The following is a 190,317-nucleotide window of genomic DNA, read 5'->3' as shown; positions in this document are numbered from 1 at the left end:
CTCGTTTGCTACAATGTTACGATGTGGACAGAATAAGGTTTCTTTTTTTCCCGGCGGCGCGACGGGCCGGCGCCAGAACGTCATAGCAGTCAGAACCGCGCGGCCTCCCTCCGGGCCCTATCCACCCCCCAGACGCGATACCCGATGGAAAGCCGTTGATGGTTGGATAGGATGCTCTGAGGGACGGCAGGCAGGATGTCTGAAAAGAGAGAATTGAAGATCTTAAAAAACCGGAGCATGAGAAGCCTGAATCTCACTGCAGCATTTGCAGCAGAACCGGCCAGTGCAGGCAAACCACCCAAACTCAGCCCCGGCCCAACCCCACGAAAAAGAGTAATTACTCTTCCTTCAGCATCGCGTTGATCGCCGCCGCAGCGCGTTTCGCCGAGCCCATCGCCTCGATCACCGTCGCCGCGCCGGTGGCGATGTCCCCGCCGGCGTAGACGTGGGGGATCGAGGTTCGGCCGTTCTCGTCGACGACGACGTTGCCCTTCCGGGCGCGCTCAAGCCCCGGGATCAGGGAGACGAGGAGCGGGTTCGGGCTCGTGCCGATCGCCTGGATCACCATGTCCACGTCGAGGGTGAACTCGCTCCCCTCGATCGGCTCCGGGGACCGCCGGCCGCTCGCGTCGAGGCCGCAGAGGGACATCTTCACGCACTCGACGCCGGTGACGGACTGCTCTCCGAGGATCCGGGTCGGGTTCGTGCAGGTATAGAACGCGATCCCCTCCTCCTTCGCATGCTCGACCTCGGCCTTCCGTGCCGGCATCTCATCTTCGCCGCGCCGGTAAATCAGGGAGACCTTCGCCCCCAGGCGGCGCGCTACCCGTGCGGAGTCCATCGCGACGTTGCCGCCGCCGATCACCGCCACGCGGCCCCCGTGCAGAACCGGCGTGTCGAACTCCGGGAACGCGTCGGCATGCATCAGGTTCACCCTCGTCAGAAACTCGTTTGCCGAGTAGACGCCGTTTAAGTTCTCCCCGGGGATGCACATGAACGCGGGGAGCCCCGCCCCGGTCGCGAGGAAGACCGCGTCGTAGCCGAGGAGTTCATCTGTGCTGACGCTCCTCCCCACGAGATGGTTCTTCTTCAACCGGGCGCCGAGGGCGAGCACCTGCTCGACCTCCGCTTTGACGACATTCTTCGGGAGCCGGAATGCGGGGATGCCGTAGGTCAGGACCCCGCCGGCCTCGTGGAGCGACTCAAAGATCGTGACGGCGTGGCCGGCGCGGGCGAGCTCGGCCGCAGCCGTCAGCCCCGCCGGGCCGGAGCCCACGACCGCCACCCGCTTTCCGGTCGGCTTCGCCACGTCGGGGAGGGTGGGGTCGTTCTCCCGCTCCCAGTCGGCCACGAACCGCTCGAGCGCGCCGATCCGGATCGGGGTCTCCTTGTTGCCGAGGATGCAGACGCCCTCGCACTGGGTCTCCTGCGGGCAGACCCGCCCGCAGATGGCGGGGAGCATGTTCTGCTCCTTGAGCGCCCGTGCGGCCGTGGAGAAGTTCCCCTCCGCGACATGCCCGATGAACGCGGGGATGTCGATGTTGACCGGGCAGCCGGTTACGCAGAGGGGTTTCTTGCACTGCAGGCACCGCTCCGCCTCGGCGACGGCCTCGGCAGGCGAAAGACCGCAGTCGACCTCGTTGAAGTCCTTGATCCGGACGTCGGCCGACCGGTCACTCATGGTGGTGGCCTCCTTCGCCGCACCGGCACCGGTGTTCTGCGAACCTCTCGAGCGACTCCTTCTCCTGCGTGGTGTAGATCCGCTGCCGCTGCATCATCTCGTTGAAGTCGACCTGGTGGGCGTCGAACTCGGGGCCGTCGACGCAGGCGAACTTCGTCTCCCCGCCGACGGTCACCCGGCAGGAGCCGCACATCCCCGTCCCGTCGACCATGATCGGGTTGAGGCTGACGTAGGTCTTCACGCCGTAGGGCACCGTCGCGCCGGAGGTGACCTTCATCATGATAGCGGGGCCGATGATCCAGACCCGGTCGATCTTCCGCTCCTCGAGCAGTTTCTTCAGGACGTCGGCTGCAAACCCGTGGACGCCCTTGCTCCCGTCGTCGGTCGTGATGTAGAGCTCGTCGCAGATCTCCTTCATCTCGTCCTCCAGGATGAGGAGATCTGCGCTCCGCGCACCGATGATCCCGATGACGTGGTTGCCGGCATCTTTGAGTTCTTTTGCGATGAGGGGCGTGCTCGCGATCCCGACACCGCCGCCGATGACGCAGCAGGTGCCGTAGTTCTCGATCTCGCTCGGTTTGCCGAGCGGTCCCACGACGTCGCTGATGCTGTCGCCCGCGCCGAGGGTCGCAAGCTCCTCGGTCGTCTTGCCGACGGTCATGAAGATCACCCGGACGGTGTCTCCCCTGACCGCGGAGATGGTGAGCGGTATCCGCTCGCCCGCCTCATGCAGGCGCACAATGAGAAACTGGCCTGCCCGTGCATGCTGCGCCACCTGCGGCGCACGTATCCAATATTCATAAACCCGGTCGGCGAGTTTGGTCGCCAATTCTATCGTATACAACCGATTCACTCCTGATGATGTTGGTCGTCTTGACGTCAAAATGCATCTAACGCTTCGTACATATTGTGACTTCTGCCTCTTTACTGCAGCTCCTCCGCCTTGAACCGTACCCCATGATCGGCCGGAGCGAAGATGGATGCGGAGTAAAAAACGCGAACGGTTATCCGTTGATCCGTCACAGGAATTGGTATGCGGAGCCAGGTAATCTGGGGTATTGCACTGACCGTCATCGGCGTGGTGCTCGCACTGCTAATTCCTATCTTCGGCATCCCGCTCATCGTGATCGGTCTCGCGTTGATCATCTGGCGGGGGCGTGAGGAGACCATCGAACCAATCAGGGAGTGAACGAGGCATGATACTGACGACGACTGAAGAGGTTCCGGGCTACGCCGTAGGGGAGATCCTCGGCGTGGTCTTCGGAAACACGGTACGGACGAAGAACGTAGGGAGGGATATCACGGCCGGGCTCAAGAGCCTCGTCGGCGGCGAACTCCAGGAGTATACCACCATGCTCGCCGACGCCCGGACCGAGGCGTACAACCGGATGGTCAATTCCGCGCGCGACCTCGGGGCCGATGCGGTGGTGAACGTCCGGTTCGCGACGTCCCAGACGATGGCGACCGCGGCGGAACTCCTCGCTTACGGGACGGCGGTGAAGCTCGTCCCGAGGAAGTAAGGGTTTTTGGGTTTTCAGGGCAGGGGATCCTGTCGTTCTTTTTTTGTTGGGATTGGCAGCACGGATTTGAGGCCGTGGGTATCGGGAACGTGTTTGACCTCTTGCTGGGGGTTAAAACTCTTGCTACTCACACATTTCCGTAACACGGATATCCATCGGCTATCGCCATGACTGCCCCCGCCCCCCGGGGCGGGGGAGGAGGCCGGAGGCCGGGCGGGGTGGGGGTTGCAGGAATCCTTTAGTATGTGGAGACAGGGGAGGGGGGATGCTCCCCCCTCCCCGTCAGCCCCACCCCCAATGGCGATATCCACCACGGTCCACTGTACCGGGATTTTTCCTCGCTCGCCAGTTTCAACCCTTGAACGTCGCAGGCGCAAAAGACAATGGACCGTGATGATTCTAAATTTGAGCGCCACAAAACATGAGCCCAGGGGGAAGCGAATCCCCCGGCTCATTCACTCCCCGAGCTTCTTCACCTTCCGCACCCGCACCGCGACCCCGCGCTTCGACCGGAGCATCTCGTCCGCACCCATCATCGCCCGCCCGGTGGCGATCGCGAGCGGGCCTTCGACCAGCACCTCGTCGCCTTCCCGTATCCGGGAGTCGCAGCCCGTGATGCCCGGAGCGAGGACGTCGCCCTGCGGCACGAACTCGTCGATCCTGACCCGGTAGCCCTCCGGTATCAGGTCCCAGCCGGCAAACGTCGGGCGGAAGAGTCCTGTCCCGGGGTCGATGCTGAAGAGCTGCTGCTTCCCGCGGAGCACCGCCATCTGCATGCTCCTCCCCCGGACCTGGAGGCCCTTTGTGTTGATCTCCGTCCCGAACTGCCAGGAGACCGTGCCGCGGATGGTGTCGGTCTGCATCCGGCGCTCGCCTTCGAGGGCGGCGTTTAATGCCCGCAGGGAACCCGGGGACGTCGGGTGGCCCTCGCAGGTCACCTCGAGGTCGATGCCGCAGGCTTCCGCCGCCATCTCCGCGACGGTGAGCGCGCCGCCCTCGAGGTGGGCGATCACCCGGCGGTAGGGGTGGGCGGCGAAGTAGCGGGCGAGGATATCGGCGATGAAGGCGCACTCCTCGCGGTCCCAGTAGCCGGTCACCGGCACATCGTAGTGCGCCGCCGGGTAGACCCGCTCGAGTTCTCTCGGCACGAGGCCGAGGGGCGAGGTGACGATCAGTTCGTGCGCCCGCCGGTTCACCGTGTTCACGAAGAGCTTGTGGCTCCGGGAGAGCGAGTAGGGCTTCCTCGCCGAGCAGGGGAGGAGGACCGCAACGTCCGTTCTGGTCGGGACGAACCGCTCGATCACCCGGTCGGCGAACCGCCGGACTTCCGCCCTGTTCTGCGACTCGGCCGTGTTTGCCCCCATCGGCACCGCCCGCGCCACCGGGAGGGAACGCTCCATGAGCGCGTAGTTGCGGTCGAGGAACCGGAGGATGCCGACCTGTGCGGCGTCCGTGCGGCACCGGGCCTCCATCAGTTCCCGGAGCCTCCCCGCCTCGATGTAGTGCCGGACGAGGGCGAGCTCGCGGTCGAGCGCGAGACGGTTGTGCCGGAGAAGGTCACCCTCCCGGCACCCCTCGCACCCGCAGACCCCGGTCTCCATCATCGATGCGGGGAACTCGCCTTCCGGCAGGCAGAACTTCTTCTGCGCGGAAGCGAGGTCGACACCCCGGTAGTCGAAGAGGTCGAAGCCCGAGTAGACGAGGAGGCAGGCGGTCGAGGGGAGCGCCGCAGCCGGGGCGTACCACGCGGTATCCGGCGGGATCTTCTCTTTCAAGCCGGCAAGCCATCCCGCGTAACTCCGGGGGTTTTTCTCCGCCGTGTGCCAGTTCGCGACCATGACGCAGTCGCCCGAATCCGCCGAGGCGGCGAGCGGGTGGACGGCCACCGGCTGCCCCTCGCCGGGGGAAAAGTAGTTCTCCACGAACGCCGGGTCGATGGCGAGCGGGACGTTCGAGAGAGAGCGCTCACGGAGCGTGGGAAAGAGGGCGTCCGTATCGAGGGCGGCGGGGAGGGATACGACCGTCTCTTCGTGATCGTAGGTTCCTATCCGCGCGAGGCCGTCGCGCTTTACCGCCTCATACCTGCTCATGGAGCACCTCCGCACCGGGCACCTCTTCGAGGACGAGGGGCGCCCACTCCTCACCGCACCGGACGGCGAACCGTTTCTCCGGGTGCGCCTCCATCAGCGCCCGGATGCCTGCGCATCCCGACCGGACCATATCGTCGTCCCATTCCGGGACCTCGCTCTGGCCTACCGGGAAGGTCTCCGCGAGTTCCACGGGGTAGGGCCCGAAGGGTGGTTTGAAGTTCAGGACGGTGTCGAACCCGGGAACCTCGCGCCCGTCGAACGAGACCAGCACCCGCTCGCCAAGGGGGATGCGGGGAATGACCTCGTGGAACCGGAGCACCTCCGTTCTCCGGCAGGTCTCCGAGCCCCGGTAGAAGAACCGGCGCTTGGAGACGGGATCGTCGCGTTCGAGTTCCGCAGCGTGAGCGAGGAGTTCCCGGTAGCCGTCGAGCAGGCGCGGGTGGCCCCGGCACCGCTCGTCGACGAGTTCCCAGAGCGTCCCGTCCTGGATCGCCTGCCGGATGCGGGCGATCTCCGCAAGAGTGACGTGGAGGTTGTGGAGAGCGAGCAGCCGCTCCCGGTCGTCGGACTTCCGGAGCTCGTCGGCGGTCATCGAGCGGCAGACCCGGCAGGCGCAGGGGAGTTCGGCGAGCTCGTCGATCTTGAGGCTCCCGTGCGGGGTGATGTAGCGCCCTTCCCGTGCAAAGAGGGCGTATGCGGCCGAGTCGAAGAGATCGCAGCCCATGGCGACCGCGAGGGCGAACATCGACGGGTGGCCTGCGCCGAAGAGGTGGACGGCGGTACCCGGGGAGAGCCCGCGTTTCGCCGCAAGGACGACCTGAACGAGTTCTTTGTAGCGGTAGCTCTCCATCAGCGGCACCACGGCACCGATGGGAGCGAAGGTGAAGTCGAGGTCCCGGACGGCCCGGCCCGCCTCCTCGCGGAGGTCGGTGAAGATGCCGCCCTGCACCGGCGCTGCCAGGTTCGCGTCGGGGAAGAGAGCCTGTGCCTCGCGGATCCGCTCCATCGTGACCGCGAGTTCCCGTGCCGCTCTCCCGGGCCCTGCGTCCGGTGGGGTGGGGATGTCCAGGGGGACGACGATGTCGCTTTTTATCGCCTGCTGGAACTCGAGCGTGTCGGGGTTGCTCACCTCGACCTCCCCGTAGACGGAGAGCTGAAACGAGCCCGAGTCGGTCATGACGACGCCGTCGAAGTCGAGGACGCCATGAAGCCCTTCCGCGAGCGCCCGGTCGTGGAATTCGGTGCTCCGCCTGAAGATGTAGGCGTTCGTGATCAGCGCCTCGACGCCCATCTCCTGCATCTCGCGGGGGGTGACCAGGGGGAGGTGGGGGTTGACGACGGGGAGGAGCGCGGGCGTCCGGACTGTTTTATCGTTCACCCTGAGTTTGCCGACCCTTCCCGCGATATCTTTGTGTATGACTTCAAAAGTAATTGCCATTCGGTTTAAACCGCCTTTTCTTCGAATATCTGCCCCTCGAACGTCTGCACGGCGACGTCAGCGCGCTTCCAGCACCCGGGCGGAAGCCCGGCCTTGACGCAGGTCTGGTCGAGGAACTCTCTGCTGCTCCAGCCGTACTCGGTCGGGACCTGCGGAAGGAGGAGCCCTCCGGTCCCGAGACCGCTGACGATCAGGCCGTGCTTCCCGACATCGACACAGCCGGGGCGCTCCTCCGGCGGGCAGTCGAGCGGCCGGGGGGGCGTGAGCACCGTCACCTCGAGGTCGAGGTCGGCGAGTTCCGACCGCGATACCGGGGGAAACCGGGGATCCTCGAGGGCCGCCGATACGGCCGCTTCAAGGATCGCGTCGCCAAGCGGTTTTATCGGGTACGGGAGGCCGATGCATCCGCGGAGGCGTCCCTGCCGCTTGAGCGTGACGAAGACGCCGCGTTTCTCCCCAAAGATCGGGGAACGCACGGGAAGCTCCGTCCGTTTGCCGTCGACGGCTTTCTCGATGGCGTTGCGTGCCAGACGAACTGCCGTTCTGCCTTCTTCCGGGGTCAGCATTTCCATCAAAATGGGTCGTATGATATTGAATACTTTTAGTCTTTATCAGGAGAAGAGAGAGCGTCAGCGTCGGCCGCAGGAATTCTGACCCGTCCGGTGATCGAGCAGGGTGCGCTGCCTTCGGGACGCACCAGGACAGTCAGGGCCTCGTCCAGAGAGACGGGGCGGTCGAGGCAGAGCCGGATCGTGCACTCGTCTCCGGGAAACAGGAGGGTTCCGCCCCCGGGCAGTGCCGCCGACCACGTTCCCGGCTCCGAGAAAGAGCTCCCTGAAGGCGTGAGGACCTCGAGGTAAGTTCCTGCCGTGACCGTAACGGTGGCCCGGGAGAGGTCGACGGCCTCGCCTTCCCCGGTATGGACGACGCGGACGGCGACGGTATCGACGAAGGTTCCGGAGAGCCCCGGAATCGACGAGGAGCCGGTGACTTCCCCGGCCGGCGCAAGACGTGGTTCGCCTGCAACCAGGACCGGGTATTCACCCGGATCGGACGAGGATCCGACGTCCATGAAGCTCGCTCCGAGCGAGACGAGCGAGAAGAGTGTGGTTACGGCAACAAACGCCGCGAAGATCGCCGCAAGCTCCAGGTGTGTATAGGCCTCGCTCCCCCCCATGGTAACGCCAATGGTAAGACCCGGGAACCCGTATATAAATCTATCCCGGTGGCGGGGAGATGCGCGGCAGGTACGTAGGTCGCCGCAGATCGTCCCGCGGTGCCCGGCGGCGGGGGTGAGCCCGGGCAGGATACCCGTACGGCTTTATATTCTCACCACAAAATATTATAAGGGAGAGGGAGAGTGCGGCCGACGGTGGCACATCCTGTGCTGCTGAGGAAAGTCCTCCCACCGGCCAGACACGCAGCCGCATGCAAGTGCGGGTGGCGAGAGTCACGGCAATGACACAGAAACGACACGGCCCGCCGTCAGTGATGAAACGACCGAGCCCTCCGTCCGGGGGGCGAGCGGCGCGGGTTTCCGCGCACTTCGTTGAACGTAGCGGCGGGATACGATGAAACGGTGAATCCCTGCGGGTGCAAGCCAGAATCGGGCATATGGATCGTCTGGTATCCGCCCAGGTATGGCGCGTAGCTGAATGCCGCACTGAACAGAAGGAGGCTTACTCCTCCCACTCTTCACTATGAAACACTTTTATGGTAGTTCAACCACCCTTTGGCTTCAGCTCGATCTCCTCAAACGTCACGACATGCGAGTCGAAGACGTCGCCCCGTTCGTTCATGAAGAGCTGGACAAAGACCTCGGCGGGCGCGTTCTCCATGGATATGACGTCCCCGTGTTCGGCTTTGACCTCGAAACCGAGGGATTCCAGTTCGCTCCGGACGGCGTCCCGGGTGTAGTAGGTCGAGAGTATATCCCGGACCTTTGCGAGGACGTTCTGCTGCTCCTCCTCTGTTACGGCCATACTCCCTCATGCGCCCCGGGGTATATTAACCTCTTCCGGCGGCTGCCGGGGACGCGCCGGCACCGGTGCGGGAGTGTCATGAGGCAAATATATATATGAAAAAATTACCATTAGTAATAAGATGGAGATACCTACCCCGGCGGAACTGCGGGAGAAAAGGCTCCGTATGGGCTTAAAGCAGGCAGATGTGGCCCGTATGGCAGGAATAAGCCAGTCCATGGTCGCGCGGATCGAGGCGGGCAGTGTGGACCCAAGGGTGAGCACGCTTGCGAGGATCGTGGAAGTCCTGCAGGCAGCCGAGAATTCGGCAATCACGGCGGCCGACGTGATGAACGCACCCGTGCTCTCCGTCGCCCCGGACGACCCTGTCAGCCGTGCTGTCGAGATCATGGGCAAAAACGGCATCTCCCAGCTGCCGGTGCTCGAGAGCGGGGTGCCGTTCGGGTGCATATCCGAGTCGGCGATCATGAACGCCATGGAAGAAGGGGGGCTTCACCAGACGCACCGGAAGCTGGTGCAGGACTACATGGAGCCCGGTTTCCCGACGGTTCCTCCGACGGCGCCCATCGATACGGTCGTCCATCTCCTGCACCACAGCCACGCGGTCGTTGTTATCGAGAAGGGGAAGGTGCAGGGTGTGATCACCAAGCACGACCTGATATCGCTCATAACCTGAGTTCTAGAGCATTGAGACCAGGTCCCGGAGGACCGCTTCGGGATCGTCGGCCTTGACCACGCTTGAGGCGAGGAGGACGCCGCAGGTCCCGAGGTCGACGGCTATTTTTACGCATTCGCCCGACTGGATGCCGGCCCCGGTCAGGACTTTCACATCCGGGTTCACCGCCCGAACAGCGTTGACCGACCGCTCGATGATCCCCGGGTCGGCCTTCGAGACCGAGACCCCGCTCCCGATCAGTTCCGGGGGCTCGATCGCCACGTAGTCGGGGCCGAGCGCTGCGGCGGCGGCGCTGGTGGAGTCGTTGTTCGTGCAGACGACCGACTCGAGGTGGAGCCTCCGGGCCGCCTGGACGCAGGCGTCGATATCGGCGAGAGTCAGGCGGCGCTCGGAGTGGTTGATCAGGGTGCCACGTGCGCCCGCCGACCTGACGGCTTCCGGGAGAATGTGGCCGGTATGGGCGCCGGGCGTGATCGCGTCGATATGCTGGGCATAGACGGGTATCGCGTAGTGGTGGCTCATCGGGTGAATTTCGGTGAAGACCGGCGCGATGCCGATGACGGCGCCGCTCTCCCTCGCCACGGTCTCGGCCGCAGCGGCGATCCGGTGAGCGTTGCTGCCCATACCTTCCTGATAGGTCTTGAGATTGACCAGAATGAACGGTGAATCCATATCCATCACGTCTGACTGATAGATTGCTCCCCCTGATATTAACTCTGATGCCGGTGACGGGGGCTGAGAGGGTGGATCGCTTGGTGGGTAAGCGCGGGGTGGCCACGACTTATATGCAGCAGAGTTCGAAAACTTCGAAGAGTATAGAGCGCGACCAGGTGAAGGACGTGAACATAAGCGACATGACAAGCCTGAAGTAATTGAGCCAGTCGCAAGTTGTATCTACGGTTCAAGAGCCCCATTCCAGAGGAACGTCGCAAGTCCAAAGATCTGCGATCCTCTCCACCGATGTCCCGTAGGAACATCGGCTATCGCCACGCACTGCCCCCGCCCCCAGGGGCGGGGGAGGAGGCCGGAGGCCGGGTGGAGTGGGGGTTACACGTCTCCTTATAGGATGGAGACAGGGGAGGGGGGGCATGCCCCCCCTCCCCGTCAGCCCCTCCCCGCGTGGCGATATCCCCACGGTCCAGTGTACCGGGCAAGCCTGAGAAGAACTGTTCTGAAAGGAATGCACTACTTCTGCATCCGACGCCACCATTTCCATTGATCGAGCCTGTGGTCGACGCGACCTCAGAGGCGTTTTGGAACGCCTTACTTACTAGGTCTGGGGAACGACGTTCTGTCATCAAAAGTACGCTGGTATTCCTGAACCCTGCTCTGTCTCGTGATCGGCAGGATAAGAAAATTTAGGAGGGATCTGGCGGAAGCTCACTCCAGAAGCCCTCGGACAAAGTGCCCGCCGGTGATGCCCCCGAGCGCCCGCCGTTTCACCTCGTCCTTGAGCCCGGAGAGGACGCCCGGCTCCCGGCGACCCACCGCACCGATCCCTTCCCGGTAGAGGCGGGCCATATCCCCGGCGTAACGCGGCCCCCGTCCCCGTGCGTCGATGGCGACGGCGTCGATGTCCATCGCGGTGATTTGAGGCAGGCGGTCAACGAGAGAGGTTTCGACGGCGTTCGCGATGCAGGTCCGCCCCTCGCCGTCGCGCCGGAGCGGGAAGACACGGTTTCGCCCGTCCTGGAGTCCCAGGAACCCTTCTCCGGCGACCGCCGCCGCGAGCCTGTCCTCGGTCACCATCGCCTCGATGTTGCCCTGCACCAGCACCTCGAGTTCGGGGGTATCCCCGGCCGACGCCGCGAGCCCGGCAAGGTCGGCGGCCGGGAGTTCAGGGGAGGCCGTGCACCGCAGGAAGAGCGGCGCGAGTTCCGCGGCGGTGCGGTGGTTCCAGAGGTTCAGCCCGGCGGCGCCGTAGAGCCTCATCCGGGGCTCGGTCCTCCGCACCGCGTCCGCGGCGCCCATCCCGCTCACCATTACCCCGCGGATGCCGGCATCGTAGAGCGACGGGAGGAGGGGGGCCGCCGCATCGAGGAAGTCGCGACGGGTGATCGACGGCCACTTCCAGACCAGGTCCGCACCCCCCTCCCGGCAGACGGCGGCGGCTTCTTCAAGGACTCCAGGGTCTGCCGCCTCGATATAGACGGTGCGGGCGCCGTTCCGCGCGGCGGCCTCCGCCCCCTCGAGGGTGTCGGTGTAGACCGAGACCGATGGAAGCCGGGATTTCCGGTGAGAACCTGCCGGCCGCTCCATCCCGGCAATCGCCGCTTCGACCCGATCCCGGGCCGCACGCATCGCATCCTCCCCCGGGCGCCGTGCGGCGAGCACGGCATCTTCGACCCTTTCTAAGAATGTCCGCCGGACCCGGTTCAACTCCCCGAGCGGGCTAAAGAGCCCGCCGGGGTACCGGAGGTCCAGATTCCGGATCGTAAACGGCGTCCCCCCGGTCTTCCCGAACTGCTCCGCGATCTGCTCTCCGGTAAGCGGCCGGCTCCGTGCCGGCTCCATCACGAGATCCGGGCGGTAGCGCACCCGGAGCGGTTCGCCGCCGTGTTGTGCGACGACCGCCTCCATGCAGGGCGTGCCGTCCTTCCAGACGACCGCCACGTCGAGCGGCAACGGCTTCAGGGGTTTTTCCATGATTCGCTTTGCCCGCTCCTCGAGGTCCGCACTCCTCGTCAGGAAGACTTTGGCGCCGGACGTGACCGGCGCGGGGACGCTGAGCCGTACCATACCGCGGCGGACGGCGGGGGTGCCGCGGACAACCGCCCCCACGTCACTGTCGGGGTCGTCCGTGCAGAAGGCCAACCCATCGCCGGACCGGGGCGCGAGATCGCCGGCAAGATGCACGGTCGCCTCCTGCCGCCGCGGGTCGTAACCGGTGACCGTGCCGAGCAGGATACCCCTGTTCCCGGGCCGGTCGCGGGCCATGATATCGCTGGCGCCGAGGATGTAGCCCTCCGTGAACTCCCGGTTGAATGCAAGCGCGAGGTCCCGCATATCCTCCCGCGAGGGCGACCAGGCTTCCCCGGCGGCGATCGCGTCGAGGGCGTGCCGGTAGATGCTCGTCACCGTGGCGACGTAATCCACCGAGCGCATCCGGCCCTCGATCTTGAGCGACGCCACCGGCGCACGGGCGAGGAGGTCGAGGCGCGGGTACACCGAGAGGTCCCGGGTCGAGAGCAGGTAGCGGTCCTCTCCCGGCACGGCCCGGAGGTCTTTCGGGCGCCCGTAATCGTCCGTTTCAGCGGTCACGAGCCGGTAGGGCTTCCTGCACGGCTGGGCGCACATCCCTCGGTTCCCGCTCCGCCCCCCGATGACCGAGGAGAGGAGGCACTGGCCCGAGTAGCAGTAGCAGAGCGCTCCGTGGGCAAAGACCTCGATGCCGATCCCTTGCACCCCCGCGATATCCTCGACCTCCGCAAGGGTGAGTTCCCGCGCCAGCACCACGCGGGAGAACCCCTCCCGTGCCGCCCGGGCCACGCCTTCGCGGTTGTGGATCGCCATCTGGGTGGAAGCATGGAGAGGGAGGTCCGGGACCGCCTCCCGGGCAAGCGACGCCACCCCGGCGTCCTGCACCAGAACGGCATCGACCCCGGTCTCGTAGAGCCAGAGGAGGTAGCGGGCCACGTCGGGGAGTTCGGCGTCCCGGATGAGGGTGTTCACGGTGACGTAGACCCTGACGCCCCGGAGGTGCGCGTAGTCGACGGCGGACCGGAGTTCCTCGTCGGAGAAGTTCGCCGCGTAGTGCCGGGCCCCGAACCGTCGCCCGGCAAGGTAGACGGCATCGGCGCCGGCGGCAACCGCTGCCGCCAGGGCCTCCGGCGACCCGGCCGGCGCAAGCAGTTCCGGCGGCCCGGATGTCTGATGGTGATTGTGCGGCATCTGCTTCGTACCGTTCGACCCCCCGGCCTATATACTCGGCGGGGGGTATCCTTTTTTGGCAGCAGAGCGATGTGAAGAGGAGGCCTGATATGGATCGTGTGGGAATTATCGGCTACGGGCACATGGGCAGCATGCTGGTGAACGGGTTTCTCTCATCCGGCGTGCTCGGCATCGATGAGATCATGGTTGCGTCTAAGCGTCAGGAGAGCATGGACGCATGCGCCGCAGCATGGCCGGGAATCGGCATCGCCAGAACGAACAGGGAACTTGCCCGGCAGTGCCGGCTCATCATCATCACCGTCAGGCCGCAGGAGACGCGCGGCGTTCTCAACGAAATTGCCTCCGTAATGGACGGCGACGAGCATGTCGTCTCGCTCGCCGCAGGCATCAGCCTCGAGGATCTCGAAGGGCTGTTTTCGGGATCGGTCACCCGGGTCGTTCCCACGGCCACCTCCGCGGTCGGGCAGGGGACGACGCTGGTCTGCCACGGGCGGCAGGTGGGCATGCTCGACGCTCTCCGGGCGGAGGGGCTCTTTTCGTCCATCGGGAATGTAGCGCTTGTCGATGAGGTGAACCTCCCGGCGGCCACCCTCCTCTCGAGTTGCGGGCCGGGGCTGCTCGCCGCCATCATCGAGGAACTTGCCGGCGCGACAGCCCGTGCGAGCGGCCTTGAAGCGGGTCGGGCGCTGGCCCTGACGACGGAGATGGCTGCGGCAACGGCCGCTTACCTCCGGGAGACCGGAAAGACACCCGGCGACCTGGTCGAGGAGGTCGCGACCGGCGGCGGCGTCACGGAGGCCGGGGTGCAGAGGCTCCGGGAACGGCTCCCGGGTGTCTTCGACGGAACGGTCGCCGCCATGCTGGAGCGCTACGGTACGGTGGGGAAGTGACGGAAACAGGAGCCGCTCCCGATCCGCAAAGGCCACAGGCAGACTTTTAAGTGATAGGGCAGGAATACCTCCGGTAGGTATGAAGATCGTCGTCTCTGTGGAGAACCCCGGCGTTATCGATGAGGTGGCGGCGTACAGCCCGACGTTCATCGAGATCAGGCTCGACAGGATGGAGGGGGATCTGCTGGACCAGGTCCGTGCTATCCGGGAGAAGACCGACATCCCGCTGATTGCCACGCTCAGGAGCAGAGAGGAGGGAGGGCGGTTTGTCGGCGATCTGGACCTCTGGGTCAGGATCATCGGGCCGATCGCACGATACGTCGATATCGTGGACGTAGAGGCGCGATACCGGGACCACGCGCCGTTCATCAAGAGCCAGGGGGTCCAGATCCTCGCGTCGCTGCACACGAACGAGATGCCCAGCCTGCCGGAGCTCGGGAGGATCGAGGAGATGCTCAGGTCCTACGGCGACATACCGAAGATCGTCGTGAAGCCCCGGACCCGGGAGGACCTCTTCGAACTCGTCATGTTCACCCACCAGGCCCAGAAACCCATCTGCACGAGCATCATGGGCGCCGAGTTCCGCTACGCCCGTGCAATCCTGCCCCTCTTCGGGTCGGAGTTCACGTTCAGCCATGCCGGCACCCCGACGGCCGAGGGGCAGTACCATATACGGGAGATGCGGCAGATTGCGGATCTGCTGAAGTGAAGGGGAGGGGTCTCATGGTCCCCTTCACCGATGACCCGGCGATTCTTTACCCTCTCGACGCATATAGCCGTCTTACCCGCGATCCGGCGGACCCTGCGAGTGATCCTGCCGGGTCTGTACGTGTTCTTCCCCCGGAGGCTCTCAATGTTTATATGCCGGAACTGTATACATGACATTATGTCTACAACTTCTGTCTACAGCATCCGCATCGATTCCCGGGTCCGGAAGATGATCGATGAGCTGGACGATCCCACATGGCAGGACGAGCTTCGTGCCTTCATCGAGCGGTCGGTACGGAGAAGGCGCAAGGCACAGCTCCTGGCACGGGCACGGGAAACCCATCGCTCCCTGGACGAAGGGCCCCCTGCCGCGGACCTGATCCGGGAGGATCGCGATGCCCGATAGCGTTGTGCTGGACTCGTGCATCATTGCAGCCGTCTTCTTCCCGGAGGGGATCACGGATAGAGCAATCGAGATCGTGGAGGGCCACGATTGTACCACGGTCGATCTCGCATACGTCGAGGTGGCAAACGTTGCCTGGAAACGGGTTCGTCATTCCGGCCAGGACCTGGATATCATCAGGTCCAGCCTGGCCGACTCTCAGGCATTCATCCGGGAGACCTGCCATGTGGTACCGGCCCGTGACCTGGTGCCCGCGGCATACGATCTGGCGTGCAGCCACGGGATCACAATCTACGACGCCCTTTTTGTTGCCGCTACGGTCCAGTGCGGGACCTGCCTGGTGACCGGTGACGGCAGGCTCCATGACGCGGCGAAGAAGGTGGTGACCACGTACCTGGTCCGGTGATCGCGGGACCGGGGGAAAGGAGCGCGAATCGGCGTCCTCGACGCTCCCCTGGTGCCGTTCTCACGCTCCTGACTCGTACCTTCGGCCAGTCGCCAGTCCAGGGCCTTCGGTCTTCTCCAGCGATGTCCCCATGGAGCATCGCCTGTCGCCATGCACTGCCTCCGCCCCTTGGGGCGGAGTGCGACGGGCCGTAGGGTGCGATGGTCCGAAGGACCGGAGTTTGAGAAAACGCGAAGCGTTTTCGGGGCCGGAGCATGAGCACTGTTAGATGCGGAGGAGGAGGCCGGAGGCCGGGTGAGGTGGGGGTTGACGAGGGGTGTTAACACAGTGAGTTTGAGCATCAATGGTATGAGTTAGAGACAGGGGAGGGGGGCACGCCCCCCCCTCCCCCAATGGCGATACTTAGTGGGAAGCCGTGGATGAGTGCGCAGGATACGAAATAGTTAGACTCCGTTCGTTTGGTGGGAGCGTCGGGTAGTATACAGGTTTACGCGACCGGTGGGCGCCTGAATTTAAAAGGACTGCAGGCCGGGGATCCTGGAACCTGCTCCACCTACTCCCCGCCAAACCCCCGAAACTTCGCCTGCTCGAGCATCGCATCCAGAATAACCATCGCCATCATGCACTCCGCGACCGGTACAATCCGCGGTGCGATGCAGGGGTCGTGCCGCCCTTCGACCGATATCTCCCGCTCCTTCCCGGCGGTATCGACGGTCCGCTGCGGCTTGCGTATCGAGGGCGTCGGCTTGACGGCAAGCCGGACGACGATATCCTGCCCGGTGCTGATCCCGCCGAGGACGCCGCCGGCGTGGTTGCTCAAAAACCCGGCTTCAGCGATGGGATCGTTCATCTCGCTCCCGAGGAGCCTCGCGGCGCCGAACCCCTCGCCGAGCTCGACGCCCTTCACCGCACCGATGCTCATCATCGCCCCGGCGATGGCGGCGTCGAGCTTCCCGAAAACCGGGTCCCCGAGTCCCGGCGGGCACCCGGAGGCTGTCATCTCGACGATGCCGCCTACGGAGTCTCCCGCATCCCGGGCGGCACGGATCTCCGCTTCCATCGCTTCCGGCTTCGTCGCGGCGTGCACCTCGACGACCCTCCCCCGGACCGTGATGCCGTAGGGTGCAAGGCAGCGGACCGCCACCGCTCCGGCGGCGACCCGGGCAAGGGTCTCCCGGCCCGAACTCCGCCCGCCGCCCCGGTGATCGCGGAACCCGTACTTCGCCTGCCAGGTATAGTCCGCGTGCCCCGGCCGGAATACGTCCCGGAGTGCGTCGTAGTCCTCCGACCGGACGTCCCGGTTCCGGACGAGAAGCGCGATCGGGGCGCCGGTCGTCCGTCCTTCAAAAACCCCTGAGAGGATCTCTACCCGGTCGGCCTCCTGCCGGCCGGACTCGAGCGGGCTCTTCCCCGGCCGCCTCCGGTCGAGGTAGGGCTGGATATCCGCCTCCGCGAGGGGGATGCCGGGCGGGCAGCCGTCGATGACCGCGCCCACCGCCGGCCCGTGGCTCTCGCCGAACGTCGTGCACCTGAAGTTTCTTCCGAACGTGTTCATACCAGCATCTCCCGCACCAGTTCAGGCGTGACCGCGATCCCGGTGATCAGCCGGAACTGCTCCACCGCCTGGTGGACGAACATCTCCGTGCCGGGTATCGTCTCGCACCCGGCCTCCCGCGCCGCCCTGATAAGCGGCGTCTCCGGCGGGGTGTAAACGAGGTCGAAGACCGTCGTCCCGCGCTCGAGGTCGTCCGCGGCAAGCAGGCTCCGGGTGTCGGGCTCCATCCCGACCGGGGTTGCGTGTATCACTACATCGGCGTCGGCCCCCTTGAACTCTTCCAGACTCCCCCACCGGCAGTTGAAGCGCTCCGCGAGCCCCCGTGCCGCGTCCGCCGTCCGGGCAAGCACCGTAACCTCCATATCGAGCGAGCAAAGGGCGTAGACCGCCGCGGCCGCCGCCCCGCCGGCGCCGAGCACCACCGCCCGGGCGCCCCGCCGGTGGGCGAGCGGGATCCGAACCCCCAGCCAGTCGGTGTTGTGGCCGTACATCCTCCCGCCGCACCGGACAACGGTGTTCGCCGCCCCGATCGCCATCGCGTGCTCGTCGACCTCATCGAGATGGCGCATCACGTCGGTCTTGAACGGGATGGTGACGGAGAGGCCTTTCAAGGCGAGGAGCGTCGCAAGGCGGACGATCGTCCCGGCATCCGGCCACTCGAAGCGGGTGTAATGATAGTTCATCCCGAAGTGTTGAAAGAGCCGGTTGTAGAGGAGCGGGCTCCTGCTGTGGGCGCAGGGGTTCCCGGCGATGCCGCAGACCATGAGGCCGGGATCCCGCCTGATCATCTCCCGGACGGTCTCAAGCCCGAACTTCCCGAGGAGAGTATCCCGCTCGCGCTGTTCGTCGGGGGAGAGGGCGCTCTCCCCGCGGATCTGCCCGAGAATCATACCGGCAACCTCGGCGGGCGTGCGCCTCCCGGTCTCGATGCAGACGTCGGCCGCACCAAGGTATGCCTCGTTTCGTCGCGAAAGGAGCGTGCGTACCTCCTCTTCCAGGGGCAGATCGGTCAGACCCGGCCGGTCGCTCCCGGCGATCCGCTCATGAATGACCCCGGGCGGGGCGGTGAGGAGATAGACCGTGCCGTGCCGCCGGAGGGCGGCGACGTTTGCCGGGTCGCATACCGCCCCCCCGCCGGTGCCGATCACGCCCTCCGCCGTCCGGAGCGACGCGACAACCTCTCGTTCGAGGGCGCGGAAGTGCGCCTCCCCGGCCCGGCGGAAGATCTCCGGGATCGGCATCCCGGCCCGCTGCTCGACCAGCGCATCGGTGTCGAAGAACGGCACCCCGAGGCGGTTTGCGAGGATCCGCCCGACCGAGGTCTTCCCGGTTCCGCGGAAGCCCACGAGGACGACCTTCACAGCAGCCCCACCCCGTAAAGAGCCTCCCAGAACCCCGGGAAGGACTTCTCCACGCACTCCGGTTCAAGGATCGCCATCCCTCCGACCGCGAGGCCGAGCACGGCAAACGCCATCGCCGTCCGATGGTCGTCGTGCGGGTCGACGGCCACCCCGTGGAGGGGCGCGGGGGTGATCGTGAGGGAGTCCTCCGTGACCTCGACGCCCGCACCCATCCGCCGGAGGGTCTCCGCCGTCACCCCGACGCGGTTGCTCTCCTTGTACTGCAGGTGCCCTGTCCCGGTGATCGTCGTCGGCGACCCTGCCGTCGCCGCCACCGCCGCGAGCGTCTGGACGGTGTCGGGGGACGAGGACATATCGATCTCGATACCCCGAAGGTCGCCCGTCCGCTCCACCGTCACCGCGTCTCTCCCGGAGGTCACCCGGCACCCCATCGCCTCGAGGGCGTCGAGGAACCGCCGGTCCCCCTGGACCGATGCCGGGGAGAGGCCCGTGACCGCAACCTTCCCACCGCAGACGGCCGCGACCGCGAAGAGGTAGGACGCTGATGAGTAGTCCCCCTCGATCCGGTAGCCCCGTCCCCGGTAGGTTGCCCCGCTCTTCACCCGGAACCACTCGTAGCCCCGCCGCTCGATATGCGCGCCGAACCGGAGCATCACGTCCGCGGTCACGTCGAGGTAGGACCGCGAGGCCGGAATCGCCGGGAGCGTGAGTTCCACGTCCTCGTCTGCGTAGGGCGCCGCCATCAGGATGGACGAGATGAACTGGCTGCTGATGCTTCCGTCGATCACCGTCTTCCCGCCCCGGAGCCTGCCGGAGATGCGGACGGGCGGGAACCCCGGCTCGCCGGCAAACGCGACCTCCCCGCCGAGGGCCTGGAGCGCCCCGGCAAGGGGACCGACCGGCCGTTCGAGCATCCGTGCACTCCCCGTCAGCACCACCGGGTGCCGGGCGAGGAGCGCCGCCGAGGTGAGGAGCCGCAGCGTCGTCCCGGAGTTCCCGCAGTCGACGGTCACCTCTCCCGGTGTGGGGAAGGTGCCGCCGCAACCGGCGACGGTGATCTCCCCCGGCAGCCACTCGAGCGGCACCCCGAGGGTTTCAAGCCCCCGGGCGGTCAGTTCCGTGTCGGCCGCCCGGAGCGGCCCTTCTATCCGCGTCCTTCCCGAGGCGAGTGCCCCCGCAATCAGCGCCCGGTGGGTGTAACTCTTTGAGGGCGGTGCCTGAAACGTTGCGTCGACCGGGCCGGTCTGCGACACGCGGACGATCATATCGGCACCTCCATACGGGCGTAGCACCCGAGTTCTCTGACGGTGGTCATGGTCTTGAGTTCTTCCTTTGCCTCTCGCCAGCCTCCGGAGACCTCGAGGTCGATGAAGAAGATGTACCTCCCGATGCCCCGGCGGGACGGCCGCGACTCGATCCGGGTCAGGTTGATCCCGCGCCGGGCGAAGACCCCAAGGATATCGGCAAGGAGCCCGACCCGGTCGAGTTCGGGGTCCACGAGGAGGCTGCACTTCGTGGCTCCCGCAATCCCGCGAGGGAGAGCGGATATCTCGACGAAGCGGGTGGTGTTCTCCCTGCTGTTCTGAAGGTCCCGGAGGGCCAGCGGAAGGCCGTAGATCCGTGCCGCCGTCTCCGAGACGACTGCGCCGGCGCGGCTCTCTCTCTGCATCGCCATCGCGCTTGCCGCATTGCTGCTCGTGTGCACGACCTCCACCCCAAGGCCGTCGAGGAGGATGGAGCACTGTTCGTGCGTCTGCGGGTGGGCGTAGATGACCGAGAGGCGTGCGGGGTCTTCCCGGGCCGCAAGGTGGTGCCGGACGGGCATGTAGGCTTCGGCGGTGATCGAGACCTCGAACTCCATCAGCCCCTGGAGCGTCTCCCCGACGCCGCCGGCCTCCGAGTTCTCGATCGGGACGAGCCCTCTCGCTCCGCCGGCCGCCACGCGCCCGATGATCGAGCGGATCGTCGGCAGGAGTTCGATATCGTCGCCGTAGAGCCTTACCGCGAGTTCGTGGCTGAACGTCCCGGCCGGCCCGAGTGTTGCGACCGTCATCGGCTCACCACGTGGCTGATGAGGTCGTCCGTCTCTTCTGTTGCGGCCCGGAGGTACGAGGCGTAATGGCCGGCGTTTTCGGCAAAGAATGCCTGGAACCGCTCGTCGTCCCCGGACTCGACGATCTCGCGGAGCATCCGGACAGCCTCCTCGAACGCCGCGAGCACCTCCGGGACGGCCGGGTTCATCTGCAGGATGTCGCCGTAGAGCCCCGCGTCCTGGGCGAGGAGCCGTCCGACGAGGCCCATCTCGATCCGGTAAACGGGGCTCGTGAACCGGAGTGTCTCCGCGACGTCGGTGCCGGTCCGGCGGATGGCCTCCGCCTTTGCGAGCGTGCCGAAGTGGGTGAGCCCCTGGATCACCGCCATCATCCGGTCGTGATCTTCGGGTGTCGAGAGGGTGATCGCCGCCCCCTGGTCGCGGAAGACAGAGAGGAGGGCGTCGAGGGTCTCCGGGCTGCACCGGGCAGGAGTGGCGACGATCGTCTGGCCCCGGAGCGATGCCGCACCCGGCCCGAACATCGGGTGGAGCCCGATCACCTCCGCACGGGAGGCGAGCATCGCACGGACCGGTTCGACCTTGAGGGAGGTGAGGTCGCAGAAGACCTGCTCGTCTGAGAGGAGCGGCGCAACCTCGCGGATCACCCCGACGGTGGCACGGATGGGCACCGAGACCATGACGATATCCGCCGTCTCCGCGACGGCGCGGGCGGTGAGGGAGGTCTTTCTCCCGGAGACGATCGTCTCCCACCCGGCGGCCTCAAAGACCCCGGCAAAGAACCGCCCCATCTGTCCCGTGCCGCCGATGATGCCTGCAAGCATGGCGTCACTTCTCCAGGATCGTCTCTTTGACGGCGACCCCGAAGTGCCGCCCGCCCTCCGCGACGCTGCCGAGCACCGTATCGCCGACCGTGAGGGCGGCGACCGATACGGCCGTCCCGTCCTCCCGGACGAGCCGGATCGTCTCGGCGTTCTGGAGAACCAGGCTCACCGTTCTGTCGCCGGCCTTCGCCTCGACGAGGAGGAGCGGGCGGCGCTCGATCTTCACCCTGCCGACGACCGCGTCATGGGTCGGGCCGGTGTGCTCCGCGACGAGCACCTTATCCCCCACCGCAAGGTCGGCGAGGTATGCGGTCTTCCCGCCGGGGAGGAGGATGTAGGCGTGGACCGCCCCGGCGTTCACCCGAAACGGGCGCGGCGCCACGTAGGGGTTCTCCAGGGTCTCGGGGTGCACCATCAAGAACGCCGAGGAGGTGTTGCCGACGAGCATCCCCTCCCCGTCGGTGAGGATCGAGCAGGTGTCGACGCAGACCCTATCGCCCATCCCGACGGGGACGATCCGGGTCACCTCGAACGGGACAAGGGGAACCTCTTCGCCGGCGCCGGCGATCACGCCTGCCGTCTTCCTGACCTCCGCCGCATCATCGGTCGCAAGGAGGATGCCCGCCGCCCCGCGTTCGAGGACGGTCAGGGCGACCTTCGCCTCGTCGGCGCTTCCGACCGCCGCAACGATCCGGTCCGACTGCGCGACGAGGTTCTCGAGCGGGATGATTGTCCAGTCCCGTGTCCTGACGATGACAAGACCCTGCCGGGAGAGCCGGAGCGCCTCCTCTTCGGATTCTTTGTCGACGATCTCGACCTCGAAGACGTCCTTTCCGGGGACGAGATCGCCGTTCTCCCCGACCGTCGTCACCCGCCCGAGTTCCCGGACGCGTTCTGCGTCGTCCGTCACCAGGGCGTCGACACCGCTCTCGATCGCGGTCGTCGCGAGATCCTTCCTCCACGGCCGGAGATCGACCCAGAAGAGTTTCATCGCTCAGTCTCCAGGGCTTCGGCCGGGCTTACGCCCTCGTGCACCACCCGGGATATCGCAGCGATGAACCGGGCTGGGTCGCCGCGCTGGAAGGCGTTCCTGCCCATGCAGACCCCCGCCGCGCCCGCATCGATGGCACCCCGGATGGTCGTGAGCGTCTCCATATCACCGCCCTTCTCGCCGCCGGCGATCATCACCGGCACCGAGCAGGCGGCAGTGATCCGGCGGAATGTCTCCGGATCCCCGGTGTAGTTCGTCTTGATGAGGTCGGCACCGAGTTCTTCTGCCACCCGGACGCAGTGCCCGACCGACTGCGGCGAGGTAGGGTCGATCCCCGTGCCGCGGGGGTAGATCATGATCAGGAGCGGTATCCCCCAGCGGTTGCAGTCCCGCACCACTTCGCCCGCCGATTCGAGCATCCTCGATTCGTTCGGCGCGCCGAGGTTGATGTGGATCGAGACCGCGTCGGCGCCGAGCGCGACCGCCTCCTCCACGGTGCAGACGAGCACCTTGTCGTTCGGGTCGGGGTTTAAGGAGGTGCTCGCGGAGAGATGCACGATAAGCCCGATATCCTTTCCGTGCTTCCGGTGCCCTCCCTTCACCATGCCCTTGTGGAGGACGATGGCGTTCGCTCCCCCCTCGCTCACCGCGTTGACCGTCTCGGTCATGTTGCAGAGCCCTTCGATCTGGCCCATCGTGAACCCGTGATCCATGGGGATGATCACGGCGCGGCCGGTGTTCCTGTCCATTATCCGCTCCAGGCGGATCTCTTTTCCAATCATATTCATCACGTCCGGAGAATCTCAACGGCTTCCTCTGCCGACCGCCCTTCATGAATGATCAGTGCGGCGGCACGGATAAGGCGATCGGGCGCCGGGTGCTGGAAGGCGTTCCTCCCGATCGATATCCCGGCGGCACCCCCCTCCATCGCGCCCTCGACCAGGTCGAGGATCGCCCGATCATCGGTCTTCGAACCGCCCGCGACCACGACCGGCACCGGGCATCCTTTCGTCACTTCCCGGAACGAGTCCGCATCCCCGGTGTAGACGGTCTTGACGATATCGGCGCCGAGCTCCGCCGCCACCCGTGCGGAGAGTTTGACGCTCTCGAGGTCGTGCTCGTCGCTGACCTTTCTGCCCCGCGGGTACATCATCGCGAGGAGCGGCATCCCCCACTCCATGCAGGTGACCGCGACCCGCCCGAGGTCTTCGAGCATCTGTGCCTCGGAGTCTGCCCCGACGTTGATATGCACCGATACGCCGTCTGCACCCATCTTCAGGGCGTTCGTGACGGTGTTGACGAGCACCTTGTCGTTCGGGTCCGGGCCGATGCTCGTGCTCGCCGAGAGATGCATGATGAGGCCGACGTCCCGCCCGTGCCCCCTATGCCCATGCAGCGCAAGCCCCACGTGGCCGATGACCGCGTTCGCTCCGCCCTCGGCGACCAGGTCGATGGTCCTCCCCACGTCGACCAGCCCGGGGATGGGGCCGAGCGTCACCCCATGGTCAAGCGGCACGATGATGGTCCTGCCGGTGTTCCGATCCATGATACGTTCCAGACGAATCTCTTTTCCTCTCATAACCATAGTCCTCCCCGGATTTTGATGATACAATCTTCCGGGAGTAATTAAAACGGGATAAAATAGCGATAGAACGCTGCCGCTCCGGAGTTACGGATATCGGCGGTCAAAAACTGGCGTGTCGCTCCTGCGCAAGTGGTGGCTACTCCGTTAACCGAGATAAAAGCGGTCACCGGCGAAAAAACATTCACCACGCATTGGGTATATCGTTACGTGTTCTTGTATAAAAACATGACGGATTTTTGCGCGAGGGGTGAATCCGGGCCAGGAGCGGGTCCCCGGGGAAAAAAGTATGGTGATTGCCTTATTTCCGGCTCTTCTTGAACGATATGACGTCGCCGACGGTCATGGTCACCCGGCCCGGCCCGCCCGTGGAGGTGCTGTCTTCGGCCGAGTCGATCAGCCTGATGCCGAGTGCTCTCTCGAGTTTTTTCCGGACGTCGTCTTCGGGGATGAGATCGCCCTTCTCGATCTTCTTGACCAGGAGCTCACGCTCCTTGATTGCCTGGGCAAGATCGAGCGTGGACCACTCCTTCTCTTCCCGGGCGGCCCGGATACGGTCGGCGTAATCGTCGACGAGTTCTCCTTCCATCAGGTCAAAGACGTCCCGTGGCCTCCTCCGTGAGGCCTGTGGGGCGGCGAGTCCCGGCTTCTTCTGCGGGGCACCTCTTCGTCGCGATTGCTGGACTTCTGTACCGTGTTTCGCACATCGAACGCAGACGCAGAGCTCTGCACCTTCGATCTGGATGGTTTTCGACGGTCCCACTATAGGAGCGCCGCATAGTTCGCACTGCATAAGTCTCGCAAACAATTTTATATTCATTTTAACCTATATAATTAATCGAGGAGACCCATGGGAGATATCGCTCGGCAGGCACCAGAGAAGGATACCGGTGAAGACATCTACCAGTATCTCCTGGAACGGATTACGAACCTCGAAAACCGAAATCTGGAGCTACGCGAGCAGTTCCGGCAGATGGAGTCCGAGAAACGATACGTTGAAACCCAGAAGATCCGCTACGAGCGGGAGCTCAGAAAACTCAAGAGCGAGATCGAACAGCTCCGAAGCCCTCCTCTTGTGATCGGGACCGTTACCGACGTTATCGACAACAGCCGGGTGATTGTGCGAAGCAGTGCAGGGCCACGGTTTCTGGTCCGTACGTCCCAGCTTATCGACCCCGATCTCCTCAAACCGGGTGTGCGGTGCACGCTCAACCAGCAGTCCCTTGCCATCGTGGACGTGCTCCCCACGAGCTACGACGCGCAGATCTACGGCATGGAACTGGTGGAGTCCCCGGAGGAGACCTACGAGAACATCGGCGGCCTTGAGCCGCAGATCGAGGAGATCCGGGAAGCCGTCGAACTCCCCCTGACGAAACCGCAACTCTTCGAGAAGGTCGGCATCTCCCCGCCGAAGGGCGTGCTCCTCTATGGCCCGCCCGGCACGGGGAAGACGCTCCTTGCACGGGCGGTTGCCCACCAGACGAACGCACACTTCCTCCGCGTTGTGGGCTCGGAACTGGTGCAGAAGTACATCGGCGAGGGTGCCCGCCTGGTCCGGGAACTCTTCGACCTCGCGAAGCAGAAGGCGCCGTCGATCATCTTCATCGACGAGATCGACGCGATAGGCGCGCACCGGAACGACTCGACCACCTCCGGGGACCGCGAAGTCCAGCGGACGCTGATGCAGCTTCTCGCTGAGATGGACGGGTTCGAAAACCGGGGCGATGTCAAGATCGTCGCGGCGACGAACCGGATCGATATCCTCGACCGCGCCCTCCTCCGCCCGGGCCGGTTCGACCGGATGATCGAGATCCCGCTCCCCGACCACCAGGGGAGGCTTGCGATCTTAAAGATCCACACCCTGCATATGAACCTCAGCGAGGATGTCAACCTCTCGGAGGTCTCGCGGCTGACGGAGGGGAAGAACGGCGCCGACCTCCGCGCGATATGCATGGAGGCGGGGATGTTCGCCATCCGGATGGAGCGCGATTCGGTCAACACCGATGATTTCATGAAGGCGATCGACAAACTTGCGCTTGACTTCGATCGCCACCACTTCCACACCACCTTCGGCGAGATGTTCGCCTGAAGGGTGCTTTTTTTTTGAATAACTGTTTTGCCGCGATCCTTTCATCGGGTTATCGTTGCGGGAGGAAGAGCAAGCAATCCCGAAAAAAGATACACCGACCTCGTTGAATTGGGCGTGAATCCAGATTCAAGCCCTCTGGAGAGTCATTGATTGCATCCCAAACACGGATTTCGAGGGAGGAGGCAGGGTGGGGGGTACAGGTAGAGCCTTCTGGGGTAGAGACAGGGGAGGGGGGATGCTCCCCCCTCCCCGTCAGCCCCTCCCCCAATGGCGATTCCCCCACGGTCCACTGCACCGCGATATTCTCCCATTTTGACTGCTCTGTTTGTTACATCTCGCACCTGACGGTGCTCGAACTCCGGACAGCCTGCCCCCCAGTTACGACCTTCAGAACCAAAACAGGGACTTGACAGAGCCGGTATATCCAGCATCAGTGCATGGTCAACTATTATGCCGCCGTGAACGTCTCCCCCAGTTCCGACAGGCGTTCCGGGGCAAGATCACTCTTGAGAAGGCCGAAGATCAGGCGATCGTGATATTCGCCCCCGGCACACCAGTACTGCCTCTGGATACCCTCCAGGACAAAGCCGCATCTTTCCATCACCCGCCGTGATGCCGTATTGCCGGCAACGGTGTCGCCGTTCAGCCGGTAACCATCGAGCACGATGAACGCGAAATAGACCAGAAAGGTGCAGGCCAGGGTGCCGTAGCCCTGTTTCCAGTATGTATCATCGAGCTGGTAGCCGATCAGAAACGATCCCGGGCTGAAATCGACCGGAAACAGTGCACACTGCCCGACGAAGTCCCCGGTATCCTCCAGCCTTACCGTGAAGACGTGGTGGTCCGGCTCTCTCCCTTCCTGAAACGCCGTCTGCATCTCCTCGATCAGGGGCAGGAAGTAGGACCGTGTGGCCTCATCCGTATTCGGCCCAAAGCACAGCCACCTGCAGACCGACTCCTTTGCGAGCATCCGGGATATATCAGGAAGGTCGTGCTCGGTGCAGTAGGAGAACCTCAGACCGCCGCCGGTCCAGCTCGGTTGCATGCATCAGTGTTTGATCTTCCCACATTTAGCCGGTAGCCGGCAGTTCACGCACCGGGCAGCATCACGATCACGCCATTGGGGCATACGTGGGAGCAGAGGCTGCACCCGTCGCAGAGGTTCGTCTCGATGATGACCTCTCTGTCCGTTATCGAGATGGCATGGTATCCGCCGTCGCGGCAGGCCGTTACGCAGCGGCCGCAGGATATGCACCGCTCCGGGAACCTTCGGGATGCAAAGAGCCGTTCATCCCGGGAGAGGGCCGCATGTGTTCCGATCCTCGCGAGGGCGCGGCCCCTGAGCGCCGCGACACCGGTGAAGCGCTTGCGCGAAAGGTATTCGGAGAGGCCCTCGTTCATCCCGCGGACGATGCCTGCCCCCTCCCACATCACCGCCGTGCAGACCTGGACCGCCGACGCTCCGGCCGCTATGTACTCAGCGGCGTCCTGCCAGCGGGATATCCCGCCGATCCCCATGAGGGGGACCGGGAATTCCCGTCCTTCCAGGCCGCAAACCGGGGCGAGACGTCCCGGATCTCCATCGTGTCCGGGACGATGGTCTTCGTGACCGCACCCGCCCAGCCGAGCCGGAACGCACGCCGGATCTGTTCGCCGGACGCGGCCGGCGGGCCTGAGGCCAGCAGGAACGGGTTCTTGAGCGTGAGCGAACCGACGGTTGTCTCGAGGGAGGGGGCAGGTGCGGGCATACGGTTCTTCCTTATCCGAATTGCGCCGGAATGCCATATGGTTCTTGCCATCGGGCAGGTCCGGCGCCGGCACTCCGGTTTCGCCGCCTGTAACCGCCCCGTATCTTTTCGCAAGCGCATAGAACGATTTATATGAGGTGCGGCCAGGTATTTTCTGTGAGAATGAGCAAAAGGACAGGAACAGAAGAACACCTTGTTTTAACCGTCGTGGTGCTGGCCGCACTCTGCTGCAGTTGCGGCTGCACTCAACAAACCGCCGCGATGGAATGGTACAGGCAGGGGTTGCACTTCAACGCCCACGACAACCAGTTCGAGCAGGCGTTGGAGTGCTTCAATACATCTCTCGAACTTGATCCCCAATTTGAAGAAGCCTGGCTGGGCAAAAGTGTCGCACTCTACAACCTCAAAAGGTATCAGGATGCGCTCCAATCCGTTGACAGGGCTCTTGAGCTCGATCCGGAGTATGCTACGGCCTGGTGGATGAAGGGAGAGATATTGTCGAGTCTGGGAAAACCCGATGAGGCGGATCGTTGTTACGCCCGGGCTCAGGAGACAGACCCGCGCTTTGTCAGGGTATAGGGCTCTGCTGATACTCTGTTCGGATCTTTCCCCACCCCAATAGGTGGGTGCTGGATTCGGCCTGTCCTCGAGATCGGCTTTTTTTCTCGGGCATGTCACTGTGCAGTGGACCGTGGGGGTATCACCGTGAGGGGGAATATTCCCCCCCCTGAAACCCCTCCCCCAATGGCGATGCTGGGTGGAAAGCCGCATATGAGTTTGCTACAGACTTACCCACTTCCACTGATTAAGAAGGCGAAAACCATGCCCCCGAGTGCCTCTGGATTGCAACCCTCTAGAGCAAACAGAAGGAGTTTCAGCAGAGCTGAATTAGTTATTCTAGTGAATTGACATGCATGTCTTTTAATTCAATCGCTTCTGAAGGAACCGCAAAAAACCTGTACAACCCCTTCCGGCCGCCCTACCCTGCCGGATACTCCTCTTCAGCGCACCAGACCTCGAGCAGCGTATCCTCAGGCTCCGTCCGGTCGGCGTATGTCTCCGGCGCCGTGCCCTCGTCCATCCAGATCGTATCGACCATGTGGTCGCCGGCGATCCGGTAGAGGCAACGGTACCTCCATGGGGACGCGGGTTTCGCGTCCCGCTCGTAGATCTGCCGGGCAAGCCCGAACGAGCAGAATATGCCCTCCCCGGGCTCGAAGAGAACCTCCTCGACGTAGCGCTGGATGTACCACCGGAGTTCGGAGACGAGGGCAAGCGCACTCCCAAGCGACGCCGTCCGGATACGTATGCCGTACGCGAGCCGATCAGGCTGATAAAAACGAAGAACGCCTCTGCTGGTCTCGGATTTGAGCAGGGTGGCGTAGAGGTCAACCCCCTCCGGCTGAATGAGGAGGACGTTCATTGCATATCTGTGGGTGCGTGAGGTCGATAAGGTTTCCTTCGAGAGCGCCCCGGGGCTTCGTCGGTGGGAATGTATCCTGAGAGAAATTGAAGTTATAAACTATTGTAAAGCCCGGTGGAGTGGACCGTGGTGATATCGCCACGCACTGCCCCCGCCCCAAGGGGCGGGGAACGACGCTCCGCTAGGAGCGGAGTTGAGGCACCGCAGGTGCGGGTGAGGAGGCCGAAGGCCGGTGGGGTGGGGTTTACAGATATCCCTTATGAGGTAGAGACAGGGGAGGGGGTCTCCCCCCTCGAAACCCTTCAGGTTTCTCAAGCTCGCTACGCTCGCACTCCCCACCTGACGGTGGTCGAGCTCCGGGCGTTCCGCCCATCGCACTCGCACCTCCGGTGCTCAAGCTCTGCTCCTTCGGAGCATCGCACTCCCCGTCAGCCCCTCCCCAATGGCGATACTCCCTCGGAATCCGTGTATCATGCCTGCGACTGGCAGAACTTTGGATTTCGATATGCGAGCACCCAGGAAATCCTCGAACCCCTCGGCATCAGGATTTCAGGATGCTCCCTTTCATACCCCGGCGGCAGGTGCAAACAAAAAAGATCGGCGGGGAAGAAAAACCCCCATCAAAGATACATGCGGCTGTCGGGCGCCGCCACCTCGCGCTTCACCTTCTTGACTGCAAGAAGGAAGTCCTCCTGTTCGACAGCTTCAGCGTCCCGCCGGATCGCCATCATCCCGGCCTCACGGCAGATCGCCTGCAGCTCCGCGCCGGTGGTGTCCCCGGCGAGTTCCGCAAGCGAGGGCAGGTCAACGCTCCCGGCAAGCGCCATCTTCGCGGTGTGGATCTTCAGGATCTCATGGCGTGCTCCGGCATCCGGCAGCGGGACCTCGATGATCCGGTCGAACCGGCCGGGACGGAGGAGGGCCGGGTCCAGCATGTCGATCCGGTTCGTCGCGGCCATGATCCGGATGTTGCCGCGGTTCCCGAAGCCGTCCATCTCGGCCAGGAGCTGCATCAGCGTCCGCTGGACCTCGGCGCTCCCGGAGGTCCCGTCGTTCGTACGCATGCTCCCGATCGCATCGATCTCGTCGATGAAGACGATCGCCGGAGCGCGCTCCCGTGCGAGGACGAAGAGCTCGCGCACAAGCTGCGCACCCTCCCCGATATACTTGTGGACGAGTTCGCTCCCGGACATCCTGATGAACCGGGCCTTTGATTGGCGGGCAACCGCCTTTGCGATCAGGGTCTTCCCCGTGCCGGGCGGGCCGTAGAGGAGGATGCCCTTCGGGGGCTCCACGCCCACGCGCTCGTAGATCTCGGGTTTCGTGAGCGGGTACTCGACGGCTTCTCGGACCTCTTCGATCTCTTCTTTCAGGCCGCCGATCTGCTCGAACGTCACGCTCGGCTGCTCATCGAGCTCCATGACCCTGACCCTCGCGTCATAGATGTTGCCGATCGTCTTGACGATCGAGAGGGTGTTGTTCACCGCCACCTTCATTCCGGGCTTGAGGGTGCGGTGGAGTTTCTCGTTGACCACGGTGACGTATTCCTGGTTGTTGCCCTGCTGCCGGAGATACACTTCGCCATTCTCAAGCACATCAACCACAGCGGCAACAAACAGCGGCACCCGTTTTAACTGAGCATTCTCTTTCCTGAGTTGCAGGAGCTCTTTTTCCAGCAACTCATTCTTGAGTTTGTAATCCAGGATCTGCGCCTTCAGGTCCTGGATCTGGAGCATGAGCATGTCGTGCTCGCTGCCGGGAGTGCTGCCAATGGTTTCGTCCATGTCACTCATATAGTTGGATCTCCAACCACATTATAATGTGGTGGCAGTGATCATGCAAGGCAGAAGCATATCCAGGGGTATCGCAGACGGAGAACTCCTCATATCCGCCGAACCCATATCGTTCCTCTCGGGCGTCGACCCGAATACCGGGACCGTCGTGGAGCACGGGCACCCGCTTGAAGGGCAATCCATCGCCGGACGCGTGCTGGCATTCCCGTACGGGAAGGGCTCGACGGTCGGGTCCTACGTTATCTACGCGTTAAAGCAGAACGGGCTTGCTCCCGCAGCGATCATCAACACCGAGGCCGAACCGATCATCGCGGTCGGGGCGATCATCGCAGGGATCCCCATGGTCGACCGCCTCCCGCCGGAGTTCTCCCGCCTTCCACCCGGCACCCGGGTGACGGTGAACGGGGATACGGGCGAAGTAGCATACGATGAGACCGCGTGATGCCTCCTGTGCAGACGTATTATGAGATCCTGTGCGTCGCTCCCGACGCCGCGCCCGACGAGATCCGGGCGGCCTACCGGAGGCTCGCAAAACAGTATCACCCGGATATCAACCCGGACCCCGACGCAAACGAGCGGTTCATCGCCATCCAGCAGGCCTACGAGACGCTGATCGACCCCGATGCCCGTGCGCGCTACGACCTCGCCCTCCGGGGTGGTGCCGGCTCTGCGCCGCGTGACCCGTTCCAGCGGTACCGTCCCGGCGGGCAGGCGGCGTGGACGCCGGGATTCTCGTGGCAGGGGCAGGTGCCGAGATCCGGGCTCGGCCGGGTCGGCATGATAGCGCTCCTCTTCTTCGGAGCGATCCTGATCGTCCTCACGCTCGTCCTGTCGCTCCTCTTCCGCGCCGTTACCGGCAGCAGGCGGCAGGACTCTTAAACCCTTTCTCCCGTCCTCGCAATCCGGAAACCAGGCCGCGTGCCTCTGCCGGACATGGGAAGCGAAACCTTATCAGGTAAAACCCCCTTCGTGCGGGGTAATTCCCGCGAGGTGAACGTGATGCCTATGGAGAAAGTGAAACGCTACCGGTGCAAGTACTGCAACTACGTCTACTCCCCGCTACGGGGCGAGCCCCACCGGGGCATCCCGGCAGGTACTGCGTTTGAAGACCTGCCGGAGGACTACGTATGCCCGGTCTGTGGGGCGACCGGGAAAGGACAGATCGGGACGTGGGGGTTCGAGCTCTGGGAGCCGACCAAGTACGTCTGCAAGATCTGCGGCTACGTCTACGATAAAAAGCGCGGCGAACCGCTCCGCGGCTATCCGAAGGGCACTGCATTCGAGGACCTGCCGGAAGACTACACCTGCCCGGTCTGCGGGATGGACCCGCAGATATCGAGTTTCCACGGCCCGGTCGGCAAAGCGCAGTTCGAACCTATCATGGACGTTTGAGCGAGGAGAAGGCGCCCTCATCCGGGATCGCACCCTGCATTCTGCGGGGGGATCCCGTGCTCCGGCACGATACGTGCTTTTTGCGGCGGCACTCTTTTGAATCCATAACACCCACTATTGTCTGAACCTGCTTGCCTGCACAAACCGGTTCTTTCAAATACTGGTCGGCGCATCAATCTGAGAAAACAGCGGTTGCCGCCTCCACAGGCAACCGTTGATGGGGAGTGCAGCGTTGAGCAATCGTGGAGTAAACGGGCAGATGGTGTCGGATGGATTTCTTCGGTAATATTCTGGGTCAGGGAAAGGGTGCAAACCCCTCGATAAAGCAGGGAATGTCTCAGTTCGAGGCCGGGAACTACAATGAAGCGGTGAAGAGTTTCGAGAAGGCGCTCAAGGTCGATCCCGAAAACGGTCCGGTCCGGCTCTCCCTGGGCCGGGCGCTCGCCTGTCTCGGCAGGGACGAAGAAGCCGCGGAGTGGCTGAGAAAGGCGCTCGAGTCGTCTCCCGGTGATGCCGAAACACTGCGGGCACTGGGACACGTCCTCGCCCGGACCGGCGGCTACGAGGAGGCGGCCGGGTGTTTCGCGTCGATCGCCGCAGATACGAACGCCCGGTACTGGCAGGGAGAGATGCTTGAGAACCTCGGCCGGTACACCGATGCTGCAGCTGCTTACGCTCAGGCGCTGGCGGGAAACCCGGAGAACGTTGTCCTGCGGGAGAAGCACGGGAGGATGCTCGAGCGGACCGGTGACTATCGGGAAGCAGCGGCCTGCTTTGCGAAGATCTTCAGGATGAACCCCGAGAGCACCGATGCCCTTGCAAGAATCGGGACCGCTCTTTTATACCAGGGGGATTATCCCGGAGCCGTCGAGGCGTTCAGCCGGCTGCTTGAGGCGGAACCCCGCAACCTCGACGCGCTCTACGGCAAAGCCCGGGCGCTCGAACACCTCGGCCGGTTCCCGGACGCCGCCGGGTGCTACGCCGAGATTGCTGCCGTCGAGCCCAACATCCCCGCCCTGTACCACCGCGGCGTGCTGCTTCTCCGGGCCGGAAGCTACGCAGAGGCGATGGAATGCTTCGATAAGGTCGCCCTCGCCGACCCGGACCATATCCCGGTGCGCTACTCGATGGGGATGGTCTACGATACGCTCGGCCGCTACGACCGGGCGGTCAAGAGTTTCGACCATATCCTGAAGCACGACCAGAGCCAGGTCCAGATATGGTACGCCCGCGGCATGGCGCTCTTCCACCTCGGCCAGTATGCCGAGGCGATCCGGTCGTTCGACCGCGTGCTCGAGAACCGGGCGATGACCGGGATGAAGTGGATCGGGAGCGGCACCGACCTTGCGCTCTTTGAACGGGACGAGCAGGAGGCCCTCCGGAAGGAGAAGGCGCCAGGGTTCGATGCGCAAAACGAGATCATCTACAACCGCCGGGGAACTGCGCTGCTCCATCTCGGGCGGTATGCGGAGGCGCAGAAGGACTTCGAGACCGTTCTTGAGGCCGACCCCGGGAACGTCTCCGTCCTGCAGCGGAGCAGTACTGCGCTCCTCCATCTCGGCAGGTTCGACGAGGCCCTCCGCTGCCTGGACGCGGTCCTTGAGAAAGAGCCGCACAACGCCGTCGCCCGCTCAATGAAGGCGGATGCCTTCATGAACCTCGGCAGGTACGGCGACGCGCTGGCGTGCCTCGACCGGATGCAGGAAGCCGGCGAGGATGATCCCGCGCTCCTGTACAGGAAGGGAGACGCTCTGCTGCACCTCTCCCGGTACGCGGAGGCGGCGGATGCGTTTGGAGCCCTCCTCCGGGTCGATCCCGGGGATGCGGCAGCAGAGAAGAGCAGGGGCGATGCGCTCATGCACCTCGGACAGTACGAGGAGGCGCTCGCCTGCTATGACCGGGTGCTTTCGGCCGATCCCGGCGACCGGGCCGCCCTGCTCGGCAGGGGCAGAGCGCTTGAGTACCTCGGGCGATACGAGGAGGCGCTCGAGTCCATCGATCGGGAGGCGGAGACGGGTCCGGGGGACGCCGGGACGCTGATCCGGAAGGCGTGGCTCTTCGAGGGGCTCGGGCGCTATGCTGCGGCGGCCGACTGCTACGAAACGCTCCTTGCCGCCGATCCGGGTGCCGGGGGCCATCTGGTGAACCTCGGGTTCGTCCTTGCCACGCTCGGGCGGTTCGAGGAGGCTGCCGGGTGCTTTAAGCGGGCCGTCGAGACCGACCCGGGCAACCTCTTTGCGTGGTTCAACCGGGGCCGGGCCCTGGAGAGGATGGGGCAGTACGCGGATGCGGCTGACTGCTACGCAAGAGTGACCGCCGAGCGGCCGGAGGATACCGGCGCCTGCTTTGCGCTCGCCATCGCGTTTGCGCGGCTCGGCAGGCACCGGGAAGCGATCGAGTGCTGCGACCGGGTGCTCGCCGCCGACGCCTCGAACGCCGCGGTCTTGAAGATCCGGGCGGATATGCTGGAAGCCGTCGGGAGGCACGAAGAGGCGGGAGCAGCATATGAGCACTACCTGAAGATCGCTCCCGACGACCGCGATGCGCGAATGGCGTTCGGCATGGCGCTCGAGCGTGACGGGAAGTTCGCCGACGCGATCAAGCAGTATGCGCTGGTGCTCGAGGGCGATGAGCGCGACGCCGAAGCGTGGTACACCCTCGAGAGCGCCCTTGTGCATATGGGCCGGTATGAAGACGCGCTCGAGTGCTCCAACAGCATCGTCGAGGCGAGCCCGGATAACCGGGCAGCATGGCAGCGGCGCGGGGAGATCTTCATGTGGCTCGGGCGCTACGCTGATGCGGTGGAGTGCTTTGAGAAGGTGATCGAGGCCGATCCGGCGGATGCTCTCACCCTGCGAAGGCTCGGGGAGGCCCACGAGAAGGCCGGCAGGTACGACGATGCCCTCGCCGCCTATACGCAGGTGCTGGACCGGGAACCGACCAGCATCGAGACCCTTCATGCCCGCTCGTCGGCCCTCATTCATCTCGGGCGCTACGAGGAAGCGGTCAGGTCCATCGACAAGATCATCGTCCTCGACGAGAACCCCGCCACCCTCTTTATGCGGGGAACGGTGCTCGAGAAGGCGGGCAGGTACGACGACGCCCTCGTGAGTTACGAGAAGGCGCTCTCGGTCGACCCGAAGAACGCGGCCGTCTGGAACGCTGCCGGGGGGCTCATGGATGCGCTCGGGCGGCATGAGGATGCCGTAAAAGCGTTCGATAAGGCCATCGAACTGGGCGAGGGGGACGTCCATGCCTGGCTCTCCAGGGGACTCGCTCTCGGCCACCTGGGCAAGCACGATCAGGCGGCCGCATGCTTCGATAAGGTTCTCGAGATGGACCCCCGCCATGCCCGGGCATGGTACCTGAAAGGGAGAACGCTTGATCGGCAGGGCAGGTTTGCGGAAGCGGTGGAGTGCTTTGGAAAGGCGCTCGAGAACGGGGGTGACTCATGAGGTCCGGGCAGGCATTCAGCGTCCTGCTGCTGATCGCGTGCGTCCTGGCTCTCTGTTCGGGCTGCACCGCAAGCGAAGAGGAGCGGGTGAAGTCCGGAGACACGGTGCTGGTCCACTACACCGGCACCCTTGAGAACGGGACGGTCTTCGATAGTTCCGCCGGGCGCGAGCCGCTCCGATTTACCGTCGGCAGCGGCAGGATGATCCCGGGGTTCGAGGAGGGCGTTATCGGGATGCAGGTTGGTGAGGAAAAGACCCTTCACATCCCGGCCGACCGGGCCTACGGACCGTACCGGGAGGACCTCGTCATCGTCCTCGACGCCGCCGGGATCGCCGGCGCCGAGAACCTGACGGTCGGCGACCAGGTCGGGGTACCCCTGCAGAACGGGCAGGTGATTCCCGCGACGGTCGTCGCCGTATCGGCCGATACGGTCACTATCGACGCGAACCACCGCCTCGCGGGCGAGGATCTTACGTTCAACGTCAGCCTGGTTGAGATTGTGTAGGGATTACTCAACATTTTTTCAATCCATTCTGTGGATCGGTCCCTATCGTAGTTGCATGAACTCATAAACCACTTTTCTGCGGCCACACCGGCACGGATTTCAAGGAGACTGCGTGTCTCGCACCTGCCGGTGCTCACACTCCGTTCCCGGCGGAACATCGTTCTCCAGTGCTCGTGTTACTGCCCTTCAAGCCTGCTGATTTCTTCTGATAACACAAAGCACGGCTTCCGTGGGAGTATCACCATGGGGGAGGGGCTGACGGGGAGGGGGGATGCTCCCCCCTCCCCTGTCTCTACCGCATGAGGTTCTACCTGTGACCCCCACCCCACCCGGCCTCCGGCCTCCTCCCCCGCCCCGAGGGGCGGGGGCAGTGCGTGGCGATATCCCCATGAAATCCGTGCATCGGGGTAAGCGATGTCCCCACAGGACATCTCTGGAGAAGACCGAAGGTCTTGGGCTTGCGATGGTTCGGAGAACGTCAGTCTATAGGACAGTTGTTCGAGAAGCTATCTGACTTCGAGGAACGGAGCTCGACCACCGTCAGGTGGGGAGTGCGAGCGTAGCGAGCTTGAGAAACCTGAAGGGTTTCGAGGGGGGAGTATTCCCCCCCTGTCCCCACCCCCCTCTCGGCGATAGCCCCACGGAAGCCGTGCCCGCGACGCAACAATGCTCAAGAAAAATTTCAATCCGGCCAAAATTACTCTTTCTTCTCCTCCCCGCCCTCCACCGGGGTGACAAGCACCTTATCGACCCGGTGGCCGTCCATATCGAGGACCTCGAACCGGAACCCGTCCCAGACGAACCGGTCGCCGGCCTCGGGTGTCCGCTCGAGATACATCATCACGAACCCGCCGAGCGTCTGGTAATACCCGCGATCTTCCCCCGGCAGGCTACCTGCCACGTCGAGGAGGTCGTGGAACTCGTCGACCGGGAGCATCCCGTCGAGGAGCCACGACCCGTCTTCACGGCGAACCGCCGGTCCCTCGGGCGGGCGCTCGGCCGACGGGATGCCGCCGACGATAGCCTCCATGATATCATGGATGGTGACCAGTCCCTGGATGCTCCCGTACTCGTCGGTGACGAGGGCGATCCGCGCCCCGGACGTCTTGAACTCATCGAGGACCGAGAGTGCGAGGACGCTCTCGGGCACAAAGAAGGCGGGTTCGATCGCCTTCATGACGTCCGGGGGCTCGCCCGCGATCATCCGCGCCCAGAGGGTGCGGACCGAGACAATGCCGAGCAGGTTGTCCAGGTGGTCGCGGTAGACCGGGAAGTAAACGTGCCGGGAGTCCACCATCTTCTGCCAGTTCTCTTCGGCGGGGTCCTCGACGTCCACGGCCACGATGTCGGGGCGCGGGGTCATCAGCACGCTGACCCGCCGGTCGGCGAGGCGGAAGACGCTCTCCACCATATCCTGCTCCGCCTCCTCAAAAACGCCCGCCCGGGTCGCCTGCCCGATGAGGACCCTGACGTCCTCCTCGGTGACTTCGGGGCCGGAGGGCTTGCGCACCCTGAGCACCGCAAGGACCACTTCCGTCGAGGCACTCAGCAGCCGGACGAGCGGTGCGGCGGCCCAGGAAAGGAGCCGTATCGGGCGCGAGACCACCGACGCGATCCGGTCGGCGTGAGTCATGGCCACTCGTTTCGGCACCAGTTCCCCGATGACGAGCGTTAAGTAGGTGATAGCGGCGACAACGGTTACGACCGCGAGCGGGCCGCTGTATGGGGCAATCAACGGGATTTTAGCGAATTCTTCCGCGAGAGGCCCGGCGAGCGTCGCTCCGCCGAACGCTCCGGCCAGGATCCCGACCAGGGTGATGCCGATCTGGATGGTGGAGAGGAAACGCGTCGGGTCCCCGGCAAGTTCAAGGGCGGCGGCTGCCCCGGCATCACCGGCCGCTGCCCTCTTCTGCAGGCGTGTCATCCTTGCAGAGACGAGCGCGAACTCCGCCATCGAAAAGAAGCCGTTTGCGAGTATCAGGAGGACGATGATCGCGATATCGGTGGCCGGCGGCATTGTAGTAGTCTTGCCAGCAGAAGCCTTAAACCTGCGGGGCACCCGGGGAAGCCCGTCGAGCAACGGATGGGTGCAGGAGCCGCCGCCGGTCCCGTGCAGGGAGAGTGGCCGGGAGGGGCCGGGCGGGATTGATCGGGAGAAAATTTTATCAGTGTCGGGGCCGGAGTCCCACCAGGTGATGCAGGATGGTCGAGGTCGGCGAACTGGCTCAGGATTTCTCGATACCGGACCAGAACGGGCATGAAATCCGGTTATCGGGCTTCCCGGGGAAGCGGGTTATCCTCTCGTTTCACCCGCTGGCCTGGACCAGCATCTGCGCCAGGCAGATGGAGGCGCTCGAGGAGAACCGGAAAGCGTTCGACGCTCTTGGTGCCGTTGCCCTCGGCATCAGCGTGGATTCCGTCCCCTGCAAGCGGGCGTGGGCGGAGAGGCTCGGTATCCGGAGGACCCGGCTCCTTGCGGATTTCTGGCCCCACGGCGCCGTAGCGCAGATGTACGACGTCTTCGACAGCATAAAGGGCTACTCCCGGCGGGCGAACATCGTCGTCGACGAGTTCGGGCGCATCATATTCGTCGGGGAGTACCCGGCGACGGCGGTGCCCGATATGCAGGACGTCCTCGACGTTCTCCAGGCGCAGGAGAAGAGCAGGCGGGCAGAGGAGCAGGTGCCGGAGATATAGCCCGGCGTTTTACCCCCCAACCCGGAAGAAACTCCCGATCAGCGTGATCAGCAGGATGGCCGGAACGCCGTAGCGGATGAGCGCCATATAGGCCCTCTGCTGCCACCCGCAGCCGCCGATCTCTTCATAGATCCGGGTGCGGTTCATGAACCACCCTCCGACGACGCTCACGATCAGCCCTGCAACGATGAGGCCGATCGTCCCGAACGCATAGTCGGCGAGGTCGAGGAACGGCATTCCGAAAGCCTCGAGGTTCAGGGCGGTGTAACTGAGAGCGGACGGAAGCCCGAGAAGCATGATTGCGGCGAAGACAAGAAGCGTGGCGCGTTTCCGGGGGTAGCCGTAGGAGTCCATCAGCGCCGCTACCGGCACCTCGAGCATGGAGACCGCCGAGGTGAGCGCCGCAGCAAAGAGCATCAGGAAGAAGAGCGCTCCGAGCAGCATGCCGTACCGGATCTCCGTAAAGGCCGTGGGCAGGGTGATGAACACGAGGTTCACCCCGGCTGCGGGATCAAGGCCCGCGGTGAAGACCAGCGGGAAGATCGCGAGCCCGGCAAGGACCGCGATCAGTATATCGGCCCCGGCGATGATGGCGGCGTTCCGGAAGAGGGCTTCTCTTTTGAGGTAACTTCCGAAGGTGAGCAGGATGCCCATGCCCACGGAGAGCGAGAAGAAGGCCTGCCCGAAGGCCGCGATCCAGACGGCAGGGTCGGTCAGCCTCGAGAAGTCAGGAGAGAGGTAGAACCCGATCCCCTCGACTGCTCCGGGCTCTGTGAGCGAGAAGGCCACGAGGAAGAGGAGGATCACGAGAAGGACCGGGATGAGGTATCGGGAGGCTCGTTCGATCCCCTCCCTGACCCCGGACCGCACCGTCACATAGACCGCGAGCCCCGAGAGGAGGAAGAAGGCGAGCGGGAGGTAGGAATCGGTGAACGCACCGAACTCCACCGGCCGGCCGATGACGAAGAAGAGGGCATATGCAAGCACCCAGCTCGCGATCACGAGGTAGTAGCCGAGGATCAGGCTGACGATGGCGACGATCAAGAGGCCTGCGGCGGTGAACCGTTGCCGTATCGACCCAAAAGCGGAGACGACCGACGTCCCTGTGGAGCGCCCGATGGCAAGTTCCAGCACCATCAGGGGGAGGCCGAAGAGGCAAACGGCGATCAGGAACGGGATCAGGAACGCGCCGCCCCCGTTGGCGCCCACGATGTAGGGGAACCGCCAGATGTTCCCGATACCTACGGCTGAGCCGATGCTTGCAAGGATGAACCCCAGCGTTGACGACCACTCTTCTCTTGCCATACCACTCACCGGTTGAGGACGGTTCCCCAGGAGTAAGGAGGCGTTCCGCCTTTATATGCATGCCCGCCCGGGCCCGGCGTATCCCTGACCAATGCGCTTTTGTACCGGGTGCCCTCATACAAGTGCGGTTAGAAGCAGCATGAGCGTCAGTTCCCGGGTCCGCCCCGACGGGGGGAAGACGGATTGAACGGTCCATACCCGTTCCTCATCTCGATCCCCCACAGCGGCACCTCTGTCCCGCCCGAACTCCGCGGTCTCGTTAACCTCACGCGAAAAGAGATCGTCTTCAATAGCGATCCTTACACCCGCCGCATTTACGGGTTCGACGATGCGGTGGAGGCGGTGGTCGACTTCGACGTTTCACGGATCTTCGTCGACACCAACCGGGCGCCCTACGACTACCCGCCGCGGACCCAGGACGGCGTGGTCAAGGTCATCACGCAGGACGGGACGCCGGTGTTCCGGAAGGGCCAGACGCCCGGCAGGGAACTGATAGGAGCGCTTCTGAAGAACTACTACCACCCGTTCCACAAACGGCTGAGCGAGGCGCTCGACACCCGGCCGATCGAGATCGCCTTCGACTGCCACAGCATGCTGCCGCAGTCTCCGCCGGTCCGGATGGACGCCGGACGGCCCCGCCCGCTCTTCTGCCTGAGCAACCGGGGGGACCGGAACGGGAAGCCGAAAACGGCAGGCGGTCTCGTGACCTGCCCGCCGGAGTGGCTCCAGGCGCTCGCCCGGTCGTTCCAGGCGGAGTTCGAGGGGGAGGGCCGGGTTGCGATGAACGATCCCTTCCGGGGCGGGTTCATCTCGGTGGCGCACTACCGGCGCAGAAGGGTCCCCTGGGTCCAGGTCGAGATCAACCGCGGGTTTTACGAGGCCGAAGGGCGCGAGGCCGGCGAGGCACACCTTGCTGAACTCCAGGGGCGGATCTTCTCCGCCGTCGCCGGGTTCTGGGACGAGGTTACGGGGTGAAAACTCAGTGGAAGTTCATTTTGGAGAGACGTTTCTCAAAAACTTTGCTCTATAGAACGTGTCGTGCCACGGTTGCAACGAATCCATAGGTTGATCTTTGCAAGGTTCGCGCGGTTTGCACCTTCGACGCTCATATTTTCCATATCTGGCAATATCCAGTAGCCACAGTGGCACGGATTTCAAGGGGATATCGCCGCAGGGGGAGGGGCTGACGGGGAGGGGGGCATGCCCCCCTCCCCTGTCCCCCCCATTGCGATAGCCACCACGGTCCACTGCATGGGTTCTTTCCTCATTAAGATCGTGTTATTGCCGGTACTCAGACTTTTCAGGTACTTAAAATCTGGATAGTCACACGTCCCTTGATTACACCAGGATCCAGAAGGAGTTCAACAGAGCCAGTCTGAGGATTCATATCAGATCAAGCCGTATTCTGCCGTATTTCCGGGGCCGAAGATACTATGCCGGTAGAGCGCCCACTTATATAGTGATGGATCGCCTGCATCTGCTCCTGCAGCGCTACTTCGGACATACGGCGTTCAACCCCTACCAGCGGGAGATCATCGAAGACCTTCTTGCCGGGCGCGACGTCCTTGCGGTGCTTGCGACCGGAGGCGGCAAATCGCTCTGCTACCAGGTTCCGGCGCTCATGGGCGACGGTGTCGTGCTGGTGATATCGCCGCTCATCGCCCTGATGAAGGACCAGGTTGACGACCTGCAGGCCCGCGGGATCGGCGCGGAAGCGCTGAACTCTTCCGGGTCTTACGCAACGACCCGGCGGATCCTCTCGGAACTCAGCGAAGGCCTCATCCAGATCCTCTACGTCTCGCCGGAGAGGGCGGTCGGCGACGACTTCCTCGACCTTATGGCGTCCCTTCCGGTCACGCTGATCGCGGTCGACGAGGCGCACTGCATATCGATGTGGGGGCACCAGTTCCGCCCGGAGTACCGGTCGCTTGCGGTGCTCAAGGAACGGTTCCCGGATGTGCCGATGGTTGCCCTGACGGCGACCGCGACGCCGGACGTCCGCGACGACATCGTCCGGCAGCTCAACCTTGCGAACCCATCGGTCTACGTCGGGAGTTTCAACCGCGAGAACCTCCGCTACGCCGTTTTCCCGAAGGTTGAGGACGCATACGAACGGCTCCGCGCTTATCTCCGGAGCCGGAGAGGGGATTCCGGGATCGTCTACGTCGCGACCCGGGAGGGGGCCGAGACGCTTGCGGCCCGTCTCCGGGCCGGCGGGATACCGGCGCTCCCCTACCACGCCGGTATGACGGCGGCCACCCGGGCCCGGACGCAGGACCGGTTCATCGGCGGGAAGGTTCCGGTCGTCTGCGCGACGAGCGCGTTCGGCATGGGGATCGATAAGCCGGATGTGCGGTTCGTCGTCCACTACGATATGCCAAAGACCCTCGAGGCCTACTACCAGGAGAGCGGCCGGGCCGGAAGGGACGGCGGCGAGAGCGACTGCATCCTCTACTACAGCGACGACGACGCACGACGCCTCCGGTCGTTCATCGACCGCGATCTTGCGTCCGAGTTCCAGCGCGAGGTCGCACGCTCGAAACTGCAGGGTATGGTGGATTACTGCACCACGACGGAGTGCCGGAGAACGGTGCTCCTCGAATACTTCGGGGAGCGTTTTGAAGGGATCTGCAGCGGCTGCGACGCCTGCGCCCCGGCCGGGAAGGCCCGCTCCGGGCAGCGGAAGCGCGGCACCGCCCGTTCTGCAGCGGGATGAATCGTTGGGTACCGGTGTCCCCCTTCCCGGGGAAACACCTATTATGCATACGGCAAAAGACTTTGCCGGGATTTGTCATGGCAAAGAAGTTAACTCGTTCGACGTCCGACCGGTGGATCGCCGGCATATGCGGCGGTATTGGAGAGTATCTCGAGATCGACCCGAACGTCATCAGGATGATCTGGGTCGTCCTCAGCGTGCTCACGACGGTCTTCCCGGGGGTAATCATTTATATCCTGCTCTGGATCATCCTGCCGGAACAGGGGCAGGCGCGGCCGGTCGAGGCGACGGCCGAGGTGTAAACAAGGACGGGGTGCGGTCCGGAGGCTGCACCTGTTTTTTGTCGAGAGGGGGGGCCGGCTGTGCGTGCCGATGGGCGCTTCACGCTGAGGGAGTTCGGGCGATGTACGTGCTCACGGAGCCTCGATTGAGTTACCTTCTGCTGATGAATGAAACCGACAGGACAGTTTGAAAACCCGGTACACTGGACCGTGGGAGTATCGCCACTGGGGGAGGGGCTGACGGGGAGGGGGGAGCATCCCCCCTCCCCTGTCTCTACCCCAGAAGGCTCTACCTGTGACCCCCACCCCACCCGGCCTCCGGCCTCCTCAGACGCACCTACGGTGCTTCAACTCCGCTCCTAACGGAGCGTCGCACACCGCACCTGCGGTGCTCATGCTCCGCTCTTTCAGAGCATCGCACCCCGCCCCGAGGGGCGGGGGCAGTGCGTGGCGATATCCACTGGAAAGCCGTGTACAGGTAGTAGCCCCGCCACAATGTTTCGAAGCATGAGAGCGCCTGTAAGCGTTCCTTCTCCTCTCACCGCCGGCCCTCCTACCGCGCTTTCCCTTCCTGCAGCTTCTTGATCATATCCCGCAGCGCAATCGCCCGTTCGAACTCCAGGCGCTCCGCCGCCTCCCGCATATCCGCCTCGAGCTCGATGATCAGGTTCGGGACCTCGGACTTCGGGACGTGTTTGATATCGGTGATATCGACCTCTTTCTCGCGGATCGGTTTTACGATCGTCTGCGGCGTGATGCCGTGCCGGACGTTGTAGTCGAGCTGCATCGCCCGCCGGCGCCCGGTCTCGGCCATCGCCTTCTTGATGGAATCGGTCATGGTGTCGGCGTAGAGCACGACCTTTGCGTTGACGTTTCGAGCGGCCCGCCCGATCGTCTGGACGAGGCTTCTCGCGTCGCGGAGGAACCCCTCCTTGTCGGCGTCGAGGATGCCGACGAACCCCACCTCGGGGATGTCGAGCCCCTCCCGCAGGAGGTTGATCCCGACGAGGACGTCGTACTTCCCGAGGCGGAGCTGCCGGATGATCTCCGTCCGCTCGATGGTGTCGATCTCCGAGTGGAGGTAGCGGGTCTTGATCCCCTGCTCAGCGAGATACTCCGAGAGCTCCTCAGCGAGCCTCTTGGTAAGGGTCGTCAGCAGTATGCGGTCGCCGCGGTCAATGGTGGCCCGGATCTCGGCCATCACGTCCGGGATCTGCCCCTCGATCGGCCGGACCTCGACCGCCGGGTCCACAAGTCCCGTGGGCCGGATGATCTGCTCCGCAACGCTCGAGCGCTTCAGTTCGTAGTCTCCCGGGGTCGCCGAGACGAAGATGACGTTTCGCATGTAGCCCGAGAACTCGTCGAACTTCAGCGGCCGGTTGTCGAACGCCGACGGGAGCCGGAAGCCGTAGTCCACGAGCGACTTTTTCCGCGAGTAGTCGCCGTTGTACATCCCGCGGACCTGGGGCAGGGTCTGGTGGCTCTCGTCGATCACCATCAGGAAGTCCTCCGGGAAGTAGTCCAGCAGGCAGTAGGGCTGCTCCCCGGCCTTCCGCCCGTCGAAGTGGCGGGAGTAGTTCTCGATCCCCTTGCAGGTCCCGGTCTCGCGGATCATATCGATGTCGTAGAGTGTCCGCTGGCGGAGGCGGTGCGCCTCGAGCATGTCGAGGTTCGGGAGCCACTCCTCGAGTTCCTGCTCGATCGAGACGATCGCCCGCTCTTTCGCCTCCTCCGGGGCGACGAAGTGCCTCGCCGGGTAGACGAAGAAGTAGTCCATCGCCTCGAGCCGTTCGCCCGAGGTTTTGTCGATCTCGCTGATCCGGTCGACCTCGTCCCCGAAGAGTTCGATGCGGATGATGTTGTTGAAGTAGCCGGGGACGATATCGATGGTGTCGCCCTTCACGCGGAATCGGCCCGGCATGAGCTCGATGTCGTTTCGCTCGAACTGGATGTCGACGAGCCGCCGGATGATGTCGTCCCGCCGCATCCGGTCGCGGACCTTCACCTCGAACCCCATCCCCTGGAAGTTCGCGGGGTTCCCGAGACCGTAGATGCAGGAGACCGAGGCGACGATGATGGTGTCGGGGCGGGAGAGAACCGAGGCCGTGGCCGCAAGCCGCATCTGCTCGATCTTGGGGTTGATCTGGGCGTCTTTCTCGATATAGAGGTCGCGCTTCGCGATGTAGGACTCGGGCTGGTAGTAGTCGTAGTAGGAGACGAAGTACTCCACCCGGTTATCGGGGAAGAACGACTTGAACTCGTTGTAGAGCTGGGCGGCAAGCGTCTTGTTGTGCGCGATGACGAGGGTGGGCTTCTGGACCTCCTCGACGACGTTTGCTATCGTAAACGTCTTCCCCGACCCCGTGACCCCGAGGAGGGTCTGGTACTGCTCGCCGCGGGAAAGGCCGTCGGTGAGTTTTTGGATAGCGTCGGGCTGCGAGCCGGTCGGCTTGAAATCCGCCTTGAGGTGAAATGCCGTCATGGTACCACCGTCTTCTTCCTGAGTGTTCTGTGATACGTGATCGCGAACCGGTGCGCCTCGTCGCGGATCTCCTGGAGGAAGAGCGACGCCTTCTCGTGCCGCTCGAGCGGCAGGGGGTGGGAGAAGCCCGGCACGAAGACCTCCTCCTCGCGCTTCGCGATCGCCGCGATCGGAACTCTGACGCCGAGATCTCTCAGCACCGCGGTTGCCGCCGCAAGCTGTCCCTTCCCGCCGTCGATGAGGATCAGGTCGGGGAACTCGCCGCCCTCCTTCTGGAGCCGCGAGTAGCGCCGGCGGACCACCTCGGCGATGGCCGCGAAGTCATCGACGCCCTCGACCGTCCGTATCCGGAATCGCCGGTAGTTCCGTTTGTCGGGCTTCCCCCAGAGGAACCGGACCATCGAGCCCACCATCGCCGTCCCGGAGAGGTGGGAGATGTCGAAGCACTCGATCGCGACGGGGAGGTCCGGGAGGTGCAGCCGGCGTTTGAGTTCGTCAAGTTTGATCCGGTCGCCGAAGAACGCGATCTCGACGTTCTTTTTGACCAGGTCGAGCAGGTTCTTCTTCTCGCCGCGCTGCGGCACGACCGTCCGGACCCTGCCGCCCCGGAGGTGGGAGAGGTAGCCGGCGACCGCGTCGTCGACCGGCACGGGCAGGAGCACCTCCTCCGGCGGGTCGTGGTCGGCGTAGTAGCGGACGAGGAACTCCTCCAGGAACCCCTCCGTCTCGTCGAAGGTGTACTCGCGCTTCCCGGCAAGCGTTCCCCGGTCGACGTTGAAGAGCATCAGAAAGACGGTTCCCTCGCTCACGATATAGTTGACGATATCCTCGTTGTAGGTCTTCTGCCGGTCGACGTGCTGGCGTTCGCGCAGCCCCTCGAGTGCCGCGATCTGGTCGCGGAGCTCCATCGCCCGCTCATACTCCTGCCGCTCTGCCGAGGCCGCCATCTCCTCGCGGAGCGTCCGGATGAGCCCGGCGATATCCCCTTTCAGGACCGCCTCAGCCCTCCTGACCCGTTCCCGGTATTCGTCCTCGCCGATCCTCCCGGTACAGGGGGCGCTGCACGAACCTATGTGCGCCCGGAGACACGGACGCCGGGGGAGGCGCCGACACGACCGGAGCCCGAAGAGTGATTTCAACAGCCGGAGGAGGTCTTCGCGCTCCCGTGCGGAGACGAACGGCCCGTAGTACCGGCCGTTCCCGTCGGGCTGGCGGGCGGTGTGAACCCGGGGATAGGGCTCGTCGGTGATGTGGATGTAGGCGTACCGCTTCGCGTCCTTGAGGTCGATGTTGTACTTCGGCTGGTGCTTCTTGATCAGGGTGTTCTCGAGGATGAACGCCTCGACCTCGGTGTCGGTGACGATGAAGTCGAGGCCGGCGATCGCGGCGACGAGGCTCTCGGTCTTCCGGTCGAGGTCGTGCCGGGAGAAGTAACTCGATACGCGCTTCTTGAGGTTCTTCGCCTTCCCGACGTAGATGATGGCCCCCTCCCTGTCGGAGAAGAGGTAGCAGCCGGGCTCGGTCGGAAGATTCTGGGTATCGATCATGGCTTCTTGAGGATCTCCTTTAAGAACTCACCCGTGTAGCTCCCATTGACCAGGGCGACCTCCTCGGGGGTTCCCGTCGCGACGACCTCGCCGCCGGCGTCCCCGCCCTCGGGGCCGAGGTCGATGATGTAGTCGGCCGACTTGATCACGTCCAGGTTGTGCTCGATCACGACCATCGTGTTCCCCCGGGCCACCAGGTCGTCGAGGACCGCGATCAGGTTCTTCACGTCGTGGAAGTGCAGCCCGGTCGTCGGTTCGTCGAGGAGGTAGATCGTCTTCCCCGTGGCCCTTTTTGCGAGCTCCCGGGTCAGCTTGATCCGCTGCGCCTCGCCGCCCGAGAGGGTGGTGGAGCTCTGGCCGAGTTTGATGTAGCCGAGCCCGACCCTAGAGAGGGTGTCGAGCCTGTTCCTGATCGAGGGGACGTTCTCGAAGAGGGCCAGTGCCTCCTCGACGCTCATGTCGAGGACGTCCGCTATCGACCTGCCCCGGTACTTCACCTCGAGGGTCTCGCGGTTGTAGCGCGCCCCCTTGCACTCCTCGCACTCGACGTAGACGTCGGGGAGGAAGTTCATCTCGATCTTGATGAGCCCGTCGCCCTGGCAGGCCTCGCACCGCCCGCCTTTGACGTTGAACGAGAACCGGCCGGGCTTGTAGCCCCGGACCTTCGCCTCCTTCGTTTCGGCAAAGATCTTGCGGATCTCATCAAAGACCTTGGTGTAGGTCGCCGGGTTCGAGCGCGGCGTCCGCCCGATGGGGCTCTGGTCGATGACGATCACCTTGTCCAGGTCGTCGTCGAAGACGAGGCCGTCGTATTTCCCCGGAGGCTCCCGGGAGTTGTGGAGTTTCTGCATCAGCGCCCGGTAAAGCGTCTCGTAGATGAGCGTGGACTTCCCCGACCCCGAGACGCCGGTGACGACCGTCAGGACGCCGATGGGGATATTTGCGTCGATGCCCTTCAAGTTGTTCTCCCGGCAGCCCGCAAGCCGGATGAACCGGTCGCTCCTCCGGCGCTCAGCGGGGACATCTATCTTCAGGTCGCCCGCAAGGTAACGCCCCGTAAGCGATGCCGGGTTTCCCGCGATGGCGTCCGGCGGCCCTTCCGCGACGATCTCGCCGCCGTGGAGCCCGGCCCCGGGCCCCATGTCGACGACCCAGTCGGCGCTCCGGATGGTGTCTTCGTCGTGTTCGACCACGACGAGGGTGTTGCCGAGGTCGCGGAGGTGCTGCAGGGTCTCGAGGAGTTTTCGGTTGTCGCGCTGGTGCAGCCCGATGGAGGGCTCATCGAGGACGTAGAGCACCCCGGTCAGGTTCGACCCGATCTGTGTTGCAAGGCGTATCCGCTGCGCTTCCCCGCCCGAGAGGCTGCCGGCGCTCCGCGAGAGGGTCAGGTAGCCGACGCCGACCTGCTCCAGGAACGCGAGCCGGGCGATGATCTCCTTTAAGATCTGCTTCGCAATCTCGCGCTGGCTTTCGGTGAGGTCCAGCGTCCGGAAGAACGAAAGCGCTCCCGTGACCGAGAGGTCGGTGACCTCGACGATGGACTTCCCGGCGACCTTCACGGCGAGGACCTTCTCTTTGAGCCTCTTGCCCCCGCACTTCGGGCAGGGGAGGATCCGCATGAACTTCTCGAGTTCGCGGCGGCGGTACTCCGACTGGGTCTGGTTGTAGAGCCGCTCGGCCTGCGGGGCGAGGCCTTCCCACGTCCCGGAGTGCGACCACGAGTCCCCGTTCCTGGTCCGCATCGAGAGGCGGAGGTGCTCGGGTGAGCCGAACATCAGGGCCTTATACTGCCGCTCGGTGAGGTCTTTGATCGGGGTTAAGACCGAGAATCCGAAGTGTTTTGCGACGGCGCCGAGGTACTGGCTCCGGTAGCCGTCGAGGAAGTTCCGGTAGAGCATGACGGCACCGTCGGCGATGGACTTGCTCCTGTCCGGGATGATCAGGTCCGGGTCGAACTCCATCTTGATCCCGAGCCCGTTGCACTCCTCGCAGGCGCCGAACGGGCTGTTGAAGGAGAACATCCGGGGCTGGAGTTCCTCGAACGCAATCCCGCAGATCGGGCAGGCCATGAGCGCCGAGCAGGTCTCCTCGTTGCCGTCCTCGTCGACGGCGATGACGAGGCCTTCTGATTTCTTAAGGGCGTTCTCGATCGCCTCGACGAGCCTTGAGCGTTCGTCGACGGAGAGCCGGTCAATGACCACGTCGATGTCGTGCTTGCGGTAGCGCTCGAGGGTGATCTCCTCGTCCGTCCGGTGGATCTCGCCGTTGACCCGGACCCGGGCGTAGCCTTCCCGGTCGAGGTCTTTGAAGACCTGCTGGTAGGTCCCCTTCTTCTGCCGGACGACCGGGGCGAGGATGGTGACCGTCCCGGCCATCGTCCCGGCGATGTGGTCGGCGATCTTCTCCGGCGACTGGGCTTCGATGGGGATATGGTGCTCCGGGCAGAACGGCGTCCCTATCCGGGCAAAGAGGAGCCGGAGGTAGTCGTAGATCTCGGTGACCGTGCCGACGGTGCTCCGGGGGTTCTTGGACGTCGTCTTCTGCTCGATGGAGATGGCGGGCGAGAGCCCGTCGATGCTGTCGACGTCCGGCTTTCGCATCAGGCCGAGGAACTGCCGTGCATACGCGGAGAGCGACTCCACGTAGCGCCGCTGCCCTTCGGCGTAGATGGTATCGAAGGCAAGCGTGGATTTGCCCGATCCGGACACCCCGGTGAGGACGATGAGCCGGTCGCGCGGGAGTTCGACGGTGATATTGTTGAGGTTGTGCTCCCGCGCCCCCTTGATGGTGATCTTCTTCATTCTCCTGTCCTGATAACTTGATCTTCTGAGCTCATAGGCATTTGCGATCCAAAATTTTTAAATACTACCCGGGCGTTTCGCCCGCGACCGGGACCATCCCGGTGAGAGAACAGGTCTCCTTTCGCAGGGGCGGGGAGGACCCGCCCTGCGAGGAAAGATGACGTGAAGGGGCGGTGGCGGTTACCACGCCTCAGGGTATGCCATGTTGGTGTAGATGTCTTCGAGCCGGGCCTTGTGCCCCTTCTCCATGTTTGCGAGCTGGACAAAGACCGTCTGCTGCTCTGCATCCGCGGAGGCGGCGGCAAGCTGCGTGTACATCTGGGCAGCCTGGAGTTCTTTCTTGATGGCAAGGACCAGGCCGTCGAGCGGCTTCATATCGACCGAGAGCTCGGGCTCTTCGATGGAGTCGGTGATCTTGTAGTCCCTGGCCGCGACAAAGTGCATCTGATTTACATCGCGGAGCAGCAGACCCTGGAGGTACTCCCGGTGGCCCTTCTCGTCCTCGGCAAGGTCGAGGAAGAGCGTCTTCAGGTTTGCATCCTTCACCCTGTCGGCGACCGACCTGTAGAAGGTGTACGACTCTACTTCGCTGTCGATAGCGTTCGTGATGATCTTCTGGAAGTCTTCGGAGTTCATGGTTCATATCTCCTTTTTTCATTAAGGTCTCCGGCCCGGGGGCCGGCTGGATGATTGGTTCGTAATTATACGAACTAAACACACCATTGTGGGTGCAAATATTTACATCTTTCTCTTTTAACCCGGCTTCCGGCCGTATCCCTCCCCCATGGGCGGAAGGGGCGTCCAGGAAGCCTCCACGGCATCATTCCCTCTGTTCTGCCGGCGCGCTTCATGCAGCGACCCACGGCTTTCGCGCCCGGGCCGGGCCCTGATACCGGCACCAGGAAGGGTCAGGTTTTTGCAGTTCCCGGGCCAACGCTCTACCCTCAACGGGGAAGACTTTTTCATGCGGGAAAAGCGGATAGTGCCGGGTGCGGGCGCGCCCCGGCGGGTGGCCAGGATCGTGCAGGACCGGCACGGGAACGATATCGAGCTATTCGACCCGCCGTTCTACCGGAGGGAGTTCGAGGACGCCTACCGGTTCATCATCGACGACTACCGGGTGGCGCAAAGAGAGATCGCCCTCTTCCTCCCTTGCGCCGTGCGGAAACCCTACAGCCAGAGCCCGAGCCATAAACTCTTCCGGCGGATCATCGACGGCGTCCTCGCCCCGACCGACTACCATATCGTCATATTCGGCACCTGCGGGACCGTGCCTGCGGAGCTCGAGGGCATGTACCCCTACCGGAACTACCACTACATGCTCGGCAAGACCACGGACGAGCGGGTCCGGCGGGACTTCCACCGGATCGAGGTCTACCGGCTGAAGGGCTATCTTGAGAAGACCCGGGACACCTACCGGCACCGGCTCGCCTACTGCATCGGGCCGTTTCGGAAGGCGATGGTCGAGGCCGCAGAGGAGACCGGGATCGCTGTCGACCTGCTCCCCTCCGACCCGATGATCGAGCGGCTCTACGACATCGACTGCCCCTTCCCGGAGGGCAGCCTCTCGATGCAGGGCTACATCGACGAGTTCCGCGAGGGGCTCGAGAGGCTGGCGGGGATGATACGCGCCGGGGAGACGACGGCTCCGGAAGGGTGCCCGGAGCGGCAGGGTCCGGCGAGGGCGTGAGAGGACTCGGAAAAGAGCACTTTTTTCGGAGGGACAGAACACCGAAAGTTTCTGATTGCCTGGGAACTTTGAATTGCGCCTGATCACCCCCCACCCCACCCGCGCTTCGCGCTCCTCCCCCGCGCCCCCAAGGGGGGCGGGGGCAGTGCGTGGCGATACCAGGGGAAATCGGTTGATGGGGCTACGTGGTAGTGGCAAGGCTGATCTGCAAAACAAAGACTGTTGTACGTAAAAGTCGTGGTTAAGTAGGAGACAGATCCTGTTCATCCGCGGTTCCGGGCACGGCTTCCGTGGGAGTATCGCCCCTGGGGGGGTGGGGCTGACGGGGAGGGGTCTCCCCCTCCCCTGTCTTGCGCAAAGATCCGAACACCTCATTACCCCACCCCTCCCGGCCTCCAGCCTCCTCACCCGCACCTTCGGTGCTCGAACTCTCGTCCTACAGACAGTCGTTCCCCACACCACGGGCCGGGGGCAGTGCATGGCGATAGCCCCACGTAAACCATCCACGCGATCTCGACTGGCGGAGGGTGCAAGTCACACCGGCCAAAACAGTGGTTGGGATGAGTTACAGGATAACCCAAACCCGTTTTCTCCCGAGTTGTCCCCGTGCAGTGGACCGTGGGAGTATCGCCATGGGGGTGGGGCTGACGGGGAGGGGGTGTGCCCCCTCCCCTGTCTCAAAACCAGACCCCCTCACTTCGGCTTATAATACCCCCACTTCTCGAGGGCTTCCCGGAGCGCCGCGGCCTTCTTCGCCTTCTCGTCGAGCGTCTCCCCGTCCTGCCAGGCCTCGACCGCCTGCATGGCGGCCTCCGCGCCGGCCCGCGTCCCCTTCGGGTGGCCATGGATGCCCCCGCTGACGAGGAGGACGAGTTCGGTGCCGTAAATATCAAGGACGTCCGGCACGAGCCCGGGGTGAAGGCCGCCCGACGAGACGGGGAAAGCGCTCTTGATATCGCCCCAGTCCTGGTCGAGGGCCATGTGGTCGACGGCGTTCGTGTGCTTCTCGCGGAGCACGTCCGCAAGCACCGTGGCTTCCGCCCGGGTGCCGACCAGCTTCCCCACAGCGGTTCCCGTGTGGATCTGCGAAACACCGATAAGCCGCATCATCTTCGCCAGGAACTGCATCGTGATCCCGTGCCGCTCGTCCCGGTCGAAGGCCGCGTGCATCGCCCGGTGGGCGTGGATGGCAAGCCCGAGGTCGGAGCAGTAGTCCCGGAGGGTCGCGACGGCGGCGGTTCCGGCGACCACGACGTCGATCATGGCGTAGTTCCAGCCATAGTCCGCGAGCATCTTCGCCCGCTTCTCCATCGTCTCGGTATCGGCCGTGATGTTGATGAACGCAGACTTTTTCTCGCCGGTCTCCTGCTCGGCCTTATCCCGCATCTTCGCCATCGCCCGGACGCGGTCCTCGAACCGGTTGAACGGGTGGGACGTCAGGTTCTCGTCGTCCTTGACGAAGTCGAACCCGCCCATCCAGGTCTCGTAGCCGACCTCGGCGTGCTCTTCGGCGGTGAAGCCCACCTTCGGTTTCGGGACCGCGCCCGTAAGCGGCCGCCCCCGGACCTTCATCATATCCCGGATCCCCTCCATCCCGAAGTGCGGCCCCTTGAAGTGCCGGAGGTATTCGGCCGGGAGCGAGGCGTCGATCAGCCGGAGGCAGTCGAGCGCCTTCATCCCGAAGACGTTCCCGGCAATCCCGCTTAAGAGCTGGGGTGCGTTCCCCTCCTCCCAGAGGGCCAGGGGGTAGGCGATCTTCACGTAGTTCCCCTCGATCTCGAACGCCTTCGCCTGGAGGTCCCGCATCCGGGGCGGCAGGGTAAAGAGCGTCGTCCAGGTTCCGGTCGAGCTCTCCGACGCGATCCTCCCGACCGCCTCCTCCCTGCTGATCCCCTCCGCCGGCTCGAAGTAGTAGAGGGCTACGAGCTCGTCCGGGCCGGGAGTGTGGTTTAAATCAACAAACTCTTCGTACCAGTCAATCGCCATGAAATCACCTCTTGAAGGAAAGGGTTCCCGGGTAGAAAAACCTTCCATTCGGAGCAGGGTAAAGAACGCTGGAATCACTTTCTCCCCGCAGGCGCCAGGTTTATCTGCCGGCGGGTCGAGAGGAAAGCAGAAGGAGTCTTATGGAACGAACCGCCGATAATTTGCGCCCGCTCTTCGATTACGACGCGGGAAAACCGCCCGCGATCGAGGTTGCCGCCGAGATCTCAGTCAGCGACCTGACCTACCAGACTGCCCCGGATCGGGGGGTCCGGGCCTACCTGGTGGCCCCGGCGGGAACCGGGCCACGGGCCGCCGTCCTCTTCCTCCACCCGGGACTCGGTTCCCGCGCCACGTTCCTCGCCGAGGCCGTGGCCCTTGCCGGGATGGGTGCGGCCTCCCTGCTCGTCGACGCTCCCTGGGCCGCCGATACGGCAGCAGCCTGGGGTCAGGCAGTCACGGATCCCGAGGAGGCCGTGCGGGAGCATACCCGGACGGTGATCGACCTTCGCCGGGGGATAGATCTCCTCGTAGCGCAGCCGGGCGTCGATCCGGGCCGGATCGGGTTCGTGGGCCACAGTGTCGGGGCGCTTTTCGGGGCGGTGCTCGCCGGCGTCGATCGGCGTCTTCGAGCCGCCGTCCTGATGGCGGGCACCGGAAGGTTTGTCGATGTCGCCGCGGTGAACCTGCCCGACCTGCAGGGCGAGAAATTCGAGCATTACCGCCGGACGCTCGCGGATATCGACCCGGCCGTCTGGGTCGGCCGGGCCGCACCCACCCCGCTCTTCTTCCAGGCCGCTCTTCGCGACGAGTTCTTCACGGAGGAGCAGGGCCGGGAGTTCTTCGAGCAGGCGAGCGACCCAAAGTCGCTCGAATGGTACGACGCGGGCCACTACCTTGACGAAGCGGCCCGCCGCGACCGTATCGCGTGGCTCGCCGGGCGGCTCTCGCTGGACGGCTCCCGGTAGCGGCTCTACGGTGCCGGGTTGCTACAAAATCAATTCTTTGTCATAAATGGTAAACATTATTATGTGAAGAGTTCTTACTACTACGTGGCCAGGCGACGATGGAACCTGCCTGCGCCTCGTCCATCTACCCTGCGACGCGCTGCTGCACGTCCGTCATACACCCACCCAATCACTTTTTAGGACTCACTCGGAGACCCCGTCGAGGACCTTCTCGATCCTGTCCACCTTCGCCTCGATCCGCTCCATCGATTGCCGAAGCATCTGGAGTTCCCCGCCGGCCGCACCGCTCTTCTGTCCCGCCGCACTCGCGATCTGGTCTTCGATCCACTCCTTGAGCCTTACGACGATGATGAAGAGCAGCGTGAGGACGATGAGCACCTCGACGATCCAGACGGACCCACCGATCATGGTAAGCCAGAACTCCGAGCCGGCTGCGGCACCGACCAGGCTGATCACGAGCAATACAATAACGGCGCCCCACAGCGCCTTCAGGTAGAGTTTCCACCTATCCTGTTTCATCCTTCGACCTCTTTAGCGACGTAATGACATCCAGGTTCAGCACCACCTCAAACGGCACCGCCCGGTAGCACCTCCGGAGGTACGGCGGCTCATCCGACGTCCGGCTGGCCCCCTCCGCGAGACCGAGCTTCTCGAGCTGCCGGAGATAAATGGCGGCCAGTGGGCGCGATATGCCGAGTTCTTCGGCTATCTCGCGGGCATACTTCTCTTCGGCCGCGATCGCCCCGAGTACGGCAAGCCGCTGCTCGTTCCCGAGCAGGGAGAGCAGCCGCGCCAGTTCGGGAAGGGTGCTGAAATACAATGTCAACATGTGTTTATTATTTTTTACACATATCAATCTTCCCGTACGAAGCCCCGCATGGGAAAGGAGATCGACCGGGAGAAGTACGCGTTGAAGGTGCTCCGCGGCGATTTTGCGAACCTTCCCTCCGCCGCCGGGGGTTCGCCGGCCGATCGCGCGAAGGCGGCCATTCGTGCAGCGGATACATGGAACGGATAACAGCCGGGGAGAATGCCGGGGGTGTGCCGCCCCCGGGATCATCTCAGTGGATCAGGATAGGTGGGTTGTAGGAGAGCCACTCGAATGGCGGAGGGGCGCCGCCCCCCATGTTACGCATTCTCCCCGCCGGCGTCGCAGGACCCGTCCGGGAGTGCATCCGGTTCCGGGCCCGGCCGTTTGCATCGATGGCATCTGCGTGTGCACCGTCGTTTGCCGGTGCCCCCCGCACCCGGCCTATTCAGGGCAACCGTCTGAGTACATGCCTGTGTGGTCCTGCCCGTTGCGGGTGCCGGGAGAGCCGCTCCGGGCCAGGTGATCGCGCTGCCCCTGCGGTGGGAATGATTCCGCACCGGCAAACAACAGTCGGCCCGGCCAGCGATATATTGCTACGGCAGCTGCGGTGGAAGCGTTGAACCGCCCGGTTCAATGCTTGCGAGCCCCGCCTCTCCGCCGGCAGCGCTCCGGTTCCCGGTCTAAAAGGCTCTCCCGATCAATCCCCATGCAGATGGATGCACGGGCAATATGCCGTCCGGTTTCACTATCTTGATGGACCTTCACCCTGAGTTTACTATGTTCCGGCCTTCGAACGATACCAGCGCCGGCGACGGCGGCCTGCCGACGAGTGCCAGGGCGTCGGATACGCGGTCGGTGATCGTCAGGGCGCTGCCGGTCCTCTCCCGGTACTCCTGGACGAGGTAGGCGGTATGGTTGCGGTACGTCCGGTCCCGGGTTACGAAGAGCAGGTCGTCTTCGAGGTTTGCAAGCAGCGTCTCCCAGATGAGTTCGTCGCCGATGGTATCCTTGCCCGTGCTCTTTGGGGGGTTGCCGAGAAGTTTGCGGCGGTGCGCCCGCGCGACGAGTTCGTCGGTCCGGTGGATGATTCGCACGGCAGGGTCGCCGGAAAGGCCGAGGAATGCCCGGGCGACCGGGTCGGCGGCGGGGTCTGCGATCATCGCCGCGATATCGCCGTAGAGGGCGCCGACCGCCCGGTTGTACTCCTCCCCCGCGCGCTGGAGGTCGGCGGCCTTCGGGTTTACCCGGATGATGGCCGGCAGGCGGACCTCGCCGGTCTCCCGCCTCCGCACGTCGTCCGCTATCCGGTCGAGGATCCGGGACCGGTTGCGAAGGAACTCGTCGAGGATGATGTCGGGAACGACGAGATGTGCGGCAAGCGCCCTGATATCCGCAACGATCTCTTCCGGGTCTTCGTCGGACTCGTAGAGCTCGAGAAAGAGGTTCGTATCAATGCATACGATCGTCATGGGATCGGTGGATGATTACCACCGGGCGTGAAAATAATTTCCGGCACCGGTGCCGGGGGCCCTTGCTGTATGTCTTATTCGTTGAATAAAGCCCAAATTTCCCCTAATTTCCTGCAAATCCGGCCAGAACTCCGAATCACAACGTTTAAGGTTCGTATCAACCACCCTTCCATACCTGAGTGGGCGCATGTTCCGTATTCTCGCAGTTGACGACGAACCGATGTTTCTCGAACTGAGCAGGATCTATCTGGAGCAATCCGGGGACCTGCGGGTCGAGACGGCGACGTCACCGCTGCAGGCTCTCGACATGCTCTCGAACGCCTCGTACGACGCCGTCGTTGCCGACTACGAGATGCCGGAGATGAACGGCGTCGCGTTTTTAAAAGAGGTTCGCCGACGGGGCATGGAGACACCGTTCATCATCTTTTCCGGCCGGGGCTGCGAAGAGGTCGTCATCGAGGCGCTCAACAACGGGGCGGACTTCTACCTCCAGAAAGACGGCGGCAACCCCCCCGCCCGGTTTGCCGAACTCCAGAATATGATCCTTCATGCGGTCAGGCGAAGACGGGCCGAGGAGGAGGTGCAGCGGGCCGGAGACCTGTATCGGAGCGTGTTTGAGCATACCGGCTCGGCCACCATCATCATCGAGGGCGATATGACGATTGCCCTTATCAACAGCGAGGCCGCCCGCCTTTCCGGCTACTCACGGGAGGAGGTGGAAGGAAAGATGTCCTGGATGACGTTTGTCGCTCCACAGGACCTGGAGCGGCTGGCGAACTATCACCGGCAACGGCGGATAGACCCCGTATCGGTGCCGCGGACATACGGGTTTCGGCTGGTCGACCGGGCCGGGAGAGAGAGGGATATGCACCTGACGATCGGCGACATCCCCGGGACGGACCGGTCCGTCGCGTCGATGATCGACATCACCGACCGAAAGCAGTTCGAGGAGGAGCTGAACGCGGCGCACGAGCAGATAACCGCGGCGTTCGAGGAGGTGAAGGCGAGCCAGGAGTCGCTCGCGGCGCAGTACCACCAGATGGAGGATTACCAGGCAAACCTCCGGGGCATCATAGACTTTCTTCCCGACCCGACGTTCGTGCTCGACCGCACAGGGAAGGTGACCACCTGGAACCGGGCAATCGAGGCGCTGACCGGCGTCCCAAAGGGCCGGGTCATCGGTTCAGGTCCGGAAGCTGTCGTCAGGACGATGCCCGGGCTGCAGCCCCCGCTGCTTGCAGAGACCGTCCTCTCCCGAGGAGGTGGGGAGACCCTCACCCGGGAAGTCCGTATCACTTCGCCCCGCACCGGAAAGGAGGTCTGCCTCTGGGGGAAGGCGTCTCCGCTCTACGATGCGCAGGGGATCTTCTCGGGCGTTATCGCGTCGCTCCGGGACATCACCCAGCGAAAGCGGATGGAAGCGGAGATCCAGAACAGGATCGACCTTGAACGGGTGGTGAGTTCGATCTCTGCACGGTTCATCGCCCTGGACCTGGCGGACCTTGAAGATGCTCTCGAAGAGACGATCCGGATGCTGGGGTCGCTCCTCGATGTCGACCGGAGTTACATCTTCCGCTTCTCCGCCGACCTCACCCGCGCGGAGAACACCCACGAGTGGTGCGCGGAGGGGGTCGAGCCGCAGCTTGATGTGCTGCAGAACCTGCCCTCCGCCATGGTCTCCTGGGGGGTGGCGCAGGTCAGGGCACAGAGGACGATCTGCATTCCCGATGTGACCGCTCTCCCGGCAGAAGCGGCGGCGGAGCGCGACTTCCTCCTGGGATACGGGGTCGTGTCGATCGTTCTCGTGCCGATCGCGACCGCCGACGAGATCTTCGGGGTCATCGGGTTTGAGACCACCCGCAGGAAGCGGGCCTGGTCGGACGAGGACATCACGCTGCTTGAGGTCGTCGGCAACCTCTTCACTGACCTCTTCTCGCGGATTCAGTCGCAGGAGCGGCTCGGCGAGAGCGAAGAACGGTTCAGGAGCCTCGTGGAGCAGTCGCACGACTGTTACATCCGTGCGGTCCTGGAACCGCTGGCGATCGAGTACATCAGCCCTTCGTGCGAGAGCCTGACCGGCTACACCCCGGAGGAGATCCTCGGCGATCCGCAGTTCATCAGGCGGCTGATCCATCCCGAGGACCGGGAGACGTTCCTTGCCCTGGGGCGGGAGCGGGGCAGATGCGCCGCCCGGCCGTATGTCTTCCGGGTGCGCCAAAAAGACGGGCGCTACATCTGGGTTGAGGCCTGTACGATCCCGGTCTACGGGAGCAACGGGCACCCGGTCGCGATCGATTACGCGATCCACGACATCACCGCCTGGAAACAGACCGAGGCGGCGCTCATCCAGGCCAACAAGAAACTCACCCTGATGAACAGCATCGTGCGGCACGACATCGTAAACCAGGTCACGGTGGTGCTCGGGAACATCGGCCTCCTCCAGGAGCAGCCGCTTGATCCGGACGTCGTCGCCGCCTTCGATAAACTGCAGGCCGCCGTCAAGATCATACAATCGCAGATCGAGTTCACGCGGGATTACCAGGATCTCGGCGTCCGGGCGCCCCGGTGGTCCCCCATCGAGCCCCTGGTCACGGCGGCGGCAAAGACGCTCCGGGTGACCGGTATCCGGGTTACCACCGAACTCAACGGGCTCTCTATCTACGCCGATCCGCTCCTCTCGTCTGTCTTTTACAACCTCCTGGAGAATGCCATGCGGCACGGCGGAACCGTGACCGAGGTCAGGGTCACGGTCGTGCCGGACGGGGGCGGGGCACGGATTGTCTGGGAAGACAACGGGGTCGGCGTCCCTGCCGAGCACAAAGAACAGATATTCGAGCGGGGTTTCGGGAGCCACACGGGACTCGGACTCTTTCTGGTCAAAGAGGTCCTCTCGATCACCGGGATCACCATCAGCGAGAACGGGACGCCGGGCGCCGGGGCGCGGTTCGAGCTGGCGGTCCCGGAGGGCAACGTCCGGTTTGAGTAAGGGAGCGCCGAAAAAAAGCAGTCGGGTCCGGCCCTGGTGCATCGTGTCCTCTTATTTTAGGTATCTATGGCATGTGCCGGGACGGGCACCATGGGTGGCGCTATCGGGGAGCAACGCCTCACGCAGTGGAGGGCGAAGGATGCGAAAGGCGGCATAAAAGAGGTATAGAGATAGGCGGCAACAGCCACTACCGCCGCCCGTACTTCTTGAACATATACCAGAGCCCTGCGGCGACTCCGGCCATCACCAGGAGGCCGAGCACCGCGACGTAGGACTGTTCCTTCACGACGATCCGGTACTCGTCTTCCTCTTCGTCCTGGTCGCATTTTGCGAGCGCGACGACCTTGTATTCGCCGGCGACGATATCGGCCGGCGGGACCACCGTCACCTGGACCGTCGCCCGTTCACCGGCCTCAAGGCTCGCGACCGATGCCGGGTCGACGGTCACCCGCCACCCTTCGGGTGCGCTCATGTTGAGCCCGATGTTCGTCAGCGCTCCTCCGACGCCGGCATTCGTGACCGTCACATCGAACGTGAGGGTGTCGCCGCGGTTGATCTCGTGGCGGTAACTCTTGGCGTAGGTCCGCATGTCGTAGGAGCCCCGGAGCCGGAGCGTCAGGTTCTCCTCGTACTCCCGGGCGGAGGAGCCGATCACCGCCGTGAGGTTGTACTCGCCGACACCCACCGAGTAGGGCGGGATGAGGTCGAGGTAGAGGGTCTTCTCCTCGCCGGACGGGATGTAGATCTCCGAGACCTCTTCGGTGGCGCTGCTGCTCTCCTTGAACCGGGCATACCACTGTTCGGGGAGGCCCTGGATGGAGAGGGTGTAGGTGTCGTCGTTTCTGCCGGCGTTCTTCAGGGCCATCTCGTACTGCGGGTTCGAGCCGATCGCCGCTACCCGGGACGGGGACTTCACCCGGATATCGGCGAAGAAGTTCTCTTTCTCGAGCGGCACGATCCCGAGGTCGGCCGTTCGGCCGATCCGGATCTCGACGCCTTTCTTCTCCCACGGCCGGTAGCCGGGCCGGGTGACCTTTACGGTGTAGGTGCCCATCGGGGCGCCGACGGAGACCTTGCCTTCAGCGGTCGCGAGCATTCCCTCGATCCGGGTGTCGCGGTCATAGAGGCCGACGTCGGCGCCCTTGACCACGTTGCCCTCCTTGTCCACCACGGTGGCTTCGAGCGTCCCCATCTCACCGCTGTGGGTCTTCGTGACCTTGACGTAGACCCAGATCGTGCCTTCGCCGATGCCCACCCGGATGGGGTATTCCCCCACCGCGGCATGGCCGGAGGTCTCGGCCACCAGCCGGACGGTCTTCGTCTCACCGGCCGGGATCAGCATCCGGTAGACCTCGCGGTCGGCGGCCTCGAACCGGATCTTCCAGTTGTCGGTGCCGCGGAACGTCCAGTAGTTGAGGAGGCATGTCCCGGTATCCCCACGGTTCGTGACCGCGAGGTCGAAGACGGCGGTGTCGCCCGCCTCGATCATCTCGCCGGGGAAGTCGCACCGGAGCTCTGTGGCCATCGTCCCGCCCCCGGCTGCTCCCGGGACGGCCAGCGCCGCGATGAGGAGGATGAGGAGTATTCTGTTTCCGATCATCGTCTCACCTGATGTCCATGCGCATGAACTTCACGTAGGTCGCGGCGAAGAAGGCCGACGGGAAGACGATGAGCGCGGCGATGTTCATCCAGACCTTGCCGAGAGCGCCGGCAAGCCCGGCCGGCTCTTCCGTCGCCGTGTCGTACGGCGACGCGATCATCGAGGAAAGCTGCGGATTCGTCACGGCTATCGCGACGGTGTAGTAGTTCATCTGCGGCGAGAGGAGGTTCGAGATATCGCTGATCAACCTCCGTTTCTCGATGTAGGTTTGCATCTCCTCTTCGTACTCTCTCCACGCGGGGTCCTGGGTCCCGCCGTATACCACCTCCTGTGAGGAGGTGCTGACGAAGGACCCACCGCTGGCGGTAGCGGTGACCGATCTCCCCACGGGGGTCGGCATGGGAGGTATCTCGGGCGCTTCGGGCGGGTCGCCCGCGAAAGCGTCTGCAGCCATCGCGCCGAACATGGGAAGGAGCGAGGAGACGGCGAAGAAGATTACCAGGGTGTAGATCAGCGCGTTCCCGCTCTCTTTTGCGGCCGTCGACATCGTGAGCGCGACGGCGAAGTAGGCGAGCAGGAACCCGAGCGAGACCGCCCCGAAGACCAGGATGGCGGCAAACTCCTCCGCCGTCGGGACGATCGAGAAGATGAGGAGCATCGCGATGGCGATGGCGAGCGCGAGCGCCATGGCGAACCCGAGCGCGCCGATACCCCCGAGCGCCTTGCCGTTGATGATCTCGTCGCGGTAGACGGGGTGGGAGAGGAGCGACTTCAGCGACCGGGTCTCTTTCTCCTTTGAGACCAGGTCGAACCCGATGGCGATGGCAAGGATGCCGCCGAGCATCGTCATGTAACTCATCATGGAGATGAAGACGTACATGATCGAGGGTTTCTGGGGCATCCAGCTCGTATACGGGTCGTCGAACTCCTCCATATACCGGAGTTGCTCGGTATACGCCTCCAGGCTGTTGTTGTAGTTCTCGATGCCGTCGTAGATGCTGATCGTCGAGATCACCAGGAGCAGGCCGAGGATGATGATGAACCGCCTGCTGGTGATGTGGTCGGAGAACTCCTTTCGTGCTACGTTGAACAATCGATCGAGTGCCATTCTGTTACCTCCGGTAGGCCGCCATGAAGACGTCCTCGATCTCGGGCTCTTCAAGGCGCATCTCCCGGACGTGGAGCCCCTGCTCAAAGAGGGATGCGGCAAGCCGGTCCCGGATATCGTCCTTCGCCCGGACGACCGCACGGTTGCCGTTCCTCTCGATATCGATGATCGCGGGGTCCTCGATCGCCGGCAGGTGTTCCCGGGTCTCGACGACGATCCGGACGGCATCGCCGTCTGCGGGTGCGAGCGCCCGGGCGACCTCTTCGAGCGTCCCCTGCGCGGCAAGTTTCCCTTTCGCGAGGAGCCCGACGGTCCGGCAGACTTCCCTGACCTCGGAGAGGATGTGGGAGGAGACGAAGATCGTCTTTCCTTCGCCGGCGAGGTGCATGACGAGTTCCCGGTACTCCCTGACGCCCTCGGGGTCGAGGTTTGCCGTCGGTTCGTCGAGGAAGAGCACCTTCGGATCGTTGATCAGCGCCTGGGCGAGCCCGAGCCGCTGTTTCATGCCGCGGGAGTACTCGCCGGCCTTCTGGGCGACGCCGTCGAGGTGGACGAGTTCGAGCAGTTCGGCGATCCGCTCCTTTCGCTCTTTTGCGTCCATCCCGTAGAACCGGGCGAAGTAGTCCAGGTTTTGCTCGCCGGTCATGTTCCCGTAGAACCCGACGTCTTCGGGGAGGTAACCGATGATCTTCTTTACGCTCAGCGGGTCGTCTGCGACCTCGATCCCGTCGACGAAACACCGGCCGCCGGTGGGCTCGATCATGCCGGTGAGCATCAGGATCGTCGTGCTCTTTCCCGCTCCGTTCGGGCCGAGGAAGCCGAAGATCTCGCCCTCCCCGACCTCGAGGTCCAGGCCGTCGACGGCCGGTTTTCCGTTGTATACCTTCGTGAGGTTCTCTGTTCGTATCATTTCATACACTACCGGGCTGGTTTGGTGGCGTTCTATTGCAGACTACGACCCCTTCTTATTAACGTTTTCTGTGGCAATCGTCTACACTTCAGGGAGTGATCGCGATTCTGAGATTTCCTGGAACCCTGTTTTTCCAGAACATCCCGGGGATCCGGCGATTATCTGCGTTTCGGCCGTTGCGCGGTATGGGCATGCAGCCCTGCTCGTTCATCCGTCAGGCAATCTACATTGGAATATGGGCGGGAACACGCGATAAAGCGATGGTTGACTACGAAAAAATTCGAACCTATCTGCCCCGGGTTCCGGCGAACGGCCGCCATCCCGGGCCCGACCGGAGACCTCTTCGCCGGCAGGCCGGCCGGCCCCCTGAATGGGTCTGCCCTGACCGCGATATCAACGCGGCGATCACTGCCGGAACAGGATCCTGTCGGGGCAGCAGGTGACGGATAAGCGCCGTCGAACCTGTGGAATCGCCTCAGGAGAATGAAGCGGGAAGACCCGCCCAACAGGCGCGGGGCAGTTCACCCGGAGCAGCCGCCGCAACGAGGGGGAGAACGGTGATGCTGCCCGAAATTACGACACGCCTTCCGGGGCATATGCGGCGAGCTTTTGCTTACCTTTGCATAAACATTTTTATTTTATGCGGCCACCTATACGTGATTGAATGAAAATGGGACTTAATATATCTAAATTCTGGGCATTATCGCTCCTGCTGGTTCTGCTGATCCCGGCCGCGACGGCGGCGACGATCACGATCAGCCCCGACGCGATCGAGTCCGGGGACACGGTCACCGTGGACGTAAACGACCTGCCTGACAACGCTTCCTTCTCGCTCGGCATCCGCGGCGAGTTCACCGCGACCCCGGGCGAGACGTTCGAATTTTCAGCCCGGTCGATCACCCTCCCCTTCGCCCTCAACCAGGGTGAGGTGAACGCCTACACGAAGGGGACGAACTGGACCGAGCTTGCGGCGGATCTCCCCGACGGGGGTTCCGTCATTGTGCGTGGTCCTTCCCCAAATGAGGACGGCGAGATCTGGATTGCTCAACCCCGCAACATCCCGAGCGGGACCCTCAGCCTCGTCACCCTCCGCGGGGAGGCCGCGGCGGCGGGCATCATCACCGATTTCACGGTGCTCGGCACGAAGAAGGGGCCCGACGACGGCCAGATCACCTTCGGCATCGAGGGGATCGATCAGGGCACCGCGACGGTCTCCGTCTACGTCGACGGGCAGCAGGCCCTCTCCCGGACGATCGCCATTGGAGGGGGGGCTCCGGCACCGACCGCCACCCCCCCCTCGAGCGGTAACGGCGGCAACGGGGGCTCGACCGGCCCCGCCCCGACCGCGACCACCGCCCCCTCAACGACGGTGACCTCGACCGACGGGAAGGCCAGCCTCACCGGGACCGATGCCGAGGGCGCCGGGCTCCTCAAGCTCACGGCGCAGGGCGACGCTCCTGCAGGCTGGGTCTTTGCCGGGAACGCCTACGCCGTGACTCCTGAGGGCCGGACGTTCGACCCCGCGGTGACCCTCTCCCTCCGCCTTCCTGCGGCCGACGCGACGGCGACGATCGCCAGGCTCGAGAACGGCGCCTGGTCGCCGGTCCCCTCGAAGGTCGAGGGTGACCGGATCACGGCCACGGTCTCCCGGTCGGGCTCTTACGCCCTCCTCGTTGCAGAACAGGCAGCAGAGCCGACCGCGACGACGACGGTGACGGCCGCCACCACGACCACGCCTGCGGCGACGACGCCGACGGCAGCCCCGGTAGCCCCGCTGCTCCCGGTGATCGCCTTCGCAACCTTGATGCTCTGGCGGGAGAGAAGAGGCTGACTGAGCCACCCATGGACTCCCAGGATCAACAACCCCTGATCGCCGAGGCCGCCGGGGACATCCCCGGCGACCTCATCGCAGTCGCCGCGGCAACAGCCGTGACCGCCGCCTGCGTCTACGTCCCGGTCTTGAACGAGAGTTTTCTGCGGATCCTCTTTGGCGTGGCGATGGTCCTCTTCATCCCCGGCTACGCCCTGATCGCCGCGCTCTTCCCGGCAAAGGGGGACCTCGACGGGATCGAGCGGGTCGCCCTCTCGTTCGGGCTCTCGATCGCCGTCGTCCCCCTGATCGGGCTTGGGCTGAACTACACCCCCTGGGGGATCCGGCTCGACCCGATCCTTGCGTCGCTGACGGTCTTCACCCTCGCGATGACCCTGATCGCCTGGTACCGCCGGCTCCTCCTCCCGTCCGGCGACCGCTTCACGGTCCCGGCCCGGGAGATGCTCGCCTCCGCCCGCCAGGAACTCTACGACCCCGGAGCCCCCCGGCTCGACCGGGCGCTCTCCGTCGTTCTCGTGCTCTCGATCGTCGCAGCGCTCGGGACGACCGCCTACGTCATCGCGGTGCCAAAAGAGGGGGAGCATTTCACCGAGTTCTACATCCTCGGCCCGAAGGGGAAGGCCGCGGACTACCCGACCGATGTCGCGGCCGGCTCGACGCAGTCGCTGTTCATCGGGGTCGGGAACCACGAGTACCGTGAGGTTCCCTACACGGTCGAGGTGCTCGCCCTCAACCAGACCTTTGATTCCACGACGAACACCTCGACCGTCCACGCGGCCGAGCAACTCGACCGGTTTACCCTGACGGTCCCGCACAACGAGACCTCCGAGCTGCCCTGGGAGTTCTCGGTCCCGTCGCCGGAGTACAACCGGATCGAGTTCCTGCTCTTCAACGAGACGGTCCCGGGTGAGGAACTTGTGGGGCAGGACCGGATTAACGCGAGCTACCGGGACCTGCACCTCTGGGTGCGGGTCCGGCAGGCCTGAGGATAACTCTAAGCGTCTTTCTTTTTTCGTCGACGTCGGCGTGCTCGATCGTTACCGGCACGCGGAGCCCGAGGGCGGCGAGCGTGGCGAGGAGGCTGCAGACCGGGCAGCCGACCATGGTGCAGCACTTCGGGGAGGCCGCCCGGACGGCCCGGCAGCCGGGGAGGAGGCGGTAGTCCGCGAGGGTGACGACGATGTTCTCGCCGTCCTTTACGGCGCTCGTTTTTGCGACCTCGAGGAGGTCGTCGCAGACCTCGACGATACACGCGAGGAGGGCGTCGTCCTCTTCCGGGACCTCGAGGGCGTGCTTCTCTCTCAGCCGTGCGAAGAGGGGCGCCGAGGCCGGGACGAGCCGGACGGCGCATCCCCCGTCACCGGTGATGTAGGAGTAGTCGTCGCCGATGTCCTCCGGGAGGGTGCCGGCGACCGGGATGACCTCGACGACCGTTTCTCCGTCCGGGACGAACCAGGCATTGCCCTGGACCCCGAGGTCGGCGCAGAGGGTGGCGATGGTGATCGTCCCCTGGGCGGGGAGGAGGGCGGCGATCTCCGGGTCGAGGGGCTCGCCCTTGTGGAGGGCAAGGAGGAAGACCCCGGCGATGAAGCAGCCCGTGCCGGCGAGGACGACCGTCGCGGTGGTGATATCCCCCCGGCCCGCGACGGCCGCAACGGCGAGGAGGCCTGCTGCGGCCAGGATGAGGAGGAAGGCTCCCCGGTAGGGGTTGTTCGCGGTCATGCCGCGCCTCCTGCCCGGAGCGCGAGCCGGTGGTCATGGAGGGTGAGGGCGAGATACCCGCAGCCGAGGGCGACCGCGAGGCCGAGGAGAGCGACTATCCCGGCCGCGTAGAGGGCCGCGGCGAAGCCGGCCGCGGCGATCGCAAAGACCGGGTAGCCCCGCCGGTCGCCGAGGAACGCGGCGAGGACGATCACCTGGAGGATGAGCGCCACGAGAAGGTTGCCTGCGGCGACGACCAGGACTTCGCCGAGAGAGAGGAGGAGGAATTTTCGATCGAACTCCATCAGAGCACCTCCACGGCATCGACACCGGGGATGGCCCCGGCGCCGGCGGGTGCCTTCAGGACGACCCACATCCCCCGGACCTTCGCCTCGCGGGCGAGCTGGATGAGGTGGCTTTTATCGCCCGCCGGGAGGAGGGAGAAGAGCCGGACCTCTTCTGCCTCCGCCCGGCCGAGCGCCGCCCGGACCGCCGCTGCGAAGGGTGTGGGGCTCTCTGCCGCAAACCGGGTGAGGAGGGCGCCGAGCTTCTCGCGGAAGACGCTCTCCTCCGGGACCGCTCCGCGGCCGTTCATCCGGGCCCGGGCCGCGAGGACGGCGGGTCCCGGCGCCCGGTAGAGGGGGGCGCGGGGTTCGAGCGGGGCGAGCCCGCCGAGGGCCGCGATGGCCTCCCGGATATCCAGGGTCCGGGGGAGGAACCGGACGACCTCCCCGCCGGCGACGACCAGGAGCGAGCAGCCGTCGCGTGCGTTGATCGCCCCCTCGACCGCGCCGCAGACGGTCATCGAGAACCGTGCGAAGGTCTCCGGGTCCCCGGTCCGGGCGGGGAGGTCGACGGCGATGAGCGGCGAGCCCCCCTCGAGCCCGGCCGGCTCCCTGACATAGTAGGCGTCTCGGCGGGCCGTGAGTTTCCAGTCGATCTGGCTGAGGTCGTCGCCGGTCTGGTAGGGCCGGAACCCGCGGGTGCCCTGGCCGGTGAGCGCTGCCCGCCGGTCCACCTCGGCATCGCCGCTGCCGGTCCCCCTCCCCCTGCCGCGCTCGGCGGTTCCCGCGGGGAAGACCTGGATGTGCGGGCCGTCGAACCGGCGGCAGACGATGTCGCGGGAGAAGAAGGCGTCGCTCGCCTCGAGGACGACCCCGGCGAACGCGGTCTCCCCCGGGGCCATGAGCCGGACGGTGTAGGTTACCGTCTCCCCCGGTGAGGAGAGGGGGGCGTCGCCGGCCGCGACCGCCGGCGGGAGGTCGCGCACCCGGACCTCCATCCCGGGCGGGACGGCGATATCGGCCTTCACCCGGACGGCCGTCGCCGTCCCCTGCCGGAGGATCGTCCGGTCGACCTCGCGGGTCACGTTAAGGGAGGTGACTGCTGCCCGGAGATCGCGCTCGAACTGCCAGCCCCGCCAGAGGAGGAAGAGGGCGAGGGAGCCGGCGGCGAGGGCCGCGGCAGGGTTTGCGAGGAGGAGCGCCGTGACGGTGAGGGCGAGGGCGAGGGCGGCTATGCCCCCGCTCGTCCGGGTCGGCCGGATCATCCCTACGACACCTCGACGCTCTCGACGATCCCGGCGATGACCGCCTCGGTCGTGATCCCGGTGATCGCGGCCTCGCGGGTGGGGAGGATGCGGTGGCGCAGCACCGGGAGGGCCAGGGCCTGGACGTCGTCGGGGATGACGTAGTCCCGGCCGTTCAGGGCCGCCCGGACCCTCGAGCCCCGGAGGAAGGCGATCGAGCCACGGGAACTCGCGCCGAGCCGGATGTCGCCGTGATGCCGCGTGGCGAGGATGAGGTCGCGCATGTAGGCGAGGACCGTCCTGTCGACCCGGACCTCCCGGGCGGTCGCGGCCATGGCCTGCACCTCCGCGGGGCTGAGGAGAGGGGCGATCCGGTCCTGGTAGACCTTCCAGTCCAGCTCCCCGGCCTGCTCCCGGCGGAGGATCTCGAACTCGTTCTCGCCGTCGAGGTGGGTGAGGACGGAGCTGAACATGAACCGGTCGCACTGGGCCTCGATGAGCGGGAAGGTCCCCTCGGCCTCGTGGGGGTTCTGGGTGGCGATGACGAAGTAGGGGTCCGGGAGCGGGTAGGTCGTCCCGTCGATCGTCGCCTGCCCTTCGCTCATCGCCTCCAGGAGCGCGCTCTGGGTCTTGGGCGTTAAGCGGTTCATCTCGTCGACCATCAGGAAGTTCGTGAAGAGCGGGCCTTTCTGGAGGACGAACTCGCTTTTGTTCCGGTCGTAGATCCGGACGCCGATGATGTCGGCGGGCTGGATGTCCACGGCCCCCTGGACCCGCCGGAACTCGTAGCCGATGAGCCGGGCGATGAGCTTGCAGGCCGTGGTCTTTGCGGTTCCCGGGACCCCCTCGATGAGGAGGTGGCCGCCGCTGATCATGCTGATAAAGATCTCCTCGATGAGGGACTGGTTCGAGACGACCACCTGCTGGGTGGTCGTCCGGATCTCTTCATAGACGTTTGTAATCCTGTTGATGCGTGTGGTCAGATCGTCAGTCATCTCTCTTCCTCCCAAAGTGCCAGGCCACCGGCAGAACGGCCAGGGCGGCGAGGCCGGCCGCGGCCGCCGGGGTCTCCCGGACCCAGGCTATGGCGTTGATGATCGGGTTTGTGGTCCCGGTCCTGCTGTGGGCGGCGTCGAGCAGGACCGGCTGGAGATTGTTGATGAACCCGGGGTTCTCGGCGAGCATGGCGTTGACGAAGAGGCTCGGGTCACCGAGGACGGTGAGGTTCCCCTCGCTCGCGCAGACGACCGCGGTCCTGAAGGTCTCGGAGCCGCTGACGTGCCCGTCGCCGTCGGTGTCGTCCCAGGAGAGGATCGCGGTCTCGAGGAGGGGGTCACCCCCGGTGACGGTTGCCGGGCGGTTGACCCGGACGGTCTCGATGCCGGCAAAGAGGGTGGTGTTCCCGACCACCCGGACGTTGAAGAGCCCCGGGTCGGTGTGATCGCGTTTCAGGCTCGAGAGGTTCCCCGGCCGGACCCTTATCGCGCTCCCGAGGTCGGCGAGGAGCGGGTTGGCGTTCCCGTCCTCGTCGGCGATGAGGACCCGGCCGCCGGAATCAAGGAACGTCCGGAGGTAGCCGACCTCCCCGGCGGTGAAGGGGCGGTCGGGCGCGAGGATGAGGAGGGTCGCGCCGGGCGGGAGGTCGTGGAGGGTGCGGACCTCCTCCGCGGCGAGGTTCGAGGTGCCGTTCCACCCGACGTTGTAGCGGCTGTACTCCTCGGTGGTGGTGGTCGCGTGGGCGTATACCGCGCCGCCGGCGAGGAGGAGGACGAGGAGGACCGCCCAGGCCTCACGCTGCACGTTCGTCACCCCCGCGGGCTTCGGCTTCCATCGCCCGGAGTTCGCCGTCCGTGGGGGTCTCGCCGGCGTACCGGATCCGCTCGTAGCGTTCGAAGAACGCGGCATGCGCCGGGGCGAGCCGGGCGCAGTCCCGCGGGGTCTTCGATTCGGGGAGACCGAGCCGGGCACGGAGTGCCCGGAAGAGAACGGTCGCGGCCTCGCGGGGCGGGAGGCCGGCGATCTCGACCGGCGGCGGCGGCTCCGCGGCCTCTTCCGTCACCTCCTCCTCCTCCACGACAGGGCTCTCCTCGGGCCGGCGCCGCCGGAGGTACCACCCGGTGCCGAGGGCGGCCGCGATCGCCGCTATGAACGGGAGGGGGGAGAGCCCCTCTCCGTGGACGGTGGCCGTCACCGTCTCGCTCTCCGAGGCGTTCAGGGGGTAGCCCGCGGCGTGGAACTCCGCCTGGAGGGGGTGCTCCCCGGCGGGGAGGACGATCTCCGTCACGTAGGTGCCGTTGCCGTCGGTCTCTCCGGCGGCGAGGGTGCCGTCGTCGAGCCTGATGAGGACCGGGGCGCCGGTGACCGGCCGGCCGTCTTCGGTCGTGAGGTTCCCGGTGCAGGCGACGGCGGTCGCGTTCACCTCCGCTGCGGCGAGGGTGAGGGTGGTGTTGCCTGAAATGACCGCAAACGTCGCGACCTCGGAATAGACCGCGCCCGCGGTCGCGTAGGCGAGGTGCGGTCCGGCGGCGATCCGGCCGATCCGGTAGGAACAGGCGTAGGTGCCGTTCTCATCGAGGGTGGCGTTCCCGGCGACCCGGCTGTCGACATAGACCTCGATAGAGGAGCCCGGCATGCCGCCGGCGTAACGGCCGGCGATCCGGAGGGTCTCTCCGTAGCGCCCCTCGGCCGGGGTGACCGTGACGTTGAGGGGGGACTTCGCAGCACCGCCGCCTCCCACCTGCTCGCTCTCCGCGGCGTCGGCGACCTCGGCGAAGTCCTCGACGCTCTGCTGGTAGGGGGTGGTATTGAGGTCGTAGTGCTCGGCGATCCGGGTCGTCTCGGTCTCTCTCTCTGCGTAGGAGGCGAAGCCTTCCCGCATCTTCTGCCGGAGGGCCTCGCCCTCGTAGGCGATGGCCATGCGCTGCTCGCCGTCCTGGACCTCGATCTCGAGCCGTTTTAGGTCTTCGAACCGCCGGCTGTCGTTCAAGAGCGTCTCGAGGGCTTCCTGGTTCTGCCGGTTGTTCTGCTGGAACTCGCCGATGTCGGTCCCGGAGACGTCGAGCGTGACAACCAGCCGGTCGAACTGCCGCGAGAGTTCGCTGTAGCGGGCGAGGTCGCTCTCGGCGCTCTCGTAGTCCTTGAGCTTGATCGTGAGGGCCAGGGTCCCGGTCTCTCCCAGGAGTTCGTCCATCAGGGGCACGAGGGCGTCGGCATTGCCCGGCGACTTCTTCTGGACGGTCGCGGGGTCGGCGTGGGCGGCGGTCGATATGTTTTCCGCCGTGTAGAGGAGCGGGGAGGCCGCCTGGGCTCCGAGGAGGAGGAGGACGAGGACGGCTGCCGCCGCGAGGATGATGTGGGACGCCCGGCGGTTCATGCGGCAAGGATCTCCAGGATTTTTTCTACGACGATGTAGGCGAAGAGGGCGACTCCCGCGGCGATGAGGTAGCCGATGTAGCGCATGTAGCGCGGCCGCGAGAAGGCGCCGTCGATCAGGACGGCGACGACCAGGAGGCCGATCAGCGAGAGGACGAAGAAGACCTCGAGGTCGAGCGTGCGGTTCAGGACCATGAAGAACGCGACGATGATAAGCCAGACCGCGAGTACGGCCGCTGCATAGTATTTCTTCGCACCCGCCATCCTGATTATTTTTTGGTTCTGCGAGAGATAATCCTATTGAAATTATATTATTTTGTGACGGGCGGGTGAGGAGATTTGGGCAGGGGGAGACTTTGATCCGGAGGCTCTCCCGGATGTCCGGATCCACTCTCCGGGGTTCGTCTACGTTACGTTTTGTTAACTTAGAGAGGGCTTCCCACGTCTACGTTAAGTTTGCCTTATTTAGCGGGGGCTTGCTCGTGCAGGCTCCCGGGAGCGGAAGGCTATCTGCCGGCTCCGTATCGGCCACGCGCTCACCACTACGGGATCCGCCCGTTATCGCTATCAGGCAGGCCTCGCCCGCGAGGAGGCCATCTATCGAAGGGATCTCCCGATATCTTTCTCGCTCATTTGTATCGTCGCCATCGTCTCGGGATTGCTGAAAATCTCGATGGTATCAAGGAGGGTGTCAAGATCTTCCCGCCGGACCATTGTCTCCTGGATCTTCTTGATCTCAAGTTTGCCTTAGATAGAGTTCATCGAGGGTGACAGCCGGGGTCATGACTGGTAGTCCCTTGCCAGCGCTCTTAAGTGCATCTCGATGGGGTTCGGAGGGTTTTTCTTCGCGGCCATATGACCGGGCTGATCGTTTGGGTGGCGTCCTCCGAACCACCGGGTAGCCTGCGATCCCCTCCGGGTGTTCTCGCTTGCATGCCGTTCCTTCGGCCCATCGCACCTATCGGCGCTCGAGTTCCGGGCGTTCCGTCCGTCGCACTCCCCGCGAGCCGCCACCACGGTTCACAGCTCGTGTCGGCAAAGACGTCACCGGCAGAAACATAATGTCATTGAAATGATTATCAATATCTATGACTCAGAGCGCAAGTCCAAATAATTCTGACATGGTGAGTATCCGTGTTAGCCGTGCGACCCAGGAGAAGCTGAAGAAGCTGAAGAAGGGGAACATGACATACGATGATGTAATATCTCAGATGGTCGACGATGAAAACTGGGATGTTGAAAAACTGGATGCCGATCTAGATAAAATCGAGAAGAAATCTAAGTTTTACACCTTCGAAGAGGTATTCAAAGGTGCATGAACTAATCTTCAGTGAGGAAGCGTTCAAATACCTATCACAAATACCGAAAAAAGACCTGGTACCTGTGAAAGATGTAATCTCTTTATGCCTTGGAGAATTTCTGAAAAAGACAACCAAGCGATGCAACAAGAAACTCCTCAAGGGTTCTAAGAAACACACGTATCGCCTTCACGTATCGATGACACACACCGCATTCTATCGTATTGATGACGAAAACAAGCGCGTCCTCATAGATGATGTGATGGGAATAAACCTGGCGCACAGCAAATACGGGTTATACTGATCCTCTTTTTATAGTTACTGGCCCACCATCTTTGCAGCATATATTGGACTCAGGAATATCTTCATCCATTTCTCCCGATAGGTTCTTTCCGCCGCCAGTTTCTCAAATGCCCGTGTAATCGTGGCAATCACGTGTTCATAGCCCGTGACGGACGTCGCCGAGACTTCCCCCGCTTGATCGCCCGCCAGACCTGCTCGATGGGACTCCGATCCGGTGAGTATGGCGGGAGATGTACGAGCCGGATGCCGTTGCCGGCGGCATACTGTCCGACCACGATGGCATGATGCGAGCTGAAGGTGTCGAGGACGAGTCGTTTGTTGGGATTCGCTCTCCTGTACTCTCTCAACACCTCCCGGTCATGACAGGCGGCCATCGCCGGCGCTCTTAAATGCATTTCGACGGGGTCGGAGGCTGCTGTTTGAATTGCCTCCGTTCCCATGCCGGGTCGATTGCAACCGATGCCATGGAACTATCCGGGGGGAGCCCGATCGTCGGGGTCCGTGCCTACACCCGGACGCCCTCAGCCAGCGCCTCCCGGATGAACGGGTTAGCGCTCCGGACCAGTTCAGCGAATTCTTCCTCGGTGTAGCAGATCGGCTCGACCGGGAGATCGGTGAGGTCGAGGATGGCTGCCGCCCGCTTGTGGAACCGCTCGCGAAAGTCCCCGACGATGATCAGGTCGACGTCGCTCCCCTCGTGGAAATCCCCGCGGGCAAACGACCCGTACAGGATGACGGCGGAGACGTGCCGGCGTGCCCGGATCTTCCGGGCAAGGTCCCGGACCTGCTCGATTACCGAGAGAGCGCTTGCCTCGCGGCAGTGCAGATCGAGTCCGCGTACTCGATGCATTCCTCGGCATCCTCCTTATCGTAGTACTCCGACGGCGTCAGGTTTCCTGCGATGCTGTCCGGGTAGCGGGTCGTGATGTAGGCGCTGTCGAGCACCTTCGCGCCGGCCTTCAGTTCCAGGAGTGAAGGTTCGAACGCACCGACCTCTCTTATCAGTTCGTAGACCGAGTGCGTCAGGATCTTCCGGAATCCGCGGGCATACAGCAGGGCCTTTAGAACTTTTTCCGCGCTCTGCTGCGCCTGAAAACAGGCCCATTCAAAGTCGCCCGACCGGCAGCTGTTCTGTGCACTGATGAGATCCCTCTCCCCCTGCCGCAGCCACCGTTCCGCTTCCTGCATATTCGCATCCATGGTCTCTGCCTGACGGTTACCATGAGTTGTCGCTTCGAAGATATAAGTGCGCCGCGGTTCTCCTCCCGGCCTCCCGGGGGCCGGGGCTTTGAGACCACGGCTCCGGGATGCCGTCGCCGGTGAGGTCTCCTTCTGCTTTGCGGATATTGCCGTCGCGCTCAGGGAAGCGACAGGGCAGATCCCCCGGGCGTCACCGCCGGCGACCCGGAGATAGCCCCTCACGGGGTGGGTCCGAACCGCTCGGCCCGGCACGCAACCCTACATTCATATAACCGCGCCTCTATAACCTCTTACGATATGCCCGAGCGGAGTGCGGACTGGATGGAGCAGGCGCGGCGGGATCTCGCCATGGCCGGGCAGGCCCGGGATACCGGGTTCTTCGAATGGGCCTGCTTTATCTCTCAGCAGGCTGCCGAGAAGGCGATAAAGGCGGTCTACCAGAAGCATGGGGCGGTTGCGTGGGGCCACTCCGTTCTCGATCTCCTCGATGGTCTCCGGGCAGCCGGCCGGGAGATCCCCTCCGACCTCTTCCGGATCGCACGCGGTCTCGACCGCTTGTATATTCCGGCCCGCTACCCGGACGGGTTTTCCCGGGGGAAGCCGGCAGACTATTTCACCAGGATGCAGACGATGCAGTCAGTGGTGCGGAAAGGATCACTCAAGACAATGGGCCGAGGATTCCCGCGACTTAAGTCGTGGGGGGAATCGGCCCTTGGCATATCCTGATACACTTTCGCCCCGCACAGACATCCTTTATGCCCTGGGAAAACTCATAGATGGGTTGTATGCAATCGGTGACGAAGTTGCGGTTGTTTGCGTCTCCCGACGAACGGCGGATGCTGTTCGCTACGATGGAGCGGTACAATGCAGCCTGCAACGCGGTTTCCCCGGTTGCCTTTTCTGAACGGGAGTTCTCCAACATCGGCCTGCAGAAGCGGCTGTACCGCCACGTCCGGGAGACGTTCGGGCTCTCGGCGCAGATGACCCTTCTTGCCATCCGCAAGGTTGCCGGCAGTTACCGGAGCACCCGGGAGGCGATCAAGGAGCAGAACAAGGTGCTCGCGGCTCTCAGCAAACCCCGAAAGTCCCTCACCGAGCTCTCGTTCCAGGAGCACGGGGCCATCTGCTACGATGCCCGGGTGCTCTCCCTCGGCCAGAATAGAGTGAGCATCTGGACGCTGGACGGCCGGATCAAACTCCGGTATAGCAAGCCCGCGTACTTCCCGGCGGTCGCGACAATCAAGCAGACGGATCTTGTCTACCAGGACGGAGCGTTCTGGCTCTACGCGACCGTGGAGACTCCTGACGTCGAGCCTGCCGAACCCTCCGAGTACCTCGGGGTCGATCTCGGAGTAGTGAACATCGCCACCACGAGCGACGGAACAACCTTCTCCAGCGAGGCCACCGAGATGGTCCGGCAGCGCTACGGCCGACTCCGGGGGGTTCTCCAGAAGACCGGGACCAGGTCGGCCAAGCGGAGACTGCGGAAGATCGCCGGCAGAGAGCGCCGATTTAAGATCGATACCAACCACGTTATCAGCAAGCAGATCATTTGCGCGGCACAAGGCACGAAGCGGGGGATCGCCCTAGAAGACCTCAAGGGCATCCTCCTGCGGACCACGGTTATGAAGGGTCAGCGCGAGCGACATCATAAGTGGGCGTTCCACCAGCTCCGAACTTTCATCGAGTACAAGGCCCGCCGGGCGGGGGTCCGGGTGCAGGTGATCAGTGGGGCGTATACGAGCCAGCAGTGCAGTGCCTGCAGGTTCGTCCACCCTGGTAACCGCCCGAACCAGGCAGCGTTCCGCTGCCTCGCGTGCGGGCATACCGAGAACGCCGACATCAACGCAGCCAAAAACATTGCTGCCAGGGCCGCCGTCAACCGGCCTATTGCGGTCTGCTCCCTTGACACCGGGGGAGAGGTGGAATCGCAAGCCTGTAAAGAGCATGGTGCCACCTACGGTATCATGCCCCCGACTTCAGTCGGGGGTAGTTGACTTCTGTGACGGTCTTCTGGCTTGATGCGGACCTTGTCCGGGAACGGTTACGAGCGGTGGTGGAGAGGCTGGCAGACGACCAGAACGTCCTCCGTGTCGTCCTCTTCGGGTCGTTCGCCGAGGGGCGGGCCGTTCCCGGGAGCGATCTCGATATCATGATCGTCCTCGCACACGACGAACGCCCCCTCCTCGAGCGGGTCTCCGCCTACCTCACGTACTTCTCCGGGATCGGGATCGGCGTCGACCTCTTCCCCTACACGGTGAGCGAGCTCGGCAATCCCCTCGCCCGCCGGGCAGCGGAGACGGGGACCGTGCTCTTCTCCCGGTGAACTGCTCCGCCCGAACGGCGGGGGTGATCACCTTCGGCGTAGGCCCGCTATTTTTCCCGGAATGGGAGCGCAGGGTTTTCTTGTTCTTCAGGAAAAGCGTATCATCGTGATGGAATGCGTCGATCAATATTATGAGATTGGGGCTGCAATCTCAGGGGTGACCCAGGATGCTCCCGACGAGAGGAGGAGGAGCAGCCACGATAGGTATTTCACAGCTTACAGATCCGGGGTTCAAGGTGCAAGAAAGCCCCCGGCTTGAGCCGTGGGGATGCATTGCACCCCCTGGTTCGTTCACGTTCACCCCGCCCGGAACAGATTATAGCCTGATGAGCGCCAATGGATCCCTGGAGTCCGCAATGCGCCACGTCGCCCGGTACCGGATCTACCCCTCGCAGAAGATTGCCGGGAGGCTGTTCGCCAGCTTTGCGAGGTGTGCCTTTGTCCGGAACTGGTGTCTTGAGAATAAGGTCTACCAGGACTCCTGTCTCCCGACGTTGAAAACCGAGTACCCCGAGCTGAAGGAAGTCCACAGCAAGGTGCTGCAGAACGTCGTCCAGCAGATCGTCCACAACCTCCGTGCTCTCAGAAAGCTGAAGGAACAGGGGAGAAAGGTCGGCAAGCTGCGGAAGAAGTGGGTCCACTCGATGATCTACGAGCAAAGCGGGTTCAAGCTCACGGGCAACCACCTCTGGCTGAGCAAGATCGGGGAGATGCGGATCGAGCTCAGCCGCCCGGTGCCGGGACGGATCAAGCAGATTGTGGTCAAGCACACCCCGGCCCACAAGTGGTTTGTGGCGGTCATCTCCGAGACCCCGGACACCCCTGAACCCACGACCGGTACCCGGGCGGTCGGGATCGACCTGAACCTGGAGAACTTCTCCACCGACACCGAGGGAACGGTCTTCCCACACCCGCACAACGTCATGAAGGCCGCAAAAAGGCTCCGCCGGGCCCAGAGAAAACTCTCCCGGGCCGCGGACGGGAGCCGGAACCGCCGGAAACAGCGGATCAGGGTTGCCCGGATCCACGAGCAGGTCGAGAACCGGAGAAACGACTTCCTGCACAAGTGGAGCCGATACTACGTTGACCACTACGATCTTATCGCCCTGGAACACCTGAACATCAGACCGATGGTCGAATCGCTGGATGCAAAACTCCGCGGCAGATCCCAGTCTATTCTCGATGCCGCGATGGGCCGGAGCGGGAGAAGCCGGAGGCTTCGACTCGCGTGGTACAAAGCAAGAGAGTTCATACGCTACAAAGCTGCGAATGCTGGTACGTATGTGCATCTGATCGATCCGGCCTATACGACACAGGATTGTTCCGTCTGCGGGCACCGGGAGAAGAAGGATCTCTGGCAGCGAACCCATGCCTGCCCGGTCTGCGGCTACACCGTCCCCCGGGATCTGAACGCCGCACAAAATATCCTGAAACGAGCATCCGTAGGGTGGGGCACACCCGAATCGACGCTTGTGGAGATCGGGACCACTACACCGCCAATCCCGGCGGTGCACGTCCCGGTCAACGAATCAAGAATCTCCCGGCTTTAGCCGTGGAGAGTGTCAACCGGCAGAGGGGCAGTCACATCATTCTGCAGCACTCTGATGGAAGAAGTATCGTTGTCCACCCGGGAGAGGGATATTGCGAGCGATCATCCGGCAGGCCGGCCTCGCCCGCGATCGAGAAAACACCTGTCATTACTCATGAGCAACCCGTTTGGGCGATCCGTAGAGATAGTGGTCGTGCTCCTCTGCAAGGTCGGGGATATGGGTATCTACGGCAAGCGACGCGATCTCGAAAGCGGGATCCTTGTCGGGCTCTTCCGGGGAGAGGTGTACTGTGATGGTGTATTTCTTGCTTCGAGATCGATGGGGCCGGACGACCGGAAGACCGAGCCGTCAAACAGGACTTTTGTCATTCAAAGACCGCCTGCTGTACCGGAGGTTGATCCGGCCGCCCAGCGTCCAGATGCTTACCCGGTTCCGACCGAGGGAGAGTACCCGGGCATCGTAACAGATGGCCCCGTGCTCCCGGAACGAGATCTCGGTGAGAGACTTCAAGAGTTTGCCGAGAGCGGCGAGCATCTTGTTCTGCTCCTTGATCGCCTCCCGGGTGCTCCGATAACTCCCGGCAACCTTGCGGAGGGCAAGAATGGTCATCTGTGCCGAGAGCCCGAAGGTCCCCCGGATACGATGATACCGTCTGGCCTGGAGCCCACGGTCAGAGAACTGCCCCTCAGAAAAGGCAACCGGCGAGGCGGCGTTGCAGGCCGCATTGTACCGCTCCATCGTGGCGAACAGCAGCCGTCGTTCGTCGGGAGACGCAAACAACCGCAACTCAGTCACCGATTGCATACACCGTCTCGATTGGCGCTCGCCCGGCATAAAGAATACCGCCGCGAGGTGAACGTGTATCGGGATATGTGGAGGGCCGATTCCTCCCACGACTCAAGTCGCGGGAATCCTCAGCCCATTATTTTGAACGGAGCCCTGACAAAATCTTTATGCCTTATGGTAACCTATGGGTAGTTATGGCAACGACGATCCAGCTCCAACCCGAGACCAAGTCCCGCCTGGATACCCTGAAAACGCATCCTCGGGAGAGTTATGACGAGACACTCAATCGTATCCTGGACGCGTTCTTCGATCCGGAACCGCTCTCCGAAGAGACCCTGCAGGAGATCGAAGAAAGCATTGCGGACATGCGGGCCGGTCGGGGTCGCCCCTTCGAAGAGTATGCTCGGGAACGTGGCCTTAAATGATCTGGCGGCTTCACCTCCTGCCAGGGGCCGAGCGGAAACTCAATAAACTCCCGGACCTTGATGCCCAACGAATCAAGGACGAACTCGACGCCCTGGCAGACGAGCCGTACCCTCGCCTGTACGCCAAAAAACTGAAAGGACATCCGAATAGTCCGTTGTATTCTTTTCGTGTGGGACAGTACCGGATCATTCTTGTGTTCGAGGACAATGTGATGGTTATTGCCGTGATCGATGTCGGCAACCGGAGCAACGTCTATCGGAAATATTGAGGTAGCCGGAGACAAGCCCTTTGGAGACGCCGGTGGCGAGGGCGACTGTTCCGACCGTGGCCGATTGCCTGAGGCTGATGTGGCGGAGGATGCGGATGCGTTCTTCCGTCTTGAAGATCTCTCTGAGCATGATCCCAGGAGGTGTTTGTGGTAGGGAGGAGATGTTGTTTTCGATCTGTGAACATGTTGTTCATGAGACATGAACTCCAGGCGCTCCGTCCTTCACACTCTGCACCTTCGGTGCTCGAACTCTGGCCCAGAGGGCCGTCGTCCTCTGCACCTTCGGTGCTCGAACTCCGGGCGCTCCGTCCTTCGTCCTCTGCACCTTCGGTGCTCGAACTCCGGTGCTGCGGTCCATCGCAACTATATCGTGCGGCAATGCCGCGATATCTCTCTTGACGCTTGCCTTGATGCGGATCGCGCATCCCGCCATTACCGCTTCCTGGACTCGCTGAACTCTATGGCCGGCTCGTCGCGCCGCTCCGCTACAACCGCAAGGTCGTGAAGGTCTTCTTGCAGCTGTTCGTACTCCTGCAGGGGGAGAATGACTGCGACCCGGTTGCCGTGCTCGTCGACAATGTAATGCTCTGCGCCCAACTGCTGTGACCTCCTCATCTCTTTATGGGGTGCAGGGACCATCAACCTTCGTTCGCTCCGCCGCCGGGGTGAGGGGGCCTGAGGAAACGACTTACCTGCAATACAGGGGATGCTAAGGCCTCTCTATGCCGTGAAACCCTCATGACGTGATCCTACCCGGGATCTCAGAATATGTTGCAGCGATACATTGGTATGGTGTTCTTCTTCCTGGTTTTCAAAACTCTGTGAAATCCAAACCTCTCGTAAAATGATTCGGCATCAGGTTTGGCATCGACGGTGAGAACGCAACACCCGGAGTATCTCGATACTTCCGTTGCTATCGAACGTATCACGGTTAACATGGCTCGCCCAATATCCCTTCCTTCGTACTCCTGATGTGTAGCGAACCGGGCGATCTTGATTGCAGGATAATAAGAGTGGGTATACCACTCTTTATCGTCCTCAGAATCGATGTCCTTCTTGATGATACTGTCGTTTAAGACTGAAAAATAGCCTACATGCGTTCCGTTGTAGATGGCGAGATAGGTGACAGCAACATGAGCATCCTGGTTTTCAGCGCGTCGGCGGCCAGGTAGTCATTCAGCTCCTGGTTTTTGCAGGAGAAGGATGCGATACCATGATCCCCGGTGAGCCGCTCGAAGGAGATATCCGATAGGGATATCTTTGGCAACCTGGTGTCCGAGGTCGTAGGGAAGCTTTCCGGGGGCATCTTGAGCGCACAAGGAGTGGAATGGGGTGGTCGTTCAGCGGATGGATTTTACCAGTTCCTCTCCGTGGGCACGTACCCGACCGTGGTCATCTCCCGCCCTTCCGGGGTGTCGTACCGGTCGGGGTCCGCCATGTATTCCTCGAAGCGGCGGGCGTCGTCGCCTTCCAGGTAGAGGCCTAACTCGATCTTCTGGGCCATGTTATACCATCCTCGCAGGTTCTGGTGCGTTAAGTGTAATTTCGCCCTTTGTGTAGATATACCCTAGTACCTCGTTCACCAGTACGCAACCCTGACATCCCTCGCGGTATAGGGGTCGAGCTCCTCATCCGGGAAGCCGGCGAGCGGCCGCCCGGAGAGTTGCCGTGCCTCCCTGCGCGGCGTTCGTCGAGGCTCCCGGGCGCTCTGCCCGATCTCTCTCACCCATATCCACCCGGGGAGTTGCGGCCGGCAGGGGTATGGCATCGTTGCGCCCGGTCCCTCTCCATGGGCACACGCCCTGATCGGGGTTCGATCGCCGGCTTCGTTGTATGCTCCCGGCCGGCGGTCCGTAGGTTCGCGGCACCGGAGGAGACCGGCTCGTCACCGCTTCCCGGGCTCCATGGCCGGCTCGTCACCGCTTCCTGAATCCTATGGTCGGCCCGCCGCACTCCCGGGGAGTGAACGCGGCTCCCGAAGACCGGCCGGTACGCAGCTCCTCCATGGAGCCGCCCGGTGCTCGCACCACCTGGTTATGGCTGCGTTTTCTGCGCGCAACGGAGGACCCGGGCTTCTTCCCTCCCCGTGGACCCGGCGTCCTGCCCATCGGCGCGCCGCGTGAATGATTTTTCCCGATAGGGGGGATTCTGCGTGATTATATCTGATCAAACGGCATTTCGGGAACGATTATTTTCAGAAACGCTTTAATACCGATTCTCGTCCCCGCGCCCGGGAATTCCGCCGATCCTCGCCGGCCGGCGCCGCCGTTCTTGCCTTCGGAACGGGTCAGTTTTGCATGATTGTCATCCCGGGCTCGCGAACGATATCGACATGTTTTTTACCACATCCGTGGCAGTTATCCTATCAAGTGAGCCTTCTCCGGTCACCAGCGCCTCCGATATCCATGTTCCCTTCCACCGATCACCCGAACCTCTCCCGCCCGGAGAGCACTCCTGCCGAGCCGGCGCACTCCCGGGAGGCGCCGCGATGACCACGCGCACCCGCACCCCCGCGAGCCACACCGGCACGGCCGAGGTGGACCTCGATGAGGAGACGGTCCTCCTCGTCGACGACCCGGCGACCTGGCCGAAGGGGCAGCGGGCCGTCCGGACCCTTGTTGCCATGCCGGCCTACAACGAGGAGGCCTACATCGCGAAGACGGTCCTCGGCGCTGCCCGGCACGCGGATAAAGTCCTGGTCGTCGACGACGGCTCGACGGACGAGACCGTCGCGATCGCCGGGGCGCTCGGCGCGATCGTCGTCCGTCATGAGACCAACAAGGGCTACGGCGGGGCGCTCCGGACGATCTTTTCGACCGCCCGGGACCTCGGTGCGGAGGAGCTCGTCATCATCGACGCCCGGCACGACCCGGCCGCGATCCCCCGGCTGCTCGCGGAGCTCCGGGAGGGGAACGACGTCGTCATCGGCTCTGCCGGCGAGGCCGGCGGAACGACGGTTCCCGACACCACGGCTCCCGGAGGATTCGGGGCTTACGGGCGGAAGGCGATCGAGGCGATCCGGATCGGCGGCAACGGCGTCTCCGCCGGCTCCGAGATCCTGGCCCAGGTCCGCGGCATGAAGGTCGCCGGGGCGCCGGCCGCGAGGAGCCCGACCGACGGGCCCCGCTACCGCGGGAAGCGGATCGCCGTGGTGATCCCGGCCTACAACGAGGAGGAACTGATCCAGGGAACACTGGATGGTATCCCGGATTTTGTCGCAAGGATCTATGTAGTGAACGACGCCTCGACTGACATGACCGGGGCGATCATCGACGACTACGCCCAACACAACCCCCGGGTTGTTCCCATCCACCAGAACCCGAACCAGGGGCCAGGGGCCGCAGTTATATCCGGCTACTCCCGGGCTCTCAGTGACGGGATAGATGTTGTCGCAACCATGGACGGCGACGGCCAGATGGATCCCCAGTACCTCTCTAAGTTTCTCGATCCTATCGTTGATGGAAAATGTGACTTCACCCTTGGGAACCGCCTTGGTTCCCCTGAATATCGAGGCCGCATGAGCAAGTGGCGGTTCTTTGGCAACGCAATGCTCACGTTCCTTACAAAGATTGCATCGGGCTACTGGTCCATGATGGACCCCCAGAACGGCTACACCGCGATCTCTCGCCGTGCCCTTGAAAGCATTGAATTCAAGGATATGTACCCCAGGTACGGTTACTTAAATGATCGGCTGGTCAGACTGAACATTCACGGCTTCCGGATACAGAATATCGCTCATCCTGCGAAATACGGCAACGAAAAATCTACCATCAAATACGGCCGGTATATCGTTCGGGTTTCAAACCTTCTCCTCCGGACATTTCTCCGGCGGCTCAAGATGAAGTATGTGATACTCAGCTTCCACCCCCTCGTCTTATTCTACCTCTTTGGATCGATCCTGTCAGCGATCGGGGTAGTGGGTGGGGCGATTACGCTGTGGGAAAAGCTGGTCTGGGGATACCCTGTTCTTTTCGTTCATGGTGCTCTCTCGATGCTGGCGTTTATGATGGGGGTTATGTTCCTCTCGTTTGCGATGCTCTTCGATACGGTCGCAGAGAGGCAGGGTTACGGGTGGTACTGAGGATGAAAATACTAGTCAGTATTAGCCACCCTGCCCGGGTACACTATCTCAAAAAGTTGCACCCGGGAAAGGGATGTGGCGTTCATAAAACACCTCGTAACAGCCAAGATGAGGGGTTGTGTTGTTGATGAACTATGACAGTTATGCAATTGGCATTATAGAGATCATGGAGGATTAAAATGAACGAAGAAATAAGCGTTGGCGTTGTTGGGATGGGGAAAATGGGCATTATGCATGCCGGGATCCTCAATAACCTAAACGGTGTATCAGTTAAGGCAGTAGCAGATACGCAAAAGTTAATCACCCACTTTATTGAGAATCAGCTCACAGGAATCAATGCCTATGATAACTACGAGGAGATGCTCTCAAAAGAAGATTTAGATGTCGTATACATAACTACGCCAACGTCATTGCACCCAAGAGTCGCAGTGAATTGCGTTAACAATGGCATTCCGTTTTTTGTTGAAAAACCCCTGGGCATTAATACGGAAAGTTGTGCCCCGCTGTTAGAGTTGCTCCAGAAGACATATGTTACAAATATGATAGGTTACTCAAAACGTTTTGTTAGCACATTTAAAATGGCAAAACAGATTATTGACAATAAAGAACTGGGAGAAATGATCTATTTTAACTCAACAATGTATGTATCCCAGCTATTTTCAAGGGGCAGAGGGTGGAGATATGATAAAGGGATAAGTGGAGGAGGCGTCTTAAATACCTTAGGGACGCATTTGATAGATCTGCTTCTGTGGTTCTTTGGCGATTATTCGTATGTCCAGGGGGGAACAAAGCGTTACTATTCTTCAGATGTAGAAGATTTTGCACATGCATATATCGCATTTAATAGCGGTATCGAAGGGACAATCGATACTTCATGGAGCGTTCGGAATTATCGACTACCAGAAATTAAAATTGAAGTACATTGTTCCAGAGGCATGTTTGTTGTCACTGATGACTACATAAAAATATTCACTGATGCCGATAATGCTTGGAAAGAGTATTATAAACAAGATTTTGTCAGTGGAGTGGATTTTGACCTTGGGGGGCCAGAGTACACGATGGAAGATAAGCACATGGTCGAGTGTGTAAAGAAAAACGTGAAAACAGATCTTGATGTTTTCGAAGGTTTTGCAGTTCAAAAAGTTATTGAGGAGATTTATAAAACTGCAAGCAATAAAGCCGAAATGGGGGTGAATACTCATGACTATTGATAGGATTTTACTGGGACATAATCAGTTTATCGGAGTGGACCATTTTTCTCAAGAGAGAGCAAGAAATAAGGCATCTCTCTTTAAAGACAATCAAAGAATCCTTGATATTCTAGATACTTTCCTTGAGCAAGGTGAAAGGGGGATGATGCTCTCTACTCACCCCAAATCAAGAGAAATTCTGGCAGCAATCAGTACAAAACCTGAATTGTCGAATAACATTAATATCTACCCCCTTATCCCCTATGCACAAGGGTATATCAGAAAAGCCAATGAGCAAGGGCTTGTTACAATGATTACAGATTCCCTGAGTTCTGCAAATACATCAAAGAAATTCAAAATACTATTTAAAGGTGGAATGGGATATCTGAAAAAAGATCACACTGATATTCTCTCGACAATGATTGATTTAGAACTGCTGCCGTTTAATAAATTTAATACGAGATCGATATTTCTCCATAACATTCTAACGGATCTAGCTTTAGCATTTAAGGCCCAGAATATATTTGAATTTTATATTGATTACATTAAAGAAAACTATAATGCCACCCCTGCATTTGGAACTGTGAATTTTGTAAAGTTAGTTGAGGCTTTTGAGGAATGGGGGCTGCCAAAACCTTTAGTTATGTCATCTTTTAACAAAATAGGCTTCCAAATGAATCCCTCAAAGGCAGCGTGCGAAGAGTGCCTAAAAAATTATAAAGTTGATGTATTAGCAATGAGTACGCTTGCTTCAGGTTACATACCGCCGAAAGAAGCGTATGAGTACCTGTTCTCGTTGCCAAACATCAAGTCTGTCGTCGTAGGTGTGTCCACTAAAGAGCATGCTCGTGAGACAATTAATCTAATCCACTCTCACCTAGGGAATGGACTAATATGAGAATTTTAATAGATATAGGGCACCCAGCCCACGTTCATCAATTTAGAAATGCGATTCATCTATTAGAAGCACGAGGCCATGATGTGCTGGTCACCTCTCGAAATAAAGAGGTAACATTTGCATTGCTCGATAAATACTCAATACCATATGTGAAAGTGGGAGATTACGCAAACAACAATATTAAAAAAGCAATAAACATGTTTAAAATCGATGCAGAACTGTATTCTGTGACAAGTAAGTTTCAACCGGATATTTTGATCGGCGGGGTGGGAAATGTGTATATTGCACACGTTTCATGGCTACTACGCAGGCCCTCAATTTTATTCAACGATACGGAGCACGGTAAATTGCAAGATCAATTGTCGTATCCTTTCACAACAACAATTTGTACCCCCTCCTGCTATACGAGAGATCTCGGTGAAAAGCAGGTCCGATATAATGGCTACCACGAACTCGCCTACCTCCACCCAGATCGCTTCACCCCCAACCCCGCTGTCCTCACCGAACTCGGTCTCGCCGAGGGCGACCCCTTCATCATCGTCCGTTTCGTTTCCTGGGGGGCGAGCCACGACGTTGGATATAACGGCCTTACGCTGGATACCAAACGAAAGGCAGTCCATGAATTTGAAAAGTATGGACGCGTGTTTATCACCTCGGAGAAACCGCTGCCGGAAGAATTTGAGAAATATCGAATCTCAGTTTCCCCGGAAAAAATGCACGATCTACTCTACTACGCAACCCTCCTCTATGGTGAGAGCGCAACCATGGCATCAGAGTGCGCTGTTTTAGGGACACACGCGATATTCTGTGACTTCGCCGGTCGCGGGTATACCGACGAAGAAGAGAGGGACTATAATCTCGTCTATAATTTCAAGCTGGATGAATCGAGCCAGGAGAATTCGATTGAGAAGGCAGTGGAACTGCTCCAGGATCCAGCCCTCAAGACGAAAGGACGAGAGAAACAGAAGCGCTTATTGAACGACAAAATAGATGTTACTGCATTCATGGTCTGGTTCATTGAAAATTATCCGCAAAGCGTCGTTGCGATGAAAAATAACCCCACGAAGATGTTCACATGAGTTACTCTCTCTCAATCATAGGATGCGGCTATGTCGGATGCGTAACCGGTGTCTGTTTTGCTGACATGGGTAACGAGGTCACCCTCGTTGATGTCGACTCCGATAAAGTCGACTTTATCAACGAGGGTCGGTCTCCCATTTATGAACCCGGGCTTGAAGCCCTCATGCAGAAAAATCGGGAACGTGTCCGCGCGACAACGAATCTTCGGGCCGCCATACATGATACGGATATCACCTTCGTTGCCGTGGGCACCCCTTCAAACGCTGATGGTTCTATCGATCTGACGTACGTCTTCCGCGTATGCGAAGAGATCGGTGAAGTACTCAGGGAAAAAGAGGACTTCCATATTGTTATCATAAAGAGTACTGTTTTTCCGGGAACGACCGACGATCGTGTCCGGCATATACTGGAATACACTTCCGGCAAGAAAGCGGGCGTTGACTTCGGACTCGGTTCGAACCCGGAATTTCTCCGGGAAGGGAATGCAGTGCATGATTTCCTCTCTCCGGATCGGATTGTTATCGGGGCGGATGATCCCCGGACTGCCGACGCTCTCAAGGCCCTCTATGCCTCTATCGATTCCAGGGTGCTTGTGGCTTCGAGCAGAACGGCCGAGATGATCAAGTACACCAGTAATGCTATCCTCGCCACAAAGATCAGTTTTGCGAACGAGATCGGGAACCTCTGTAAGACGATAGGGATTGACTCAGGCGATGTGTTTCTGGGCGTAGGTATGGACAGCCGGGTAAGCCCGGCATTTTTCAGGACCGGGATCGGCTTTGGGGGGTCGTGCTTCCCAAAAGATGTTCGGGCCCTTGTTGCAGGTGCACGAGCGCACGGCGAAGACCTGAGCATCCTCGATGCGGTGCTCAAGACCAATGAGACTCAACCGTTGCGTCTTCTTGCCCTCCTGAAGAAGCATATTCCTGACCTTGACGGGAAGACCATAGGGGTTCTCGGCCTTGCATTCAAACCGGATACCGACGATATCCGGGAGAGCCGGGCTTTGCCGGTCATCACCGGGCTCCTTTCATCTGGTGCCGGGGTTATCGCTTATGACCCTGCGGCGATGGACAACTTCAGGCGGGTCTTCCCGCAGATAACTTATGCCTCCTCTGCCGGTGCGGTCCTTGAGGCCGATGCTGTCCTCATCCTCACAGAATGGAAGGAGTTTGAGGATCTGGACTACCATGGCAGAATCGTCATTGACGGACGCCGCCTGGAGGCTCCCCGCCGGCAGGCTGCGATCTACGAGGGGGTATGCTGGTGACGGAGGTGCGCAAGGCCGTCATCCCTGCTGCAGGTCTTGGAACCCGGTTTCTCCCTGCCACCAAGGCCATGCCGAAGGAGATGCTCCCCCTGATCGATCGGCCGGTCATCCAGTATGTTGTTGAGGAAGCGGTCGCCTCCGGGATTGACGACCTGATCATCATCACCGGCCGGGGCAAGCGGGCCATAGAGGATTATTTCGATGATTCTCCGGAACTGGAGATGCACCTCCGGGAGCATCATAAGAGCGAGACGCTTAAAATGGTCCAGGAGATCTCATCTCTCGTAGATATTCACTATATCAGGCAGAAAGAGCCCCGGGGGCTAGGTGATGCCATCTTAAGAGCGGAAAAGCACATCGGCGATGAGCCGTTTGCCGTTCTCCTCGGTGATGATATCATTGTCGACACCATACCCTGCACACGGCAACTGATCGAGGTCTTCGGTCGCACCCAGGGTCCGGTCATCGCTGTGAATGAGATCCCTCCTGAAAAAGTTGGCAGTTATGGAATTATTCAAGGGCGGCCTCTTGATCCCTCCCTGTATTTCGTTGAAGATATCGTCGAGAAGCCGAGGCTTGAAGACGCACCCTCACGGATTGGTGTAATGGGGCGATACATATTCACCCCTGATATCTTTCAATGCCTCAAGGAGGTCCAGCCGGGCTTTGGGGGGGAGATCCAGCTTACCGATGCAATCAAGCACCTTTCTGGTCGTCGACCCGTGTATGCTTCGTTCTTCAGCGGGAAACGCTACGATACTGGCGACCGTCTGGGGTATGTCCAGGCGATCATCGATTTCGCTCTTACTCACGAGGAAATCGGGGATGAGGTGAGGGAATATCTCCAGTTGGTGGCGGGCGAGAAATTGCCCCTGACATCCGGTACGGCAGTTAACCATAGAAAATCAATTTCGAGGCCATAACATGATCCGATGTGCCTCATGCGTGGGTCAAGCCCTCCGGCAGGTTGGCAAGCGCCTCTGCAGTGCAAGAATCGTCGTAATGGGCCTTGCCTACAAGAAGAATATCAACGACCCCCGGGAGTCGCCCGCTATCAAGATCATCGAGGAGCTTGCAAACCTCGGGGCCGACGTGCGGGTCTACGATCCGTTCGTTCCCTCGATTCGGACGAAGGCCGGGGAGTTTACCTCGGTCGGGAGCGTCGAGGAGGCGCTTTCCGGTGCGGAGTGTGCGGTCTTCCTTGTTGACCACGACGTGTTCCGGGGGATCTCGGTGGAGACGGTGAAGGGGCTCATGGCCTCGCCGGTGATCGTGGACGGGAAGAACCTGTTCGCGGGCGGCGAGGGGATTGTGTACCTGGGGATTGGGAAAGGGTCTTATTGAGGAGTGCCACGGGATCATGTCCTTGAAAAGTGAGATAGGCAATGTAAACTTGGCCGTGATCTGCCATTCCTACAATAATTTCCAGAAAGACCCGATCGATATACTTGCTCCTCGTGTTTCATCAGTAAACGTCTTTGTGAGGGTGAATCCCTTTTCTGAGTTGGGGAAACACCTATCTATTCCACAGATCGAGCGTTTTTCCTCTGTATATAAAATAGACCGGACTGGTATCCCGGAGAATGTGCAAGTGCACCCAACTCCCATCTGGTATATCCCCACAGATCGAGACTATAAAAGACTGGGTGAGAGGCACTATGCTCATGTCAAATCCTTGATGCAGAAACATGGGACTAAGTTTGACCTCATCCATAGCCACTTCACCTGGTCCGCCGGCTATGCCGGTGCCCGCCTCAAGGAAGAATATGGTATCCCCTTCGTGGTCACCGGGCACGGCTATGACGTTTATTCCCTCCCCTTCAAGGACGATGAATGGCGGGCAAAGATCGAATACGTGCTCAATACCGCAGATCACATCATCACCGTCAGCCAGAGCAATCTCAAATGCATCCAAAAACTGGACGTCTCCACACCGGTCACAGTCATACCCAATGGCTTCAGGAGCGATCTCTTCTACCCTCGCGATTCCTTAGAGTGCAGAAAGGCGCTCAACCTCCCTCAGGATAAGAAGATCATCCTCACGGTGGGAAATCTGGAGCCTGTCAAGGGCCAGGGGTATCTTGTCGAAGCGGTCCAGAGGGTCATTCGGGAAAGAAAAGATATCCTGTGCGTGATCGTCGGTGCCGGGAAGGTCCGCACCGCCCTTGAGCGTCAGATCCGCTCGCTTGGGCTGGAGGACTATGTCGTGCTCGCCGGCGGGAAGCCGCACGATGAGATCCCCCTCTGGATGAACGCCTGCGATCTCTTTGTCCTGCCGAGCCTGAGAGAGAGTTTTGGGGTCGTTCAGATCGAGGCTATGGCGTGCGGGAAGCCGGTTGTTGCGACACGGAATGGTGGGAGTGAAGAGGTCGTCATTTCTGACAAATACGGCCTGCTGGTCGAGCCTGTCGACCCTGATGGCCTGGCTGAGAAGATCCTGGTGGCGCTGGACCGGGAGTGGGACCGGGAGGCGATCCTCGCGTATGCGGAGCGGTTTACGTGGGAGAATATTGTGAAGGAAATTACGACAATATATCAGGGTGTTTTGGAGCATGAGAGAGATTCCCTAGGTATAAACAAAGGTTGATGCATTCCCTGTTGAAGACATACTTGTGAGGCACATCGTAACGATTCATTTTAGTAAAGTTGTTTACTTACCGAAGTGAAATATTAGAGTCACGATGCAAAGACCTGCCATACAGGAATATTTTTTTGAGAATCTAGATACTATCGCCGGCATAGCTGGAATAGTATTTGGAATCGCAATAACGTCCTTGTATCTTATTAGCGCGACCATCCATCTCCTCATGCTGGGGCCTGCGCTTACGCTTGCATCACTGCTCTACCTGGTAATTAAGAACCGGGAGGCGGTGTTAAGCGAGTCTGTTACAAAGCCAGCCAAAATTCTCTTAGAGATCATATTTTTCATTCTGTTCGCTGCAAGTCTCTTGACCTTACATGTGAGTGAAGGCCGTCCTTTACTCTACTTTGTCCTCATAGCATTATCTGCTGGATTTCTCGCACTCTCGATAGTTTTTTTAAAAGGTAAGGGTGATGCAGTTATTCAGATTGTAAAAATACTAGTGATTTCATTTAACTTAAAATACTCATTATTCCTGGGTTATTACGGCGTTGGCAGTGACTATTGGAGGCATCTAGCAAACAATAATCTATTATCTCAATATGGCTTCATAGAAGTTCTATCGGCAAAAGAGCCATATTATCCACTGATGCATATTCAGGTTGCAATAACCGACATTATAACTCACACTCCTATCAAAGATGCAACAAACTTCGCCATCATCATCCCGTTGGTGATCTCTTCGATCTGTATTTTTCTCGTGGCAAGAAATATTCTAAATGCAAAAGTCGGGCTTCTTGCGATGCTCATAGTGAATATCACCGATTTCCATACGTACTGGGGAGCTGCTCCACAAACGACCACATATGGGATCTGCCTCTATTATTTCCTTATCTTCTTTATTTTCCGAGGTGCAACAACAAAGTCAAGCAAAAAAACATGGCTTACGTTCACATTATTCTTCATCCCTGTGCTAATCTTAGCTCACGCTGTCTCCTCATTTATTGCGCTCATCAGTGTCTTGGGGTTAATTGCCGGATCGTGCGTATACAGAATTTTTTATGATAATCGTGCGGTGATCTTGCCCCCGATACTTGTACTTCTTATCTACGGCGTTGTATTACTGCAACATTGGTTCGTTGCATTATATAATCAGGCGAGGGAAGAGAGTTTCTTTGATGTGATAATCTCAACCCTCATCACATACGTAACTGAACATGCCGATTTTCTGAATCGGCCGGAAGCAGTTTCAGGGTACGTAGCGATGCTTCCGCCACTGGTAGAGCGGATGGCGGACACCACCGGTCTTGCGCTGTTAATGTTCCTCTCTGCTATCGGTTGCTTGTTCTGGTTATCAAAGAAGTACGGAAGCGCATTCACTTTCCCGATGATCGTGGGCACCGTGATGCTCCTGTTTATTACGTTTGGGTTCCCATTATTTGGCATTCGGAACATTATACCAAGCCGATGGTTTGCCTTTATGTACTTCTTTTTGAGCATTATGGCCGCGTTTGCCCTTTTGACTATATTGCCTAAAACGTCAAAGAAGGGACTCAGTTTGATGATGTGTTTTGTGATATTATCCAGTTTGACGTTTTTCATGACTACAAGCACAATTTCAAATGAAGATAGTTGTTTCTGGTTACAGGAGACGACAATTTCAATGGCCTATACGACTCAGGAGGGTATTGGAGCTGAGACACTCTCGAATGTTGCAGAGAGGGTGTTGGTTGATTCAAGATATGCCGAGGTTATTGACAACATGCCTCATAATGCAGAACGTATATCATTTTCCTCGGATCAGCAACTGACCCGTACACCTGGCACCGTCTTCCTGTGGAGGCAATATATGCTGGATAGGCCAGTTAGAACTTCTATGCATTTGGCGGATTACTACAAGAACATTGAGAAGCCCAATGTCCTGGGTGTTGAAATTTTAAATAAATTAGGCCAGTTCAATAAAATGTATGATAACCATGGAGTTGAGGGTTATTATCTTACCTGAATAAGTATATTTTGTGCTCGCGCTCTCCGTTGTATTTGCTAAATCGAAAGGTAGCGTAACGAATCTTCTGTAAAATTGAATTGGCCCTGGATCCAACCTAGATTTGGACAAAGGAGAAACAGGGCCATGGATCCCTTAGCGTTAATCGAAGATTATCTTTCCATGAAAAAACCCGAAACTCCATTTGTTTCTGACAGGTTAGAATCCACTCGACTTCCAGACTCCAGACGAAATGCCGCCACAACTTCTCCAGTACCACCTCACAAGCCCTCCTTGCCTCGCAAAACCTTCAGTTCTTGTGGAAGTTTGGGGTAAATCAGTAGAGATCTTCCGCTCCTCCGATCGCCCCGTTGGCGGCTTCTCTTTAGGGGTAGTATCAGATAGGATCCGGGTCTCGTTTCCGATCAGGAGAATGGCATGAAGACCCTCATCACCGGGTTCCTCAACCAGGTGATGCTCGCAGAGGCCCTCCAGCAGGCAGGAGCCGCCCAGTACGAGCGAACCGATGCCCGGAAGGCGCATCGGAACGGGCAGGATCTTGCTGATGACCTGAATGCCCGGGGATACCGGAAAGCAGCCAACACCATCGAGCGATTCCTCCCCGGACTTATGAGTTACACGGCATTCCCAAAACAGCACGGGAAACGGATCCGAACCACGAACATGATGGAGTGGGTCAATAGGGAACTGAAACGGAGAACCAAGGTTGTAGGAGCGTTCCCGAACGAGGAATCCCTTCTCCGGCTGGTCGGATCCATCCTGATGGACATCAACGAGGAGTGGGTCACCGGCAGAAGATATTTGACCATGGAGAGGGAATGATCAGGCAAGGAGACAGGGCTCAGACAAATTACAGAAAATCTGAGACGTTACCATCAGATCGGCCACCGGAACTAGGGAGGAATACTCACCCACCAACGTCAATTTGAACCCGAATTTGAACCCGAGATAGTAACCGTTGGTGATTGAGTAGCCCATCGGTACTCTTTGGTTTTGGGACACTCTTCTGAAGCTTTTTTGAAGAGATTCTGGTCGAGCAGGATGGTTGAACCGTCAACGATAAACGCCTTGGCGGTTTGGTTTTCTGCACCGGATCCAGAGGAGTACATTGATCAGGGCACAAAATTGTTCTTCGCCGACCCGACTGAGGGTCCGATAGACATCATTCGCAGTCGAGATCCGTTCGATATGGGCGAACTGTCGAAGTTCGTCTCTTGTCCGGAGTTCTACAATGGCGTGGGTGATGTCGATGGAAAGGAAGATCGCAAATGAGTGGAAGGTGGAGGATCGCACCCGTGTTCATGACCAGAGTAATGCTATGTTTGACCACCTCCTGCTTGGCCCGGCGAGAGATCGTCACGGGAAGAATCTGGTTGGGAAGTGGCCATTTTGAGTCCGCACGATCCAATATCAGTAAGCATATATATCCATTTGCTCTAATATTATCGTACCAAAAGAGAATAAATTACATGAGAAGACGAATGCCGAATGAGAGAATAGTTTTCTTTGGGAGTGCGGATATTTAGTCCGGAATGCCCTTCATCATTTTTCGTCGTTTAAGGACTATATTGGGGAGTTCAATGTCGTTTAAATCAAGAGTCCTCTGCTTTCTTGAAAGAAATTTAATTGCTCGCCCGTTATGGGTATTATACTACTTTCTACCCATATTTATTAAGTTAATAGACTTCATGTGGCCCAAATATGACAATCTTCTGGTTTTTTCGGGACAGTTTGGACAAAAATTCTCTGACAACAGCAAGTATCTCTTCCAGAATTTTGTTAAACATTATAGTGATGAGTTCCAGATTGTATGGATCACATGCAATAAATCATTGATCGGAACTATAAATCCAAACCAATCAAAAGATTTCCAGGTCATCTATCAATATTCTTTAGCCGGAATAATAACACTACTTCGTGCGAAAGTCATCTTTTATGTGATGGGAAGAAGAGATATACCGTTCTTTGCTTTCTCGCGGAAGACAACCATCATTCAGCTCTGGCACGGGATACCAATAAAGAAAATAGGTACTGGAGCGGATGGTGATAATTGGCTCTCATTGGTTACTAGAATTTTGAATCTATCTTCATATACGTATTGGATCTGCAGTTCAGCAATCGACAGGAACGCGACTGCACTCTGCGTTCGATTACCGATTGATGGAGTGGTGATAACAGGGTTACCCCGTAATGATTATCTAATCGAGCACAAAAACGTACCCTCATCAGAACTTTTGGCTCGTTTCCCGTTTTTACAGAAGAAGATTATCCTTTACGCTCCCACCTGGAGAGATAATACTATAGTTCGATTCTTCCCATTCGATGATTTTTCCCTCGAGGATATTAATGCATTCCTTGAAGCGAATGATGCGTATCTGCTCCTGCGCGGTCACTGGACTGATGATATCTATGCGAGGAATGGAAAATTAGAGTACGATTCGGCCACTGAAGGTCGAGTAGTTGCCGCTACACATGATATGTTTGAGGATGTACAGGAACTATTACCCTTTGTAGACATTTTAATTAGTGATTACTCTAGTATATGGGTTGATTTCCTGCTATTAGATAGACCATTGATTTTTGTGCCATATGACCTTGAAGAGTATGAGAAGGAGCGTGGATTATTGTATAATTATCACCAAATTACCCCTGGGCCAAAAGTTTCAACAAACAAGGAGTTTATTGAAGCAATGCAAGAATATATCCTAAATCCGGAGAAAGATTCAGAAAAAAGGAGGTATATCAAGAAGATTTTCCATGAATACGACGATGGATTATCATACCAGCGGATATATGAATTGATAAAGAGCAGGAGTAGCTCACGATCGTGAAAAATGGCGTAATGAATCATTTCTAAAAGTAAAATAGCCCTGAATTCAACCTCGATTCGGACAAAGGAGAAACAGGGCCTAGATCCCCTTAGCGTGCATGATGAAGGGATCTCGTAAGAACTGAGGTTTTTAACAGGCCGTCTTCAGTGAATCTCCCTCCAAATTGATCAATTACCTTTTCGATGATTCATATTTCACAAGAAAATCGGCGGTTTTCCTTACGTTATTGTTCCCACTCAATACGTCATAAACAAACTTTGCAATGGGCATGTCGATGTTATGTCTATCTGCCAACTCAACAATCCCTTTAACAGACTTGGACCCTTCAAATGTTACACCGGAGTCTAAATAGGGAGTTTTTATTATATTCTTCCCGATCATCAGCCCCAATGTCCGATTACGACTTTTATCCACATTGGCAGTCAGATTAAAGTCCCCAAAGCAGCAGAATTTTGTGAAAATGTCTTTATCACGAGAGATTTCTCTAAGAAAGGTGCACATCTCCTTATAGCACATGTTTAAAAACATGTAGTGTTCGTTGTAGTTACTGTAAACCGAGTCCCACATCCCCGTTCCGATTGCATAAACATTTTTGAGTACACCACATAACTCAACTGCTCTGACATCATCTGAAAAATCTAAGATAAACTCTCTGAAGAGATCTGACATAATCTCTCTTAGTGAAGAATTATCAGTACCTATCGTAGCACCAGCAAGATGGCCGTATACAATCTCATCGGCAAAGTTTGGTCCTGAGAAACTGACGATATTAGGGTTCTTCGACTCTTCGAGAATAACGTCACTCATTGTTTTCAGTGACGGGTATTCTAGTCCTTTGGCGACTGTAATGAGGATCGTATCTGAAAGTTCATCACGGATAGTGTTAACAGCAGAACGAACCTCGCTGGACGGTATAGTTATTATTATGGCCTCGCAGTCTGCGAGATCCAGACTGTCGCTTGTCAATTTTGCGCGGATATTGGGGTTTAAATGTAGACTTGGAAAATAATTTTTATTACATCTGAGGTTGTTAACCGAATCAACAACCTCTCGTCTCCTTCCATATAGTATGACTTCTTCAACCCTGGTGGAGATACTCTGTGCAAGGGCAGTGCCCATGCTCCCAGCGCCAATGACCCCGACTTTCGAGATCATCTAAGGTGTCCCCTTGTGCGATCAGCAATATCTGCAATGCTCTTGGCGTATGTAAAATCGTGGATATCATCTATTTCTGTCCATTTTAGCCCATTTGTGAATGAATATGCGAGGTTCCTATTCTTGGACAGGGATTGATAGATAAGATCGTAATAATTATTCACATTCTCAGAAATCAATGATTTCAACAATCTCTTTGCTTCCTGAAGGTCTCTTTTGGTGATCTTTGAGATGCCGATAAACTCTCCCGTTGCGCTTTCTATTGACAAAGATTTCCCTATCTCTTCAATCTGGTCATTTACCACCCTCAATTTAAATGATTCTTCAGTGAGTGCTTTTTTATTATCAACCGAAATTGCAGTTCGATCTAATTCTAATAAGTTGCTTAGAATAGTATAATCATATAACACATCGCCATTAAAAATAACGACGTCATCATATACATTCTCCAATCCAATATGGAGAGAATAGGCAGTATTCGTAGAGAAATAATCATTATTATAATTTAAATGTAAATCAACACCATATTTTTCCTCTAATTTTGTGCAGACTTCCCGTAAGGTGCTTGCTTTATATCCAGCAACAATACTGATCGTGTCAACATTAAAGGATACTAAATCTGCTACCATTCGTTCAAGTAGCATGTAATCATTGATGGTAAGCAAACATTTTGGACCGATCTTCTCGAGGTCAATGTCTCTGCTTAATCTCCGTCCGAGCCCCGCTGCTAAAATCACTCCTATCAAACTAAGACCCCAATCTTATTTGTCGAATGTTATATGTACCATCAGATTATAACAACATTTGGAATTGAAGGTTAACCCACAAAAATACCTTTGAATGCTCGTTCTAATGTGGTGCAGTGTCCTAATCATTTAAGGTACCTCAATCAGGAGTTTTAAAACCCTGTTTCCCTGCCGATACTCCCTTTATTCTCGATCTGCAGCTAGTTAATACCCTAATGATCTTATGAGGTTTTAGCAATAGATAGATCCTAGAGGGGGCATGTGCCCAGAATAAAGCCCAGTATTTTGACTTCCACTGGTACCGCGTCTTACAACCTTTTAAACTATCTCTTACAAGATCGGGTCTACCTGCTTCTAAATTACGGAGTGCAATCTGGATCTGCCTAGATGCGACATATTCCAGTAAATCTTTTTTCATCTCTGGTGCTACCTCTCCAGCTTGCAGCGCATTCCGTGCGGAGGTCACGAAGACATGCTCTTGGATCGACTTTTTCTCATTACTGGATCTATTCAAGGCGTCCTCATGGTAGATCCCCATGCCATCCCAGCTGAAAGCGATAGGATACTTCAAAGCAATTCGTCCCCAGAGATCCGCATCTTCTCCGTACCAGGCGTCGATATTGAACCCTCCCATCTCATTTAAGATGCATCTGGGGACGGCAACTATTGATGTTAAGAGCGGAGGAGTTCCAAGGACAGCGTCCCTAAAGTAATTGGAGAGCAGACCTTCCCATGGTTCTGGAGGTATGTCGTCACTATATGACGAGACACGAACCGTAGAGTCTTCCATTATTGTGAGGCGTGCTGTCCCATATGCCCCTGCTTCAGGGTAATTATCCCGTAACCTCAACAAGGTTTCAAGATGCCTCGGCATCCATTCGTCATCCGCATCCAGAAATGCAACCAGCTCTGCCCGGGCTGCCGCGATCCCCTGGTTCCTCGCCGCCGATACCCCCTGGTTCTCCTCTTGGATCAGCTGGATCCGGGAGTCTTCAAACCCCCTGACGACCTCCGCTCCATCATCGGTGGAGCCGTCGACCACGATCACCTCAAAGTCCTGGATGGTCTGGGCGAGAACTGAGTTCAGGGCACGGGCGATGTGAGGACCTTTGTTGTAGAGGGGGATAACGATCGAGACTGCTGGTATCTCGGACATATTAATTCTCCCCAATCAGGTGTTTCAGTTCCATCCCGGCAGAGAGCGCCGCTCTCTGGACTCCCGGGATCCTTGCCGCCAGATCGTTTCTGATCGTAGCGCTCTCGTCCAGTATGGAGGTCACCCGACTGACAACCGCTTCAGCACCCAGATCAGTGGGCTCCATACAGTAATCAGTATGACCAAAGATGTCCCGGTTGATCCCCTGGGCCTTGATGCTGTAGGCAAAACTCAGGGTTGGGATGCCGGAGGAGAGGGCGGCGATCGTTGAGTGCGTCCGTGCCCCGGCAAAGAGCGCCATCCGGCTGATGATCCACTTCGTCTCTGCGGCATTATACTCTGGAGGAACCAGGGTTATGTTGCCGTTTCGGTCTTTTATCAGGGAGAGCGCCCGTTGCATGAACTCATGGTCATTCGAGCCCGGGTTGGTCACGTGGGGGATCAGGTAGACCGGCACCCCTATCTTTTTCGCCACGCTCTCAATGATCGACGCCGTTAGGGTGGTCCATGCGTCGATATCGCCCCCGCTGACGTACTTCGCCATCAGGGGGCTGAGGTTCAGGCCGATCGCCTCCTCATCGATGGGGAGAACATCCTCGATTCCCTCCGGTTTGACCGGGTCCATGAGGAACGCGGGATCCGCGACAGGGTAGACGTTCTCGGTTACACCGATGCTTTTGAGGTAGCCGATCGTGACGGATTCTCGTGCAAAAATCCCGGGAACCTCCCGGAGGTGATGGCTCATGTATCGTTCATAATCGGGCATCGTATCAAACGGACCGACAGACGCTCCCCAGATGGCCAGGGGTTTTTTCTTCTCAAGGACGATGTCGTCAAGGCCGGTGAAGAGTGTTGGTATCCCATAATCGAGGGAGTAATTGTCTCCACCGACAGAGAGAACTGCAACCGCGTTATCAAGGTAGGGGAGCGTCTGCTTGTATATCCTGTATTTTAATGCCTCGGGGCGACGGAAGTAGTCGTAGACATAGCCCAGATGGGATGGTTTCCAGAAATTTTGGGCAATCTTTCTCTTGCTCGGGCGATATGAATGCAAATGAGTGATCGCCTCATCCATCTCTTGTAGACATTGTTGTTGATATTGTTCCTCGCTCTCGATATGGTTGAGACAGAGGAAATGAGGATCTCTGAAGTGCTTCCGCAGGATCTTTGTAGTCCCCCGCACAATCGCCTCGCACCCTCGGTTCGTGTACCCCGGTCTGATCCCGGCCAGAATAAACAGCGGGCTTTCTTCATCCATGATTATTGCCTCCAACCTTCCTCCGAATATACCGAAGAGTTCTTACCGGAAACGTAATAATCTTTGATATTTGTCTCCCTGCCCCTAATCGCCACAGATCCGGCCCTATCGCCTCCCGGAGATGCTCAGCGTCCCGCTCCCCGGCGCCCCAGCGATCCCGGCTTAAAACCCGCATCCGCTCCTTCAGCACAACCTCCTGCCGCAGGAGAGGGTTCTTCGGCCTTTCCGGCACCACCCGCTTCTCCGGCACATCCCGGTCGAGATACAGCCGGTACGCCAGATGCCGGCGCTTGACCGCCACGACCCCGGCCTGACTCTGGATCACCCGCTTGACCGGGATCGGGTCGAGACGGACCCCCTGCCCCCGCTCGAGCACCTCCCGCACCGCCGGCGAGCGCACCAGCAGAAGGTTCGTCCCCCGGCTGTCCCGCGAATACTCCGGCAGCCAGGCATCCATGCAGGTCACATCCGCGCACTCGGCGAAGACGTCGTCGCAGTAGTTACAGGCCTCCGGTGTGAACCACCGGTTCGTCCAGGCCTCGGCGATCCCCTCGCTCCAGAAGATCTTGTGCTCTTCGCCGTCTGCGGCCGTGAACGAGAAGTAGAAGTTGCTTGCTGGGTGATCCGGGCTCTTCCCGCGGTAACGCACCCCCGCCACGTCCCCCTGCACCCCGGCCCGAGCGGCGATATACTCGGTGAAGTGCCTGCTCTTCAGCTGCCCGCAGACAAGGCCGACGGTGACGACGATCCGCTCTCGGAGTTTCTTGTTCCGCTGCTGGGCAAGCCGGATCGCCTTGAGGAAACAGGGCAGGCCGGTGACGGCGTAGCGCCCGGGCGTTTCGAGGACATGCCGGATGACCCCCGACATCTCCACCGGGTAGTAGGCCGAACCGGCCCCGGTGCGCACATCCTCCGGGGTATCGAAGACCTGGTAGGCGAAGAGCCTCTCCGGGTCGCCGGTGGGGGCGACGCAGATGACGTGGTCGACGACGCCCTCGGTGAGCAGCGCCTCCAGGAGCCAGGTCGCCATCCCGCCCGAAGCGCTGGTCGGCCGGTGCTCCTCCGAGTAACCGACGTACGAGGCGAGGTAGTAGCCGGTCTCGGGGCGGTGCCGGATCCCCGGGACCGCCCCGTAGAGCTGTTCTCCGATTGTATCCTCGTTCTCCCCCGTATCGGAGAACGGGCAGACTTTTGCGCAGAGGCCGCACTCGGTGGTGCAGGGTGTCATCTCGACCGGGTTGTACTCACCGTAGCGGTTCCATTGCATTGAAAGGACGTCCTGCGGACAGAGGGCGGCGCAGAGGCCGCAGCCGATGCAGAGGTCGTGCTCGACAACATTGGCAATGACAGACGATTTCATATGATAATTCTCCTGAGCGCTGGAGGCAGGTAGGATTCAAAGAGCCCACGTTCAAACCCGTTCAGACCCAACACCCAGACAGCCGCAAGGTAAACCAGAGCAATGCCCGCACCGGCAACGACAAGCGTAACCAGGGCGGGAAGCTGGAGGATCCCTCCCAGGGTTGCCGCCGCGACCCCGATGAGGGCGGTCGCCACGATCCCCGGGAGCATTGACCGGGTGAAGGTGTGAGCCCTGACCCCGAGCACCCGCGTCGCATACCAGGGGGTGAAGATGGCGTTCTTCAGGGTGAGGACGATCGCCGCCGCGGCCGCGACCCCGTAATAGCCGAGGCCGGTCAGGAGCGGGAGGGCGACCGCAAGGCCGAAATTCCCGATCCCCATGAAGAAGGTCACGACCCCCGGCACCCGCACCCGGTTGTAGGCGACGTTGATCGGGAAGAGGGGCAGCACCGCGAGGTTGACCGCGAGGTGCACCGTCAGGAGTGCCATAAGCGGCGCGAGGAAGGTAAACTCCTCCCCCACCCAGACCGTGAGGAGGAGCGGGGCAAGTCCGCAGACAAGACCGATCGGGAGGGCCATGGCAAGCCCCATCAGTTTGACGGCGCTCTTCGTGACCCGGATCAGGGTCTCGGTCTGGTTCCGGGCATAACAGGAGAGGATCGTCGGTGTCAGGACGCCGGAGAGCACCCCGGCAATCGTTCGCAGGAGGATGACCCACTGCAGAGCAATCGCGTACTCCCCGCCTGACGTCTCACCGAAGAGGAGGTTCACGACGATGAGGTCGATCTGAAGGAAGAGGAGGGAGCCGATCTGGTTGATCACCACCCACCACCCCATCCCGCAGAGGTCTCTCACCCTCCTGCGGTCAAAGGAGCGAATCGAGACCCGGAGATAGGGACAGACCTGGCGGGCGAGGACGATCGAGACTCCGGAAGCCATGACGGCTCCGGCAAGATGCGCCCCGCCGACGAGAGCGAGATCGGGGCCGAAGAGGGTGAAGAGGAGGACGATCAGCCCCGTCTGGACGACGAGGTTCGTGAGGTTGACGAGGTTCTGGAGGTCGAGGCGGTTGTAGGCGAAGAGTTGGACCGTGAAGTTCCCGCTCCAGGACCGGATCAGGAAGGCGGCCGAGACCCCGAGGAAGAGGAGGACCGCCCCGGTCTCTTGGCCCTCGGGGACGTTGAAGATCGACGGGGCAAAATACGCGACCACGAGGATGATCGGGACCATCAGGAGGATGACCGCGGTGAGCCCGAAGAGGGCGGTGTTGAAGGTCTTATTCGCGGTTGTGTAATCCTCCCGCTGGAGGTCGACGGTGAGGAACCGGGAGACCGAAGTGTTGAGCGACTGGACGACGATCGCCACGTACCCCGTGATCGAGGTCGCGAGCGGGATGAGCCCGTAGGCCGCGACCCCGAGGGTGTTGATGAAGTACGGCACCAGAAGAACACCGATGACGACGTTCACCAGGAAGTAGGCGATATTCGCCGCGAGGTTGCGGGGGAGCTGGGCGGCGAGGCCTCGTGTGGCTGGTGTGTTGTCTGGGGTGGTGGGAGGTGTCATGGGATCGATGTGCTTTATTCTTCTGACCGGCAACGCGCCGGCTCCCTGAAGAGCGATAGTTCACTCTATAGTTGAGTGATAGTTGTATGAAACGTTACCGAATTTTATCCCCCGGAAATAGCCTGTACTGATGATAAAGAAACTCATTCTGCGATGTAAACGGGATAGGTTGCCTCTCTATAGAGACTATCCAAATCTGTGGAATGTTTGAAAGGCTCAAGAGAGGTAAGAGAACTCCCCCCCTGCTCAACCTCAGGCTACCTATGCGCAAGTGTGCCACAGGGTTAAGTTGAAGGACATGACCTTGGATCTGTATATATTTGCAGTTTCTAAGAATCGCTACCTAATTATGTGATTTTGAGGCAATAGGGCAGGATATTTAGGATATATTCTGCAAGTGCATCTAACTTGATCGAATAAAATATCCGCTGGATAGGAAGGATCGAAGCACAGGCAAAGTAGTCTCTCCTGATCGTTGACCGAAGGAGTTGTCTCTCGTTTGCCCATGGATAAACTCATTGTCATCCCTATTGATCCTAAATGTGCGGAAAATGTCCGCAATTTAGAGATAACATTGATTGCAGTACGAGATGAAAATAGTAAGTTATATCCAATTCCTTGTCATTCCAGTTGTTAGGTGAATCTGGGTGACGTCTGAAATCCTCATTTTAAATAGAGAAGCAGTTGCTCTGGCTGCCGATAGTGCAGCAACGTTGACTGGTGAAAAAATCTTTTCTTCAGCAAATAAGATCTTTAGACTCCGAAAAGATCTGCCCGTTGGGCTAATGATCTATAGTCGAGCGGATTTTTTGGGGATCCCTTGGGAGACTGTCATAGGCCTGTACCGGAAAAAAGATAACGGCGCTGTCTCTCCAAATTTAGAGGATTATGGAAATAGGTTTATAGAATTTTTGTCCACAATAGTCACCCCTGAGATAGAAACTAATTATATCCAGTGCCAAATCGGAAGCGTTCTTGGGGATATTTACCATGAAATTGCCTATACACTTGAGTATATAGAGAGAAGTTATCCTTTAGATGATGAAGATAGAAGAAAAATAGTTGGAGAAACTATTGACCGCCATTATAATTTATGGGATCTTGATTCTATTAAGATGCCCCAGATTGATGAGGAAGAGATCCAATATCTGAGCGACAATTATTCTGACTTTATCGATGATACCATAAATAGAACTTACAACGATCTCCCAACATATACAGATTCGCAGGAAAAACTAAAAGCGATTGCCATAAGCATTTTGACGAAATTCCCAAAATGCTTCCTCCACCCGGGTGCAAGTGGGTTAGTAATTGCGGGCTTTGGAGATGCTCAGATATACCCTTCCTTCTGCTCTCACCTGATCGTAGGTTATTTAAATGGTAAATTAATCTGCATCCCCCAGCAAACAGACGGGATTGATCAGCAAAAGTTATCTGGGATCATTCCGTTTGCTCAGCAGGAGATGGTTTGTACTTTTATGGAGGGTATTGATCCTGCCTATTTGAATGCCCTTACACAATTCCATCATAACATGTTCATGGGCTTTCCAAAGATTGTCTATGATCATGTTAAACAAAGGTTATTGGAGGAAAAGATTGTCCCTGATATCGATCCCAAAATCGAGGGCGAAATATTAGAACGATTACATGAAGTTGGACAGGAGGAGTACGAAGCTGCAGAAAGATACTTTGAGCAGTATCGTTATCTTAATCACAGTAGCAGGGTTATGGGTGTTGTGTCACACCTACCAAAGGATGAGTTAGCTGCAATGGCAGAGACTCTGATCAACTTGACATCCTTTAAGAAGAAGGTAACGATGGATGCACAGACGGTGGGAGGACCCATTGATGTCGCTATTATCTCGAAAAAGGACGGATTCGTATGGATAAAGAGAAAGCATTACTTTGATCGCGAGTTAAACCCCCACTACTTTGAGAAATGATAATTCGAAATGAGGTGATTAGAGTGCAGAAAAGCGATTCTAAATCCATCCTAATGGATGCTTCCCAGCCTGGAAGATTGAATGAGTTTAACTACCCCTTCATAACGGGAATTCAATTGTGTGTCCATCCGGATCGCTTTGAATTGGGTAATGCGATCGCCACCAAGACATTAAAAAGGATTGAGCGAAAGTTGGCGAGATAATATCACTTATCTCTGCCAGAGAACAAGTTTTCTCTGGCAGAGATTGAGGATGGCCTCGGTCAGCGCCTCCTAGAGGAGGAATGGACCTAGAAACGGACAGACCTAGTACAGATCACAGAGGTAGGGGTTGAAGCCCTGCGTGGTACATTTGAGCCCCATATCTCCTCCAAAGGCTGCTCTAGGCCGATCCGATGCACACCGCGGCTTTACTCTCTGCGATACGATATGGCGAGATCTGAAGTTCCTGGCTCGTTCCCCCGGTTGCAAGCAGAATCTGAGGGAGAAACTGAAATAATGGCAGTGTTGAGCGACAGGATGCCAGATTCATATTTGCACCTTTGCGCCAGGTTTACACCGGATTTTCAGGAAAAGTGTAAACAAAGATGCCGGTCATACCAGAGAGAATCCTGGAATTTGAGGTAGATATAGAGATATATGTACAGATGAGAATAGTAGTTTGCACCATTTACACCAGGAACGGAGAGCCTCCCCGGGGGGGCAACCCGGGCCCGGGTGCCTGTGAAATCCGGGGTGGTGCAAACATCCCGGAGATACCCAAAGACTGCCGGCGGATCAGAAAAATGGGTGCAATACGGGGCTTTTTGTGGTGCAAACCAGGGTGCAAACGAGGTGCAAGGGGGTGCAAAGGTGTAAACCCGGTCAACCCCGGCGGCCAGGAGCGACCCGGGGCGTATCTCGCCGGGCGGGGCTCGACCCCGGTTGGTGAGACCGCTGCGGATTGGATAAGAACGATCTCCCTTCACCCCCCGCCGAGCACCCTCACGATCACCGCCACCACCCCGCCGACGACCCCGCCGGCCCCGGCGCTGATCGTCGAAACCCTCTTCTCTCGCACCTTACGGTGCTCGAACTCCTGCCCCGCACCTTCGGTGCTCATGCTCCGGCCCTTCGGGCCATCGCACCCTGCGGCCAGTCGTTCCTCTCCAACCTTCTCCGCCCGCCAACCCTCCAGCGCCCGGAGCCTGCTCTCAAAGTCCTCGTTCGGAGACCTTCGGTCTTCTCACGCTCCGGTTCTAACGAACCGTCGCGAGTCGCACCTCACGGTGCTCCCGCTCCCGCCCTGCGGCCGGTCGTGTCCCACTCCTCCATCTGTTGCAGCGCTCTACAGATCCACTTCACGTCCCGGTTCGTCTCGTAAGACCGAGCTCCCGGGTGGTCTTCTCCCCGGTCATCCTGGTAATCCTCCTGGAGAGCAATAGGATGCCGGAGAGAAAAAGCCTGGCCGTAAGGGTTATATGCAGAAAAAAGGCGGAGCGTTGTGCATCCGGCCGGAGGATGGGGTGCCGGGTCCGAAAGCCACCCGGCCTCACCCGGTGAGTTCGACCTCGCCGGCCGCGAGAGGCCGGCAGCAAAGCCTGCCGCTATGGAAATCTTTCATCACGGCATCGATCTTTTGGGAAACTTCCGCGCTGTAGTACGCCTCGCCGCACCGGTCGCAGATGTGAGATCGGGACATCCCGGACGACAATGATCTCGTCCCCTACCCGTGCAATAAATTCGGTCTTCCCTTCCTGCAGGGTTCCGTGCATCTCTCCGGGGTGATTCCGCATCCTTTTCAGAGATGCCGGGCAAAATCGTCGGGATCGATCTTCGCCAACTTCAGAACTCCGCGGAGTGTGCCGATCTTCAGTTCGTCGTGCAACGGGACGACTGTCCCCACCTTACCGCCGGGCATCGCCTTTGACATACGCACATGGCTCCCGGTCCGCCCGCTGACGACGAATCCATACTGTTTTGAGAGTATCTTTATCACGGTCTCGCCCGATACCGGCTTAAGCCCGGGCACCCTCGGTCACCTCAAACGTCGTGATGATCGGCCTTCTCCCGTCTTCCAGCGGGAATTCTTCTAAGTACAACTCCGTAGCCTCTTTGAGGTTGGCTACCGCCTCCTCTACTGTCCGACCCTGGCTGACGGTGCCGACCTCCGGGCACTCCGCGATGTACATATCTTCTTCCCTGTAGAGCACGGCCGTGAACGTCCTCATGATCTCACCGATAGAATAGCATCTCTCTTTGTGGTGATAATACTGACCGACGTGTTCGGGTGGTCATCTCTCCGGTCATCCCGGGAGCCTTCCCGGGGGCCAGCAGGATGCCAGAGAGAAAAATCTGGCTGTAACGCTTATATTCACGAATCCAAGCCCAATCCGGCCTCCCCGATAAAGTCAGGCTAATCCCCTCCCGCGTCTACCCTATAAGTGTCTGTCATATTCCCGGGAGCATGCAGGCCACGGAAGACGCTTCGCGTCTTCCTATCAGACACAACCAGAGGGTTGCGCCGTGCCACGGAAGATGCGGAGCATCTTCCTGCTAGGCACGACCTGGAGCGTTGTGCCGTGAGGAGATACCAACCATGGCAGACTTCGTGCAGAAGACCGTCAACAAAACGGCGGTCCGGGACCTCGCCGTCCCGATCGCCACCGTAACGTCGTTTAACACCCTCATCGAGAGCGTCATCGAGGACAACCCGTTCGGGTGCGTCGGGTATACGACCAAGGCCGGCGAGACCATCGCCGCCGTCATCCGGAACCGCGAGCACTACACCGCGAAGGTGAACTTCCTCGACGGCGAGGGCAAGCGGGTGGGCAACGTCTCGCTCCAGTCCCCGACGATCGCTGCGTTCGAGGCGAACGCCGCCGAGGTCATGGGCAACGCCGCCCTTGCGACCGCGATGCTCCAGTAGGCACGACGTTCCATGGGAATGCGACGGGCCGGAAGGCCGGAGCTTGAGCACCGTCAGGTGCGAACGGAGTTCGAGCACCAGAGGTGCGAGTTGCGACTCGCGATGGGCGGGGAGGCCGTCCGCGACGAGCCCCACGAGACCTACTACTGTCAGCTCAAGTCCCACGACCCCGCCGGTCGCGACTCCTACGCCACCTTCACCAGAAAGACCGCCCGGATCTCGTCCTACCAGGACGACGCCATCAAGACCACGGTCGAGACCTGGGCCGACGGCATCCCCTGGCTCGAGTGAAGCGGGGAATACCCCCCTTCACTTTCAACCCGCGCACGGCTCCTTGTTATCTACTACCTCTTCTCCAATCTCTCCTATGACGCACTCGCCCCTTCTCCGCAGTGACCAGACCCTCTTCAGAGATCCCGACGTCTTCGAACTCACGTTCGTCCCCGAGCACCTCCACCACCGCGACGCCCAGGTCAAAGAACTCGCCTTCCTCATCAGCCCGGCCCTCCGGGGCGGGAGCGCCCTCTCCGCCGTCCTCCGCGGGCCGCCGGGGACCGGGAAGACCACCACCGTCCGCCGGATCTTTCGCGAGGTTCGGGAGGAGACGAAGAAGATCGTCCCGGCCTATGTCAACTGCCGCCACGACCATACCCTGCTCGCCGTCCACCGGAGCATCTTCACGCAGGTCGTCGGCTACGCCCCGCCTTCGAGCGGGCGCTACCTCGACGAGATCAAGCAGGGGATCGCGACCCGGCTCCACGACCACGACGCCGCGCTCGTCGTCTGCCTCGACGACGCAGACGACCTCATAGTGGCCGGGACCTACAACACCCTCCTCTACCAGATCCTCCGGCTCTACGAGAAGTGGGACGTCCGGAAGGCCGGGGTCTTCGCCGTCACGAGCAACCTTGACCTGAACCTCGGGGCCGAGGCCGATCCGAGCGTCTGGTCGGTCTTCCACCCGACCGAGATCACCTTCCTGCCCTACTCGAGGACCGAGATCCGCGAGATCCTCGCCGACCGCGCCCAGCAGGGGCTCTATCCGCGGGTGGTGCCGAAGCCGCTCCTCGACCGGATCGCCGGCATCGCCGCCGGCGAGCAGGATATCCGGATCGGGATCGACCTTCTTCGGGCAGCCGTCCTCCTGGCGGAGAAAGACGGCCGCCGGCGGGTCACCCACGCCGACGTCACCGCAGCAGCCCGGGCGGTCACGGCGCCGGCCCTCCGGAACCGGGCAGCGGGGCTCTCGGAAGCCGAGCGAGCACTCGCCTGCTGGATCGCGGAGCGTTCCCACGATGGGGCCGATATGGCCTCGGGGACGGTCTTTGAGGCGGCACAGGAGTATCTCCCGGTCGGGAAGACAACCTACCACGAACACCTCAACGCCCTCACGAGGGCCGGGATCGTCGACCTGGTGCCCCAGAAGGGCCGGGGGCGTGAGGTCCGGCTCCGGTACGATGCCGGGGACGTGGCTGCCGCCTGCAGCTCCCCGGACCGAACCTGCGAAACCCCGAACTCAACCTGCGAAATCCCGAACTGAGCATGAGATCCTAAAATCGCTGGTCTTGCCCCGGATTGAAATTCCCCCTCATATTCTCTGTTTTTGAACTTTTCTAATAACATAAGGCATATATAGAACCTGTTGTTTTTTCCGGGATACTTGGCTCACTCTTTTAACTATCGAAGCCCGAGGAATCTGTATGCGCCGGAGAGAGACCCGGTGCAAGGAGCTACAAGAAATGCAACAGCAACCAGGAACAACCCCGGACAAACGGAGCCCGGGAGGAACCGAACCGAAAACCAGCGGCGGCAGCCCGGATACAAAGTGCCACCACGCGCTCCGCCAGGCCGCCACTGGTACTTCTTCACCCGAGGAGATAAACGTCTCGCCGGTCCCGCTCTTCCTCGTCCCGCGGGCGGTGGCGGACGCGATCCGGCGCCACGGGAGAGCCGTCCGGGAGATCAACGTCAGAAGGACCCGGAACCACCAGTATTCAATAAACGTTGAGCGGGGGCGGCCATGACGCCGGAAGCGGGTACCCTTGCCTGCACGGCAGCGGGCGGGCTCATCGTCCATGTCGAGGCGGAGCGCTGCCGGATCGCGCCTGAGGACGTGCGAAGCCTGATCTTTTCCGGCCGCCCGGCGCCGGTGACGCGGGAACGGGTGCGGCGGACGGGCGGCATCGTCACCTCGTCCGTGACGATCGAGGGGCACGCCGCGGTCAACCCGGCCGGAAGAGCGGTGGTGATCCACCTCCGCGCCGGATCCTGGATCGTCCCGCTCGTCAGCCTCCAACGCGTCGCCCGCGGGGAGGCGGCGAGCGCCCCTCTCTTTCCCCTTGTCGAGGCGGATCTCTATGAGTGAGGAGATCCACCGGGCAGTGGAACTCCTCGACAGCGGCGTGGTCGAGGTCCGGGCGCTCGCCGACGGCGCCACCCATTCAGGGTACTTCGATGACCACACCCTGCTCGCAGGGCAGGTCGAGGCCCTCGACGCCGACCCGGCGGTCGCCGGGATCTATGTCACCTTAAACGCCGTCAACCCGGCCCTCCTCGCCCGCCGGGCGAACCGGATCAAGATGCGCCTCGGAAGAAAAGACGCCACCACCGCCGACGCCGACATCCTCCGCCGGCGCTGGTTCCCGGTCGACATCGACCCGGTCCGGCCGAGCGGGGTCTCCTCGACCGACGCCGAGCACGACGCGGCGCTCGCCGCAACGGAGCGGATCGCGGCATACCTCGCCGAGCAGGGGTTTCCCGATCCCGTCCGGGCCGACTCCGGGAACGGCGCCCACCTCCTCTACCGGGTGGACCTCCCGAACGACGAGGCGGCAACAGAGGTTGTCAAGGGGGCTCTTGTGGCCCTTGACGCCCTCTTCTCGAATGAGACCGTCACCGTCGACACCGCGAACCACAACGCCGCCCGGATCTGGAAACTCTACGGTACCACATCGAGGAAGGGCGACAACACGCCGGAGCGGCCGCACCGGCGGGCGAAGATCCTCGCCGTTCCAGAGAAGGCCGCTGTTGTCCCCCTACAGCGCCTGGAGCACCTCGCCGGGCTCCTCCTCCAGAAGGAGCCTCCGCAGAGAAAGAAGAGCCCCGGCATCGACCTTGCTGCCTGGCTCGCGGAGCACGGAATCGCCGTCCGGAACACACGGCCCTGGCAGGGCGGGACCCTCTTCACCCTCACGGAGTGCCCCTTCTCCTCGGCGCACAAGGACGGCGCGTTTGCCATCCAGTTCGCGAACGGCGCGATCTTCGCCGGCTGCCACCACCAGACCTGCGGCGGGGGCGCCCAGCGCTGGCCCGAACTCCGGGGGATGCATGAGCAAAAGCGAACCCGCACTCCAGAGAAGACAACCGTGGAGGAGAAGCCACCAACCCCTCCTCCCGTCGACGAACACTATGAACGAGCTATCCAGATCCTCCGCGACGGCGACCCGCTCACGTTCCTCCTCGAGACCTTCAACAACGCCCACGTCGGCGACCGGACCGTCGCCGAGTGCCTGGTGATGTCCCTTGCCTCGCAGTCGGTCGAGAACACGAACGGCCTGCACGTCGCCGTCTCCGGCAACTCCGGGAAGGGCAAAACCCATGCCTGCATAACGATGCAGAACCTCATCCCTGACGCCTACAAACTCAAAGGCACTGTGAGCAACAAAGCGCTCTACTACGACGACGACCTCCGGCCGGGGACCGTCCTCCTCTTCGACGACGTCTCGCTCTCCGAAGACCTCCAGGAAGTCCTCAAGTCCGCGACCGCAAACTTCCGCGAGCCGATCGAGCATAGGACCCTCACGACCGAGCGCAAACTCCGGGTCTGCACCATCCCCGAGCGGTGCGTCTGGTGGCTCGCAAAGGTCGAGGATCTCGGCGACGACCAGGTGATGAACCGGATGCTCACGGTCTGGATCGACGATACCGTCGAGCAAGATAAGCGAGTCTTCGACCACATGAAGGAGGTCGAGGCGGTCGGTCGACCCTCGGCCGAAGACGACGTCCTCACCTGCCGGGCGATCTGGGAGACTGTCAAAACCGAGGTCCTCCCCGTCCGGATCCCATTCGCCCGGCGGATCCAGTCCTCCACAACCCAGAACCGCCGGAACCCCGGCATGCTCTTTGACCTGATCAAGTGCCGGGCCCGGCTCTTTTACCTCCAGCGCGACCGGGACGACGACGGGGCGGTGATCGCCCGGGAGGAGGACTTCGCGGCGGCCGCAAAACTCTATACCGCCATCAACGGCGAAGCCGGGGGCCAGGAGACCAAACTGACAAAGAACGAGGCGGCGGCGCTTGAAACCGTCGCTCGGATGGGAGTCGAGGTCTTCACCGTCCGGCACCTCCAGAGCGCCCTCGGCCTCTCCTACTACCAGACCCGGCGGCTCCTCAACGGCTACGTCAGCCGGGGGACACCCTACTCCGGCCTCCTGGAGAAGTGCCCGGCGATCAGCCTCTACGACGCCACCGTGACGGAGGACAGCGAGTACGGGGTCACGGTCCGCCGCCGGGAGCAGTACTTCACGTTCGACGCCGAGGTCTACCGGCAGTGGCGCGGGGGGACCTCCGTCTGGCTGGATGACGATCCTGACGTTGGCAGCAATGGCAGCAGGTTGCAGCAGAATGGCAGCAGTTGCTGCCAACATGAGATCGGGCAGAACGAGGAGAATTCCGGAAACGGCGGCCAGGATCCTGATAGAGATCGATCTCTGTACCTATATGTACAGCAGAATGAGAGAACGGAGAGCACCGGCGAGGCTACTTCCGATGACGACCGGGGTGCCTGTGTTTTCCGCACTGCTGCCAATGAACCGGTGAACCCTGTACATCCTGTCGGAAATGCAGTTCCAGGCCCGAATGCGACTGCACTCATTGGCAGCAGTTGCTGCCAACGTGCTGCCACTGCTGCCACCATCAACCCCGCGGACTACATCCCCCTCCCGGTCGCAAAGGACGAGCCCTGCCACGTCTGCGGCAAGCGGCCGACGTCTTCGGTGAGACGGGGCGGGGGAAGTTACCTCTGCTATGATTGCCTCAAGAAAGCAAAGCGATCGAAGGCGCAGCCGCTCCCGGGGGTTCTTGACCACCGGACGTTCGAACGGACCAAGGTCGACCTCGGCCGGTGCGATGTCTGCAAGGAGTTGAAGGCGGTCTACCACTCGCGGGAGGCACGGACGAATATCTGCGATGCGTGCTACGCAAGGCTCGTCCGGGAGTGGAATGGCCGGGCGGGGGTTCGATAAGCGAAGGTTCGTTATGCGGCTGGCTGGAGGGTATGATTTCCGACGTTCCTCCGGGAACGGAGTCCGAGCGCCGCCAGGTGCGAGTGGCGGGGCTTCAGGGGCAAGAATAGTCTCCTCCGCTCGTGCTCAAATGAGGTGTTTGCCACGAATCGAGAAGGAGGGGCTGTGGCGGTGCGTCCTCAGCATTGCGGGTCCTGCATATTGAAGCGTGTTGCTCCGCCCCGAGTTGGAAACAGCTGTATAGCTGGATTCAAAAAAAGGGGAATTATCCCCGCAACGCGTGCCGGTTCTTGTCGCCCCGGCCGATCCCACGGTAGGAAAAGCCCGCCGCGATCCACGCATCCGGGTCCACGACGTTCCGCCCGTCGACGACCGCCGGGTGCGCGGACCCCGAGAGCTCCTTCACCCGTGCAGGCACCAGCCCCCGGTACTCCTTGTGCCCGGCAAAGACCACCACCGCATCTGCGCCGGCAAGCACCCCCTCGAGGTCCCGCGACAACCCCGGCGGGGCGTCCGGTGACGTCGCCGGGTCCACCCAGGGATCGTGCACGGCAACCTCTGCACAGGCCGCGATGGCCGCATCGCGGAACGGCTCCGCCGGCGTGTTCCTCGCGTCGTCGGAGTCGTTGATGAAGGCCCAGCCAAGCAGCGCGATCTTCGAGCCCGCGAGACCCTTCCCTACCTCGCCGAGCGCCGACTCCGCGAGATGCAACATATGTTCGGGCATGAAGTCGTTGATCCCGCGGGCGAGGGTGTAGAGCGATTCCCGGCCGGGAGGATAGTCCAGTTCCCCGCCGAGGACCTGCACCCCCCGCTCCAGGTGGTAGGTGTCCTTCGTCAGGCAGTGGCCGCCGACCCCGGCCCCCGGCCAGAGGATCGCCCGGGTGATCCCCTCGCCCTCGAGCGACGCCACCCCGGCCCGGACGTCGTAGACGTTGATCCCCATCGCCTCGCAGTAGAGGGCGAGCTGGTTGATGGCCGCGATCTGGAGGTCGCGGAAGGTGTTCTCGGCGGTCTTCGTCACCTCGGCCGCGGTCGCGGTCATCGGGATGACCGTTCCGGACGTGAGCACCGGGGCGTAGAGCTCCACCGCCCGCCTCGTGCTGACCTCGTCGATCCCGCCGACGATCCGGTCGTGCTCGCGGATGTTTTTGAGGAGCCGGCCGACCATCACCCGCTCGGGCGCATGCGCCAGTGCAAAATCCTTCCCGGCGACAAGCCCGGACTCGCCCTCCAGGATCTCGCGGGCCATCCCGGCGGTCGTGCCGGGGGTGATCGTCGACTCGAGGACGACGAGCGTCCCCGGCGTGAGATGCCGCCCGGCGTTCCGGAGCCCCTCGACGAGCGGCGTGAAGTCCGGCAGGAGGTCCTTCTTGTCCTTAAACGGCGTCTGGATCGCGAGGGTCACCGCGTCGCACTCCGCGATCTTCGAGAAATCCGCGGTGCAGGAGAATTTCCCCGCGCCGACGACCTTTCCGAGCAGTTCTTCAAGCCCGGGCTCCTCGCCCTTGAGCGGCGACTCCCCGCGGTTGAGCATATTGATCTTGTAGCCGGAAGAAGCGGAGTCCCGCTGGAAGCCGTAGACGTGTTCGAAGTGCGGGACGTCCGCAAAGAGCGCCGCCGCCGGGATGCCGACGTAGCCCATCCCGATGACGCCGATCCGCCGGATTGGGCCGCGTTTCTTGATGAGTGTTGCGAGGTTCTCGGTCATTGTATGCATCTTAAGTTTGTCTTCAGGGTTGATATTCTGTCTCCTGCACCCCCTTTTGCGGTGCAGGCAAGGGTCCAAAGAGAGCTTCGCCGGGTGAAGTGCAGGTCCGGAGAAACTATTTATGTCCGCCATACAGAGTGAAATTGAATGAAACGATTTGTGGCCATTGCACGGGGGCGTGTCCAGCGGGTCGGCTATCGGGAGCGTGTGTACAACGAGACGTTTGAACGGAATATCTCGGGGTACGTGAAGAATCTCGATACCGGGGAGGTCGAGATCGTCGCAGAGGGGAGCGAAAAGGATCTCCGGGATTTCATCAACGAGATCAATATCATACGAAGGCCCATTGCAGTCAAATCGTTCACCGTCAGGTGGGAAGAAGCAACAGGGGAGTACGCCGATTTTGAGATCATCCGGGGAGACATCCAGGAGGAGACGTTCGAGCGGATGGATTACGCCGGGAATGTATTGCACAGCATGGATATGAAATTCGACCAGATGCTGGACAAGCAGGATCAGACCATCCAGGTCGGCAAAGAAACCCTCCAGGTCGGCAAAGAAACCCTCCAGGTCGGCAAAGAAACCCTCCAGGTCGGCAAAGAAACCCTCCAGGTCGGCAAAGAAACCCTCCAGGTCAGCAAAGAAACCCTTCAGGTTGGCAAAGAAACCCTCCAGGTCGGCAAAGAAACCCTCCAGGTCGGCAAAGAAACCCTTCAGGTCGGCAAAGAAACAAAAGAAGAGATTTTCGGGCTCCGGAGTGATACCAAAAAGCACCTTGATGACGAATTTGCAGAGATGAGAAAGGAACTCGTCTCCATCAAGGAGGCGCTCGTCCGGGCAGGTATCCAGGTCTGAATACCTCTCCATCCCGCGTCAACTACCCTGGGCCGTGCGTGCAGTTGTCCTGGGGGTGAGGTCGCACCCGACTTCCTGATCCTCGCTCATCGAGAAAAGGCGTCCGGATGGCGAGGGTCACTGCATCGCACCCGGCGACTATCCTGAGCAGTTCCGCAAGCCCCTCGCCCTTGAGCGGCGACTTCCCCGGTTGAATCTTTACCCCGACAAGGGGGAGTTTCGCTGGAAGCCGTAGACGTGCTCGATACCCGGCACATCTATTGTCTGCATCTCTTTTTCGTATTCAGGGTTCATATTCTGCGATGATCGCGGCGATCCGCGCGGCAGCATGCCCGTCGCCGAACCGGGCTGAATGCTGCCGGCGCGCGCCGCCGGCCCTCTCGGCCTCGGCAACGATCCGGTCGGCATCCGCGCCGACGAGGACGTTCCAGCCGTCCTCGATTGTCTCGACCCACTCGGTGTTCTCCCGCAGGGTGACGCACGGCACCTCAAGGATGTACGCCTCCTTCTGCACGCCGCCGGAGTCGGTCAGGACCGCACGGGCGCCGGAGAGAAGGGCGAGCATATCGAAGTAAGGGAGCGGTTCAACCACCCGGACATTCGCCGCGGGCACGATCCCGTACCCGGCGAGCTTCTTCTGCGTCCGGGGATGGACCGGGAAGACCACCGGTCCATCGAGGCGCGAAAACGCCTCCATGATCGCCCGGAGAGCCGCGGGATCGTCGGTGTTCCCTGCACGGTGGACCGTGGCGAGGTAGTATCCCTTCGGCGAGAGGCCGAAGTCCGCGAGGGCGGTGGACCGCTCCCTGGCGAGAGGAAGGTTCTCCCGGAGCGCGTCGACCATCACGTCGCCGGTGAGGTGGACGCCCGCGGTCACCCCCTCGGCCGCGAGGTTTCCGACGGCCGTCGCCGTCGGGCAGAAGAGGAGGTCCGAACAGTGATCCGTCAGGACCCGGTTCACCTCCTCGGGCATCCGGCGGTCAAAACTCCGGAGCCCCGCCTCGACGTGCGCCACCGGCACGTGCATCTTCGCCGCCGCGAGCGCTCCCGCGAGCGTCGAGTTCGTGTCCCCGTAGACGAGGACGATCTCCGGCTCCTCCTTCGCGATCACCTCCTCGATCGCGGCGAGCATCCGGCCGGTCTGGACCCCGTGGCTCCCCGACCCGACCTCGAGGTGGTGGTCGGGCGCCGGGATCCCGAGGTCGCGGAAGAAGACCTCCGAGAGGAGGTAGTCATAGTGCTGCCCGGTGTGGACGAGGACCTCCTCATGGACCTTCCGCAGTTCCCGCGAGACCGGGGCGCACTTGACGAACTGCGGCCGGGCCCCGACGACCGAAAGGACCTTCATGCCGCAAGGCTCCGGGAGATCGCCTCGCAGACCCGGACGTTTGAGAGCCCCTGCGCCGGCGTGACCGTGAAAGGTTTGCCGTCGCGGGCGGCCCGCAGGAACGTCGAGAGTTCGATCTTTAAGGGCTCGACCTTGTTCACCAGGAGCTTTTCGATGATGTTCTCCTGGCGGTAGAGCCCGTTCTCCTGCCCGTAGATCTCAGGCTTTTTGTAGACGTAGACCTCCTGGGTCATGAAGTCGCCCTCGATCGTCCGGTCCTCTTCCTCGATGTAGAGGGACCGGACCTTCTTTGAGGACTTCCGTGAGGCCGAGAGGTAGACCGGCGTCCGCCCGAAGGCCGCGAGGGCCGCGGCGACGTCTCCGGTCCCGCTCGCCGTCAGGGTGTATTCCCGCCCGGGGAAGAGGACATTGAAGGCGACGTCGATGTCGTGGATCATCAGGTCCTCGACGACCGTCGATCCGCTCACCCGTGCCGAGGCCGGGTTGTGCCGGTGGAAGGAGACATAGAGGGGGTCCTGCACGACCCGCGCAACCTCGGTGACGACCGGGTTGAACCGCTCGATGTGGCCGACGCCGACCGTCAGCCCGTCGGGGATCTGGGCGATCAACTGCTCGCACTCACGGACCGTGAGGCAGAGGGGCTTTTCGATGAGGGTGTGCACCCCGGCGGCGATGACCTCTCCCGCCGTCTTGAAGTGGTAGGGGGTCGGGACACAGGCCGAGACGCAGTCAGCCTTCCGGAGGAGTTCCTCCATCGAGCGGCAGACCTCCGCCCCGGTGGCGGCGGCGACCTCTTCGGCGGCCTTCGTATTCAGGTCGTAGACGTAGGTCGTCCCGACCTCTTTCAGCTCGGAGTAGACCCGAACATGGTTCCTGCCCATGACGCCGGTGCCGATGACGCCTGCATCCATTTAGATCACCCCGTTGATCGTCTCGCAGACGTGGGCCCGGGCCGAGTCGGTGACGTTCGGGTGGACCGGGATCGAGAGGACCGAGGCCGCGAGCGACTCCGCGACCGGGCAGGCCGCGGCCCCGGCGTAGAAGGGCTGCCGGGAGAGGGCGACGGGATAGTGGACGGCGCAGCCGACCCCGTGCTCGCGGAGGTAGGCCATGAACTCGTCCCGCGAGAGGGGGAACGCGTCGGTGAGCCGGAGGGAGTACTGGTGCCAGACATGGGTCCGGCCGGCCGCGACCGACGGCAGCACCAGCCCGGGCGCCGTGATATGAGTATCATAGTAAGCGGCGTTCTCCTGCCGGCGGCGGTTGAAGCCGTCGAGTTTTCCAAGCTGCACCCGGCCGAGCGCGGCGGCGATATCGGTCATGCGGTAGTTGTAACCGAGCTCGGTATGAAGGTACTTCTCGCTCTGGCCGTGATTGATGATCCGGCGCAACCGCGCATCGTACTCGTCCGATGCAGTCGTCACCATCCCGCCCTCCCCGGTCGCCAGGTTCTTCGTCGCGTAGAAGGAGAAACAGGCGAGGTCGCCGAGCGCCCCTGCCCGCTTCCCGCGGTACTCCGCCCCGTGGGCCTGGGCCGCGTCCTCGATGAAGACGAGACCCTTATCGTCGCAGATATCCCGGATCGCCCCGGCGTCGCAGGGCTGCCCATAGAGGTGGACGCCGATCACGGCTTTCGCCTTCGGGGTGACCTTCGCGAGAACGTCGGCCGGGTCGAGCGTGGCGGTCGCCGGCTCGACGTCGGCAAAGACGGGGCGGGCACCGCACATCGAGACCGAGGAGGCGGTCGCAAAGAACGTGAAGGCCGGGACGATCACCTCGTCGCCCGGCCCGACCCCGGCGGCGAGCAGCGCCGCGTGGAGAGCGGCGGTCCCGTTCGAGACGGCAACGGCGTGGGGAACACCGCAGCAGGCGGCGAACTCATCTTCAAAGGCAGCGGTGACCGGGCCCTGGGCGATCATGCCGGAGGCAAGGACAGCGAGGACGGCTTCGTTCTCCTCTCTTCCAAGGGAGGGTTGGGCGATGGGTATGTGCATGGATATCTGGCTCCAGAAACAGATGTGAATTTTCTTTCGCGTAGGCTCATATACGGGTTTTCTTTTTGACGCAAGAGGTTAAGTGAGAGTTATTAATATTCCCGGCGGAAAATCGGCATGGGAACTGCAGAGCGGCGGTGTCGCGGTTGCCGGGATCGTGCTGGGCGTCACCTACTGCCCGGTGGCGAGGTTGTCGATGATGACGACGTCGTGGTTTTGTGCCAGGGTGTCTGCAAGGTTTGAGCCAAGCCGGCCCCGCCGGTGACGATGTAACGCATGAAGAATCTATGATGGGGAGCGGTTTAGGGCTTTCTGAATTGAACCCGGGCATCCGGGTTTGATACAGGTCTGCGAGGACATCTGCCGTCCTCCCTTCACCCCCCGCCCAGCACCCTCACAATCACCGCCACCACCCCGCCCACGACCCCGCCGGCGCCGGCGCTGATCGTCGAAACCCTCTTCTCCTCGCCGGCCTTCTCCGCGCGCCACCCCTCCAGCGCCCGGAGCCGGCTCTCGAACTCCTCATCCTGCGCCTCCATCCGCTGCAGCATTTTACAAATCCACTTCACGTCCCGGTTCGTCTCGTAGACGAGCTCTCGGGTGGTCTTTTCCCCGGTCATCCTGGTAACCCTCCCGGTGAATGATAGGTCATCAGACCCAAAAAGCCTGACCGTAACGGTTATATTCACGAATCCAGGCCCAATCCGCCCTCCCCGATAAAGTCAGACTAATCCCCTCCCGGGTATACCCTATAATCGTCTGTCATATTCCCGGGAGCATGCAGGCATCAGGCACGACCGAGAGCGTTGTGCCGCAAAGGAGCAAAACCCATGGCAGACTTCGTGCAGACTACCGTCAACAAAACGGCGCTCCGGGACCTCGCCGTCCCGATCGTCGATGTAGAGTCGTTTAACACCCTCGTCCAGGCCGTCATCAGCGACAACCCCTTCGGGTGCGTCGACTATACGACCAAAGACGGCCAGACCATCGATGGGGTCACCCTCAACCGCGAGCACTACACCGCGAAGGTGAACTTCGTCGACGGCAACGGCAAACGCCTCGGGACCGTCTCCCTGCTGTCCCCGACGATCGCCGCGTTCAACGCGAACGCCGCAGAGGTCCTCGCCAACGTAGCGATCAAGACCGCGATGGGCGCAACCGCTGCCGTCCGCGACACCAATCGCGAGACCTACTACGCGCAGCTCAAGTGCCACGACTCCTCCGGCGATGACTACTACGTCACCTTCACCAGAAAGACCGTCCGCATCTCGTCCTACCAGGACGACGCCATCCGCACCACGGTCGAAACCTGGGCCGACGACGTCACGTCGCTCGACTGAAGCGGGGACTCTTCCCCCCTTCACGTTCAACCCGCGCACGGCTCCTTGTTATCTACTACCTCTTCTCCAGACTCATTATGACACGCCTTCTCCGCAGCGACCAGACCCTCTTCCGCGACCGTGAGGTCTTTGGGTTCACCCACATGCCCGACAATCACCCCAGGGGGGTGGATACACAGGAGACGATAGGCAAGGGCCTGCCTGAGAGCCCGGGGCTCATGCAGGACAGGTTGATCGAGGAGAAGATCAAGCGAGGTGAAACTTGAAAGGGTGCTCCCCATGAACCGGCGCGAGACGTACGAACATCTGAAGTGCAACCCAAAGAACGTGCGGTTCAAAGACCTCTGCCGTGCGGCGGAAACCTTCGAGTTTCGCCGGAAGGGCAGCCATACCGTGTACGTGCGGGACGGGGTTCCTGATATCCTCAATTTCCAGAACGTGAAGGGCAAAAACCGTACCAGGTAAGGCAACTTCTTAAGATTATTGAGCACTATACTCTGCTCGTGGATGAAGATGCCACATAAATATGCAATCGAGATCTTCTACAGCGGTGAGGACGAGGGGTTCATCGCCGTCGACCCGGAGCTTGCCGGCTGTTCCGCGTTCGGCGAGACGGAAGAGGAGGCTCTCTCTGAAGTGAAGGTGGCTATCGGCCTCTGGCTCGATACCGCCCGGGAGGAGGAGCGGGAGATCCCGGAGCCGAGCGGCCGGGAGCAGCTGCGGGCAAGGGCGTTGCGTGCGAGCCACGGGAAATAGCGTAGACCATGTAGAGGCTTCCACCCTCGGTTTCTCACGGTAATCTACCGTTGTGGGGTTGAAGGGGCAGAGCGGGAGAGCTCCCTCCGCAAGGGGGGAGGTGAAAGCGGTGCTCCTTCGTCCTGTGATCCCTGTGTCCTTAATCCTATACAATAGTTGACATTTACCAATCCATATATACCGGATTAACAAAATACAATTCTTGTTGTCAAGGTTCAAAACAGCGATAAATAACATGCCTGGAGGGGAAAACGATATATGAAGGATGTATTTGACGTATTTAACGAGGGATTCGAAGAGATTACCCGGATGGTTGAGCAGGGGAATTATAAAGGTCCTTTTGTTTACTCTTCAAATCTCACCCTGTTCTCAACACTGCTGGATTATGAGGACGGAATCCTGGTAAGTGAGATACTGGAAGGAGTGTTTTCACAGGTAGGTCCTTTTGCCGAAGAACTGGGTGCGGAGGAGATCAGATCAATAAATGAGCAACTGGCCGCGCAAATGAAGATTATCACTGATTCATATCGTACTGAGGATAAGAATGCTCTCTATCAGGCTCTGCGGGATCTTCGTTCTATTGCCACAAAATTCCAGATTAAATGCATGCGATCCAGGCCGATGAAGGTGCAACGACAGACGAGGTTGAACATCGGGGATAAGTATTATTAGGGGGGTTCACAATGGTGGTCCTTCAACCGGGAAAGAAATGGGACGCTCAGGATCAGCGTGAACGCAGGGGACCTCCCTTGGATATCGAGAGTGGACGGTCCCCGGGGGAAACCTGGGAAACGAGGGATATGTCGGTTCGATACCCTCTGAACGAGATCGTTGCTGAAAAAACACGGGAGTGGCTGAGTACCCCCGAGCTCAGGCCATGGCATATCAACCGTTCTATTGACAATGCCACTCTCCCGGTGAGTGCGTTAAGCCGGGAGATAGAAGAGTTGCGCCAGATCGTTCAAGAGCTTAGAGAGTCTAACTCTGCACTACAATCAAGGGTATCGGCCCTGGAGAGAAAATTGATCAAAGAGACGACTGCCGATAACCTGTGGGAGATCAGTGACAATAATCTATTGGCCCTCGAAGAGATATCAGGTATCGCCACCCCCCCGGACAGACCCGGAGGACAGGATCCTTTTGATGCCTTAAAGGGTCTATTGATAGAATATTCAGACGAAACAGTTGATTCCGCCGAACTGGTCAAATCTGTACGAGGAAAGTGATGGAAGCGAAGCGAGTGTACTTCGACAGCTCCATATGGGTCTCTCATGTTCTCCAGGAGAAACGGAATAACAGAGCACAAACAGTTCAGCAACTGTTCGATCAGATCGAGGAGGACGAAGAAGTAATCCTTGTCTCCCACCTTGTTTTGCTGGAAGTGCTTGAAGTCATCCGGAAGCGGATAACCGAAAGCGAGCCATATACGGATCTAGACGACAGTAAAAAGAAGGAGATCAAGGATAAGATTCAGGAAAAGACGAATCTTTTTCTTAAAGCTCTCTCCCAGCTTATACGAGAGCATAGAGTTGCACTGATCGATTCTCAAAAGCCCGTAGACCAATGGTTCAAGATGACGTATTCGATATTTGTATCCTCCTCGGGGGGCATTTCCATCCATAACTATTACCCTGACGGCAGGAGAAGAACACTGCCGAAATATCAATACAGAGGTGTCGGGCACTATGACATTCAGCACGCGCTTACTGCACAAGAATTCTCTGCCAGGGATCTGCACACGTTTGATCAAGGATTTGTCGAGTTAGAAGATCATCAAGAGTTTGAGGGAATGAAATTCTTGGTCCATAGGTAGCCAGCCCCATGAATGATATCTATCACGAAAGAGATCGATCCGGATGGAAGCAGTTGCACTGGAAGCGCAGCATAGCGAGGAGTGCATCGCCGGTAGAAAGCACTTGACAGTGATAAAGGGACAAACAGACCGTTAATATCCGTTCAAACTCCCTCACCCCCCACCGAGCACCCGCACAATCACCGCCACCACCCGCCCATCCGCGCCAGGTATTCCCGCGAAAGCCGGGCGATATCTTCCAGATCAAAGACCTGGTACCCGTCCTCTCTCAGATCCTCCTTACCTTCGATGCTCTTTGCTGCCAGGGCAAAACGTTCGTTCCTGCTCTCGTTTTGCCATCTCACCTCACAGGCCTTCTCCCGGAGTGCCGTAAGGATGCCGCGGGCCTGGCGGCGGTTGAGAGCAGACCATTTACATTCACAGAAGAGGGCATCCCCGGAGACCTCATTCAGACCAACGAGATCGATCTCCGCCTCCTTCTGCCACCACCGCCCCAGCCGCGAGTACGAGGAGCCAAACAGGATCCCCCTGCGAACGAGGTCGAGAGCGAGTTGTTCGAACATCTCTCCGCAATAGGGCGCGAACCCCTCCCTGATGGAGGCGAGCACCTCCCCGCTCTGCCCCGTCTCAGTCTCCGCCCTCCGGGGATACACGAACCGGAACCAGAACCTGAAGTAGGGATCGGTCAGCCGGTAATGCCTTCGCCGGTAGCCGGCATGGGCGGTCACCGGCACCTCGTCATCGATCAGGTGCATACGCGAGAGGACGGCAAGGTACTTGGAGACCAGCCCTTTATCAAGCCCGGTCTCCTGGCAGAGGGGGCCCAGCGAGGTGTACCCCGCGGCGAGAGAGCGCAGAATAGCCATGTAGTTCCCGGCTTCGCGGAACTCATACTGCATCAGGATTTCCGCTTCAGAGTAAAGGTATGCCCCTTTCCGGAGGATCTGCTCCTCCACGTTCTCCCAGAACGATCGGTAGGGGGGAAACAGACGGAGATAGGCAGGAATTCCACCGATCACGCACCATGTCATGACGAGTTCCTCCTCATCGTAGGGGAGGAACCGGCGAAGGTAGGGATAGGAGAGGGGCGCGAGCTGCCACTGCCCCGTCCTTCTGCCGTAGAGTGGGCTTGAGTACCCCAGCACCTCGGTCTCCATCGTGCTGACCGATGAACCCGATATGACGAGCATCACCGGCTCCTCGGAGAGCACCGTATCCCACACCTTCTGGAAGACGGAAGGCGTGGCCCGGTCGCGTGCGATGAGGTAGGAGAACTCATCGATGACAATCACCACTTTCTTCCCCGGAGGAGGGGAAAAATTCCGGTGCCTGACCAGCGCCTTTATGACGGTCTCCCAGTCGGGATATCTACTCCGCTCAAAATCCGGATCGTTCAGGAACTCCCCTGCATAGTGGGAGAAATCCTGGACATTCCTCGCCGTCCCTTCTTCTGAGGCCAGGAAGTAAAAGCCCGGGACAGTCTGCAGGAGTCGAGCAAGAAGCGTCGTCTTTCCCACGCGCCGCCTTCCATACAGGATCAGGCATTCCGGAACCAACAATACCGATCGGTGAGAAACTGCAGTTCACTTTCCCGGCCTACAAAGGATTGTTGATACATAAGTATACTACTCTGTAGTCAACAATGCACGTAAGGCGATCGGTAAGCGCCGGTGGTCCGGCCGGACATGACCGCTGCATAGATGGGCTTCCCCTTACGATCATAGCAGCAGAAAGCCCACGACTTTAGTCGTGGGAGTATGTCAGCTGTCGCCGTACACCGGTTTAGGACGATCCCGCCGGGCCCGGTGCATCCGGAGGTACTCGGACCGGGAAAGAGCGAAGTTTTCGGCGTTTTCAAAGAACGCGTCGATCAGGTCGGCCTGCTCGCGGCTCCAGACCTCGTTCGGGACTTCCCTGACCCGGAGGGCATGTCTCCGGACAAAGGCCAGCCGCTCCTGCCGGTTCTTCTCGCGATCAAACCTCAATTCCATACGGCTCCCCCCTGACCTGCAGGCGTTCCATGAACATTCGCAGGAGATCGCCATCCAGCGTCTCCCGAAACAACATCCAGAGATAGACCGCATCCTCGATATCCTTGTCGCTCCCGAGATAGAGTTTATAGGGAATCTGCAGCTCGATGGGCGATACGAAGAACCGGATGTCGTCAAACTGTATCCTCTTCGCTCTGGACATCGCATAACGATCGAAATCGTCTTTCTTGAACGTCATCTCGATGTTCGGGATGATCCTACCGGCTTTGGCGATCCGCACGGCGAGCCTGTCGCAGAGCATCGAGTAGATCTCGCCGATGTCGTCGGAATTCAGGAAGTAGAACCCTTGTTCCAGGAGGTCTTCGGAGAACGACATGAATGTATCGCGGTCCATGTAGTCGACGAAGAGATCGATATCTTCCGTACCCCTGGCCCTTCCAAAAAGGATTGCAACGTATCCGCTGACGATCACGTAGCGGGTATACCGCTCGATGATCTCCGTCACCGAGGCCACGAAACGGTCCAGTGCGGTTACAACCTTTCCATCGATGTGGATGGTACCGTCGGGAGCACTCGCAATCCGCATTCCCTTTCCTCTGGTAGAGTCTTACCGGGCACTATATTAATTGCATCTTCCACGCCTGCTTCGGTGCCCATAACGGGATGCGTGTGAACCGGTCAGGAGTGCCCGATGCGTCTTAAGAGGTCCCCGGCAGACGCCTTCTGCTGACGCGGCTTCATATCTGACCAGATCCGGCGTTGTTTATAGAGCCAGAAGTCAAGGTCGCCGGGGTCCTCTGCGTATACGATGCAGTGCCGCTCAAGTATCCCTCCCCGGAGATACCAGGGGATCTCGTCATATACGACGATATCGTATCCCTCCGGGGCGAGGAGCATTCTCTCATACACCGCAGTCCTGTCCGCCCCATCGTTCAGGATCAGGCAGAGGTCGATATCGGATTCAGGGGCCGCGTAGCCCATGGCACGCGAGCCGAAGAGCAGAATGGCCCTGATCGAGGGGAGGATCTCCCGGAAGTGGTCCAGGATCAGGTCCTGTCTGCATTCAGCCATACCAGCACCTCCTCTGAGAACCTGCGCCGGCGAGGCATAAGCCGCTGCATCGCGGCATACGCGATGTGGTCGTTGACACCGTCGTATTCGTGAACCAGACGGTTTCTTAGCCCGTTCGCAGATTTCATATCCCTCCCGGTCTCCGGATCGATGATCTCTTCGGTCACCAGATAGTCAAGATTGGTGTAATCGTCCTGTGCGGAGGAGTGGAGCATCCGGCGGACGAGCGCAGATATCCGTAACCGCCTCCATGGCCTCCTGAAACTCCTTGTAGAGTGCCTTGCGCAGGATGCGGTCGCTCACTACAGCATCAGACAGATGGCGCTCGATAAACTCGATCCGGTCGATGAGCACCTCCATCTTCTGCAATATCCGCTCCCTGATTCGAATATCGTGAGCCTCCATTGGGGATTATTCACCCGTCGCCTCGATAAAACTTCTTGTGAACTACCTCGCGCCTTCCGGGCGGGTTAGTTCACTGTGGTGTATGCCCGTTCTTGTCGCCCCGGGCGCGAGATGCCGCCCGACGTTCCGGAGCCCCTCGACGAGCGGCGTGAAGTCCGGGAGAAGATCCTTCTTGTCGAGGAACGGCGTCTGGATCGCGAGGGTCACCGCGTCGCACTCCGCGACCTTCGAAAAGTCCGATGTGCAGGAGAACTTCCCCGCACCGACGACCTTGCCGAGCAGTTCGGGAAGCCCGGGCTCCTCGCCCTTGAGCGGGGACTCGCCCCGGTTGAGCATGGCGATCTTGTAGCCGGAAGAGGCGGAATCCCGCTGGAACCCGTAGACGTGCTCGACTCCGGCCACGTCCGCAAAGAGCGCTGCCGCCGGGATGCCGACGTAGCCCATCCCGAAGACGCCGACCTTCCGGATCGGGCCGCGTTTCTGGATAAGTGTTGCGAGGTTCTCGGTCATTGTCTGCATCTCCGGTTTGTCTTCAAGGTTGATATTCTGTCTTCTGCCACCCCCTTTTGTGGTGCAGGCGTGGGTCCAAAGAGAGTTTCGCAGGGTGACGTGCCATCTGGAGAAACTATTTATCTCCACTATACAGAGTGAAATTGAATGAAACGATTTGTGGCCACTGCACGGGGGCGTGTCCAGCGGGTCAGCTATCGGGAGCATGTGTATAACGAGACGTTTGAACGGAATATCTCGGGGTACGTGAAGAACCTCAAGAACGGGGAGGTCGAGATCGTCGCAGAGGGGAGCGAGCAGGATCTCCGGGACTTCATCAACGCGATCAATATCATACGAAGGCCCATTGCCGTCAAATCGTTCATGGTCAAATGGGAAGAGGCAACGGGAGAGTACGCCGATTTTGAGATCATCCGGGGAGACATCCAGGAGGAGACATTCGAGCGGATGGATTACGCCGGGAATGTACTGCACAGCATGGATATGAAATTAGACCAGAGCCTCCAGTTACAGCGTACGATGCTGGACAAGCAGGACCAGATGCTGAACAAGCAGGACCAGATGCTGGACAAGCAGGACCAGACCCTCCAGATCGGCAAAGAGACGAAAGAAGAGATTGCCGGGCTCCGGAGTGATACCAGGAAGCATCTTGATGACGAATTCGCAGAGATCAGAAAGGAGCTCGTCTCCATCAAGGATGCGCTTGCCCGGGCAGGCATCCAGGTCTGAATAACTCTCCATCCCGCGTCAACTACCCCGGGCCATGCGTGCGGTCGTCCCAGGGGCGAGACCCCTGGCTGACCGGGACGGTGACCCGCTTGATCCTGTAGGCCCGCCCCTCTCCTGCGACGGGAAGGAGAGGATCTGCCGGTAAGCGGGAAAGAATGATATGCAATGCGGGAAGAGATACGATACTATGAGACAACGCCACCTGCTGGATGCGGAAGAGAAAGAGGAGGTTCTCCGCACCATCCGCACGGTCCTCGCCGGATTTGACGAGATCGAGGTGGGGTATGTCTTCGGAACGTTTTGCAGGGGGGATTTCGGCGACGTGGACGTGGCAATCCTCGTCACCGGCGAGCCCGCTCCCTACCAGGCGATGCGGTTCGCGCGGAAGATCGAGCGGGAGCTTGAACGAGGGTTTTGTTACCGTTTTGAGGCTGACGTGAAGATCCTCAACACCGCCCCGGTCTCTTTCCAGTACGAGGTCATCAAGAGCGGCCGACCCGTATTCCTGCGCGACAGAGAGCGGAGGATCCGGTACGAGGCGGGCGTGCTCTCCCGGTACCTCGACTATGCGGATACGCTCGACTGGTTCGACCGGGTTCTGCTCACGAGGGCCTGAGAATGGTCAGGGACGAAGGGGTCCTCACCCACCTCCGGGAACTGGACGAGGCAGTTCGAGACTGGGAACGCTACCGGTCCATCACCCTCGAAGACCTGAGGACCGACCGCGATAAGAGGAATATGGTGCTGCATGCGCTCCTCGTCAGCATCCAGGCATCGATCGATATCGCCAACCATCTGGTCGCAGCCTCGAGCTCCCGGCGGCCCGAAACCTACCGGGAGAGTTTCATGATCCTCTGTGATGAGGGGCTGATCCCGGAAGACCTCGGGGTCCGGCTCTCAGACCTGGCGGGCTTTCGGAATGTTCTGGTCCACCTCTACTGCCGGCTGGACCTGGACGAGGTCTACGGGGTGCTCCAGGACGACCTTTCAGTCGTGAACCGGTACCGCGATCTGGTTCGGGCGATGCTCCGGGATCGCCTCCTCCCGGAGTGACGGCTGCGTGCTGGAGTGAACCGGGGAGAAGCTCCTCGCGCTGTTCACCGTTCCGGCCCTGCGGCCCGTCGCATCTTACAGATCCACTTCAAATACCGGTTCGTCTCGTAGGACCGAGCTCCCGGGTGGTCTTTGCGTCAGTCATCCTGGTAACCCTCCCGGAGGACAGGGAAGAGAAAAAGGCTGACCGTAAGGACTATATGCAGAAATCTCGGTAGAAAAAACGCTTGTCTGGCCGCGACCGGCGGCAATACTCTGCCGCCGGTCCAGGAGTTACTGTACCTCCCCGGCGGATCTGCCGGCCTCACCCGGTGAGTTCAACCTCGCCTGCCGCGAGAGGCCGGCAGCAGAGCCTGCCGCTGTGGACGTCTTTCATCACGGCATCGATCTTCCGGGAAACTTCGGCGCTGTAGTACGCCTCGCCGCAACGGTCACAGATGAAGGCCGGAACGTCCCTGATGACGATGATCTCGTCCCCGACCCGCGCCATAAACTCGGCCTTTCCTTCCTGCAGGGTTCCTTTACAGAACGTGCATCTCTCTGGAATCATTCCTTTTTCCTCCTTGTTCGCGTATCGATCCAATGCTCGTCATCCGGCATGTAGGCGGTAATGATCCGGAGATGATCATCACAGATCCCGAGTACTACATGATACACGTGGTCACCTATAAAGCCAAGCATGAGCAGGGAGGGACAGGGCTCGTCATCGGAATATGATTCGAGAATCTCGCCGGCCCTGATCGCCGAAAGGAGGTCTTCGGTGGAGATGTTGCGTATCAATACATCCTGACCCGGGCATGATGCGAGACGATGACCGAATCCCGGTCTACCAGCCTGATGATCTCTTCTTTGCTATGATCCACGTCTTCCCCTGTCGATCTTGTCTCCTGCACACTAAAACCTTCTTAGCCGGGAGCGCATCTGGAGGCTGCCTCCTGGCTCGTACCTGTATGCGGCGTTCTTCCCGTGCGGTTCATTCCGGCGTTCCCCGATAAAGTCAGGCTGATATCCTCCTCCGCCACGACCGGACCCTCCTTAAGAGATCCTGACATCTTCGAACCCACCTTCGTCCCCGACCACCTCCGCCACCGCGACGCCCGGAACTCGCCGGACTCTTCAAGAGGAGTGCGATCCGTCCAGCACCGGAAAGACCGCCGCGAACCGGCGTACCCGGGGATATCTATACTAGATGGAAAGGCCCATATCCCGATCAGGATGGACACCATCACCCGCGAGGCCGGCGGGGAGTGCGTGAGGGTCATCGCCTTCTCCGGGGGAAGAAGGCGTACCTGGAAGAGACCTATCATGTCGGGTCCATCGGCATCTTCGGCTCGTGCCGGCGCGGCGAGGAGCACGAGGGAAGCGACGTGGACATCCTGGTCGAGTTCTCCGAGGTGCCGGGGATCTTCGGGTATCTCGAGGCTTCGAGCGGTATCTCTCCGAACTTCTCGGCAAAAAAGTGGATCTGGTCGAAAAGAGTGCGCTCAAGCCCCGCATCGGCCGCCGTGTCTTACAAGAGGTCATCTACGTATGACGGCCCCACGAAGCACCCTCGAATACTCTGCTGGCGACCCCGGTGACATGAGCGAGCGCCCGGCACCTCTTGCCAGCAGGGTAACCCCGGCCGGCCCTAACCGGCAGGAGATCGCCGTCCTCTGCAGCCCCGGGAAGACACGCCGCAGCCCGCGATGAGGTCACTCGTCCGGGCCATCCAGGAGCCGCACTGCTTCCTCTCTGAGACGTGAGATATCGCCCTGGTGCAACCGCTCCATGAAATCGTATAGGTCTGCACAGAACGCTTCCGCCTCCTCTATGGAGTCGCGGACCTCTTCTGCCGTGATCGCGAAGTCTACGTAGTATTGCTTATCGATGCGGTCTCTTTTGGCGGCGACGATCCGGCAATTGTCGAGACCATACAGATGTTCAAGAAGCATCATTGCGCCGGAATGGTTCTCACATTTTATGCCGGTCTTGAAGAGGAGGGCCAGCACCATGTAGTACATGCTATAGTATGCCATCGATACAGTCTCTTCAAGCCGCTTGTTTTCGAGCAGGTTTTTGCCGAGATGAGATAACTCTCCGACTTCTTCCGGTACGCTTCCTGGACCTGAGCGCTGGGCTCAACGATCTGGATCTTTCCTTCACGATAGAGTTTACGCAAAAAATGCTGTCTTTTCATAGTAACGTTCGACTCCTTTCAGGATAACGTGGTTCTTTACGATCTCCTGGATCAGCAGATTCTCCGGATCCCAGGATCCGATCTTCACGCTGAGCCGCAAGTGAGCTCGCTGCAGCTCTCGCTTCACCTCTCTGTCGTCCGTCTCGATGTAGAGATCGATATCGCTCTTTCGATCCGCGGTCCCCTTCGCATAACTGCCGAAGAGTACGGCAAGCGGGATGTCCTCTCTCTCCGCAACCGCCCTGACGATGGACCGAAGATGGGGGGCCTCTTCGATCAGGTCTCCGAGCGCGTACCACTCAGCCATATAGGCGTGAACCCGCGCCTCAACGGTTTTTTTTAAGAAATAGACCCTGTTCTTCCCCTCTATCCTGAAGTCGACGACATTCCCATCTAAAAGACCCTTAAGTTTTCGTAGCACGGTAGTGTGCGAGATGCCCAGTTCCTTTGCGAGTTTGCGAGGGTGCGAGTCGCCCCTGAGCAGGAGAGCAACGATCTGGATGGATACATTCTGTTCCACGTGGAACATATTTGAACCAATGAATGAAAAAGGTTCTGGAGCAACGGGATGCTGCTCTCAGGGGTGTCTCCTCTTCTTTGAGCGTGCCCGCGGGATAGTTATATTCGAGAGGGAGGCGCACATCCCGATCCGGAATGAATACACTCCACCATGCAGCTGGCCTATCTTCTTCCGCCCTGTCTGAAACTACCCCTCGCCGTGCACCGGTTCGGGCCGGCCCCGCCGGTGGCGAAGTTGCTCAACTTCAAGGTGTAACGCATTTGCAACAATTTTACGACGCTCAGTCGTTTTCCGTGTATCCTCAAAGCAGGTAAAAAAGAATCCGCCCAATACCGCGAGAACTGCGCCCACCACGGAGCCGATTATGGTATCCCAACCGCCGAACATACTCCACATGATGCGAGTTAACGTGCCTTACCGGCGCTCATGGAACGTCGCAGGAGGCCCCATCCGTCAGGGCGGGGAGACTCATCACTCCCTGCCTCTCCGCCCACGTTCCATGAGCGCCGTACAATCATCGAGGTCGAGCGTGATTCCCTCCCCTTCGGCCCTGCGCGAGAACGACCGCGCAACGACGCAGAAGTACTCGCTCCGCCGGTCATTGTGCCAGGAGACGAGGGGTGCCTTCCGCCGCAGCCCCGCAAAGACCTCTGCGGCATCGACCCCATCCTGCCATTTACACTCGCAGAACAGGATCCGGTACGGGTTCTCAGCAAGACAGACGATATCGATCTCCTCCCCGCGGTGCCACCAGCTCCCAATCCTGGTGAACACGAACGGCAGGAACCCCTCTCCGTTGATATGATCGAAGAGATCCATCACCATCTCCTCGAAGTGCTTTCCGACATACCGCGCAAATTGCGGCCGTACGTACTGGTCCACAACCAGTGGGGCATTGCCGCGTTCGAGCATATCGAGGTGGGGGTTGACGAACGAAAACCAGAAGTCGAAGAGGTTGTCTGAGAGGAAATAGAGCCCCTTTCTGCTCTTGTGGCCTTCAGTCACGGGAATGCGCCGGTGCACCAGCTTCAGGTCGATAAGGACCGAGAGATACTTGTTGACGATACTCTTGGAAAGGCCGGTATCATTGCAGATGAGCCCGATCCGGTGGTTTCCCCCTGCAAGAGAGAAGAGGATGGAGAAGTAATACCTCGGTTCGACAAGTTCGGCCCTGAGCACGAACTCCACGTCCCTGAAGAGGAACGAATCTTCTCTCATCACCTTCTCCTCGATATTCTGCAGAATGTCCCATTCCGGATCGACGGCCATGATGTATGCCGGCGTCCCCCCAAAGACCGCGTAGAACTCGACCGCCTTCTTCAAATCCCCGATATACTCGAGCACATGGATGAATCGAAGGGGCTGCAGGAGGATCTGCCCCGTCCTCCTGCCGAAAAGAGGGCTCCCATACTCCATGGTCGCGGACTCCATCATCGATATGCTCGACCCCGACAGAATGAGAAATATCCGGGTCTCTTTCAGGCGCCTGTCCCAGTATTCCTGAAGCATCGAGGGAAGTGAGGGGTCCTCCTTGATCAGGTAGGGGAATTCATCGATGGCGATCACGAGACGATCGGCCGCGTGCTGGATCAGGTACTCGAAAAAGCTGTCCCAGTCAGAAAAACCGTTTTTCTGGAGGAACGGATCTTTGAAATAGGCGCTCAGGTCTGCAGAAAATCTCCGGAGCTGCAAGTGTTTCGACTCTTCCCGTGCGACCAGGTGTATTCCTGTGGCGGTACGGAGGAACTGGTCGATCAATTCGCTTTTCCCGACCCGCCGCCGGCCATAGAGCACGATGAACTCCGCACCGTCGCTCCCGTACCGTTCATGAAGGTGAGAGAGTTCCCGGCTCCGGTTGAGGAAGACACTCATAAGTAGCATACTATGGAGTGTACTATTTTATAGTTTATCCCCGGTCCACAAGCCGCTCCGCTATCCATGCATCCGGGTCCACCACGTTCCGCCCGTCGACCACCATACCCGCATCGGCAGGCACCCCATGAGAGCCCCGGCATGGCATCCGGCGACGTTGCCGGGAGCCGTGCACCCGTGACCTGTCCCCCTCACGAAAGCGCCGTTTCAAGAGGGGCGACTGCTCGTCATGTATGCCCTTCTGCTACCCCTTTTTGTGGTCGCGCTTTGCGCCTTCGCGTGAGTCGACAATGTGTGGATAGATTCTGCAGACGGTTCGATCTCGGAGAGAGGGATTCAACAAAACCCGCGATTCCCGGGCTGCAACAGAAAAACGGCGGAGAGCGGTTACCTACAACGTGCGGTACACGCACCCTTCCCGCACCCCATCATTCCGCCGGAGCATCCCGGTCACATCCACAACAATCGGCTTGCCGTTGCAGATCGCGAGCACCGCATCAAGCGTCAGCGCCGCAAACACCCCGTGCGGAGAATTCACGATAATGCAGTCCACCGGCCCCTCAAGTTCCTGCAGCGACGCGACCGGCTTCGCGCCGAACCGCTCGATCTCGGCGGGCCCGAGGAGCGGGTCATAGCCGTAGACATCGATATCGAACTCCTTGAGCTCGTGGACCATCTCCCCGGCCGGGCTCTCCCGGGTGTCCGGGACGTTCTCCTTGTAGGTCAGGCCCATGATGAGGACTTTTGAGTCGCGGATCACCTTGCCGGCCCGGTTCAGCTCCTTGATCGCGATCTCGGCGACCTGTTTGGGCATGGCGTCGTTGATCGCCCGGCCGGCGAGGATCACCTGCGGGTGGTAGCCGAGCTCCTCGGCCTTATACACCAGGTAGTAGGGGTCGACCGGGATGCAGTGGCCGCCGACGAGGCCGGGGCGGTAGTTGTGGAAGTTCCACTTCGTCCCGGCGGCCTCGAGGACTGCCTTGGTCTCGAGACCCATCTTCCTGAAGATGATCGAGAGCTCGTTCATGAGGGCGATGTTTAAGTCCCGCTGGACGTTCTCGATCACCTTCGCCGCCTCGGCGGTCCGGATGTCCCGGGCGACGTAGACGTTGGTCACGAGGCCGTAGAGCGCGGCGAGGCGCTTCGTGGTCTTCTCATCCATGCCGGCGACGATCTTCGTGATCTTCTCGAGGACGTGGTCGGCGTCGCCCGGGTTGATCCGCTCGGGCGAGTAACCGACAGAGAAGTCCTTCCCGCAGACTTTGCCGGAGACCCGCTCGAGGGTCGGGACCATGATCTCCTCGGTGAGGCCGGGGTAGACGGTCGACTCGAGGACGACGATGGCGCCGTCTTTGAGGTTCCGGCCGACGGTCTCGGCGGCCGAGACCACGTAGGAGATGTCGGGGTCCTTGGCCTTCGTCACCGGGGTGGGGACGGCGATGATCACGACGTCGGCCTCAGCGATCCTGGCCGGGTCCGTGGTGGCGAGGACGTTGTTCCCGGGCTCGGCGTTGATCCGGGCGATCTTCTTTGTATCGAGGTCGTAGCCGATCGTGGTGACGTGCCGAGAGAATGCATCGGCGAGGGGGTACCCGACGTACCCCAGGCCGACGACGCAGACGGCTGTATCCTTGAGTGTTCCCTGAACCATAGTGACGAGCTCCCGAGGGTTTAAGTTGTGTGGAATATTCTCTGATCTTGCATTTGAAAGCTATGATTCTTCACGGGAAAGACAAGTGACGTTAACGTACAAATTGCCTGGTTTGACACTATCTCTGGGGAGTGGGTTATCCAGGAAGAATTCAAGCGTGAACAATGTACGGCGTTGTCGTCAGCCCGGCCGGGGCGCGCAGAGAGGGAAGGAGATGGAACCTTACCCGGATCACTTCGGGACAGTCCGGAACCCTGAAAAATGAAGAGATGCCGTGGCCGGCAAAGCCTCGTTACGCCCGCTCCCGGAACCAGGCCACCGCCTGCCGGAGCCCCTCCTCGACGGGGTATTGCGGGTCATACCCGAACGCCTCCCGGGCCCGGGTGATGTCCGCGAGCGAGTCCCGGATGTCGCCCGGCCGGGGCGCCTCGTAGACGGGCTCGCACCGCGTGCCGGTGAGTTCCATCAGGATCGACGCAAGCTCGTTTAAGCTGATCCGGCGGCCGCCGGCGATGTTGAAGACCCCCCGGGCATCGCTCTCCATCGCTTTGATGTTCGCCTGCACCACGTCGGCGACGAAGGTGAAGTCCCGGGTCTGCTCTCCGTCGCCGTAGATGACCGGCGGCTCGCCGGCAAGCAGTTTGGTGACGAACTTCGGGATCACCGCCGCATACTCGGACTTCGGGTCCTGCCGGGGGCCGAAGACGTTGAAGTAGCGGAGGAAGACGGTCCGGATACCGTAGAGATCAGAGAAGACCTTCCCGTAGCACTCGTCCGCGAACTTCGTGACCGCGTAGGGGGAGAGGGGGTTCGGGACCATGCCTTCGTGCTTGGGAAGGACCGGGGTGTCGCCGTAGACCGAGGAGGAGGAGGCAGCGACGACGGCGGGCACCCCGCAGTCCTTCGCCGCGACGAGCACGCTCACCGTGCCGGTCACGTTCGCCTCGTTCGAGGCGAGCGGATCCCTCACCGACCGGGGCACGGAGGGGATGGCCGCCTGGTGGAAGATGCCGGCCGCGCCCGGGAAGACCTCCGTTAAAAGATCCAGATCGGTGATGCTCCCCTCGACAAACGTCACCCGGGGATGGTCGAGGAGGTGCTCGATGTTCACCCGCCGGCCGGTCGCGAGGTTATCGATGATGACGACGTCGTGGTTTTGCGATAAGGTCTCCGCAAGGTTTGAGCCGATGAAGCCGGCCCCGCCGGTGACGATGTAGCGCATGAAGAGGTTATGGCGGTGGGGCGGTTTAGGGCTTTCTGAATTGAACCGGGATTCCGGGTTCGATACGGGTCTGCGAGGGCACCTGCCGTCCTCCCTTCACCCTCCGGCGAGCACCCGCACGATCACCGCCACCACCCCGCCGGCCCCGGCGCTGATCGTCGAGAACCATCGTTCTCGCATATTCGGTGCCCATCAGCGGCAATGAATGCTTTTCCAGTCGGATTGAGAGATTCAAAACTATTTTTACTCGGTAAAGATCATCACCGCGCACGAGCACCAGACAATGGGTCGGGCAGGCTCACCGTGGGCGGTTGCGTGGAAACGGGAACTATTCAGTCTTCTGGAGGATTTCTTATTGTGTCCATCCAACCCCTGTCTCCTTACGCAGAGGCGAGGGCTTCCCATTCATCAGCGCCTGTTTGTACGCCCAATCATGATTAAGTCATGTAATCTGGTTTATACCTTGTTGAAGTAATAGATGAAAATTAACATATAGTTTCAAATCTAGCTCCCTCGTAGGCAAGAGTTGAAAGATCGTAGCCATGCGAGGAGAGAGTTATGGTGAAATCCAATTTATGCACCGCGATTAAAAATTTCCGGCGAGTCAGCATTATTTACGATAAGCAGGTGCGGGTTGTTGATCCCTATCTTGTTGGAACCAACAAAAAGGGGAGCGAGGCCTTGCGGGCATATCAGGTTGGAGGATACAGTAGTTCGGGGAACTTGCCTGCCTGGAGATTGTATCTTCTGAAGAACATCGATAGTGTCGAGATTCTGGATACGTCCTTCAAGATTCATCCGCAGTATAACCCAAATGACAAAGACATGGTACAGATCTCCTGCCGAGTGGAGAAAATGTAGGCTGGGTTTATGAAGATCCAGTCCCTCTCTATTCGAAACTATAAGTGCCACCGTTCTATCGATAATATTCCCTTCCACGATTTTACGACACTTATTGGTGAGAACGACTGCGGTAAGACCGCGATCATTGACTTTCTGGAGATAATGCTCACCAGTAAGATACCGAATAAAGAGGACTACTTCAAATACATTGACCCAGCCTCCCCCTCAGATCAGTTTCGCGAGGTTGCTGCAGACGAGATATCAGGGGAGATCGTCTTCAGTGTTGATAGTGATGAAGAACGCACTCTCGCTAGTTACCTGGATGAACAGAAAAACCTTCGTCTGAAGAAAGTGTTCAGCCCGGAGAATAGTGTCTCGTATGCCTACATAAAGAGATTCTCTGATCCCAGGTTTTACAACTACACCTCCATGAAGGCCAGCGAACTCAAGGCCTTTGTGGAGGAACTTGGGTTTACCGAAGAGATGGGCTTCGAATTCAGGAATCAAGATGAGCGGAAAGCGAAAGTCAAAGAATACATCCAGGAACATGCTCAAGATATTCCTGCCACTCTTGATTGGGTTGAGATTCCTTTCAAAGAACTGCAAGCCATCTTGCCAAAATTCATCCGATACAACGTTGATGACTACAGCAACCCTGAAAACTTTATTTTTAAGGTGTTGAAGGAAGCCTTCGAGAGTGAACTCTACTTGAAGGATGAGAACGGCGATAGAGTGCTAAGGGATGCAAGCCTGAGGCAGGTAATCGATCGTGTAAATGAAAGACTGGATACGGAAACCCGGCAATTCCTAAAGCATATTCAGAAATATAATGATGGTATCGAGGATATCAGCATAGATCCGGAGATCGACCTGAGCTCAGGGCTGAGACAGACGCCTATAAAAATAAGAGATCGATCTGGAATTTATCATTACTTGAACAGCAAGGGGTATGGTACTAAGAAACGAATGTACCTTGCAATATTCGAATGGAATAAAGAAGTCCTCGCAGGGATTGATCGGGGCTATGCCATCCGTTGTTACGACGAGCCTGACAATAATTTACATATAGAGGGCCAGAGAGGGCTGTTTCGGACACTCCGATCGATCGTAGATGACACCGCTAAGAAAAACCAGGTCCTCCTCTGCACACATTCGCTGTTTATGATTGATTCGGCTCCAGCTTCCTCTATAAATCTGCTTCGCCGCGGTGATAATGGGAGTACAGTGGTAGGGTTTCTTGAGACTGCAGAGGATCGGGAGGTTCAGAGATTCATCGAACTTATGTGCAGGGAACTGGGGCTCTCAAACAGCCACATCTTCTTTGAACGTTGCTTTATTGTTTTTGAAGGGCCGTCTGAATTGAATTTTCTTCCTCTGGCTTATAAGAAACGATATCAATCATCCATGGCCGAAGACGGCTTGACTCTAGTTAAATTGGGAGGAAATGGTGCTGCAATAAGTTTCTTAGAACTTTTGATGAAAAATAAACGTGATCTTGTACTGTTGCTCTTAGATCGGGACACCACAAATGTAAGAAAGAAAAAAATGCTGTCCGATACGATGGCAAGATCCTCTGGAATGGATTACGAGGAGTACAAGCAATTTATTGAAGATTTCTTTAACGAGAAGATTATCTATATTGGTGATAAGGAGTTTGAAGACACGTTCTCAAATGAAGTTTTCGTGCGTGTACTAACCAAGGTACGCCCCAAAAACAATGGCACACCTTGGACTGTCGATGAAATAGATGAGTTGCGTCAAAAGGAGAAGTTTTCATATGCTCTCATCAAATCTGTAGCTGAAGAGTGCGAGCCAAACTACATTAGCAAACCTGAGCTTGCTACTATGTTAGGCTCATTAATCGAGGTTGAGGAAATACCTCCCGTCGTCACGCAGTTGTTTGAAAAAGCAAGAAATATTGCAGGGATTGGAGCAGTGAGGGAATAATCTGTTTTGCGTTCGCATGTTAAGAGCATTACTGAAGGATTTGGAGCGCTGACCTCTCTATACTGTTGCCTCCCAGTGTGTTCGTGATCGGATGAAATTCTATTTAAGGCGAATGTGGCTAAAAGCGTGGCCGAAATTGGCGGTCGCTGTTTTTGGAGCAATATTGTATATCTTCGCTGTCAATCTCTCCGGCGACATCAAGGAATTACTGGTAGACGTCGCTGCCGCCTTGATTGCCATTCCTATTATTGTCGTCACCTATGAGTTGTGGAATGATAAAAGCCACAAAGCGTTGAACGAGAACGTGTACCGCTATGCCGAAAACGAGATGGGGCAGGCAATGCTCGAGATAAAGGCCCAGATAAAGATGTTGCTTGAGGGCTACTGTGTGTATTTTGATGCTGGCGATGTTGTGCTGAAAGATTCTGTCCAGGGGAATTACATCCTGCAGATGAGGGATGAGGCGAAGATCCTCTACGACGAAGACGGCATGCCCTATCAGCGGAAATATCAGGCTGATTATGATGGTGGATTTGAGGCTGATGAATCCGACATCGAAGAGTATGATATCCATACAGTTTTCTCAATCATAACGGACGTGCAATATCTTGGGTATCAGATTTGTGATATTCAGTTTGAAGATGCAATCCATAGACTGGATGAGCTCATTAAAAACTCATTCATAATGGAGAGAATGGATGATGAAGAGAATTCAGTGATCATTCATCTACTTGAAGCGCTGAAGATGCTTCACTCGTTTGTTGAACTGCATAGGCAGGATCTCTTCTTACGTACCGATATAACGGTTCAGGGTTTTGAATGGGAACTATCGAAACACCAAAATGTCTTATCGGGTACCATCGGCCTGTATCGACTGTACTATAGAGAGAAAGAAGAAGGATCGGAAAAACTGGTGTATGAGCAAGTGCTTGATGAGAAAATAATAATTGACGCGGAGGAGAATAACCTGCTATCTGTATACATCGTTAATCCTGACTACTATACCATTTTTAGTGATCTAATAAACGAGGTGTTATCCTGCATACGCGATTGGAGAAGGACAAATGCCGGTTTTGTGGTTGTAGATTTTGATTCTGCTCAAATAAGACGACTATAAAGCCGAGATTTTGTAGTAGTGCAGTTGACCAAGTTACTTATATCCCTCACCTGCCCAGAGGGAAAACAACGAAGGTGTCCGGCTGGTCTAAAGGTTCGGCAAACAATCGCACCGGCGCGGGGTACGGCATCCAGATCTCATACACTGATCGCGACCGCTACTTCCGGAGGAACTGGGGCTCGGTGGAGGTCGTGCTCGATAACGGCGAGGTTGTCGACGTCTCACTGTCTGAAAAATTCTGGACGACCTGCCCCGAACTCAGGAGTTCAGTAATCGGGAGGTGGCTGCTCAACCAGGGAGTCATCCCTCGGGCAAAGGGTAAGCCGCCGGAGTTCGCCCTGGAACCCATCGGCGACCGGAGGTTCCGGCTGGCCCGGAGATGAAAGAGGGCTTTCTGCTGTGGGATGACAAACCAAGGAACTATTCATCATACATCGATGATCGAGGTTGTGAGCGTGAGAGCCGGGATCCCGAAGGGACGGTGCTCACCAGGGAGCAAGCGATGTTTGCCGGGGGTACAACTCAAAGGCCGTGTTGAGCTTTCTTCTCCTCAAGCCAAGCATTCATCAACTTTTGTATAAATGACTTCGCAGAGGTAAGAGACATCGGATCCGGTGGTGCAGGGATCGTTTTCGCGTGTCTGGCGGTCAGACCCAGGGCCTCGGGGCTATTGGCGGTCTGTGTGCATCTCTTCAACTCTGCTTCTGTGCACCAGCCCCTCTTTACGATATTGCCGGCGTCCTCCCGTATTATCTCAAAAACTTTGTACAGACCGTACCAGGTTTCAAAGTCATTCTCGATCAGGCGTAAGGCCTTTTTTACGTGTGCGTCTTTCCTCGATAGAGCCATCCAGGTAATGGCAGGATCTGCGGGATGAGACTCTTCGATTGTTCCATCGGCGTGAATAACTACAACACTGCATGTGAGCGTAGCGGATGCCCCGACAACTGCGGCTGAGGCATAGGTATGTCTGGTTCCATCATCGCGAATCTCTGAAATTGAGCCAATTTTAATAGGTGAGCCAGAGCCAAGAGATAGTTTTGCTGCGCCGTTGAGTGACGTCAAGATCTCGGTTGTATGGTCTCGTACCAGGTCATAAGAGCCAAGGTCGGCAAAATCTCTGGATTTCAATATATACTTATCATTATTCTTCAGTATGCAGGTTTCTGGCGAATTAAACACCTTCGAAAGTTCCTCTAATATATGAGCGCTCCCCGAAAGCGTTACAACCCATTCCATGCATCAAATATGTCCCAATAAATAGTATAAACAATTCGGAGCGTCATAAGAGAATTTCTGCTATTCTCCGTCCATGAAAAAGACATAGGTCTCGTTACTGCAAGTTCGTTACAACGTCTCCAGGGTATAGGCCATTGTCCGGCCTTTCAGGCGTGTTCGACCCTGCCCGGGAAGAAGGAGAACCTCAATCCCCGCCCGGGATGAATCACCGGCCGCCCCGTCTTGCAAGGCCCTTGAGATCACCCTTCACGACGTTCTTCTTCGACGAGAAGTAGTCCAGGGACGCATCCCCCGACTCATCGATAACGCCTCTCAGAGTTTCAGCCTCCAGGCACTGCTGCTGCATGTTGACGATCTGCAGCAACCTCTTCTGCCGGCCTGGAGCCGCAGAGAGGCTCTCCTCATACTTGATCAAGGCCCCCTCCGGGTAAACCCCTCTGGCCGCCTCACCCAGGAGGTCGGCCCTGTAATAACCGTAGTCCCGTATGTTCAGCAGGCGCGTCGTGTTCCGGGCGATCGATTTCTGCGCCTTCAGCCACTCATAGAACTCGGGGTTTCTCTTCGGCCCGACATGGTTGCCGCCGAGGCAGTCCAGTCCATACCCGTAGGCGAGAAGATCTCGGGCTGACAGAACGTTCTGGTCGTTGATAGCCTTCCCGAAGCTGACGTTGATGTAGGAGAGGAAGTTATTCTCCTCATATCCCCTTGCCGCAAGCCGCCGCTTGAGTGCGTTCAGGGAGTCGAGGTGGCTCTGGACCATCGTCCCGTCGAAATCGATGTAATACGCATTGATCCCGTGATCCAGGTAGAAATCAACGATCTTCTGTGTATAGAGAGCAGCAGCCGAAGGGATATACCCAAGGATGCATTTTTTGTTCCGGACTTCGATACTCTCGATGCAGGATAAGAGGTACTGTAAAAATTCCCCGAAATTCTCTCTGTTAATAGAGCGTGCCATCTTCGGGACGGATGGAATGGGCGTGATATCCGAGTACGAGTAGGCGGCGTTTGTCAGGACGTCTATCTCATGTGCGGTAGGATAGCGGCCTCCCTGCCCCCGGGTCTTGAACTCCACAAAGCAGAGGCCCGGAGAGTGATGTGCTCTCTTTCTGTTTCTGCTGATATCCTTGTTCTTCTGCATGGAGTACGCCTTGTCCTCATCCATGCGTTGCAGGCTCCCGTCATCGAACTTGAGATATGTTTCGTGGAGGCTCGTCAGGTTTCGAGGAAAATCAGTGTCAGCGTAGAAGTCACGAGGATTTATCGTCTTTACCGGCGTTACGATCTTTCCCGGCCCGATGTCGGCGGAGAGCGCCCTCAGGTCGGTATCATCCGCGCACGCATAGTCGGTAATTCGAACCTCTCTCGTCACCTTAACAACCCCTGCAGAACCTCTTTTTTGATGTGGAATGACGATTGCAGAAACCGGTTGTAGAGATCATGACACTCCCCACCTGTCAGGGCAAGCCGCTCTTTTTCCCAGAGTATGAGCCCGACAGTGCCCGTCACCCGGATCTGCAGTTTGTCCCGCAAGTTCCGGGCTCGTTCATCGATGACGCAATAACACCGCTTTTTGTCCTGCTCTATGGCAACTCCTGCACAGAGGACACTGAGTTCCCCTTTGTGCAGCCAGGGGTAGCGTTTGGCGAGCCTTTTGCAGCATTCAGTGTCGCCATCCTGTACGATCTTAATGTCCCCGTACGCTTCAAGGTGCTGAAGCGTCTCAGGGTTCTCCATGATCTCCTCGTACACCTGAGGGGTGATGCAGAGGCGGTACCCAAGACCTTTGCAGGCATCCAGAATTTTTGGGTACTGTACTTCGCGGAATATGCAGACGATGGATGACGTGTCAAAGATCTTCATGTGTTATCTCTTAAGGTAATCAAGGTACGACTCGATATTCATCCCCGCCAGAAACGCGGCTTTTTCGAGACTCACTTTCCCTCGCCGATACAGTGACACTGAGAGTGGAGCCCTCCTTCGCAGGATATCGCGAAGTCTTGCAGACTCACGGGTATATTCAGGATAGGTGACGTAGATGAAGAGAAGGGCCTCATCCACACTGAGATCGTTGAGAAATGCCTTGAAGTCGTCAATTGCCCCAGACTCGTCGTCAGGGAACACGGAGCGCACCTTCTCCCAGACCCTCACTCCATCGGGAGTGAGGGTATAGCCTCCTTCAGATCTCCTGACAAGGCCCAGGGAGACGAGCTCGTCTAGCGCAACTTCGGCAGGTTCGCTATACGGCCCAAATATGTGAGGGGTGAAATCCGCGTCGTCTCCTACCTGTTCTATGTAATCTCCAATGAGAAAGAGTTCTTTCTGGAATAGAACATCTCCCCGAACAGCAGAGTTGCCCCCTGCATGCAGCAGGTGCAGGATTGCCACACCCAGGTGGGGGAGACTATCGGCGATCTCATCCAGAGTAAACTCCACGGTCATCAACTCCATTTGTCGGGGTCAGGCTGCCCCGGATGTGCTGTAGTGTAGTGGTATGAATTATATAGTTGTTATGTGTTGCTGTGTCGCTCAAAACTCGCGATACCATCGCGGGTGGAGTGAACGTGATCCAGAATGTGATTGTCACATCTCTGTCACATTCTCTGATCAGAAATGTGCGCAGATTGTGAAGTCATCATTTCGTGGCATTCCTTCAATCATCCTTGCCTGCGATCACCTCCTCACCCCCCACCAAGCACCTTCACGATCACCGCCACCGCCCCGCCCACGACCCCGCCGGCCCCGGCGCTCACCGTCGACAATCTCCGCTCTCGCACCTGGCGGTGCTCATGCTCCGGCCCTTCGGCCTGTCGCTCCTCACCCGCCTTCTCCTCTTGCCAGCCCTTCCACCCGGCACAAGAAAGTATATCCACGATCAACACAGAAGATGGTTCAATGTCTGTTGCGGAAAACATCTCCGTATCGGAAGAGACCTATAACCAGATCCTGGATCTCAGGCACCCGGGCGAGACACTTGACGAGACTCTTGCGAGGCTGGTGGAGAAGGTAAAGAAACAGCGGCTCACGGATGATATCGAAGAAGTCATGGCCACGAACGAGTTCGTGGAGTTAGACCTGTGACATTCCGCCTCATGGTGGACAAACGTGCGCTGGACTTCTTAACTGCTCTCGATGCCAAAGATCAACGGGTCATCAAAGAAAAACTGAAAATTTTACAGGACAATCCGTACCCCGGCCCGGACGGGGACAAAGAAAAACTTCATACAACCAAAAAACGGGAGTCATACCGGCTCCATATCGCACGTTCGTTCACGGTCATCTACAATATCGATCCAGACGATAACCTCGTCTATATCACCCACATCATGTCCATCGAAAAAGCCCATCGGAGATACGGACGAATGTAAGGCCGATGTTCAACGAACAAAACCGTCAAAGATCACAGGAAAGAGCCCTGATCCCGATAACGGCATCCGGGCAATTGCGGACAGCAGGCATGTGACGGTCGCATACTCCGCTATCACCAAGGTAAAGCAGCCTTCTCGCCCCGTTCACCCCGGGAGGACCGGGGTGTCGCCGTAGACCAAGGAGGCGCCAACCACGGCCGGCACCCCGCAGTCCTTTGCCGCGACGAGCACGTCGAGCGTGCCGGTCACGTTCGCCTCGTTCGAGGTGAGGGGGGGGGAGCAGTCACAGCCTGTCTCTTGATATTTTTGCTGTGGTTTGGGCTTCCCGCTTGCCTGACTGTTCTCCAATCGTGCATCATCATCGTGGGGCTTCAAGGGCATTTTTCCGAATGCAAAACCGACGGTATTCTATGGCATCGGGGTGGTAATCTGTATAATGGACATGCAGTAAGGAGAATATCTATTGACCTGCACCACAAGGGGCATACGGGTCATACAGGCCCCGTGCCGCCCTTTTTTGTGGGTTAATAACTGTCCTCCGGGGGCAATCGGGTATGACATTTGACACTTCAGAGATCATCATCTACCAGACCGATGACGGGCAGACTAAAATTGACGTTCGGATGGAAGAGGAGACCGTCTGGCTATCGCAGGCGCAAATGGCGGAACTGTTCCAGACAACGAAACAGAATGTCAGCCTGCACATCAACAATGCCTTTGCAGAGGGTGAGCTTGAGCAGGATTCAGTTGTCAAGGAATACTTGACAACTGCCGCAGACGGAAAAAATTACCGTACCAAGCACTACAGCCTTGATGTGATCATCTCCGTCGGCTATCGCGTAAAGTCGCTACGCGGCACACAGTTTCGCCGTTGGGCGCTTAAAGTCCTGAAAGAATACCTCAAAAAGGGCTTTGCGATGAATGACGACCTGCTGAAAAAAGCGGGCGGCGGTAACTACTGGCATGAGTTGCTGGAGCGCATACGCAGTCATCCGTTCCAGCGAGAAGGTTTTCTACCGGCAGGTGCTTGACCTCTACGCTACAAGCGTAGACTATGACCCAAGAACGCCGGAGTCGCTAGAGTTCTTCAAAATTCGCGGCATGTGCATATCGCCCCGGTCCCGCGGTATTATCCGGGCTTCCCGGGAGTGTGACGCAGGTCGCGACGGGGCGCATCATCCGGGGTATCACGGGAGGCTGCTCTTGAAGGAGAGGGGAGAGCGGGTTCCGGCCTCAGGATCACCCTGAGGGTCTTTCTCTTTTCGTCGACGCCGGCGTGCTCGATCGTTACCGGCACCCGGAGCCCGAGGGCAACGATCGCCGCAAGCAGGCTGCAGACCGGGCAGCCGACCATGGTGCAGCACTTCGGGGAGGCCGCCCGGACGGCCCGGCAGCCGGGGAGGAGGCGGTAGTCCGCGAGGGTGACGACGATGTTCTCCCCGTCCTTTACGGCGCTCGTTTTTGCGACCTCGAGGAGGTCGTCGCAGACCTCGATGATGCAGGCGAGGAGGGCGTCGTCCTCTTCCGGGATCTCGAGGGCGTGCTTCTCACGCAGATGTGCAAGCAGCGGGGTGCATGCCGGGACAAGCCGGACGGCGCATCCCCCGTCGCCGGTGATGTAGGAGTAATCGTCCTTGAGGTTCTCCGGCACCCTCCCGGCGACCGGGATGACCTCGATGACGGTCCCGTCTTCCGGGATGAACCGGGCGTTGCCCTGGACCCCGAGGTCAGCGCAGAGGGTGGCGACGGTGATCGTCCCCTGGACGGGGAGGAGGGCGGCGATCTCCGGGTCGAGGGGTTCGCCCTTGTGGAGGGCGAGGAGGAAGACCCCGGCGATGAAGCAGCCCGTGCCCGCGAGGACGACCGTCGCGGTGGTGATGTCCCCTCTCCCGGCCACGGCCGCGAGGGCGAGGAGGGCTACGGAGGCGAGGATGAGGAGGAGGGCTCCCCGGTAGGGGTTGTCTGCGATCACGCACCCCCTCCCCCCGCCCACCGGGCGAGCCGGTAGTCCCGGAGGACGAGGACAAGGTAGCCGCAGCCGAGGGCGGCCGCGAGGGCGACGAGGGCGATGCTGCCGGCCGCGTAGAGGGCCGCGGCGAAGCCGGCCACGCCGATCGCTAAGACCGGGTAGCCCCGCCGATGTTCGAGAAACGCGGCAAGGACGATCACCTGGAGGACGAGCGCCACGAAAAGGTTGCCTGCGGCCACGACCAGAATCTCGCCGGCGCAGAGGAGGAGGAACCGCCGATCGGCTGCCATCAGAGCACCTCCACGACGTCCACCCCGGGAAGGGGGGCGGCGCCGGCGGGAGCCTTCAGGATAACCCGCATCCTCCGGACCTTCGCCTCGTGCGTGAGCTGGACGAGGTGGCTTTTATCGCCCGGCGGAAGGAGGGAGAAGAGCCGGACCTCTTCTGCCTCCGCCCGGCCGAGCGCCGCCCGAACCGCCGCTGCGAAGGGCGACGGGCTCTCTGCAGCAAATGCAGAAAGGACGCCGCCGAATTGTTCTCGGAACGCCCTCTCCCCCGGGTCGTTGCCGGGCGCTCGGGCCCGGGCCGCAAGGGCGGCGGGTCCCGGCGCCCGGTAGAGGGGGGCACGGGGTTCGAGCGGCGCAAGCCCGCCAAGGGCCGCGAGGGCCTCGTGACTCGCCAGGGTCCGGGGGAGGAACCGGACGACCTCCCCGCCGGCGACAACCAGGAGCGAGCACCCCTCACGGGATCGGATCGCCCCTTCGACCGCGCCGTAGACGGTCGTTGCGAACCGGGCAAAGGTTGCCGGATCTCCGGGTGCGGGGAGGTCGACGGCGATGAGCGGCGAGCCCCCCTCGAGCCCGGCCGGCTCCCGGACATAATAGGCGTCTCGGCGGGCCGTGAGTTTCCAGTCGATCTGGCTGAGGTCGTCGCCGGTCCGGTAGGGCCGGAACCCGCGGGTGCCCTGGCCGGTGAGCGCGGCTTTCCGGTTCACCTCGGTCTCTTCCCCGCGGATCCCGATGCCTCTACAGGCTTCCGGGAGCCCCACCGGGAAGACCCGGAGATGGGGGGCGTCGAAGCGGCGGCAGGTGAGATCGCAGGCGAAGAAGGTGTCACTTGCCGAGAGGACGACGCCCGGAAACGCGGTCTCCCCCGGCGCCATGAGCCGGACGGTGTAGGTTACCGTCTCCCCCGGCGGTGAGAGAGGGGCGTCGCCGGCCGCGACCGCCGGCGGGAGGTCGCGCACCCGGACTGTCATCCCGGCCGGGACGGCGCAGTCGGCCTTCACCCGGACGGCCACCACTGCTCCCTGCCGGAGGATCGTCCGGTCGACCTCGCGAGTCACGTCGAGGGAGGCGGCCGCGGCCGCGAGATTGCGCTCGAACCGCCAGCCCTGCCAGAGGAGGAAGAGGGCAAGGGAGCCGGCAGCGAGGACCGCGGCCGGGCTCGCCAGGGGAAGAGCAACGGCAGCGAGTACAAGGGCGAGCACTGCGATCCCCCCGGCCATCCAGGTCGGCCGGATCATGCCTCAGGACACCCCGATGCTCTCGATAATCTCGCCGACGACCGCATCAGGGGTTATCCCGGTGATCTCCGCCTCACGGGTCAGGAGGAGGCGGTGCCGGAGGGTCGGGAGGGCCAGGGCCCGGACGTCGTCGGGAATGACGTAGGTCCGGCCGTCCAGGGCAGCCCGGGCCCTTGAGCCGCCGAGGAGGGCAATCGAAGCACGGGAACTCGCCCCAAGCCGGACATCGCCATGGGACCGGGTGGCAAGGACGAGGTCACGTACGTAAGCGAGGACCGTCTCATCGACCCGGACCTCCCGGACGGTCTGGGCCATGGATCTGATATCGCCCGGTCCAAGGACAGGGGCGACACGGTCCCGGTATATCTTCCAGTCCAGCTCCCCGGCACGTTCCCGGCGGAGGATCTCAAACTCGCTCTCCGCATCGAGATGGTTGAGGACGGTGCTGAACATGAACCGGTCGCGCTGGGCCTCGATGAGCGGGAAGGTTCCTTCGGAGTCATAGGGGTTCTGGGTGGCGATGACAAAGTAAGCGTCGCTGAGCGGGTAGGTCGTCCCGTCGATCGTCGCCTGGTGCTCACTCAGGGCCTCAAGAAGGGCGCTCTGGGTCTTGGGCGTCAGGCGGTTCATCTCGTCGACCATCAGGAAGTTCGTGAAGATCGGGCCTTTCTGGAGGACGAACTCGCTTTTGTTCCGGTCGTAAATCCGGACCCCGATGATATCGGCGGGCTGGAGGTCAACAGCCCCCTGCACCCGCCGGAACTCGTAATCCATCAGCCGCGCGATGATCTTGCAGATGGTGGTCTTCGCAGTCCCGGGCACCCCCTCGATGAGGAGGTGGCCACCGATGATCATGCTGATGAAGATCTCCTCCATGAGGGGCTGGTTCGTGACCACAACCTGCTGGGCAATCAGCCGGATATCTTCATAAGCGTTTGCGATCGTTTCGATTCGCTCTTTCAGGTTCTCATGCATCTCTCTTCCTCCCGAACAGGTAAGCCACCGGCAGGATGGCCAGGGCGGTGAGGGCGGCCGTGGCTGCCGGCGTCTCCCGGACCCAGGCCAGGGTGTTTATGGTCGGGTTAACTGTCCCGGTCCTGCTGTGGGCGGCGTCGATCTGGACCGGCTGGAGATTGTTGATGAACTTCGGGTTCTCGGCAAGCATGGCGTTGATGAAGAGGCTCGGGTCGCCGAGGACGGTGAGGTTCCCCTCGCTCGCACAGACGACCGCGGTCCCGAAGGTCTCAGTGCGCCCGGGCCGGCCGTCGCCGTCGGCGTCGTCCCAGGTGAGGATCGAGGTCTCGAGGAGGGGGTCGCCCCCGGTGACGGTTGCCGGGCGGTTGACCCGGACGGTCTCTACCCCGGCAAAGAGGGTGGCGTTCCCGACGACCCGGACGGTGAAGAGGCCGGGGTTGGCGTGGTCACGGTCGAGGCTCGAGAGGTTCCCCTGCCGGACCCTTATCGCGCTCCCGATGTCCGCGAGGAGCGGGTTTGCGGCCCCGTCCTCGTCGGCGATGAGGAGGAGGCCGCCGGAGTCGAGGAAGGTCCGGAGGTACTCGACTTCCCCGGCGGTGAAGGGCCGGTCCGGCGCGAGGATGAGGAGTGTTGTTCCGGGTTCGAGGTTTCGGAGGTCGTGGACCTCCCCTGCCGCAAACCCCGAAGTCCCATTCCAGCCGACGTTGTAGCGGCTGAACTCCTCGGTGGTGGTGGTCGCGTGGGCGTAGGCGGCAGCCCCGGCGAGGAGGAGAAGGAGGATGGCCGCCCAGTTCTCACGCTGCATCTTCGTCACCCCCGCGGGCTTCGGCTTCCATGGCGCGGAGTTCATCGTCCGTGGGGGTCTCGCCGGCGTAGCGAATCTGCTCGTAGCGCTCGAAGAACGCGGCGTGGGCCGGGGCAAGCCGGGCGCAGTCCCGGGGAGTCTTCGTCTCGGGGAGACCGAGCCGGGCCCGGAGTGCCTGGAAGAGGACGGTCGCGGCCTCGCGGGGCGGGAGGCCGGCGATCTCCACCGGCGGCGGGGTGGCGGCGGCTTCTTCCTCCGGACTCGCCGTCATCGGCGGTTCCGCCGCCGGTTCTTCAGCCGGCCGGTGCCGGCGGCGAAGGTACCACCCGCTGCCGAGCGCCGCCGCGATCGCTGCTATGAACGGGAGAGGAGAGAGCCCCTCACTCCGGACGATGACCGTTTCTGTCGGGCTTTCGGAGGCGTCCAGGGGGTAGCCTGCTGCGGTGAACTCCGCCCGGACAGCGTGCTCCCCGACGGGGAGGGCGATCTGTTCTGTGTAGGTGCCGTTCTGATCCGTCTCCGTGCTGACGAGCTCGGTGCCGTCGACCCTGAGGACGACCGGAGCGCCGGTGACCGGCCGGCCCTCGATCGTCGTGAGGTTTCCGGTGCAGGTGACGGCTGACCCGCCCTCCACGGCAAGGGTGATCGCGGTCTCGCCAGGGAGCACCTCGAAGGCCGTGACGGCAGAGTAGACCGTGCCCGCGGTCGCGTAGGCGAGGTGCAGCCCCGTGGGTGTCCGGTTGACCAGGTAGGCGCAGGCGTAGTTGCCGCTCGCATCCAGGTTGGCATTCCCGGCGACCCGGCTGTCGACGTAGACCTTGATGGGCGTTTCTGCTGTACCGCCGGCGTAGGTCCCGGCGATCGAGAGGAGATCTCCATACCGCCCGTTATCAGGGGTGACCGCGATCCCGAGGGGGGAATTTGCACTTCCGCCCGTCTCTTCCTGCCGGTCCTCCGTAGCGTTAACGATCTCCGCAAAGTTCGTGACGCTCTCCCGGTAGGGAGTGGCGTTGAGGTCGTAGTGATCGGTGATCCCTGTCACCGTGGCCTCCCTCTCCGCGTAGGCGCTAAACCCTTCCCGCATCTTCTGCCGGAGGGTTTCGTTCTCGTAGGCAATGGCCATGCGCTGCTCGCCGTCCAGGACATCGATCTCGAGCCGCTGGAGGTCCTCGAACCGCCGGGTGTCGTTTAAAAGGGCTGCGAGAGAGGCGAGGTTCTCCTGGTTGTTCTGCTGGAAATCACCGATATCGTTCCCGGTGACGTCCAGCTTGACGACCAGGTTGTCGAACTGCGCCGAGAGCTCGCTGTAGCGGGCGAGGTCGCGCTCGGCGCTCTCGAAGTCCTTGAGTTTGATTGTAAGGGTGAGCGTCCCGGTCTCGCCGAGGAGGTCGCCCATCAGGGGGATGAGAGCGTCGGCGTCCTTGCCGGACTCTTTCGGAACGGTCGAGGGGTCGGCGTGGGCCGCAGTCGAGGTGTTCTGTGCGGTATAGAGGAGCGGGGCGGTCGCCTCTCCTGCAAGGAGGATGAGCGCCGCGACGGCGGCGGCCGCGAGGATAACGTGCGAGGCCTGGATATTCATGCGGCAAGGATCTCCAGGATTTTTTCCACGACGATGTAGGCGAAGAGGGCGACTCCCGCAGCGATGAGGTAGCCGATGTAGCGCATGTGGCGCGGCCGGGAGAAGGCCCCGTCGATCAGGACCGCGATGACTAAAAGCCCGATCAGCGAGAGGACGAAGAAGACCTCGAGGTCGAGCGTACGGTTGAGGATCATGAAGAAGGCGACGATGATGAGCCAGGCTGCGAGTACGGCCGCAGCGTGGTACTTCTTCGTCAATCTTCTCCTCCGGCGCTCACGGCGATGGCCCGGCTCAACCTCCCTCCCGTCGGAACGGGGACCGGGCGGCAGCCCGGGGTGCCGCCGCTCTCGGCAGTCCCTCCGGCCGGGAGGGGATGCTGCACGCACCTTCGATGGGAAGGAGGGTGGCTTGAGACCGTCCTGCCATCGGTTCCTGCTGGCTCCGCCATCATGGGATACCTATGAGGAGGTCGCCCGGCTCCCGCCCTCCCGGCAGTCGACTGCAACCGTCTCCTCACCGGTCGTCACCATGATGTAGGCCTCTGCGCCTCCGGCAGTCGCCGCAGGTAGCAGAAGGGCGATGACCACACCCAGCAGCAAAGGGTTTTTTATGAGGTCTTTCATGGGGGGGCAATCGCTAATTCATATGATATACCTTTCCATCCCGACGATCAACCCCGCTCCGGGGGCCGGGTTCCCCGGCGGCCAGATCCGGCATATACCCCTGCAACTGCTTTTTAAGGGCCGGGAAACTCTTCTTTCTGTGATCAGGGCCACATTCACTGACCTGCTGATCAGCATCGCTGTCGGATGCCCCGGGTTCGTCTCCGCGGGGGCGTTCTTTCGCCACCCTCACCCGTTCCGCCGTCGGCCGTCGTTTCAGGAAGATCTTCTCCCCGGCGAGAGGAACGCCGACAGCAAAATCTCCGGTATTTCATGATCCTTACGGTCGGAAGAGGAGTGCCGGTTTAACGCCCCGGCGTGAGGCACACGTTCGTGGGGGATAGATCGGTGCCGTGGCCATCTTCCAGGCCGGGACCTCCGGGGTGATATCGGGGAGTTGCCCCTCTGCCACGAACCGGACATCCATCATATGCCGGGGAGAGGCCGGATCGTTAGAGACCTCTGCCTGCCCTCGAAGCACGATCACGGGGCAATAATATTTTTATTTTTACGAGGTTTCTTCGGCTAACTCGTCGATTCCCGGGAAAGAAACAATCGTTCTTGAGATGATGCCATTCGAAAATATTATTCAGGCGCTATCTCCTGCAGGTCGATTGTATTGAGAAATATACTTATACCATAACGCATAGGTCTCCTGAAACAGCCCCTCTGACCGTAGGATCACGAATGCCGTCTTTAAAACGGACAAAAATCCAAAATAGCAAGAATTCTATCCCTGACCACCAATCCCCTCGCCCCTCTATCGAGCAGATCGGTGGGAAATTTTATATACTCAGATCATCTCTATGGTGCAAGGTCCAGGTATCAGGAGCTCATCTCCCTTCAGGGCAGGTATGGCCCGAAGGGAGACGCCCCCGCCCGGCAGGCATTGCCGCGGCAGAATATGGGCCTGCGTATGGGTGTGATTCTTTGGAATCCAGTTGGATGCCTCCCTCCGTGGGGGGTGTGACCCCGCTGAGGTCAACTAACGTTGAGAGCAAGATCTTGGCTACGGGAGGGAAGAAACGCAACTGCTGCAGGACGTACAGGAGGCAACGGGTTATCCCACCTCCGATTTCCATATTCCGGGAGTGGTCATAGTGAACCTCTTCATAGTAAGTATTTCCCTTGCCGCCCACACGGCCGGACAGGCCATCAGACACGGGGGTAACGGGGAAGGAGGGGCACATCTTACTCCTGAAGAGCACCCCTTCATCTCAGTAACACAGCCGCGACAGCAAACCGGCTCCGTCAGAACCCTCGTCGCCATGCCGGCTTATAACGAGGAGGCCTACATCGCAAAGACCATTGTCGGTGCACAGCAGCACGGTGATAAAGTCCTCGTTGTCGACGACGGCTCGACGGACGAGACCGTCCGGATTGCCGGAGCACTCGGGGCGCTTGTCGTTCAGCATGAGACCAACAAGGGCTACGGCGGGGCGCTTCAGACTATCTTTTGTACCGCCCGGGAGATGGGTGCAGAGGAGCTCGTCATCATCGACGCCGATGGCCAACACAACCCGGGGGACATCCCCCGGCTCCTTACCGAACTACGAAAGGACAACGACGTCGTTATTGGCTCCCGGTTCGCCGAGGGCTCAGCTCGCGGGATCCCCGCCTACCGCAAGGTCGGTATGAGGGTCCTCGACACCGCGACCACGCTTGCCGGGAACAGCCTTGCGATCACCGACTCCCAGAGCGGCTTTAGGGCCTACGGGAGAAAGGCGATCGACGCCATTCGCATCAATGGTAAAGGGATGAGCGCCGGCTCCGAGATCCTGATCCAGATTAGTGATCACCGCCTTAAGGTCACCGAGGTGCCGATCCAGGTACGTTATGACATCGAGGGGACCTCAAGCAAGGATCCGGTCTCCCACGGCGTCGGGGTGCTGATGAATATTGTCAGGCTCATCAGCCTCCGCCGGCCTCTCGTGTTCTTCGGTATTCCTGGTCTGGTCTTCACCCTTTTCGGGCTCGGCGCGGAACTTCATACCTTTGCCGAATACTATCGCACCGATCAGTTCCATTATATCCTCTTCACTGGCGGGTTCTCCATGCTCATCCTCGGGCTCCTGCTCGTCGCGGTGGGGATGATCCTGTACTCGCTCGTCCAGATCATCATGCAGGGAGAGGGGGGAGAGAGGCGGGTGGTCTCCGCTCCCGGTCCTGCAGTTACCTTCCTGTCCGCAGAGGGGGCCGGGATGGCCGAAGAGAAGACAGCTTATCCTCCCGAGGGGGGGCCCGAATGATCGCGATTGTTCTCGGAACACGGCCTGAAATCATCAAGATGTCTCCGATCATCCGGGAGTGCAAAGCGAGGAGCCTCGACTACTTCATCCTCCACTCAGGGCAGCACTACTCCTACGACATGGACCCGGTATTCTTCGAGGATCTCGAACTGCCCGAGCCAAAGTACAACCTTGACGTCGGCTCCGGGACCCATGCCGGGCAAATCAGCAGGACTTTGACCAGGATGAACAACGATTTAGTGAAGTCACAATCCACCCGGCGATCGACTAAAAGACTAACTTGGGTGTAACATGAGCGATCATTTCATTTCAGTGATTGTGGCGGTAAAAAATGAAGAGGAGCATATTGAAAAATGTCTATTGTCTCTAATACGCCAGAACTACCCAAAAGGCTCCTATCGCATCGTAGTTGTCGATGGACGATCTGCAGATCAGACGACACATGTTGTAAATGAGTATCGATCGAGATATGGCGACTTTATTCACCTGTATCATAATCCAAAGGAGTGGCAGGCAGCAGGCAGGAACCTTGCGATCGAAAAAGAAGAACAGAGTGACTTGATTGCTTATATTGATGGCCACTGTATTGCAGAGGAAAACTGGCTGAGGAATTTATCTGACGTTTTATTGCATTCGGATGTAGATGTGGCCGGTGTCGGATCGATTATTGAAAGCCCATCAGACGAATCCGGTTTAGGGAGAGCAATTGATAGAATATTTTCGACAAAACTTGGTGCGGCAGGAACGTCATATATTCCAAGAAAAGAGCTAACAGTTGTCGATACAGTTCCCTTTGTACTTTATCGGAAAGAGGCATTATTTAAAGTCGGTTTGTACGATGAGGAGATGAAGTATGGGGAGGATTATTCTCTCAATTTCAAGTTGCGGCGAGCAGGTTACCGTTTACTGGTAAATCCAAACGCTAAGGTCTATTATTATAAAAGAAAAAGTGTGACCGAATTCTATAACCAGATGTACAATTACGGGCTTACCAAGGCAATTCTGGGACAGAAATATCCCACCTCTTTAAAATGTATTCACTATTTGCCGAGTTTATCGTTAATAGTACTCTTGTCATTCAGTTTTCTCGGGGTTATCATTAAGGAGGCGTTTTACACCCTTGGATTCATCATTGCTGCGTATTTCTGCCTTCTATATCTGACTTCTATTTACTTTTCAGTGAAGGAGAGAGACTGGAATTATATTATCTCAATTCCTGCTGCGTATCTTGTTGAACACATAGGCTACAGTGTTGGTTTCATAATTGGATTTAGGAAACAAGGGTGGATAGAATGAAGATATATTTATTGAACCCTCCTTTTAAGAAAGGATTTTGCAGAAGTGTAAGAGGCAGCGGGGAAGTTAGCCGTGGCGGCACACTATATTATCCAATATGTTTATCATATGCAACAGGGGTGTTAGAACAACAGCACGATGTAAGACTAGTAGACGCTCAAGCGAGAAAATGGGATTTAGAACTTGTTTTGGAGGATATAAAGCAGTATGCTCCAGACATGGTTATTATAGATACAAATTTTGCATGCTTGAATAACGATCTGGCCATAGCGTCTCAAATTAAACATGAAACAGGATGTATTCTTGTAATTGTTGGTCCTCCTGCCTCTCAGTTTTCGAGTGAGATACTGTCACATCCGGACATCGATATCGCAGTGAGGTATGAATATGATATTACATTGCAGGAACTCGCCAAATGCATCGAATCAGGTCTTAGTTATTCCCACATCGCTGGGATCTCCTACTTAGAAGGCGGTAAGCCAGTGCATAACCCATTGAGATCGCTCACGCAGGGTGCTGACTTAGACCAGATCCCGTTTGTCTCAAAAGTATACCATAATCACCTAAACATTGAAGATTATTTCTTGAGCTCTTCTCTCTACCCTGTAGTTCAGATATTTACCGGCCGAGGGTGTCCGAATCAATGCACCTTCTGCTCTTGGCCCTCTAATTTAATGGGTAGAAAATATCGAGTACGTTCCTTGACAAATGTCTTAGATGAACTGGAATGGATTCAAAACAATCTTGATGTAAAAGAAGTTTTCTTCGAAGATGATACATTCACTATCAATAAAAGTAGAGTACTGGAATTTTGCGAGCAATATAAGCATAGAAACTTAGATCTGGCATGGTCATGCAACACGCGGGTTAATACACTAGATTTGGAGACTATGAAAGCTATGAAGAGGGCTAATTGCCGTCTTTTGATTGCAGGCTATGAATCTGGCAGTGAAACCATCCTAAAGACTATTAAAAAAGGTACAAATGTTGAACAGATGCGAAAATTTGCAAAGAACGCAAAACGGGCAAGGCTGATGGTTCACGGCGACTTCATAATTGGGTTGCCCGGGGAAACAAGAGAGACTATACAAATGACGAAGGACCTGATATACGACCTCAAACCCGAGTTGCTGCAGGTTTTAGTCCCGCAACCAATCCCTGGCACCGAACTGTACGCTCAATGTAAAAGAGAGGGGTTTCTGCTAGTTGATGATCCCACTCAATACCTGGATGACAACGGACATCAGAAGGCTGTTATTTCCTATCCCGCCCTAAGCAACGAGGAGATGGTATGTGAGGCGAATGAGATCTTGCGAGAGTACTATCTTTCGCCGGGATACGTGCCACTTGCAATGGGACAGGTTCTCAGGAAGAACTCTGTAGTCGAGTTAAAGAGGCTCTGGATTTCGGCGAAGATGTTTTTGGGATATGCTATAAGAGGGTGACGTCATGAAGATTGGATACTTTATCAACCATTTCCCGTTTTTAGACGATGGCGTTAGTGCCCCTCACGGGTATCATTGTGGTGGCGCGGAAAATGCGGCGTATTATCTCGCGCTGGAAATGGCCAAGAGAAGCCACGATATAACTGTATTTACTACATCTACAACCTCAAAGTTTCTTCTTGAAGAGCATGGTAGTTTGAGAATACATCGATACGGTACAGACCTGAAGATTGGCACATCTAACCTCTCATGGAGGCAGTTTACAGTCCCTATCGACCAAAGTTTTGACATAATTCACACACACTTCGATCTTGCACCGGGTCCCTTGGCAGGAGTAAAATATGCAAAGAGTGCCCATCTTCCTCTTATAATCACCTACCATGGCGACTGGGTTGATACTTATGGTGGGGTTATCCGCCGATTAGGTGTAACCTTATTCAACCGACTATCAGTCAATAGAATTCTAAATTCTGCAGACATTATCATTTCCCCTTCTGCGACCAACATTGAAAGATCTCCATTTTTAAAGTTATACAGAGATAGGACTGTTGTCATTCCAAATGGGATTCATGTCCAAGATATCACATTCTCTAAATCAGATGTCAATGACTCGAAGTTCTTGGGAATATATCAGAATGAGATCCTTGTATCCAGAAGATTAGCTCCATTAGAACTCCAAACCTTCCCATCAAAGAGCATGTATAGGGATATTTTACATTTACCTCCCGAAAAGAAAATAGTCCTTTTCCTCGGAAATTTGACACTACAGAAGGGGCCACAGATCCTTCTTAATGCGATGAAAATTGTTCAGAGAAGGCATCCAGATGCATGTTTGGTATTTTCTGGAAGTGGGCCACTAAAGGAAGACTTAATTGATGCCACAACCAGAAATGGATTGAATGGAAACGTAATATTTACAGATTATATTCCTAGAGATGTAACATCGTTATACTATCAAGCAGCGGATATATTTGTACTACCTTCTTTTTCAGAAGCGTTCCCATTAACTCTGCTGGAAGCAGGAGCAGCAGGTCTGCCTATTGTCGCAACAAACGTTGGAGGTGTCCCTGACATTTTGCATGATGGGGTAAACGGGCTTATGAGTAAAACAGGAGATCCTGAAGACCTAGCAAGTAAAATAGCAACACTTCTAGATAATGATGAGCTCAGGGCAGAAATGGGTAAAAAAGGGCAAATGCTTGTAAAGCAGTATTCTTGGGAGAAAATTGCAGAGGAGACAGAAAAAGTATATCTAAATCTCATCGGACGCGGGAACTACAATACGGAAAATGTTCCTCGTGAGTATCTGGGAGTGCATTGCAGGTAATCTAAAAGTATTTATTGGAGTGTTAAATGATCGGTCCTGACTCAAGTTCACCCCATAGTGGCATATTATCTTGTCCGATAGGCGAAGTAGATATTCAATCCTTTGTTAACCCTGATCCTGCTGAGAAAAGACCAAAATTTCCAGTCATTGTCTATACGCATCAGGAGAGATGAACCCGTGACCGATCAGAGTATTTGCACTATTACATTTCCGATTGAGAGTGCGGGCGTCGTGCCCGTATCAAATCTGGTAGAAATTTTACTAAAACAGTCAAATAGCCCATTATGTGTTATAACCGGGAACCATGGATCAAAAGTCAGCAACATCGATGCCAGAGTTCGAGTTATAAGTGTAACTCATCAATCAAAGCAAAATATTTTTAGCAGAGGTCTATCATATGCCATCACGCAGATACGAATCTCCCTTTCCATGTTTAAAATCGTAAAAAACGTTGATAAATGGCTGTTTTTTATAGGTGGGGAACTGCTAATATTGCCAATAATTTTCGCAAAATTAACCCGTAAGCCGGCCATATTGTTATTTGCAGGCTGTCTATTGGATCAGTCCACGTTGAGTCAGTCCAAATTGCAAAAAATGTGGATGAAATCGGCCATTTACTTCACATCAAAACTTAATCGAGTATTGTGCAATAAACTTGTAGTCTATAGTCCAAAACTCATTTCCGAATGGAACCTTGAACCCTACCGCCACAAAATCCTCATCGCGCACGAGCACTTCCTCGATTTTGAAACATTCACCACTACCATTCCCATGCCTGACCGGCCTCGCCGGATCGGCTATATCGGCCGGTTGAGCAAGGAGAAAGGCATCGAGAATTTTGTCCGGTCTCTTCCCGCAATCCTTAGCAACCAGCAGGACCACCATGTGCTCATCGGTGGTGACGGGGAGTTGAATGAGACGATCGAAGCCTCCCTGCAGGAAGAGGGAATCACCGACCGCGTCGATCTCCCAGGCTGGATCTCTCACGATGACCTTTCAAAATACCTGAACCAACTACGTCTCCTCGTCCTCCCCTCCTATACCGAAGGGCTCCCGAACATCGTGCTCGAAGCCATGGCCTGCGGGACCCCGGTGCTCGCGACGCCGGTCGGGGCGATACCGGACATTATCGTGGACGGCAAGACAGGATTTATTATGGAGAATAACTCCCCTGAATGCATTGCGGCGAACATAATTCGTGCGCTGAATTCTCCTGAATTGGAGCTGATCGCGGAGAACGGGAGGCGGTTTGTGGAGGAGAATTTCTCTTTTGAATCCACAATTGTCCAGTGGAAGGAAGTGCTTGAGGAGATATAGTATGAGGTTGAAAGAATCATTGCTCCTACGAGATTTAGATAAGACACTTGCCATTGCAGGAGCTATCTTCTCGCTGATTCTGATTGCTTATCTGGGCAGGGAGTTCGGCCGGGCGATTTATCTGCTCATCGGGGTTCTGGCCCTCATTTCCTGTCTCCTGTGGTTGGCGATCCGGAGAAGCCACACCCTCGAGTTTCACCTCTTTGAATCCCGAACCCTGACTGTATTCTGTGCGACCTGTTTTTTCGGGCTCTACACTCTGAGCGTTCTCTCGGTCCATTTCCGGCCGGAACTCTATGAGCGTCCTCTCCTTTATTTTGCCTTGACAGCACTCATGGCAGGCGTAATTGCCTATGAGATCTTCGCGTCAGGCAGGCAACATACTAGCCTCATCCTCATCCAGATCCTGCTACTGGGGATAAGTATCGCATGGTCTCAACTACTACTCTTCCCAAGCCTCCTTGGAGTGGATCCCTGGTATCACTCTGCTTTCACTAGCCGGATCATCGAAGAAAGCGTTATCCCTGACGGTTATCCATACTCAAAACTGCCATTATTCCATCTTATGATAGCCGGGACTTCGCTCACTGCCAGCCTTCCTTACAAGTTCGCCGCAATGGTGTCAGTGAGCCTCGTACAGATCATCTGCAACACTATATTCGTATTTCTTATTGGCAACTACTTATTCAAGAACCGCCAGATAGGATTGCTGGCTGCCCTTCTAGTGATTATAGCAAATCATCATATCTCCATGTCCTACTGGTCCATTCCCAATGCTTTTGCCGCCATATTTATCTCAGTTGCCCTATATTTGCTTTTTCCCAGGTTTAAAGAGAGATCCTATTCGACATCTGCCATACTTTATACGATGGCATTAGCCCCAATCATTCTGACACATACCATTACGGCCGTATGCATGGCCATACTTCTCTTCGTTACCTGGGGTACCCTTGCGTTTTATCATTTGTTTAATGCAACAGAGCATCGTATTTCATTAATAATTCCAATCAGCTTTACATTAGCGATGCTTGCTTGGTGGACATATGCTTCTGACACCATAGGGGTATTAACCGATCTCATCAGGTCTGAGTTCAGTATAGATTTTTTTGTGAAAACTCCCGAAGATCTTCGGGGCTATGGAGCATTTATCCCACTTGGAGAGCAGTTATTCAATAACCTTGGGATGTTCCTATTTTTTGCCTTCTCTTTCATCGGGATCTTTTATATGATCTCACGAAAAGGGAGTTATTTGACATCTGCCATGGCATGGATTGCAGTAGTTCCACTTGTAGTTGGATTCTTCCCACTCATCTCTAGGCATACTTTGATTGAAGAACGATGGTGGTATTTCGCCCAGATTCTCCTTAGCATACCATTAGCAGTTGCTATTTTCACCGTTGAAACATGGAAAACAAAAAATCGTAACGCGCTCCATTTATTTGCTCCCCTGTTTGTTGTTGTCTTGACTTTTCTCATGATTCTGAGCCCACCTGCGAACGCAGATAATCTTTTATTTTCTCCAAATAGCCATATAAGGTACTCACCTACGGTGGCAGAATTAGAATCTGTAACAACACTCATAGCTAAATGGGATGGTCCAATAAAAACCGATGAATATCTTGCAGGAAGTCGAAGGTTTCAATATCCTCAAATATCAGCTTTTTGTAAAGAAATATATTCTCATGATTATGTCGCTCTTAAAAATCAGGTTGTTTTAATCCGTAAAGATACGGTTGGCAAGCCATTTAAGTTTTTTTCAAGCATTTACAAGCTTGACTACGATCTAAACATGAAACTGAATGAGCAGGGATTTTCTCAGATCTATGACTCCAATTCCGTGAACGGCTATCGAGGATAGCGAAAATCTCAATGCGTATTATCTCATGAAATGTTCAACTATCTCTATTATGACCACTTTCAACAATATTCAGTCAATTTTTCCTTCTTAGCGCATTTAAAAAGACTATATTATACAATATTATCATTAGATTTCGATATTAATGAAGATAGAGAGGTTACCTTACAGGGAAACTTAAATTAAGACAGGTGTAGCAATGCGCTTATAGTGACCGAGATCTTAAGCTGTGTGTAACCCCATCTAAAAACCGCTTCAAAGATTTATTCCGTAAGCTTCTTTTAAATTCCATTATCGAAGCGAGCATGCGAGCTTCAAAGGGTAACAAGTATAATAATATAATCAACGGACTTTTCTCAAAAATTTTATTGTCCCTATTAGTAATACATCCAGATATCATATACCAAGTGTTTAGAAAAACTCTCGTTAAAACGAATGTATTTGACATGCACTTACTCAAGATCTCTTTTGAATAATGCTTCTCCCCTATAATTACATTATATAGTGCGGACTCCATAATTATCTTGTCCAAATAGAGCATCAAATAACATCTGTCGGTAAAAGTACTCTGTTCACTTTCTATTATAGTGCCCGCAGACTTTATAAATGGATTTTCTCTCGTAGCTGTTGCTCTGCCACGGATTTTTTCAAGATTTTCACTAGTTACATGGATGATTGAGCAGTATGACGTGCTGAACCCTATTGAATATTTCAATGCAATTCTACCCCATAAGTCCAAATCTTCCCCCCATTTTTCACCAATTATAAAACCACTCATTTCTAGCAAGATATCTCTAGGAATAGCAACAGATGATGACAGGAGTATAGAATCTCCAAAAACTGCTGATCTGAAATAATCTGTTATCAAGCCCTCCCAGTTAGGTGAGGGCACCGATCGATATCGGGAGCGTTTGATAATGCCTTTGTATGATGTATTGACTGCTGTTGCATATGCTCCTGCACTTGGAAATCGGTCTTTTAACCTAGATGTTGTTTCTAGAAATCTTGGCAACCACTCATCATCCGCGTCCAGAAATGCGATCAGATCTGCCAAGGATGCCTCAATACCCCGGTTTCTTGCCGCAGACACCCCCTGATTCTCCTGCTGAATCAGCTTGATCCTCGGATCAGTAAATTCCCTAACGATCTCCGCTCCATCATCAGTGGAGCCGTCGTCCACCACAATCACTTCGAAGTCCTGGAAGGTCTGGGTGAGAACCGAGTTTAAGGCACGGGCTATGTAGGGGCCTTTGTTGTAGAGAGGGATGACAACCGAGACTGCAGGCATTTTACTCCACCGGAAATTCAGTTCGGCATCCAACAGCAGGATTAAACATATACTGCATAACTCTCACCAGAGTCAATCGTTCCATGCTTTTCTCCACCCCTGCGGGAGATATGATTCGAATAGTTGTTTTTCAACCGGACTGAGACCGAACCCCAGCACCACGATCCCGTATACGAACATGATCACCGTACCTGCAATAATCAGTGTAAAGAGAGAAGGTAAAGGATTTAGAATGGCGATGCCTGCAGCTGCTCCCCCTATAAATAGCACTGCAAGGGCCCCGGGGACTAAGGATTTAAGATACACAGCCATCCGAATGTTCAATAGCCTGCTCACGTACCAGGGGATGAAGAGCGTATGCCGGAAGGTGAGGATGAGCACCCCCGCCACAGCAACACCGTAATACCCCCATCCGGTCACCAGCGGTATTGCTATTGCCAAGATCAAATTTGCAATTCCCAGCAGTGTCGTCACGATGCCCGGGATCCTGACTTTATTATGGGCGACATTAACTGCAAATAACGGTTGAACGCTCATATTGACAGCAAGATGGGCGGTGAGGAGCACCATGAGAGGTGCAAGGTTTGCATGCTCGGCCCCTACCCAGACGGTGAGCAACTGAGGAGCGAAGCCGCAGATCAGGCCTGCTGGGAGGGCCATGGTAAGCCCTATGAATTTGACTGCGCTTCGGGTGATCGTTATCAGGGTCTCGGTCTGTTTCAAAGCATAGTATGTTAGTATTGTCGGTGTAAAGACGCTGGCAACGGTTCCCGCAATCGCCAGCATCAGGAGACCCCATTGCAGGGCAATCGCATATTCGCCAGCCAATGTCGCTCCAAAAAGCAGGTTCACGACGATGAGGTCGATCTGAAAAAGAAGCAGATGCCCCATCTGGTCGACCACGACCCACCCCCCCATCCCGCCGATATCCTTCAGCTTCGTGCGGTCAAACGATCTTTTCGAAATTCGCAAATAAGGACAGATCCGATGAGCGAGAACGATCGAGACCCCTGAGGCCACGACCGCCCCGGCCAGGTACGCCCCGCCGATGAGGGCAAGGTCCGGCCCGAGGAGGGTGAAGAGGAGGACGATCAGCCCGACCTGGACAACAATATTTGTGAGGTTGACAAGGTTCTGGAGGTCGAGACGGTTGTAGGCGAAGAGCTGGACCGTGAAGTTCCCGCTCCAGGACCGGATCAGGAGGGCAGCAGAGACCCCGAGGAAGAGGAGGATCGCACCGGTCTCCTGCCCGGCCGGGACGTTGAAGATCGCTGGGGCAAAATATGCGACCGCGACGACAACCGGAACCATCAGGAGAAGAATCGCGGAGAAGGCGAAGAGGGCGGTATTGAACGTCCGGTTCGCGGCGGTATAGTCCTCTCTCTGAAGATCGACGGTAAGGAACCGGGAGACAGCGGTGTTGAGCGACTGGACGACGATCGCCACGTACCCGGTTATTGAGGTCGCGAGAGGAATGAGCCCGTAGGCCGCGACCCCGAGCGTGGAGACAAAGTAGGGGACGAGAAGGACGCCGATGACGATGTTCACTAGGAAGTAGGCGATGTTCGCCGCGAGGTTGCGGGGGAACTGGGCGGCAAAACGCTGGTTGGTTTCGGTCGGCATGATCTGTCCCTAATCGGAAACCTAACGGACTGATGGAGAACCGCGGGAACGTCCTTTCAGTGCGTGTTCGTTCGCAACCCCTGCCCACCTTTCCCCTGCAGGATTCCTTCTTTTCCAGAAGGGTCTGATCATCGTAGTCCCGAAAACCGCCAGCGCCGAGGCGGCAAATCCGACAGATCCCGCTTTAGGCACGGCGAGACCCGGTTCCCGGCTGCAACTGTCCGGGGCAGAGGGTACTGAAGCACTGTCGCCGGCCCTGCTCACGGAAGAGGGGTCGGCGATCTGTATGTGCATGGCATCTCCATACCAAGGAGCAGATATAAAACTTTGTTCTGCAGAAGAGGCGGCAGTTCTGAGGATTAGAGCTAAGTCGTTATCGCAATACTCTTAGAAACGTCCGTCGGAGGGCATCCAGCAATCTGCCCTCCCGCGAAGGACAAAATTTGGTTTTTACCAGATGATTCGGCTGGCAGTCTCCAAAACCACCTCCCTTCCCTACCCCCTCTTATCCTCAAAACGCCACCCCCCATTCGGCACCCTCACCTCAAACCGGGCCCCCTCCCCGGCAACCCCCGTCTCCCGGATCGTCATCCCCGTGATCCCGAGGATCCCCGCGACCAGGAACAGCCCGTGCCCGTGCCGGCGCTTATACGCCTCGCGAAAGATCGCCTCCTTCTCGCCGTCCGGGATGCCGTTGCCGTCGTCCTCGCAGAGGATCAGGAGGTCCTGCCCGGACCTCGCGCAGGAGAACCGGATCTCCGTCACCGCACCGCCATGGCGGACGGCGTTGTCGATGAGGTTGTAAAAGACCTTCTTCACCATCGGGTCCGCGTAGATCTCGAGGTCCCCGAGATCCGCCCGGACCCTGACCTCCGCCGGGAGGGCGAGGTCCAAGACACTCTCCCCGATGAGGTCCTGGGGCTTCTGCCAGGCGGGCTCCTTCACGCCCATGTCCTGGTAGTCCCGGCTGAACTCGATCTGCCTTTCGATCTCCTCTATGGCACTTCGGGCACGCTTCAGGCAGGCCTGGACCCCGGGATTTCCGCTGTCTTCCCCGGCGAAGTCGATGTAGGCGCGTGCGACGGTGACCTGGTTGAGGATGTCGTGGCGGGTGATCCCCGCGAGAAGGTTCAACTTCGCATTCGCCCGGCCAAGCGCCGCCTCGGCGTGCTGCTGTTCGGTGATATCCTCTCCGGAACTAAGCATCCCGCAGACTACTCCGTTTTTGTCCCGGAGCACGGTGTTGTGCCACGCGATGATCCGCTCGCCGCCGCCGGCGGCAAGAACCGGCGCCCTCACGTGCTCGTTCGCCTCGAGCTCGCCCTGCATCAGCCCGAGAAAGAACGCACGGCAGCGCTCCCGATCCGCCGGGGGAACGAACCGCTCGACCCAGGGCTCGCCCACGGCCGCATCCGCCGGGCAGCCCAGGACCTCGGACGCCCGGCGATTGACGAGGGCGATTCGCCCGTCTCGGTCGAGGACGACGAAGAGGGCGCCGGCGATATCCAGGTACTGCCCGAGCCGGTCCTTCTCCCGCCGGAGCCGCTCCTCGCTTGCCGTTAAACTGGTGAAGACCACCGCGTAGGGCTGCCGGATCCCGGTCTCGACGAACGCGACGTAGATCAGCCCGAACGAGAGCACCATCAGGAGGTGGCCGACCATGTTCGAGAGCCCGTAAACGCTGCTATACAGCGTGAACGCAAGTTCTGACGCGATCATCACGAGGATGGCCGCGGCGAGGTGGCCCGTCACCCGGGGCGAGAAGGCGTCCCGCACCCGGTAGACGGCGATACCGCCGAGGACAAGCAGGGCCGCTATGACGTACTCGCTTACGACCTTGAACGGCGTCAGCCCCGACCCCTCGACGTAGCAGTCGGGGAAGACCGGGACGGCGAAGATCGAGAGGAGGAGGAGCGCGGTAACCGCCGAAAACGCCGCAACCACCCGGCAGGGGGCCGGGTTTCTCCGCATCAGGAGAGGCGCGGCAAGCAGCGTCCCGGAAAGGAGGTAGCGCGAGGCGATCCAGAGCTGCGTCGGCAGGTTTGCGTCGTAGCCGACGAAGATCCCCATCCCGTCATACGCAAGGGTGTGGACCAGTCCGATGCCGGCCACGAAGAGCAGCCCGGTCCCGGCGACCAGCAGGTAGCCGTTCTCCCGCATCGTCCGGGCGTTCCACGCCACGGTGAAGACGGCTATCGCTATCGCGACGGCAACGAGTTCGGCGATCGTATGGAAGAGCAGGTAGTTGTACAGGCTGGTCGCCGCGAGGGCGGCGAGGAGCACCCCAAAGACGGCGAGCGAGCGCCGGATGCCGGACTCCGCGGCCTCCGCCCCGCTGGAGACTGCATGGGCCGACGGGTCTGTTCGCATAGCGTTGTTCTGCATGGCTCCTTTCCGGCTGCGGGGCGGGCTCTCTGTCGTGCGACGCACCACCTATATTTATTCTGGTGATATTATATTTTACAAAGCATCAATATATCGGATACATAACATCCCGTCTATAGGGCGATTCTGACAAACCGGGGTAAGATTCGGGCAAACAGGGGTGGTCGCTCGAGTCAGGATCGAGATTGCGCTACACCAGTTCGTTCCTGCGCAGGAACTCCCGGATATCGCGGGACTCGACCCAGCCCTCATCGAGCTGCTTGACGATCCCGTTGATCCGCTCTACCTGCTCCCGGATCTTCTCCGACGTCTTCGTATCGTCGGTCAGATCGGCCATGCCGAGGATCACCTGCAGGGGCAGGCGGATGTGATCTGCAAGGACGGCAAACTGCTCGATATTCTGCTCGATCTGGTAGAACGCCTGCAGCCGCATATCCTCATAGCGCATCCTATCCGAGACGTCCCGGCCGACGGTCTGGATGCCCACCACCCGGCCGGCCTCCACGATCGCCGACTCGTTTATCTCGACGGCGGCGGTCGTCCCGTCCTTGCGGCGGAGCTCCATCACCAGCCCCTCGACGGGCTCCCCCCGGGAAATCCGGGCCACGGCCTCCTGCCAGTCAGAAAAGGTCGCATCGGAGACGTAATCGCTGAACTGCCTGCCGATCATCTCCTCCGGGGCATACCCGAGGATCCGCTCCACGGCCGGGGAGACGTAGGTGATCCCCCGGTCGTTGTAGCAGGTGCAGATCATATCGAAACTCCGCTGCGCTATCTCGCGGAACCGCTCCTCACGTTCCGCAAGAGCGTTCTGCATCTCCCGCCAGTCGGTGATGTCCTCCACCATCGCGATGACGAGCCCCCGCTCCCCGGGGTCGCGGAGCAGGGAAGTCGTCAGCCGCCCCCAGATGATCCTGCCGTCCTTCGTCACGTAGCGCTTCTCCCGGCGGATGCCCTCCCCCCGGGCCGTCTCCCGGAGAAGGGAGCCCGCCTCCTCCCGGTCGGGCGGGTAGATCAGGTCCCGGGACTGCATGCTGCAGAGTTCGTCCTCGTCGTAGCCGAACATCCGCACGAACGCCGGGTTCGCCTTCATGATCCGCCCGTCCGGATCGACAAGCGCGATCCCGGTCCCGGCCTGCTCGAAGATCCCCCGGAACCGCTCTTCGCTCTCCTGGAGGGCGAGTTCCGCCTTCTTCTGCTCGGTGATATCCTGCCCCGTGACGGCCAGCCTCCCGGCCTGCGGCCGGTAGATCTGCAGGTCGTACCACCGTCCGGTCCGGGGTTCCTGCAGCCGCCGCTGCACCGGCACACCGGTCCTGGCGACCTCCCCGTAGAGGACGCGGGCTCCCTTCGTGATCGCCGGGAAGACGTCGAAGAGCCGTTGCCCGAGCAGTTCCTCCCGGCTGCGGCCGAAGACGCCGGCCGCGTTCTCGTTCAACTCGATGATCCGGTAGTCGGCGGGGTTTCCCTCACCGTCCGGGATAACCTCGTAGAGGGTGTAACTCTCGAGCATCTGTTCGAAGAGAAGGCGGTACTTCTCCTCGCTCCTCTCGATAGCCTCGGTCGCCCGCATCCGCTCGATGATCCGGCCGAGCCGCCCGGCGACGGCGTCGATCAGGCGGCGTTCGTCGGTGAGGAAGACCGCGTCGCCGTCGGTGGGCAGTTCGTGGCGGTAGCATACCTCCACCTTCCCGGCGTTATGGCCGTGGACAACAATCGGGCTCTCCTGCCGCAGAGGAGTCTCGACAAACCCGGGCGACCGGTATTCCCGGCCGTCGACCGTGATCCGGGCTGCAGCATCCCCCGGGCGGAGCCAGCCGGCGGGGAGGATGGCGGCGACCTCCTGCAGGACCTCATCGACCGATACCCCGGGCCGCTCGACGACACGGCTCACGGCATAGAGCGTCGCAAGTTCCCGCACCCGGTTGTCCAGGACGACCTGCTGCTTTCGGAGGAGGTCTTCTGCTCTCCGCCGGTCCGTGATGTTCTCTGCAATGACGACAAGCCGATCGTCCTCCGGCCGGTAGGCTTTCAGTCCGTAGCAGGCGCCGGTCGCCGGATCTGAAATATCGCAGTGCACCGGTCTTCCGGTTCTCGCAACCCGGCAGAGGAGGTCGAGCACGGCGGGGGTGATCGACGGAACGGCCGTGGCGAGGTCTTCTCCAACGACATCCTGCTGGCGGCGCCCAAGGATCTCGGCGGCCTTGCGGTTGATCCGGACAACCCGGAAGCCTACGGGGTTTTCGGAGCCGTCGCGGAGGATCTCAAGGAGGAGCGCGGCGTCCGGCATCTGGTCGAAGAGGAGGCGGTACTGCTGTCCGGGGGCTGCCGGCGCGATGGCGGCCCCGAGCATCGCGGCGACGGCACGGACGAGGCCGCGTTCCTGCGGCAGGAAGGAGTCTTCTGTTCCCTGAGGGGGCTCCCCTCCGGCTTCCGCAGGACCCCTCCGGGGCGCCACCACGAGGTGCCCGGCCGGGGTCCCGGCGACGATCCTTCCCGGTCCCGGGGCCGCGGGCCCGGGCACAACCCGTACCGACACCCCTTCCGGACGGCGGAACCCACCGGGCAGGAGGCCGGCCGCCTCCCGCAAAGCCTCGTCCGGACCGGCCTTCTCGATCGCCCGGGCGACCGCGGAGAGGGTCGCGAGTTCCCTTACCTGTCCGTCGGGTTCGTCCCGGCCGGTGACGTCGAGGTTGACCCCCGCCCAGAGGACGACCCGGCCTGCGGCGTCCCTGACCGGGATGCCCCTGCTCACGACGGTGCGGTATTCTCCGCCGGCGCTCCAGGCGCGGTAGGTGCACCGCCACGGCGTTCCGGCGGCGGCACAGCGCTCCCATTCGGCAAGCACCGCACCAGTGTCCTCCGGGTGGAGGGAGCGCGCCCAGCCGGAGTTCCGCCACTCTTCGAGCGCCGTCTCCGGGAGGCAGGGCGCCGTGCCGTTGGAACGATGGATCCAGATGCTGCAGGGAGCCGTCTCGTCGAAGGGTCGGTCGGGGTTGTCGGAGATCGTGGTGAAGTCTGGTGGAGGTGTCATGATAAGTCCTCCGGGAAGGGGGCAGGGGCGGGCCGGCACCCGGGCACGTTGCAGTGAATAATCGTTCCGATTACTTGGAGCGATTGCTTCATAATGGTTCTGCTCGGTGAAGGGGTGGCCCCTGTCGGGGTTGATCGCGCCCGAGGTGAGCCCGGACCACCCTTTAAGTGGGATGCAGCCAGGATCGCATACCCATGATGGAGACCTCTATCCAGAAGGCTCCGGCCGGAGGAGGGCCGTGACGGAGCATGAGGAGTGCCCGTCCTGCCCCCGGTGCCGCGCCGGGATCTGCGAGGTGCACAGGCCGGTTGTCGGCCGCCGGAAGGCCGCGGTCTTCGTGGTCGCGGGCATCCTCCTCCTCGCGGGGGTGATCGTCGAGTACTTCACCCCGTATCCCTTCGCCGGGACAGCCCTCCTGCTCGCCGCCGCGATCCTATCCGGCTACGACGTCCTGAAAGCCGGGCTCCTCGCCCTCGTCCGGCTCCGGTTCAGCATCGCCGTGCTCATCACGATCGCGGCGGCGGGAGCGTTTTTGACCCAAAACCCCGCCGAGGGAGCGACCGTGCTCTACCTCTATACCATCGCCGAGTTCCTGGAGGAGTATGCGGCCGGGAGGGCGGAGCGCTCGATAGCCTCGCTCCTCGACGTCGCGCCGCAGACGGCCCGGGTCCGGCGTGACGACGGGGAGGTGACCGTTCCAGTCGACGAGGTCGGCGTCGGGGAGACCGTGATCGCAAGACCGGGCGACACCATTCCGCTCGACGGCGTCGTCACCGGCGGCGGGTCATCGGTCGACCAGGCGGCGATCACCGGCGAGAGCGTCCCGGCGGCGAAAGGCGTCGGGGACGCGGTCTACGCCGGGACCCGGAACGTGGAGGGCTACCTCGAGATCCGGGTGACGAAGCCTGAGGCGGAGAGCACGATAGCCCGGGTGGTGGCCCTGGTCGCGGAGGCCCAGGCCCACACCTCCCCCACCGAGGCGTTCATCGAGCGGTTCTCCCGCTACTACACCCCGGCGGTCATCCTCGGCGCCGCTCTCCTCGTCGTGGTCCCCCCGCTCGCCTTCGGCGTCCCGTTCGTCGAAGCGTTCTACCGGGCGCTGGTCCTGCTCGTCATCGCCTGTCCCTGCGCGCTCGCCATCTCCACCCCGGTCTCGATGGTCTCGGGGATCACGACCGCAGCGCATAACGGCGTGCTCATCAAGGGCCGGGACTCCCTCGAGACCGTGGGGCTCGCAAAGGTGGTCGTCTTCGACAAGACCGGGACGCTCACGACCGGAAGGCTCGAGGTGGACGGCGTGGTCGGGTTCGGGGTGCCGGCGACCGAGGTGCTCGCCGCCGCCGCGGCGCTCGAATCGCGCTCCGGCCACCCGATCGCGGAGGCGGTCCGGCGGCGGGCGGAGGAGGAGGATGTTCTTCTCCCGGACGTCGAGGAGTTCGTCTCGATCGCGGGAAGAGGCGTCCAGGGTCGGATCGGCGGTGAGACCTGCCTCCTCGGAAACGCTGCACTCTTCCCGGACGCCGCCGGCGGGGCATGGCGGCAGGAGTACGACCGCCTGGAGGGGGAGGGCAAGACCGTCATCCTCGCCGGCACCGATTCGGGCGTCTTCGGGCTGATTGCGCTCTCGGACGTCATCAAGAAGGATGCCGAAATGACGGTCGCCCACCTCCGGGCCCGCGGCATCCGGACGGTGATGCTCACCGGGGACAACGAGCGCGTGGGAGAAGCGGTGGCCCGCCGCATCGGGATCGACGAGTGCCATGCCGGGCTCCTCCCGGAGGATAAGGTCGCGATGGTCGAACGGCTGATGGACCGCTACGGGCTCGTGGTGATGGTCGGCGACGGCGTGAACGACGCGCCGGCGCTGGCCCGGGCGAACGTCGGGGTCGCGATGGGGGCGATCGGCTCGGACGTCGCGATCGAGGCGGCCGATATCGTCGTGATGGAGGACGACATATCCCGGGTCGCCTACCTCGTCGCCCTCTCGGAGAAGACGGTCTCGGTCATCCGGCAGAACGTCACAACGGCGCTCGTAGTGAAACTCGGGATCGCCGCGCTCGCGGTCTTTGGGCTGGTCACCCTCTGGATGGCGGTGGCGTTCGGCGACATGGGGCTCTCGTTCGCGGTCATCTTAAACGCGCTGCGGATAGGCCGGCCGGATACCGGCAATCCGCCGTGAAACCAGAACGGGCGCCGGAAAAAGAAGAGAGGATCTATTCAAAGAGAACGGTCTTCTCCGGCGTCCATGCCGGGTCGATGAACGAGAGGATCGTCGTCGTCGAACCGGCGGCGTTCCGGGTCTCTTTCACCAGGTCGGGCGGGACGTACGCGGCACTCCCGGCAGGGACCCGGACTGCTGCGCCGTCGCGCATGGCGACCTCGATCTCCCCCTCGATCACGTAGAGGAGATCGGACGAACCGCGGATCCCGTCATACCCAAGGTACCCGCCCGGGAGGAGTTCGACGTAGGCGATGCTGTAGTCGATCGGGATTGCCGTCTCGTTCATCAGCACCGGGTTCAAGACGGTGAAGGCCGCCACGCCGGACTCGAGGTCCCACTCGATCCCCGTCCGGGGATCGGCGACGACGATCGGCTTGCCATCCGTCGTCAGGTTGAGCGCGACAACGTCGTCCCCCGAAATCTCGATCTCGGGCGTGTAGGCCGGCTGGCTCACGGTGATGTAGTAGAGATCGGTTTCCCCGACCGAGGCTATCGACCGCAGCACCCCTTCCGGCAGGAGGACGGTCGCCCCTTCGCGGGCGGTCACCGTCTCGTTGTCGCAGCGGATCTCCGCCGCGCCGGCGATCACGTAGACGAGTTCCGTCGTCCCGATCAGGCGGTGCGGCGGCGTCGCGTTGCCGGGCGGGATGGCGACGCAGCCCATGCTGTAGTTCGTCCGGATCTCCGGCGACTCCTCGCCGATGAACCCGGAGTAGGTCGCCTGGCCGTCGAATATGGGGACCGGGTCCGCCGGGGCGATCAGGCTGACCTCCGCCTCCGCCGGAGGCTCGCTTGCGGTGAGGCACCCGGCAGAGAGGAGCATGCAGGCTAAGAGAAGAGGAACAATCCTGTACATGATACAGTGTCCGCGACAGAGGAAATAAACCCGATCGATCGCGTCAGGCATGCGCCCGGAGCGATCCGGATTCACAGCAGGGAGATACCGGCCCGGGGCTTACCCTTCGCGCCCCGCCTTCCGGAGGGTGAACCGGAACGCCGCTCCCATCTCCGGGCACCCCCGGACCCGGTCCTCGGCCCAGATCCTCCCGCCGTAGCGTGCAGTGAGCATTCGGCAGATCGAGAGCCCGAGACCCTGGCTCCCCCGCCGGCCGCCCTCCCGCTCGAACCGGAAGAAGATCGTCTCCTTCGCGTCCTCCGGGATACCGGGGCCGGTATCGGCAATGGTGATGATGACGGTCCACTCATCCAGCTCCTCGACCGTCACCGTGACCTCGACACCCGACCCGCCGTGCTTCGCGGCGTTGCCGATCAGGTTCGTGAAGACCTCCGGCAGGAGATCGTCGGCGAGGACCTTCACGAGCAGCCCCTCGTAGCGGATACAGAGGTCGGGGAAATGCGCAATCTCCTCCCGGATCACGGCGTCAAGGTCATGAGGCGTAAGTCCGGCCCGGGTCTCGTGGATCTTGCGGAGAGTGGCGACGTTTGCCGTTATCTCGATGCTCTTCTTGATCCCGGCCTTCAGCTTCCGGGCGTGCCGCGCCGGCTCTCCCTCGAGCTCGTCGATGAGGATATCGGCGTAGATGTTGGCGACGTTGTCCGCGTTCCGGATATCGTGGGTGAGGATATCGAGGTAGAGGTTCGCCTCCCGGTTTGCCACCTCAAGCCTCCGGTAGAGCATCCCCCGCGTTATGCCGGCCCCGATCTCCCGGCCGACCGCTTCAAGGAGCGCGCGCTCGTCGGGGGAGAACGATCCCCGGTCCCTGCTCCCGATGATGAGCGCCCCGACGACGTCGGACTCGACGACGAGCGGGATGCAGGCGAGTGCGGCAAACCCAAGTTCCCGGAGGAGAGGTGACCCGGGGGCGTTCCGGCCCTGCTCAAGGTAGCAGGGCATGCCGGCGTCGAGGGTGTCGGCGAACGAACCCCCCCGGGTCCTCTCTGCCTGCTCCAGGCACGTCTCGGGTATGTTCCTCAGGCACCGGAGCGTGGCCTCGCCCTGCCCGGCATCGAGGCGGCAGATAGCGCCGCCGTCGTAATCAAGCAGGTCGAGCGTCTGGCCGAGCGCCGCCTCAAGCAGTTCGTCCAGCGTCCGGGCCGACGCGGATGTGCCGATGATCCGGTTCAGCAGCAGGAGGTAGCGGTTTCTGGCCTGCAGTTGCTCCTCCGCCTGTTTCCGGTGGGTGACGTCCCGCATAACGACCTGGACCGCGGGCCGGCCCTCATAATACGTCCGTGTGCCCCTCCCCTCGACGGGGACCGTTGTCCCGTCAAGCCTGATGACCGGCAGCTCGATGAGCGGCGTCTCCTCTCCCTGGAGATCCCGCGTACTGAAGGCCGCGACGGTATCCCGGGTTTCCGGGTGGACGATATCGAGGATACCCATCCCGATGACCTCTTCGGAGCGTGAAGCCCCGAGCAGTTTCAGGCCGGCGGGGTTGATGAAGAGGATCTCCCCGTCGCGGTGGATCAGGGTCGCCTCGGCGGAGAGTTCCACGAGCGATCGGTATTTCTCCTCGCTCTCGCGGAGCTGCGCCTCCATCTTCTTCAAGGGAGTGATGTCCTGGACCCCGGCAAAGAATCCCCGGCTGTTGCCGTCGGCGTCGACGATCGGCGTGGTCGCCATCAGCGTGTGGACGCGGGCGCCGTCACTGCGGATCAGATCGATCTCAAAGATCTCCCGTTTGCTCTGGCCCAGGTTCTGCAGGTAATCTCCCAGGCATTCGGCGCCCGCCTCGTCGACGAACAGAGAGACCGGCGCGCCGACGATCTCGGCGACCGGGTAGCCGACGATCTCGGCCATGCGCTGGTTGGCGAAGACCGCAATGCCCTCCCTGTCGATCAGCCCGATCCCCTCGTTGAGGTTCTCGACGAGGGTCCGGTACCGGTCCTCGCTCTCCCGCAGGATATCTTCCATCCGCACCTGACTGGTGCAGGGAAGGGCCGGAGCGCCGCCCAGAATCCCGGAGGAGGCGGGAGAGAGGCGGATGACCCGCATGCCCCGGAACGGCCCCGCGTCAACGGCCCTGCACGAGCAGCGGAACCGCTCCCTCCCATAGCCCGGCGACAGCAGCGTGCACAGAACGTCGGCAGCCCGGGTGTCGGCGTCGAGGGATGCCAGGACCGCCGCCCTGGACGGCTCCTCGCAGATCCGGGGTACCAGGACCCGGCGGATGAACTGAACTGCATCCATCCCGGAGAGCGCATCCCGGCCGATGCCAAGCAGGTGCCGCAGATACCTGTTGACGCAGGCTATCCGGTTATCGGGGCCGACGACAAGCAGCCCCTCGTCGAGCGCATCCAGAATAGCGGAGAGCGCGAGGGTATCGCCGTATACGGGCTTGCGTACGTGCATTGGCCGGGACCACCTTCCTTTCTACTCTCGGGGACTTTTATATCCTGTACAGATAAAATGTTCCCACGCGATTCAGACGCATCCAGGCTATTTTCGGAGGAATTTAAGGGAATTTTTCCACTCGTGTGGATGGATCTGTTCGATTACGTGGAGTATGCTGTCCTCACGGCTTTATAAACCTACCCATTTGCTCCGGGAGTGCCCGTGCTCTCCCCATCGACGGATACGCGATTCAACTGCTCCTGCAGTTCTGCACGGCCGGCTGCCCCCGGCCGCGAAGGTGCATGCGGCCTCGTTGTGCCTTCGCTGCCGGTATATTTACATTGCCGGGAGACCTGCATCTCCTGCCATGGGCGGATGCATGCACCCGCACCGGGACGGGTCTTGCCGCCGGGCGACGGAGACGCTCCGGCAGCGTTACGCGCGGGACAAAACTGTCGAAGAGGAGAGAGCGGCGGGGAGGGGTTGATACGGACCACGACCACGGGCAGTACGAGACGCAAATCGTGGAGGCGAGCCGGAAGAAGCCGCCGGAGACCCGTGGTCCCGCCCCGCACACCCACCACGCCCTCAGAGACTTCCGGCGGCGGTTTATCGTCTCGACGATCCTGACAATCCCGATCCTCCTCCTCTCGGAGCCGGTCCAGAGGCTCCTCGGGTTCACCATCCGGTTCCCGGGCTCGGACTACCTCCTCCTCGCTCTTGCGACCGCCGTCTACCTCTACGGCGGCTGGCCGTTCCTCTCCGGCATTGTGCGCGAACTCCGGGCGCGGATGCCCGGGATGATGACGCTCATCGCCGTCGCGATCACCGTCGCCTACGTCTACAGTTCGGCGGTCGTCCTCGGTCTCGTCGGCGAAGAGGGGTTCTTCTGGGAACTCGCCACCCTGATCGACATCATGCTCCTCGGGCACTGGGTGGAGATGCGCTCGGTTCTCGGGGCGTCGCGGGCACTCGAGGAGCTGGTCCGGGTCATGCCTTCAGAGGCGCACCTCCTCCGGGACGGGGGGACCGAGGACGTGCCCGTAGACCGTCTCAGACCGGGCGACCGGGTCCTCGTCCGGCCCGGGGAGAAGGTGCCGGTGGACGGCACGGTGGCCGAGGGAGCAACAAGCGTCAACGAGGCGATGCTCACCGGGGAGTCGAAACCGGTGGAGAAGCGCCCGGGCGACGGGGTCATCGGCGGGGCGATCAACGGCGAGGGCTCGATCGTCGTCGAGGTCGAGAAGACGGGGGCGGAGACCTACCTTGCGCAGGTGATCGACCTCGTGCAGAAGGCGCAGGAGAGCCGGTCCCGGACCCAGGACCTCGCCGACCGGGCGGCGTTCATCCTGGTGGTGATCGCCCTCTCGGTCGGTGCGGTGACGTTTGCAGCATGGTTCGCCCTCGGAGAGGGTACCGGGTTTGCGGTGGAGCGGGCCGCGACCGTGATGGTCATCACCTGCCCTCACGCCCTCGGGCTTGCCGTCCCGCTCGTGGTCGCGGTCTCGACGGCCCTTGCCGCACAGTCCGGGTTCCTGATCCGGGACCGGAGCGCGTTTGAGCGGGCAAAAGACCTCACAGCAGTCGTCTTCGACAAGACCGGCACCCTGACGGAGGGGCGGTTCGGGGTCACGGACGTCCTCGCCTTCGCCGGCGCGGCAGAGGAGGATGTGGTCCGGGCGACGGCATCGGTGGAGGCGCACTCTGAGCACCCGCTCGCGCGGGGGGTGGTCAGGAGCGCGGAGGAACAGGGCATCTCTCTGCTCCCGGTCGAAGGTTTCCGCGCGATCCCGGGGGTCGGCGTCGAGGGGAAGGCCGGCGGCCGGGCCGTCCGGGTCGTCGGCCCGGGCTACCTCGCGGAGCGGGGGATCGCGGCCGGGGACGAGGGGGTCGAGACGCTCCAGCGACAGGGCAAGACCGTCGTCTTCCTGCTCGAGGACGACCGGCCGGTCGGCGCGATCGCGCTCGCCGATATCATCCGGCCGGAGTCGGGAGACGCCATCCGCCGGCTCAAGGCGATGGGTATCCGGTGCATGATGCTGACCGGCGACAACCGTGACGTCGCGGCGTGGGTGGCGGGGGAACTGGGTCTTGACGAGTTCTTTGCCGGGGTCCTGCCCCACGAGAAGGCGGAGAAGATCCGGGAGGTGCAGCAGCGCTACCGGGTGGCGATGGTGGGCGACGGGATCAACGACGCCCCCGCGCTCGTCGAGGCCGATGTGGGGATCGCCATCGGGGCCGGGACCGATGTTGCCGTCGAGAGCGCCGATATCGTCCTCGTGAGGAACGATCCCCGGGACGCGGCGGCGGTCATCGACCTTGCAAAGAAGACCTACCGGAAGATGTTCGAGAACCTCCTCTGGGCGACGGGCTACAACGCCGTCGCCATCCCGCTCGCCGCCGGCGTGCTGATCGGCGCCGGGATCGTCCTCACCCCGGCGGCAGGGGCGGTGCTGATGAGCGCAAGCACCGTGATCGTCGCGATCAACGCCCGGCTGCTCCGGGTGTAGGGACGGCCCCTGCATCACCGCCGGGGTGATTGATTGAACCGGGAGGTTCAATGCGGTCAAATAGGGGAACGGAGTGAGTATCTACCGGAGACGAGTTACTCATGAAACGAGACACGACAATCCGAATCTTCTCCCTCTTCATCGCCCTCGCCGTGGTGGTTCCTGCCGTGCAGGCCGCCCTCGTCGTCGATGCAGGGAGCGACCGCACGGTACTCGCCGGTGAGCCGGTCACCATCCTCGCGGCCTGCAACAGCACGGATGCCTTCGATGCAATGAACCTCTCCGCTTCCGTCGACTGGAACACGGGAACGACGGAGGCGGAGATCGTGGCGGAGGACGAGCATAACGGCACCGTCCGGGCCACCTACACCTACCTCGCCGCCGGCACCTACGCCGCCACGGTGAAGGTCGAAAACAACGCCACCGGCGCCGTCGCCTGCGACACCCTGAACGTGACCGTGAAGGCGCAGACGGCGGAGGTGAAGGTCGCCCCGAAGACGCTGAACCAGAAGAGCAACGGTATCATGACCATCTTCATCAACGTTGCTGAATGGCTCGGGTTTGCCGGCGCCGACCGCACGAACGTGACGGTATCGGACCCCGCGGAGTTCGCGATCGGGAACGCAACGCCGGAGAAGGTCAACTTCTGCGCAAAAGACGGCGGCACGCTCATCCTGAAGTACCGGCGGCAGGACCTCGACCTGAACGAAGGTGACAACAACCTGACCGTGACCGGCAGCGCCGTGACCGAGGAGGGTAATGTCTCAGTGGCCGGCACCGGTACCGTATCCGTCATCAAGGGCAAGAACGACGACGGACACGCCCGGGCCGCGATGGCGAAGAACCAGAAAGAGTTCCGTGAAGAGCAGCAGAAATCCAACGGGAAAGCAAACGGACGGGCGCCGTAACGGCGCACCGGAGGGTGCGGGGGACACCCTCCTTCCTCTTGTTACCATAAAGGCCCGGACAGGGGATCAATTCTCTTATCGCTTATCGGGGCAACCTATGTGCATGGGACGCTACACCAGCGGCGACGTCATATTAGCCCCCGTGCGCATCGGGGGAGGGGGCGAGCGGAAGGTGCGCCCGGTGGTGGTCGTTTCTGCAGGAGAGGACGGGACCCTGCTCGTCTGCCCGGTATCGAGCAGCCCCTCTACCGACGGAATTTCCGTCTCACTCTCGCTCCACGACTTCGCCCGCGGCGGGCTCGACCTCTTTATCGAGAGCTACGCGCTCGCCGCACACGCCGCCACTATCCGGGCGGCGGAGGTTGTCGGGAAGAAAGGCACGCTTATACCGGAGACATTCGCCGCCGTCCGGGAGGCCGTGCCGGGGGTGTACAAAAAGAGGGGGCGGTGATGAATGGGTTTTCCCCGGGTTGTTCCCGTGCAGTGGATCGTAGGGGACTGCGCAACTCGCACCTCCGGTGTTCAAACCCCGTTTCTCGCACCTAACGGTGCTCACGTTCGCTTTCGCTCACGCCTCGAAAAACTGCGGGTTTCTCGAACTCCTGTCCTACAGACAGCGCTTCGATGCACTGACACGGATTTCAAGGGGATATCGCCATTCGGGGGAGGGGCTGACGGGGAGGGGGGTCTCCCCCCTCGAAGAACTTCGTTCTTCTCATGCTCCCTTCGGTCGCACTCCCCATTGTCCCCACCCCCCGTTGCGATACTTCCACGGTCCACTGTATCGGGATATTCCTTCGCTTCACTCGTTTTGTTCTCGTAACTTGCACCAAATGGTGGTCTGGGTGAAAATCGTGTCTGGGAACGCAACTGAACAAAACGGCGTTCCCGGTATAACTACGATCCTATGAAACAACTGTGAAACCACAACAGGCCTTCAGAGTTCGTACCGCTTCACGAACTCCCGGATCTTCCGCGACTCCATCCATTCCCGGTCCAGCCGGTTGATCTGCATGTTGATCCTGCGGACCTGTTCGCGGAGTTTCTCTGCGGTCTCCTCGTCGTCGAGCAGGTCCGCAACACCCATGACCACCTGGAGCGGGTGGCGGACATGATCGGCAAGGATTGCGAACTGCGCGATATTACGCTCGGTCATATCGAACGCCTGCTCACGGAGCCGTTCGTACAGGATCCGCTCGGAGATGTCCCTGCCGATAGCCTGGAACCCCACGATCGCCCCCTTCTCGACGATAGGCGACTCGTTCAGTTCCAGTATGACGGTCTCGCCGTCCTTCCGCCGGACCTCGGCCTGGAGCCGTTCGACCTGCTCGCCCCTGGACACCTTCCGGCGCCCCCGTTCCCAGGCTGGAATGCTTGATGTGAGGATGTAATCCTCCCACTCGGTTCCTACCATCTCCTCGGGAGCGTACCCGAGTATCCGCTCCACGGCCGGGGAGACGTAGGTGATCCCCCGGTCGTGGTAGTAGGTGCAGATCATATCGAAACTCCGCTGGGCAATCCCCCGGAACATCTCCTCGCTCTTCTCGAGCGCCTCTTCTACATGCAGCCGTTCGATGATCCGGCCGAGCCGCCTTGTGATGGAGTCAAGCAGCATCTGCTCTTCCGGCAAGAACGGCCCTTCGGCCCCCTTCGGAACCTCCGCGCGGCACCGGACCTCGACCTCGCCGACCTGTACGCCATGGACGACGATCGGGCTGCTCTGCTTCCAGGGGGTCTCTCCCGGATCGCCCCGGTAGTAGTCCCGGCCGTAGACGATGATCCGCACCGCAGTATCATCCGGGTACTGCCAGCCCAGGGGAAGGGTATCGGCAACCGCCTGCAGGAGCGTTTCAAGCGTTATTCCCGGAACCTCGACGAGGTGTGAGATGGTGTACAGGCACCGGAGTTCGTCCATCCGTTTCTTGAGTTCGTGCGTCTTCTCCCGGAGCGCCTCCTCCACACGGTTCCGTTCCGTCACATCGAAGGCTATCCCGGTAACGCCGGTAATCCTGCCCTCCGCATTTCGGAGCGGCTTTAATGTCAGGTCCCGGATGCGTGAATCACCCGCGACGGGGAACGTCACCGCCGCCCGCACGGTCTCTCCCGTCTCAAGAACCCGGCGTTTGAGCGCGGTAAGAAACGCGGCGCTGTCGGGAAAGGCGTCCTCGTCCCGCATGCCGATGATGGACGCGTCCGTAGATCCCAGCTGCTGGTTGTACGACCAGGTATAGCGGAGGTTTTCGTCCTGTGCAAAGATGACCACCGGCGATTGGTCGAGCGCGACCCTGAAATGGTGCGCGTCCAGGTCGGCGGTGGCATCCCGGATCTTGATAAGCCGCTGCCCGGCAACGACCCACTTGCCCGTGATCGAGAGCCAGCGCCGGGTGCCATCGGGGGTCCGGGCACGGTAGAGGCGGGTGGGGAGATCTGCACCGTTTTCCAGGGCCTGCCGGAGCAGCCGTGCGGAGGCTTCATCCTCGAAGGTCGGGAGAAGGTGCGTGCCGAAGAGGTCCCGCACGTCCATGCCGACGGCGTCGTCCTGCTGGATGGCAAGGGTCCGTGCGAGTGCCGGGTTGTACCAGCTGACCTTCCGGTCATCGTTTACCACAAGAAGGCCGTCTTCAAGAGCGTCGAAGACTGCAGGGTCACAGGGTGACCGTTCATGATGCGAGTCAGTCATAGCCCACCGGCGCTGGAACGCTATCGCTGTAATGCTTGTGCTCCGTGGACGGTAAAAAAGGTTACTATCCGATCTGGGGATAAATACCAGATTTCTATGCTGATCCGGAGATTTCGGCGGCGTTCGCGGTTTCCCGAATGCGCGGGCTATGGTACAGCACGCCGGGCAAAAAACCGGGTGGGGAGGGGGCTGCAGGCCGGCAGCCATCCCCGTCGGCATGGATGAGTTCCGTCACCGGGAAACACGAAGGTATCCCGGGCCCGCGATAGAGCAGTGACCGGTGCGGCTTCCCCCCAACACATAAATACCATCGGCGAGCCGTAGGGGGCTTTATGATGGCGGATACAGAGTCCATCGAGATATTCTCCGTGATCCGGGAACGCCGGAGCGTCAGGAACTACACCGGCCGCGAGGTCCCGGACGAGGCCCTCCGGGCGATCATCGCTGCGGGCATCCAGGCCCCGACCGCTCTCGGGCTTCAGCCCTGGCAGTTCGTGGTCGTGAGAGACAGGGACCTGATGCGGCGGGCGTCCGACTACTGTAAGCCGATCCTTATAGAGAAGATCGGGGAGGAGTCCCGGCCGGGGACGGAAGAGTTCCTCGCGGCGCTCAAGACTCCTGAGTTCAGCATCTTCTACAACGCCCCGGTGCTGGTCCTGGTCCTCGGCGCCCGGGATGTCGCATCGAGCGTCCTCGACTGCACGCTCTGTGCGGAGAACATGATGCTTGCCGCCTGGGCGCTCGGCATCGGCAGCTGCTGGATCGGGGCCGCGGCCCTCATCGAGCAGAACCCCGAGATCCTTGCGGCGATGAAGGTCCCCGGCGACCACCAGATCGTGGCGCCGCTGATCTTCGGCTATCCCGCCCCCCTGTCAGCGAAACCGGCACGCCGGGAGCCGCGGATAACGTGGGTTCCCTGACCAGGACCGGTAGTGACCGCAAAAGGAAGCAGGTATCACGGCCTTCGGCCCATCGCACCTCGAAGCCCAAGGCTTCTCAAACTCCTGCCGCCTACGATGCTCGCGCCAGTCGCACCTCACACCTTCGGCGCTCAAACTCCTGCCGGGACGCCAGTCGCACTCATGAATCGTTGCGATTCTCGCCTACGGTGCTCACGCGTGACGTTGGATTGCGTTCCAGACGCGGATTCCGAGGGGATATCGCCCTGGGGGAGGGGCTGACGGGGAGGGGGGCTCGCCCCCCTCCCCTGTTCCCACGGTCCACTGCATCGGAATATTTCCCTCGCTTCACTTGATTGTCGCACAACGATGGCCTTCGGCCCATCGCACTTCGAAGCCTAATGGCTTCTCAAACTTCAGACATTGTCCGTCGCGCCGTCCCGGCAATCGCGCTCCGGAGCGTCGCTCTTCGCAAAGACGAGTTCGGTTGTGAGTTCCGCCCTCCGCTTACCCGGCGGCAGCGCACGCGACCGCTTCCGCCGGGATGATCGGGAGCGTGATCCGCCGCCGGTCCCGGACAAGCGTCAGGGTTGCCGGCTCCGCGATGGGCCAGGTGGCGAGGAACCGGTGCAGGTCGTCGACGCACGTCACGCACGTCTCGTTGATCGCGACGATCAGGTCTCCGCCGCGGAGCCCGGCCCGGCCGGCGGGGCTTGCCCGGCTCACCGAGACGACCTCGACCGCCTGGTTCGCGGCGAGGCCGAGCGCCGCAACAAGCGGCTGCGGGAGCGGCCGGGACTGGCCGGCGATACCCAGATATCCGCGCCGCACCCTGCCGTCGGCGACCAGCTGCGGCAGGACCCACGAGGCGGTGTTCGAGGGGATCGAGAAGCAGATGCCCTGCGCCATCGGGATGATGGCCGTGTTGATGCCGATGACGCGGCCGCGGGAGTCGACCAGCGGACCGCCGGAGTTGCCGGGGTTCAAGGGAGCGGTGTGCTGAATGATGTTCTCGATCAGGCGGCCGTCCCGGCTCCGGAGCGCCCGCCCGAGAGCGCTCAGGACTCCTGTCGAGACGGTCGAGTTAAAGCCGAGCGGGTTGCCGATGGCTATCGCGAGCTGGCCGACCGAGAGCGCCCCGGAGTCGCCGAACGACGCGTAGGGGAGGCCGCCGGCATCGGTACGGAGCACGGCGAGATCGGTCGCCGGGTCGGCCCCGGCCAGGCGTGCGGGAAGTGTGGTCCCGTCCGCCGTACGGACCTCGAGCCTCCCGGCTCCCTGCACCACGTGGTTGTTGGTCAGGATGTAGCCTTCCGGCGCCACGATCACGCCTGAGCCCGCTCCCATCTGGTCGCCGCGCTGGCCCTGGAGGTTCTTCCCCGCGACCACGCTCACGACCGCGGGCCCCACGGACTCGACGACCCGGACGACGGCCCGGGAGTAGGCGTCGAGGAGGTCGGCATCCGACTCCCCGGTATTTGAAGATGCACCGTTCCCGGACGGAGCGGATACCGGGTGAGAGTCGCCAACCTGTCGGAAGAATGTGCGCTCTGTTTTATTCATTGTAATTTATAATTTTATAATCAATAGTAATGTACTTTCCGCACAGGTTTGGTGAGCAACGTTCCTCACAGCGCGTAAGATCGCTCCTGCACCGGGCGCGCAGGGATTCTTCATGGGCTGCATCACTCCCGCCGCAAAAGACAAATAGCCGCAATCGCTATTGCCCTCCATGCTCGAGACGGCTGCGATTGAGGTGAATGTGGATGCAACGAGCATCGAGGTGCACCCCACGGATGTCAGGCGACTCCCGCAGGCCGGGGAAGCCTACGATATCGTAGAGATCGAGACCGACCGGGGAACGACCACCTGCCGCTACTACGAGGCCGCAGGGGCCGGAACCGGTGTCGTCATGGTCGGCGGGACCGGCGGCGGGTTCGACACCCCTGCACGGGACCTCTACCCACGGCTGGCGCAGGACCTCCCGAACCACCGGATCAGCGCGCTCCGGGTGCAGTACCGGCACCCGAAGGATCTCGTGGAGTCAGTCATCGACACGGTCCTCGGTACGCGTTATCTTGAGAGCCAGGGCGTCTCGGCCGTCGGGCTGGTCGGGCACTCGCTCGGGGGAGCGGTGGTGATCCAGGCGGCCGCAAACGTCCCGGCGGCCAGGGTCGTCGTCGCCATCTCCACCCAGACCACCGGGACCGAACCGGTCGTCGGCCTCGCGGGCCGTGCGGCACTCCTCTTCCTGCACGGGGATAACGACCCGGTCCTCCCTCACCGCTCGTCGGAGGATGTCTACCGTCGTGCCGGCGAGCCAAAACGGCTCGTCATCTACGAAGGGGCGGGCCACACCCTCGACGAGACAGCGGAGAGCCTCTACGTCGAGGTGAAGGCGTGGCTCCTCAAGCACCTCCCCGGAGCGGTCGTCTGATCCGGTACCGGGAATGTCTATTCGCGAGTTCAAGCTGGAACGGTTCATGGCGGAGCACGAGTTCCGGGCATCGTATGTGCTCGGGGCCTCCGACGGCGAGACACTGAGCGTACAGGAACTTCTCTCCCTTGACCCCGGGTCAGAAAACGACCTCCTGCGGCTGCGTCTCGGTTACGCCGAGCCGGCGGGAAGCGCATCGCTCCGGGAGGCAATCGCCGGGCTTTACTCGGGGGTATCGCCCGATGAGGTCATCACCTTCAACGGGGCATCCGAAGGGATCATGGCGTTCATGTCGACCGCCCTCCAGCCCGACGATCACGTTATCGTCCAGTTTCCCGCATACCAGTCGCTCTACGAGGTCACCCGCTCGCGTGGTTGCGACGTCACGCTCTGGTGGATGGATGAGGAGAAGGGCTGGAGCCCGGACCTCGAGGTGCTGCAGGAACTGGCCGGACCGGCGACGAAGGCGATCGTCATCAACTCCCCGCACAACCCCACCGGCTACCAGTTCCCGGAGAGCAGCTTTTCGGCCCTGATCGAGTTCGCGGAGGAACGAGACATCACCATCTTCTCCGATGAGGTCTACCGGCTCCTTGAGCACCGGGCCGACGACCGACTCCCCGCTATGGTCGACGTGCCGGGCGCTCATGTCTCGCTCGGAGACGTATCAAAAGCGTACGGGCTTGCCGGACTCCGCATCGGGTGGGTTGCGACCCGTGATCGAGACCTGCTCGGACGGCTTGCGAGGTACAAGGACTACTCAACCATCTGCAACAGCGCTCCCGGCGAGTTCTTTGCCGGGATCGCGCTCCGCCATCGGGGAAAGATCGTCGCCAGGAACCTGGATATCATACGGCGGAACGTCGGGCTGCTGGACGACTTCTTTACTACCTGGAGCAGCCTCTTTTCGTGGGTCCGCCCCCGGGGAGGAACGACAGCGTTTCCCCGGCTCAGGGCAGGGGAAGGCGCTTTCGCACTCTGCACCGATCTCCTGGATTCGGCAGGTATCCTCCTCGTTCCCGGAACGGTCTTCGAGCACGATGACGCTCATATCAGGTTCGGCTACGGGAGACAGGATATGCCTGAGGCCCTGGAGCGCCTCGACGGCTATCTCAGGACCCGGTTCGGCTGATCCCGGATAGAACCCGGCGCTCCTCGCCCATCCCCTCCAGGTATCGGCGTGCGGCGCAGGGATCGTCGCTTGAGAACCCTTCGACGCCGATACGGATCGCTTCCTCGATATCCTCCGGCGTGTTCAACAGCCAGGGGACGACGAGCAGTCCGGCGTTGTGCGCCTGATCCACCAGTTCGCGGGAGACCCGGTCCCATCGCGGGAGGATGAGGTCGGCCTCTACCGAGCGGGCGAGCCCGACAGGATCGACGATCTCCTGCGAGTAGATGAGGCCCGCCTGCGCCCCGGGGAGGAGCTTCTTTGCCATCGATACACTCTCCGGGTGAAACGAGACCAGGAAAAGCCGTTCCGGCATCCGGTCCATGAGCACCGAGACGACGATCGCTTCGGTCCCGGGCTCCTTGAATTCCACGACAAGCCCTGTCTGCCCGCGGACCAGGTCGATAACCTCCGAAAGCGTCGGGATGGTCTCGCCCCCGCCCGCGTCCAGCCTTTTGAGTTCCTCGATGGTGAAGCCTTTGACCGGTCCGGTCCCGTCCGTCGTCCGGTCGACGGCCGCGTCATGGATCGCAACCACAATACCGTCTTTTGTGAGGCGCACGTCGACCTCGACGAGATCGGCGCATGCCATCCCTGTTCGGAGAGCCCTCAGGGTGTTCTCCGGTCCGAGAGCCCTTGCCCCCCGGTGTCCGATGATGAGCATGCGACGCCATACACCCGGGGACCAGATATAGGTGGCGGGCTTTTCCGGCAGAGCGGTCCATACCAGGCACTTCCGGCATGGTGCAGCCCGGTTGCCTGCATGGCTCCCGGCACGGAGCACCGCCCTGAGAAACGGTTCCTTCAGGGGCAGGTGCCGGAGGCGGCACCTGTGTGCGGCTGAAAAAAGGGTTACTTCTGCTGAACCTTCTGGAACTCTGATTTAATGTCTTCCTTGCTGTTGTACTGCTTATCCTCAAACTGGTTCAGCGTATCAAGGATGCCCTGAGGTGCTCCGCTCTCCTTCGCCTGGGAGAGAAGATTGTCTTTCGATGCGGGGAAATTAATCCTCGAGGTGATCTGTTCGATGATCCGGGGGTCGAGTTCCTGCAGGGACCCGGCGACTTTCGACATCCCGCCCATGGCGGATTCTTTTATGCCTTTCATACTGCTCACCGTCATATCTGCGCTCCCTTTCCGGGAGGCGGCCCCAGGAGGGTAAGATGCAATAAATACCTATCGGCCGTACTTTGGTGGGATGGTTGCCCCGTGCCGGCGAAAGCAACCAGACCCCTCCTGCGGCGAACGCCGGCAGGGTGCCGGAGGCTGCACCGATTCGAGCAGAAGGGCGGCAACGGGGGATATTTGCTTCGAAACCAGAGATTTCGCTGGCTGTCAGGCCAACCGCCCCTCGGCAGGGCCAAATCAAAAGGTTAATTTTACTTATCTAACAAATTTCTCTTTCATGCGAACTCACGGTATTCTTACGTTGCTCGCCTGTCTTGTCGCAGTGCTGGCCGTCGTCGGTGCAGGGTGCACCGGCACGACCGAGCAGACCGGCGGAGCGGAACTGAAAGACTCCTATATCGTCGGCATCGACGGCGCGTATCCTCCCTTTAGCTACGTCGACAAGGACGACAACGCCCAGGGATTCGATGTCGATTCCATGAGGTGGATCGCCGAGCAGAAGGGCATCGAGGTGACGTTCATGGCGGTCGACTGGGACGCCATCATCCCGACCCTCCAGGCGGGGAAGATCGATATGGTCTATGCCGGGATGTCGATCACCCCCGAGCGGCTGGAGAAGGTCAGTTTCACCAACCCCTACTGGTCAATCAACCAGGACGTCGCGGCCCGCGAGGACTCGAACGTGACGCTTGACGACGTCCTTGACGGAAAGGCGGTCATCGGAGCGCAGCGGGGATGCACCGCCGCCATGTGGATCGAGGAGAACCTGATCGAGACCGGGAAGATGCCCAAAGACAACCTGAAGTACTACCCCGACACACCGGCTGCCGTCAGCGACCTCGAGATCGGCAGGATCGACGCAGTCATGTACGACGACGTCTCCCTGCAGGACATCATCAGCGACAAGCCGCTGAAGACCATCGGGTCTGTTCAGACACAGGAGCAGGAGCAGTTCGGTGTCGCCATCAGAAAGGAAGATACCGCGCTCCTCGAGCTCATGAACGAGGGAATTGCGGAACTGCAGGCCGATCCCTACTGGGAAGAGCTCAAAGAGAAGCACAACCTGAAGTAATTGGGGACGGTTTGTCCCCCATTTTTCACAACCTTCAACCCTCCCGGAGGCAACTCTTCTGTATCCGCGTAAACCCGCCGCCATAGGTAACGGATCCACCCTGGCGAGCTACCGGGCACCCGTCCTCTGTGCGCTGGCGACGGCGGTTCTCATCGGGGGAAGCGCTCCGTTCACGAAACTCCTCCTCGACGGCACCGGGCCGCTCGCGCTCGCCGCACTGGTCTCGCTCGGGAGCGGCTCCGGCGCACTGCTCTTCTCCCTCGCCGGAACGGCGGCAGGTAACAAACGGAGCCACATGGAGGCGCCGCCCGGGAGGAGCGATATCCCGTGGCTCATCGGCGTGACGCTCTTTGGAGGGCTTCTTGCACCGGTCACCCTGGTATACAGCCTCCCCGGAACGCCGGCGGCGACGGCGGCCCTCCTCCTGAACTTCGAGGCCGTGGCGACGACGGTGATTGCCGCGGCGGTCTTTGGCGAGTGGGTGAGCCGCCGCGCCTGGGTTGCGCTCGGGTGCATCACCGCGTCGTGCCTCCTCCTCACCGGGCACCCGGCCGCCGGACTCGGGTTATCCCTCCCGGCGCTCGGCATCCTGCTCACCTGCCTCTTCTGGGCGGTCGACAACAACCTGGGGCAGCGGCTCTCGGCAAAGGACCCGCTCCTCGTCATCTCCATAAAGGGGATCGGGGCCGGCACCGTCACGCTCCTCGTCGCGCTCGCCGCCGGGGAGGGGCTCCCGGGCCCGGCCACGGCCGCTGCCGCCATGGTGGTCGGGTTCCTCTGCTACGGCGGCCTGACGAGCATCCTCTTCCTCCTCGCCCTCCGGGGCATCGGCGCCGCCCGGGCGGGTTCGCTCCTCGCCATCTCCCCGTTCTTCGGCGTCCTCTTCTCGCTCCTGCTCTTCGCCGAACTGCCGGCGGGCGCGTTCTATGTTGCGCTGCCGGTTATGGCGCTCGGGGCCTGGCTGATGGTCTCCGAGGAGCATTCGCACTCCCACCGGCACCCGGCGACCATCCACGAGCACCGCCACCGCCACGACGACCAACATCACGACCACGACCATGAGGCCGGCGACCCGCCGCTCTCGGCGGCCGGCGAGCATTCCCATGTGCATGCCCATGCCGAACTCGCCCACGAGCACCCGCACCAGCCCGATATCCACCACCGGCATTTGCACAGGCGGTAGGGGTGGGTGAGGGGTTCTCAGCCCTGCAGTATGTTAACCGGCTCGGTATTCTCTAGAAGGTCTATGTGCGACGATGTAGGTGGGAGATGGATAAGACCGTGAGTGAGCATATCGTCCCTGGTGCTGGGACGAACGTGAATTTTTACTTCCGGTGGGCTCATGCTCTGCTCATTCAGCACATCGCTCTTTGGGATGCCGCAAACCCGTTCACGGCTTTCCAGTGAGTATCGCCATAGGGGAGGGGTTGCAGGTGAGGGGGGCCTGCCCCCCCCCCCCCTT

General features: G+C 60.0%; 190 protein-coding genes, 1 other RNA gene and 4 pseudogenes. 91 read left to right on the top strand and 104 right to left on the bottom strand.

Annotated elements, in window-relative coordinates:
* Positions 1-337 precede the first annotated feature (337 nt).
* Positions 338-1,681: an NADPH-dependent glutamate synthase gene (gene gltA, locus HL657_RS08395; RefSeq protein ID WP_317296370.1), complete on the bottom strand. Its 1,344-nt coding sequence runs from the start codon at positions 1,679-1,681 to the stop codon at positions 338-340.
* Positions 1,674-2,534, bottom strand: coding sequence for a sulfide/dihydroorotate dehydrogenase-like FAD/NAD-binding protein (locus tag HL657_RS08390; RefSeq protein WP_317296369.1), 861 nt, complete (start codon positions 2,532-2,534; stop codon positions 1,674-1,676). Before HL657_RS08390 ends, gltA begins: the two co-directional genes overlap by 8 nt.
* A 180-nt stretch (positions 2,535-2,714) precedes the next feature.
* On the opposite strand from HL657_RS08390, the gene HL657_RS08385 reads away from it, so the two are divergent.
* Together HL657_RS08385 and HL657_RS08380 are read left to right on the top strand one after the other, a co-directional pair.
* Entirely contained in the window at positions 2,715-2,870 is a 156-nt protein-coding gene (locus HL657_RS08385) for a hypothetical protein (RefSeq protein WP_317296368.1), read from the top strand.
* A 7-nt stretch (positions 2,871-2,877) separates the two neighbouring features.
* Complete coding sequence (locus HL657_RS08380; RefSeq protein WP_317296367.1) at positions 2,878-3,201, top strand: YbjQ family protein; 324 nt, start codon at positions 2,878-2,880, stop codon at positions 3,199-3,201.
* Between the two features lie 455 nt (positions 3,202-3,656).
* Here the strand turns inward: HL657_RS08380 and arcS are convergent, their stop codons facing one another.
* From arcS to HL657_RS08360, 4 genes are read right to left on the bottom strand one after another with little or no spacing between them, the layout of a single operon-like run.
* Entirely contained in the window at positions 3,657-5,291 is a 1,635-nt protein-coding gene (gene arcS, locus HL657_RS08375) for an archaeosine synthase subunit alpha (RefSeq protein WP_317296366.1), read from the bottom strand.
* On the bottom strand, positions 5,278-6,729 hold the full coding sequence (gene tgtA / locus HL657_RS08370) for a tRNA guanosine(15) transglycosylase TgtA (protein ID WP_317296365.1): 1,452 nt from the start codon (positions 6,727-6,729) through the stop codon (positions 5,278-5,280). Before tgtA ends, arcS begins: the two co-directional genes overlap by 14 nt.
* A gap of 5 nt (positions 6,730-6,734) precedes the next feature.
* Entirely contained in the window at positions 6,735-7,301 is a 567-nt protein-coding gene (locus HL657_RS08365; RefSeq protein ID WP_317296364.1) for a TIGR00296 family protein, read from the bottom strand.
* A gap of 29 nt (positions 7,302-7,330) precedes the next feature.
* Positions 7,331-7,906 (bottom strand): hypothetical protein, encoded by a 576-nt coding sequence (locus HL657_RS08360; protein WP_317296363.1) that lies wholly within the window; start codon positions 7,904-7,906, stop codon positions 7,331-7,333.
* A 173-nt stretch (positions 7,907-8,079) separates the two neighbouring features.
* Between HL657_RS08360 and rnpB the strand changes: the two genes are divergently transcribed.
* An RNA gene (gene rnpB, locus HL657_RS08355) (RNase P RNA component) lies at positions 8,080-8,423 on the top strand.
* Between the two features lie 27 nt (positions 8,424-8,450).
* Here rnpB and HL657_RS08350 read toward each other — a convergent pair.
* Positions 8,451-8,711: a hypothetical protein gene (locus tag HL657_RS08350; RefSeq protein ID WP_317296362.1), complete on the bottom strand. Its 261-nt coding sequence runs from the start codon at positions 8,709-8,711 to the stop codon at positions 8,451-8,453.
* Between the two features lie 121 nt (positions 8,712-8,832).
* Between HL657_RS08350 and HL657_RS08345 the strand changes: the two genes are divergently transcribed.
* Positions 8,833-9,387 carry a CBS domain-containing protein gene (locus tag HL657_RS08345; protein ID WP_317296361.1) on the top strand — a complete coding sequence of 185 codons (555 nt, stop codon included), beginning with the start codon at positions 8,833-8,835 and terminating at the stop codon, positions 9,385-9,387.
* 3 nt (positions 9,388-9,390) lie between these two features.
* Here HL657_RS08345 and tpiA read toward each other — a convergent pair whose 3' ends face one another.
* Both tpiA and HL657_RS08335 read right to left on the bottom strand, forming a co-directional pair.
* Positions 9,391-10,059: a triose-phosphate isomerase gene (gene tpiA, locus HL657_RS08340; protein WP_317296374.1), complete on the bottom strand. Its 669-nt coding sequence runs from the start codon at positions 10,057-10,059 to the stop codon at positions 9,391-9,393.
* Between the two features lie 708 nt (positions 10,060-10,767).
* The gene (locus tag HL657_RS08335) at positions 10,768-13,278 is read right to left on the bottom strand and encodes a U32 family peptidase (RefSeq protein ID WP_317296360.1); all 2,511 of its coding nucleotides are present in this window, start codon (positions 13,276-13,278) and stop codon (positions 10,768-10,770) included.
* A gap of 89 nt (positions 13,279-13,367) precedes the next feature.
* Between HL657_RS08335 and HL657_RS08330 the strand changes: the two genes are divergently transcribed.
* The 4 genes from HL657_RS08330 to HL657_RS08315 all read left to right on the top strand — a co-directional run bounded on the left by HL657_RS08330 (position 13,368) and on the right by HL657_RS08315 (position 15,685).
* Positions 13,368-14,168, top strand: a complete 801-nt coding sequence (locus HL657_RS08330; RefSeq protein WP_317296359.1) for a pyrroline-5-carboxylate reductase family protein — start codon at positions 13,368-13,370, stop codon at positions 14,166-14,168.
* Positions 14,169-14,247: 79 nt separating this feature from the next.
* The gene (locus HL657_RS08325; protein ID WP_317296358.1) at positions 14,248-14,877 is read left to right on the top strand and encodes a type I 3-dehydroquinate dehydratase; all 630 of its coding nucleotides are present in this window, start codon (positions 14,248-14,250) and stop codon (positions 14,875-14,877) included.
* 177 nt (positions 14,878-15,054) lie between these two features.
* Positions 15,055-15,282 (top strand): type II toxin-antitoxin system VapB family antitoxin, encoded by a 228-nt coding sequence (gene vapB, locus HL657_RS08320; RefSeq protein WP_317296357.1) that lies wholly within the window; start codon positions 15,055-15,057, stop codon positions 15,280-15,282.
* Positions 15,272-15,685: a type II toxin-antitoxin system VapC family toxin gene (locus HL657_RS08315; protein WP_317296356.1), complete on the top strand. Its 414-nt coding sequence runs from the start codon at positions 15,272-15,274 to the stop codon at positions 15,683-15,685. Before vapB ends, HL657_RS08315 begins: the two co-directional genes overlap by 11 nt.
* Before the next feature lie 553 nt (positions 15,686-16,238).
* Here HL657_RS08315 and aroC read toward each other — a convergent pair.
* From aroC to HL657_RS08270, 9 genes are all read right to left on the bottom strand, one after another.
* Positions 16,239-17,240 carry a chorismate synthase gene (gene aroC, locus HL657_RS08310; RefSeq protein WP_317296355.1) on the bottom strand — a complete coding sequence of 334 codons (1,002 nt, stop codon included), beginning with the start codon at positions 17,238-17,240 and terminating at the stop codon, positions 16,239-16,241.
* Complete coding sequence (aroE, locus tag HL657_RS08305; RefSeq protein WP_317296354.1) at positions 17,237-18,601, bottom strand: shikimate dehydrogenase; 1,365 nt, start codon at positions 18,599-18,601, stop codon at positions 17,237-17,239. Before aroE ends, aroC begins: the two co-directional genes overlap by 4 nt.
* Positions 18,598-19,866, bottom strand: a complete 1,269-nt coding sequence (aroA, locus tag HL657_RS08300) for a 3-phosphoshikimate 1-carboxyvinyltransferase (protein ID WP_317296353.1) — start codon at positions 19,864-19,866, stop codon at positions 18,598-18,600. The genes aroE and aroA overlap by 4 nt, the downstream gene beginning before the upstream one ends.
* Positions 19,863-20,654, bottom strand: coding sequence for a prephenate dehydratase (locus tag HL657_RS08295; protein WP_317296352.1), 792 nt, complete (start codon positions 20,652-20,654; stop codon positions 19,863-19,865). The genes aroA and HL657_RS08295 overlap by 4 nt, the downstream gene beginning before the upstream one ends.
* A complete protein-coding gene (locus HL657_RS08290; RefSeq protein ID WP_317296351.1) occupies positions 20,651-21,475 on the bottom strand; it encodes a prephenate dehydrogenase/arogenate dehydrogenase family protein in 825 nt (274 codons plus the stop codon). The genes HL657_RS08295 and HL657_RS08290 overlap by 4 nt, the downstream gene beginning before the upstream one ends.
* A gap of 4 nt (positions 21,476-21,479) precedes the next feature.
* Complete coding sequence (locus tag HL657_RS08285) at positions 21,480-22,466, bottom strand: 3-dehydroquinate synthase II (protein WP_317296350.1); 987 nt, start codon at positions 22,464-22,466, stop codon at positions 21,480-21,482.
* Positions 22,463-23,248 (bottom strand): 2-amino-3,7-dideoxy-D-threo-hept-6-ulosonate synthase, encoded by a 786-nt coding sequence (locus HL657_RS08280; protein WP_317296373.1) that lies wholly within the window; start codon positions 23,246-23,248, stop codon positions 22,463-22,465. The genes HL657_RS08285 and HL657_RS08280 overlap by 4 nt, the downstream gene beginning before the upstream one ends.
* Before the next feature lie 5 nt (positions 23,249-23,253).
* On the bottom strand, positions 23,254-24,045 hold the full coding sequence (locus HL657_RS08275; protein ID WP_317296349.1) for a 2-amino-3,7-dideoxy-D-threo-hept-6-ulosonate synthase: 792 nt from the start codon (positions 24,043-24,045) through the stop codon (positions 23,254-23,256).
* A 304-nt stretch (positions 24,046-24,349) separates the two neighbouring features.
* On the bottom strand, positions 24,350-24,841 hold the full coding sequence (locus HL657_RS08270) for a multiprotein bridging factor aMBF1 (RefSeq protein WP_317296348.1): 492 nt from the start codon (positions 24,839-24,841) through the stop codon (positions 24,350-24,352).
* Positions 24,842-24,898: 57 nt separating this feature from the next.
* Between HL657_RS08270 and HL657_RS08265 the strand changes: the two genes are divergently transcribed.
* Positions 24,899-26,137 carry a proteasome-activating nucleotidase gene (locus HL657_RS08265; RefSeq protein ID WP_317296347.1) on the top strand — a complete coding sequence of 413 codons (1,239 nt, stop codon included), beginning with the start codon at positions 24,899-24,901 and terminating at the stop codon, positions 26,135-26,137.
* 448 nt (positions 26,138-26,585) lie between these two features.
* On the opposite strand, the gene HL657_RS08260 is transcribed toward HL657_RS08265, so the two are convergent.
* Genes HL657_RS08260 through HL657_RS08250 form a run of 3 tightly spaced genes read right to left on the bottom strand, consistent with a single transcriptional unit; the run spans position 26,586 to position 27,885 of the window.
* Complete coding sequence (locus HL657_RS08260) at positions 26,586-27,182, bottom strand: GNAT family N-acetyltransferase (protein WP_317296346.1); 597 nt, start codon at positions 27,180-27,182, stop codon at positions 26,586-26,588.
* 44 nt (positions 27,183-27,226) lie between these two features.
* Entirely contained in the window at positions 27,227-27,655 is a 429-nt protein-coding gene (locus HL657_RS08255) for a 4Fe-4S dicluster-binding protein (RefSeq protein ID WP_317296345.1), read from the bottom strand.
* A complete protein-coding gene (locus HL657_RS08250) occupies positions 27,607-27,885 on the bottom strand; it encodes a beta/alpha barrel domain-containing protein (protein ID WP_317296344.1) in 279 nt (92 codons plus the stop codon). The genes HL657_RS08255 and HL657_RS08250 overlap by 49 nt, the downstream gene beginning before the upstream one ends.
* 162 nt (positions 27,886-28,047) lie before the next feature.
* Here HL657_RS08250 and HL657_RS08245 point away from each other — a divergent pair, with 162 nt between their 5' ends.
* Positions 28,048-28,464: a tetratricopeptide repeat protein gene (locus HL657_RS08245; protein ID WP_317296343.1), complete on the top strand. Its 417-nt coding sequence runs from the start codon at positions 28,048-28,050 to the stop codon at positions 28,462-28,464.
* Between the two features lie 400 nt (positions 28,465-28,864).
* Here the strand turns inward: HL657_RS08245 and HL657_RS08240 are convergent, their stop codons facing one another.
* On the bottom strand, positions 28,865-29,308 hold the full coding sequence (locus HL657_RS08240) for a DUF5804 family protein (protein ID WP_317296342.1): 444 nt from the start codon (positions 29,306-29,308) through the stop codon (positions 28,865-28,867).
* A gap of 620 nt (positions 29,309-29,928) precedes the next feature.
* On the bottom strand, positions 29,929-31,101 hold the full coding sequence (locus tag HL657_RS08235; protein WP_317296341.1) for a proteasome-activating nucleotidase: 1,173 nt from the start codon (positions 31,099-31,101) through the stop codon (positions 29,929-29,931).
* 43 nt (positions 31,102-31,144) lie between these two features.
* Between HL657_RS08235 and HL657_RS08230 the strand changes: the two genes are divergently transcribed.
* The 5 genes from HL657_RS08230 to HL657_RS08210 all read left to right on the top strand — a co-directional run bounded on the left by HL657_RS08230 (position 31,145) and on the right by HL657_RS08210 (position 36,454).
* On the top strand, positions 31,145-31,543 hold the full coding sequence (locus HL657_RS08230; RefSeq protein ID WP_317296340.1) for a DUF126 domain-containing protein: 399 nt from the start codon (positions 31,145-31,147) through the stop codon (positions 31,541-31,543).
* On the top strand, positions 31,543-31,980 hold the full coding sequence (locus HL657_RS08225) for a J domain-containing protein (RefSeq protein ID WP_317296339.1): 438 nt from the start codon (positions 31,543-31,545) through the stop codon (positions 31,978-31,980). Before HL657_RS08230 ends, HL657_RS08225 begins: the two co-directional genes overlap by 1 nt.
* Before the next feature lie 126 nt (positions 31,981-32,106).
* Positions 32,107-32,493, top strand: a complete 387-nt coding sequence (locus HL657_RS08220; RefSeq protein ID WP_317296338.1) for a rubredoxin — start codon at positions 32,107-32,109, stop codon at positions 32,491-32,493.
* 269 nt (positions 32,494-32,762) lie between these two features.
* The gene (locus HL657_RS08215; protein WP_317296337.1) at positions 32,763-35,948 is read left to right on the top strand and encodes a tetratricopeptide repeat protein; all 3,186 of its coding nucleotides are present in this window, start codon (positions 32,763-32,765) and stop codon (positions 35,946-35,948) included.
* The gene (locus HL657_RS08210) at positions 35,945-36,454 is read left to right on the top strand and encodes an FKBP-type peptidyl-prolyl cis-trans isomerase (protein WP_317296336.1); all 510 of its coding nucleotides are present in this window, start codon (positions 35,945-35,947) and stop codon (positions 36,452-36,454) included. Before HL657_RS08215 ends, HL657_RS08210 begins: the two co-directional genes overlap by 4 nt.
* A gap of 697 nt (positions 36,455-37,151) precedes the next feature.
* Here HL657_RS08210 and HL657_RS08205 read toward each other — a convergent pair.
* Positions 37,152-38,471: a hemolysin family protein gene (locus HL657_RS08205; protein WP_317296335.1), complete on the bottom strand. Its 1,320-nt coding sequence runs from the start codon at positions 38,469-38,471 to the stop codon at positions 37,152-37,154.
* Positions 38,472-38,656: 185 nt separating this feature from the next.
* Between HL657_RS08205 and HL657_RS08200 the strand changes: the two genes are divergently transcribed.
* A complete protein-coding gene (locus HL657_RS08200; RefSeq protein WP_317296334.1) occupies positions 38,657-39,151 on the top strand; it encodes a redoxin domain-containing protein in 495 nt (164 codons plus the stop codon).
* Positions 39,152-39,160: 9 nt separating this feature from the next.
* Here HL657_RS08200 and HL657_RS08195 read toward each other — a convergent pair whose 3' ends face one another.
* The gene (locus HL657_RS08195) at positions 39,161-40,456 is read right to left on the bottom strand and encodes a sodium-dependent transporter (RefSeq protein WP_317296333.1); all 1,296 of its coding nucleotides are present in this window, start codon (positions 40,454-40,456) and stop codon (positions 39,161-39,163) included.
* 183 nt (positions 40,457-40,639) lie between these two features.
* On the opposite strand from HL657_RS08195, the gene HL657_RS08190 reads away from it, so the two are divergent.
* From HL657_RS08190 to HL657_RS08180, 3 genes are all read left to right on the top strand, one after another.
* Positions 40,640-41,431, top strand: a complete 792-nt coding sequence (locus HL657_RS08190; RefSeq protein WP_317296332.1) for an N-formylglutamate amidohydrolase — start codon at positions 40,640-40,642, stop codon at positions 41,429-41,431.
* A 487-nt stretch (positions 41,432-41,918) separates the two neighbouring features.
* Positions 41,919-43,172 (top strand): RecQ family ATP-dependent DNA helicase, encoded by a 1,254-nt coding sequence (locus tag HL657_RS08185; protein WP_317296331.1) that lies wholly within the window; start codon positions 41,919-41,921, stop codon positions 43,170-43,172.
* A 77-nt stretch (positions 43,173-43,249) separates the two neighbouring features.
* Positions 43,250-43,474, top strand: coding sequence for a PspC domain-containing protein (locus tag HL657_RS08180; protein WP_048112285.1), 225 nt, complete (start codon positions 43,250-43,252; stop codon positions 43,472-43,474).
* Positions 43,475-44,006: 532 nt separating this feature from the next.
* On the opposite strand, the gene uvrB is transcribed toward HL657_RS08180, so the two are convergent.
* From uvrB to HL657_RS08160, 4 genes are all read right to left on the bottom strand, one after another.
* Positions 44,007-45,935 (bottom strand): excinuclease ABC subunit UvrB, encoded by a 1,929-nt coding sequence (uvrB, locus tag HL657_RS08175; RefSeq protein WP_317296330.1) that lies wholly within the window; start codon positions 45,933-45,935, stop codon positions 44,007-44,009.
* On the bottom strand, positions 45,932-47,482 hold the full coding sequence (gene uvrC, locus HL657_RS08170; RefSeq protein ID WP_317296329.1) for an excinuclease ABC subunit UvrC: 1,551 nt from the start codon (positions 47,480-47,482) through the stop codon (positions 45,932-45,934). The genes uvrB and uvrC overlap by 4 nt, the downstream gene beginning before the upstream one ends.
* Positions 47,479-50,283, bottom strand: coding sequence for an excinuclease ABC subunit UvrA (uvrA, locus tag HL657_RS08165; protein ID WP_317296328.1), 2,805 nt, complete (start codon positions 50,281-50,283; stop codon positions 47,479-47,481). Before uvrA ends, uvrC begins: the two co-directional genes overlap by 4 nt.
* 180 nt (positions 50,284-50,463) lie before the next feature.
* Complete coding sequence (locus HL657_RS08160) at positions 50,464-50,919, bottom strand: ferritin-like domain-containing protein (protein WP_317296327.1); 456 nt, start codon at positions 50,917-50,919, stop codon at positions 50,464-50,466.
* A gap of 328 nt (positions 50,920-51,247) precedes the next feature.
* On the opposite strand from HL657_RS08160, the gene HL657_RS08155 reads away from it, so the two are divergent.
* A complete protein-coding gene (locus HL657_RS08155) occupies positions 51,248-51,973 on the top strand; it encodes a DUF5591 domain-containing protein (protein ID WP_317296326.1) in 726 nt (241 codons plus the stop codon).
* A 693-nt stretch (positions 51,974-52,666) separates the two neighbouring features.
* Here HL657_RS08155 and rbcL read toward each other — a convergent pair.
* Positions 52,667-53,959, bottom strand: a complete 1,293-nt coding sequence (gene rbcL / locus HL657_RS08150; RefSeq protein ID WP_317296325.1) for a type III ribulose-bisphosphate carboxylase — start codon at positions 53,957-53,959, stop codon at positions 52,667-52,669.
* A 140-nt stretch (positions 53,960-54,099) separates the two neighbouring features.
* Here rbcL and HL657_RS08145 point away from each other — a divergent pair, with 140 nt between their 5' ends.
* Positions 54,100-54,924: an alpha/beta hydrolase family protein gene (locus tag HL657_RS08145; RefSeq protein ID WP_317296324.1), complete on the top strand. Its 825-nt coding sequence runs from the start codon at positions 54,100-54,102 to the stop codon at positions 54,922-54,924.
* 183 nt (positions 54,925-55,107) lie between these two features.
* Here the strand turns inward: HL657_RS08145 and HL657_RS08140 are convergent, their stop codons facing one another.
* Positions 55,108-55,443: a hypothetical protein gene (locus HL657_RS08140; protein WP_317296323.1), complete on the bottom strand. Its 336-nt coding sequence runs from the start codon at positions 55,441-55,443 to the stop codon at positions 55,108-55,110.
* Positions 55,430-55,753 carry an ArsR/SmtB family transcription factor gene (locus HL657_RS08135; protein WP_317296322.1) on the bottom strand — a complete coding sequence of 108 codons (324 nt, stop codon included), beginning with the start codon at positions 55,751-55,753 and terminating at the stop codon, positions 55,430-55,432. Before HL657_RS08135 ends, HL657_RS08140 begins: the two co-directional genes overlap by 14 nt.
* A gap of 48 nt (positions 55,754-55,801) precedes the next feature.
* On the opposite strand from HL657_RS08135, the gene HL657_RS08130 reads away from it, so the two are divergent.
* Positions 55,802-55,942, top strand: coding sequence for a hypothetical protein (locus tag HL657_RS08130; RefSeq protein ID WP_317296321.1), 141 nt, complete (start codon positions 55,802-55,804; stop codon positions 55,940-55,942).
* A gap of 554 nt (positions 55,943-56,496) precedes the next feature.
* Here the strand turns inward: HL657_RS08130 and HL657_RS08125 are convergent.
* Positions 56,497-57,204 carry a PIN domain-containing protein gene (locus tag HL657_RS08125; RefSeq protein ID WP_317296320.1) on the bottom strand — a complete coding sequence of 236 codons (708 nt, stop codon included), beginning with the start codon at positions 57,202-57,204 and terminating at the stop codon, positions 56,497-56,499.
* Between the two features lie 187 nt (positions 57,205-57,391).
* On the opposite strand from HL657_RS08125, the gene HL657_RS08120 reads away from it, so the two are divergent.
* A complete protein-coding gene (locus HL657_RS08120; protein ID WP_317296319.1) occupies positions 57,392-60,190 on the top strand; it encodes a PAS domain S-box protein in 2,799 nt (932 codons plus the stop codon).
* Between the two features lie 187 nt (positions 60,191-60,377).
* Here the strand turns inward: HL657_RS08120 and HL657_RS08115 are convergent, their stop codons facing one another.
* From HL657_RS08115 to HL657_RS08105, 3 genes are read right to left on the bottom strand one after another with little or no spacing between them, the layout of a single operon-like run.
* On the bottom strand, positions 60,378-61,790 hold the full coding sequence (locus HL657_RS08115) for a COG1470 family protein (RefSeq protein WP_317296318.1): 1,413 nt from the start codon (positions 61,788-61,790) through the stop codon (positions 60,378-60,380).
* A 4-nt stretch (positions 61,791-61,794) separates the two neighbouring features.
* Positions 61,795-62,898, bottom strand: a complete 1,104-nt coding sequence (locus HL657_RS08110; protein ID WP_317296317.1) for an ABC transporter permease — start codon at positions 62,896-62,898, stop codon at positions 61,795-61,797.
* 4 nt (positions 62,899-62,902) lie between these two features.
* Positions 62,903-63,808 carry an ABC transporter ATP-binding protein gene (locus HL657_RS08105; protein WP_317296316.1) on the bottom strand — a complete coding sequence of 302 codons (906 nt, stop codon included), beginning with the start codon at positions 63,806-63,808 and terminating at the stop codon, positions 62,903-62,905.
* Positions 63,809-64,472: 664 nt separating this feature from the next.
* Here HL657_RS08105 and HL657_RS08100 point away from each other — a divergent pair.
* Positions 64,473-65,639, top strand: a complete 1,167-nt coding sequence (locus HL657_RS08100) for a hypothetical protein (RefSeq protein ID WP_317296315.1) — start codon at positions 64,473-64,475, stop codon at positions 65,637-65,639.
* 11 nt (positions 65,640-65,650) lie between these two features.
* Positions 65,651-66,625, top strand: coding sequence for a DUF1616 domain-containing protein (locus HL657_RS08095; RefSeq protein WP_317296314.1), 975 nt, complete (start codon positions 65,651-65,653; stop codon positions 66,623-66,625).
* Here HL657_RS08095 and HL657_RS08090 read toward each other — a convergent pair.
* From HL657_RS08090 to HL657_RS08060, 7 genes are read right to left on the bottom strand one after another with little or no spacing between them, the layout of a single operon-like run.
* The gene (locus HL657_RS08090; RefSeq protein WP_317296313.1) at positions 66,573-67,361 is read right to left on the bottom strand and encodes a hypothetical protein; all 789 of its coding nucleotides are present in this window, start codon (positions 67,359-67,361) and stop codon (positions 66,573-66,575) included. The genes HL657_RS08095 and HL657_RS08090 overlap by 53 nt on opposite strands.
* Positions 67,358-67,645: a hypothetical protein gene (locus HL657_RS08085; protein ID WP_317296312.1), complete on the bottom strand. Its 288-nt coding sequence runs from the start codon at positions 67,643-67,645 to the stop codon at positions 67,358-67,360. Before HL657_RS08085 ends, HL657_RS08090 begins: the two co-directional genes overlap by 4 nt.
* Positions 67,645-68,889, bottom strand: a complete 1,245-nt coding sequence (locus tag HL657_RS08080) for a DUF58 domain-containing protein (RefSeq protein WP_317296311.1) — start codon at positions 68,887-68,889, stop codon at positions 67,645-67,647. The genes HL657_RS08085 and HL657_RS08080 overlap by 1 nt, the downstream gene beginning before the upstream one ends.
* A 2-nt stretch (positions 68,890-68,891) precedes the next feature.
* Positions 68,892-69,863 (bottom strand): AAA family ATPase, encoded by a 972-nt coding sequence (locus HL657_RS08075; protein ID WP_317296310.1) that lies wholly within the window; start codon positions 69,861-69,863, stop codon positions 68,892-68,894.
* Complete coding sequence (locus HL657_RS08070) at positions 69,856-70,668, bottom strand: DUF4350 domain-containing protein (protein ID WP_317296309.1); 813 nt, start codon at positions 70,666-70,668, stop codon at positions 69,856-69,858. The genes HL657_RS08075 and HL657_RS08070 overlap by 8 nt, the downstream gene beginning before the upstream one ends.
* Positions 70,658-72,241, bottom strand: coding sequence for a hypothetical protein (locus HL657_RS08065; RefSeq protein ID WP_317296308.1), 1,584 nt, complete (start codon positions 72,239-72,241; stop codon positions 70,658-70,660). Before HL657_RS08065 ends, HL657_RS08070 begins: the two co-directional genes overlap by 11 nt.
* The gene (locus tag HL657_RS08060; RefSeq protein WP_317296307.1) at positions 72,238-72,504 is read right to left on the bottom strand and encodes a hypothetical protein; all 267 of its coding nucleotides are present in this window, start codon (positions 72,502-72,504) and stop codon (positions 72,238-72,240) included. Before HL657_RS08060 ends, HL657_RS08065 begins: the two co-directional genes overlap by 4 nt.
* Positions 72,505-73,328: 824 nt before the next feature.
* On the opposite strand from HL657_RS08060, the gene HL657_RS08055 reads away from it, so the two are divergent.
* Positions 73,329-73,559 (top strand): hypothetical protein, encoded by a 231-nt coding sequence (locus tag HL657_RS08055; protein ID WP_317296306.1) that lies wholly within the window; start codon positions 73,329-73,331, stop codon positions 73,557-73,559.
* 410 nt (positions 73,560-73,969) lie between these two features.
* Here HL657_RS08055 and HL657_RS08050 read toward each other — a convergent pair whose 3' ends face one another.
* The 3 genes from HL657_RS08050 to HL657_RS08040 form a co-directional block, all read right to left on the bottom strand.
* Positions 73,970-74,215 (bottom strand): transposase, encoded by a 246-nt coding sequence (locus HL657_RS08050; RefSeq protein WP_394804651.1) that lies wholly within the window; start codon positions 74,213-74,215, stop codon positions 73,970-73,972.
* Positions 74,216-74,346: 131 nt separating this feature from the next.
* Complete coding sequence (locus HL657_RS08045; protein ID WP_317296305.1) at positions 74,347-74,691, bottom strand: nucleotidyltransferase domain-containing protein; 345 nt, start codon at positions 74,689-74,691, stop codon at positions 74,347-74,349.
* Positions 74,634-75,041: a HEPN domain-containing protein gene (locus tag HL657_RS08040; RefSeq protein ID WP_317296304.1), complete on the bottom strand. Its 408-nt coding sequence runs from the start codon at positions 75,039-75,041 to the stop codon at positions 74,634-74,636. The genes HL657_RS08045 and HL657_RS08040 overlap by 58 nt, the downstream gene beginning before the upstream one ends.
* Positions 75,042-75,129: 88 nt before the next feature.
* On the opposite strand from HL657_RS08040, the gene HL657_RS08035 reads away from it, so the two are divergent.
* The 6 genes from HL657_RS08035 (at position 75,130) to HL657_RS08010 (ending at position 78,917) form a co-directional block, all read left to right on the top strand.
* On the top strand, positions 75,130-75,255 hold the full coding sequence (locus HL657_RS08035; RefSeq protein WP_317296303.1) for a hypothetical protein: 126 nt from the start codon (positions 75,130-75,132) through the stop codon (positions 75,253-75,255).
* A gap of 83 nt (positions 75,256-75,338) precedes the next feature.
* Positions 75,339-75,767 carry a HEPN domain-containing protein gene (locus HL657_RS08030; RefSeq protein WP_317296302.1) on the top strand — a complete coding sequence of 143 codons (429 nt, stop codon included), beginning with the start codon at positions 75,339-75,341 and terminating at the stop codon, positions 75,765-75,767.
* Between the two features lie 59 nt (positions 75,768-75,826).
* The gene (locus HL657_RS08025; RefSeq protein ID WP_317296301.1) at positions 75,827-77,038 is read left to right on the top strand and encodes an RNA-guided endonuclease InsQ/TnpB family protein; all 1,212 of its coding nucleotides are present in this window, start codon (positions 75,827-75,829) and stop codon (positions 77,036-77,038) included.
* 5 nt (positions 77,039-77,043) lie between these two features.
* Positions 77,044-77,367, top strand: coding sequence for a nucleotidyltransferase domain-containing protein (locus tag HL657_RS08020; protein WP_317296300.1), 324 nt, complete (start codon positions 77,044-77,046; stop codon positions 77,365-77,367).
* A gap of 109 nt (positions 77,368-77,476) precedes the next feature.
* Positions 77,477-77,626: a hypothetical protein gene (locus HL657_RS08015; protein WP_317296299.1), complete on the top strand. Its 150-nt coding sequence runs from the start codon at positions 77,477-77,479 to the stop codon at positions 77,624-77,626.
* A 67-nt stretch (positions 77,627-77,693) separates the two neighbouring features.
* Positions 77,694-78,917: an RNA-guided endonuclease InsQ/TnpB family protein gene (locus HL657_RS08010; RefSeq protein ID WP_317296298.1), complete on the top strand. Its 1,224-nt coding sequence runs from the start codon at positions 77,694-77,696 to the stop codon at positions 78,915-78,917.
* A 348-nt stretch (positions 78,918-79,265) separates the two neighbouring features.
* Here HL657_RS08010 and HL657_RS08005 read toward each other — a convergent pair whose 3' ends face one another.
* Positions 79,266-79,721 (bottom strand): hypothetical protein, encoded by a 456-nt coding sequence (locus tag HL657_RS08005; protein ID WP_317296297.1) that lies wholly within the window; start codon positions 79,719-79,721, stop codon positions 79,266-79,268.
* A gap of 176 nt (positions 79,722-79,897) precedes the next feature.
* Between HL657_RS08005 and HL657_RS08000 the strand changes: the two genes are divergently transcribed.
* Together HL657_RS08000 and HL657_RS07995 are read left to right on the top strand one after the other, a co-directional pair.
* A complete protein-coding gene (locus tag HL657_RS08000; protein WP_014868006.1) occupies positions 79,898-80,128 on the top strand; it encodes a DUF7557 family protein in 231 nt (76 codons plus the stop codon).
* Positions 80,125-80,397, top strand: coding sequence for a type II toxin-antitoxin system RelE family toxin (locus HL657_RS07995; protein ID WP_014868005.1), 273 nt, complete (start codon positions 80,125-80,127; stop codon positions 80,395-80,397). Before HL657_RS08000 ends, HL657_RS07995 begins: the two co-directional genes overlap by 4 nt.
* A gap of 432 nt (positions 80,398-80,829) precedes the next feature.
* On the opposite strand, the gene HL657_RS07990 is transcribed toward HL657_RS07995, so the two are convergent.
* From HL657_RS07990 to HL657_RS07980, 4 genes and pseudogenes are all read right to left on the bottom strand, one after another.
* Positions 80,830-80,994 carry a type II toxin-antitoxin system Phd/YefM family antitoxin gene (locus HL657_RS07990; protein ID WP_317296296.1) on the bottom strand — a complete coding sequence of 55 codons (165 nt, stop codon included), beginning with the start codon at positions 80,992-80,994 and terminating at the stop codon, positions 80,830-80,832.
* A gap of 164 nt (positions 80,995-81,158) precedes the next feature.
* Positions 81,159-81,512 (bottom strand): annotated as a pseudogene (locus HL657_RS13450) (GNAT family N-acetyltransferase); the annotation flags it as partial.
* 239 nt (positions 81,513-81,751) lie between these two features.
* Complete coding sequence (locus tag HL657_RS07985; protein WP_317296295.1) at positions 81,752-81,901, bottom strand: hypothetical protein; 150 nt, start codon at positions 81,899-81,901, stop codon at positions 81,752-81,754.
* A 75-nt stretch (positions 81,902-81,976) separates the two neighbouring features.
* Positions 81,977-82,123, bottom strand: a complete 147-nt coding sequence (locus HL657_RS07980; protein ID WP_317296294.1) for a hypothetical protein — start codon at positions 82,121-82,123, stop codon at positions 81,977-81,979.
* 762 nt (positions 82,124-82,885) lie between these two features.
* Between HL657_RS07980 and HL657_RS07975 the strand changes: the two genes are divergently transcribed.
* The 13 genes and pseudogenes from HL657_RS07975 to HL657_RS07915 all read left to right on the top strand — a co-directional run bounded on the left by HL657_RS07975 (position 82,886) and on the right by HL657_RS07915 (position 96,333).
* Complete coding sequence (locus HL657_RS07975; RefSeq protein ID WP_317296293.1) at positions 82,886-84,478, top strand: glycosyltransferase family 2 protein; 1,593 nt, start codon at positions 82,886-82,888, stop codon at positions 84,476-84,478.
* Positions 84,479-84,657: 179 nt separating this feature from the next.
* Positions 84,658-85,689 (top strand): Gfo/Idh/MocA family protein, encoded by a 1,032-nt coding sequence (locus HL657_RS07970; protein WP_317296292.1) that lies wholly within the window; start codon positions 84,658-84,660, stop codon positions 85,687-85,689.
* A complete protein-coding gene (locus tag HL657_RS07965) occupies positions 85,679-86,566 on the top strand; it encodes a hypothetical protein (protein WP_066958755.1) in 888 nt (295 codons plus the stop codon). The genes HL657_RS07970 and HL657_RS07965 overlap by 11 nt, the downstream gene beginning before the upstream one ends.
* Positions 86,563-87,645, top strand: a complete 1,083-nt coding sequence (locus tag HL657_RS07960) for a DUF354 domain-containing protein (RefSeq protein ID WP_317296291.1) — start codon at positions 86,563-86,565, stop codon at positions 87,643-87,645. Before HL657_RS07965 ends, HL657_RS07960 begins: the two co-directional genes overlap by 4 nt.
* Positions 87,642-88,916, top strand: a complete 1,275-nt coding sequence (locus HL657_RS07955; protein ID WP_317296290.1) for a UDP-glucose dehydrogenase family protein — start codon at positions 87,642-87,644, stop codon at positions 88,914-88,916. Before HL657_RS07960 ends, HL657_RS07955 begins: the two co-directional genes overlap by 4 nt.
* A complete protein-coding gene (gene galU, locus HL657_RS07950; protein WP_317296289.1) occupies positions 88,907-89,839 on the top strand; it encodes a UTP--glucose-1-phosphate uridylyltransferase GalU in 933 nt (310 codons plus the stop codon). The genes HL657_RS07955 and galU overlap by 10 nt, the downstream gene beginning before the upstream one ends.
* 22 nt (positions 89,840-89,861) lie before the next feature.
* On the top strand, positions 89,862-90,260 hold the full coding sequence (locus HL657_RS07945) for a UDP-glucose/GDP-mannose dehydrogenase family protein (RefSeq protein WP_317296288.1): 399 nt from the start codon (positions 89,862-89,864) through the stop codon (positions 90,258-90,260).
* A gap of 16 nt (positions 90,261-90,276) precedes the next feature.
* Complete coding sequence (locus HL657_RS07940) at positions 90,277-91,503, top strand: glycosyltransferase family 4 protein (RefSeq protein ID WP_317296287.1); 1,227 nt, start codon at positions 90,277-90,279, stop codon at positions 91,501-91,503.
* Positions 91,504-91,597: 94 nt separating this feature from the next.
* Positions 91,598-93,502, top strand: coding sequence for a hypothetical protein (locus HL657_RS07935; protein WP_317296286.1), 1,905 nt, complete (start codon positions 91,598-91,600; stop codon positions 93,500-93,502).
* Between the two features lie 408 nt (positions 93,503-93,910).
* Positions 93,911-94,024 (top strand): annotated as a pseudogene (locus HL657_RS07930) (IS256 family transposase); the annotation flags it as partial.
* A gap of 9 nt (positions 94,025-94,033) precedes the next feature.
* Positions 94,034-94,324, top strand: a pseudogene (locus HL657_RS07925) (transposase); the annotation flags it as partial.
* Positions 94,325-94,543: 219 nt separating this feature from the next.
* Complete coding sequence (locus HL657_RS07920) at positions 94,544-94,774, top strand: hypothetical protein (RefSeq protein WP_317296285.1); 231 nt, start codon at positions 94,544-94,546, stop codon at positions 94,772-94,774.
* Positions 94,775-95,082: 308 nt separating this feature from the next.
* Complete coding sequence (locus tag HL657_RS07915) at positions 95,083-96,333, top strand: CDP-glycerol glycerophosphotransferase family protein (protein ID WP_317296284.1); 1,251 nt, start codon at positions 95,083-95,085, stop codon at positions 96,331-96,333.
* A gap of 171 nt (positions 96,334-96,504) precedes the next feature.
* On the opposite strand, the gene HL657_RS07910 is transcribed toward HL657_RS07915, so the two are convergent.
* The 6 genes from HL657_RS07910 to HL657_RS07885 all read right to left on the bottom strand — a co-directional run bounded on the left by HL657_RS07910 (position 96,505) and on the right by HL657_RS07885 (position 103,573).
* Entirely contained in the window at positions 96,505-97,488 is a 984-nt protein-coding gene (locus HL657_RS07910) for an NAD(P)H-dependent glycerol-3-phosphate dehydrogenase (protein ID WP_317296283.1), read from the bottom strand.
* Positions 97,485-98,225, bottom strand: coding sequence for a phosphocholine cytidylyltransferase family protein (locus tag HL657_RS07905; RefSeq protein ID WP_317296372.1), 741 nt, complete (start codon positions 98,223-98,225; stop codon positions 97,485-97,487). The genes HL657_RS07910 and HL657_RS07905 overlap by 4 nt, the downstream gene beginning before the upstream one ends.
* Positions 98,226-98,373: 148 nt before the next feature.
* Positions 98,374-99,390, bottom strand: coding sequence for a glycosyltransferase family 2 protein (locus HL657_RS07900; RefSeq protein ID WP_317296282.1), 1,017 nt, complete (start codon positions 99,388-99,390; stop codon positions 98,374-98,376).
* A 1-nt stretch (position 99,391) separates the two neighbouring features.
* Positions 99,392-100,648 (bottom strand): polysaccharide pyruvyl transferase family protein, encoded by a 1,257-nt coding sequence (locus tag HL657_RS07895; protein ID WP_317296281.1) that lies wholly within the window; start codon positions 100,646-100,648, stop codon positions 99,392-99,394.
* Positions 100,641-102,008: a Coenzyme F420 hydrogenase/dehydrogenase, beta subunit C-terminal domain gene (locus tag HL657_RS07890; protein WP_317296280.1), complete on the bottom strand. Its 1,368-nt coding sequence runs from the start codon at positions 102,006-102,008 to the stop codon at positions 100,641-100,643. The genes HL657_RS07895 and HL657_RS07890 overlap by 8 nt, the downstream gene beginning before the upstream one ends.
* Positions 102,005-103,573 carry an oligosaccharide flippase family protein gene (locus tag HL657_RS07885; protein ID WP_317296279.1) on the bottom strand — a complete coding sequence of 523 codons (1,569 nt, stop codon included), beginning with the start codon at positions 103,571-103,573 and terminating at the stop codon, positions 102,005-102,007. The genes HL657_RS07890 and HL657_RS07885 overlap by 4 nt, the downstream gene beginning before the upstream one ends.
* A gap of 647 nt (positions 103,574-104,220) precedes the next feature.
* On the opposite strand from HL657_RS07885, the gene HL657_RS07880 reads away from it, so the two are divergent.
* The gene (locus tag HL657_RS07880) at positions 104,221-105,516 is read left to right on the top strand and encodes a hypothetical protein (protein WP_317296278.1); all 1,296 of its coding nucleotides are present in this window, start codon (positions 104,221-104,223) and stop codon (positions 105,514-105,516) included.
* A gap of 963 nt (positions 105,517-106,479) precedes the next feature.
* On the opposite strand, the gene HL657_RS07875 is transcribed toward HL657_RS07880, so the two are convergent.
* From HL657_RS07875 to HL657_RS07860, 4 genes are all read right to left on the bottom strand, one after another.
* A complete protein-coding gene (locus HL657_RS07875) occupies positions 106,480-106,617 on the bottom strand; it encodes a hypothetical protein (protein ID WP_317296277.1) in 138 nt (45 codons plus the stop codon).
* 429 nt (positions 106,618-107,046) lie between these two features.
* Positions 107,047-107,196, bottom strand: a complete 150-nt coding sequence (locus tag HL657_RS07870) for a hypothetical protein (protein ID WP_317296276.1) — start codon at positions 107,194-107,196, stop codon at positions 107,047-107,049.
* Between the two features lie 99 nt (positions 107,197-107,295).
* Positions 107,296-107,526, bottom strand: coding sequence for a type II toxin-antitoxin system HicA family toxin (locus HL657_RS07865; protein WP_317296275.1), 231 nt, complete (start codon positions 107,524-107,526; stop codon positions 107,296-107,298).
* The gene (locus HL657_RS07860) at positions 107,513-107,725 is read right to left on the bottom strand and encodes a type II toxin-antitoxin system HicB family antitoxin (RefSeq protein WP_074175973.1); all 213 of its coding nucleotides are present in this window, start codon (positions 107,723-107,725) and stop codon (positions 107,513-107,515) included. Before HL657_RS07860 ends, HL657_RS07865 begins: the two co-directional genes overlap by 14 nt.
* A 368-nt stretch (positions 107,726-108,093) precedes the next feature.
* On the opposite strand from HL657_RS07860, the gene HL657_RS07855 reads away from it, so the two are divergent.
* From HL657_RS07855 to HL657_RS07830, 6 genes are all read left to right on the top strand, one after another.
* Positions 108,094-108,423 carry a hypothetical protein gene (locus HL657_RS07855; protein WP_317296274.1) on the top strand — a complete coding sequence of 110 codons (330 nt, stop codon included), beginning with the start codon at positions 108,094-108,096 and terminating at the stop codon, positions 108,421-108,423.
* A gap of 12 nt (positions 108,424-108,435) precedes the next feature.
* Complete coding sequence (locus HL657_RS07850) at positions 108,436-108,714, top strand: hypothetical protein (protein ID WP_317296273.1); 279 nt, start codon at positions 108,436-108,438, stop codon at positions 108,712-108,714.
* Positions 108,715-108,790: 76 nt separating this feature from the next.
* Entirely contained in the window at positions 108,791-109,963 is a 1,173-nt protein-coding gene (locus tag HL657_RS07845) for an AAA family ATPase (RefSeq protein WP_317296272.1), read from the top strand.
* 199 nt (positions 109,964-110,162) lie between these two features.
* The gene (locus tag HL657_RS07840; RefSeq protein ID WP_317296271.1) at positions 110,163-110,447 is read left to right on the top strand and encodes a hypothetical protein; all 285 of its coding nucleotides are present in this window, start codon (positions 110,163-110,165) and stop codon (positions 110,445-110,447) included.
* Complete coding sequence (locus HL657_RS07835; protein WP_317296270.1) at positions 110,444-110,788, top strand: hypothetical protein; 345 nt, start codon at positions 110,444-110,446, stop codon at positions 110,786-110,788. The genes HL657_RS07840 and HL657_RS07835 overlap by 4 nt, the downstream gene beginning before the upstream one ends.
* Complete coding sequence (locus tag HL657_RS07830; protein WP_317296269.1) at positions 110,781-113,666, top strand: hypothetical protein; 2,886 nt, start codon at positions 110,781-110,783, stop codon at positions 113,664-113,666. The genes HL657_RS07835 and HL657_RS07830 overlap by 8 nt, the downstream gene beginning before the upstream one ends.
* Positions 113,667-113,931: 265 nt before the next feature.
* On the opposite strand, the gene HL657_RS07825 is transcribed toward HL657_RS07830, so the two are convergent.
* A complete protein-coding gene (locus tag HL657_RS07825; RefSeq protein ID WP_317296268.1) occupies positions 113,932-115,377 on the bottom strand; it encodes a nucleotide sugar dehydrogenase in 1,446 nt (481 codons plus the stop codon).
* Between the two features lie 147 nt (positions 115,378-115,524).
* Here HL657_RS07825 and HL657_RS07820 point away from each other — a divergent pair, with 147 nt between their 5' ends.
* Entirely contained in the window at positions 115,525-116,232 is a 708-nt protein-coding gene (locus tag HL657_RS07820; protein ID WP_317296267.1) for an acylphosphatase, read from the top strand.
* Between the two features lie 283 nt (positions 116,233-116,515).
* On the opposite strand, the gene wecB is transcribed toward HL657_RS07820, so the two are convergent.
* Genes wecB through HL657_RS07805 form a run of 3 tightly spaced genes read right to left on the bottom strand, consistent with a single transcriptional unit; the run spans position 116,516 to position 119,574 of the window.
* Entirely contained in the window at positions 116,516-117,580 is a 1,065-nt protein-coding gene (gene wecB / locus HL657_RS07815) for a non-hydrolyzing UDP-N-acetylglucosamine 2-epimerase (protein ID WP_317296266.1), read from the bottom strand.
* Positions 117,577-118,491 carry a Gfo/Idh/MocA family oxidoreductase gene (locus tag HL657_RS07810; RefSeq protein WP_317296265.1) on the bottom strand — a complete coding sequence of 305 codons (915 nt, stop codon included), beginning with the start codon at positions 118,489-118,491 and terminating at the stop codon, positions 117,577-117,579. The genes wecB and HL657_RS07810 overlap by 4 nt, the downstream gene beginning before the upstream one ends.
* Entirely contained in the window at positions 118,492-119,574 is a 1,083-nt protein-coding gene (locus HL657_RS07805) for a DegT/DnrJ/EryC1/StrS family aminotransferase (RefSeq protein WP_317296264.1), read from the bottom strand. It lies immediately after the preceding gene.
* Between the two features lie 82 nt (positions 119,575-119,656).
* Here HL657_RS07805 and HL657_RS07800 point away from each other — a divergent pair, with 82 nt between their 5' ends.
* A complete protein-coding gene (locus HL657_RS07800) occupies positions 119,657-119,839 on the top strand; it encodes a hypothetical protein (protein WP_317296263.1) in 183 nt (60 codons plus the stop codon).
* A 109-nt stretch (positions 119,840-119,948) separates the two neighbouring features.
* Here the strand turns inward: HL657_RS07800 and HL657_RS07795 are convergent, their stop codons facing one another.
* Positions 119,949-120,263: a hypothetical protein gene (locus tag HL657_RS07795; RefSeq protein ID WP_317296262.1), complete on the bottom strand. Its 315-nt coding sequence runs from the start codon at positions 120,261-120,263 to the stop codon at positions 119,949-119,951.
* A gap of 141 nt (positions 120,264-120,404) precedes the next feature.
* Here HL657_RS07795 and HL657_RS07790 point away from each other — a divergent pair, with 141 nt between their 5' ends.
* From HL657_RS07790 to HL657_RS07760, 7 genes are all read left to right on the top strand, one after another.
* Entirely contained in the window at positions 120,405-120,914 is a 510-nt protein-coding gene (locus tag HL657_RS07790; RefSeq protein ID WP_317296261.1) for a hypothetical protein, read from the top strand.
* A 77-nt stretch (positions 120,915-120,991) separates the two neighbouring features.
* On the top strand, positions 120,992-121,180 hold the full coding sequence (locus HL657_RS07785; protein ID WP_317296260.1) for a hypothetical protein: 189 nt from the start codon (positions 120,992-120,994) through the stop codon (positions 121,178-121,180).
* The gene (locus HL657_RS07780) at positions 121,170-121,379 is read left to right on the top strand and encodes a hypothetical protein (protein WP_317296259.1); all 210 of its coding nucleotides are present in this window, start codon (positions 121,170-121,172) and stop codon (positions 121,377-121,379) included. Before HL657_RS07785 ends, HL657_RS07780 begins: the two co-directional genes overlap by 11 nt.
* 48 nt (positions 121,380-121,427) lie before the next feature.
* The gene (locus HL657_RS07775; protein ID WP_317296258.1) at positions 121,428-121,670 is read left to right on the top strand and encodes a type II toxin-antitoxin system HicB family antitoxin; all 243 of its coding nucleotides are present in this window, start codon (positions 121,428-121,430) and stop codon (positions 121,668-121,670) included.
* Between the two features lie 258 nt (positions 121,671-121,928).
* Positions 121,929-122,342 (top strand): hypothetical protein, encoded by a 414-nt coding sequence (locus HL657_RS07770; protein ID WP_317296257.1) that lies wholly within the window; start codon positions 121,929-121,931, stop codon positions 122,340-122,342.
* 11 nt (positions 122,343-122,353) lie between these two features.
* The gene (locus tag HL657_RS07765; protein WP_317296256.1) at positions 122,354-122,896 is read left to right on the top strand and encodes a hypothetical protein; all 543 of its coding nucleotides are present in this window, start codon (positions 122,354-122,356) and stop codon (positions 122,894-122,896) included.
* Positions 122,896-123,483, top strand: a complete 588-nt coding sequence (locus tag HL657_RS07760) for a PIN domain-containing protein (protein WP_317296255.1) — start codon at positions 122,896-122,898, stop codon at positions 123,481-123,483. The genes HL657_RS07765 and HL657_RS07760 overlap by 1 nt, the downstream gene beginning before the upstream one ends.
* A 179-nt stretch (positions 123,484-123,662) precedes the next feature.
* On the opposite strand, the gene HL657_RS07755 is transcribed toward HL657_RS07760, so the two are convergent.
* The 7 genes and pseudogenes from HL657_RS07755 to HL657_RS07725 all read right to left on the bottom strand — a co-directional run.
* Complete coding sequence (locus tag HL657_RS07755) at positions 123,663-125,000, bottom strand: ATP-binding protein (RefSeq protein WP_317296254.1); 1,338 nt, start codon at positions 124,998-125,000, stop codon at positions 123,663-123,665.
* Between the two features lie 243 nt (positions 125,001-125,243).
* Positions 125,244-125,474, bottom strand: coding sequence for a hypothetical protein (locus HL657_RS07750; RefSeq protein ID WP_317296253.1), 231 nt, complete (start codon positions 125,472-125,474; stop codon positions 125,244-125,246).
* On the bottom strand, positions 125,458-126,060 hold the full coding sequence (locus tag HL657_RS07745; RefSeq protein WP_317296252.1) for a hypothetical protein: 603 nt from the start codon (positions 126,058-126,060) through the stop codon (positions 125,458-125,460). The genes HL657_RS07750 and HL657_RS07745 overlap by 17 nt, the downstream gene beginning before the upstream one ends.
* Before the next feature lie 92 nt (positions 126,061-126,152).
* Positions 126,153-126,545, bottom strand: a complete 393-nt coding sequence (locus HL657_RS07740; protein WP_301678389.1) for a nucleotidyltransferase domain-containing protein — start codon at positions 126,543-126,545, stop codon at positions 126,153-126,155.
* Positions 126,521-126,760, bottom strand: coding sequence for a HepT-like ribonuclease domain-containing protein (locus HL657_RS07735; protein ID WP_317296251.1), 240 nt, complete (start codon positions 126,758-126,760; stop codon positions 126,521-126,523). The genes HL657_RS07740 and HL657_RS07735 overlap by 25 nt, the downstream gene beginning before the upstream one ends.
* Positions 126,720-126,950 (bottom strand): hypothetical protein, encoded by a 231-nt coding sequence (locus HL657_RS07730; protein ID WP_317296250.1) that lies wholly within the window; start codon positions 126,948-126,950, stop codon positions 126,720-126,722. The genes HL657_RS07735 and HL657_RS07730 overlap by 41 nt, the downstream gene beginning before the upstream one ends.
* Before the next feature lie 99 nt (positions 126,951-127,049).
* Positions 127,050-127,460: pseudogene (locus HL657_RS07725) on the bottom strand (nucleotide sugar dehydrogenase); the annotation flags it as partial.
* Positions 127,461-127,607: 147 nt separating this feature from the next.
* On the opposite strand from HL657_RS07725, the gene HL657_RS07720 reads away from it, so the two are divergent.
* The 3 genes from HL657_RS07720 to hepT all read left to right on the top strand — a co-directional run bounded on the left by HL657_RS07720 (position 127,608) and on the right by hepT (position 129,242).
* Positions 127,608-128,189 (top strand): acylphosphatase, encoded by a 582-nt coding sequence (locus tag HL657_RS07720; RefSeq protein ID WP_317296249.1) that lies wholly within the window; start codon positions 127,608-127,610, stop codon positions 128,187-128,189.
* 187 nt (positions 128,190-128,376) lie between these two features.
* On the top strand, positions 128,377-128,805 hold the full coding sequence (locus HL657_RS07715) for a nucleotidyltransferase domain-containing protein (protein WP_317296248.1): 429 nt from the start codon (positions 128,377-128,379) through the stop codon (positions 128,803-128,805).
* 2 nt (positions 128,806-128,807) lie between these two features.
* Positions 128,808-129,242, top strand: a complete 435-nt coding sequence (gene hepT, locus HL657_RS07710; RefSeq protein ID WP_317296247.1) for a type VII toxin-antitoxin system HepT family RNase toxin — start codon at positions 128,808-128,810, stop codon at positions 129,240-129,242.
* Between the two features lie 304 nt (positions 129,243-129,546).
* Here the strand turns inward: hepT and HL657_RS07705 are convergent, their stop codons facing one another.
* Positions 129,547-129,792, bottom strand: a complete 246-nt coding sequence (locus HL657_RS07705; protein WP_317296246.1) for a type II toxin-antitoxin system MqsA family antitoxin — start codon at positions 129,790-129,792, stop codon at positions 129,547-129,549.
* Positions 129,789-130,022 (bottom strand): DUF4258 domain-containing protein, encoded by a 234-nt coding sequence (locus HL657_RS07700; protein ID WP_317296245.1) that lies wholly within the window; start codon positions 130,020-130,022, stop codon positions 129,789-129,791. Before HL657_RS07700 ends, HL657_RS07705 begins: the two co-directional genes overlap by 4 nt.
* Positions 130,023-130,489: 467 nt before the next feature.
* On the opposite strand from HL657_RS07700, the gene HL657_RS07695 reads away from it, so the two are divergent.
* Complete coding sequence (locus tag HL657_RS07695) at positions 130,490-130,822, top strand: nucleotidyltransferase family protein (RefSeq protein ID WP_317296244.1); 333 nt, start codon at positions 130,490-130,492, stop codon at positions 130,820-130,822.
* A 114-nt stretch (positions 130,823-130,936) separates the two neighbouring features.
* Here HL657_RS07695 and HL657_RS07690 read toward each other — a convergent pair whose 3' ends face one another.
* From HL657_RS07690 to HL657_RS07670, 5 genes are all read right to left on the bottom strand, one after another.
* Positions 130,937-131,260, bottom strand: coding sequence for a hypothetical protein (locus HL657_RS07690; RefSeq protein WP_317296243.1), 324 nt, complete (start codon positions 131,258-131,260; stop codon positions 130,937-130,939).
* A gap of 135 nt (positions 131,261-131,395) precedes the next feature.
* The gene (locus HL657_RS07685) at positions 131,396-131,950 is read right to left on the bottom strand and encodes a nucleotidyltransferase domain-containing protein (RefSeq protein ID WP_317296242.1); all 555 of its coding nucleotides are present in this window, start codon (positions 131,948-131,950) and stop codon (positions 131,396-131,398) included.
* A 462-nt stretch (positions 131,951-132,412) separates the two neighbouring features.
* Positions 132,413-133,813: an ATP-binding protein gene (locus HL657_RS07680; RefSeq protein WP_317296241.1), complete on the bottom strand. Its 1,401-nt coding sequence runs from the start codon at positions 133,811-133,813 to the stop codon at positions 132,413-132,415.
* Positions 133,814-134,204: 391 nt separating this feature from the next.
* Positions 134,205-135,464, bottom strand: coding sequence for a nucleotide sugar dehydrogenase (locus HL657_RS07675; RefSeq protein ID WP_317296240.1), 1,260 nt, complete (start codon positions 135,462-135,464; stop codon positions 134,205-134,207).
* A gap of 292 nt (positions 135,465-135,756) precedes the next feature.
* Positions 135,757-136,686 carry an SDR family oxidoreductase gene (locus tag HL657_RS07670; RefSeq protein WP_317296239.1) on the bottom strand — a complete coding sequence of 310 codons (930 nt, stop codon included), beginning with the start codon at positions 136,684-136,686 and terminating at the stop codon, positions 135,757-135,759.
* 870 nt (positions 136,687-137,556) lie between these two features.
* Between HL657_RS07670 and HL657_RS07665 the strand changes: the two genes are divergently transcribed.
* The 3 genes from HL657_RS07665 (at position 137,557) to HL657_RS07655 (ending at position 140,976) form a co-directional block, all read left to right on the top strand.
* On the top strand, positions 137,557-139,476 hold the full coding sequence (locus tag HL657_RS07665; RefSeq protein WP_317296238.1) for an ATP-dependent nuclease: 1,920 nt from the start codon (positions 137,557-137,559) through the stop codon (positions 139,474-139,476).
* A gap of 112 nt (positions 139,477-139,588) precedes the next feature.
* Positions 139,589-140,593 carry a hypothetical protein gene (locus tag HL657_RS07660; RefSeq protein WP_317296237.1) on the top strand — a complete coding sequence of 335 codons (1,005 nt, stop codon included), beginning with the start codon at positions 139,589-139,591 and terminating at the stop codon, positions 140,591-140,593.
* 74 nt (positions 140,594-140,667) lie between these two features.
* Positions 140,668-140,976 (top strand): hypothetical protein, encoded by a 309-nt coding sequence (locus HL657_RS07655; RefSeq protein ID WP_317296236.1) that lies wholly within the window; start codon positions 140,668-140,670, stop codon positions 140,974-140,976.
* 139 nt (positions 140,977-141,115) lie between these two features.
* Here the strand turns inward: HL657_RS07655 and HL657_RS07650 are convergent, their stop codons facing one another.
* The 5 genes from HL657_RS07650 to HL657_RS07630 form a co-directional block, all read right to left on the bottom strand.
* The gene (locus HL657_RS07650; RefSeq protein ID WP_317296235.1) at positions 141,116-141,832 is read right to left on the bottom strand and encodes a hypothetical protein; all 717 of its coding nucleotides are present in this window, start codon (positions 141,830-141,832) and stop codon (positions 141,116-141,118) included.
* Between the two features lie 205 nt (positions 141,833-142,037).
* Positions 142,038-143,204 carry a hypothetical protein gene (locus HL657_RS07645; protein ID WP_317296234.1) on the bottom strand — a complete coding sequence of 389 codons (1,167 nt, stop codon included), beginning with the start codon at positions 143,202-143,204 and terminating at the stop codon, positions 142,038-142,040.
* Positions 143,201-143,695, bottom strand: coding sequence for a hypothetical protein (locus HL657_RS07640; protein ID WP_317296233.1), 495 nt, complete (start codon positions 143,693-143,695; stop codon positions 143,201-143,203). The genes HL657_RS07645 and HL657_RS07640 overlap by 4 nt, the downstream gene beginning before the upstream one ends.
* Positions 143,696-143,698: 3 nt before the next feature.
* On the bottom strand, positions 143,699-144,274 hold the full coding sequence (locus HL657_RS07635) for a hypothetical protein (RefSeq protein WP_317296232.1): 576 nt from the start codon (positions 144,272-144,274) through the stop codon (positions 143,699-143,701).
* Between the two features lie 239 nt (positions 144,275-144,513).
* A complete protein-coding gene (locus HL657_RS07630; protein WP_317296231.1) occupies positions 144,514-144,705 on the bottom strand; it encodes a hypothetical protein in 192 nt (63 codons plus the stop codon).
* Between the two features lie 22 nt (positions 144,706-144,727).
* On the opposite strand from HL657_RS07630, the gene HL657_RS07625 reads away from it, so the two are divergent.
* Both HL657_RS07625 and HL657_RS07620 read left to right on the top strand, forming a co-directional pair.
* Entirely contained in the window at positions 144,728-144,913 is a 186-nt protein-coding gene (locus HL657_RS07625) for a DUF7557 family protein (protein ID WP_317296230.1), read from the top strand.
* On the top strand, positions 144,910-145,200 hold the full coding sequence (locus tag HL657_RS07620) for a type II toxin-antitoxin system RelE family toxin (protein ID WP_317296229.1): 291 nt from the start codon (positions 144,910-144,912) through the stop codon (positions 145,198-145,200). Before HL657_RS07625 ends, HL657_RS07620 begins: the two co-directional genes overlap by 4 nt.
* A gap of 144 nt (positions 145,201-145,344) precedes the next feature.
* Here HL657_RS07620 and HL657_RS07615 read toward each other — a convergent pair whose 3' ends face one another.
* Positions 145,345-145,581: a hypothetical protein gene (locus HL657_RS07615; protein WP_317296228.1), complete on the bottom strand. Its 237-nt coding sequence runs from the start codon at positions 145,579-145,581 to the stop codon at positions 145,345-145,347.
* 173 nt (positions 145,582-145,754) lie between these two features.
* Between HL657_RS07615 and HL657_RS07610 the strand changes: the two genes are divergently transcribed.
* Complete coding sequence (locus HL657_RS07610) at positions 145,755-146,231, top strand: virulence RhuM family protein (protein WP_317296227.1); 477 nt, start codon at positions 145,755-145,757, stop codon at positions 146,229-146,231.
* Positions 146,164-146,448 carry a RhuM family protein gene (gene rhuM, locus HL657_RS13445; protein ID WP_394804648.1) on the top strand — a complete coding sequence of 95 codons (285 nt, stop codon included), beginning with the start codon at positions 146,164-146,166 and terminating at the stop codon, positions 146,446-146,448. The genes HL657_RS07610 and rhuM overlap by 68 nt, the downstream gene beginning before the upstream one ends.
* Here the strand turns inward: rhuM and HL657_RS07605 are convergent.
* The 8 genes from HL657_RS07605 to HL657_RS07570 all read right to left on the bottom strand — a co-directional run bounded on the left by HL657_RS07605 (position 146,330) and on the right by HL657_RS07570 (position 152,676).
* The gene (locus HL657_RS07605; RefSeq protein WP_317296226.1) at positions 146,330-147,172 is read right to left on the bottom strand and encodes a hypothetical protein; all 843 of its coding nucleotides are present in this window, start codon (positions 147,170-147,172) and stop codon (positions 146,330-146,332) included. The two genes, rhuM and HL657_RS07605, sit on opposite strands and share 119 nt — an antisense overlap.
* Positions 147,169-147,459 (bottom strand): hypothetical protein, encoded by a 291-nt coding sequence (locus HL657_RS07600; RefSeq protein ID WP_317296225.1) that lies wholly within the window; start codon positions 147,457-147,459, stop codon positions 147,169-147,171. Before HL657_RS07600 ends, HL657_RS07605 begins: the two co-directional genes overlap by 4 nt.
* Positions 147,459-148,694, bottom strand: coding sequence for a DUF58 domain-containing protein (locus HL657_RS07595; RefSeq protein ID WP_317296224.1), 1,236 nt, complete (start codon positions 148,692-148,694; stop codon positions 147,459-147,461). The genes HL657_RS07600 and HL657_RS07595 overlap by 1 nt, the downstream gene beginning before the upstream one ends.
* A 3-nt stretch (positions 148,695-148,697) precedes the next feature.
* Complete coding sequence (locus HL657_RS07590; RefSeq protein WP_317296223.1) at positions 148,698-149,669, bottom strand: AAA family ATPase; 972 nt, start codon at positions 149,667-149,669, stop codon at positions 148,698-148,700.
* Positions 149,662-150,474: a DUF4350 domain-containing protein gene (locus tag HL657_RS07585; protein WP_317296222.1), complete on the bottom strand. Its 813-nt coding sequence runs from the start codon at positions 150,472-150,474 to the stop codon at positions 149,662-149,664. The genes HL657_RS07590 and HL657_RS07585 overlap by 8 nt, the downstream gene beginning before the upstream one ends.
* A complete protein-coding gene (locus tag HL657_RS07580) occupies positions 150,464-152,053 on the bottom strand; it encodes a hypothetical protein (protein ID WP_317296221.1) in 1,590 nt (529 codons plus the stop codon). Before HL657_RS07580 ends, HL657_RS07585 begins: the two co-directional genes overlap by 11 nt.
* Entirely contained in the window at positions 152,050-152,310 is a 261-nt protein-coding gene (locus HL657_RS07575; protein WP_317296220.1) for a hypothetical protein, read from the bottom strand. Before HL657_RS07575 ends, HL657_RS07580 begins: the two co-directional genes overlap by 4 nt.
* 201 nt (positions 152,311-152,511) lie before the next feature.
* Entirely contained in the window at positions 152,512-152,676 is a 165-nt protein-coding gene (locus tag HL657_RS07570; protein ID WP_317296219.1) for a hypothetical protein, read from the bottom strand.
* A gap of 22 nt (positions 152,677-152,698) precedes the next feature.
* On the opposite strand from HL657_RS07570, the gene HL657_RS07565 reads away from it, so the two are divergent.
* The 8 genes from HL657_RS07565 to HL657_RS07530 all read left to right on the top strand — a co-directional run bounded on the left by HL657_RS07565 (position 152,699) and on the right by HL657_RS07530 (position 162,207).
* Positions 152,699-152,992: a hypothetical protein gene (locus HL657_RS07565; RefSeq protein ID WP_317296218.1), complete on the top strand. Its 294-nt coding sequence runs from the start codon at positions 152,699-152,701 to the stop codon at positions 152,990-152,992.
* A gap of 991 nt (positions 152,993-153,983) precedes the next feature.
* A complete protein-coding gene (locus tag HL657_RS07560; protein ID WP_317296217.1) occupies positions 153,984-154,964 on the top strand; it encodes a glycosyltransferase family 2 protein in 981 nt (326 codons plus the stop codon).
* Positions 154,961-155,254 (top strand): UDP-N-acetylglucosamine 2-epimerase, encoded by a 294-nt coding sequence (locus tag HL657_RS07555; RefSeq protein ID WP_394804647.1) that lies wholly within the window; start codon positions 154,961-154,963, stop codon positions 155,252-155,254. Before HL657_RS07560 ends, HL657_RS07555 begins: the two co-directional genes overlap by 4 nt.
* Position 155,255: 1 nt before the next feature.
* Complete coding sequence (locus HL657_RS07550; protein ID WP_317296216.1) at positions 155,256-156,260, top strand: glycosyltransferase; 1,005 nt, start codon at positions 155,256-155,258, stop codon at positions 156,258-156,260.
* The gene (locus HL657_RS07545) at positions 156,257-157,705 is read left to right on the top strand and encodes a B12-binding domain-containing radical SAM protein (RefSeq protein ID WP_317296215.1); all 1,449 of its coding nucleotides are present in this window, start codon (positions 156,257-156,259) and stop codon (positions 157,703-157,705) included. The genes HL657_RS07550 and HL657_RS07545 overlap by 4 nt, the downstream gene beginning before the upstream one ends.
* A 4-nt stretch (positions 157,706-157,709) precedes the next feature.
* The gene (locus tag HL657_RS07540; RefSeq protein ID WP_317296214.1) at positions 157,710-159,032 is read left to right on the top strand and encodes a glycosyltransferase family 4 protein; all 1,323 of its coding nucleotides are present in this window, start codon (positions 157,710-157,712) and stop codon (positions 159,030-159,032) included.
* Positions 159,033-159,461: 429 nt separating this feature from the next.
* Positions 159,462-160,349, top strand: coding sequence for a glycosyltransferase family 4 protein (locus HL657_RS07535; protein ID WP_317296213.1), 888 nt, complete (start codon positions 159,462-159,464; stop codon positions 160,347-160,349).
* A gap of 1 nt (position 160,350) precedes the next feature.
* A complete protein-coding gene (locus HL657_RS07530) occupies positions 160,351-162,207 on the top strand; it encodes a hypothetical protein (protein WP_317296212.1) in 1,857 nt (618 codons plus the stop codon).
* A 202-nt stretch (positions 162,208-162,409) separates the two neighbouring features.
* Here HL657_RS07530 and HL657_RS07525 read toward each other — a convergent pair whose 3' ends face one another.
* The 4 genes from HL657_RS07525 to HL657_RS07510 all read right to left on the bottom strand — a co-directional run bounded on the left by HL657_RS07525 (position 162,410) and on the right by HL657_RS07510 (position 170,534).
* A complete protein-coding gene (locus tag HL657_RS07525) occupies positions 162,410-163,492 on the bottom strand; it encodes a glycosyltransferase family 2 protein (RefSeq protein ID WP_317296211.1) in 1,083 nt (360 codons plus the stop codon).
* A gap of 72 nt (positions 163,493-163,564) precedes the next feature.
* Positions 163,565-165,115, bottom strand: coding sequence for an oligosaccharide flippase family protein (locus HL657_RS07520; protein WP_317296210.1), 1,551 nt, complete (start codon positions 165,113-165,115; stop codon positions 163,565-163,567).
* Between the two features lie 495 nt (positions 165,116-165,610).
* On the bottom strand, positions 165,611-167,500 hold the full coding sequence (locus tag HL657_RS07515) for an MASE3 domain-containing protein (protein ID WP_317296209.1): 1,890 nt from the start codon (positions 167,498-167,500) through the stop codon (positions 165,611-165,613).
* Between the two features lie 190 nt (positions 167,501-167,690).
* On the bottom strand, positions 167,691-170,534 hold the full coding sequence (locus HL657_RS07510) for a PAS domain S-box protein (protein ID WP_317296208.1): 2,844 nt from the start codon (positions 170,532-170,534) through the stop codon (positions 167,691-167,693).
* Positions 170,535-170,772: 238 nt separating this feature from the next.
* Between HL657_RS07510 and HL657_RS07505 the strand changes: the two genes are divergently transcribed.
* Positions 170,773-172,713, top strand: a complete 1,941-nt coding sequence (locus tag HL657_RS07505) for a heavy metal translocating P-type ATPase (protein ID WP_317296207.1) — start codon at positions 170,773-170,775, stop codon at positions 172,711-172,713.
* A 34-nt stretch (positions 172,714-172,747) separates the two neighbouring features.
* Here the strand turns inward: HL657_RS07505 and HL657_RS07500 are convergent, their stop codons facing one another.
* The gene (locus HL657_RS07500) at positions 172,748-173,611 is read right to left on the bottom strand and encodes a cupin domain-containing protein (protein ID WP_317296206.1); all 864 of its coding nucleotides are present in this window, start codon (positions 173,609-173,611) and stop codon (positions 172,748-172,750) included.
* Between the two features lie 99 nt (positions 173,612-173,710).
* Positions 173,711-176,068, bottom strand: coding sequence for a PAS domain S-box protein (locus HL657_RS07495; RefSeq protein ID WP_317296205.1), 2,358 nt, complete (start codon positions 176,066-176,068; stop codon positions 173,711-173,713).
* Positions 176,069-176,391: 323 nt separating this feature from the next.
* On the opposite strand from HL657_RS07495, the gene HL657_RS07490 reads away from it, so the two are divergent.
* From HL657_RS07490 to HL657_RS07480, 3 genes are all read left to right on the top strand, one after another.
* Positions 176,392-178,560: a heavy metal translocating P-type ATPase gene (locus HL657_RS07490; RefSeq protein WP_317296204.1), complete on the top strand. Its 2,169-nt coding sequence runs from the start codon at positions 176,392-176,394 to the stop codon at positions 178,558-178,560.
* 101 nt (positions 178,561-178,661) lie between these two features.
* Positions 178,662-179,468, top strand: a complete 807-nt coding sequence (locus tag HL657_RS07485; protein WP_317296203.1) for a PKD domain-containing protein — start codon at positions 178,662-178,664, stop codon at positions 179,466-179,468.
* 142 nt (positions 179,469-179,610) lie between these two features.
* Positions 179,611-179,919 (top strand): type II toxin-antitoxin system PemK/MazF family toxin, encoded by a 309-nt coding sequence (locus HL657_RS07480; RefSeq protein ID WP_394804649.1) that lies wholly within the window; start codon positions 179,611-179,613, stop codon positions 179,917-179,919.
* Positions 179,920-180,405: 486 nt separating this feature from the next.
* Here the strand turns inward: HL657_RS07480 and HL657_RS07475 are convergent, their stop codons facing one another.
* The gene (locus tag HL657_RS07475) at positions 180,406-182,148 is read right to left on the bottom strand and encodes a PAS domain S-box protein (RefSeq protein WP_317296201.1); all 1,743 of its coding nucleotides are present in this window, start codon (positions 182,146-182,148) and stop codon (positions 180,406-180,408) included.
* 332 nt (positions 182,149-182,480) lie between these two features.
* On the opposite strand from HL657_RS07475, the gene HL657_RS07470 reads away from it, so the two are divergent.
* Positions 182,481-183,068 (top strand): nitroreductase family protein, encoded by a 588-nt coding sequence (locus HL657_RS07470; RefSeq protein WP_317296200.1) that lies wholly within the window; start codon positions 182,481-182,483, stop codon positions 183,066-183,068.
* A gap of 486 nt (positions 183,069-183,554) precedes the next feature.
* Here HL657_RS07470 and HL657_RS07465 read toward each other — a convergent pair whose 3' ends face one another.
* A complete protein-coding gene (locus HL657_RS07465; RefSeq protein WP_317296199.1) occupies positions 183,555-184,610 on the bottom strand; it encodes a S1C family serine protease in 1,056 nt (351 codons plus the stop codon).
* 169 nt (positions 184,611-184,779) lie between these two features.
* Between HL657_RS07465 and HL657_RS07460 the strand changes: the two genes are divergently transcribed.
* Together HL657_RS07460 and HL657_RS07455 are read left to right on the top strand one after the other, a co-directional pair.
* On the top strand, positions 184,780-185,484 hold the full coding sequence (locus tag HL657_RS07460) for an alpha/beta hydrolase family protein (protein ID WP_317296198.1): 705 nt from the start codon (positions 184,780-184,782) through the stop codon (positions 185,482-185,484).
* Positions 185,485-185,497: 13 nt separating this feature from the next.
* Complete coding sequence (locus HL657_RS07455) at positions 185,498-186,616, top strand: aminotransferase class I/II-fold pyridoxal phosphate-dependent enzyme (RefSeq protein ID WP_317296197.1); 1,119 nt, start codon at positions 185,498-185,500, stop codon at positions 186,614-186,616.
* Here HL657_RS07455 and HL657_RS07450 read toward each other — a convergent pair.
* A complete protein-coding gene (locus tag HL657_RS07450) occupies positions 186,597-187,319 on the bottom strand; it encodes a glycerophosphodiester phosphodiesterase (RefSeq protein WP_317296196.1) in 723 nt (240 codons plus the stop codon). The two genes, HL657_RS07455 and HL657_RS07450, sit on opposite strands and share 20 nt — an antisense overlap.
* A 188-nt stretch (positions 187,320-187,507) precedes the next feature.
* Complete coding sequence (locus HL657_RS07445) at positions 187,508-187,777, bottom strand: DUF2795 domain-containing protein (protein WP_317296195.1); 270 nt, start codon at positions 187,775-187,777, stop codon at positions 187,508-187,510.
* Positions 187,778-188,060: 283 nt separating this feature from the next.
* On the opposite strand from HL657_RS07445, the gene HL657_RS07440 reads away from it, so the two are divergent.
* Together HL657_RS07440 and HL657_RS07435 are read left to right on the top strand one after the other, a co-directional pair.
* Entirely contained in the window at positions 188,061-188,855 is a 795-nt protein-coding gene (locus tag HL657_RS07440; protein WP_317296194.1) for an ABC transporter substrate-binding protein, read from the top strand.
* A gap of 58 nt (positions 188,856-188,913) precedes the next feature.
* The gene (locus HL657_RS07435) at positions 188,914-190,038 is read left to right on the top strand and encodes a DMT family transporter (protein ID WP_317296371.1); all 1,125 of its coding nucleotides are present in this window, start codon (positions 188,914-188,916) and stop codon (positions 190,036-190,038) included.
* Positions 190,039-190,317: the final 279 nt, after the last annotated feature.

Origin of the sequence: Methanoculleus nereidis, assembly GCF_032944295.1 — an archaeon.
Taxonomy (GTDB): domain Archaea; phylum Halobacteriota; class Methanomicrobia; order Methanomicrobiales; family Methanoculleaceae; genus Methanoculleus; species Methanoculleus nereidis.
Note: the sequence above shows the minus strand (reverse complement) of the source record. Positions and strands in the feature narration are given on the sequence as shown.

What these genes read in the sequence shown, in the direction of transcription:
- gltA (WP_317296370.1), bottom strand. Translation starts at nt 1,681, where the DNA reads ATGAGTGACCGGTCGGCCGACGTCCGGATCAAGGACTTCAACGAGGTC.
- HL657_RS08385 (WP_317296368.1), top strand. Translation starts at nt 2,715, where the DNA reads ATGCGGAGCCAGGTAATCTGGGGTATTGCACTGACCGTCATCGGCGTG.
- HL657_RS08380 (WP_317296367.1), top strand. Translation starts at nt 2,878, where the DNA reads ATGATACTGACGACGACTGAAGAGGTTCCGGGCTACGCCGTAGGGGAG.
- arcS (WP_317296366.1), bottom strand. Translation starts at nt 5,291, where the DNA reads ATGAGCAGGTATGAGGCGGTAAAGCGCGACGGCCTCGCGCGGATAGGA.
- tgtA (WP_317296365.1), bottom strand. Translation starts at nt 6,729, where the DNA reads ATGGCAATTACTTTTGAAGTCATACACAAAGATATCGCGGGAAGGGTC.
- HL657_RS08365 (WP_317296364.1), bottom strand. Translation starts at nt 7,301, where the DNA reads ATGGAAATGCTGACCCCGGAAGAAGGCAGAACGGCAGTTCGTCTGGCA.
- HL657_RS08360 (WP_317296363.1), bottom strand. Translation starts at nt 7,906, where the DNA reads ATGGGGGGGAGCGAGGCCTATACACACCTGGAGCTTGCGGCGATCTTC.
- HL657_RS08350 (WP_317296362.1), bottom strand. Translation starts at nt 8,711, where the DNA reads ATGGCCGTAACAGAGGAGGAGCAGCAGAACGTCCTCGCAAAGGTCCGG.
- HL657_RS08345 (WP_317296361.1), top strand. Translation starts at nt 8,833, where the DNA reads ATGGAGATACCTACCCCGGCGGAACTGCGGGAGAAAAGGCTCCGTATG.
- tpiA (WP_317296374.1), bottom strand. Translation starts at nt 10,059, where the DNA reads ATGGATTCACCGTTCATTCTGGTCAATCTCAAGACCTATCAGGAAGGT.
- HL657_RS08335 (WP_317296360.1), bottom strand. Translation starts at nt 13,278, where the DNA reads ATGCCGCACAATCACCATCAGACATCCGGGCCGCCGGAACTGCTTGCG.
- HL657_RS08330 (WP_317296359.1), top strand. Translation starts at nt 13,368, where the DNA reads ATGGATCGTGTGGGAATTATCGGCTACGGGCACATGGGCAGCATGCTG.
- HL657_RS08325 (WP_317296358.1), top strand. Translation starts at nt 14,248, where the DNA reads ATGAAGATCGTCGTCTCTGTGGAGAACCCCGGCGTTATCGATGAGGTG.
- vapB (WP_317296357.1), top strand. Translation starts at nt 15,055, where the DNA reads ATGTCTACAACTTCTGTCTACAGCATCCGCATCGATTCCCGGGTCCGG.
- HL657_RS08315 (WP_317296356.1), top strand. Translation starts at nt 15,272, where the DNA reads ATGCCCGATAGCGTTGTGCTGGACTCGTGCATCATTGCAGCCGTCTTC.
- aroC (WP_317296355.1), bottom strand. Translation starts at nt 17,240, where the DNA reads ATGAACACGTTCGGAAGAAACTTCAGGTGCACGACGTTCGGCGAGAGC.
- aroA (WP_317296353.1), bottom strand. Translation starts at nt 19,866, where the DNA reads ATGATCGTCCGCGTGTCGCAGACCGGCCCGGTCGACGCAACGTTTCAG.
- HL657_RS08295 (WP_317296352.1), bottom strand. Translation starts at nt 20,654, where the DNA reads ATGACGGTCGCAACACTCGGGCCGGCCGGGACGTTCAGCCACGAACTC.
- HL657_RS08290 (WP_317296351.1), bottom strand. Translation starts at nt 21,475, where the DNA reads ATGCTTGCAGGCATCATCGGCGGCACGGGACAGATGGGGCGGTTCTTT.
- HL657_RS08285 (WP_317296350.1), bottom strand. Translation starts at nt 22,466, where the DNA reads ATGAAACTCTTCTGGGTCGATCTCCGGCCGTGGAGGAAGGATCTCGCG.
- HL657_RS08280 (WP_317296373.1), bottom strand. Translation starts at nt 23,248, where the DNA reads ATGATTGGAAAAGAGATCCGCCTGGAGCGGATAATGGACAGGAACACC.
- HL657_RS08275 (WP_317296349.1), bottom strand. Translation starts at nt 24,045, where the DNA reads ATGAGAGGAAAAGAGATTCGTCTGGAACGTATCATGGATCGGAACACC.
- HL657_RS08270 (WP_317296348.1), bottom strand. Translation starts at nt 24,841, where the DNA reads ATGCAGTGCGAACTATGCGGCGCTCCTATAGTGGGACCGTCGAAAACC.
- HL657_RS08265 (WP_317296347.1), top strand. Translation starts at nt 24,899, where the DNA reads ATGGGAGATATCGCTCGGCAGGCACCAGAGAAGGATACCGGTGAAGAC.
- HL657_RS08260 (WP_317296346.1), bottom strand. Translation starts at nt 27,182, where the DNA reads ATGCAACCGAGCTGGACCGGCGGCGGTCTGAGGTTCTCCTACTGCACC.
- HL657_RS08255 (WP_317296345.1), bottom strand. Translation starts at nt 27,655, where the DNA reads ATGGGGATCGGCGGGATATCCCGCTGGCAGGACGCCGCTGAGTACATA.
- HL657_RS08250 (WP_317296344.1), bottom strand. Translation starts at nt 27,885, where the DNA reads ATGCCCGCACCTGCCCCCTCCCTCGAGACAACCGTCGGTTCGCTCACG.
- HL657_RS08245 (WP_317296343.1), top strand. Translation starts at nt 28,048, where the DNA reads ATGAGCAAAAGGACAGGAACAGAAGAACACCTTGTTTTAACCGTCGTG.
- HL657_RS08240 (WP_317296342.1), bottom strand. Translation starts at nt 29,308, where the DNA reads ATGAACGTCCTCCTCATTCAGCCGGAGGGGGTTGACCTCTACGCCACC.
- HL657_RS08235 (WP_317296341.1), bottom strand. Translation starts at nt 31,101, where the DNA reads ATGAGTGACATGGACGAAACCATTGGCAGCACTCCCGGCAGCGAGCAC.
- HL657_RS08230 (WP_317296340.1), top strand. Translation starts at nt 31,145, where the DNA reads ATGCAAGGCAGAAGCATATCCAGGGGTATCGCAGACGGAGAACTCCTC.
- HL657_RS08225 (WP_317296339.1), top strand. Translation starts at nt 31,543, where the DNA reads ATGCCTCCTGTGCAGACGTATTATGAGATCCTGTGCGTCGCTCCCGAC.
- HL657_RS08220 (WP_317296338.1), top strand. Translation starts at nt 32,107, where the DNA reads ATGGAGAAAGTGAAACGCTACCGGTGCAAGTACTGCAACTACGTCTAC.
- HL657_RS08215 (WP_317296337.1), top strand. Translation starts at nt 32,763, where the DNA reads ATGGATTTCTTCGGTAATATTCTGGGTCAGGGAAAGGGTGCAAACCCC.
- HL657_RS08210 (WP_317296336.1), top strand. Translation starts at nt 35,945, where the DNA reads ATGAGGTCCGGGCAGGCATTCAGCGTCCTGCTGCTGATCGCGTGCGTC.
- HL657_RS08205 (WP_317296335.1), bottom strand. Translation starts at nt 38,471, where the DNA reads ATGCCGCCGGCCACCGATATCGCGATCATCGTCCTCCTGATACTCGCA.
- HL657_RS08200 (WP_317296334.1), top strand. Translation starts at nt 38,657, where the DNA reads ATGGTCGAGGTCGGCGAACTGGCTCAGGATTTCTCGATACCGGACCAG.
- HL657_RS08195 (WP_317296333.1), bottom strand. Translation starts at nt 40,456, where the DNA reads ATGGCAAGAGAAGAGTGGTCGTCAACGCTGGGGTTCATCCTTGCAAGC.
- HL657_RS08185 (WP_317296331.1), top strand. Translation starts at nt 41,919, where the DNA reads ATGGATCGCCTGCATCTGCTCCTGCAGCGCTACTTCGGACATACGGCG.
- HL657_RS08180 (WP_048112285.1), top strand. Translation starts at nt 43,250, where the DNA reads ATGGCAAAGAAGTTAACTCGTTCGACGTCCGACCGGTGGATCGCCGGC.
- uvrB (WP_317296330.1), bottom strand. Translation starts at nt 45,935, where the DNA reads ATGACGGCATTTCACCTCAAGGCGGATTTCAAGCCGACCGGCTCGCAG.
- uvrC (WP_317296329.1), bottom strand. Translation starts at nt 47,482, where the DNA reads ATGATCGATACCCAGAATCTTCCGACCGAGCCCGGCTGCTACCTCTTC.
- uvrA (WP_317296328.1), bottom strand. Translation starts at nt 50,283, where the DNA reads ATGAAGAAGATCACCATCAAGGGGGCGCGGGAGCACAACCTCAACAAT.
- HL657_RS08160 (WP_317296327.1), bottom strand. Translation starts at nt 50,919, where the DNA reads ATGAACTCCGAAGACTTCCAGAAGATCATCACGAACGCTATCGACAGC.
- HL657_RS08155 (WP_317296326.1), top strand. Translation starts at nt 51,248, where the DNA reads ATGCGGGAAAAGCGGATAGTGCCGGGTGCGGGCGCGCCCCGGCGGGTG.
- rbcL (WP_317296325.1), bottom strand. Translation starts at nt 53,959, where the DNA reads ATGGCGATTGACTGGTACGAAGAGTTTGTTGATTTAAACCACACTCCC.
- HL657_RS08145 (WP_317296324.1), top strand. Translation starts at nt 54,100, where the DNA reads ATGGAACGAACCGCCGATAATTTGCGCCCGCTCTTCGATTACGACGCG.
- HL657_RS08140 (WP_317296323.1), bottom strand. Translation starts at nt 55,443, where the DNA reads ATGAAACAGGATAGGTGGAAACTCTACCTGAAGGCGCTGTGGGGCGCC.
- HL657_RS08135 (WP_317296322.1), bottom strand. Translation starts at nt 55,753, where the DNA reads ATGTTGACATTGTATTTCAGCACCCTTCCCGAACTGGCGCGGCTGCTC.
- HL657_RS08130 (WP_317296321.1), top strand. Translation starts at nt 55,802, where the DNA reads ATGGGAAAGGAGATCGACCGGGAGAAGTACGCGTTGAAGGTGCTCCGC.
- HL657_RS08125 (WP_317296320.1), bottom strand. Translation starts at nt 57,204, where the DNA reads ATGACGATCGTATGCATTGATACGAACCTCTTTCTCGAGCTCTACGAG.
- HL657_RS08120 (WP_317296319.1), top strand. Translation starts at nt 57,392, where the DNA reads ATGTTCCGTATTCTCGCAGTTGACGACGAACCGATGTTTCTCGAACTG.
- HL657_RS08115 (WP_317296318.1), bottom strand. Translation starts at nt 61,790, where the DNA reads ATGATCGGAAACAGAATACTCCTCATCCTCCTCATCGCGGCGCTGGCC.
- HL657_RS08110 (WP_317296317.1), bottom strand. Translation starts at nt 62,898, where the DNA reads ATGGCACTCGATCGATTGTTCAACGTAGCACGAAAGGAGTTCTCCGAC.
- HL657_RS08105 (WP_317296316.1), bottom strand. Translation starts at nt 63,808, where the DNA reads ATGATACGAACAGAGAACCTCACGAAGGTATACAACGGAAAACCGGCC.
- HL657_RS08100 (WP_317296315.1), top strand. Translation starts at nt 64,473, where the DNA reads ATGAAAATGGGACTTAATATATCTAAATTCTGGGCATTATCGCTCCTG.
- HL657_RS08095 (WP_317296314.1), top strand. Translation starts at nt 65,651, where the DNA reads ATGGACTCCCAGGATCAACAACCCCTGATCGCCGAGGCCGCCGGGGAC.
- HL657_RS08090 (WP_317296313.1), bottom strand. Translation starts at nt 67,361, where the DNA reads ATGACCGCGAACAACCCCTACCGGGGAGCCTTCCTCCTCATCCTGGCC.
- HL657_RS08085 (WP_317296312.1), bottom strand. Translation starts at nt 67,645, where the DNA reads ATGGAGTTCGATCGAAAATTCCTCCTCCTCTCTCTCGGCGAAGTCCTG.
- HL657_RS08080 (WP_317296311.1), bottom strand. Translation starts at nt 68,889, where the DNA reads ATGATCCGGCCGACCCGGACGAGCGGGGGCATAGCCGCCCTCGCCCTC.
- HL657_RS08075 (WP_317296310.1), bottom strand. Translation starts at nt 69,863, where the DNA reads ATGACTGACGATCTGACCACACGCATCAACAGGATTACAAACGTCTAT.
- HL657_RS08065 (WP_317296308.1), bottom strand. Translation starts at nt 72,241, where the DNA reads ATGAACCGCCGGGCGTCCCACATCATCCTCGCGGCGGCAGCCGTCCTC.
- HL657_RS08060 (WP_317296307.1), bottom strand. Translation starts at nt 72,504, where the DNA reads ATGGCGGGTGCGAAGAAATACTATGCAGCGGCCGTACTCGCGGTCTGG.
- HL657_RS08055 (WP_317296306.1), top strand. Translation starts at nt 73,329, where the DNA reads ATGACTCAGAGCGCAAGTCCAAATAATTCTGACATGGTGAGTATCCGT.
- HL657_RS08050 (WP_394804651.1), bottom strand. Translation starts at nt 74,215, where the DNA reads ATGGCCGCCTGTCATGACCGGGAGGTGTTGAGAGAGTACAGGAGAGCG.
- HL657_RS08045 (WP_317296305.1), bottom strand. Translation starts at nt 74,691, where the DNA reads ATGCATCGAGTACGCGGACTCGATCTGCACTGCCGCGAGGCAAGCGCT.
- HL657_RS08040 (WP_317296304.1), bottom strand. Translation starts at nt 75,041, where the DNA reads ATGGATGCGAATATGCAGGAAGCGGAACGGTGGCTGCGGCAGGGGGAG.
- HL657_RS08030 (WP_317296302.1), top strand. Translation starts at nt 75,339, where the DNA reads ATGCCCGAGCGGAGTGCGGACTGGATGGAGCAGGCGCGGCGGGATCTC.
- HL657_RS08025 (WP_317296301.1), top strand. Translation starts at nt 75,827, where the DNA reads ATGCAATCGGTGACGAAGTTGCGGTTGTTTGCGTCTCCCGACGAACGG.
- HL657_RS08015 (WP_317296299.1), top strand. Translation starts at nt 77,477, where the DNA reads ATGGAATGCGTCGATCAATATTATGAGATTGGGGCTGCAATCTCAGGG.
- HL657_RS08010 (WP_317296298.1), top strand. Translation starts at nt 77,694, where the DNA reads ATGAGCGCCAATGGATCCCTGGAGTCCGCAATGCGCCACGTCGCCCGG.
- HL657_RS08005 (WP_317296297.1), bottom strand. Translation starts at nt 79,721, where the DNA reads ATGCAATCGGTGACTGAGTTGCGGTTGTTTGCGTCTCCCGACGAACGA.
- HL657_RS08000 (WP_014868006.1), top strand. Translation starts at nt 79,898, where the DNA reads ATGGCAACGACGATCCAGCTCCAACCCGAGACCAAGTCCCGCCTGGAT.
- HL657_RS07995 (WP_014868005.1), top strand. Translation starts at nt 80,125, where the DNA reads ATGATCTGGCGGCTTCACCTCCTGCCAGGGGCCGAGCGGAAACTCAAT.
- HL657_RS07985 (WP_317296295.1), bottom strand. Translation starts at nt 81,901, where the DNA reads ATGGCCCAGAAGATCGAGTTAGGCCTCTACCTGGAAGGCGACGACGCC.
- HL657_RS07975 (WP_317296293.1), top strand. Translation starts at nt 82,886, where the DNA reads ATGACCACGCGCACCCGCACCCCCGCGAGCCACACCGGCACGGCCGAG.
- HL657_RS07970 (WP_317296292.1), top strand. Translation starts at nt 84,658, where the DNA reads ATGAACGAAGAAATAAGCGTTGGCGTTGTTGGGATGGGGAAAATGGGC.
- HL657_RS07965 (WP_066958755.1), top strand. Translation starts at nt 85,679, where the DNA reads ATGACTATTGATAGGATTTTACTGGGACATAATCAGTTTATCGGAGTG.
- HL657_RS07960 (WP_317296291.1), top strand. Translation starts at nt 86,563, where the DNA reads ATGAGAATTTTAATAGATATAGGGCACCCAGCCCACGTTCATCAATTT.
- HL657_RS07955 (WP_317296290.1), top strand. Translation starts at nt 87,642, where the DNA reads ATGAGTTACTCTCTCTCAATCATAGGATGCGGCTATGTCGGATGCGTA.
- galU (WP_317296289.1), top strand. Translation starts at nt 88,907, where the DNA reads ATGCTGGTGACGGAGGTGCGCAAGGCCGTCATCCCTGCTGCAGGTCTT.
- HL657_RS07940 (WP_317296287.1), top strand. Translation starts at nt 90,277, where the DNA reads ATGTCCTTGAAAAGTGAGATAGGCAATGTAAACTTGGCCGTGATCTGC.
- HL657_RS07935 (WP_317296286.1), top strand. Translation starts at nt 91,598, where the DNA reads ATGCAAAGACCTGCCATACAGGAATATTTTTTTGAGAATCTAGATACT.
- HL657_RS07920 (WP_317296285.1), top strand. Translation starts at nt 94,544, where the DNA reads ATGGTTGAACCGTCAACGATAAACGCCTTGGCGGTTTGGTTTTCTGCA.
- HL657_RS07915 (WP_317296284.1), top strand. Translation starts at nt 95,083, where the DNA reads ATGTCGTTTAAATCAAGAGTCCTCTGCTTTCTTGAAAGAAATTTAATT.
- HL657_RS07910 (WP_317296283.1), bottom strand. Translation starts at nt 97,488, where the DNA reads ATGATCTCGAAAGTCGGGGTCATTGGCGCTGGGAGCATGGGCACTGCC.
- HL657_RS07900 (WP_317296282.1), bottom strand. Translation starts at nt 99,390, where the DNA reads ATGTCCGAGATACCAGCAGTCTCGATCGTTATCCCCCTCTACAACAAA.
- HL657_RS07895 (WP_317296281.1), bottom strand. Translation starts at nt 100,648, where the DNA reads ATGGATGAAGAAAGCCCGCTGTTTATTCTGGCCGGGATCAGACCGGGG.
- HL657_RS07890 (WP_317296280.1), bottom strand. Translation starts at nt 102,008, where the DNA reads ATGAAATCGTCTGTCATTGCCAATGTTGTCGAGCACGACCTCTGCATC.
- HL657_RS07885 (WP_317296279.1), bottom strand. Translation starts at nt 103,573, where the DNA reads ATGACACCTCCCACCACCCCAGACAACACACCAGCCACACGAGGCCTC.
- HL657_RS07875 (WP_317296277.1), bottom strand. Translation starts at nt 106,617, where the DNA reads ATGAGCACCGAAGGTGCGGGGCAGGAGTTCGAGCACCGTAAGGTGCGA.
- HL657_RS07870 (WP_317296276.1), bottom strand. Translation starts at nt 107,196, where the DNA reads ATGTCCCGATCTCACATCTGCGACCGGTGCGGCGAGGCGTACTACAGC.
- HL657_RS07860 (WP_074175973.1), bottom strand. Translation starts at nt 107,725, where the DNA reads ATGAGGACGTTCACGGCCGTGCTCTACAGGGAAGAAGATATGTACATC.
- HL657_RS07855 (WP_317296274.1), top strand. Translation starts at nt 108,094, where the DNA reads ATGGCAGACTTCGTGCAGAAGACCGTCAACAAAACGGCGGTCCGGGAC.
- HL657_RS07850 (WP_317296273.1), top strand. Translation starts at nt 108,436, where the DNA reads ATGGGAATGCGACGGGCCGGAAGGCCGGAGCTTGAGCACCGTCAGGTG.
- HL657_RS07845 (WP_317296272.1), top strand. Translation starts at nt 108,791, where the DNA reads ATGACGCACTCGCCCCTTCTCCGCAGTGACCAGACCCTCTTCAGAGAT.
- HL657_RS07840 (WP_317296271.1), top strand. Translation starts at nt 110,163, where the DNA reads ATGCAACAGCAACCAGGAACAACCCCGGACAAACGGAGCCCGGGAGGA.
- HL657_RS07835 (WP_317296270.1), top strand. Translation starts at nt 110,444, where the DNA reads ATGACGCCGGAAGCGGGTACCCTTGCCTGCACGGCAGCGGGCGGGCTC.
- HL657_RS07830 (WP_317296269.1), top strand. Translation starts at nt 110,781, where the DNA reads ATGAGTGAGGAGATCCACCGGGCAGTGGAACTCCTCGACAGCGGCGTG.
- HL657_RS07825 (WP_317296268.1), bottom strand. Translation starts at nt 115,377, where the DNA reads ATGACCGAGAACCTCGCAACACTCATCAAGAAACGCGGCCCAATCCGG.
- HL657_RS07820 (WP_317296267.1), top strand. Translation starts at nt 115,525, where the DNA reads ATGAAACGATTTGTGGCCATTGCACGGGGGCGTGTCCAGCGGGTCGGC.
- wecB (WP_317296266.1), bottom strand. Translation starts at nt 117,580, where the DNA reads ATGAAGGTCCTTTCGGTCGTCGGGGCCCGGCCGCAGTTCGTCAAGTGC.
- HL657_RS07810 (WP_317296265.1), bottom strand. Translation starts at nt 118,491, where the DNA reads ATGGATGCAGGCGTCATCGGCACCGGCGTCATGGGCAGGAACCATGTT.
- HL657_RS07805 (WP_317296264.1), bottom strand. Translation starts at nt 119,574, where the DNA reads ATGCACATACCCATCGCCCAACCCTCCCTTGGAAGAGAGGAGAACGAA.
- HL657_RS07790 (WP_317296261.1), top strand. Translation starts at nt 120,405, where the DNA reads ATGGCAGACTTCGTGCAGACTACCGTCAACAAAACGGCGCTCCGGGAC.
- HL657_RS07785 (WP_317296260.1), top strand. Translation starts at nt 120,992, where the DNA reads ATGACACGCCTTCTCCGCAGCGACCAGACCCTCTTCCGCGACCGTGAG.
- HL657_RS07775 (WP_317296258.1), top strand. Translation starts at nt 121,428, where the DNA reads ATGCCACATAAATATGCAATCGAGATCTTCTACAGCGGTGAGGACGAG.
- HL657_RS07770 (WP_317296257.1), top strand. Translation starts at nt 121,929, where the DNA reads ATGAAGGATGTATTTGACGTATTTAACGAGGGATTCGAAGAGATTACC.
- HL657_RS07765 (WP_317296256.1), top strand. Translation starts at nt 122,354, where the DNA reads ATGGTGGTCCTTCAACCGGGAAAGAAATGGGACGCTCAGGATCAGCGT.
- HL657_RS07760 (WP_317296255.1), top strand. Translation starts at nt 122,896, where the DNA reads ATGGAAGCGAAGCGAGTGTACTTCGACAGCTCCATATGGGTCTCTCAT.
- HL657_RS07750 (WP_317296253.1), bottom strand. Translation starts at nt 125,474, where the DNA reads ATGGAATTGAGGTTTGATCGCGAGAAGAACCGGCAGGAGCGGCTGGCC.
- HL657_RS07745 (WP_317296252.1), bottom strand. Translation starts at nt 126,060, where the DNA reads ATGCGGATTGCGAGTGCTCCCGACGGTACCATCCACATCGATGGAAAG.
- HL657_RS07740 (WP_301678389.1), bottom strand. Translation starts at nt 126,545, where the DNA reads ATGGCTGAATGCAGACAGGACCTGATCCTGGACCACTTCCGGGAGATC.
- HL657_RS07735 (WP_317296251.1), bottom strand. Translation starts at nt 126,760, where the DNA reads ATGCTCCACTCCTCCGCACAGGACGATTACACCAATCTTGACTATCTG.
- HL657_RS07730 (WP_317296250.1), bottom strand. Translation starts at nt 126,950, where the DNA reads ATGGAGGCTCACGATATTCGAATCAGGGAGCGGATATTGCAGAAGATG.
- HL657_RS07720 (WP_317296249.1), top strand. Translation starts at nt 127,608, where the DNA reads ATGAAACGATTTGTGGCCACTGCACGGGGGCGTGTCCAGCGGGTCAGC.
- HL657_RS07715 (WP_317296248.1), top strand. Translation starts at nt 128,377, where the DNA reads ATGAGACAACGCCACCTGCTGGATGCGGAAGAGAAAGAGGAGGTTCTC.
- hepT (WP_317296247.1), top strand. Translation starts at nt 128,808, where the DNA reads ATGGTCAGGGACGAAGGGGTCCTCACCCACCTCCGGGAACTGGACGAG.
- HL657_RS07705 (WP_317296246.1), bottom strand. Translation starts at nt 129,792, where the DNA reads ATGATTCCAGAGAGATGCACGTTCTGTAAAGGAACCCTGCAGGAAGGA.
- HL657_RS07690 (WP_317296243.1), bottom strand. Translation starts at nt 131,260, where the DNA reads ATGGCATACTATAGCATGTACTACATGGTGCTGGCCCTCCTCTTCAAG.
- HL657_RS07685 (WP_317296242.1), bottom strand. Translation starts at nt 131,950, where the DNA reads ATGTTCCACGTGGAACAGAATGTATCCATCCAGATCGTTGCTCTCCTG.
- HL657_RS07680 (WP_317296241.1), bottom strand. Translation starts at nt 133,813, where the DNA reads ATGAGTGTCTTCCTCAACCGGAGCCGGGAACTCTCTCACCTTCATGAA.
- HL657_RS07675 (WP_317296240.1), bottom strand. Translation starts at nt 135,464, where the DNA reads ATGGTTCAGGGAACACTCAAGGATACAGCCGTCTGCGTCGTCGGCCTG.
- HL657_RS07670 (WP_317296239.1), bottom strand. Translation starts at nt 136,686, where the DNA reads ATGCGCTACATCGTCACCGGCGGGGCCGGCTTCATCGGCTCAAACCTT.
- HL657_RS07665 (WP_317296238.1), top strand. Translation starts at nt 137,557, where the DNA reads ATGAAGATCCAGTCCCTCTCTATTCGAAACTATAAGTGCCACCGTTCT.
- HL657_RS07660 (WP_317296237.1), top strand. Translation starts at nt 139,589, where the DNA reads ATGTGGCTAAAAGCGTGGCCGAAATTGGCGGTCGCTGTTTTTGGAGCA.
- HL657_RS07650 (WP_317296235.1), bottom strand. Translation starts at nt 141,832, where the DNA reads ATGGAATGGGTTGTAACGCTTTCGGGGAGCGCTCATATATTAGAGGAA.
- HL657_RS07640 (WP_317296233.1), bottom strand. Translation starts at nt 143,695, where the DNA reads ATGAAGATCTTTGACACGTCATCCATCGTCTGCATATTCCGCGAAGTA.
- HL657_RS07635 (WP_317296232.1), bottom strand. Translation starts at nt 144,274, where the DNA reads ATGACCGTGGAGTTTACTCTGGATGAGATCGCCGATAGTCTCCCCCAC.
- HL657_RS07625 (WP_317296230.1), top strand. Translation starts at nt 144,728, where the DNA reads ATGTCTGTTGCGGAAAACATCTCCGTATCGGAAGAGACCTATAACCAG.
- HL657_RS07615 (WP_317296228.1), bottom strand. Translation starts at nt 145,581, where the DNA reads ATGCCCTTGAAGCCCCACGATGATGATGCACGATTGGAGAACAGTCAG.
- HL657_RS07610 (WP_317296227.1), top strand. Translation starts at nt 145,755, where the DNA reads ATGACATTTGACACTTCAGAGATCATCATCTACCAGACCGATGACGGG.
- rhuM (WP_394804648.1), top strand. Translation starts at nt 146,164, where the DNA reads ATGAGTTGCTGGAGCGCATACGCAGTCATCCGTTCCAGCGAGAAGGTT.
- HL657_RS07600 (WP_317296225.1), bottom strand. Translation starts at nt 147,459, where the DNA reads ATGGCAGCCGATCGGCGGTTCCTCCTCCTCTGCGCCGGCGAGATTCTG.
- HL657_RS07595 (WP_317296224.1), bottom strand. Translation starts at nt 148,694, where the DNA reads ATGATCCGGCCGACCTGGATGGCCGGGGGGATCGCAGTGCTCGCCCTT.
- HL657_RS07590 (WP_317296223.1), bottom strand. Translation starts at nt 149,669, where the DNA reads ATGCATGAGAACCTGAAAGAGCGAATCGAAACGATCGCAAACGCTTAT.
- HL657_RS07585 (WP_317296222.1), bottom strand. Translation starts at nt 150,474, where the DNA reads ATGCAGCGTGAGAACTGGGCGGCCATCCTCCTTCTCCTCCTCGCCGGG.
- HL657_RS07580 (WP_317296221.1), bottom strand. Translation starts at nt 152,053, where the DNA reads ATGAATATCCAGGCCTCGCACGTTATCCTCGCGGCCGCCGCCGTCGCG.
- HL657_RS07570 (WP_317296219.1), bottom strand. Translation starts at nt 152,676, where the DNA reads ATGAAAGACCTCATAAAAAACCCTTTGCTGCTGGGTGTGGTCATCGCC.
- HL657_RS07565 (WP_317296218.1), top strand. Translation starts at nt 152,699, where the DNA reads ATGATATACCTTTCCATCCCGACGATCAACCCCGCTCCGGGGGCCGGG.
- HL657_RS07560 (WP_317296217.1), top strand. Translation starts at nt 153,984, where the DNA reads ATGCCGGCTTATAACGAGGAGGCCTACATCGCAAAGACCATTGTCGGT.
- HL657_RS07555 (WP_394804647.1), top strand. Translation starts at nt 154,961, where the DNA reads ATGATCGCGATTGTTCTCGGAACACGGCCTGAAATCATCAAGATGTCT.
- HL657_RS07550 (WP_317296216.1), top strand. Translation starts at nt 155,256, where the DNA reads ATGAGCGATCATTTCATTTCAGTGATTGTGGCGGTAAAAAATGAAGAG.
- HL657_RS07545 (WP_317296215.1), top strand. Translation starts at nt 156,257, where the DNA reads ATGAAGATATATTTATTGAACCCTCCTTTTAAGAAAGGATTTTGCAGA.
- HL657_RS07540 (WP_317296214.1), top strand. Translation starts at nt 157,710, where the DNA reads ATGAAGATTGGATACTTTATCAACCATTTCCCGTTTTTAGACGATGGC.
- HL657_RS07535 (WP_317296213.1), top strand. Translation starts at nt 159,462, where the DNA reads ATGTTTAAAATCGTAAAAAACGTTGATAAATGGCTGTTTTTTATAGGT.
- HL657_RS07530 (WP_317296212.1), top strand. Translation starts at nt 160,351, where the DNA reads ATGAGGTTGAAAGAATCATTGCTCCTACGAGATTTAGATAAGACACTT.
- HL657_RS07525 (WP_317296211.1), bottom strand. Translation starts at nt 163,492, where the DNA reads ATGCCTGCAGTCTCGGTTGTCATCCCTCTCTACAACAAAGGCCCCTAC.
- HL657_RS07520 (WP_317296210.1), bottom strand. Translation starts at nt 165,115, where the DNA reads ATGCCGACCGAAACCAACCAGCGTTTTGCCGCCCAGTTCCCCCGCAAC.
- HL657_RS07515 (WP_317296209.1), bottom strand. Translation starts at nt 167,500, where the DNA reads ATGCAGAACAACGCTATGCGAACAGACCCGTCGGCCCATGCAGTCTCC.
- HL657_RS07510 (WP_317296208.1), bottom strand. Translation starts at nt 170,534, where the DNA reads ATGACACCTCCACCAGACTTCACCACGATCTCCGACAACCCCGACCGA.
- HL657_RS07500 (WP_317296206.1), bottom strand. Translation starts at nt 173,611, where the DNA reads ATGTACAGGATTGTTCCTCTTCTCTTAGCCTGCATGCTCCTCTCTGCC.
- HL657_RS07495 (WP_317296205.1), bottom strand. Translation starts at nt 176,068, where the DNA reads ATGCACGTACGCAAGCCCGTATACGGCGATACCCTCGCGCTCTCCGCT.
- HL657_RS07485 (WP_317296203.1), top strand. Translation starts at nt 178,662, where the DNA reads ATGAAACGAGACACGACAATCCGAATCTTCTCCCTCTTCATCGCCCTC.
- HL657_RS07475 (WP_317296201.1), bottom strand. Translation starts at nt 182,148, where the DNA reads ATGACTGACTCGCATCATGAACGGTCACCCTGTGACCCTGCAGTCTTC.
- HL657_RS07470 (WP_317296200.1), top strand. Translation starts at nt 182,481, where the DNA reads ATGATGGCGGATACAGAGTCCATCGAGATATTCTCCGTGATCCGGGAA.
- HL657_RS07465 (WP_317296199.1), bottom strand. Translation starts at nt 184,610, where the DNA reads ATGAATAAAACAGAGCGCACATTCTTCCGACAGGTTGGCGACTCTCAC.
- HL657_RS07460 (WP_317296198.1), top strand. Translation starts at nt 184,780, where the DNA reads ATGCTCGAGACGGCTGCGATTGAGGTGAATGTGGATGCAACGAGCATC.
- HL657_RS07455 (WP_317296197.1), top strand. Translation starts at nt 185,498, where the DNA reads ATGTCTATTCGCGAGTTCAAGCTGGAACGGTTCATGGCGGAGCACGAG.
- HL657_RS07450 (WP_317296196.1), bottom strand. Translation starts at nt 187,319, where the DNA reads ATGCTCATCATCGGACACCGGGGGGCAAGGGCTCTCGGACCGGAGAAC.
- HL657_RS07445 (WP_317296195.1), bottom strand. Translation starts at nt 187,777, where the DNA reads ATGACGGTGAGCAGTATGAAAGGCATAAAAGAATCCGCCATGGGCGGG.
- HL657_RS07440 (WP_317296194.1), top strand. Translation starts at nt 188,061, where the DNA reads ATGCGAACTCACGGTATTCTTACGTTGCTCGCCTGTCTTGTCGCAGTG.